The following is a 230,686-nucleotide window of genomic DNA, read 5'->3' on the forward strand; positions in this document are numbered from 1 at the left end:
ATTCAAGCTTATACTGTGAAAGTTACCAGGTAAAACCACAACTATGTCGCAATGTTTCAATTCCAGATGATGTTCCAGATGATCCATTGTTAAAAGGCATTTTTCTTTCTGAATAATATGTATATAGCCATGATTTGGAGAAAATTCTAGTATTTCTCCAGACAAAAGAGTTGAAATACTATGGATTTTGCCTGCTATACCTGATAACCGATAGATATCAAAAAAAGTATCTGAAAACGAACTAAGCATATTTTTGGAATTCCGAGAAAAATACTGTTTCTGCAAAAACTTTGCATTCTTGGTGATTGTTAGCCGGTAATTTATGCCTAATAATCATTGCAGGAAGCTTTGACTGACCAAAAGTATCAATTATTAATTCGCTCTTAATAGTTATGCCATGAAACTTCTTGAAAAGCTAGATCACTTGAATATGAACATAATAATTTTCTGGAGTAGCAAATGAGTTTAAAACCAACGGTTATATTGGTACATGGTTTTTGGGGAGGCGCAGCGCACTGGAATAAAGTTATTCTAGAATTGGCAGCTAGAGGATATTCATCTCTGCATGCTGTTGAGATTCCGCTGACCTCACTGGCTGATGATGTAGAACGTACAAAAAAAATGATTAAACAAATAGATGGTGATGTTTTGTTGGTTGGTCATTCCTATGGCGGTGCTGTCATCACAGAAGCTGGAAATTTACCCAATGTTGTAGGTCTGGTTTATATTGCTGCATTTGCACCTGATTCAGGTGAAAGCCCTGGGGCGATTACCCAACAGAACTTACCTGAAGCGGCGCCAAATTTAGCACCAGACAGTGATGGTTATCTCTGGTTAAAAGCAGATAAATTTCATGAAAGCTTTTGTCAAGATTTGACTGCGGATGAAGGTTTGGTCATGGCAGTAACCCAAAAGGCACCGTTGGCTAGTACGTTTGGTGATGTGATTACTTCACCAGCATGGAAAACTAAACCATCTTGGTATCAAATCTCTATAGATGATCGAATGATTAATCCTGAGAATCAAAATATGATGTCAGCACGAATGTCAGCTAAAAAAATAATTTCACTGAATGCCAGTCATGCATCTTTAGCATCAAAACCTGTTGAAGTAACAGAACTTATTGATGAAGCAGCTACTTTTCTAGCTGGTTAAAGATTTTCTAAGTATCAGAAAATCTGAGGTTGTGAAAAACATAATAAAATATTGAAAAGAGATATAACATGGATGTTATAAACCGATATAGAAAATTTCTATTACTGGGTTTGGTCGTATTATTTCTTGTCGGAATAGTATGGTATCTAAAGCCAGAAACTCATGCTGTCAGTGACGTATCAAGTTCAAATTCAACAATACAAAATCAGCAGTCAGTGGATACTTTTGCGTCAGTTTCTGATACAAATCAACAAGTATTAAAGTTTCATGGTGTTATGCCTGAGTTGGCACCATCACTGCGGGGGACAGAGGTGAACTGCCCTTTACAGGTTGATACGAAAGGGCAATTGGTTTTGTCGCGTGGCATTCGCGACTGTTTCGATTATTTTCTTTCAAGTATTGGTGAAAAAACTGAAAGCAGTATTGTTGTTGATATTCGTCAATACCTTGCTGGTCTTCTACCAACGACTGCTCAACCATATTCTTATCAATTACTTGATAAGTATATGGATTATCTGCATCAGCGTGAAAAGCTACCTGCAGCTCAGACCAACAGTGCAAAGGACTTTAAAACAGTAGCTTCAGCTATAGTTAAGCTGCGTAGACAGATTTTTACGCCACAGGAAGCAGATGTATTTTTTGCCCAAGAAGAAAGCTATGACCAGTATGCAATTGCACAATACGCGATCAATAATGATAAACGCTTAAACACAAATCAGAAGGCAGAAAAAAGTGCAGCATTGCTGAATGAACAGCCAGAAGAACTGAAAGCAAGTATGCAGCCGATTTTACAATACAACCAATTACAGGAATTGACCACCGAGATTAATCAACGTGGAGGTTCAGCGAGTGAGCTGTACGAGATGCGTAAAAAATTAGTCGGTGCGGCAGCAGCAGATCGCCTCACTCAGGTTGATTTACAGGAAAGCCAGTGGCAAAAAAGAGTAGATAGCTATCTTGCAGCGAGAGCACAAATTACAGCGAGTCAGCAAGATGTGACTCAACAACAGGCTGCAATAAATGAATTACGTAATAAATCTTTTAGCAGCCCAGAAGAACGAATTCGTGCACAGACTTTTGAACAGATGCAGGCTAATTCGAATAAAAAAGTCGCTGAATAGGCAATATGGAAATTATCAATAATAGAAATATAGCATTGAGAATTAAACAAGGAGATTTTCAGGGAAATATTTTGAAGTATCAAGAAATCAATGTAATACAAAAATAATGTTCAAATATATGGAGTCTTGAACAATGAAAAAAGCAATCCCGGCCTTGGTATTTGGGGCCATCATATTCACATCGGTTAACAGCTCAGCAATTGTAACTACAAGTTATCAAAATTGCGGTATCAAAAACGATCAAGCGGGTTGTAGCAAAACATCTGCAACGGATTGGGGACTGTTCTCTAAAAAAACAGATTATGCCAAAACTAAGTATCCCTTGATATTTGCACATGGTTTATTTGGTTTTTCTCAGATTGGACCGATCAATTACTGGCATGGTATTCCTCAAGATTTAAGTCGCCAAGGCGCTGATGTATATGTAACTAACACATCTGCTGCTAACTCTGATGCAGTACGTGGTGAACAATTACTTAAACAAGTTCTCACGATTCAGGCTTTAACAGGTGCAGAAAAAGTTAACCTGATTGGTCATAGCCAAGGTGTGCAAACTGTTCGCTATGTTGCTGGGGTTCGTCCTGATTTAGTTGCATCCGTAACAGGTATTGCGGGTTCAAATAAAGGGAGTCCTGTTGCAGATTTGGTGGAAACATTTATACGTAAACCAGCCAGTGTAATAGGCTTTGATAAAACTATCGGAGCTGTAATCAATATGTTTACAGGTATAGAAAGTTTTCTGGGGGGGACTTCTAGCAATGGTGGTGCATATGATCAAGATGTTTTAAGTGCACTTGCAGGTTTGACCAAGGCTGGGGCTGGTGAGTTTAATGCCACTTTCCCGCAAGGTATTCCAGTGACTGAGTGTGGTTCTGGAGCAGCTACAGTAAATGGTGTGAATTATTATTCATGGTCAGGTAAAGGCGGACTCACAAATTTATTAGATCCTACAGCTTACGGGTTGCTTGCGGGTGAAGCATTTATCAAATTGAGCACTGGTAGTGATAGTGATGGTTTGGTACCAATATGTTCATCTCATTTGGGCAATGTCATTCGCGATAATTATCCACAGAACCATTTGGATGAAGTTAATCAGATTGTCGGACTTGTTGGCTCTGGTGCTGGTGCAGATCCAGTTCCGTTATATAGTCAGCATGCTAATCGTTTAAAATTGGCAGGTTTCTGATTTTTAAATTCAATGTTTTTCATGAAGGAAAGTAGGAAATTAGTTTTCTACTTTTCCTTAGTTTAAGATCGCTATCAAAAAATAATGGATGAAAAGCATAAATTTTAGAGTGTCATTATTTTAGTTAAGATAAATGATAAATCATTGAATAGGTCCATCGCTTTTTGTTCATCTAATTCAGAAGTGGTGATACGTATAGCTTTAATATCTTGGCCTAATGAAAACTCTTTTCCAAGTCTGACTTTCCATCCCATTAGCGCGAGTTGATAGGCTATTTCCTGAGCTTGCACATGTTCGATCCATAGATTTAAACCATCACAATAACTTATATCTAGAAGCTTTTGATCCAATAATTTTTTAACGATTTCTTGATTTTTTGTCTGATATTGTATTTTTGCTTTATTCATTAATTGATGAACTTTTTCCGATGTCATAAGCGAAAAAATCATCTTTTGTAAGATATGACTCACCCAGGTACAGTTTGGATTTAGTTTCATCCTTAGTCTGGTCGCAGTCTGAGGATCACAATTGATAAATGCAAATCTAAAGTCCGGACCTAAAAATTTTGATACAGATCTTATCACCGCCCAATGTCGGGTAGATTCAGGCACAATGTGATAATAAGGTGTTGTGGCAAGTAATGAAAAGTGATCATCAATAATAATGAGTACATCAGGGTATTCAGAAAATAACTGATGTAATTCTTGTGCCGTTTTAGCCTCAAGACTATAACTGGTCGGATTCTGCGCTCTTGGTGTAATAACAATTGCTTTGGCTTTTTGCTCTAGTGCTTTTCTTATACTATTAAGATCATAGCCTTGTGCTGTGACTGGGAAAAACACCATATTAAAGCGATTCACCTGTAAAGTATGAATACTGGTAATGAAACCTGGTTGCTCAATCGCAATACTGTCAGATTGGATTAAATGTGCATTGAGAATTCTTTCAATTGCATCTACCGCACCATGGGTAAATTCAATTTCAGAATTTTGATTATTTACATCAGCAAAAATTTCATTTCGTGCAAACGCTTCAAGCACTGAAAGCTTGGTACTGTCACCATATAAATACGAAGTATTAAAATTAAAGTTGATTTCATTTAATTGAGGTAAAAAATTCTGACATGGATTTCCATGCGCGAGGTCAAAAAATGTTTGATTGGTTTTTTGAAGATTTTCAAAACGATTAATTTGTGGACTTTTGCGAACTTGAGTGCCTGCACGCCCTTTGGATACAACAATCCCCATTAAGGCTAAATCTTTATAGGCGGCAGCAACTGTATTACGATTGACTTCCAGCTCAGTGGCCAAAGCGCGAATATTGGGTAATAATTCCCCCTCCTTCAAAATCCCATTCTGAATAAGTTCTCGAATACTATTTTGAATGTCCTGAGATGTTTTACCTTTAATTTCAGCCATATAGATCCAATCATTTACTTTCAAACCCGATCAAGTTATTTAACCAGTCTTCAAGTACAAGTTTTGCTTTGTCTGCCAGTATATTGCCATAATATTGATTCTCAAGTCTTAAATCCAAAATATCTATCTTATGTTGCTTTAATTCATCAGTATGACCGATGAGCCATCTTTCAAATTGTTTAGGATCTGCTTCAGCATGGAACTGTAATGCTATAATATTATTTCCTACACTAAATGCTTGATTTGGATAATAAATTGAACTAGCCAAGTGTGTGCCAACGCTAGGTAAATCAAAGGTATCACCATGCCAATGTAAAACGTGTATACCTTCAAGAAACCTTAAAGGTGATGCAAATGCCTGAGCACTCAAGGATAAACGCCCCCATCTTATTTCTTTGATGTGACCGGGATATACTCTTGCACCTAAAGCAGTGGCAATCAGTTGAGCACCCAAACAAATACCAAAAGTTGCATAATTGGTTATTAATCGTTGCTTCAATCCCACGATGATTTCTTTGAGATAAGGATAGGTGATGATGTCATATGCACTGATTGGCCCGCCAAGAATGATAAGCGGGTCCTTTTCTTGTAAGATGGCACTTAGGTCATCTACACCTGCTTGAAAAACGCAAATGTCATAGCCCATCTGTTTTAGTACGGGAGTAAAGCTTCCTGTATCCTCAAAACTTAAAAATTGGATCACATTAATAACTTGGTGTTTTATCATGTTCATGTTTGTCTCTCGGTAAAATAAGTGTGGGTCAGCGCTATAAATCAAACTGAATTGGATGACTCTTCATTCTGTTAAAAAACTGAATCTGCAGTTGTATTTTGATAAGAGTATTGAGAGGATAACGTTCTCATCTGACCATTTTGATAGATCAGAACACGCATATCTTCAGTCACTTGTACAAACTCAACTTCAATAGGATCAATTGCTGTCAATGTTGCGATGAGTTGTTGAATGGAATTTTGTGAAGCAAGATGATTGGGTGTAAAAGTACCGAGTAACTTTTTTTCTCGATATATATTGATCTGATAATGAGTTTTCATCGTGATGCTCTATTCAGTAGGCCAGTAATAACTGTCTGGTTTGGAACGTGCGCCAAAAATTGCTTGTCCAATCCTGATATCTGTTGCACCTTCAGCGATCGCAAGTTCAAAATCTCCAGACATACCCATTGAAAGCCGTTGTATCTCTGGATGTTTTTTTGAAATTTGATCTCTTAGTGCTCTTAAAAGCTGAAAACACTGCCTGACTTCAGTAGGGACATGGCTATGTATTGCCAAAGTCATCAATCCAACGATTTTTATGTAGCTAAATGGCTGACATTGTTCTATGAAATGTTCTAGTTCGTGAGGCTGAATGCCATATTTACTGCTTTCGCCTGATGTATTAACTTGGACAAAGACAGGCATAATCCGCTTTTCTTTTTCTAAGGCACTATTCAGTTTGTAAGCAAGTTCGACGCGATCTAAGGCATGGAATTCACTGATAAATTGGGCTACATATTTCACTTTATTGCGCTGTAGATGCCCAATCAGCACCCATTTTAAATTGCTAAGTTGTTTTAGTTCCTCATATTTAGCCTTGGCTTCAAGAACTTTATTTTCCCCGACACAGTCATATCCTAGCGCGTGAATTGCTCGAACATGTTCTGCTGAAAATGTCTTACTGACAGGCAATAATCTGATTTCAGAAGGATCTCGATTCACCTTGTGGCAGGCTTTCTCAATCGTTAATTTAATTTCACTCAGTCTGTCTGAAATAATTTCTTTGAGCACAATATTGACCTATGACAAAATTATTTATTGTATAGAACAATATCATGAGCATGTTCAATAAACAAATGCTTAAAGAACACCTCCACTCAGCAGAATTTATTTTTGCTACCTGAGCAAGAGCAAAGCCCTGCTTTGTTTGTAGCGTAAGGCGTAGTGGGGATTAGCGTGTTTTTTTTGCCAGTAAATGGTACCTGACGAATTGTCAACAGACTCTGGTGGATTTGATCGTAACGACATGCATCTCAGGACTCATCTACACGATTACTGAATAATGTATCGTTCAGCAACAAATTCATTTCGTTAGGACCTGACTTTATTGAGTCAAACCAAATAATATTTTGTGTGCCAAGCTGTCCTGAGTTGGATCCATCACTTGTACCTTCTGAGCTACTTTATATGCACGCTGAATAGCAGGGCGTTCACGGATTGTTTCAAACCAAGATTTAATATGAGGGAAATCAGCAAGCTTTATGCTATGTTCTTCATGGTGAACGATCCAAGGATATGCTGCCATATCGGCAATTGAGTAATCTTGACCTGTAATGAAAGTACGTCCGTCGAGATGAGTATTCAACACTTTATAGAGGCGTCGGGTTTCATTGACATAACGTTCGATTGCATAAGGAATTTTTTCAGGTGCATACTTTGCGAAATGTTGATTCTGACCTAACATTGGACCAAGCCCACCGACTTGCCAATACAGCCATTCCAAGGCCATGATTCGTGCTCTGGGTTCACTGGAGAGAAATAATCCGCTCTTTTGAGCCAAATATTGAAGAATTGCGCCAGACTCAAACACACTCAAAGGCTCGCCACCATCGTCTGGACTATCATCGATGATTGCTGGAATACGGTTATTGGGTGAAATAGCAAGGAAGGCTGATTTTAACTGATCCCCCCGACCGATATTCACAGGTGTTACATCATATTTAAGACCTGCTTCCTCAAGAAAAATAGTGATCTTATGGCCATTTGGCGTTGGCCAGTAATGTAGGTGGATCATAGGATGATGCCTTAATAAGGTTTTGAGCGAAAATAAACTGATTTAAATTATGATCAGAGTGATAACAGCTTCACTTAGCACTAGCTGTATAACCCTGATCTTTTGAGTGGTGGTTATAAGTCGATAACCGTCACGCCATTATTACCATTGAGTCCCAGTACCATACTCTCAGCAAATTGAGGCTTTTTAAGTATTGAAATCACATGATCACCAAAAGCTCTCGGTGGCATAGGTGCCCCAAAGCGGGAGACAAATTCTTCAGGTGTAATTCCCATGGCTGCTGCATAAGCACCTGCTGCTGAGTCGCCAACTCCCGTACCAAGAACCATTAGCCGTGGAACGATGGCCTGAAACTGAATACCAAGATTTTTATCTTGCGCAAACAAATTGGCATATTTGGTCATGAACCAAAGCGCACGTTTAGAACTGGCGTAGCCACCCGTCATTTGAGAACCAGACTCAGCGGCACCACTAGATCCCACTAAAACTCGGCTGCCTGGATCAAGTGGTGTTTTTAATACCGCTTGAAACCAGAAAAAGGCTGCTTTGACATCGGTTTCCCAATTTATAGAAAACTCTTCCCAAGTTAATTCATCCAGAAGCCCCATTCGCGGCGCCGCTCCAGCATTTAACACAAGGACATCTGGACGAATGTCTGCAATGATACGGTGTGCCGCAGCTTCATCCGTAATATCCGCGGAAATGGTATAAACACCTAGCCGTTCAGCGGCTGCATCAAGATCTTTTACATTACGTGCAACCACAGTTACTTTTGCACCTTGATCAACCAGTGCTTCAACTAGACCTAAACCGAGACCACGACTACCACCAGTGACCACGACTTTTTTGTCTTTCAGATTCATGACGATTTCTCCAATGTCTAATAAAGTGATGTACTACTAAAACGATTGAAGCCTTGGAAAAGAGTCAAAAAGCCTCTAAATTATTTTAATTTGATCTAGCGACGTACTTTCGACTCTACTTTTTATATCCGTTGATGGGTCGCTGATCAGTCTGATCATGTGGATGTGTATTGATAACTTGCGATGATGAGGCAGGTGTGGAATCGAAAGATAGTTGACGTGATTTTTTTGGCAGGACATGATTTTTATCATCTACGCTTAAATGTGTTGAATCACTTTAAATCATCATCTACAGCCGAAAAGGCAGGATAATGTAGTGGCTACTTGGCCATACTAGGCAAAATTACAACATCGATTAGAAGGGAATATGGGGGTAGGAAAAATTTGAGCAAGATGAAGAAATAAAATAAAGCTCTCAACGGAGAGCCTATCTGTAAAATTACACATGCAATTGAATAAGTGACATTACTCAATTTTGAGATGTGCCATTTTTTAAACAACAAAAATATATGATTTTAATTTCATACGCTCAGCGGCAGTGTTAAGTAAATATAGTGCAATGAAGCGATGCGGAACTGTCATCATTTTCAAGGTGGGTGTTGAGAACCATTTATGACCGCGGCTAAAGAAAGAAGAGAAGATCACCTGAGATTTGATCAGGTTGATGACCATACATATTTGAATATCAACTGAATCAGAGTGAACAACCATCATGATTAAATCATCTTGCTTGATCATTGTTGCTGATTCTAGTGATTGCCAGTGTGATTCAGATTTAGATTTAAATCCCAAGGTATTCCATGACTGACTAACGATCTGATTGATTGCTGGAGGAGCATTGGCAAAAATCTCATATGCCCATTTTTCAGCGCTGTACTTTTTAGTCATCATGGGAGTCGGAATATCAATGCTAAAAGCATCTTCATAGCCAATATTTTCTAAAGGACATACTTCACGTGCTAGATCTGGAATACGGATTGCTTGTGCTTTCATGGCATTCTCCTTAAGGCATTTGGCTCATCAACAATAGCTATATGCTCAATGGCGAATGGGTTTGAGTATGATGATGAGCCTAATGGTTTATTTATTTGGGGTTAATATCAGCTCTGCATCAGCGGCAACATATCGCACATAGCGGTAATCTCGAATAAAGCTAATCTTGCCTTCTTGCCATTCCAGCCACATGATATAACTTGGTTTGAGGTCTATACGGTTTTCAAAGACAGCAATGACCTCGCGATCTCCAAGCCATGCGGGAACTAGCCAGATATGGTCAATTTTTGCGTAGGCACCAAAGAACATGGAGACATCGGTAGCGCCAACACGGACAGGATGAGTAGACTGACTGAGTTTGACAGCATCAGAAAGTAATGCTTTTAGCCCATCCCAGTCGCGTAGGTTAAACAGCTTTACATAGTTTGCTACTGCATCAGATGTTGGTCGGGCAATGTGTGGTTCCTCAGTGGTTATGTTGATTTCGCGCAGTCGAGCACGTCCACGAGAAAGATGGGCTTTTACTGAGTCTACTGACAGATTCAGCAGGGTAGCAATGTCTACAAGAGGCTCGTCAAGAACATCTTTAAGAATGATGACACTGCGCTGAAGTACTGGGAGTTGCATAAATCGTGAAACCGCCATTTTAATTGTTTCCTCACGCATCAGCATCTCCATCGGATCAGAGGTATTTATATCTTCAATATCGTCAGTAACACTATCCACAGCTTCTGTTATTCGAATGGCTCGACTTCGAAGTAAGTCAAGTGCTCTGTTATGTGCTATGCGGAATAACCAGGCACGTAACATCTGAAAATCTTGTATTTTGTCAATCACAAGCAATGCCCGAGCAAGCGTATCCTGAACGACATCTTCACCTTCAATGACAGAGCCCATCAGTCGCGAACAGTAGCGATGCAATTCAGGGCGAAGCTGTTCTGCCAGATTAATCAGTTGGGTCTGTTGCATGTGAGGCTTAGGATCATGGTCTTTATTCAAATTGTCTCACCATTCAATCATGGTCACAGCGGTATGGCCGCTGCAATCTAAAAGGATATATTGATATCAATGACCTGACTGTTTTGTCATTTTGCGGTCACTGTAATTTGTTGTTGAACAAAGATTTCTATTGAGCATGAATCAAGTGCTTTAGATCCGCCAATAAGGTTAATTTCTATCTGCACAGCACCACGTTAATGTTTTTGTTTAGATAAGCTATTACTAAAACGATTGAGGAATATAAAAAGAGTCAAAAAGTTGTAAATAATTTTAATTTTGTTTGAAGCTGCTGCAATTATTTTATGTGTTTTATTGATATTTAGCAGGATCATTCTTTTTTATCATGAGATTTAATCAGTTATTTTTTTATAGTCTGGCTCAAACTTTTTTTGAGTCCGATCCTGTTTTTATTAAAAAGACGATTATAGATTTTACGAACAGAAAGAACATCGCTTATTTCTGCATTAATGTATTATTCGTCAGCATCTGGAAGTATAAGTACCAAGAAAAAGTGCTTGGTTCTGCTTGTTATTGTGGGTCACCAGATTAAAAGCATGGATTGGCGCAGTTGATAAAACAATACACAGCAGGTCTTATTTTTATATGTAATTACTATATTTTTGACCATGTTCTGCTTATACTGTGCAGCAATTAAGATATTTCATTTTTTGCACGTCATAAGTACTTTTGATATTGAGTACATGATTGTGTACATATTTTTAGAGTAGTGTATGGCAGTAGCTAAGAAATCCGTTAATATCAACAATATACGTAATTTTTCGATTATCGCTCATATCGACCACGGCAAGTCGACACTTGCAGACCGTTTCATTCAAATGTGTGGTGGATTGCAAGACCGTGAAATGCAGGCTCAAGTCCTAGACTCTATGGAGCTTGAGCGTGAACGTGGGATTACCATTAAAGCGGCTTCTGTAACCTTGTACTATACCCATCCAAATGGGCAAGAGTATCAATTAAACTTTATTGATACACCGGGGCACGTGGATTTCTCTTATGAAGTATCGCGTTCTCTTGCTGCCTGTGAAGGTGCATTGTTGGTTGTCGATGCTGCACAAGGGGTTGAGGCGCAATCTGTTGCAAACTGCTATACCGCAATTGAACAGGGTCTAGAAGTACTACCTGTCCTGAATAAAATCGATTTGCCACAAGCAGAACCTGAACGTGTTATTCATGAAATCGAAGAAATTATCGGTATTGAAGCAACACATGCACCAACATGTTCGGCAAAAACAGGTCTAGGTGTAGAGTCTGTTTTAGAGACATTGGTTGACATTATTCCAGCACCGCAAGGTGACCGTGACGCACCTTTACAAGCCTTAATTATTGACTCTTGGTTTGATAACTATTTAGGTGTGGTATCACTTGTTCGTATCAAACAAGGTCGTGTGCGTAAAGGCGATAAAATGTTGATGAAATCAACAGGTCAATCGCACATCATCACTTCTGTTGGTATTTTTAATCCAAAACATACCGATACAGGTATTTTAGAAGCGGGTGAAGTTGGCTTTATCATTGCTGGGATCAAAGACATTTTTGGTGCGCCAGTTGGTGATACGATTACCTTGGCAACCACACCTGATGTTGCAACTTTACCGGGTTTTAAAAAGGTAAAACCACAGGTTTATGCGGGTTTATTCCCAATTGATGCCAGTGATTTTGAACCATTCCGTGAAGCGCTACATAAGTTACAAATTAACGATTCTGCGTTGTTCTTTGAACCTGAAAGCTCAGATGCTTTAGGTTTTGGTTTCCGTTGTGGCTTCTTGGGAATGCTACACATGGAAATTGTACAAGAACGTCTAGAGCGTGAGTATGATTTAGACTTAATCAGTTCTGCGCCTACCGTAATCTATGAAGCATTGATGAAAAATGGCGAAACGATTTATATCGATAGCCCATCTAAAATGCCTGATGGTTCAACGGTTGAAGATTTACGTGAGCCGATTGCTGAATGTCATATTTTAGTGCCTCAAGAATACTTGGGTAATGTCATGACCCTGTGTATCGAGCGTCGTGGTGTGCAAAAAGATATGAAATTCTTGGGTAACCAAGTATCGATTACCTTTGAAATTCCAATGGCAGAAGTGGTTATGGATTTCTTTGATAAATTGAAATCTTGCTCACGTGGCTTTGCTTCGTTGGATTACAATTTCGTGCGTTTTGAGAGTTCATCTCTAGTTAAGGTCGATGTGTTAATTAATGGTGATAAGGTTGATGCTTTGGCAATGATTTGTCATCGTAATGATGCGCGTCACCGTGGTATTGCTTTAGTTGAAAAGATGAAAGACTTGATTCCGCGTCAAATGTTTGATGTGGCGATTCAAGCTGCAATAGGTGCACAAATCATTGCACGTTCAACAGTTAAAGCGATGCGTAAAAACGTATTGGCTAAATGTTATGGTGGTGACGTTTCTCGTAAGAAGAAACTGTTATCGAAACAAAAAGAAGGTAAGAAACGCATGAAGCAAGTGGGTAGTGTTGAAATCCCACAAGAAGCGTTCCTTGCTGTGTTAAAAGTAGAAAGATAAAAACTAGAGGTCTTATTGCTCATGGATTTTGATTTTAATTTAATTCTCGTTCCTGCAACGCTTATATTTTTTGGGCTATGGTTACTGGATAAGTTTGTACTGAAACAACGTGCAACAAAAGGTAAGGGGAATGAAAATGTCATCATTTCATGGGCATATGATTTCTGGCCTGTTCTAGCAGTGGTTTTGGTGTTGCGTTCATTCTTATTTGAACCGTTTAATATTCCTTCTGATTCTATGGTGCCGACTTTAGAAACAGGTGATTATATTTTGGTGAATAAGTTCCAGTATGGTGTTCGTTTACCGATTACCAATACCAAGATTATTGATATTGGTGAGCCACAACGTGGTGATGTTGCTGTTTTCCGTTATCCAGAAAATCCCAAAATTAGCTATATCAAACGTATTATTGGTTTACCGGGTGACCATCTTGAATTCAATAATGGTCAACTTACAATCAATGGTAAAAATGTTGAGCAAGTACCTACTGAGTTTAGTCGTGAAAAAGATATTTTAGATACGCCTAAGTCAATCTACTATTATGAAACGATGGGTACACATAAGCATTTAGTTCGTTTGCTGGAAGGTCAAAATACTTTGATTTCAGCATTTAATTATGCACAGAAAAAACAAGACCTACCTTATGTAGCAACTGCAAATGACCGCTTTGTAAAATCAAATGGTCAAAGTTGGGAAGTGACTGTTCCAAAAGGCCATTATTTTGCCATGGGTGATAACCGTGACCAAAGTGCAGACAGTCGTTTTTGGGGCTTTGTACCTGAAGAGAACTTAACTGGTCATGCAATCTATGTGTGGATGCATAAGGAACCTGGTTTAAAAATGCCTTCATTTAGTCGCAATGGTGCAATTAACTAATCGGCTACAGTTTAGAAAATCAAATAAAGGTCAATTTTTATTGACCTTTATTTTTATCTGTTAAAGCTATAAAGTTGTCTTGATTTATAAGAAAAATGAAATAGAACAAATGATTTAAACTAGCAACTTGATGCAGTTTCAAGGATAATAGCGCGGTAAAGTTTTTTATCACACCAGGGTTTGCAGTGGATAAAAAATTTATAACAATTGAAAATGATCAGTGGGTCTGCAGCAGTGTATTTGACTCAATTATATGATTATTTTCAATTGCGATTAAAGATTATTCATTCTGAGCTGTTGGATAAAAAAAATGCGTAAAAATCAACAAGGCGCTTCATATATTGGAATTTTACTGGGGATAATTGCTTTAGCTTTTATGTTGAAAATCATAGTTGCTGTATGGCCTTTATACTGGGATGATCGTGTGATTAATAATCAAATTGTAGAGCAGATAAAGAATAGCTCTGCTGAAATCACACCAATGAAATTTGCAACAGAAGTTGATAAACGGTTAGAAATGAACAATATCCGAGATACTAAACTTGAGGATATTGCGACTGTATCAACTAAAGATGGTTTACAAGTGACTAAAAAATATGAAGTACGAAAAAATTTCATGCTGAATATAGATTTAGTCCTCACTTTCGAGAAGAGTTTTGATCAAAGGTCAGTTGAAAGTAAGTGATCCTCGCTTACAGAGTAGAATCGGTTACCAGTTTAAACAATACGAGTTATTACAACTCGCGCTGACTCATCGCTCGGTGAGTCACAAATACAACTATGAGCGCCTAGAGTTTTTAGGTGATGCATTGTTGGGTATGATCATCGCAAACTACTTATATCATGCGTATCCTCATGAAAATGAAGGTCGTTTGACGCGTATGCGCGCAACTTTGGTACGCCAAGAAGCATTGGGTAAAATTGCCAATGATTTAAAGTTAAGTCAAAGTTTAATTTTAAGTACAGGTGAATTGAAATCAGGCGGTCATCATCGTGAGTCAATATTAGCAGATACAGTTGAAGCAATTATTGGCGCGATTTATACCGAAACACGAGATTTGCCTTTGTTGGAATCGATTGTTTTAAAATGGTATGAACCGTATTTAGATCATATCGAACCGACAGATCAACTCAAAGACCCAAAATCACGTTTGCAAGAATATCTACAAGCTCGTAAAAAGCATCTCCCAGTTTATGAGGTCGTAGATATTCAGGGTGATGCACCTAACCAGCATTTTAAAGTAGAATGTACAGTAGATGGCTTGCCTAAAATGATGGGTGAGGGATCAAGTCGCCGTTTTGCAGAACAAGCAGTCGCGGCGGATTTTTTAAAGATATTGGAGCAGTAAACTGCATGAGTACACATTCCGATCACAATGATGCTGATCACGAGCCGTCTGAAAGCGGTAATGAGTTAATTAATCAATTTTTTAGCTCACAAGGTACAGAAATCCCTTCGGATTATCGAAGTGGATTTGTTGCAATTGTAGGACGTCCAAACGTGGGTAAATCGACATTGATGAACCATTTATTGGGTCAAAAGTTGTCAATTACTTCACGTAAGCCACAAACGACACGCCATAAAATCATTGGTATTGATAGTCGTGAAAAGTCTCAGGCTGTATTTGTTGATACGCCGGGGATGCACAAGAAAGAAGTGCGTGCGATCAATAAAATGATGAACAAAGCTGCACACTCTGCATTGCGTGATGTCAATTTGGTACTATTTGTTTTAGATGCCCAGAAATGGACACCAAATGATGACTTGGTTTTAGAAAAACTGCAAAATGCAGAAATGCCAGTCGTTTTGATTATCAATAAAATCGATACCTTAGAAAATAAGCGTATGATTTTGCCGTTGATCCAAGAACGTGCGAAGTTGATGAATTTTGCTGAAATTGTTCCTGTTTCAGCATTACGTGGTGCAAACTTGGACCATTTGCGTGAAGCGATTGAAAAGTATCTACCATTCCAGCCACCATTATATTCTTTAGAACAGTTAACTGACCGTTCAGAACGTTTTCTTGCCAGTGAAATCATTCGTGAGAAAATTATGCGTCAGTTAGGCGAAGAGCTGCCTTATGATTTAACGGTTCAAATTGAATCATTTAAAACAGAAGAAGCGACAGTGAATGAAAAAACTGGTCGTCCTAAAGCTGCATGTACTTATATTGATGCCACAATTTTTGTTGATCGCCCTGGGCAAAAAGCCATCGTGATCGGTGAAAAAGGTGCTAAGCTGAAGAAAATTGGTATGGATGCTCGTGTCGACATGGAAAAAATGTTTGAGCAAAAAATCATGCTAACACTTTGGGTGAAAGTTAAAGGCGGTTGGTCTGATGACGAACGTGCTTTAAAAAGTTTAGGCTACAGTGATATTTAATTGACTTTTTGGGAACTGAAATGATTCGAGTTATAGCAATTCTTGCTTGCATAATCATGTTACAAGGCTGTATCACTAAAATTGTGACAGTTCCCGTCAAAGTTGCTTATAAAACCACAAAAGGTGTGGTTAAAGGCACTGCTGCGGTTGTAGGCGCTGTTATTCCTGATGGGGATGATGACGATGATAAGAAAAAACAAAAGGATGATTAAGTTCAAGCTAGATGCGTAATGAAATCTTGCATGGTTATTTAATCCATCATCGAAAATATAGAGAACGTAGTCATATTGTGCACTTATTTACACAAGAGCATGGTCGTGTCGACGGTATTCTTAGACAAACCCCACCACCACAATACCAACCGATTACTTTACAAGCGTCGGGAAAATCCGAGCTTAAAAACTTTTCAAAACTCGAAATACTCAATCAACCGATTTTCTTTTATGGGGATGCTTTCTTTTCGGGCTTTTATTTAAATGAACTGCTGCTTCGTTTATGTCCGCTTGAAGAAATGATGTCTGAAACATTTCAGCAATACCATTTAACTTTACAACATTTACAAAAATTGGCTGAACATCCACAAGCTGATTTATTTCTTCGACAAATTTTACGCCAGTTTGAACACGCACTGTTAGAAGAGTTGGGCTATCCACTGGATTATGGGCATGATTCAAATCAACAAGAGATTATGCTGACCCAGCGTTATCAATTTCAATTGGCGGAAGGCTTTACACCAGTGTCATATACTTCGTCTGGGACGTTGTTGGGCCAACAAATTCTAAGCATGGCAAATTATGAAAAGGGTAGGGATTTTAGCCCAGAGCAGTTACAATTATTGGCTAAACTCTATCGACAAATGATTACTTCACTTTTAGGTGATCGACCATTAAAAAGTCGTCAGCTTTGGGTTCAAAATGCTCAATCTAAAACGTTGAGCCGTTAATTTTAATTTATTGGTTAATTAGGAGAATGTTATGGCTGCATTGCTAGGTGTAAACATTGACCATGTTGCAACCCTCAGACAAGCACGTGGAACGACTTATCCTGATCCTGTGAAAGCTGCATTAATTTGCGAACAAGCAGGGGCGGAAGGCATCACTTTACACTTACGTGAAGATCGTCGTCATATTCAAGATGATGATGTGCGCCGTATGCGCCCTGTATTGACGACAAGAATGAACTTGGAAATCGCTGTAACTGATGAAATGGTTGCATTTGCAAAAGAGATTCAACCACATCATGTGTGTTTTGTGCCAGAGAAACGTCAAGAAATCACCACAGAAGGTGGTTTAGACGTGCTTGGGCATTTTGAAGATGTTAAAGCTGCGACTCAGGCATTAACTGCAATTGGTTGTGATGTATCTTTGTTTATTGATGCTGATTTTGCACAAATCGATGCTGCAATTGCTTGTGGTGCACCCACTATTGAATTACATACGGGTGCTTATGCAGACGCTAAAACTGCTGAAGCTCAACAGATTGAACTCGAAAGAATTATTAAAGGTACTGAGTACGCAGCATCTAAAGGTTTGGTCGTCAATGCTGGTCATGGTTTGAATTTGGACAATGTGGCTGCAATTGCTGCAATTCCTCAGATTCATGAACTCAATATTGGACATTCGATTATTGCTGAAAGTGTTTTTGTCGGTTTGGAACAAGCAGTAAAGGACATGAAGGCCGCACTTCATGCAGCTGGTTAATTTAATTTTTGATTTACGTTGTTGAATATTGATCATGTCGAATATGAATTATGATGAGCTTATGCAACCTGTGATTGCTTTTTTAGGCTGTGAAACGCCAAAAGCATGGTTGGATGAGGCATTGAACAATCTCCCATTGCTCATGCAGGATCATGCGAATTGTGAAAAGAAAGCGGCTGGAACAGCAATGAACTTGATGTTTCGCTACAGTTTTTTTACCGATTTGCAGATCAAATTAGCGCAACTAGTGCGTGAAGAAATGTTGCATTATGAACAAGTGTTAGAGTTTATGAGCAAACGTGGTCAAGAATGGAAAGGTCTGAGTGCAGGTCGTTACGCAGGTGGTTTGCGTAAAGAAATTCGTACTTATGAACCAGAAGCTTTGATTGATGTTTTGGTGATTGGTGCGTTTGTTGAAGCACGTTCTTGTGAACGATTTTATGCCTTAGCACCATTGGTAGATGATGAGTTGGGTCGTTATTACCGTTACTTGCTGAAATCTGAATCTCGTCACTATGAGGACTATTTAGCTTTGGCTTTAGATGTTGCTAAAACTGCTAAATTAAAAGATCCAGAAGAGGATATTCAGCAACGCATCGAATTGATCCGTGAAGTAGAGAAGGATTTGATTTTAACGCCTGATAAGACTTTCCGTTTCCATAGCGGTGTGCCGGTTTAACTGCTTGCCTGATTAAAAACTAAATTTAAATAATAGACCAAAGCATTGCTTTGGTCTATTTCGTTGTGCTGTTTAATAAAAACCAGATGGAACTGTTGCTTTAGTTTGTCACACCCTGTGACTAGTTCTGAAATAAAAAAAGCCCACTTTGATAAGTGGGCTTTTAGAATTTGGCTCTCCAACCTGGGCTCGAACCAGGGACCTGCGGATTAACAGTCCGTCGCTCTACCGACTGAGCTATTGGAGAATCTGAATGCGATTATAAGGATATATCTTTATGGGTCAAGCCTTTCCTGTCATCTTTTCTTCATTTGTACACTGTATGGTTTTTATTTGAGCAATCTATAGATAAATTAAAAAAATTGATTCTGACAGTTGCAATAGTGAAACGGTCTTGTTAGATTAAAACCATAAAGAGTGTTTAAGTTTGACTTAAACAGTGTGGATTTAAAACCAACTTGCCAGCACTAAATGGCTAAACAGGAGACAGCGAATGAATACGCTTACTATTTCTCAAATTTTTGAAAACTTCTCATTCTATCAAGAAAATTATCTTTCAATCCTGCAAGATTCTGAACAATATTTTATCCAAGTTGAACAAGCCTATTTAGATGTTTGGCCATTTACTGAAAAAAAACTGTATTTGGGCGATCTGTTGCAGCTTTGGTTTAGTGAAAAATGGCTAATTAATACACCGTGTCGATTATTAAATTCATCCAGTCAGGTTTCATCAAGTTCAGACAAGCAGGCTACTCAAAAACCAGTTCAACGGACACAAGATTTTTATCTGTTCCAATTGAGTGGAAGTACCTTATCAGGTTCTAACCATGCGCAAATCTGGTCAGTTTCAGAACAAAAAGTGCTTTATGTTTCTTTGGATCGCATCTTTAAATATTACTGCTATTTTGAATCGATTGAACGCCCAAAAAACCATCCTCAAAATCCGTTTAAATTGTTTCAACACGCGATTTAATCAAACGCATTGAGAACGCTTTTAAGTGTGACTTTAAATCTGCTTAAAAGCTTCAATTGCTCGAATACGACTTTGTTTTAAATCCACAATTGGCTTTGGATAATTGAGCTCAATATTGGGATTTTTTGCATAAGGTTCATGAATGGTTTTTGCGTCTAAATGTGCAAGTTCTGGAACCCACTGTCGAATGTAGTCACCTTGTGCATCAAATTTTTGCGATTGGCTGATAGGGTTAAAAATACGGAAATAAGGTACGGAATCAGTTCCTGTAGATGCACACCATTGCCATCCGCCGTTATTGGCAGCCAAATCCCCATCAATAAGATGTCGCATAAACCATTGCTCACCTAAACGCCAATCAATCAATAGGTTCTTGGTGAGAAACATGGCGACAACCATACGGATCCGATTATGCATCCAACCTGTGTGAAGTAACTGGCGCATACCTGCATCAACGATCGGAATCCCTGTCTGACCTGTTTGCCAAGCGCTTAAATCATTTGCAGCATCGCGCCATTGTAGTTGCTGTGTTGGCATTTTAAAGGGCAAGTGCTTTGATACACGCGGGAAATCAAACAGAATATGCTGATAGAACTCACGCCAAAGCAGCTCATCGAGCCATGTTTGTTGACCAACATGATCAATAGAAAAATGTCCGAATTGTGCTCGAAAGAGGGCATTGAAACATTGTCGAATTGAAAGGATGCCTATATTTAAATAGGCTGAAAGCTGGCTGGTGGCTTCAATTTGGGGAAAATCACGTTCGAGTTGATAATGACGGACTTTGTTTTCAATAAAATCATCCAAGACATTCAAGGCATATTGTTCGCCAATTTGCCACTGCTTGTTGATCTGATTCGGATCGAATGTAAAACCAAGCTCGGCCAAAGTCGGCAGGCTATTGTTATTCAACTTGCCCAGATCTATTGCATCATTTAAAGCTTGAGTCTCAGGAATAGGGAAGCATTGCGGGATCGAAATACTCAGTTGTTCATAGCAGTATTTTTTAAATGCACCGAAGACTTGATAGGGTTGATTGGATTTATTGCGAATTGAACCGACAGGGAACAGAGTGCGATCATGATATAAAACCAAATCACGGTTACTTTGATTCAGTTGTGTTTGAACTTGGAAATCTCGATTTAATTCATTAACACCGCACTCAATATTGGCGTGTACATTTTCAATGTCCAGTTTTTGACAGAGTTGATCGATCTCTGTTGCAATGTTTTCCCATAAGGGAACAGTGCGGATAATCAACGGAATTTGAATAGAAGCAAGTTCTTGTTGAATGGCTTGAATTTGACGTAAATAGAAATCAAGCTTAATCGGTGCATCGTCATGCATCCGCCATTGTTCAGGTGAAAGAATCACCAGTGCAATTACAGGACCGCTTTGCGCTGCATGCCATAGGGCAGTATGGTCTTGAATACGTAAGTCTTGACGGAACCAAAGAAGTTGTTTTTGCATAGGATTGATAGGAATTGATTCATTCACACTAGGTTTTCATCAATTTAAACCAATACGCATAAAAAAGGCAAAGTAAAAACTTTGCCTTTTCGATCAGATCAAGTAGATCTTAGTGGTGATGGCCACCTGCACCGTGTACATGACCGTGCTCTAATTCTTCTGGAGAAGCATCACGAACTTCTGCGATTTCAACTTCAAAAGTAAGATCTTGGCCAGCTAATGGGAAGTTAGCATCAACGATGATGTTGTCACCTTCGATTGCTTTAACAGTAACGATTTGAACACCGTCATCAGTTTGAGCTTGGAACTGCATACCAGCTTCAATGTTCTCAACACCTTGGAACATTTGAGCAGGAACTTCTTGAACGAGGTCAGGGTTGTATTCGCCATAACCTTCAGCAGCAGGGATAGTGACTGTAAATTTGTCACCTACAGTTTTACCTTCTAAAGCTTTTTCTAAACCAGGAATGATGTTACCTGCGCCATGTAAATATGCAAGTGGTTCACCTTGTGATTTATCGAGAGTTTCACCCTCAGCGTTAGTCAGCGTATAGTGGAAAGAAACCACGTTGTTATTTGCAATAGCAGTCATGTTATTGATCCATTCGGTAATCGATAATTTTAAGGCTACATCATAAAGTGAAAAGCAATTTTTGTAGACTAAAATTACTAAAAAATTGCATTTTCATCTGTATTTTGACCATTTTTTCATAAATATGGGCAAAAATTTAAATTTCAATGCAATTTTATTTTTGGCGCGATTTTTCGTGTAACAAAATCTTTAGCCGTTAACAAGCCTGCATGAGCATAGCCATATATCGTCGCTTGATGAATACGATATAAAGACACATACATCGATTTTGCCACAAAGCCCTGAACATTGACCTGACCAAGTAGCTCACCGACCGCTTTATTTTCACTAAGTGATACCAGTGAGCCTTTGTCTGCGAACTGGAACATTGGCTGTGGTCGTCCTTTGATACGTGCATTCATTGCATCTACAAGAAACGAAGCTTGTTGACTTGCGACTTGTGCACGTGGACCAAGTGGGGCTTCTCTTGCATCTAAGATACAGTGGGCGCAATCACCAAAGGCAAAAATGTTTGGATCAGCCTGAGTCTGTAAGGTTGCGTATACGTTTAAACGCCCCATACGATCTTTTTCAAAGCCTGCTAAATTAGCAATTACTTTAGGGGTTTTTATCCCTGCTGCCCAAACTTTTAATTGTGCTTCTACGGATGTGCCATCACTAAAATAGACTTTTTCAGCATCTACTTTTTCAACACGTTTGCCCGTTAATACATCTATTTTCATTCGTTGTAATTGCTGTGTGGCATGCTCTGCCATTTTTTCAGAAAGTGCTGGTAAGATACGATCAGCGCCTTCAACTAAAGTAATTTTGACATTGTTTGGGTTAATTTTATTTAAACCATATTTATAAAAGTTCTGTTTGGCTTGAACCAACTCAGCTGAAAGTTCAACACCTGTTGCGCCTGCACCAATCACGGCAATATGTAATTCACGATCAATATTTTTATTTTGTGCATCTAAATACAAGTGCAGTAAGTCCTGCTGGAAGACTTCTGCTTGTTGACGACTGTCGAGATAATGACAAAACTCTTTAACCCCAGGCGTATTAAAGTCATTGGAGACTGAGCCGACAGCCAGAATTAAGGTGTCATAATGCAGTGTGATTTGCTCTTGATTGGATTCATATTTACTGGTTTGGGTTTTGCTGAGCTCGATGGTTTTGTTATCACGATCTAAATGTTCAAAACGGCCCAAGACAAATTCATAGTGATGCTTGGCTGCATGCGCATAGTAATTGGTTTCTTCATCACTTGGGTTCATGGTGCCAGCCGCAATTTCATGCAGCAATGGTTTCCAGATATGGGTGAGTTTTTGGTCAACAAGGGTGATTTTGGCTTTTTTACTCTTTCCAAGCGTATCACCGAGTTGTGTCACCAGTTCTAAACCACCAGCGCCACCACCAACAATCACGATATGATGTAGATTTGACATAGAAAACCTAAATTGTTGTTATGAAAATAGAATGGCATAAATATGCCATTCTATTTAATTGTTTAGGTTTTTTTTGTATTACAGGTTACATAATTATAATAAATCTAAGTAAATTGGTTGGTTTTAATTAAATCCCAAAAATTGACTTGATCCATTCGATTAAACGTTCAAACCAAGAGGCTTGTTCGATATGCACTTCATCTTCAATATCAAAACTTTGAATCAGTTGATTGTTTTGGTAAACATTCACTTTTGCCAAATGCATGATCTTTTCTAAAGGTGCGGTAAGTGATGTCTCATTCAGTTCAACATTCAAATGGGTTTGAGTTGTTGTAAGCGGTTCAACTGCTGCCAAGAGACCATTTGCTTCAGTTTTCATGATACGGCTATTTACAACATCAAAAGTCGCTAAATCAATTGGTGTCGCATCGTTATATAAAGATGTGGTAATGAGTTGAGGTTTTTTTGCTTCAACCTTAAACATTTTTAAGGTGGATTTAACTACAGGAAGCTCAGCAATCAATTGTTTGTCTTTAATTGCGACTTCATCACGGGTGTAGGCATAGCCCAAGTTTAACAGTTTATGTGCAATTTCCGCGCGTTTAACTGCACTTTTTGCACCCATCACTACCACAATTAAACGACGATCAGGAGACTCGGTAATGGCAGAAGGACGATGCGCTGTCAGTGCTAAGTTATAGCCGGCTGCTTTGGTAAAACCCGTTTTTAAACCATCTACACTTGGATCAGACTTTAAAACAAGGTTAGTGGCATGATGAAAATGTTGGTTATAACTAAAACTTGGCATCACTGAATAATGCATATATTCAGGGGTTTGTGATGTTACTGCTTGACCTAAGATCGCCATATCATGAGCTGACGAAAAATGATCAGGCATGGTAATACCCGGAGGGTTGGCAAAATGAGTATCCTTCATTCCCAAGGCTTGTGCTTCTTGGTTCATACGAGCAACAAATGCAGGTACGCTACCTGAGATACGTTCTGCCAGCGTTACTGCTGCATCATTGGCAGACATCACAATCAATCCAGCAAGAAGTTGGTCAATTGAGATTTGCTCACCTTGCTTCAGGTACATTTGAGATTCATCCCATTGTACGATTTGAACTACAGGGGTTGCAGTAATAATCTCTTCTTTTTTGATATGACCTGCTTTGAGTTCTTTCAACGCAATATAGGCGACCATCATTTTGGTCATGGATGCTGGCGCACGCTGTACATGACTATTATATTCAGCAATGGTTTGACCCGATTGTGTATCTAATATTGTCCAAGCTTCAGCTTCAACAGATTGCGGATTAATATTAAGTAAAGCGGCGTTAACAAACGTGGAGCAAACCAAGCCAGTTATCGCGATAAAAGAAGCAAGAATTTTCAACAGATTTACCTTTAAGCCAATCCTATGGCAAGAGTGCATAAACTTTGCGAATGCTATGCCTTTTTTGCACTCTTCGCTAGTCAGAATCGTAGAGAATTGCGACTAAAATCGCCTGACTTTGTAAAAAAATGCTAATCTAATTGGTAATTTCTCACTGTCTATTTTCGAATATATATTTATGTTGCATTATCAGATTGAATTTGACGATTACAGTCAGCACCTCATTCATGTCACATTGCGCTTTCTGGCGAACCCTACTCAAGTTTTGTCACTTCCTACATGGATTCCTGGTAGCTATTTGATCCGTGAATTTTCTAAACATATCGAATCTGTGAAAGCCTATGATGAAGCGGGTCGTCAACTGCAAATTAATAAGTTTGAAAAAAATAAATGGCGTTTATATAACACCGACCATGAACTGATTACTGTTGAATATGATGTTTATGCCTATGACCTTTCGGTACGTGGCGCGTATGTCGATCAAACCCGTTTATATGTCAATCCTGCTTGTGTCTGCCTAGGGCTACAAGACCAAGAAGAATCAGCAATCGAAGTTGAAGTATTTTTACCTGAAGAATTAAAGCATTTTCAAATTGCCACAGGTTTAGAATCAAGAAGCTTGGTGAAAGGGCGCTATACCTTAAAAGCCAACAATTATGCACAATTGATTGATGCACCATTTGAATTGGCGGATCAAACCCGTTTTAGTTTTGAAGCGAACGGGATTCCACATGAATTTGTGGTTTCTGGTCAGCATACAATGAATGCAGCGCGTATGAAGCAAGACCTTGAAAAAATTTGTAGTACAGAAATTTCAATGTTTGGTTCAGCGCCTTTTGAAAACTATACTTTTATGACTATGGCAACTGGTAATAGTTATGGTGGTTTAGAGCATCCTAATAGTACCAGTCTGATTTCACCACGTGATGATTTTCCTAAAGCAAATGAACCTGTAGAGCCTTCTGCGGATTATCAACGCTTCCTTGGGTTGTGTAGCCATGAATATTTTCATTCGTGGTTGGTTAAATTTATCCGCCCTGAAAATTTTGCAAATTATGATTTGGATCAGGAAGGCTATACCTCACTGTTATGGATTTTTGAAGGTTTCACCTCTTATTACGATGATTTGATTCTGTATCGCAGTGGTGTGATTTCTCAAGCATCTTATTTAAAGTTGTTAAAAGGGCAAATTGATCGTTATCTACAAAATCCAGGACGTTTTATTCAATCTGTTTCAGAGTCTAGTTTTGATGCTTGGATTAAATTTTATCGTCAGGATGAAAATTCAAATAATGCTGGAACCAGTTATTACAATAAAGGCTGTTTAGTTGCACTCAGTTTAGATTTAGGTCTACGTTTACGTGGTTCTAGTTTGGATGCCTTAATGCGCCGTTTGTATGAAAATACCCAAAAGGGCATGCAAGTCAATGAGCGTACCATTGTCGAACTGTGCAATGAACTGACTGGCGATAATTGGATTGAACAGATTAATCATTTGATTAATACCACAGATGAATTACCACTGGATCAATTGTTCCCTGAATTTGGTTTGAGCTATAGCTTGCAAAATGAAAAAGCACTTCCATTTGGTTTGAAAGTTGCTGAAAAAGCTGAGGGTGTCATCATTCAGCAAGCGCGTCGTGATGGTGTTGGTGCTAAAGCGGGGCTGTCTGCCAATGATGTGATCATTGCGATTGATGGTTTAAAAGCGTCTGAAAAACTTTTAAACCAATATGCAAAACAGCAAGGTCAATTTACGGTTTATGCATTCCGTCGTGATGAGTTTTTACAATTTGAGTTGCAAGGCGGCGAAGTTGCGTTGACTACGGTTGATTTAACTGTATTAGATCAAGCCAAAGCTGAGAAATGGTTAAAGGCTTAATTAAGTTGTGTATCAAGAAAAACCGATGTTAAAAAAACATCGGTTTTTTTATGCCTAAAATTTAACTTGGTATGATCAATCAATTACCACGATATGTTGAATATCCATAAGGGCTAATCAAGAGAGGAATATGATAATGTTCAAGACTTCCATCAATCACAAAAACCACAGGAACTTCTGGGAAAAAAGCACGTTGGTTATTTTGTTTAAACCATTCACCTGTTTGAAAAGTAACCTTGTAGACACCTTTATCTAAGGCTTTGTTTTCAGGGTATAAGGATGAAATTCGTCCATTACTATCAGTACTTCCCTCATTAATTTTTACCCATTTATCTTTTTGTTGCGCTTCAAGAATGACTTTAACATTGCTTGAAGGTAAGCCATTTTCAAGATTTAATACATGTACGCTTAATGGGTTTTGGGCAAAACAAAGCCCAGAAAATAGGGTTGCTGAAATAGCTAAAGTTAATTTTTTCATCATCAATTTTTACTAAGACTAAAATCACTATGTTAAGGTCAAGTTGAAGTGTTGCCGTTAAAAAAATGTAAAATTATATTAATTGTTAAAATTTAACGATGTATGGGGAGTTAAATAATTTTTATTTAACAATTAGATAGATAGTTAAAATAATAGATAAAACAGTATCGTTGAGAGATTTCTAAATGAAATGCTTAGGCTTGCAAACGAGCCAGTCTAAAAAACGATGCATATTTTATTTAGATGCTTGCATAAGTGAGAAACCGATTTGACTGGATAAATACCCTAATAAAAATTTTGACAGATTTAAACTTAGCTACTGTTCTTGGCGATTTATACGACTATTTATAATGTGATTCGAGACAGTCAAAAAACTGAATCAAACCTTAGCCTTGTGGTTTTTTAAATGGTATAGTCAAAGCTTATTGTTAAGTTTATATAAATAAAATATTAACCAATTATTTGTAGTTAATACTTAAATCTTGTCCTATATATGTTTTGTCGTGGTCTAACACGATGTGCGAATCATACATTCGATAGTGAGAAGGAAAATATAATATGAAAAAATCTCTTTTCAAAATTCCACGGATAGTTTTGTGTTGCGTTTTGCTATTGGCGACATCTGTTGCACGTGCAGACGGTACAGGCAAGCTACAGTTTTTATATACGGCTTATTTAGATGTACCTGCCTTAATTTCAAATATGCTTGCGTCCTGTGAGCAATTTGATCCTTCGACGAGAGTTGAGTTACAACGATTGTATGATCAGTGGAATCAAAAGCATGGACGTTATCAGAAAGAGTTGCAACAGCTCTTATTTAAGTTGCTTAGCGAACAAATGGGAGAAGCAAAAGCACAGGAGTTCATTGCCCACCTTAAAACAGAAGTTCAGAATGAGTTAGGAAGTCTGTATTTTCCGCAGAATCATGCGTGGACTGACAATTGGTCTTGCACAAAGGGACTACCTGACGAATTGACAGGAAAGGGCTTAATGTTGGATTACGCAGACTATGTTGAAGAACTTAAGCAGAAAGTAAAATAACGACACCGCCCTAATTTAAAGCGGCTTTTTGATTTTGAGATCAGTGAAAGTCGCTAAGTCGGCAATGATTTATTTCAACCGAAATCTGCAATAACAGTAAAATGAGGTAAATAAGCTAAAGCGTCATCCATTTTTATATTCACGATTCCCAGTTAAAAGAAATCAACATATTTGTCATTAAACTTTCTAACTGTATATTTTAAAATCATCCAACAATAAATTTATTCTAAATTCATAATACAAAAGGGTAATGTCAATGAAAAAGCGTTTCTTAAAGCTCATCACAATTGCATGTGGTTTAGGCGTAGCTCCACTTGGATTTGCTGCAAATTGTTCAAGTACAATCAGCAATAATGCTGTGGCAAACTTAACTGTACCAGCAGGTGCAACATGTACTTTAAATAGTACATCTGTTGATGGGAATGTGAATGTTCTCAATGGTGGGAGTTTGATTTTAAATAATTCTTCAGTGAGTGGAAATGTGCAAGCCAATACAGCCAAAGTATTAAAGTTAGTCAATTCTTCTGTTGAGGGGGATGTGCTTGCAGGTCAGGTATTGTCAACATTGAGTTTAAATAAATCCATGATTTCAGGAAACTTACAATGTTCCACACTGACGAAACTACAAAGCAGTATGAGCAGTGTTGAAGGTAAAACTACAGGGAAGTGTCGTTAAAGATTAAAAATATCTGTCAAAAAGCACTCAATATTGAGTGCTTTTTGACGTTTAAATTTGTGAACGATGACTTAAGCTTCGATGGCTTGTACCGCAATTTTTTTCGCTGGATCAACTTTACGGCGTACCACTGGAACAGGTTCACCATAATATTGACGATCTGCAAAATAGCTTGAACGAACCATTGGAGCAGCCCAGATATTTCTGAAACCAAGCTTGTGACCGTGTGCAGTATAACGCTCAAATTCTTCTGGTGTGACAAAACGGTCAATTGGTGCATGTTCTTTAGAAGGCTGTAAATATTGACCAATTGTCACATAATCAACACCGTGTGCATGTAGATCATCTAACAGGGCAATCACTTCTTCTTCGGTTTCACCAATACCCACCATCAAACCACATTTTGTTGGCACATCAGGGCAGTATTCTTTAAACATTTTTAATAAGTTTAAAGAATGTTGATAGTCTGAACCCGGGCGCATCGCTTTATAGAGGCGAGGTACCGTTTCGATGTTATGGTTAAATACATCTGGTGGACATTCAGTCATGATACGCAGCGCAATATCCATACGACCACGGAAATCAGGAACCAATATTTCTAATAATGTTTTTGGACTGAGTTGACGCGCTTCTTGAATACAATCAACAAAATGTTGCGCACCACCATCCAAAAGATCATCACGGTCTACAGAGGTAATCACTGCATACTTTAAACCGAGATTGGCGATGGTTTCTGCCATATGACGAGGTTCATCAGGATCAAGTGCATTTGGACGACCATGTGCAACATCGCAGAATGGACAGCGACGGGTACAAATATCACCCATGATCATAAAGGTTGCAGTACCACCACCGAAACATTCTGGAAGGTTAGGACAAGCTGCTTCTTCACACACAGTATGTAATTTTTGTGCACGTAAAGTGGTTTTGATTCGTTGAACTTCATCAGGCGCAGCCATTTTGACACGAATCCAGTCCGGCTTTCGTGGTGCTTCAACCGTGGGAATAACTTTTACAGGTATACGAGCAACTTTTTCCGCGCCACGTAATTTGACACCCTGTTCTGGTTTACGGTTCTCTGACATATTCAACTTTTCCACTGTTTTCTACGGGGGAGATTATGCTCATTATAGCGGAAATGCAAAAAGATAGGGCAAAAACACTATTCATATACTAAATGTCGTTATCACAGAATATATGCATGCGAAATACAGAAAATTGTTTTGGTTTAGGTCATAATATCGCATAAGACAAGATATAGACTGAATTTACTATAAGGAGCTTTGAATGCCACGTAAGAAAGAAGTCGTTAGTGGGAAATTTGTGAAATACGATGCGGTCGTACTTGGCTCTGGTCCTGCTGGTGAAGGCGCGGCAATGAAGCTTGCTAAATCGGGTAAGCGTGTTGCAATTGTAGATATTCGTGAGCAACTTGGTGGTAACTGTACCCATGTCGGCACCATCCCAAGTAAGGCTTTACGTCAGACAGTTTCAAGTATTATCCGTTACCAACGTGATCCAATGTTTAAAAAAGTAGGGGATTGGAAACAATTCACTATGAAGCAAGTTTTGCGTAATGCGCATAAAGTGATTCAACAGCAAGTTGATACACATTCACGTTTTTATGACCGTAACCATATCGATGTATTTCACGGTCGCGCATATATCCAAGATAAAAATACGGTGATTATTTTTAGCGAAGATGGTGTTAAAGAAACTTTAGTTTTCAAACAGCTTGTGGTTGCCACAGGTAGCCGTCCTTATCACCCACAAGGTTTAGACTTTAATCATCCGCGTGTATTTGATTCAGATAAAATTTTAGATCTGGATTATCCAATTCATAAAATTATTATTTATGGCGCGGGTGTAATTGGTTGTGAATATGCATCTATCTTTATTGGTTTAGACCATAAAGTTGACTTGATCAATACACAACATCAGCTGCTCAGTTATCTCGACGATGAAATTGCTGACGCGTTGTCTTATCACTTACGTGAACAAGGCGTGTTGATGCGTCACAATGAGCAAATCGATCATTTAGAAACGTTTGATGATCATGTGGTCTTGTATTTGCAAAGCGGTAAAAAAATTAAAGCTGATGCCATTCTGTGGTGTAATGGCCGTTCAGGAAATACCGATGGTTTAGGTCTTGAAAATGTAGGCATTACACCAAATAGCCGTGGGCAACTTGCGGTAAATGACCAATATCAAACCGAAGTTGAAAATATCTATGCGGCAGGTGATGTGGTGGGTTGGCCATCTCTTGCTTCTGCAGCATATGACCAAGGTCGTTGCGCTGGTTCAAATATGAGCGGCGAAGAAAATGTTAAACCAGTGAAAGATATTCCAACGGGGATTTATACCATCCCTGAAATTTCATTCTTTGGTAAAACTGAAAGTCAGTTAACTGCTGAAAAAATTCCATATGAAGTTGGACAAGCATCATTCCGTCATTTGGCACGTGCGCAAATTACAGGGGATACAGTTGGTGAACTTAAACTGTTATTCCATCGTGATACCTTAGAGTTATTAGGTGTGCATTGTTTTGGCAATAATGCGGCTGAAATTATCCATATTGGACAGGCGGTGATGCAAAGTGGAAACAATACCATTAAGTATTTTGTTGAAACGACATTTAACTATCCAACAATGGCAGAAGCCTATCGTGTTGCAACATTGAATGGTATGAATCGTTTGTTCTAAACAAATCTTCAGAATTAAAAACCCGTAAGTGATCTTGCGGGTTTTTTTATGCCATATTTAGGGTCTGTTGACATTTCATAAATGGCTTGCGTTGTAGGTTAAAATTGAGCAGGCAAGGCATGAAACGAAGAGAATAGCGAGACTATTTTCGAGTTTCATAACGCAGACTGAGATAATTTTAGCCACAACCCTTCGGGACTAGCGTGTTTTTTGCCGCTACGTCGTTACGAACTACTTATTTAGAATGACTAAATTTCGTATTTCGCGCCTAGTATCGCCTAAAAAACACACGTAGTCGCAAACTTAGACGAATTATCAACAGACCCTAAAGATTTGATGTGTGAACTGCATAGTCTTAAGTGGTTCAAAGGTTTATCATAGCGGCAGTTAAACTTGTGGATGACGCTATGAAAATTGTTGCAGATGAAAATCTAGCATTTACTGAATATTTCTTTTCAGAATTCGGAACCATTCATCAAGCAGCAGGACGCAATTTGACTCATCATGATGTGAATGATGCAGATGCGTTATTGGTACGCTCTATAACAAAAGTCAATGAACAGTTGATCCAAGATACAGCACTAAAATTTGTCGGTAGTGCAACCATAGGAACAGACCATTTAGATATTCCAGCATTAGAAAAGCACCAAATCGCATGGTCAAATGCGGCTGGTTGTAATGCGCAAGCCGTTGCAGAATATGTCATCACGGCTTTACTGCATCTCAATCAGGATTTTCTAGATTTAGGGAAAAAGTTTACTTTAGGCATTATTGGTTTAGGCAATGTGGGAACACGATTAGCATATATGGCTCAGTTGTTGGGCTGGAATGTCATTGGCTATGATCCCTTGGTACAACGAGAAAATGTTCAGCAAGTTGAATTTGACGCTTTATTAAAGAAAGCCGATGCGATCAGCATACATGTGCCTTTAACCCAAACAGGGTTGTTTGCAACACATCATTTAATCAATGCTGATGCATTGGCGTTGATGCAGCCTGAAACCATCTTAATTAATTCTGCGCGTGGTGCTGTTGTTGAAGAAGCGGCATTAATGGCAGATATCTTAAAAACACGTCGTAAAGTGGTGTTGGATGTATTTGAACATGAGCCTGAGATTTCACAACGTCTATTGGATTTAATTACAATTGTGACGCCACATATTGCGGGTTACAGTCTGGAAGGTAAAGCACGTGGTACTCAGATGATTTATGACGCATTTTGTAAAACATTTGCCTATACCGCGCATAAGAAATTTGAATCACAATTACCGGCATGTGAACAATATTTTTATGGCAATAACATTAAACAAACGCTAAAAAAATACTTAGCTGAAATTTACAATATTCAGCGAGATGATGAAAATTTAAGAGATTGCTTAAAGGACGGCAAGGTGGATCAAAAAGCCTTTGATTACCTTCGTAAAACTTATCCTTTGCGCCGTGAATGGGCTGCTCATGGAGGGCCAAAAGCATGAGCATAGATTTTAAACCAACATGTGATATTCAGGCGCTTAAAGCACGAGCAAAACTCTATAGACAAATTCGCCAATTTTTTATTGAGCGTGATGTTTTAGAGGTTGAAACTCCGATCTTGTCTCAAGCGGGTGTAACTGATGTCCATCTGGCTTCCGTACAGGCTCAGCGTCATCTACATGGCAAAAAACAAACGCATTATTTACAAACTTCACCAGAGTTTGCCATGAAGCGTTTATTGGCGAGTGGCAGTGGTGCGATTTATCAAATTTGTAAAGTTTTCCGAGATGATGAACATGGGCGTAAGCACAATAGTGAATTTACTATGTTGGAATGGTATCGTCCGCAGTTCAGCTTGAAAGATTTGATGCTAGAAGTCACTGATTTATTAAATGTGGTTTTGGCTGAACGTTTTGGTGAAGTTCGACCAACCGTACTCAGTTATAAGCATGCATTTATTGATCGTTTGGACTTGAATCCACTGCAAGCAACGTTGCAACAATTAAAAGATGCGACACACCGTGTAGGACTCAATCTGGATTTGGGTGATGATCGTTTGGCCTATATTGATTTGTTATTTTCTCATATGGTTGAGCCAAGTTTAGGTTTTGATACGCCGGTATTTTTAACTGATTTCCCCCCAGAATTGGCCTCTTTGGCAAAGACTAAATTGGATGAGGATGGTGAGTTAGTTGCTGCACGTTTTGAGCTCTATATTGAAGGGTTAGAACTTGCCAATGCCTATGATGAGTTAATTGATGCTGAGGTTTTGCGTAGTCGTTTTCAAGCAGATAATGCTGAGCGTGAAAAGCTGGGCCTACATGTGATGCCAATCGATGAGTATTTGCTCGCTGCTTTACCGAATATGTCGGAATGTGCGGGTATAGCTTTGGGAATTGACCGTTTGTTAATGGTGGTGATGAACCAAATGAAGTTGGAAAAGGTGATTACATTTCCTGCGGATGTGTCTTGATATAAAATCGTTTGGGTCATAGGCTGATATTTATAAATGCTATGCTTACAGAATGATTGAATATTATTTAAAAGAAAATACGATATCTAAAATCTAAAAATGCCTCTCAGTAATGAGAGGCATTTTTTTAAACCGTATGATGATGATGACCTAACTCATGCTTTAAATCAGCAATCGCTTCAATACGTTTTTGAATCAACATTTCACCGATATCAGGACCTTGAATATCTGAGGGTAAATCCGATGCTTTAATCGTGCGTACAGTTTTCATTGCATCTAATAGGTAATGCGCTTGTGGGTATTCGCGATTTTCTAAACCTAAACGGCCTTTAGCATCACATTCACAGGCTTGTGCAAAAGCTTCAACACGCTCAGGACGACGTAGCACATCTAAACGCTGTAATAAACGCCATAAGGTGCCTGGTTTTAAGGTAAAAGCCTGATGACATTTTAAATGTTCTTTACATACTGCTAGAGCAAGCTGTTTCGTTTGAGTGGGCACACGTAAACGATCACATACATCTGTGACAGGTTGAATCCCACGTTCTTCATGCATGATATGACGAGGTAATTCATCCTTCGGTGTTAAAGCTTTGCCCAAGTCATGTACCAATACGGCAAAACGAACATCTAAAGAATAATTGGCTTTACATGCTTGTTGTAAAGACATCAGTGTATGAATACCGCAATCAATCTCAGGATGATATTCAGGTCGTTGTGGAACGCCAAACAGGGCATCTATTTCAGGAAAGAGCACTTTTAATGCACCACACTCACGTAACACTTCAAAGTAAACATCGGCATGACGTTCCATTAAAGCACGAGAGGTTTCTTTCCAAACACGTTCAGGTGTCAGTGCTTCTAATTCGCCAGATTCAGCCAGTTGACGCATCAATGCAAGTGTTTCATCGGCAATACGAAAACCATATTGTGCATAACGAGCAGCAAAACGAGCCACACGCAGTACGCGTAACGGATCTTCTGCAAAAGCGTCTGAAACGTGACGTAGGATTTTATGCGCTAAATCATCTTGTCCATGATAAGGATCATACACTTGACCTGCTTCATCCATCGCAATGGCATTGATGGTTAAGTCACGACGAATTAAATCCTCTTCTAAGGTGACATCTGGATCGGTAAAAAACTCAAATCCATGATAACCGTGTCCTGATTTACGCTCAGTACGGGCTAGGGCATATTCTTCTTTTGTTTTGGGATGTAAAAACACAGGGAAATCTTTCCCAACGGGTTGATAACCTTGGGCAAGAAGTTGCTCTGGCGTAGCGCCAACAACAACATAATCCTTTTCGTGATAGGGATGACCGAGTAAATGATCTCTAACGGCACCGCCTACTAAATAAACTTGCATGAAAAAACCTCTATTCTTACTGCCATCATGCAACAGAATAGAGGTTTTCTCAAGTACAGAACTTGAGTGATTGACTAAAGTTCTGCGGTATTGATGTTAAATTGACTTCAAGCTTAGCCTTCAGCTTGTTGAATCTCTGCAACGGTTAAAGCTGTCATATTAACCAAACGACGTGTTGTCGCTGTAGGTGTTAAAATATGCACAGGTTTAGCAGCACCAAGCAAGATAGGACCAATAGTCACATTATTGCCTGATGTTGATTTTAACAAGTTGAATGAAATATTTGCCGCATCAAGATTTGGCATAATCAACAAGTTCGCTGAACCTTTGAAGCGTGAATTTGGGAATGCAAAATGACGAATATTTTCATCAAGTGCAGCATCTGCATGCATTTCACCATCTACTTCTAATTCAGGTGCGATTTCAGTCAAAATTTCAAATACTTTACGCATTTTTTGTGCACTTGGATCATTTTGATCTGAACCAAAGCTAGAATGCGAAAGTAATGCAACTTTTGGCGTCATACCAAAACGACGAACTTCTTCAGCCGCTAAAATAGTCATTTCAGCCAGCTGTTCAGCAGTCGGGTTGGTATTTACATAAGTATCAGCCATAAAGATATTGCGATCTTCAAGCATCAATGCATTAAGCGTAAAGAAGTTATTACGACCTTCTTTTAAACCAATCACATTTCTCACAAAGTCTAAATGGATATCATAACTTGCATAAGTACCGCATAGCATACCATCTGCAAGACCATGACGAACCAACATTGCTGCAATCAAGGTAGAACGACGACGTGTTTCACGTTGTGCATACTCAGGCGTTACACCTTTACGTTGCATCAAGTTGTAATAGTCATCTGCAAACTTATCGTAATCAGGATTCTTTTCTTGATCTACGATGGTAATATTTACACCATGTTCAAGACGTAAACCTAATTTCTTGATATTCGCTTCAATGACTGCAGTACGGCCAACCAGAATAGGTTGTGCCAAACCTTCATCAACTGCGATTTGAATCGCACGTAATACACGAAGATCTTCACCTTCCGCATAAGCAATACGTTTAGGCGCTGTTTTCGCTTGTGCAAAAATTGGTTTCATCATCAATGCTGAATTATAAACAAATTCAGATAGACGTTGACGATAAGCCGAGAAATCCGCAATTGGGCGACTTGCAACACCTGAATCCATTGCAGCTTGTGCAACAGCAGGAGCAATTTCAAGAATTAAGCGTTGATCAAGTGGACGTGGAATTAAGTAATCACGACCAAATGATGCAGATTTTTCACCATAAGATGCGGCATCCGCTTCAACATGTGCCATACGTGCAATTGCATGTACACAAGCAATTTTCATTTCTTCATTAATCGTCGTAGCGCCAACATCTAGCGCACCACGGAAGATATAAGGGAAGCAAAGCGCATTGTTTACTTGGTTCGGATAATCTGAACGACCAGTTGCCATGATTACATCTGGACGTACTTCATGCGCATGTTCAGGTAAAATCTCTGGATCTGGGTTTGCCAATGCAAAGATGATTGGATCAGCCGCCATAACTTTAACCATTTCTTTGGTTAAAATGCCTGCCGCAGAAAGGCCAAGGAACATATCTGCATCTGCAATCACATCTGCAAGTTGAGTACCCTCAATATCTTGCACATAACGTTTTTTAGACTCATCCAACCCTTCACGTTTAGTGGTCAATAAACCACGTGAGTCAGCAACCACGATATTTTCTTTTTTAGCACCAATTGCACACAACAAGTCTAAACAAGAAAGTGCCGCAGCACCTGCACCTGAAGCAACAATTTTGATTTCGTCAATTTTTTTGCCATTCAATTGCAAAGCATTGAGAAGGGCTGAACCTACGATAATTGAGGTACCGTGTTGGTCATCATGGAACACAGGGATTTTCATGCGTTCACGAAGCTTTTGCTCAATATAAAAACACTCTGGTGCTTTAATATCTTCGAGGTTAATACCACCAAAAGTAGGTTCTAAAGCCGCAACGATATCCACAATTTTGTCAGGATCATTTTCAGCAATTTCAATATCAAAAACGTCTACACCAGCAAACTTTTTAAATAATACGCCTTTGCCTTCCATTACAGGCTTAGATGCTAATGGACCAATATTACCTAGACCTAAAACGGCTGTACCATTACTGACCACTGCAACCAAGTTGCCACGAGCAGTATAAAGCGCTGCTTTTGAAGGGTCTTTTTCAATTTCTAAACAAGGCGCTGCCACACCTGGTGAGTAAGCAAGCGCAAGGTCATGTTGATTGACAAGTTGCTTACTTGGCGTAACGCTAATTTTTCCTGGTGTTGGAAATTCGTGATAGTAAAGGGCTTGCTGTTTTAAAGATTGATCATCCATCTGAATCTCGATTATTACATGTTCCAGCGAGGCTGGTGGTTTGACTAAATTTCATCGAATATAACATTTGTTGAGCGATACCGACAGTCAAAAAATAGTTATTTCAAACAAAGTAATAGATATAAAGTCTAAAAAAATTAACAAATCTTTATAAGTTTATGCTGTTCCAAATATTTTGTGCTGTCGGCAGATGACAATGCTTTGGAAAAGTAAAAGCCTTGTAAAATATAACAACCGTGTTTTTGTAAAAATAATGCTTGTTCTTTAGTTTCAACGCCTTCAGCGACCAAGGTAATGCCGATTGCATTGCCCATAGCAATAATTGCATTGACGATTGCTTCATCTTTTTCTTGGCCAATTTTTGAAATAAAAGCACGATCTATTTTTAAGATATCAAAAGGGTAACTGGTTAGATAAGCTAAAGATGAGTAGCCTGTTCCAAAATCATCCAAAGAAATCGAAATATGGCGATCTTTTAATTGTTGTAGGAGAAAATTAACTTCTTCTGATTTATCAAACAAAGAAGATTCAGTCAGTTCTAGTTCAAGCATATCACCTGAAATATTATATTTTTTAAGGGCGTAGTCGATATCTTTGACTAACTGTCCGCGGTAAATTTGTTGTGCAACAATATTAATCGATACCCTAAAATGATCAAAACCAAGGGATTGCCACTGCTGTATTTGCTTACAGGTTTCATGCAATACAATTAAACCAATATCTGAAATGAGGCTGGTTTCTTCGGCAAGCGGGATAAAAATGTCTGGCAAGATATAACCCAAAGTTGGATGTTGCCAACGGACTAATGCTTCAAAACCATAAATACGTTGAGTTTTAACACAGATTTTAGGTTGATAATGTACGGTCAGTTCTTTGTGCTTTATGGCTTTTCTTAATTCGTTTTCTAAGTTGATCCCTTGATTGAGCAACGGCGTTTTTTTGTTTGAATAAAAATATACGGTATTTCCACCTAAACGCTTGGCTTCGTGTAATGCTGATTCTGCATGACCATTGAGACTGTCGAGCTGTAAGCCATGCTCTGGATATAGCGCAACGCCAATAGAAATGGTGATGGTTTGTTCTTGTTCTTTAACATCAAAAGGTTGTTTAAAGGCATCTAAAATATGTTGTGTATGTTGATGAATATTGATGTTATTGCTACTTAAATTATAGATCACTGCAAAATCATCATTATTTAAATAAGCGATCAAAGAAGCATTTGGACAACATAATCTTAATCTGTGCGCGACTTGTTTTAATAATTCATCACCTTCTTTATGGCTCATAAATTCATTGAATAATTTAAAACGGTCAATGTTGATACGTAAAACCGCAAAATTTTTAAATGAATCAGAATAGTGAATTAAATAATTATGCAGTTGTTGTTTGAAATAAAAGCGATTTGGCAAATCGGTAAGGATGTCATAATGTTCTAAATACGAAAGTCGTTGTTCTTGTTTTTTGCGATCAGTTAAATCGGTAATAATGCCGACATAGTTGGAAAATTTATTTTTTTCATCATAAATTGCATTGATGTGTACCCAGAGTGCAAGTTTTTTCCCAGAAGTAAAATCAATCTGTAATTCAGACTCAAATTCTCCTTTTTGAATTAAACTTTGAGTAATCACATTATACATTTGTTGGGTACGAGAATTATTGTTGATCGTGATATCAAATAGATGATTTCCAACGATATTGTGTTGTTTGTAATCTAAGAGTTTTTCAAAATAAGGGTTTACTTCTAAGTAGCATAAATTATTATCTAAAATGAAAACACCTTCAGCCACTTGTGCTAATACATTTGCGGCGAGTTTTAGCTTTTCTTGGTCAGTCTTTTCTTTTTGAATGTCACGTTGGATGCCCACCATTCTGAGCGGTTTGTTATTGGTATTCTTAGAAACCACTTTGCCAATGTCTTGAATCCAGCACCATTGACCATCTCGTTTAACACGGTAGATTGCCTCAAAGCGCTCAGTTTTGCCTTTGAGATGTTGTTTCAGGATGGTTTTATAATTGACAATATCATCAGGATGAACATATTCATCTACGCTATTGTGTTTTAAATTGAGTTGTTTGAATTCTGCACCGCTTTTTGAGTCGGAAATCTCAAAAGTTCTTTTTTCAATATTCCAGACCCAAGAGTGAATACCCGCTGTTTCATGGGCAAAAGCTAAATTGGCTTGATGATTTTCTAAGCGGTCATTCATCTGTTTAAAATCGAAAATTCGTTCTTTTACTTTTTGTTCTAATAAATGATTATGTAACTGCAATTCACTTTTCATGACCTGTGTTTTTGAGATCTCATTTTTGAGTTGTATTTCTAAGCCTTTATAATTTGCAAGTTGTTCTTGTGATTGCTTAAATAAAAACTTATTTTTCAGGTCTAATATTTCAGAATTAATATAAATTTTATGTGAAGCATAAGTGCTAAAGAATAATAAAGAGAACCAAACAATGAAAATGGTGCTATAGATTTCATTGGTATTTTGAGGGAAAAGCAGAGGGAGCGTGAGCACCGGAATCGCAGAAGGCACAAATAAAGCAATAAAATAACTAAATCTTTGGTTGAGAAAATTCATTGCTAAAACATATGAAAAACTCAGCAAAAAGCTAGATAACAGAAATGAAAAAAATGGGTCAACCACATTTGGCATCATCATAAATTCTAAATTGATGATATAAACGCCAATCCCAAATAAGCTTCCTAAGATCAAACAAGAAAACTGAAAGAAAAGATCAATATTTTTAAATACTTGAACTTTATTTTGTTGTAACAGATAGGTAGAAGAAAAAAATCCCGATAATATAAATAAAACAGTCAGAATAAACCAACCGCTTAATAATTCAGAGGAGGTCTTAAATAAGTAAAGATAAATTAAAGCGTCACAGATACACGTAAAAAATACCCAAATAAAAAATATCCGGATATCTTTGGTTATCTTTCTGATGTTCGACGAATTCACATCATATGAAAGAAGCTCTTCCTGAACATCATTCATTAGCGCTTGCACCTCTGCTATTTTTAGAATGTGTAGGTTTAACGGAGCAACTATTTAAAAATTTGCTAATTAATAGTTTCTTTGGAATTAAAATACTGTGAAATCATCCAATTTGCAATTATTTTACATGACATACATCACTTTTTAAAGCTTTGATAATTCAAAATTGATAATGCAACTACAGGTGCTGTTTCAGTTCTTAAAATACGATCACCGATGCACCAATTTTTAAATCCATATTGGTTGGCCTGATCAATTTCAGCTTCATTTAAACCACCTTCAGGGCCAATTAAAAGGGCAATATCTGGGCTTATGTCTTTCAGTACATCTGTCTGCTCTTTTTCAGGCGCAAGAACAAATTTACTCTGCGGTAATTCAGTTTTGATCCATTCATTTAGACTTAATGGCGCTAAAATCTGCGGAACAAGATTCATACCACACTGTTCACAAGCTGCAATCGCTATACCTTGCCAATGATCTAATTTTTTTTGATCTCGATCATATTTTAAACGCATTTCACAACGTTCTGATGTGAGCAGTTGAATTTGAGCTACGCCTAATTCCACAGCTTTTTGAATCGCATAATCCATACGATCGCCCTTACTCATGACTTGTCCAAGTAGCGCTGTAAAAGCAGGGGTACGATTATCTGGATTAAATAAATTGACTAAAACAGAAGCAGATTTTTTAGCGACTGCTGTTAAAGTCACGTCATATTCACCCCCTTGTCCATTGAACAAGGTGGCTTTTTCACCCACTTGTGCACGCAATACTTTGACCCAATGATGAAATACTGTTTCAGTGAGTTCAACCGTAGTTTCGACAGCTAAATCAGTTTCAATATAAAAACGGGGCATGCAGTATTACTCACAAGTTGATGATGCAATTTTGATTTAAGCTAAACCGAGATCAAGTACCAATTGGCGGTTTGGCTCAGTATGATTCATGCTATAGAAGTGCAAACTTGGTGCACCTCCTGCAATAAGGCGTTCACACAGTTTGATCACAACTTCATGTCCAAAAGCTTTGATACTTGCAGTGTCATCACCATAGGTCGCAAGTTGCTTACGAATCCAGCGTGGAATTTCTGCACCTGTCCCATCTGCAAAGCGGATTAAATTGCTGGCATTGGTAATTGGCATAATTCCTGGCGCAACAGGAATATCAATTCCTTGTTTTTGGATACGCTCTACAAAATAGAAATAGGCATCTGGATTAAAGAAAAATTGAGTGATGGCTGCATTTGCACCTGCTTTGACTTTTTCTGCAAAATGCTTAATGTCTGCATCAAAGTTGTCAGCTTGTGGGTGCATTTCAGGATATGCCGCAACTTCAATTTTAAAATGATCACCGGAGTGTTCACGAATAAAACGGACCAAATCAGTTGCATAAGGCAGTTCACCTAGGCCAACTTGACCAGAAGGTAAATCACCTCGAAGCGCAACAATACGATCAATCCCTTGAGCTTTATAGATATCGAGTAATTCAGCAATACGTACTTTGTCATCACCAATACATGAAAGGTGAGGGGCAACAGGTGTACCTTTACCATTAAAGTCAGCAATTGCGGCTAATGTACGTTCACGCGTCGAACCACCAGCCCCATAAGTAATCGAGAAAAACTCTGGATTTAAAAGCTGTAATTCTTGATGAACAAGCTTAAGTTTTTCCGCCCCTGCATCAGTTTTGGTCGGGAAAAACTCAAACGAAATTGGAACACGTTTGGTCATGGTTAAATCCTTTTTTATTCATACTTTTTTAATTTGTTTTAGCCTCTCCGAAGTCCTTTCCTAAAAGGAGAGGACTTCGCCTTTATATTCATTAATCAGTGAATGAATATTGCTTCTCCCTAAGGAAGAAAGCGAAGAAGAGGGGGTTAAAACTTAGTACTTATAAGCCTCAGATTTAAATGGACCTTCAACTGCAACGCCCAAGTAATCTGCTTGAACTTGAGTCAATTGCGTCAATACACCACCAAAACCAACTACCATTGCAGCAGCAACTTCTTCATCTAATTTCTTAGGAATCAGTTCAACACGGATCTGTGCTGCTTTTTGATCTTCTGGAAGATCAGCAAATTTTTCTGCGAATAAGTGCATTTGACCTAATACTTGGTTCGCAAAAGAACCATCCATCACGCGTGAAGGGTGACCTGTTGCATTACCAAGGTTAACCAAACGACCTTCTGAAAGAAGAATCAGGTAATCATTTTCATTTTCTGTACGATACACTTGGTGTACTTGAGGCTTAACTTCAACCCACTTGTAACCACGTAAATAGTTCGTATCGATTTCAGTATCAAAGTGTCCGATATTACACACCACTGAACCTGCTTTTAATGTATCTAACATTGCAGAATCACATACGTGGTAGTTACCTGTTGTTGTAACGATCAAATCAGTATTTTGAAGAAGGTCTAGGTTAATGTCTTCTTTTTTACCTGTTTGTACACCATTTTTATATGGAGAAACGACTTCATAACCGTCCATACATGCTTGCATTGCACAGATTGGGTCAATTTCAGTTACACGTACAATCATACCTTCTTGGCGAAGTGATTGAGCAGAACCTTTACCAACATCACCATAACCAATTACTAGCGCACGACGACCAGATAACAACATATCTGTACCGCGTTTGATGGCGTCATTTAATGAATGACGGCAGCCATATTTATTGTCGTTTTTAGATTTTGTGATTGAATCATTCACGTTAATTGCAGGAACTTTTAAAGTACCATCACGGAACATTTCGTTTAGACGTTGAACACCCGTAGTCGTTTCTTCTGTAATACCATGAATTTTAGCAATAAGTTCAGGATATTTTTCATGAACAACAGCAGTTAAATCACCACCATCATCAAGAATCATGTTGGCATCCCAAGGTGTGCCATTAACATTGATTTGTTGTTCAAGACACCACATGTATTCTTCTTCAGTTTCACCTTTCCAAGCGAATACTGGAACACCAGATGCTGCAATTGCTGCTGCTGCATGGTCTTGAGTTGAGAAGATGTTACATGAAGTCCAACGTACTTCTGCGCCTAATTCAACCAGTGTTTCAATTAAAACAGCAGTTTGAATGGTCATATGAATACAACCCAGAATTTTTGCGCCAGCAAGAGGTTTTGCTGCTGAATAACGTTTACGTAAGCCCATCAACGCTGGCATTTCTGCTTCAGCAAGTTTGATTTCTTTACGACCGTAGTCAGCGAGGGAAATATCTGCAACTTTATAATCTGTAAATGAAGCATTAACCGCGTTCATCACGATCTCCTTTATATTAAAAAAATATTGATCATTCAGTTCGCGGATGCCGTTGTTGATCAGCACGGAGGTCTGACCGAATCGTCGAGCCTAGCGATTTCACATTTATGTGCCTGTGAAAAAGTCGCAGCATCCCTCGACTGGCGACTATTGTACCTAGATTTTAATAGAGTTCAAATGTAGTTGGTTAATATTCAACTAAAAGATAGAATTGTTTTTGAATCGCTAAGCTATGCAAAAATATGATCAGTATTTACTGATATATAAACAGAAATAAAATCAAGATGATGCATTTAAGCGTTTGCCAAGTGATAGAGCTGTGCCACGATGATTGCAGTATTTGTGATTATGCTGCGTGCTTTGCTTTTTTTATCTCTGGGTTTTTTGGTTTAAAAAAGTGAATATAGGGGAGATTAAATTGATGGATATTGTAAAAATAATCGATCAGCATAGCTTTGCATTGCGACAAGCCATTGAGCAGGCTTCTCTTGAACAGCGGAAAAGTTTGGTGAAAGCTGTTTTTGCTTTTTATGAAAAATTACCGAACTTTCAATCTGCTATTGAACAAAATTATCAAATTAAAATTGATAAAAAACAATTGTTCCAGGATATTGATCAAGAGAATTTAATTGATTATCAAAAGCGAATTCGACAATCAAATGCTTCCGTAGATGAATATGCCGATGATTATGAGGAATTAGCGGCCATTGATGTGATTTCTTTGGATGCCTTTTTCTTAATGGTATCAAATCAAAACAAAAGTCAGCATTTAGTGGCTTTGTTTAATGCGATGATTGAAGTACTGGATTATTATGAGAATTTTTCAGAAAACTCAATCTATTGGAATGAAGTTTTAGAAAAAGAAATTCTTTTACAAGAGCAGATTATCAAACAAATTGCTACACATATTATTTTTGATGAATCCATTTATTGTGTGCATTATCAAACAATAGAATTTCCTGATTTGGATTAACTGATTTGGATTAAAGAGAATGAAAAAAATCGTATTGATCACATCGATTCTGACAGCGACATCAGCTTTCGCCAATGATTCTACAGGTTATGTGGGAACAGGGGGAATTGAGTACCTTAAAAATAAAAATATTGCCATGCAAGGTGAAGACTTATTTATTAGTAAAAAATTAATTAAGGTCGATTATCAATTTAAAAACCTCAGTAATCAGGATATTACTGAAACTGTTTTGTTCCCTTTACCACGAGTTGATAATGCTTTTGAATCCGATTTTGCCCACACTGAGGATTTATTAAAAAGTTTTAAAATTCAGGTTAATGGAAAAGCGGTTCAACCGACAATGCATGTGCAGACATTTATACAAAGAGATGAAAAGTCTAAAGCGATTGATGTCACTGAGTTATTTAAACAGTGTGGCTTTTCACAAACTGAAATGTTAAATCCTTGGAATCGCAAAAGTGATGAATATGGGGTATTTGAAAAGAAACTGAAAGGCTGTTCAAACCCTAAAGTAAAAAGCATTTTGCCTAAAAATCCAGATGAAGTCATCAACTGGTCATCACAAGTGGTTTATAGCTGGAAGCAAACTTTTAAAGCCAATTCAATTACACAGGTAAAACATCAATATAAACCTTTAGTGGGTGGTTCGGTTGCACTATATCCAGATGAATATAATCAACAATTTTGTATGGATAGTAATTTTAAGAAAGGCTTGAAAAAAGCACAGTCGGAACATTCGCCTTTTAATGCACTGAGTTATATTTTGACTACTGGGGCAAATTGGGCAAAACCGATTGAAAACTTTAAATTGACCATTGAACGAGATCCGGGAGAGTTGGTATCGTTTTGTTGGAAAGGTAAAGTCAATAAAATTAGCCCGACACAATTCCAAATGGTTGAGAAAAACTTTGTACCTAAACAAGATTTAGATGTAATTTTTGTGCATTTAGGTAATTAAATAAGTGAATCAAATTAAAGCCCATTTTATATGGGCTTTAATTTATAAATTATTCACCGAAGTGTCTTCAGCTGACTTGGCTTTTTCAGCCCAAAAATCAGCTTTTTCTTCATCAACCTCAACGCCCATCCCGTGTTCATAAATACAAACAAGATCACGCATGGCTTGAACTTCACCCAGTTTTGCTGCCTGCTCAACCAGCTCTACTGATTTCAGTAGATCTTTTTCAACCACATCACCACGGCGATAGAAATTGGATAACTCTAAAATCGCAGCCGGATGTTGATGTTTGGCCGCTTGCTCTAACCAGCGATGGGCATGTTCAAAATAAGCTTTGGCTTCTTTAGGATCTTCTTCAAGGATATCTTTTGCATAATAAGCATAGCCTTCACCTAACCAATACATGGCTTCAACATGGCCTAATTGTGCTGCTTTGAGTGCCCATTCTTCTGCAAGTTGATTGTTATCTTCATCTTCACTTTGCATATATATTTCAGCAAGTTCAAATTGTGCAGCTGGATTGCCCATTGCAGCACGATTGAGTAACTCTGAAGGGATTGAAAGTGGTTTAGACATAAAAATACCAATACAAGGCAATAAATTTGATAGAAAAAAAGCCAATCCGCAGATTGGCTTATGATTATAACTGATTTTTGTGAAACAGTTTAAATGAGTAGCATCACACTTGTGATTAAGCTGATACCCACACAAAAGCTGGCAGCCAATTTCATTTTTAAACTGTAATAGCTTAATAACACCCCAACAAATAATGCTGAAAAGGTCAGTACTCCAACCCAAATGCTGAGCATGCTGCTCAGCTGCCCTGACATGACACAAATGATCAGTGAAATCAGCAGTAAAGCCCAACCAGAAATAGAAGCAAGTTGGGTTTGTTTGGGGCTTAGTTCATGTCCATAGATCTGTTTTTGATGCTTTGACATTGCGCTGGCAAGCGCGATAAAAGCCAAGCTAGACAAAGACCAAACCAGTAAGAAGAAAATCACGCTGAAATCTCCTTATTTGAAGGTACATTTCTGGCTTTTTTGACAGGAAGCCCTTTATGTTTTTTAACTTTATAAAATGAGTAGAAAAACAAAATCGCAAGCGACCATGTCATTAAATCAAAAGACGCAATCATCCATTGGTCATTGGCAATGCTGTTCCAAAGTGCTTGACCACCCGTGATAAAATTGACAATAGGCAATAGGGCAAAAGCAGCACCAGAGAACAATAGAAGTTCTAGCCAAGCTTGGCGATGTGGGCGAAGCGCTGCATAAATTAACGTAGCTAACCATACAATAAAGAAGGCTCTAATTTCCCAATTTAAACGTGTTTCTATTTCAAATGGAATGAAACGATTGGCGTAGAAGTAGGCTGCACATGCAATAGGTAATCCAATCACAGCAGCAATATTCATCACTTCAACGAAACGATAACCAAATGATTTATAGCCTTGTTTTTGTTGTTGCGGTGCACGTTTGACGCACCATAAGATCAGCCCCGTTGCAACCATTAAGGTGCCCATTACACCAGAGAAGAACAATAACCAGCGGAAGGTTAAATCAAGACCACGCGCTTCATGCAATACAGTCACCACATTGTATATCCCCATTGGGATAGAGGCATTGTTTGCTTGAGCCGCTTCACTGATGTCTTTGCCAGTCACGCCATCGAATTTTAAAATGGGGTAAACACCACGCTGAACCACACTTTTCGCATATAAAGCGCGAAGTTCAATGGTCGCATTGGATGTATTTGGCGCAATGATTTGAATAGAAGCAATCGGATTTTCTTTCCACTGCGCTTGTGCAGTGGTAATAAGTGGGGTTAAGTCGGTGAGTGGCGCAGGATGACCAACATCTTGTTGATGTTTTTTGCCTCTTTCGCCTCGCGAGCGTTGTTCATTTTGACCTTGAGTTTGACTTGTATTTGCAGATCCAGTACGGTTTTCAACATTTCTATTGCGAGCATTATTTTGCTGAACTGCACCGCCACGCATCTCTTGGAAAAACTCTTGTCGATCTTTATAGACTTGATTGATTCCCCAAGGCATAAACATAAACATCAGTAATAACAAACCACTGAAGGTGATCATGATATGAAAAGGGAGGGCAAAAACAGCTGTGGCATTATGTGCATCTAACCAAGAGCGTTGGCCTTTACCTGAACGGAACGTAAAGAAATCTTTAAAAATTTTTTTATGGGTAATAATGCCGCTGATAATTGCCACAAACATCAGCATCGTGGCTAAACCGACGATCCAACGTGCCCAAATACGATCAAATCCATACAGTTCAAAGTGAAAGCGATATAGAAAACCACCACCACGGGTGTCTCGTGCTTCAATAACTTGTCCAGTTGCACTGTCTATGGTGATTCTTTCCCCACCACGACGCGCTTGTAGATCTTCACCTTGTTTACGAATATTTAATTCAGTTGTGGTCTGTCTAGAATTGGGCAATTGAATCGTCCAACTACCAGCATCAGGATAGTTCTTTTGTAGATAATCTAAGGCAACTTGGGTTTGCTGTACTTGAGAATCACTTGGAACGGATTGATGTATTTCTGGTTTCATCCAAGCCGTTATTTCAGACTGAAAGAAACTCAATGTTCCTGTCAAAAAAATTGCATAGAGTAACCAACCAAGAATTAAGCTTGCCCATGTATGTAACCATGACATGGATTGGCGTGGACCTTCAACTTTTGCATCTACGCGCATCTTAATTCCCCATCATTTTATAAATGACAAATAAAATGATACTTGGAAGAAGTATGCCTAAGCTGGCTTTTAATGTCTTATTGACCATAAAAACCCAAATGAATGCAGCGCAGTGAATACAGAAAGCAAGTAGCGTTGCACTCATCGCAGCCGCGGCACGATAATCAGCAAATGTTTTTGCAATCACTATAGCGGACAAAGACGCAAGCAGATAACCACCAAGAATTGCTAGAGCAAAACGGTAAGCAATCATGACGCGATATTGTATGAGAGAGGGTGCGGATTTAGCTCGTGTTGATACAGTCGGAGTTGAAACTGATGCGTTTAGTACATCGAGTTCAGTCTGGCTATTCATAGGCAATCAAATACGGAAAGGTTAAAAATTAAGTAAATAATAACAATTATCATTTACTTTTTAAATACAAAAGTTAAATTTGATTAAAATAAAGCACTGGATTTATTTCAATTTTTATGTACAGGCTTGGTTACAAGTTTATCCAGAATAATTGAAAAAATTTATATAATTTTAGATGGTTACACGATTTTATCGTGACTATATTTTTGAGCATGTGCCTTCGAACATAAAGCATACAGCGTATTTGGATATTTATTTATATCTTGTAGTGACATCTTCGAAAACAATAATATGGAAATTAAATAATGTTTATTCACGCTGAAGACGCGAAACGATTGGCAGCCAATTCAAACTTAAATATAGAGCTATATAAAGGTCGTTTGGCTCAAATGATTGAAGAGAATGCCAAGCAGGGCAATACTGCTGTTTTTACAGTTTTGCCTAAACATCTAGCTTTAGAGGATATTCGTGGACTTTCTTCTGAGTTAAGCCAATTGGGATATCACATCCGCTTTGAAGTGGATGAGTTTTTTATAGTTTTAATGTGTTTTGGAATTAACTCGGCAATATAGGCCATAGTTTTGAGCATGGCCTATATTGAAGAATTAGCAGGTATTGCTTGTTTATGATTCTTTTTGATATTCATTGATGACTTCGAGCGCGGCACGAAATGCTTCTTGGGTTGTGGGTGCGCCACAGTAAGGTAGGCTGTGTAGTAACACTTCCTGAATTTCTTCAACTGTTGCACCATTATTCAATGCACCACGAATATGACCTTTTAGTTCGGTTGGGCTTTTTTGTGCAACTAAAAATGCAATGGTAATCAAAGAGCGGTATTTACGTGGTAAAACACCCTCACGTTGCCAAGTTGAACCCCATGCATGCTCATTGATCCAGTCTTGCAAAGGTCTTGTAAAAGCAACAGTGTTGTCTTGAGCGCGTTTTACAAAACTTTCCCCCATTACTTCTGTACGGACTTTTAAGCCATTTTCATAATCTTGTTGAGACATCGTCTTTTTTCCTCAGCTGTTATATTTTTAACACTATACCGAAATAGGCAAATAACCCATTGGCAATATGTCTATGTTAAAAACCAGCGATGGTGAATCGCTGTTTATGGTTAAGGTTTTATATTGCCTTATCTGTTAAATGGCATTTACCAAATCGAGTTAAGTTGAGTGAAGATGAGGATTTTCTAATACCAACACCTGCTCTAATTTTTCATCAAAAATATCTGTGAGCATACTGTCATAACGAAGTGCATTATATTGGGTTAATTTTGTGGCTAAATCATCGCTGATTAAGCCACGAGTGACTGCATCCTGTATGCGCTCTTCAAATGTTAGCCCTTGATATTCACCTTTAGATTCTGCTTTTTTAAAGCTGTTCCAATCGTCTTCAACAGTTGTGAGTAGATTGAAGGTGGCTTCCATTCGTCCAAAAGCATCATTCGGATCAACAGTATAATAAACCTGCGTTTTTAAATAATCTCGGAACGGGTTATCTTGCATGAGCAGTTCCGCTGCTTCACTCTTTTGACGATCGCTCGGTTTCTTGATTGGTCGACCAAATGGGAAACAAACAAATTTAACCAGACTTGATGCAATTTGAATCGGAAAATTATCAAATAAGCCATAAAATGCTTCTTGGGCATCATAAAGCGTTTCGTCTAATGCAAGTTTGGCATGTACCTGTTCTTGCGAGGATCTCTGACCATTTTCATAAAATTTGAGAATGGCTGTCGCAATAAACATTTTGGAGTGAATGTCAGCTAATCGCCCTGAGAGCATTTCTTTACGTTTAATATCACCGGCTAACAGTCCAAGACACATATCTGCGGTTAGGGCGAAGTCAGTACTGAATCGATTGATGATTTTATAATAAGGTTGAGTAAAAGCATCTGATGAGTCAGGTCGTTGACTACTTGCCCCAAACCATCCATAAGTAAACGCACGCGCGCCACGGTTTAAGGTGTAGCCTAAATGTTGATATAACATGGTGTTAAATGTATTTAAGGCAGAGGCTTTATCTTCGGCCTGTAACAGTTGTAATTCCTCAAATAAATAAGGATGGCAACGCATTGAACCTTGACCAAAGATCATTAACGAACGGCTTAAGATATTTGCCCCTTCAACTGTTATCGAGATCGGAATAGCTTGATACATATTGGCAAGAAAGTTACGCGGACCTTGTTGAATACCACGACCTCCTGTGATGTCCATACCATGATTGACGATTTTTCGCATCGTTTCAGTGGCATAGTATTTTGCCATCGCGGTCATAACAGCAGGTTTGCCACCTTGACTTAAACCACAAGTGACTAAATAGCGGAAAGCTTCCAGCATATAAGTATGGCTGACGATGTCACTGCTAACTTCTTGCACCCCTTCAAATTTACCTACCGATAATTTAAATTGTTGACGAATTTTAGCGAATGCACCTACAGATAAATACGTCATTTCACCTGCGGCTGTAGACAGTGCAGGAAGTGAAATACCACGTCCAACAGCCAGACATTCCATCAGCATACGCCAGCCATTCCCGGCATTTTTTGCGCCACCAATAATCCAGTCAATTGGAATAAAGACGTTCTTACCTTCAACTGTACCATTCATAAAAGGAGAACCACCCGGATGGTGCCTTGGTCCAACCTCTACGCCTGCATGAGAGGCGGGTATAAGTGCACAGGTAATGCCATACTCAGTTTTAGTTTTATCTCCCAATAAGCCATCTGGGTCATACAGTTTGAAGGCGAGACCAACTACCGTTGCGACGGGCGCTAGGGTAATCCAGCGTTTTGAGAAATTCATCTTTAAGCCAAGCACTTGTTGACCTTCGAACTCTCCATAACAAACCACGCCAGTGTCAGGAATCGCCCCAGCATCAGAACCCGCTTCAGGACTGGTGAGTCCAAAGCAGGGAATTTCTTCGCCCTTGGCTAAGCCGGGTAAATAACGATTTTTTTGTTCGTCTGTACCATAATTCAGTAAGAGCTCACCCGGTCCTAATGAGTTAGGCACCATACAGGTCACAGCCGTTGTTAAAGAGCGTGAGGCAATTTTGCTCATAATGCGACTTTGTGCAAAAGAGCTAAATTCACGACCACCATAAGTTTTAGGGATGATGAGTCCAAAAAAGCCATTGTCTTTAATAAATTGCCATGTCTCTACGTTAAGGTCTTTATTTTGATGAATTTCCCATTCATCTAGCAACTGACAGAGTTGTTCAACCTCATGATCTAAAAAAGATTGCTCTTCATTACTAAGCGTCGGGTAGGGATAATTGTTAAATTTTTCCCAATCTGGCGCCCCCATAAATAATTCTTTTTCCCACCAACTGGTACCCGCATCCAATGCTTCACGTTCAGTGGTACTCATGCTTGGCATTGCATTGGCTAATGTTTTATAGGCCGGTTTAGTCAAAACTTGCATTCGCAGTGGTTCAATCAGTAACACTAAACTGATGAGAATAAGCGGAAGACCAAGGATGAGAGACCATGGGCTGATCACTGCACTCAGAATTGCAATGACAATCGTAGTAATACTTCCGACTGTTCGATGAAGTGCAAAAAAGAAAACGGCCCAGAGTGAGATGATTTGAATAAGTATTGCGATGAGTAATAGCATTAACATATTACCTCTACAGTTTTAATATTAATTTTGGGATCGGAAATACATCATTGAAGCTTATTCTTTCATCAAAGATGTGATGAAAAATTAAACATGTAATTTATTAATAACGATTTTTTGACTTACTATTCAAGGTAAAAGTATTGTTGTTTTGTGAGTATAAGTTAACCAAAGCATATTTATTGTCATATCGTGACCAGAGCATTAGGGGGTAAATAATTTTCCTTTCATTTGCTTATTCATTTTTTAGGCCGACTTGAATGATTTAAAATTTAAACAGTATTTAGCTGATTTTTGCTTGTGCTGTTTGGCTTGTTTTATGTCACTGAAGCGCGTCGATGTATTTTCAATGGCTTTCAATTTGCTGCTCAGTCTGTAAGAATCAGCAAGATAAAATTTTTAATGATTAAAACAATACAGCACAAGACGGCATGGATTGTTGTTGCTCTTGGTCGGAATGGCTATTTTTACAAGAAAATGCTTAATTTTTGTGCAAATATTGATATTAATGCAATATTTGTGATGTACCATTTTTTTACGAAATGTCGTTATCACAGATCTTACGTTGACTGTAATACCAGGAAGGCTGATACTCTTGGGGTTAAATTTAAGCAAGTCGGTTCGTAAGGGCTGGGTCACAAGCTCGGTTCTCAAAACACAATTTAAAGCAAGGGGCTATATATGGCTGGTGGAAAGTCAACAATCATTTACACACTGACTGACGAGGCGCCATTGTTGGCGACTTATTCGCTACTGCCGATCATTGAGACCTTTACTAAGCCAGCTGGCGTAGAGATTGTCAAAACTGATATTTCTGTAGCTGCTCGTGTTCTTGCAGAATTCGCGGAATACTTAAGCGATGAACAGAAAGTATCTGACAACCTTGCGCATTTAGGGCGTCTTACTCAAGATCCAGACACTAACATTATCAAACTCCCAAATATCAGTGCATCTGTTGCTCAGTTGAGCGCATGTATTAAGGAACTTCAGTCAAAGGGTTATGCAATCCCAGACTATCCTGAAAATCCAACAACTGAAGAAGAAAAAGCAATTAAGGTACGTTATAGCAAGTGCCTTGGTTCTGCGGTGAATCCAGTGTTACGTGAAGGTAACTCTGACCGTCGTGCACCTGCAGCAGTGAAAAACTATGCGAAGAAACATCCACATTCAATGAGCGAATGGAAACAGTGGTCACAAACACATGTTTCGCATATGGATGAGGGCGATTTCTACCACGGTGAAAAGTCAATGACACTTGACCGTGCGCGTAACGTAAAAATGGAACTGATCACCAAAAATGGTGAGAGCATTGTGCTTAAGCCAAAAGTTGCATTACTTGATGGCGAAATCATCGATTCAATGTTTATGAGCAAGAAAGCGCTTTGCGATTTCTATGAGAAAGAACTTGATGATTGCCGTGAAGCAGGCATTTTATTTTCGTTGCATGTAAAAGCAACCATGATGAAAGTTTCACACCCGATCGTGTTCGGTCACTGTGTAAAAATTTACTATAAAGAAGCATTTGAAAAGCACGCTAAGTTATTTGATGAGTTAGGTATTAACGTCAATAACGGTATGGCTGGTCTTTACGAGAAGATTGCAACTTTACCAACATCATTACGTGAAGAGATCATTGAAGATCTTCATGCTTGCCAAGAACACCGTCCTGCACTTGCAATGGTGGATTCAGCGAAAGGCATTACCAACTTCCATTCACCAAATGATGTGATTGTGGATGCATCTATGCCTGCGATGATTCGTGGCGGTGGTAAAATGTGGGGTGCTGATGGTAAGCAGTATGATTGTAAAGCTGTTATGCCAGAGTCAACATTCGCACGTATTTACCAAGAAATGATTAATTTCTGTAAGTGGAATGGTAACTTTGACCCACGTACTATGGGTACTGTGCCAAACGTTGGTTTGATGGCGCAAAAAGCTGAAGAATACGGTTCACATGACAAAACTTTTGAGATCACTGAAGCGGGTGTTGCAAACATCACAGATCTTGAAACTGGTGAAGTGTTGATGTCACAAAACGTTGAGGAAGGCGATATCTGGCGTATGTGTCAGGTGAAAGACGCACCGATTCGTGACTGGGTAAAACTTGCGGTAACGCGTGCGCGTAACTCAGGTATGCCTGCAATCTTCTGGCTTGACCCATACCGTCCGCATGAAAATGAATTGATCAAGAAAGTACAAAAATACTTGAAAGATCATGATACCGCGGGTCTTGATATCCAAATCATGTCACAAGTGCGTGCAATGCGTTATACGCTTGAACGTGTTGCTCGTGGTTTAGATACAATTTCAGTGACTGGTAACATTTTACGCGATTACTTAACTGACTTGTTCCCAATCATGGAATTGGGTACTTCTGCGAAAATGTTGTCTATCGTTCCGTTAATGGCGGGCGGTGGTATGTACGAAACAGGTGCGGGTGGTTCAGCGCCTAAACATGTACAACAACTTGTAGAAGAAAACCACTTGCGTTGGGATTCTCTTGGTGAATTCTTGGCCTTGGCTGTTTCTTTAGAAGAGCTAGGTATCAAAGAAGACAATGCACGTGCTAAGTTGTTGGCGAAAACATTGGATCAAGCAACTGGTCAATTGTTGGATAACGACAAGTCACCATCACGCCGTACAGGTGAGCTTGACAACCGTGGTAGCCATTTCTACCTTGCGAAGTTCTGGGCTGAAGCACTTGCTGCACAAAATGACGATGCTGAATTAAAAGCGAAGTTTGCACCACTTGCAAAAGCATTGGATGAGAACGAAGACAAAATCCTTGCTGAGCTTGCTGCTGTTCAAGGTAAGCCAGCGGATATCGGTGGTTACTATGCAGTTGATACAGCTAAGGTTGAAGCTGTAATGCGTCCAAGTGCGACGCTTAACGCTACGCTTGCAACTGTTTAAGTTTTAAATGCTATAAACCAACGATCTTGTTGGTGAGAAAAGCCGATGCATACGCATCGGCTTTTTTATTGATGGCGTAAATCTTTGTTTAAGTTATTTATTTGCAAGTTTACGCATGAATCAATTTAAATGATGAGGGGGCGATTGGTTTTAATTGGTCTTGAGTTTTTTAGTTATAAAATAAAAATGCCCAATGAATTTCATTGGGCATTTTTACAATAAGCGGCAATTGCTTTATAGCTGAGAAGGATTAAATCCTAGCGACCATTACGTCCACGACCACGTGGTGCTTTGGTATTTGGGCGGGTGGTACCATTGGTCTTACGACGTGGTTTTTCACCATCTTCCATTTGCCAGATACGTTTAGTTCCAGATTTCTTTGTTGAACCATCTTTATTCTTACGAACGATCGGTTTTCCACCTGTACCGCCAGGTTTCTTCACATAAGAGCGTGAGCGGTAAGGTTCATCTGCTGGAATATTTTGGAAGTCTGGATAAAGTAATGGTTCAATTTCTTTAGTTTCACCAGGTTGTAAACCCATTTGCACCAAATCAATTGCACCAATCTTGGTACGGATCAAACGTAAAGTCGGGAAACCAACAGCCGAAGTCATACGACGGACTTGACGGTTACGGCCTTCACAAATAGAAATTTCAATCCAAGATGTTGGAATATTGGCACGGAAACGTACTGGTGGATCACGATCCCATAACCATTCAGGTTGTTCAACTTTATTCGCTTGAGCAGGTAAAGTCATACCATCTTTTAGCTCAACACCTTTACGCAACTGTTCTAGGGCTTCTTCAGTCACATCACCATCAACTTGCACCAAATAAGTTTTAAATTTCTTATTGGCAGGATTGGTAATGTATTGATTTAAACCACCATGATCAGTTAAAAAAACTAAACCTTCAGAGTCCATATCGAGACGACCCGCCAAACGCAAAGTCGAGTCATCTACGAAGTCAGACATCGTCATATGTGCTTCGTCTTTACGAAACTGGGAGAGGACGTCATAAGGTTTATTAAGAATGACAATTTTCACTTTAGACCACTAATAAATATCAATAAAATTTTTGAGTTTGATAAAGTTACCCGTTTGAAGAGAGTTGGGTAAAGATAAAGACTACGATATGTGCGCTACTATATCAGATTACGCTTTGTATTCTTCAACTTTATTTATTTACCTAGGCTGAGTTGTAAATACATTTTTCTTAAGCGGGGGATTGGTGGTTTTATCTTGCTAGAATTTACCATTGCGTGAAATGGAGATAGGCAACTTGAAAACAGCATCTATTGAAGCTAAGCCTAATAATAAAAAAGCTGTACCACCTTTGGGTAGTACAGCTTTTTTGAATAGCGTAGATCTCAAGTTTTAATCAGTGATCACAAGCTATTAGTTGGTTGATCATGTTGTTTAGTGGTCATGTTTTAGATATTCAGGTTCTTTCGGTAATTTAAAACTACATAAGAAACAGATCACTAACATGACAATCACATAAAGGAAGAAGGTGCTTTCAATACCCGCTGCTTTGAACTGTAGTGCAACAGATGGCGCAGAACCACCAAAGATTGCATTACCCACAGCATAAGAGAAACCAACACCCAATGCACGAACATGTGGTGGGAACATTTCTGCCTTAACCAATCCGCTGATAGAGGTATAGAAGCTGAGCAACATCATGAGGAAAATAAGTAACAGAGCAACCATCAATGGCGAATAACTGAAATGTGGCATCCAGATCACCATGACTGGATAGATGAAAATCGCCATAGTACCACTGAAGGCAAGCATTGCAGCACGACGGCCAATGCGGTCAGAAATAGCACCAAACACAGGTTGTGCAAGCATAAAGATAAAGAGTGAAGCTGTCATAATGAATCCGACAGTTTTACTATCTACACCCATATTGGTGAGGTAGGTCTTTGAATATACTGTAATCACATAGAAGGTGAGGGAACCCGCAGAGGTATAACCTACAACCAATAAGAAGGTTTTCCAGTGATTCTTAAACAGTTCACTTAAGCTTCCAGATTCTTCTTTATCACTGTCTTCGCTAGATAATGTTTCTTCTAAACGGCTACGTGCAAGTAGAGAGATAATTGCAGCAATACCACCAATGACAAAAGGAATACGCCAGCCACCATCAAGCAATTGCTGCTCTGAAAGGAATGCCAGCATAATAACACCGAGCAAGCTTGCTAATAATTGACCGCCCGACAAGGTGACATATTGGAAAGAAGCAAAAAAGCCTCGTTGACCCTTTAAGCCAAGCTCGCTCATATAGGTTGCTACAGCACCATATTCACCACCTACAGATAAACCCTGTAGCAGGCGAACAAGTAAAAGTAGGAAAGGTGCTGCCATTCCAACTTGTTCATAGGTTGGGAGTGCGGCAAATAAGAAAGAGCTTACTGCCATAAGACAGATGGAAATGACCATTGATTTTTTACGGCCATGTTTATCGGCAATTCGTCCGAAAACCCAGCTACCAATTGGTCGCATAAAGAAGCTGGCTGCAAAGACACCCCATACATAAATTGCTTGAGTACCGGAGTCCATATCAGGTGCAGTTAATGCTTTAGTGAAATATGCCGCAAACACAGCATAAATATAAAAATCAAACCATTCTACTAAGTTTCCTGAAGCTGCGCCGACGATACCGCGTATACGACCTCGCTTCTCTTCTTTAGTGTAAGTTTTATCCATTATTTACATCCATGAGATAGGTTGAATCACAATAAATTCAAAATTCATTACGATTTAAAAAACAGGAATAATGTTAAAGATTTTAAGACTAAATAATAATTGCAAAGATGGTTAATTTGATTGGAGACGATAGGATAGGCAGAAAGAATTAAAAAATGAATTTTGATTTATTTTTTCATTAAAATTCATGTGAAAACATATAGTAAAAGTGAATTACTTTTGTAATTAATCTTAACTTGATTGTGACCTTGTGAAAATTATTTTTTTAAAATATAAATCAATGGCAAAAAACACCAATAATAAAAATAAAATTACCGATTTTTGTTTGTGATCTATTGTGGTGCATAATTTAATGCAATGAAATATATGAATATATTGTGGTTTTAAGGTGGCTGGTTTGGTCATTAATCTATTGTCAAAATGTTATAGATTTTTAAATTAAATGGCGAATATAAAATCAAAAAATTAGAAATCATGTTTATAGTGAAAATGTATAGTAAGTCTCACTTTTAAAGATCTGGCTCTTGGAAAATTTATGTGTATGGAAAAGCAAAGCTAATATTTTTATTTTAAGCATTAGGGATGATTGAGCTTGTCGATTTATATAAAAAATGATGGTTTGAATGATATTAAATAATGAAACATTGTGCTTTATTCAGTAGAGAAATGTTGTTATTCCTCGTATAAATCTCAAAAAATGTACGAATTAGACTAGACTGATATGCGCTAAGAAGGGTTAGAAGTATTGTCTATTTGGCAATTATTTTGGATTTGCCAACTATAATAAAAGGGAGAACCTGAACAATGGGTTATCAGAAGATCGTAGTACCTGCCGATGGTAGCAAAATTACTGTAAATGCAGACTTGTCACTGAATGTTCCAAATCATCCAATCATTCCTTTTATTGAAGGGGATGGTATTGGTGTTGATATTACTCCAGCCATGAAAGCTGTTGTAGATGCCGCAATTCAAAAAGCATATGCTGGCAAACGTTCGATCGAATGGATGGAAGTTTACTGTGGTGAAAAGGCAGATAAAATCTACGGGACCTATATGCCTGAAGAAACTTTTGAGGCACTGCGGGAATTTGTGGTTTCGATTAAGGGTCCATTAACTACACCTGTGGGTGGTGGTATTCGTTCATTGAATGTCGCTTTACGCCAAGAGCTCGACCTTTATGTTTGTGTACGTCCTGTGCGTTGGTTTGAAGGAGTACCGTCACCTGTTCAACACCCTGAATTGACCGACATGGTGATTTTTCGTGAAAATTCCGAAGATATCTATGCAGGTATCGAATGGAAAGCGGATTCTCCTGAAGCGAAAAAAGTCATTAAATTCTTAAAAGAAGAAATGGGTGTAACCAAGATTCGTTTTGAAGATAATTGTGGGATTGGTATTAAACCTGTATCGAAAGAAGGTACTCAGCGTTTAGTGCGTAAGGCGATCCAGTTTGCGATTGATAATGATAAGCCAAGTGTAACTTTAGTGCATAAAGGCAACATTATGAAATATACCGAAGGTGCATTCAAAGAGTGGGGCTATGAACTGGCAATTGATCGTTTCGGTGGCGAGCTGATTGATGGTGGCCCTTGGGTAAAAATTAAAAATCCAAGAACGGGTAAAGAGATCATTATTAAAGATGTGATTGCCGATGCCTTCCTACAGCAAATCTTAATGCGTCCTTCTGAATACTCTGTGATTGCGACACTTAACTTAAATGGTGACTATATTTCTGATGCCTTGGCAGCTGAAGTTGGTGGTATTGGAATTGCGCCGGGTGCAAATATTGGTGGTGCAATTTCTGTATATGAAGCAACCCACGGTACGGCACCAAAATATGCAGGCCAAGATAAAGTCAATCCAGGCTCTATTATTCTTTCTGCAGAAATGATGCTTCGAGATATGGGGTGGATTGAAGCTGCTGATTTGATTATTCAGGGCGTATCGGGAGCGATTGCTGCGAAAACTGTTACCTACGACTTTGAGCGCTTGATGCCAGGTGCAACTTTGCTTCGTTGTTCTGAATTTGGTCAAGCAATTATTGATAACATGGATAATTAATCTAAACACGACTTAATCAAAGGTCTGCCAGGTGCAGACCTTTTTGTTATTTATGGTTTGTCTATTTTATTCTAGAATCTAAGTATATTTATTAAACTTTAGGCTGTGAGTAATTGCACCAACAACTGATTACTGTAGACTGTTTTTAGCGGTTGTTTGAAAAAATATTAATTATATTTTAAGGGGTTAATCGAATGAACATAGAAAAAGATCCTAAAATACTGGTTGCTCCACTTGATCAATTAAATTTTTTACATGAAGCCAAGCAATATATTGATAAAAATCTTACCAGTACTCAAGCCTATTATCTAATGACCAGTAAGCCGCCAGTTTGGTTGAGGGTTGCGTTTAAGCTAAGAGATTTTTTAAGCCGGCATTTAGGTGGTGTGCAACCTATTCAAGGCTTTGGTGAATCAACTAAACCACTTCAAGTCGGTGGGAAAGCAGATTTTTTTGATGTGGTTAAAGTCTCAGATCGTGAGCTTTTTTTACAGTCAACCGATAAACATTTGAGTGTATTGTTGGTTTTGCAAATCGAGGAATATGATGAGCTTAGAAATGAATTAACGATATGTACCAGTGTGGTGACATATAATCTTTTTGGGAAAATTTATATGCTGCCTGTTTCTTTGGTACATGGTTTTATTGTTCAGCAATCACTTAAAAACCTTCAAATTAAATCTTGAAACTGAAGGATTTGACGTATGACAAAATGCTGTAAAACTTGGCAAAAAAAGTCATATTTATACCTTAATTGTAGATGAAAACTCCTGTGAATAAGAAAACTCCTGCGTAAATAGCAATTTAAATCATTTGTTGATATTTTGTTGAAACTTAAATGGAGTGTTGGTTGTGAAAAAAGTATTGTTGGTTATCTTAGCTTTAGGGATTTCTCATCATGTATTTGCTAAAGACGTACACAAATGTGTGGTAAAAGGTTCGGTAACTTACCAATCTAGACCCTGTGCTGGAACTGCTACAGTAAATCCACAGCAACAACTTCAACAAAAATTAACTCAACGAACTGCAAACCAAACTTCGATACAACAACAAAAAACTCAGTCTGAAATGCATCAGTATTCTCAGCAGCAACATCTGCAACGCCACTCTGGAAACGGAACATCTAATGAGATTCCAGATACTGTTGAAGGTAAAAAGAAAAGTTTGGCTATAGCGCAAGAAGCTTATAAACAAACAAAGAATCGATAATTGTTTTTTAAATCTGCTTGGACCTTTTTTGTTTTATGGGCAACTGGTTTTTATTAAAGCTGCTTCTATTAAAGCGGTTTGGAGAATAAGCTCAATATAACAATAATTTGATGGATGAAGAGTATTGGTGGAAGTGATTGCCGAAGCTTCTAAATCACAAGGTGATATGCTTTTTACTTAAGTTTTTCGCTTTCAATAAATAGGGGATTGTAATCCTATGGCTGTAGGCGAGTAATGTATTGGATGGGATTATTCTGTTATATTAACCAGCCTAGTTAAATTTATTGAAAGCCTTGAATTTATGTCACAGACAAGTTCGAAAAAATTTTATATCTTTGCGACATTAGCATTGTTATTTCCAGTATTTTTAGTTGGAATGGCTTTTCTTGCGGCTAAAAGTGATGCTGAAACCAAACGGGAATATGATCAAATTCGCCAAGAACATGCTGAAAAGATTGAGTTGCAAAAACAACAGCAAAAATTAGAGCAACAAAACTTATCGCAGCCTGAAACGAAGAATGCAGTGTCTTGATAAGCAATCTTTAATGAAAAGTCATTAAGGCTAAAGCTAAAAAAACCGCCAATTTGGCGGTTTTATTTTTCATCAAAAATTATTTATTTTTGTCTTTCAACTGAGGGATCGCAGATCCTGTACCGACAGCCAATAAACCAGTATTGGTATAAATACCAAGTTTTGCACGGGTGTCCGTGATATCAAGATTACGCATAGTCAATTGGCCGATACGGTCAGCAGGACTAAACATTGAATCACCTTTTTCCATGGTTAAACGCTCAGCTTCATAAGTGAGGTTTTCTGATTCAGTGTTCATAATCGTGTAGTCATTACCACGACGAAGTTCTAAAGTCACAGTACCTGAGATTGCTTTAGCAACCCAGCGTTGTGCTGTTTCACGTAGCATCAATGCTTGTGAATCGAACCAACGACCTTGATACAATAAACGACCTAGACGTAAACCATTGATACGATATTGTTCAATAGTGTCTTCGTTATGAATACCCGTTACAAGACGTTCATAAGCAATATGAAGAAGTGCCATTCCTGGAGCTTCATAGATGCCACGAGATTTTGCTTCAATAATACGGTTTTCGATTTGGTCAGACATACCTAGACCATGACGACCACCAATACGGTTGGCTTCAAGAATGAATTCAACAGGGTCTTCAATACGTTTGCCATTTAATGCAACAGGAAAGCCTTCTTCAAACGTTACAGAAACTTCTTCAGCTTCAACTTTTACGTCTTCTTTCCAGAACGCAACGCCCATGATTGGCTCAACGATTTTGATGCCTGCATTGAGGTATTCAAGATCTTTCGCTTCGTGAGTTGCACCCAACATGTTTGAATCTGTTGAATAGGCTTTCTCTTTCGACATTTTGTAATCAAAACCATTGTCGATCAAGAATTGTGACATTTCAGCGCGACCGCCTAATTCATCAATAAATTGCTGATCTAACCAAGGTTTGTAAATTTTAAGTGCAGGGTTGGTTAATAAACCATAACGATAGAAACGTTCAATATCGTTCCCTTTATAGGTTGAACCATCACCCCAAATATTAACATCATCTTCTTTCATTGCTGTAACAAGCATTGTACCTGTTACTGCACGACCTAATGGTGTTGTGTTGAAATAAGGAACACCACCAGTGCTGATATGGAATGCACCACATTGAATTGCAGCAATACCTTCCAATGCAAGTTGTAAGCGGCAGTCAACCAATCGGGCTTTTACAGCACCGTAGTTTTCAGCTTTACGCGGAATTGCATCGTAGTCATCTTCATCAGGTTGACCTAAGTTTGCTGTATAAGCATAAGGTTCTGCGCCTTTTTGTTTCATCCACAATAAAGCTGCTGAAGTATCTAGACCACCAGAAAAGGCGATACCCACTTTTTTGCCTACTGGTACATTCTGCAAGATCGTTGCATTATCAGTCATTGCTCGTCCTAACTATTTCGAAAGAGGCACCACATACATGGGTGGCCAAAGAGAATTTTATAAACGCAGTATTGTAGCACTTTTTCAATCAATGTTTTATTGGATTTGAAGGTTAACATTGAAAAAATAACAATTTGTAGAGTGAAATGAATTTACTTAAATGACCTATGCACCTCATGTAAAAACTTATAAGAAAAGTCAAATTAACGAGGTGTGAAATTTAATAAATTGATATAATTTTCTAATTATTAAAAACTTTTAATCCTATGCAATTAAATAAAACGCTCTACTATACGCATAATACTTTGTTTGGCTTTTACGGTATTTTGTTGCTTATATTAATTTTCTGTGCACTAACTTCGGGGTTTAATTCCACTGGTTTTGTAGGTGTGGTATTTGCTTTTGCGGTGTTATTTGGTTTGGCATACTTACATTATAAAGCCGCTATTGAAGTTGAAAAGGGGAGTGAAATAGGGAGATTGATGTCTACCATTATTGGGTGTTTATTCTTGATTGGATTTCCAGTAGGTACTTGTATAGGGCTGCTGATTTTGCTGAATGTGCGTAAGGCCAAATGGCAGGCTGCGGATTGACCTATGTTAAAAGTAGGATAAATTGGATGTATAGAGTTAATTCAATATATCTGATTTGTTCAGGATCATAGCTGATCATTTAAACCAATAAACTGCTTTTCAATCGGGGTAAATACATGTTCACTTCGTGCAATTAGATAGAATCCGATATCTCGATATTGTTCGGGTGTTTCTCGATAATATTGAATATTAAATTTTTTAATCAGTGACTTTGCAATCATTGAAATTCCCATACCCAATTGAGTGAAATTGACTAAGGCTTCATGATCATAAATATGGGTTAATTCACCTTTGGTTAAATGATAATCTGTATAAATATGATCTAAAGTGGTTGCATAACAGCATTCTTCTGAGGCAAGTAAAATATTTTGATGATTGAGACAGTCTTCAAGGCTGTCATGGTTGATGACATTTTTCCCAATAATCACCAATTGATCATCTGCCTTTTGAATATACTGAATATTTTTCTGTTTTGGGTGACCTAAAACATAAGCGATATCTAGATTTCCGCGTAAAATTTCATCTTCAATATAGCCTGTAGCACCTGTTTTCATGGTGATTGAAAGCTCAGGGTAGGTTTCATAAAGTTGACTAAAAGACGGGTAGAAACGCATTCCGCCTAAACTGGTGTTGGTACCAAAGCGTAAATATTTTTCCTGTTGATAGATTTTATTTTCTGTTTCTTCCCACGTGAAGATCATTTTTTTATATTGTTGATATAAATTCATTCCTGATTCGGTCAGCTCAACACCTTTGGGTTTTCGGATGAATAGTTGACGTTTATAGTGATTTTCAATCTTTTTTATTTTTGCAGTCATATTCGATTGTAAATAATTGAGTTTATTTGCTGCTGCGGTAATGCTTTTTAGTTCAGCAACAGTCACAAATGATTTGATATCACCCATATCGATATTCATTTCAATTCCTCAATAATGCATTGAATACGTGCTGACACTAAAGTATCTGCTTTAGCATCAAAAAAAATGATGCGTACATTAAAACATAGCATTATTCATGATGTCATTTATTTTCTATACTCTATGTACTTTCCATCTGTTGAGTACAGCAAATGAATCTTCGAGTGATTGGTGCAATTGTATTATTGTGTCTCGTCTGGGGATCTTTGTGGGGATTGGTCAAACATAGTTTGCAAATATTTCCGCCATTCTTATTTATTTCTACGCGTTTAATCTTAGCTGCGCTTACCCTTATGTTGGTTCAAGTACTGTTAAGAAAATCTGTTTTACCCGCAAAAGGTGAATGGCAAAAACTGATGATCTCAAGTTTGATGATTTGTATTGGTTTTTATGCAACACAAACCTTTGCTATGCAATTTGTTGATTCAGGATTGTCTGCGGTTTTAGTGTTTACTATGCCTATTTTTATTGGTGTATTGGCGCATTATATTTTAGATGAGCGTTTAAATAGCCAAAAAATGATTGGGTTGGTTCTTGGCACATTAGGCTTGATTGCGATTCTTTGGCCACAATTACATCATATTCATTTGAATTTATCGTTAATTGGTCAAGCTTTCTTAATCTTGTCTGGCTTCTTTTGGGCTTTAACCACAGTGTATATCAAACAGAATTTTGCGACTTATGACAAAATCAAATTGACCTTTTGGCAATTGCTGATGGGTGGGGTAGTGATTCTGATCAGCGCTTTAATTTTTGAACCTGTAGATGTTAAAGTTTGGATGAATCCACTGAATGATTCAATCCTGTTCTATATTGCTGTGATTGGGACAGGTTTTGCCTTTGCCTTGTGGAATTGGATTGTGAGTCAGGTGGATACCTTCGTTGCGTCTATTTCAATCATGTGTATTCCTATTCTAAGTTTATTTTTTGGTTATGTGCTTTGGCATGAGCCGATTACAATCAACATTATTATCGGTGCGGCATTTATTTGTTCAGGAATTATTTCAAGTTCTTTAAATCTTAAAATCAAGAAAAAACCTGCAAGCTTATTGAGTTGTGAGCATCGTTAAATCAATGAATGGGCATTGTTGAAGTAATTTATAGTTGATTAAATTTATATAATTTTTAATTAAAGTAAAAAGCAAAATCAGTGAACATTTATTGGTTTTGCTTTTTTTCTTTCTATTTTTACTTGATATTTGTTTGTTTAAAGCGATGCATTGACGCTTATTTTAACTGATTTTTAAATTGGTCTGACTAATTTTAGTTTTGCAGTATTTCTAAACCCGATAATAAACTTAAATCAGTGTTACTAAAAAGTGTATGAAAGAATAGCATACGACTAAAGTTGTAGAAAATTAGTTTAATTTAAAAAAACATAATATAAAACAAATGAGTTGTTCGATTTGAAACCCTGAAATCTGAAGGATTGATCTGTGAATCGACTGAAATACTTGCAATATTGGTCATACCAAAATAATTAATTGAGTGCTAACTATTGATCTTTAAATCAGCAAAAATTAATATTAAGTGGCAGTTAGTGCAAAATTTTTTAATTTAAAACTAAATTGGTCATACCAATTATTGAGAAATAAATGGATGATTCAATGATATTTCACGTTCTAGCAAGCATTTCAAGGAGATGACAATGCTTCAACATTGGCAACAGATTTATGATCCGATGGGCAATATCTGGGTATCCAGTGCCATTGCGCTGATACCAATTATCTTTTTCTTTTTAGCCCTTGCTGTATTCCGCATGAAAGGAAGTGTTGCGGGGACAATTACAGTTGTATTGGCTTTACTGGTTTCATTATTTGCTTATCAAATGCCAACGATGATGGCATTGGCATCATTGGTCTATGGTTTCTTTTATGGTTTATGGCCAATTGCTTGGATCATTATTGGCGCAGTATTCCTATATAAAGTTTCAGTAAAAACAGGGCAGTTCGATATTATTCGTTCTTCGATTTTGTCGATTACTGAAGATCAACGTCTGCAAATGCTTTTTGTTGGTTTTGCTTTCGGTACTTTCTTGGAAGGTGCTGCTGGCTTTGGTGCGCCTGTTGCGATTACCGCAGCGTTATTGGTGGGGCTTGGTTTTAAACCACTTTATGCGGCGGGTCTATGTTTGATTGTGAATACAGCACCTGTAGCATTTGGTGCAATGGGGATTCCAATTATTGTGGCTGGACAGGTTTCTGGTGTAGAAACAATGGAAATCAGTCAGATGGTTGGACGTCAGTTGCCATTTATGGTTCCAATTGTGCTGTTCTGGATCATGGCAATTATGGACGGTTGGCGTGGTGTAAAAGAAACTTGGCCTGCTGTGATTGTCGGTGGTGGTTCTTTTGCGCTTGCACAATATTTGACTTCAAACTTTGTGGGTCCAGAATTACCCGATATTACCGCTTCAATTGCGTCTTTGGTTTCATTAACGATTTTATTAAAATATTGGCAGCCAAAGCATATCTTCCGTTTTGCAAATGAAGATGACAGCATGAGCGAAAATCTTGCTGAACAGAAACAGCAGAAATATAGCCTTGCTCAAATTGCCAAAGCGTGGTCACCATTTGCGATTTTAACTGTGATGGTTACGATCTGGAGTGTAAAACCATTTAAGGATTTATTTACCAAAGATGGCGCGCTGCATGATTTAGTGATTTCTATCAAAGTGCCATATTTGCATCAAATGATTCAAAAGATGCCACCTGTTGTTGCTGAAGTAAAAGACTATGATGCAATTTATAAATTTGATTGGTTCTCAGCGACGGGTACCGCAATTATTATTGCTGCAATCATTACCATTATTTTCTTAAAAATGAAGCCAAAAGAAGCAGTGGTTACTTTTGCTGAAACCGTTAATGAATTAAAAATTCCAATTTATTCGATTGGTATGGTGTTGGCATTTGCTTTTATTGCTAACTATTCAGGAATGTCTGCAACCTTGGCTTTGGCATTGGCACATACGGGTCAAGCATTTACATTCTTCTCTCCATTCTTAGGATGGTTAGGTGTATTCCTTACAGGTTCGGATACTTCTGCAAATGCTTTATTCGGGGCATTACAAGCCACGACTGCGCAACAAATTGGTGTCCCAGAAGTATTACTGGTTGCTGCAAATACCAGTGGTGGTGTCACTGGGAAAATGATTTCTCCTCAGTCGATTGCAATTGCATGTGCGGCGGTGGGGCTGGTAGGTAAAGAGTCTGATCTGTTCCGTTTTACGGTTAAACACAGTATAACGTTTACTGTAATGATCGGTATTATTATTACACTACAAGCTTATGTGTTCCCATGGATGATTCCATGAGCATAAAACGTCACTGAATGAGGAAAGCAGATGAAAGTCTCTGACAAAGTGGTACAAAGCCTTCGTATGTTAATTGAAGAAAAAAACATGCAAGTCGGAGAACGTTTACCTGCTGAACGAAAGTTGTGTGAACAACTGGGCGTATCCCGTTCCTCTTTAAGAGAAGCGATTTCTCAACTGACCAGTACTGGAATGCTGGTCAGCAAAGGCGGGGCGGGGACCTATTTACAACAATTCCCGGTGAATTGGTCGCAAAACCAAATTGTTGAATCTTTAAGTAATTTGATTGATGAAGACCCAGCATATCGTTTTGATGTGCAAGAGGCGCGAACAATCCTTGAAGGTGGTTCAGCTTGGTATGCGGCACAACGTGCAACCCCTAAAGATCTGGCTCAGATTCGCGAATATTATGATCAAATTTCATATTTTCAGTCGATTGGTGATGATGAGCAAGCTTCACTTGCCGATGCTAAATTTCATTTGGCGATTGCTGAAGCATCGCACAATTTAGTGTTGATACAGATGATGCGGGGCGTTTTTGATCTGTTGCAGTTTAACGTGCTCTTGGGTAGACGCAAAGTGTACTCAGAAACACATCGATTTGATCAATTGCATGATCAGCATTTTAAAGTGATGGATGCAATTGAACGTCATGATCCAGATGCTGCAAGAGATGCGGTCTGTGGACATATAGAATTTGTAGTACAGCAAGTGCGTATGATTGATGAGGAAGAAGCCCGTCGTCAGCGTGCGAGCCGATTAAACAGGATATGAGCATGATTATTTCTTCTGCGAATGACTATCGTGAAGCCGCGCGACGTCGTTTACCCCCATTTCTTTTTCATTATATTGATGGTGGTGCGTATGCGGAATATACACTAAAACGAAATGTAGAAGATTTATCAAAAATCGCTTTAAGGCAACGTGTTTTAAATGACATGTCACAGCTAAGCCTAGAAACAAAATTGTTTGATGAAACTTTATCTATGCCAGTTGCATTGTCTCCTGTTGGATTAACAGGGATGTATGCACGTCGTGGTGAGGTTCAAGCTGCTGTGGCGGCAGATAAAAAGGGCATTCCTTTTACCTTGTCGACCGTATCTGTTTGCCCGATTGAGGAAGTTGCACCAGCAATTAACCGCCCAATGTGGTTTCAGTTATATGTGCTGCGTGATCGTGGCTTTATGAAAAATGCTTTAGAGCGAGCCAAAGCTGCCGGTTGCTCAACTTTGGTGTTTACTGTTGATATGCCTGTACCCGGTGCGCGCTATCGTGATGCACATTCTGGTATGAGTGGTCCAAATGCAGCGATGCGTCGTTATATGCAGTCGTGCTTCCATCCGCATTGGGCTTGGAACGTCGGTTTGCTGGGGCGTCCACATGATTTAGGCAATATTTCCAAATACTTAGGAAAGCCGACTGGACTTGAAGATTATATCGGTTGGTTGGGCAATAACTTTGACCCGTCTATTTCATGGAAAGACCTTGAGTGGATTCGTGAATTTTGGGATGGCCCGATGGTGATTAAGGGGATCCTTGATCCTGAAGATGCCAAAGATGCGGTACGTTTCGGTGCCGATGGTATTGTTGTATCAAACCATGGTGGTCGTCAGTTAGATGGTGTCTTATCGTCTGCGCGTGCACTTCCGCCAATTGCAGATGCCGTCAAAGGGGATATTAAAATCCTTGCTGACTCTGGTATTCGTAATGGTTTGGACGTGGTTCGTATGCTGGCATTGGGCGCAGATACCTGCATGCTCGGACGTGCTTTTGTCTATGCATTAGGAGCAGCAGGTGGTGCAGGCGTTTCTAATCTGCTTGAGTTAATTGATAAAGAAATGCGTGTCGCAATGACTTTGACAGGCGCCAAAACAATTGCAGACATTAATGCTGATTGTTTAGTCAAGTTAGACAAAGCATTGGATGCGTGATGTATTTTTGATACGTCATCAAGCTAAATGACAGTGTTCAATTTGATAAACGCAAATGTCATCCATGCAAATTTCATCTGTAGTGCTTTGAGGCAGAACGACCTTATAACATGATGTATTTGCAAAGCATCAAATGAAAAGATGTGATTTAACGAGTTTTGCGGATGAGCATGGTTCAAGCTACTTTTCATCAAAAAAGTAGTTTGAACTGATCGTTGATCCCTCAATACAAATAATATTGAAAAAAACGCTGTCGGAATGAATGCCTTATTGAATGAGATTGAATAAGGGTTCATCAATAGGATAGGGAAAATGCAATCTAATATTGATTCACAACACACCATTCAGCAATTGATCAACATCGTCGGTCAGCAACACGTTTTAACTCATGATCATGCTACCCGCTTGTATCGTCAGGGTCGTCGTTATGGCTCAGGGCAAGTGCTGGCTGTTGTGGTTCCTGGAACCTTGTTTGAACAATGGCAAGTGCTACAAGCTGCTGTAAATGCAGACTGTATTGTGATTATGCAAGCTGCAAATACTGGGCTCACAGGTGGTTCAACACCTTTTGGTGATGATTACGACCGACCCGTTATTTTAATGAGTACACGTCGTTTGGCGGGTATCCAAGTGATTAACCAAGGTCAGCAAGTGATTTGCTTACCAGGTGCAACCTTAGATCGTCTTGAAAAAGAGTTGGCACACTATAATCGTGAGCCGCATTCAGTGATTGGTTCATCTTGTATTGGTGCATCGGTTTTAGGTGGAATATGTAATAACTCAGGTGGAGCATTGGTCCGCCGAGGTCCTGCATATACTGAACTGGCACTTTATGCACAGGTCAATGCGTCAGGTGAGTTAGAGTTAGTCAATCACTTGGGGGTGAATCTGGGTGAAACACCTGAAGAAATTTTGACAAAACTCGAAAATAAAAACTATCAATTCAATGATGTTATTAATAATGCCAGTTGTTGTGCTTCTGATCATCGTTATGCGCATGATGTTAAACAGGTTGATGAAAATACACCTGCACGATTCAATGCGGATCCATCACGTTTATTTGAAGCTTCAGGTTCTGCAGGTAAAGTCTGTGTCTTTGCAGTACGTTTAGACACCTTTGAAAAAATTCCAAGTCAGGTATTTTATGTGGGGACCAACTCACATGATGATTTGACGGAAATCCGTCGTTTCTTACTCAAAGATTTGCCAAGATTACCGATTGCGGGTGAATACATTCATCGTGTTGCCTATGATATCGGTGCTGAATATGGCAAAGATACCTTTATGTTTATCGAGAAATTTGGTACTGCAAAAGTGCCTGCTGCATTTGCATTAAAAGATAAGGTGGATGGGTATCTCGAAAAAATCGGCTTACGCAGTTTGTCTGATAAAATGTTGCAGATGGTGACAAAGCTGCTGCCGAATCATTTACCAAAACGGATGAATGAGTTTCGTGATTTATATGAACATCATTTGATGATTCGTATCGAAAATCAGGATGTTGAGCAAGTAGAACGCTTTTTAAAAGAATATTTTCAACATAAAACATCAGGTGATTTTTTCCATTGTACGGATGAAGAAGGGCGTAAGGCTTTTTTACATCGTTTCGCAGTGGCAGGTGCAGCAATTCGCTATCGTGATACGCATCGTTCGGAAGTTGAAGATATTGTGGCGCTGGATATTGCTTTACGCCGTAACGACCGTGAATGGGTAGAGACGTTACCTCAAGAGATGGATGATTTAATTACCCATAAATTGTATTACGGACATTTCCTCTGCCATGTGTTTCATCAAGATTATATTGTCAAAAAAGGGGTAGATCCTTTGGCGATGGAACATCAGATGTGGCATTTGCTGGATAACCGTGGTGCAGAATATCCTGCGGAACACAATGTAGGACATTTATATATTGCGAAACCTACTTTAAAAAATCATTATCAAAAGCTTGATCCAACCAATAGCTTTAATGTCGGCATTGGGCAGACCAGTAAATTAAAATACTGGAAGTGATGATATTGAGTCGTGTTAATTTGGATTTTTCATGATGATTAATCAGATAAACAGTCTGTTAAAAAAGTGCTAGATGATGAACTGATTTATTTAATGAAAATAGCCATGCAAAAGCATGGCTATTTTTTATTTTTGTTCGCCTAATTTAGAGGAAATAAATCCAAGTACAAAAGCACTGATAAAGAAGGTAACAACCGTGTAGAGTGCAGATTGTGTGGTAAACCAAATTGCAATGGTTAAGATCGTAACGATCGCTGTACAAACCCAAATCGCCAACCCCGAAGTTGCTGAAGGTTGTTGAGATGGAGCAGGGGCAATTTGATCTGGTGTGGACGGATCTTCTTTGGTATTTAAATCGTGAATAGGGGCATGTAGATTCACACCATAAAAGAAATAGGGATGATCATCAAAACGTGCAAGCTCAATACGTTGCATTTCAATAAAAGAAATTTGTTGTGAATGATCTTGTGCTGTATTTTCAATGTGTTGTAACAATTGGGTTAAGAAATGGGCATCATTTAAATCCAAGGGTAAACCACTGGTGCGTAATAAAATGTACTCAGGATAATGTTGTTCGATTAAAGATTTAAAGTCATCAAAATGGTAGCTATTTTCTACCCCAAAAATTTCTATAAATAAGGGTTTACGCGCTGCTAAATTGACGAGTGCTTGCTGTTGATCAATAACTAAATAAGCATACTGACTCTCACCAAAGTCCTCTTGGCGTTCTTCTAGATCAACTTGGTTGCGTTCATCGTTGATATCAAGATCATCTATATATCTTGTCCAGAAAATATTTTCTTGCTTAAACAGCATAAACCATAAAATCGGAATGAATGCATTTGCTTCGAGTTCAAAAGATGCGCTTTGAAAAAACTCTGCCCATTGATTTTGACTACCTCTTGGCATATGGCTAAAGGTAGAACTGGTTAAAAATACCGGGTGGCTCATAAGGTTGATGCCTTTTCTTATTTACTTTTATTCAGCAGTTATATTGCAAAATAACGAAAATTGACACAGAAGATTGTTATAAAACTGTATAACACTTTTCTTTTATTTGAGTCATATTAAGATGTGTTGCTTCTTGCTGTGGGTAAGACAGATAGAATTGACACTATCTACGATGAAAATATCAAAAATTGCCATCAAAAAAAAATTAAAACTCGATAAAGTAGTATGCAACAAGTTGCAAAGCCAAACTTAAAGGATTCATCATGACAAATAGCTATGCAAATATCTTAAAACCACTCCATCTGGGATTTACGACCATTAAAAATCGTGTCGTGATGGGTTCAATGCACACAGGTTTAGAAGATCGTTTTTATAACTACCCAAAACTTGCTGCATATTTTGGAGAACGCGCCAAAGGTGGTGTTGGGCTAATTATTACAGGGGGGATTTCCCCAAACCGCCAAGGTTGGTTGTTGCCAGCCGGTGGTACGATGAATACTTTAGGTGATATTGCACCACACCGTTTAGTCACACATGCTGTACATAAGCATGGTGCAAAAATTCTGATGCAAATTCTGCATGCAGGGCGTTATGGTTATCAACCGTTTGTTGTATCTTCAAGCCCAATCAAATCACCGATTTCGATGTTTAAACCACGTCAGATGAGTGACAAACTGATTCTTGAAACCATTCAAGATTATGCTGAAACAGCTAGTCTGGCAAAAAAAGCCGGCTATGATGGCGTAGAGATTATGGGTTCAGAAGGCTATTTACTGAATCAATTTTTAAGTCGCCATGTGAACCAACGTGAAGACCGTTGGGGCGGGCCAATTGAAAACCGTATGCGTTTGGCAGTCGAAATTGTAAAAGCGATTCGTGCCAAAGTTGGTGAAAAATTTATTATTTGCTTCCGTTTGTCGATGCTCGATTTGGTCCATGACGGTAATACCATGGATGAAGTGATCACTGTTGCACAGGCATTAGAAAAAGCAGGTATTACTTTACTCAATACCGGGATTGGTTGGCATGAAGCACGTGTACCCACGATTGTAACCTCTGTCCCGCGTGCTGCATTTGTAGACTACACTGCAGAAGTGAAAAAGCATGTCGCTGTACCTGTCATTGCTTCCAACCGAATTAATATGCCTGATACTGCTGAGGAAATTTTGGCAGCAGGTAAAGCGGATATGGTGCAAATGGCGCGTCCATTATTGGCAGATGCTTTTTGGGTAAGTAAAACCGCAACCAATCGTGTTGATGAAATCAATACTTGTATTGCATGTAACCAAGCCTGTTTAGATCATAGTTTTCAAAACAAGCGTGCAAGTTGTTTGGTGAACCCACGAGCAGCGCATGAAACTGAACTGGTTTATCTTAAAACAAAAAAACCGAAGAAAATTGCGGTTGTTGGCGGTGGTGTTGCTGGAATGTCAGCAGCTACTATTGCGGCAAGTCGTGGACATCAGGTGACTCTGTTTGAAGCCTCTACTGAGGTCGGTGGGCAGTTTAACCTTGCTAAAGTTGTACCAGGTAAAGAAGAATTCCATGAAACCATACGTTATTTTAAGGTTCAGATTGAAAAAACTGGTGTGGACTTACGTTTAAATACCAAGGTGAATCGTGAGCAACTAGAACGTGAAGGTTTTGATGATGTGGTGATCGCAACAGGTGTGATTCCACGGGGTCTAAATATTGAAGGCAGTAACGCACCGCAAGTATTGTCTTATGCGGAAGTCTTGCGTGGCGCACCTGTTGGGAACAGAGTCGCTGTTGTTGGTGCAGGTGGTATTGGTTTTGATGTGTCGGAATATTTGTTAAAACCTGAGCATCAGCCGCAACCGCAACCTTTGGCAGATTGGCAACGCGAGTGGGGTGTAGACCCAAATCCAAACTATATGACTGAAGGTGGTTTTGTTCCTGCTGAAGTAGAGCAACCAATTCGTCAAATATATTTGATGCAACGTAAAACCACACCTCTGGGTATTGGTTTAGGTAAAACCTCGGGTTGGGTACACCGTGCACAATTGAAAAAACATGCGGTAAGAATGATGCGTGGCGTGCAATACAAGTCTGTCACCAATGAAGGATTATGGATTGAAAGCAATGGTCATGATCAATTGTTACGAGTCGACACGATTGTGGTGTGTGCAGGTCAGGAATCCGTTAAGGACTTAATGCCTCAAGAGGGTGAGTCAACTTTAGCAAATTACCATATTATCGGTGGTGCAAAATTGGCTGGTGAGCTTGATGCAAAGCGTGCGATTCGTGAAGGTGCTGAAATAGCAGCTAAACTTTAATCAAAATCATCTATTTTGATGAAACAATATGCATTTGAATGGTTTAAGTCTATTTTTTTCTTGTCAGAGTTGGAAAAGCTTAGTATTCTTGCGCACATGGAAGCGTGGCAGAGCGGTTTAATGCACCGGTCTTGAAAACCGACGAGGGTGTGAGTCCTCCGTGAGTTCGAATCTCACCGCTTCCGCCAAATATTTAAATAAGCCCTTGTTTTTACAAGGGCTTGTTTTTTATCTATGATTTTACCCCTCAACCTACCCCTCATCAAACATTGGATTAGGTGATATCTAAAGAGACATCTTTTTACTTATTTGGACATCATATTAGTTGAAAGAAAATTTCTAGTAGAATTCCAAACTGATTTTAAGGTGGGGAATTTTGCAAATATCCACTTTGGTCTTATGCTTGAATGGTCTGTTGTATTTGGTTTTTTACTGTTGCTTATCTTTACTTTCATCTTGGATGAGTTTTCTTGATCTTATACATTCTGTTTATGAGATTTTATCGATTCATAATTATGGGCAGACTGTAAAAAAATAAATCTACCCATATTCTTTAGATGCTTGTAAGTGATGTTAAACCCATAAATTTGATGATACTGGTATATCATACGGACTGTTAAGTTGTCTGCATCCTTACAGATTGATGATCTCATATAAATTTTCTGGTGATAAATTTTTCACCATATCATTTAGACCTTTACTTAGACTTGCTTTACTAAATGTATGTTCATAAAGTATGTCCCTCATACCACAAGTGATAAATATTGTTGCTTTTTTAGGCTTTATGGTTTTTATATCTTTATCATTTTCAAGTAATTCATAAAGCGTTTGGAACAAATCGGAAAAATAATCCATGCCTGTATGATTGATTGAGTTGCGACGATCTTGATTGATAGCATTCTCAATTATAGTTTGGTTTGCAGAGCCGTGAATTTCACTTAGCATAAATTTAGAATAATTCGCTGATTCAAACTGCTGGATGTTACCCTTGTTGATCTTTGTTTCAAAAATTTTATCGTAGTAAATCAGGCTGATTAGCGCAGTAAGAATTGCATCAGCTCTTTTGAGTACTTCAAGTGAATTTGCACAATCATCTAAAATGATGCTCAAGCTATGAATTTTTTCAGAAACCTTATTGTCAATAATAGGCTGGGCATCTGTCCCATTTCTCTGATTATCTAATCTTGTAGCCATAAATTCATGTATAAATTTACTTAAAAGCACAGGCAGATTGCTAACATCCTCTTCTAGATTTAGATGAAGATTTATGAACTTTGAAGGTGGCAAATTGGCATCTAACGGAGAGCATCCAATAAATGATTTTGTGGACTTCTGTAGTGGTGTACCATAAATTTTCAATCCTTTAATTGCATTCCTAACTTCGTGATATGAAGGGACTTGAGTTATATTTGTGCCTTTTATATCTTTGCTATTCTTAAAATTATGATATTCAATATAAATTTTAAGATAATCCAAAAATAGAGATTTAATATCCCAGAATGGTAACAAGTCAGGTAAGAAATACTTTTCGTTCAAAATACGTTTGAGGTTTGTCGAAAAATTGGGGAATTGTGTCCATTCTTCATAACTTTTGATGTTTTCCCAAAATATGCAATAAAGTTCTTCAAATATTGATGTTAGTTCATCTGGTTGAAGTAAATGGTTTAACAAAAATATATCTTCATCCACTAATTGCCTTGTTTGACAATATCCCATTACATGGTTGAGTAACTGTCTGCCAAAGACAATTATCTCTACTTCAATCTTGATTTGCTCAATAGGTAGTGACTTTCTTTCTTTATATTTTTCAGTTAGCAGGTTGACCAGTTGCCTCAATATTACATCCCTAATACGTATTAACTCGTTATACAGATTTGGGAAAGTTGCTTGAAACTCTCTTGCTTTTACAGCTTGCTTTACTAATTTTTGCATTACAGGGTGAGCTATTCTGTAAATTTCATGATCGAAGACGGGATTACTCATTTAAATACGCTACTTAACAATTGTGAATCTTGTTTTGCTGATGTTTCTGAGGATTCTAGAGCATATTTATATCCGAAGACATCCACATCAGGTTTAAATCGGAGTAAACAATGCAAACCTCAGAAACCAAAAAAAATCAGATTCTTAGAATGAAAGGAGTAACAGAATTAGTCTGTTTAAGTAAATCAAGTCTGTATGACAAAATGAACCCGAAATCCAAGAGATATGATTCGTCTTTTCCTCGTCCGATTAGATTGGGACTATCAGCCGTTGGTTGGTTAGAGCAGGACATAATTGATTGGATCAATTCAAAAAAAAGCTAACCAGATTAGCAAGATATCTTTACAACTCTCACATACCCTATTAACCCTTATAACACTGTAATTCCTTGATTTCGAGGTCATGGGATTACAGTGATTTTTACGCCTGACCATTTGTGTTACTTATATGATCAGTATATCTAATAATATTAATTATTATATAAATTGACTTAATTAACAAATTGTTAGGTGTAATTACGTACAGAGAAGTTCATTATTATGAATCAATCATCCTATCTTATGAGTAATAATCAAACACCTGCTTTAGCACATGAATACTTAACACAAGTACCTGAACACTTTCTAAATCAGCAGACTGAAATAACTGATACTGATTCATCTAATCAGCCCATTCAGATTACAGCACCATTGGAAGAGCAACAGTCTTTACTCAATTCAATGTATGAAGAATGCTTCAATGCAGCAGACGATCAGCATTCAAGCTCATTGGCATTGGATTACTTATTAGATTTCAACACTGAATATAACCAATATGAAATTCGATCAAATCCTGAAGCTGAGAAAATATTCTCAGAAATTGAATTAGTAAAACAAATCTTAAAACACAACTATGTGCAGGCTTATCGTAAGATCAAAGGCACTCTGTATCATGGATGGTATGAGCCTATTGATAAAAAATTCATTGAATTATTAAAGCAAATACTCATCCAAGGGTTTGATCCTCTAGAGCATTATGATTGTGAGCATCATAAGATTGTTATGCAAGCGTATAACGAAATTCTAAAGGGTTATTTTCATGCTGATTTTTATCTACATTACCCCAATGATATTATTCAGCTAAGAAATACTGATGGAACAATAACTTCAATTTGTTATGCAGAATTAATTAATCTATTCATTGAACGTTTGTATTTGCTAACTCAAGAAAAGGAATTCAAATACCAACAGAAAAAACGAAGGGAACGTTCCCAATATCAGCAAAAGGTCGCTACAGAATGTGTAGATACGATACTGGCTAAACATTCGAGAATTGTCATTGCTCGTGTCGATTTTCGTTATGGAAAAACACAAAACCCTGAACTTGCCCAAGTCAAAGCAGATTTAATCACATGCCTTCGTTATTTAAAGCGTACTTCAAATTTACGTATATTGGGCTATCTATGGAAATTGGAATTTGCCGAAAAAACGGGCTATCACTACCACTGTTTTTTCTTTCTCGATGGTCGTAAACACTCACAGGACATTAAGTTAGCACAACAGATTGGTGAGGTCTGGAAAAGAGTGATTGGTGATGAGGGGACTTACTATAATTGCAATATTGATGCTCACAATGGCAAATACAAAGATGTCGGTATTGGCACCTTACATCGCAGTGATAAACAAAAATACGAGTATTTGATTAAAGCCATCCGTTATATAACCAAAAGAGACCAATTCATTGTGCATAAAAGGATTAAGCAGGATGAAGAGAATGAGCAAAACCTTAGAAATGATAAAGCCTACTTCATACGTGTATTTGGTAAAAATATTGCTAAGGATGTTGCGATAAAAATGGGTAAATCTCTTAAAAATACTGGTCAAAAGGAGGCATGAAATGACTCATTATTCAGCGACTCCTCAAGCACACTATATACCGCAGACACCAATTATCCCATTCATGCTGGATGTTAATACTCATTTGTTCTTAGGACAGAGTATTCAAAATGCAGCTCAAATTGAAAATGGGAAACTAGCGGTTATGGATAAACGATCACCCAAATGTTTGGATAAGAATTATCGTATATTTTTAAATTCTCTACCTTGGCTGCATTATCACCGTTTGGTATTACATGGATTTCAACTAAATCCTTATTGGGCTGCAATCTTTGATACAGTAGGCTTTTCTCATTACGGTAATATGAATTACCTTGTAGAGAATGCAGAGCTTATTCATGATCAATTTAAACATAAGTTTCTGAAACGACGGATTGCACTGGAATATACAAAATTTATTGAACCAATTAATGAAAGTATTAAATTCCAAAAGGCATTGTTTAAACGTTGTCTAGACAAACATAAGCAGATCAATTGTATGATCTATGATTTACCTTGTATGTTTACTATTCCCTTACAATTTGATGCCGAAGTTAAATTACCAAAACTTGCTAGTAAATGGCTGGAAAGATTACATCAATCCGAAGAATTAGCTGGCAAGCTGTATGATGTGCAATGGCGTATTGTGAAATCACTGAATGGATTTTATTCAGTCCATGCCATCATTTATGTGATTGGTGATGAGTGTAAATATTCTGATTTTATCTTACGGGTATGGAGAGGGGCTTGTTTACACAAGGGACATGAGCTTGTGCAAGGATCACCTTATTTGGTTTGGGAAAAACACTGTTACTTTGCGGACAGTGATATGCGTAGCTACTGGAGTAAACAGCTTGAGTTTCTAAATGGCCCCCTCAAACTTTATCGGTATATGAGTCAGCATATTTCCTATTTATGGCAAAGCTATACAGGGAATATCCCTGCTAAGTAAACTTTTCAAATATAAGGCGCTCTGATTAGAACGCCTTTTTTATGCTTGTATAAATCGCTGTGATTAAATCTCTAAAAATTATAGGTATAGGTCAAACCACTGTTGGTGGTGATGGTCACTTCACGGACATATTCAGCGGAACAGCCCAAGTAGACTTTTGCCACTGAGCCATAGCGCATATTTTGGTAATCGTAAGTGCCTTTGCTTCTGCAATTACCACGGTTGATTAAAACCCCTGTGATGGTGGTTGGCGCATCGTTCAAGGACATGATGTTTAACAAATCGGTATAGCCTGTCATGGAGTATTGTGATTCTTCACGACGGACACGGACTTCAAATTGTTCTTGTACAGTGGGTTCAGTCCCTTCCTCAGCATTATATGACTCATCTTCCAGAAAGGATTTATCAACGGCTGGAAAATCATCTTCAGATTGAGGCGGAGTTTCAGTCGCATCAGCAGTGCTATGCTCACTTGTTTGAGTTGGGGTATCCTTTGGTTTTGGTGCATCGTTACCTGAATTACACGCAGTTAAAGTCAGTAGCAACACACTGGATAAAACAATCGATGGAATAAAATTCATTACACATGCCTATATTTAATCGAATATTGTGATCTACAGGGTTGGGTGAAAGCCCAACTCTGTGTATTTAATTGTTTGGTCAATCAATTTTTTACTTTTTATAAAAGTGGGAATTACTCATCGATCTTTTTAAATACCTTTTCGATCGGCGTGTAGTTTTCCAAGCTAAAATCAAAAGGAATTGGCTTTTTCAGTGTCACATCAAATTGCTTTAATCGAGCATTTTCTATGCCGTTGAAATGTTTGCGTTGAAAGGACATGGTGCTCGGTTCAAGGATGGCAATCGGTTCATTCGCAGAATCAGCTTGAGTGTTGTTGGCCTGATAAATGACTAAGCTCTCTAATTCCAATTTATGATTATTGAAGTTAAAAATGTAACCGACATACTTCTGTCCACTAGCCGTAATAATATTTTGTGCTAACTCTGGCGTGGATGGGGCTGTGAAATTCACAATAAGATCAGATGCGAAATTCATATTCTCAAAATGTAATTGTTTCGAATCAGCATCGTAATAAACAAAATTATCAATCGGACCATTTGGTCGATCATTCGGTGTATAGCTGCTTGGCATAAACAGACTTTGACCAGACGTAGCATTTAAACTGAGTTCTAAAAGCTTCAAGTCATAATTTAGATGGGCATTTTTAGTATCCAACTCATTTTGAAGTGTCTGAATACGTTGTTGATATTGTTCTGTACTCTCAAATTGATCTTTTTGTGGTGGAGTCACCTGCATTGTCGATCTTATATAATTGATTGCCGTATCATGCGCTGCACGCAAAGAATAGTCATCACCTAAAGCAAAAGTGAATGCAGGAAACTGTTGACCTGTATTTCCGATCACTAAAACTTGATTGTTTTTTAAAGCCAGCACATTTCTTAAATCATTGAGAATGGACTGGAAATACACGCAGTTTGCACAATAATCTGCAACATCGTCATTTTCAGCAAACATCTGCAATCCATAGATGGTTTTATACGGTGGATAAAAGGAAAAATACCCCTCATCTTTGATGAGTTCCTGAAAGTCTTCTCCAGTCTTTGTTAGCGGAGGTGTAATTTTATTGCGAGCGATAATCAAAGGAGAAGAAACAGCCTGTGCAGGGACAGCATCATTCAATGACATGTTTTCAATCTTTTGAGATAGTTCTTTATTCTCTACATCATCTTGTTGTGGTTTTGAGCAGCCGACCAACGCAAGGCTGGTGAGCAGCGCAATTGAAATGTATTTCATCCTATTATTTTCCCCATCCAATATTTTTTAAGTTTTTAAAAATGAATTATGAAATTGTCTGTAATTTCAAATACATTTTGCTTGGCTGTCATAGGCTCTAGCGATGCTGTTACTGAGCACAATAAGGACAACCAAAATAAGCTGTGCGATGAATTTCATGATTTTTATCCAGCACAAAACACCACTGACCAAAATGGATGCAGCAGTTAATTGATGCCTTGAGTCAATCAGGACACAGTGAAAGCGTGTGATAAATGAATTGGAATAAAATGCCTGAGAGGCAGAGAAAGTGCAGGGGAATAATAAAGCACAGTAAATTGCGTCATGGTTGACTCCTAGATGAATTAGAAGTTCTACCGAATCACTGTCAATTGATTATGGTGGCAGAACGAAAAGGGGTTGACAGACTGGACATCTAGAACCAGCACGCGCGAACGCGTCCCCCTCCCGTTCTACCGCAAAGGGGGACGAGAAGGTTTTTACACATACAAAGAATACTCAGATGAATAAACTCCGATGCGCTAGATGAGCGGTCTGTCAAAACCGACTGACAATGTAGGTCAGCCCTTGCATCATAATCGCTGCTAAAAAACAGGTCAATTGATCTGTTTAATCATCATTCAAAAATTGCCTAAAACTGATGAAAAAAAACGCATTCTAAAAAAATACAAATACATAGCATCTAATTGAGAACAGTGTTTCTCCATTTGAGATAGCACCAATACATGCTTCAGCTACATTGCAATCATTTTGCCTGCTTCCCCAGCAGGTTTTTTTATTCATTTACAGGAAATACCACAATGAGTTTGCCATGTCCTTATTGCCAGTCCCGAGAGACGGTACTGTTTGAATCAACCCAACATTTACCCAGTACCTCAACCAATAACCCCATTTCCAATAGTGTGATGTCACCGATGGCACTTGCCACATTAGGAGTGAGTGTTTCCAAAAGCCTGAATATTCCTCCAATTGCAGGTGCAATCGTTGGGGTACTGATTGGCGGTATCTGGATGTTGATCACTGAAGATGAACAGCAACAACCGCTTCACCCAACTTATCGCAAACAGTATTACTGCAACAACTGTGACCGCAGCTTTAGCCCGAATTTACGCAATTAAGTATTTAGCAAAATTTAAATCGAACCCTTTTACCCATTCAAAATCGATACAGGAATTATTCTTATGGCACATTTAGTTGAAACTATGGCATTCACTGGACAAACCCCTTGGCATGGGTTAGGCAATGAACTCACACCAAACCAACCCATCGAGGTTTGGGCACAACAAGCAGGCATGGACTGGCGGATAGAATCCTCGGATGTCAATTACATGGCACAGAATGAACGTGGACAAAGCATCATCATGCCTTTTGAAGAACAACGAGTGCTTTACCGTTCAGATACGCATGCACCTTTATCCGTGGTCAGCCAACGCTTTCAAGAAGTCCAACCGATGGAAATCCTACACTTCTACAAAGACCTGACGGAGCAATCAGGCTTTGAACTGGAAACCGCAGGGGTACTGAAAGGTGGCAAGAAATTCTGGGCATTAGCCAAGACTGGACAGACTTCAGCACTCAAGGGTAAGGATGTGAGTAATGGCTATATTCTACTAGCGACGGCTTGTGATGGCACTCTAGCAACCACTGCACAGTTCACCAGTATCCGGGTGGTATGTAACAATACTTTGGCAATTGCTCTCAAAGGACAAAATACCAGTGCAGGTGTGGTTAAAGTCCCACACAGCACTCGTTTCGATGCTGAGAAAGTTAAACAACAGTTGGGTATTTCAGTCCGTGCATGGGATGAACACATGTATGAAATGAAACAACTGAGCCAGCGTAAGGTAACTCAGCAGGAAGCAGCAGCCTTCTTTGATGCGGTGTTTAACAATACCAACCTAACTATGGCTGAACAAGATGAAAGCATCATTCAGTTCTATCGAAATGCTGCTATGCCAAACCAAGGCATCAACACCCCAACCAAAGCGGACAATAAAACCGAGCCAAATGGACGTGCCATGTCGAAAGTCATGACCATGTTTAACGGACATGGACGTGGTGCAGAACTGAGTTCAGCCAAGGATACCGCTTATGGATTATTGTGCAGCATCACCGAGTTCTGTGACCATGAACGTCGAGCGATGAGTACCGATCATCGACTCGATTCAGCATGGTTTGGTGCAGGGGCTGCCATTAAACAGCGTGGTCTGGAACAGGCATTGAGAATGATTGCCTAAATTCAGTTTCAATTAAGCCAGCTCCATTAGCCTAAGCATACAGTAACACCGTACAAGCACAGCAACACCTTTAGCCGCACCCTCATGCGGCTTTTTTATGCCCAAAATTCAGCTTTTACGATTTTATCGATACAGGAATAATTGCAATGAATAGTCATACTCAAATTCAAAACACGCTAAATAACCCACCACTACAACCCTATTTACCGAATCTAAATCAATCCATTCAGCAGATTGAGGTGGGAACCCGAACCAAACGAGATCGACCGAATACGCAACCACGAAAGACCAAAGCCCTTACAGCAAAAAGACTTGCCAACACCAAACAGATGAACTATCAACAATGGTTAGAAGTCAGAAAACAGGGTATTGGCAGCAGTGATGCAGCAACGGCCTGTGGACTGAATCCCTATATGTCGATGCTGGAACTGTGGATGATCAAGACAGGGCGGATGCAACAAAACATCGAGGATGAAAGTGCAGGTTACGCACCCTTGTACTGGGGAAAAAAGCTAGAACCTTTGGTGGCTGAATACTACAGCATGCACACCAATCATAAAGTCCGTCGAGTTAATGCAGTATTGCAACACCCTGATGAAGACAAACAGTTTATGTTGGCGAACTTGGATTATGCTGTAGTCGGTAATGAAGAAGTGCAAATTTTGGAATGTAAAACCGTGGGGGAATATGGCGCAAAACTATGGCGAGATGGCGTGCCTTTATATGTGCTGTGTCAGGTACAGCATCAATTGGCAGTGACAGGTAAACAGGCAGCACATATTTGTGCCTTGATCTGTGGGCATGAAACCAAAATCTATAAAGTGACTCGTAATGAAACTGTGATTCAGCACATCATTAATGCGGAACGTCATTTCTGGCAATGTGTCGAAACAGGTATTCCACCCAGTGTAGATGCTTCGGATTCAGCAGCTAAAGCCTTGCAACAACTTTATCCTGAACAGATTCCATTAACAGTAGAAGACCTGACCCAAAATGAACAAGCTAATTATTTGTTTAATCAGTTACTAGAGGAGCGACATAAAGTTGAACAACACCAGCAGTATTTTGATGAACTGAAACATCAACTACAAATGATGATGAAAGAAGCAGAGCGAGCGGTATTTACAGGTGGTTCAGTCACATGGAAGAAATCACAAGACTCAATCAGCCTAGACAGTAAATCATTGCTTAAACAGCATCCTGAATACCTACAGCAATTTCCCCAAACCAAAGCAGGAACACGACGCTTTCAGATTTATCCGAATGGTGGATAGGGCTGATACCCAAGTAACCCATTTCAATTTAACTAACACCCCAACCAACTGATCCCATACCCCAAACAAGTATGGGATTTTTTATGCCCAAAATTTATTTATCCAAATTTAAACGCCATTTCAACATCTATATAGAGTACATCATCATGATTAAAGGTTTAGCTATTACCCCACCTGTGTTGGGGCGTATCAGTATCGGCAAAATTGTCGAAAAGAATGGAAAACGTCTGCCTGAAAAAGATGATCAATTTACCATTACCAGCCAAATCCAAAATAAAGATGGGTGGGTCAAACATCCACTGGATGAGCAACTACGTGCCAAAGCGCCCAATCAGAACCAAAAGCTGAGAAGCATTCCAGTCCGCATGATCTTCAATGATCCCGATCTCAACTTAAGAGCAGAGTACAGCCTATTTGACCGCCAAACTGGACGTTTAATCTGTTCAGGCAATGGCGAAAGCTGTCAGCGACTCGGTCAAAATGGCATTGAACAACATCCTTGTCCATCCCCTGATTTATGTCCATTGGCACAGGGTGGATTATGCAAGCCCTATGGCAGACTCTACGTCAACTTAGATGAATCAGATGAGTTTGGTACTTTCATCTTTAGAACCACAGGCTTTAACAGCATCCGCACTTTGGCAGCTCGACTTCGTTACTATCACGCAGCATCGGGTGACTTACTTTCTTGTTTGCCATTGCAATTGACCTTGCGAGGTAAAAGCACCACACAAAGTTACCGTACCCCGATCTACTACGTGGATCTGACTTTACGTGATGGCACAAACCTGAAAGATGCGATTAGTTCAGCCAAACAGATGGATGAACAAAGTAAGACAGCAGGGTTCTATCAGGAGGCTTTGGATCATGTGGCACGGCAGGGTTATGGTAATGCCTGCTTTGAGGTGGGAGGTGAAGAGGGTTTGGATATAGTGGAGGAGTTTTACAGCGTTGAATCTCAAACAGAGCATCAGCAAACGCATGATCTCACTCATGTTCAAGATATTCAGAAAGGCTTACAGCAGTCGGTTCAAGCTCTGAATTAAATACTGTTGGGGGCTAAGAAGCCCCCAACAGTAATATTGCTACTATTTTTTATTAAAAAATTTGAACTACTTATTGAATCAATAAACATTACTTAAGTATCGTTTATTTGGAGGGCGGTAGTACGTTAGGCTTTTGTAACATTAATCCATTTATAACTTTTTGTTGTCTACTATCTTCATTACGTAGTTGTTTATCTTTAGAATGATGGTCTTTATTCTCTTCGACTTTGGTGTCGCCATGATTATGATCAGTGATATTACGTAATTCGGTATCATCTAAGGAGCGAATCGTTTTTGAAGTGCTAGGTTCAGCCCATGATGTCGTATTCAAAAAAATGAAAAATAATAAATTGTACTTCATCCATGAAGTCATAGCGTGATCCTTTTTTACTCAATACCGACTACAGTGGTGATATAACCAGTGGCTAAAAGAATTGATAGACCTAATGACATCTCAAATAAAATGGCATAGCCCAATTGTTTCGCAAATTTCGGGTCTTGTAAGCGAGGTGTGAAATACCATTTGTTAAAGGCTGCTAACAATAAAATACTTAGGACAAATAATATTTTAATAATAAATCCATGCCCATAAGGTGTATTGATTAGAGTATTAAAATCTTTAAAGAGTAATAAAGCAATACTAAGACCACAAGCGATGAGTATTCCTACAATAAAGGCTGCTATTTGCCCAAATAGATGCATACGTTCTTTAAGTGGTAAGCCATTAATTTTTTTGCTTGTTTTCCATAATGGATAAAGCGACCCCATCCATAAGGACATTACAAGTACATGTATTGATAACAAAGCTTGAGCGAATAAGGGTAAATTCGTGACGTGTCCGAGTTGTGAAAAACTTAAAACGATTGGTGTGAGCAGTATGGTAAAGATTGCTCCTTCAGTTTTGGAAATATCAATCGTCCCTTTACTAAGTTTGACTATCATAAATATGAGTAAAAGTGCAAAACTGATTGATCGAATGATAGAGACATGTCCAGTAGGAGTATTGACTAGTATATTTATATAGTTGCTATCCCACATACCTGAAAGGCCAGTGTTGGCAAAACTTCCTATAAGAATGAAGAAGCCGAGAACACTTGAAAAAAGGCCTAAACCTGTACCAATAGTCATGTATTTTAGAATAGTCTCCTTGATTTCAACATAACGTCCAAGTAAGAAATAGCAGAAAGCACCGCCAATAACAAATGCAATCCCTAAATATAAAATGACTTTAACCAACCATGTTGCATATATCCAAGTCTCAGGAATCATATTTTTCTCCCTTTATTATAGCAACATGCCAGCAAGCTGCTGGCATGTTGACTATTTTCACTCATTGTTATTTTGCCGATTTAATAGTGAAATTATATTCACCATTCATGTTATGGCCATCGGTACCCATTGTGGTCCAAACCACCGTATATTTTCCTTTTTTTAGTTTTGGAACCGCTACGTCAAATGATTTTTTCATATCATGAGTTATTTGGTAGTTCAAAGGGATATCCTTACGTTGGGCATCAAGTAACTTAACGTTCATTAGCATGACTTCTTCACCAAAATTGAGTGTTATGTTTTTTGGTTGACTTGCTACAGAAGCATTGATCGCAGGAATTGCACTTTCAAGTTTCACGTGTGCAAATGCACTTGAAGCAGTAACAATCAGTGTTGCACCTACGAGAGTGTTACGTAGAGCTGACATTTTATTTTTGAAAATTTTCATTTCTTCATCCTCTTTAAACTAATCTTGGGCTCAGTAATGACCGAATGAAATGCATCAATTGGTTGCTTGGTCATCACCTTTCTCATGCTTATTATTAAAGGATGAGAGAAACATCCCGATGACTTCAAAATTACATTTTTGTCATTTTAAAAATTAAAAAACCACAAGTGGTACACTGGCTTTAAAGAAAACAATGATCACTAAACAAACTAATAAGAGGGAGTCTATTTCCATCTTAATGAAATTATTAATTTAAAAAATTAAATATGAAGGAGGCTTTTATGGACCATCATCATGAAAACAAAGTACTCAATAACAGACTTACTGACCCTGTCTGTGGTATGACAGTTACAGAAGCATCCAAGTTTTATGAAGAAGTTAAAAATAGAACTTTTTACTTTTGTAGTGAGAAATGCCACATAAAGTTTAAAAGTGATCCTCATTTTTATATTACTAAAGTTGAGAATGTAGTTACGTTAAAAGAACCACAAAAGAGGGATGGTGAGGATTCAAATGAAGTTAATCAGCCTGCTCATGTTAATACCTTCACGATATACACTTGTCCAATGCATCCTGAAATTAGACAGAACCATGCGGGAAATTGTCCGATCTGTGGTATGTCGTTAGAGCCTTTACTTCCTGACTTAGATGACGCTGATGAAAACCCAGAACTCAAGAATTTTAAGCATAGATTTTGGTGGACCTTACCGCTAACCATTATTGTAGTTTTCTTAGCAATGTTTGGTCATCAATTGAACTGGTTCGAAATGCAGGTGCAAAGCTGGATTGAACTGGTACTGACTTTACCAATTGTTTTGTGGGCAGGAATGCCATTTTTTGTGAGATGTTGGCAGTCAATCTGGAATCGGAGTCCAAATATGTGGACCTTGATTGGAATAGGTACAGGAGCTGCTTTTATATACAGCCTTGTTGGAACAATAGTACCTCAAGTATTTCCAGACTCATTTGTATCTATGGGGCGTGTTGCTGTGTATTTTGAGGCGACCGCAGCGATTATTTCTCTCACATTGTTAGGTCAAGTGCTAGAGTTAAAAGCACGTTCCCAAACTTCAGCGGCAATTAAATCCCTACTTGGGCTAGCACCTAAAACAGCAAGAAAAATCAGTGTTGATGGTATAGAAGAAGATATTCCACTATCTCATGTACACGTAGGCGATTTATTACGGATACGCCCCGGTGAAAAAGTTCCTGTTGATGGAGTCATTACAGAAGGTTCAAGCTCTGTAGATGAATCGATGTTAACTGGTGAACCTGTGCCAGTTACAAAACGTGTGGGTGATCAAGTCATTGGTGCAACAATGAACATGAATGGTTCATTGGTGATGCGATCAGAAAAAGTTGGATCATCAACCGTACTTTCTCAAATCGTGCAAATGGTTGCTCAGGCTCAACGTTCAAAAGCACCTATGCAGCGGATGGCGGATCATGTTGCAGGACGATTTGTTATGGGGGTTATAGGTATTGCTGTTCTAACTTTTTTGGGGTGGGGGCTATTCGGACCTGAACCTAGTTGGGTTTATGGATTAATCAATGCAGTAGCTGTTTTAATCATCGCATGCCCATGTGCTTTGGGATTAGCTACGCCAATGTCAATTATGGTAGCAACAGGGCGAGGTGCATCAAATGGAGTACTTTTTCGAGACGCTGCCGCAATAGAGAATCTACGTAAAATTGATACATTGATTATTGATAAAACAGGAACTTTGACAGAAGGACAACCATCATTCAATAAAGTAGTAGCCACTTCAGGATATGAAAAGAATGAAGTCCTCCGTTTAGCTGCGAGTTTAGATCAGGGCAGTGAGCATCCTTTAGCAAATGCAATTGTACGTGCCGCCCGTGAGCGAAATCTTACTTTAAGTAAACCTACTTCATTTGAATCAGGTTCAGGTATTGGTGTTAATGGAGAGATAAACGGACAAAAATTAGCGCTAGGCAATACGGCACTGATGAAGCAATTAGGGATATCTGTTAACACTCTTATTCCACAAGCAGAGGTATTAAGAGCTGAAGGTGCCAGTGTTATGTATTTGGCAGCCGATGGAAAACTGCTAGGTCTTCTGGCAGTTTCAGATCCAATCAAAGCAAGCACTCCAGAGGCCCTTTTATCGTTGGAAGACTCAGGTTTAAGAATCATCATGGCAACAGGTGATGGGCTAACTACAGCAAAATCAGTTGGGGCTAAGTTAGGAATTAGTGAGGTTTATGGTGAGGTTAAACCTGCTGATAAATTAGATTTGGTCACAAAATTGCAAAAAGAAGGGAGAATTGTTGCTATGGCTGGTGATGGAATTAATGATGCACCAGCCTTGGCTCAAGCTGATATTGGAATCGCAATGGGCACGGGTACTGATGTAGCAATGAATAGTGCCCAAGTTACATTAGTAAAAGGTGACTTACGTGGTATTGAAATTGCTCGTTCTTTATCAGAGGCAACTGTTAAAAATATGAAACAAAACTTGATGTTTGCTTTCCTCTATAATGGATTAGGTATCCCTTTGGCTGCTGGTGTACTGTATCCATTTACTGGCTGGTTACTCTCGCCTATGATTGCTGCATTAGCAATGAGCCTAAGCTCAGCATCGGTAATTGGTAATGCCTTACGATTACGTCATCAAAAATAATCACGACTTACCACTCATTAGCGTAAGTTAATGAGTGGTAAGCATCATTAGAATGAGTGCTTAATAACCGAGATATCACTAATTTTTAAAGATAATTTTAAAAGAAATATGTCCCTCGTTATAAGTCGCTTGAATGGAAGCTCCATGCACATCAAGAATAGATTTGGTAATTGCTAAACCAAGGCCAGTACCTTCTTCAACTCTCTGTCTAGATACATCTGTTCGATAAAAACGATCGAATAACCGATTAAGTTGTTCTGATGATAGTGGGGAGCTTTCATTTTCAATGATGAATGTTGTTGTATCAAAGTTTTGTTGGCATGTGATTTTGATGACCGAATCTGATTTGCCATATTTAATTGCATTCGATAACAAATTACTTAAAGCGCGGCGTAGCATTAAAGGATCACCTTTTATACTACCTGAACCACTCTGTTCGAGTGACATTCCCTTTTCAGCAGCGATAGCATCATAAAAATCAAATAATGCTGAAACTTCTTTAACTAAATTAACCTGTTGTAGGTTAGGTAAATGTAGACCATGTTCTGCTTTTGCCAAAAATAGCATATCAGAGACCATGCGAGCTAAATGCTCAAACTCTTCTAAATTTGAAAATAGAACTTCCTGATAAGTATTAATATTTCGACTACGAGATAAACATACTTGAGTTTGAGTCATCAAATTGTTAATAGGTGTTCTTATTTCATGAGCAAGATCAGATGAAAAATCTGAAAGTTTTTCTACTGCGGCTTCTAGCCGATCTAACATATCATTAAAAGCGACAGCCAGTGATTTAAGTTCGGTTGGAGTATTTTCGACTTCTAAACGTTCAGAAAGATGTTGGGCTGAGATACCCTCTGCTACTTTTGCCATTTGTTGTACTGGACGTAGCCCTCGCCATGCTGCGAACCACCCTAAGAACATTAAACAAATTGTACCCACAAATCCAATGTATAAAAGTTGACGTCTAAAGTCATTTAAGAAATGTAGATGCTCAGAGGTATCGATTCCAACAATAATCTGAGCTGATATAAACGAGTCATTATGATCAAAAGTCTTTTTATAAATTAAGCCACGATAAGTCTTATTTTTAATTTTCCATTCAAGCCATGGATCTTGTTTTGATTTGTTGAGTGCTTGGGGATGAATTACTGATGGTGCTGAGCTAAAAATAACTTGACCTGTTGGACGTTCAATCTGAACAATCAGATCGTGATGTCCAATTAAGGCATCTTTTAAATATAAATTTAGTTCTTGAGAGTTAGATGGGTTCTGTTCAAGTAGATTCTCTATAAGTTGAATTTTGCCTTCTAATTGAGTTCGGTCTTGAGCTTCAAAATGATGCATTACGAGCTTGTGAATAACCAACCCCATAATCATTAAGATGATAACAGTAGAAAGAGAAAAGATGATTGCTATACGAAAGCTGATTGCATTAAACAATTTACGAGTCATCTTCTACCTCTAAAACATACCCCATTCCACGTATGTTCTGTATCAGCTTTGGGCTAAAATTACTGTCAATTTTACTGCGCAAACGTTTGATAGCGACTTCTACAACGTTGGTATCACTATCAAAATTCATGTCCCATATTTGAGAGGCAATGAGCGTACGAGGTAATATCTCACCACGTCTACGCATAAATAATTCCATCAGCGCGAATTCTTTAGCTGTTAAGTCAATACGTTGCCCAGCGCGAGTGACGCGGCGTTTACGAAGATCAAGTTCAAGATCAGCAATTGTAATAAGGTTACTATCTTCTTTTTGTTGTCCCCGTCGGAGTAAGCTTTTAATTCGTGCTAATAACTCAGCAAAAGCAAAAGGCTTGACTAGATAATCATCAGCACCTAAATCCAAGCCTTTCACACGATCTTCAATTTGATCACGTGCTGAAAGAAAAAGAATAGGCATAGTTTTGCCACTTTTTCGGATATCATAAATGATATCCCAACCATCTAGCTTTGGAAGCATCACATCTAAAATGATGAGGTCATATTCTTCGGAAAGCGCTTGATGTTTACCAGATAATCCATCCGTTACCCAATCCGTTATATACCCAGCTTCAGATAGACCTTGTTTAAGGTAGTCACCGGTTTTTTGTTCATCTTCAACTAGTAAGATTCTCATTGATAAAAATCCCATATCACTCATTAAGAACATAATAACGTTATAAATACGTGATTCGTTGTAGATTACAAAAATGTCATTTTCATGTCACATAGATGTTTAGTGAAGGCCTTTAAGGTATTTACATAAAGTTAATTTTTGGAGCAAAACATGAAAACTCTATTCAGCCGTAGCTTAACCACTCTTATGTGTGTTGGTACTTTAATTGTAGGAACTCAGTCTTGGGCAGCAGATGTGAAACAAGGAACTACAGTTGTGTCTGAAATTAAAGCCGATTCAAAGACGCAAGAGAAATGTCAAAAACCTTGTAATATGAAGAATGATGATAAAACCCAACAGGATCATAGTCAGCATGAGCATGGTAACATGACGGATATGTCTCAGATGGATCATTCTAAGATGATGAATATGGGGCAATCTAAAATGAGTAATATGGATAATTCCAGTATGATGAACATGGACCACTCAAAGATGAACATGTCAAATACATCAAATAAATAACAAATACGATAAATGAAAGATCGGGGGAAATTAAAGCGAATAATAGGTTTGCTTGATTCTCCCATCCTTATATTAGATAGGTGAAATAAATGTCTACAAAATTAACGCATGTCCTTTTAATAGGAGTCGGTTTATTTTCATCAACTTGGGTTGTGGCAGCAGTTAAAGAATATGATTTAACAATCGCTGAGCAAACGGTGAATATCACAGGTAAGCCTTTAAAACGAATTACGGTTAATGGGAAATTTGTTGCACCTCTTCTTGAGTTTGAGGAAGGTGATGATGCTATTATTCGTGTCCATAACAAGCTAAAAAAACAAGATTCTTCTATTCATTGGCACGGGTTAATTCTACCGGGCATCATGGATGGCGTACCCGGATTTAATCAGTTTGACGGTATTGCCCCTAATAAGACCTACGAATATAAGTTTAAGGTACGCCAAAATGGTACCTATTGGTATCATTCGCATAGTAAAGGTCAAGAACAAGAGGGCTTGTATGGTCCGTTAGTCATTTACCCCAAAAATAGGACACCTTTAACTGTAGCTGAGAAAACAGATAAGGATTATGTCGTATTACTTTCAGATTTTCATGATTCAACTAGTGATAAAATCATGAATAATCTAAAGAAAGAAGCTGACTATTATCAGAACCGTCGTGAAACTGTTTTTGATGTTTTTAAACAAATTAAAAAAGATGGTTTAAAAGCAACATGGCAAGACCGTTCGATGTGGAACCAGATGCGAATGCTCAAGACAGATATGTCTGATGTGACAAAATATACTTTTTTGATGAATGGTAAGACTCCAGAACAAAATTGGACTGGTAATTTTAAGACGGGTGAAAAAGTACGTCTTCGGTTTATTAATGCCTCAGCAATGTCATTCTTTGACGTCAGAATCCCTAACTTGAAAATGACGGTAGTCAGTGCAGATGGGCAACCAGTGAAACCTGTTCCGGTTGATGAATTCAGAATAGGGACGGCTGAAACGTATGATGTTATTGTAGAACCCAAACAATCAAATTATCAAATTGAAGCAGAATCAATTGATAGGAGTGGTTTTTCAGTTGGTTCCTTACATGATGAGAATACTCCTCCAATAAATCAAATCAAAATGCCGAAGTCACGTCCTCGTTCTTTATTAACTATGGAAGATATGGGGATGGGGCATGATATGTCTTCTATGGCGGGCATGAATCACGACATGTCTTCAATGAAAGGCATGGATCATGATATGTCGCCTATGACAGACAGCTCAAAAGATCAGTCAATGTCTGGAATGAACCATGACATGTCTTCAATGAAAGGTATGGATCACGATATGTCATCTATGACAGACAGCTCAAAAGATCAGTCAATGTCTGGAATGAACCATGACATGTCTTCAATGAAAGGCATGGATCACGATATGTCGTCTATGACAGACAGCTCAAAAGATCAGTCAATGTCTGGAATGAACCATGACATGTCTTCAATGAAAGGCATGGATCACGATATGTCGTCTATGACAGACAGCTCAAAAGATCAATCTATGTCAGGTATGAACCATGGCATGCAAATGACTACATCTAATGCACCTACACAAGAAAAGAATGGTGATGTTGTATATGGCTGGGCAAATGCTTCAACACCTGTTGGTCAAAAAGCACTTCAATATAGTGACTTACAATCTTTAAAGCCTCAACCAGATACTCGTGCCCCTGAACGTGAAATGGAAATCCGTCTTGGTGGGAACATGGAGCGCTATATTTGGACAATTAATGGTAAGAAGTTTAATGAAACAGAACCATTCAAAGTGAAATACGGGGAACGTATACGCTTGAAATTTGTGAATGACAGTATGATGGCTCACCCAATGCACTTGCACGGTATGTTTATGCAGCTTGAAAATGGTCAAGATCCAAGTAATATGCCAAATAAACACACGATCATTGTGCCACCGGGGAAAACAGTTACAACTTTACTTACTGCTGATGAATTGGGTGAATGGGCTATCCACTGCCATTTGTTATATCACATGGCAGCTGGAATGATGAACAAACTCATTGTGGCAAATGTAGATAGCAATGATGATGATACGAAAAGTATCGTTGCCCAACCTCAAACTAGCCATGAGGGAGTGAATCAACATGCACATCACTAAACAGTTATATTCAAAAACAATTTTATCTGTTGCTTTAATTGGCTTAGCGGGTATGGCATTTGCGAATGATAATTCGACTGAAAATCTAAATAAGAGTACGTCAAGTATGAGTGTGCTTTTACGCGAATCAGGCGGATTAGGCTATGTTGAACGTAATACTGATCAAAAGTCTTCAAACAGCAAAGGGTCTGAAACTTTAGCTTTTAGCCAAAATCATATGAACGAGCATGGTGGGCAAATTTATCAGACAACTAAATTTTCCAATGAGTGGATAGTTGATAAAGATGGAAAGGGCAGCTTAGGTTCGAGTTTCGAGGCATTGATTGGAACAGATGAAAATCGAATGTTTGTTGAAGCTAATATGAATAAAGCGGAGAGTAATGATCCCAAATATGATGTATCAGCTCTTTACAGTAGAAATGTTGCACCATTTTGGGATGTACAAGCTGGGGTAAGGTATAGTGAGGACAAAAATAACCGTAATAGTAATCGCATTGATGGCGTTATTGGATTATTAGGCCTTGCACCTTATTTCTTTGAGACAAAAGCCTACCTTTATGGTGGTGAAAATAATTTTTGGGGAGCCAGTTTTGAGTTTGATCGAGATCTATTACTCACTCAAAAGCTAATTACTCAGCCATATATTGCAGCAGATATTGTGTTTAATGATAATTCTGATTTTGCTACAAAGTCAGGTTTGTCTGAGTTAAAGACAGGTCTAAAAACTCGTTACGAGATTAATAAGCGTATAAGACCATTTGTTGATGTCGCTTATCAATATGAAAAAGGACAGAAATTAACAACTTTTCAAGAAGCTACAAATTCTGAAAAGGGGTGGTTATACGGGGCAGGTATTGAATTAGTTTTCTAAATATTTTATTAAGAATGAATAATGGTGATATTCCATTATTCATTCTTAATTATTTTAAACTTACGGATAACCCTTCAAGTACTTTACAAGAGTTAATTTCCAAAAAACCAGAGCATTTGCTTCTTAAATCAGAAAGTTGTTGCTTAAGCTGAATCTGTTTTTGGATATTCTGCTCTAATTGATGAATATGTTTATCAACTAAGATGTTAATAGAACTACAGTTTCCACAAGGTTTGTCTTTGTATGCTAATAAAATTTTTATTTCGTCCAAGCTCATATTCAAAGTTCGGCAATTAAGAATAAATAGAAGTCGCTCTAAGTGGTCTTTGTTATAAAGTCGATAATTAGCTTCCGAACGATTAGGGGCTAGTAATAAAGCTTCTTTTTCATAAAACCGTATTGTAACAACAGGGCAACCGGATAGCTGAGATAATTCACCAATTTTTAAGTTCATTTCAAGTCACCTGATCTATTGACTCTATAGTAGCTATAGGGATTTTAATATGCAATACGTGAAGATATGACTATAGGCACATCAATGAGTGGTTGCGGTTGTAATCAAGAAAGTTCTTGTGAAGACACTAAGCAAAAACAAAATGAATCAAAAACAGATTCTTGTAAAATTAAAGATTTAGCTACAGAAGAAAGTGAAAGTTCTTGTTGCGATAATGAGGTACAGCAAGAACCTAACCCTGATGAAAAAGATTCATGCGGTAGTAAGCAGTCGAATTCATGCTGTGGTTCGGATTCGATAACTTCACCTGAAAAGATTAGGGGGAGTGAAGATACAGCGACTTTCATCAGTGACTATAGCATCCCGAAAATGGATTGTTCCGCAGAGGAACAAATGGTTCGGATGACTTTATCTTCATTGGTAGATGTTAAGAGCTTGGTTTTTGATTTGCCGAACCGAAACCTAAAAGTTCTGCATAATGGTGAAAGTAATGAAATCACTGCAAAACTTGAAGCTCTTGGATTTGGGGCAAAATTAAATAAAACTGAAGCTTATGAAAATAAAGAACAAGCACAAGAAGCTAGTACTTTTCTGATTCCGAAGATGGATTGTTCGGCAGAAGAGCAAATGGTAAGAATGGCACTTTCTCCCTTGCATGAAGTTAAAGGTTTATCTTTTGATTTGGCGCAAAGACAGTTAGTTGTTTTCCATACCAATGGGATTAATGAAATTACCACAAAACTTGAAGCCCTAGGTTTTGGTGCAAAGCTCGTGGAAACAGTAAAAGCCACTGGGGAATTGCCTGAAACACCAGATCCGACTAAGCAGGCGAAAGTCCTTAAATTATTACTAGCGATTAATGGTGTTCTTTTTTTTATTGAGTTCATAAGTGGAATTATTGCCGCATCGACGGGGCTCATTGCGGACTCTCTTGATATGTTTGCTGATGCGGCCGTTTACGGTATAGCACTTTACGCGGTAGGGAAAGCGGCTAAATACCAATTAAAAGCAGCTCATTTTGCAGGATGGATTCAACTTTTATTAGCTTTGATCGTTATTATTGATGTTGTCAGACGTTTCATGTTCGGTAGTGAACCAGAGTCAGATTTGATGATCATTATTGGCTTCTTAGCACTTATTGCCAATGTGACGTGCTTGTATCTCATTTCTGGGCATAGAGATGGCGGAGCCCATATGAAAGCGAGTTGGATCTTTTCAGCTAATGACGTAATAGTAAATATGGGGGTTATTTTAGCAGGTGTACTTGTTGCATGGACTGGTTCAGCTTACCCAGATTTGATTATTGGTATTCTTGTTTCACTGTTTGTACTGAATGGCGCTCGAAAAATTTTGGCGTTGAAGTAGGGTGCTGACAATGAATTTATTTCAAGTAAAGCAAGACCAGACTGTAAAAATCATTGATCTTAAAAAGGGTGAACAGTATCAAGATAAAAATGATCCTGTTCTGGAGCGTTTAGAACTGCTGGGCTTTAGAGTAGGTGAATCCTTACAAGTGCTTGCGAAAGGGCTTTTTGGTGGTGATCCTGTGTTGGTTCAAATCGAAACCTCACGTTTCGCCTTAAGAAAAAATGAAGCAGAACGAATTTTTGTAGAGATTACCAATGGACACTAAAAATATTGCACTTGTTGGTAATCCTAATTGCGGTAAAACATCACTTTTTAACACCCTCACAGGGACTCGTCAAAAAGTTGCAAATTATGCTGGGGTAACGGTAGAACGGAAAGAGGGATTTTTTAAACTGCCATCTGGTGATACCGTTCGAGTATTGGATTTGCCTGGGACTTATAGTTTAAAACCGAGCAGTTTAGATGAGGAGGTAACTAGAGCAGTATGCTTTGGTGAATTAAAAGGCGAAGTTATACCTGATATTTTTGTATGTGTTGTCGATGCTACGAATCTTCATCTTCATTTAAGTCTTGTACTTGAAGTCAGGGCTTTAAACAGACCAATGTTACTTGTTCTTAACATGATGGATGAGGTTAGAAAGCGTGGGATTTCAATTGATACAACGAAGCTATCTCAGCTTTTAGGTATTCCTGTTGTTGAGTCAGTAGCTGTAAAAACAAAAGGCATTCAGGGGCTATTGACCCAATTGGATCAAAAGAATTTGTTTGTTGCCCCTTATCATTCTGATCTGAGTCACTTTGACCAAATCAAATATATTACAAAACAAGTCATCTTGAAAAATGATAATGGTGATAAACGAACGGCTTTCTTGGACAAAATATTCTTACATCCAGTTTTTGGATTATTAATATTGACCTTTACCATGTTTGTAATGTTTCAGGCTGTCTTTATTTGGGCTCAACCGTTAATTTCCTTTGTTGAGGATTCGATTTCATGGTTTGGTGGGGCGATAGGACCTCTGATTACTCATCCACTTTTAAGAAGTTTGGTCGTTGATGGTGTAATTGCAGGTGCTGGTAGTGTACTCGCGTACATGCCTCAAATTCTGATCTTATTTTTCTTTATTTTAATTTTAGAAGAATCGGGATACTTACCTAGAGCTGCTTTTTTGTTAGATAAGCTGATGTCTAAAGCTGGTTTAAGTGGGCGTTCATTTATTCCACTACTTTCGAGCTTTGCTTGTGCAATTCCCGGAGTCATGGCGACTAGAAGTATTAGCTCTGAAAGAGATCGTTTAGCAACGATTATGATTGCACCTTTAATGACGTGTTCTGCACGACTACCTGTATATGCTTTGCTGATCGCTGCATTCATTCCAAACAAGTTGGTTTATGGTTGGCTCAGTTTACAAGGTCTAGTTCTGTTCGGGCTTTACATGTCAGGAATCGTATCCGCTTTATTGGTTTCTTTATTCCTGAAATTAGTCAGAAAAGATAAAACTGAAAGTATTTTCATTTTTGAATTACCTACATACCGTATTCCAGATGTTCGAAATGTAGCTTTGGGGCTTTATGATAGAGCAACTATATTCTTAAAAAGAGTTGGTGGAATTATTGTCGCACTTTCTATTTTATTATGGTTCTTGGTAACGTTCCCTTTACCACCTGATAATCCAACAATGCCACCAATCAATTATAGTATTGCTGGACAGTTAGGGCATCTAATCCATCCAATATTTGCTCCGATTGGATTTACTTGGGAAATTTGTATTGCTTTGATTCCTGCAATGGCAGCTCGTGAAGTGATTATTGCTGCGTTAGGGGTGATCTATGCAATGTCTGGTGATGAAGATGCAGTTACCCAGACTTTATTATCTCAAATATCTGGTCCGGATGGATGGGGGCTAGCGACAGGTATGTCATTGTTAGTTTGGTTTATCTTTGCCCCGCATTGTTTAGCAACACTAGCGACCATTCGAAGAGAAACAGGGAGTTGGAAACAACCAGTCGTAATGGCTGTATATCTCTTTTCATTGGCTTATTTATTTTCCTTTATAACTTATCAAGTTATAAGTCGGTTTTAATTTAGAAGGCGGTTGTTGATATAAACCAACAACCGCTGTTTAATGAATTAGTTTAATTAATTATAGGATTGTTATTTACAGGATAATCTGTAAAACTAAAAAGGTTAAATTTTGGTCTTGATGTTATGCACTTGTTAAGGACATGCTTATCGCTGTTTTTATCTTTTGCTATCCTAATTGTAGGATCGGCAGCAGCTGCTGCATCTGTACATAGCCCATGTTTAATGTCATCTCAAGATACACAATCCATGCAAATGATGAATTCTGAAGATCATGAAAAAGCAAGTGCTATGCACATGGATTGTATGAAAGCTGAGGTAAAGATTAAGAAGCAATTACATGATCCATCATGTATGTCTAAGCAAGATTGTATTATGTCATTTTCTAAAATTGCATATACATCTACAGCGCTGGATGTTTTGCAGTCGATGATTTTTTTACCTGCGGAACAGTCTACTTTTTCTCCATTAAATCAAAATTTCATCTCATCTGATCTTTCCAATTTATGGAAACCCCCACGCTTTAACTAATTTGATGATTCTTCATCATTCATAGAGTTTTCTATGGGTGTTCTGCACGTGCGCGTGTACATCATTTTAGAGCTAAAAATATGAACTTTAATAAAGGAAAGCTGTCCCTAAAATGGGGTGGATGCTCGATTGCGACGATCTGTTTTTTCTTGAGTTATGGACATGCTTATGCCCAGCCACTGACTTTGGATACAGCATTGAAGCTTGCTGAGCGATATGCGCCTGCTCTAAGAGCTAATAGTGCTCAGATTGAAGGTGCTGAGAATATAGTTTCAGCTTCAGGTATTTTGCCCAATCCTAAACTATTTGTGGGTCTCGATAATTACCCTGTATCAGGTGATGCTGCATGGTCTGTCACACAAGAGGGGATGACGATGCAAAAGATTGGCATCATGCAAGATTTTCCAAATCGTGCCAAAAGATTAGCTGAAGTTGAATTAGCAAAAGCTGAATTGGGTTCAGCAAATGCTCAAACAGAAATTCTGCGAATTGAGTTACGTCAAAAAGTAGCATCGGCATGGCTTAAACGTTTTTATCTTGAGCGTAAACTGGCGTTATATGATGACCTTCTTTCAGAAAATGGATTGCTATCCCAGATTACACAAACACAGGTTGCGTCTGGTCGAACCATGGTTGCTAATACAATTTCCCCTAGGCTGGACAAAACTATTTTGCTTGATCAAAAAGATGATTTGCTTCGAGATATAAATAAGGCAAAACTAGAATTACACCGATTAATCAGTGAGGATTCTAGTGGTACAACTGAAATAGAAAGTTTGCCTACTCAAGAACCTATAATTAATTTTGATACATCACGTTTATATCATCATCTGCATCAACACCCTGAACTAAAAGCATTCCAAGCAGAAAAGCAAACTGTTGAAGCAAAGCTTAAGCAAGCCCAAGCCCTTCAAAAACCAGATTGGGGTATTGAGCTTGCCTATCAGCATCGTGCTCCTGAATTTGGAGATATGATTGGTGTACAACTGACAACAGAACTACCAATATTTTCAAAAAAACGTAGTGGTCCGCTCATTCAGGCAGCATTAGCTGAACAAAATCGGATTACAGCAGATCAGGAGATAAAATACCGCGACCATCTCACCATGTTAGATGAGGGGCTATCGGATTTAAAAGCTCTTGAAAGACAAATCCAACGTACCGTTCAAAGTACACTTCCTTTGGCTAAAGAAAAAGTAACTTTACAGTTAGCAAGTTATCAGGCTGGTAAAGCCAATTTGTCAGATGTCATTGAGACACGACAAGCATTACTAAATCAGCGATTACGTCTCATCGATTTACAACAACAGCAAGCAATTATCAAAGCCCAGCTCTATTTTTCTTTTGTAGAACCCACCTTAAACCATGCTGAGGAGTCAAGATAATGTTAAAAAATAAATTGGCATTTGTAATTGCTGGCTTGATTGTGGGCAGCTTGGGAGTCGGTAGTGGGATTGGATATTGGTATGCGCATCAAAATGATGAAAAGCAAACTGTAAGTGATCAGGCAACTGCTAAAGTGTTGTACTGGTACGATCCAATGAAACCAGAACAGCATTTTGATAAGCCAGGGAAATCCCCTTTTATGGATATGCAGTTAGTCCCTAAGTATGCGGATGAAAGTACTTCTGGAATAACTGAAAGTGCAGGAGTAAAGATTGATCCAGCTCTTCAACAAAATCTAGCCATTCGTTATGCCACAGTCGAACAGGCTGTAATGGGCAATACCTTGTTAACCAATGGCATATTACAAGCGAATGAACGACAGGTAGCAATTCTGCAAACACGAGCAAGTGGTTTTGTTCAGCGTGTTTATGGCCATGCAGTCGGGGATATAGTGACTCAAGGGAGTCCGATTGCTGATATTTCAATCCCTGAGTGGACTGGGGAACAGACTGAGTTTTTGGCAGTACTTAAAATAGGAGACCGTTCTCTTATTCAAGCAAGTCGACAACGCCTACAGCTTCTGGGAATCCCACCAAATGTGATCCATCAAGTCGAACGGACACATCAAGTACAGTCTAATATGACTTTGAGTGCTCCTTTGAGTGGATTCATTGACTCACTAGAAGTTCGTAGTGGAATGGCTTTAGCTATGGGGCAAACACTTGCCACCATTAAAGGCGTGAATCCAATTTGGTTAGAAGCAGCAGTGCCTGAAACGCAAATTGCTGGGATAAAGCGAGGAGATAAAATCGAAGCAACTTTTGCTGCGTACCCTCAAAAAGTGTCTGGCAAAGTCATTGATATTTTACCGACATTAGATACTACAAGCAGAACCATAAAAGTTCGTATTGAGTTACCCAATAGAGAGGGGCAACTCAAGCCCGGAATGTTTGCTTCTGTCAAATTTTCCAACAATCCTCAAAGCAGTTTAGTTGTGCCAGAGCAAGCTGTTATACGTACAGGTACTCGTAATATTATTATTGTCGCACATGAAAAAGGGCGTTTCGAACCTGTTGTTGTACAGTTAGGACAGAGTGACGGAAATAAAATAGCAATTCTACAGGGTTTGAACGCTGGTCAGAAAATCGTGATTTCGGGACAATTCCTAATTGATTCTGAGGCCAATTTACAGGGTGTACTGGATAAGCTGAACACTGGACAATCGATTACATCATCTCAAGTGACTAAGGCATCAATATACCAAGGCATTGGTAAAGTGGAAAAAGTTACAGCTCAAGACATTACCATTTCACATCATGCAATTGCTGAATTGGGGTGGGGGGCTATGACCATGAGCTTTAAACAACCAGTACAACCATTTACCCAAATTCAGCAAGGCGAGCAGGTCAGTTTTCGTTTTACACGTGTTGGGGATGCTTATGTTATTTCTGACATTTCCAAGATGTCTATGACATCTATGCAGAACTAAACGGGAGAACCATTATGATCGCCCGTATTATTCGTTTTTCAATTACAAATCGAGTATTTGTCTTATTAGCTGCTGTAGTTCTTGCCGTTTGGGGAACTTGGGCTGTCAAGAATACTCCGGTTGATGCTTTGCCAGATCTGTCTGATGTACAAGTGATTGTGCGAACTAATTTTCCCGGTCAAGCACCACAAATTGTTGAAAATCAGGTGACTTATCCTTTAACAACGACCATGTTATCAGTACCCGGTGTTAAAGCTGTTCGGGGCTATTCTTTTTTTGGTGATTCGTTTGTTTATGTCATTTTTGATGAACATACTGATCTTTATTGGGCACGTTCTCGTGTATTGGAATATCTCAATCAAATACAAGAAAGAATGCCTGCAAATGCAAAATCTTCATTAGGACCAGATGCTACAGGTGTTGGTTGGATCTACGAATATGCTTTGGTTGATCCAACAGGGCAACATGATCTCTCACAACTGCGAAGCATACAAGATTGGTTTTTGAAGTATGAACTGAAGACAGTACCAAATGTGGCTGAGGTCGCCACAATTGGGGGGATGGTTAAACAATATCAAGTTGTTTTAGACCCAACCAAAATGGCAGCATTCGGTATAACTCAGCGAAGCATAATTGAAGCAATTCAAAAGGCAAATCAGGAAACTGGCGGTTCAGTCCTAGAAATGGCTGAAACTGAATATATGGTGAGAGCTTCAGGTTATTTAAAAACATTAGAAGATTTTCGGCAGATTCCGTTACGTACAAACGATTTAGGTGTTCCAATCACTCTTGGAGATGTTGCAACGATTCAACTCGGTCCTGAAATGCGTCGTGGAATTACTGAACTCAATGGACAAGGGGAAACTGTTGGAGGTGTTGTGATTTTACGTGCTGGTAAAAATGCACGTGAAACCATTACTGCTGTAAAAGAAAAACTTGCTGAATTACAACAAAGTCTACCGAAAGGTGTACAAGTTGTTTCTGTGTATGACCGCAGTCAATTGATTGATCGGGCGGTAGAGAATCTCAGCCATAAATTAATTGAAGAGTTTATTGTAGTGGCTTTGGTTTGTGGGCTATTCCTCTGGCATTTACGTTCAGCAATGGTTGCGATTGTTTCTTTGCCTTTGGGAATCTTGTCAGCCTTTTTATTGATGTATTATCAGGGACTAAATGCCAATATCATGTCATTGGGTGGGATTGCAATCGCGATTGGTGCTATGGTTGATGCATCTGTGGTTATGGTCGAAAATGCACATAAGCATATCGAAGCTTGGCAACATGAACATCCTGATCGAGTTTTAGAAATACAAGAGCGTTGGGACATCATTACACGTTCTGCCAGTGAGGTTGGGCCTGCTTTATTTTTCTGTTTACTCATCATTACTTTATCCTTTATTCCCATTTTTACTTTGCAAGCACAAGAAGGACGATTGTTCTCTCCATTGGCATTTACTAAAACTTATGCCATGGCTGCTGCTGCGGGGCTATCTATTACATTGATTCCAGTTTTGATGGGATACTGGATTCGCGGGAAGTTACCATCTGAACAACGGAATCCATTAAACCGTTTTCTCATCAAAATATACCGTCCTATGTTAGATAAAGTCTTAGCTTATCCAAAGACAACGTTATTAGGTGCGTTACTCATTTTTCTTATCAGTCTTTTTCCTTTAACGCAATTAGGTGGAGAGTTCCTGCCTAATATGGATGAAGGTGATTTACTGTATATGCCTTCAGCTTTACCGGGATTGTCCGCAGCAAAAGCTTCTGAATTACTTCAACAGACTGATCGAATGATTAAAACTGTTCCAGAGGTTGCCACTGTATTTGGTAAAGCTGGGCGAGCAGAGTCGGCTACAGATCCTGCACCTTTAGAAATGTTTGAAACCACGATTCAGTTTAAACCACGATCTGAATGGCGTTCAGGTATGACACCAGATAAGTTGATAAAAGAACTGGATAAAGCTGTTCAAGTACCGGGTTTAACAAATATCTGGGTGCCGCCTATTCGTAACAGAATTGATATGTTGGCGACCGGGGTTAAAAGCCCAATCGGGATCAAGATTTCAGCAAATGATTTGCAAGATATTGATCGGGTAGCACAACAAATTGAACAGGTTGCCAAAAAAGTGCCCGGTGTTAGCTCAGCTTTAGCTGAACGACTCACTGGTGGGCGATATGTTGATATCGATATTAATCGAATGGAAGCTGCACGCTATGGTCTCAATATCACCGATGTACAGCAAATTGTGTCATCAGCAATTGGTGGGGAAAATATTGGTGAAACTGTTGAAGGGTTAGCAAGGTATCCTATTAATGTACGTTATCCGCGAGAAATTCGAGATTCACTTGAGGCATTAAGAAATTTACCAATTCTGACTGAATCAGGTCAGCAAATTGTTTTGAGTAGTGTTGCCAACATTCAAATCACAGATGGTCCTCCGATGTTAAAAAGTGAGAATGCTCGTCCAAGTGGTTGGGTCTATGTTGATGTACAAGGACGTGATTTAGCCTCCGTTGTTCGGGATTTGAAACAGTCTATTGACCAACAAGTGAAACGCTCTGCGGGTATGAGTATTAGTTATTCAGGTCAATTTGAATTTATGGAAAGAGCAAATGCTCGCCTAAAGGTAGTAATACCAATCACTTTGATGATCATTTTTCTATTGCTGTATCTGATTTTTAGACAAGTACAAGATGCTGCTCTGATTATGCTGACTCTACCATTCGCTTTAATTGGTGGTATTTGGGCAATGTATTTCAGTGGTTATAATTTCTCAATTGCCATTGCAGTAGGCTTTATTGCACTTGCCGGTGTTGCCGCAGAGTTTGGAGTGGTCATGTTGTTTTATTTAAAGCAGGCGATAGAACATGCTCAACAAAATTTATCATCTTTAACTGAGCAGCAACTCAATGATGCCCTTCGTACAGGGGCAGTACTACGGGTTCGCCCTAAAGCGATGACTGTAGCTGTCATTCTGGCGGGTTTGATTCCTATCCTTTTAGGAACTGGAACGGGCTCTGAATTGATGAGTCGTATTGCTTTACCTATGGTTGGGGGCATGATTTCAGCTCCACTTTTATCAATGTTTGTTATTCCCGCTGCATATCAGCTTTTAATCAAAAGAAAACTATCAAAATCTTGATAGTTTTCTTATTTCGTTCAAAGAGGTTTTATTATGTTTAAATTTATTAAAATTGTCGCTCTTGTTGCCACTGTTACTGCGTTAAGTGCATGTAGTAAAAATGAGGCGTCAGAGCAAAAGAAAGCGGAAGCGCCTATGGAGCAGATGAGTAAAGAATCATCTACAGCAACGACAACTCAAGCAGTTGGAGTGATTACGGCTATTGATACGAAAGAAAATATTTTGACACTCGATCATGAGGCAATTCCTGCGATTAAATGGCCTGCGATGACCATGGGCTTTAAAGTTGCTGATCCTGCATTATTGAATGGGCTTGCAGTAGGGGAAAAAGTTGATTTTGAATTAAAGGCTGAGGGAGAAACATACACAGTCGTAGCTGCTAAGTTAAAAAAATAGGATGATTTAGTAGATAGAATTTTGATAGTAATGAGGTTCTTTTCAAAAGAGCCTTATTCTCTAATAAAAAACAAAACATATGGTATTGCATATATATGGTAATTCGAATATAAAGATATTATAAATTATCAAAAGAGCTCAATTCGATGACAACTTCATCAACTGTGACGATTTATCACAACCCAGCTTGTGGGACATCTCGCAACACTTTGGCTTTGATCCGTAATACAGGGATTGAGCCAACTGTGATTGAATATCTCATTACACCACCTAGTCATGACGAATTAGTTAAATTGATTCAGGATGCAAAATTAACAGTAAGAGAGGCCATTCGCCAGAATGTAGATCCTTATCGGGATTTAGACCTTGATCGTAGTGATTTGAGTGATGAGCAGTTACTTAGTTTTATGCTTGATCATCCAATATTGATTAATCGACCATTTGTTGTTACTGAATTAGGCACTCGCTTAAGCCGTCCTTCTGAAGTTGTCTTAGATATTCTACCATTACCTCAGAAGGGTGCCTTTACGAAAGAGGATGGTGAAAAAGTGATTGATGAAAATGGTCAACGAGTGAATTAAAAATTTTACTTTTTGTATGTGATTATCCGCATATCCAAATAAGTGAATGGGAGTTAAGAATGGACCAAGTTAATTTTTTTAAATGCTTATCAGATGAAACTCGACTAAATATCGTGACTTTAGTCGCTGAGAATAAAGAATTATGTGTTTGTGATTTGACTGAAAAGTTGCAACTGAGTCAGCCAAAGATTTCTAGGCATTTAGCGTTATTGCGTTCTTCTGGTCTCTTACAGGACAGGAGACAAAGCCAATGGGTGTATTACAGCATTAATCCGCAATTACCAATGTGGTGCCATGACGTTCTGAATCTTTTGGTAAGCAGTCAAACCATAGTAAATAAAGATTCCCAAAATATCCAAATAAATAGCTATTGTGAGTAATAGAATATGAAATTTCTTTTTTTGTGTACTGGAAATAGTTGCCGTAGCATCCTCTCAGAAGTCCTTTTTAACAGTCGTGCGCCTGAAGGATGGAAAGCATACAGTGCAGGTAGTAAGCCATCAGGGCAAGTACATCCATTGACTATAGAAACTTTAGAAAATCTTGGTCTCTCAACAGATGGTTTGTGGAGTAAAACCATTGATGACTGCGAACAATATCAACCTGACGTCGTGATTACTGTTTGCGATTCAGCAGCTCAAGAAGCGTGTCCACTTTATTTAGGTGGAGCGATTAAGGCACATTGGGGCTTGGCTGATCCTTCACATTTAGATTTGCCGAAAGAAGAAAAATTAAAAGCATTCCAAGTTACTGTTGATCATATCAACCGCCGCTTAGACGCTTTATTGGCACTAGATACAACTCATATGTCTCGCCCAGATTTGATTGCAGCAATCAATCAAATTTCGCATATTGAATGAGAACATCATGGCTCAACAAAGATTATCTTTTCTAGATCGTAACCTCACTCTATGGATTTTTATCGCCATGGCATTGGGGATTGCGATAGGTGTGTTCTTTCCGCAAGCTTCCGTTACTTTAGACAAAATGAGTGTGGATTCCGTCAATATTCCAATTGCGATTGGTTTGATTCTGATGATGTATCCACCTTTAGCCAAAGTGGACTATGCTACTTTGCCACAAGTGTTTAAAGACAAGAAAACCTTAACTTTGTCTTTGGTGCAGAACTGGGTGATTGCGCCTGTATTAATGTTTGCATTAGCAATTATTTTTTTACATAGCTATCCAGAGTACATGACAGGCTTGATCCTGATCGGTTTGGCTCGCTGTATTGCAATGGTCTTGGTGTGGAATGGTTTAGCCTGTGGTGATAACCAATATGTAGCAGCGTTGGTGGCATTCAATAGTATTTTCCAGATTCTGTTTTTTAGTACCTATGCTTGGCTGTTCCTCACATTCTTGCCACCCTATTTCGGTATTGCAGGGCAAGTGATCAATGTTGATTTCTGGACGATTACCCATGCGGTGTTGGTTTACTTGGGGATTCCATTTCTTCTTGGTTTCTTGACTCGTTTGGTTTTGGTCAAAGCCAAAGGCTTAGATTGGTATCAAAATGTCTTTTTACCCAAGATCAGCCCACTCAGTTTATTGGCACTTCTTTTTACCATCGTGGCAATGTTTAGCCTAAAAGGTGGTGATGTAGTGAGCTTACCATTGGATGTTCTGCGTATCGCAATCCCACTCACGATTTATTTTATTGTGATGTTTTTCATCAGCTTCTTTATGAGTAAATGGATGGGCAATGACTATCCTAAAACCACAGCAATTTCTTTCACGGCTGCTGGTAATAACTTTGAGTTGGCTTTGGCTGTAGCGATTGCAACCTTTGGTTTGGCTTCACCTGTGGCATTTACCACCGTGATTGGTCCTTTAGTTGAAGTACCTGTATTGATCGCTTTAGTGAGTGTGTCTCTATGGCTCAGAAAAAAGTATTTTAAATCGGTGTAATTGTAATGAATCTTCCTAATGTTGATATGGAGCTACTTGAACAGCCAACTTTGGAAAAAGTTCAAGCTAAATCGTTAGATCATGCGCCACGTATTTTGTTGTTATATGGTTCTAACCGTGAGCGTTCGTATAGTCGTTTAGCCGTGATGGAAGCAGGTCGAATCTTGGAACAGTTTGGTGCTGAGGTTAAAATTTTTCATCCGAAAGGGCTACCTTTGCCAGAAGATGCGGATATGGAACACCCAAAAGCAAAAGAACTACATGAGCTTTTGGCATGGTCAGAGGGCATGGTGTGGTGTTCGCCTGAACGTCACGGTTCAATGAGTTCGATCTTTAAGTCACAGATAGATTGGATTCCATTGGCAGGTGGTGCGATTCGTGCCACTCAAGGAAAAACACTGGCACTAATGCAAGTCAGTGGTGGTTCGCAATCTTTCAATAGTGTCAATCAAATGCGTATTTTAGGGCGTTGGATGCGGATGATCACGATTCCGAATCAGTCTTCAATTCCAAAAGCATTTTTAGAGTTTGAAGAAGATGGGCGAATGAAAGCATCATCGTATTACGACCGTATCGTGGATGTGATGGAAGAGCTGTATAAATTCACCTTGCTGACACGGGGGCAAAGTCAGTATTTAACTGATCGTTATTCTGAGCGTAAAGAATCTGCTGAAGAATTATCAAAACGTGTTAATCAGCGAAGTTTGTAGAATGCTGGAGAAAATTAAATGCAAAATCAACATTCTCGTTTAATTATTTTAGGTTCGGGACCTGCGGGTTATAGTGCAGCCGTATATGCAGCTCGTGCCAACCTCAAACCAACATTGATTGCTGGACTACAATTAGGCGGGCAATTAACAACAACGACTGAAGTTGATAATTGGGTTGGCGATGCTGAGGGCTTAACTGGTCCTGTACTCATGGAGCGTATGCAGGCGCATGCAGAACGCTTTGGTACAGAAATGGTCTATGATCACATCAATGAGGTGGATCTCAAAACTCGCCCATTCGTACTCAAAGGTGACATGGGTGAATATACTTGTGATGCACTGATTATTGCAACAGGTGCAACGGCTCAATATCTAGGTCTTGAGTCAGAGGCAGCTTTCATGGGGCAGGGTGTGAGTGCCTGTGCAACCTGTGATGGTTTCTTCTATAAAAACCAAAATGTCATGGTGGTTGGTGGTGGTAACACTGCGGTTGAGGAAGCTTTATATCTGTCAAATATCGCTGCACATGTGACACTGGTACACCGTCGTGACAGTCTGCGTTCTGAAAAGATTTTGCAAGACCATCTTTTTGCCAAAGAAAAAGAGGGCAAAATCAGCATTATTTGGAACCATCAAGTTGATGAGGTTTTAGGTGACAACACAGGTGTAACGGCGGTACGTATTAAATCCACTCAAGATGCAAGTATCCAAGATGTTCAAGTGCAAGGCTTGTTTGTTGCGATTGGACATAAACCCAATACAGGAATGTTTGAAAGTCAATTGAACCTACGTGATGGCTATATCCAAGTCCAAAGTGGAACTACGGGTAATGCAACAGCTACATCTATCGAGGGTGTATTTGCTGCGGGTGATGTGGCAGACAGTATTTATCGTCAAGCGATTACCTCGGCTGGTTCGGGTTGTATGGCAGCATTGGATGCTGAAAAGTATTTAGACAATCAAGAATAATCAATACATTCACTGAAATAAATCAAGCTAACTCCACCTCTCATGGGTGGAGTTAGATTTTCTATATTGTTTTTTTATTTAGCTACTTATAGTGTTACGCCAGCGTTTCTCTATTTCGGATTCGCTTACTTAAAGCGAGTGTGGGATAAGTAAGCAGATCCTTTTTAGTAATTGGTATGCTCATTACAAATTCTTTTGGGAACATCAAATTAGTTGGATGGATGAGCAATTAAAATTCAGATTTATAAGAGATAAAATTCCTTTATCTCTTATTTTTATATTAAGTGTTTTTGTAATTGGGATTGTACTTTTTTGAGCTGTACCACATGGCTTCAGGCTATTTGTGCATGATATATGTTGCCCAATCAGCCATTAAGCCTTTACGTTTTTCTAAATAGCCTCCACGTAAATAAGAAGCTTCAACCTTATCTGGAAGTTTGTGTGCGAGAACATGTTCACACACTTCTCTACGGTAATCTGTTTTGTCTGCCGACCAATCACGGAAAGTAGACCGAAAGCCATGCGTTGTAATGACTCGGTTTTGTTTGGGATCAATATAGCCTAAGCCATTTTCTTTAAGCTTTTGCTCATGCAGTCGTTTGATTAGGGTCGTCAAAGACATATCAGAAAGCATCTCACCACTCCGTGGCGCAGGGAAGATGAAATCTTGAATTAGAGTATGATTTTGAATTGATTCAAGCAAACTTATCGCTTCTTTCGACAAAGGCACATGATGTTCCTTTTCTGCTTTCATACGTTCTTTAGGAATAATCCAGACTTTATTCTTAAAATCAATTTCCTGCCATTTCGCCCCAAAAATCTCACCAGAGCGACAGGCGGTTAAAATTGCAAATTCCAGAGCTTTTGGTGAAATTCCTTTTTTCTGTCTTAAGTGTTGGATAAACTCAGCAACCTGTTCATAGGGCAGGGATGGGTGAGGGCGTGATTCCTGCTTTAAATTACCTAATATAGGTTCAAGATTGCCTTTCCATTCGGCAGGGTTGTCACCCTCAAAATATCCCATTGCTTTGGCATAATCAAAAATGGTTTCTATACGACCACGGATACGTTTGGCTGTTTCGTTTTTCTCAACCCAAATAGGTCTTAAAACTTCAGCAATATCGGCTTTGGTAATGTTACTAATAGTAAGATTGCCCAAAGTTGGGTAAATATAAGTTTCTAGTGTTGATGACCATTGTCCAATATGTTTTTCATTTTTGAGTTCACGGGTTTTATTGGCAATAACAACTTTTGCACATTCCATGAATGTTTTGTTCCGTAGTTGCTGAACATGAAGCTTTGCAAGCTGTTCCTGTTGATGGACAATTGGATCAATACCACTTCGTATTTGTAATTTTAATTCAGTGGCTTTAGCACGAGCTTCAGCTAAAGAAACTTCAGGGTATGGACCAATACCAATATCACGTCGATGAGGTTTTAATTTTCCATCTTTATCCAGATGTTTTCCCACCACCGCACGTAAAATCCAGACACGGGAAGTTCCTTCGACGTTTAAACAAAGACCATCAACACCACCTACGTGATATCGACCAGTCTCTTTAATTTTTGCTACACTAAGCGCAGATAGCTCTTTAGCTTTCTTTGGCATGTTATTGTCTACCCCTCAAATTACCCCTCATAAAATACTGGAAATAGTCGGATTAGACAAGACTGAGTTGGATGGGTGTAATTGTAATTAATTGAAAAATATTAATTTATAATATTGGATTGGACTTCTTAGGATTGGTGTTAGACGGACACCGCTTCCGCCAAATATCTTAAAGGGAATCAAACGAATAGTTTGATTCCCTTTTTATTTGACACAATTTTGGCACTATTTGAAATTATAGCGAAATCTTCTTTATTCTTATCTGAGTTAATTTACTTCCTATAACGCTTTATTAGCATCACCAAACTATGACCCAGCTGTGAAGCCACATAGACTGGATTGAGTCCGTTCATTAAGCACACGGTCGCATAAGTATGACAAGTGTTATAGGCAGGGCGGAATGGGGTATACTTTTTTTGGATTGAATCTACTACTCAATCCAAAAATAAGAAAACTCTAATTTTTTCAAATCATTTAACTTTATACCAGGTTTGGCTTCTACCCAGTGCAGAAATACCGATATAACCTCGACCACTGAGCTTCTTGCCGTCAGGAGATAGAGTTGCATTAAAGCTATAGGTTTTACCTGTCTAAGGATCTAAGATTGATCCATTCGTATATTTGTTTTCACTTGAACTTTTTAAATTTTTGACGATAGTCAGACCAACTAGTGATTTGTTTTGGTAGGCTCCTTCGCACTTACTACATTTATTCGCTTCACTAGGAACCAGAATTTTTTCAATGGTCGCTGATAGAACACCATTTTTATCTTCATTAAATCTTACAAGAGCTCTTGGTTGATTGGTTTGATCATCAATCGTTTTCCATACCGTACCATTGAGCTGGTCTGATGCGTATGAATGAACGGGATGAGCAGCAAGTAAACACAAAAACAAATATTTTTTCATAACAATGGATTCTCTACTTAACAAACAGTATGTTTTTGATAGCCTAAATTGATTTTGCCATCACTACTAAAAATATGAGATTCAATCTGATCACCAATTTTTAGATATTGAGAGCGTTGGGACTGGCTTTTGTTAAACAATTGCCATTTGAGCTTCTCAGGTAAAAGCCCTGTCATTTTTATCAGTGTTGTCGATGGCAATCCAAGTGCACATCCAGATGGTGTACCTGTCATGAGTACATCACCGACTTCAAAATTAGTAATCTGAGAGAATTCAGTCAGTGTCTCAGCGGGTTTAAAGACTAGATTCTCGGTCGAATCCTGTTGACGGACTTCGCCATTTACTTTCAATTTAAGTTGTAGCTTGTTGAGATAATGCATTTCTGCCTTATTCAATAAACAAAGTACAGGACCGAGCGGACAGAATGTACGATAGCTTTTTCCCTTATAAAATTGCATTTGTGGAATTTGTATATCACGCGCTGAAATATCATTGCCAATACATATACCTGCAATATATTCATGTAAGTTATCTGTAGTGACTGTGACACCGCATTGCGTTTTTTTACCCAATACCAGTGTTAATTCAATTTCATAGTCTAGTAAATTAACGTGATTTGGTTTTTCAATCCATCCTGTTGGTCCATGAAGGGATGCCAATGATTTGGTAAAAAACATATTAAATGACTGGGTATCAGGGTTGATTCCCGAATCAAGCATATGCTGGCGGTAATTTGCCCCCTGACATAATATTTGCGATGGATTCGTGATTGGACTCAGTAGCTCTATCTCATTGAGTAAGTATTTTTCTTTACTCTCCGTTGCTAATTTTGCCAGTTCTAGAATGCCACATTGAATAATTTCTTGGGTGCTTTCAAACTCATGCAGCAATGAAGTAATTTGATCTTCCTGAATGAGTCCCCAACGTTTTTTATGTTGAGGATCAATAAAATGAACTATATGTAAAGCCATAACAAATGTCTCAATAAGCCTATTTCGCACGCTTTTTTTCTGCGATTGCGATAATCGGTTGGATCATCCAACGTTTAAATTTATTACCAAAGGATTCTTGTTGGTAAATTGGGCGTGGACTGGCTTCTTCTTTTGCTTTTTTGTATTGAGGGAACAAACTAAGTGCATTTCCTCTTTGAATTTTATAATGATCTGACTCATTAAAAATACTTAACTCGCCAAGGGTCTGTACTTGCATATGAGACACAGGTGCCGGTGCAAATGGAAAATCACTACCAAATAAAATTCTTTCTGAGCCTACAAGTTCCTTTAATGCCGACATGGCGTAAGGAGATGGTGATAAAGCAGTATCAAAATAAAAACGCTTGATGTAGGTCATGATTCCTTGTGGTGCATTTTTATTCATTTCAGTCATTAGGTTACCTAGTGAGACTCGCCATGCAATATAAGGTAGGAAACCCCCTGCATGCGCGAGAATAAACTGGATATCTGGATAGCGCTCCATCGCGCCAGAAGTAATTAAATTAACTGCTGCACGTGTGGTATCAGGTAAAAATTCAAGAATAAATCCAGGCGTGGTTAATCCTAGATTTTCGCTGGTCTCATGCAGATTTGGATGAATAAAAACAATCGCTTTACGTTTGTTGAGTTCAAACATGAGTTCTTCAAAGCGGCTGTCACCAAGAAAAATACCATTGGTACTTCCCAATAAGACAATACCATCCGCTTTCAGGACTTCTAATGCATATATCGCTTCGGCACAAGCTTCTTGGGTCAGTGGCATTGGAAGAACGGCAAAGAATCCAAACCGATTTGGAAAGTTTTGACGCATTTCAGCCGTGTATTCATTGCATTGACGAGCCAAGCGACATGCTTCTTGTACATCTCCAAAATAGACACCGGGAGCGGACAGAGAGACGAGTGCAGTCTCAGTGCCAATCTGATCCATAATGTCAATCGATTGTGTTGGTGTCCATATAGGTAATGGGGCACCAGCGACTTTATCGATGCCTTTATTCAGCATCGCTTCTCTAAAAACTGGAGGAACAATGTGATGATGCACATCAATTCTTCCTTGCTGAAATATTGTGTTTGTCATATCTGTTCCTCAGCAGAGTTGTAATTTTTTAGTCGCTAGTATTTCTAGACAACAAAATATCAATATGCTTATATTAGATCAATAGTGATTAAAATTGAACAATTGTGTTTAATATTTTTGTATTATTTTAATTGGAATACGTTTAGTTTTTTTGAAAAGATAATTTTAACGAGCGGGGGAAAACGTTTATGAAATCAGTAGGGATGATTTTTATCCAGATTTTTCTATTCAATATTTTTATATCAAATACATGGGCTCAAGATATTACGGGGATGTGGAAGGCAATAGATGATAAAAATGGTTATGTAAGAGCCAAGATCAACATTTACAAAAGCTATGAAGGTCAATACGAAGGTAGAATTGAGGAAATATACCCTCTGCCTGGTCACAGTTCGGCTTTAATGGATAAATGTTTTAAATGTAAGGGTGAGTTAAAAGATATACCATTGAAAGAAATGAGGATTCTTTATGGGTTTAAGAAAAATATGAATCGACCTAATGAGTATAATGATGGTCATGTGATTGATCCGATGAATGGTAATATTTATAAAGGAAAAATTAAAATGAATGGGAATGGTACAAGAATAATTTTACGAGGATATATTGGTACTTCAGCCTTAGGTCGAAGTCAGGTTTGGATAAAAATAGACTAAGTGTTAATAACCCAAGTCCACCTTATTTTATAATGTGAACTTGGGCTATATCATTAAAATTTATAATTTAACTGAAGTGAAAAAATATCTGCGTCAGTGTCAAAAGAACCATTGAGTGTCTGCATCGTTGGTTTACCTGCAACAACAGTTGGACTTTCAATTGTTGCCTCATTTGCAAAAATATGTGAATACCCAACATCTATACCGAGGTTTTGTGTCATTTGAAAACCTGCCCCCAATGAAAGCCAGATTCTATCGGCATCTGGAAATCGGACTGTTCGATCAGAGGATGACTCAACAATGGATTGATCATAAGCCATACCGAATCGAAGTTGTGTTATCGGTGTAATTTGATAGAGTGCGCCGATACTTGATCTTAAACCATCTTTAAAGTTAAGTTGTTCCTCGTATACAACGGCATTATTGTTAGGATTTACTGCACTAAAAGCAGGAAGAACAGACCAATCATACCAAGTAAGTTCTGCAAGCGCTGTCCATTGAGGCGTAAAACGATAGGCGCCTGCCAAACTCGCACTTTGTGGCATTTTAACCTCGACCGTAGCTGGATTAACCAATTTTGCAGCAGGTGTTGTGACGGTTAGAGAACCATCCAGTTTTAAACTTGTTTCAGAACGATAAGTTAAACCCAGATCTAACTTATCTGTTGGTCGTAAGAATATCCCTATATTGCCAGCCCACCCATCTCCGTCTCCTTTTAATTCACCCTGAGCATCCCCCAAGTAAAGAGGTGGATTAGTATTGATCAGTGGTGCCGCTTTTCTGGTAAGCGTGGCATCAAAATCAAGATAATTTAATCCTAATCCAACCATGAGTTGCGGATTGATTTCAAATGCCAATGAAGCATTTACGTTCACACCTGTGACTTCAGTTTTAAGCCCTTGATATCGCCCAACAAAATCTTTATCCCACTCACCTTTATTGCCATAAAGTGGAGATACACTCATCCCTACAGCAAATGGTTGTTCACTGCGATATACATATTGGGCACTTGGCACGATAAATTTTCGTTCAATGTTAGCTTCCTCACTCCCTGTTGGAACGATGGGGGAAATTGATGAGTTTTTTTCCCCTTTGAAATTGGTTTGTGCATCAACATAGGATGCTGAACCTGACAAATAATGGCCTGAACTTAAACCCATCATTGCTGCAGGATTATAGGCGACCACACTTGCATTCTGTGCAAGTGCTGATGACCCCGCAAAAGCATAACCTACACCAGATGCAGTCTGAGTATCGACAAAAACACCAGATGCATAAGTTAAAGAGGCTGGGCTTAAAAGAGCAATAAATATTAGTTTTGATTTGAGTGGTCCGATCACAACATCATCCTTAAGTTTTACATGAGTATTTAATATTAAACAAAAGTGTTCAATAATCAATTACTATGTAAAAATTATATTTTTTAATGTTGTTTATGAAGAAATTTTTATAAAAATTATATCTATCTGAAATGTATAAGTTTAAAAAAAGTGAACAAATATTGATTAATTTGAACAGTTGTGTTCAAATTAAGTATATAGAGTATTTGAGAAAGAAAAAATGACGAACACTCATACGTTGACATCCCAAGTGGTGAAATTTGGTCAGAGACAGATTTTCCTAAGTGAACAAGGTGACGGTTTTCCCGTGCTTATGTTGCATGGCGGTGGTCCAGGTGCTTCTGGATTATCGAATTATTCTAAAAATATAGACGCTTTAGCGACTAAACATCGTGTCCTTATCCCAGATATGCAGGGTTATGGGCAATCTTCAAAAGGTGTAAATCGAGATGATCCATTTGGAGATTTAGCTGAAATAATGTTGGGTTTGTTGGATGCATTGAAAATTAAGCAAGTTCACATCATTGGCAATTCACTTGGTGGTGCATGCGGCTTACGCATGGCGCTAGAACAACCAGAACGAGTAGCAAGCTTGATTCTTATGGGACCTGGTGGAATTAATACGACCAAAGGTCTACCGACGAAAGGTCTGAACTGCCTATTAAATTATTACGGCGGTAAAGGACCAAGTATGGATAAGCTCAGAACCTTTATCCGTGAATATCTGGTTTTTGATGGCAGTCAAGTTCCAGAAAGTGTCATACGAGAACGTTTTCAAGCCAGTATTGATCCAGATGTGATCGCGTCACCGCCATTAAGACGACCTACAGGGTTGAAAAGTGCTATTCGCATGGACTTTAGTCGTGATTCACGACTTAAAAAATGTAAAGTTCCAACTTTAGTGGTTTGGGGGGCGAATGATTTAGTGAACCGTCCAAGTGGAGCATTAACCTTACAGAAAATCATGCCAAATTGCGATGTGTATTTATTTGCGAACACGGGTCATTGGGTGCAGTGGGAAAGAGCTGATGAATTTAATCAACTCAGTCTAGATTTCTTTGCTAGACAAGCTATCAATTGAAAAGGTGAGTATATGAATAGCACCACAATAGATCAGGATATTTTTGGTTCAGTCCGTATGGGTTATGTCGTGATTGAATCAAACAAATTAAAACAGTGGAATATGTTTCTGCAACAAGGTTTAGGGCTGCACTTTAACGATGAAGAACAGTCAATGAATGAACTTAGCTTTCGTATGGACCATCATGCCAAACGCTTGATTGTACAAAAAGGCAGTGCAGAAGATTTTATTGCACTGGGCTGGCAGGTGATAGACCAAAAATCACTAGACATTATTCTCAATCGATTGGTTGAACGTGATATTGCCGTTGAAAAAAGTACGCTGGCAGAGGCTGAGCAAAGAGGGGTAAAACAATTCTGGCGCATCTTAGGACCTAAAAAACAGAATATCGAGCTGTTTGTTGAAGCCAACTTGAGTGATGAACCCTTAAATATGTTGACCTCAAGCTTTGTGACGGGTGATGCCGGAATGGGGCATGTAGCGATTACCTCGCGGAAGCCTTTAAAGATGCAACGGTTTTGGCAAGAAATCTTTGATGCAAGATTGAGTGACCAGATTGAGCAAGTCATTAGTGGTGTAACACTGGATGTAACTTTCTTACGTCTAAATGAACGTCATCATTCAGTTGCGATTGCGACAACCAGAGAAGTCGCGCTAGATCCGATTCGGACTAAAGTGCAACACATGAATCTGCAAGGCACTTCTTTAGATGACTTATCCAATGCCTTTCAACGATGTAAGCAGCTTGGTTATGAAATGGCGCATGAGATTGGGCAGCATCCAAATGACAAGGAATTGTCATTTTATGTGATTAGTCCATCAGGTTTTGAAATTGAGTTTGGATGGGCTCCATTGGTGGTAGATGAAAGCACATGGAAACCGACCAAGTATTTTGCAATCAGTTCTTGGGGGCACAAGCCCGAGAATTTAAGCAAGCTGTATATGCTTTCCACCAATTTAAATAATTTGAAACAGGGAATCTCAACTGTGATTCATCCTGAATATTCACCCATCTAGTTTTAGAGGTTCTAAACATGACAGGTCAGAAAATTAAAAAACCAGTATCACAAAATGTTGATGTGGTGATTGCAGGTCTAGGACCAACTGGATTGGTGTTGGCCCATATTTTAGGCAAACGTGGACACCAAGTATTGGTGTTGGAACGTGAACCTGTATTTTATGGCAATGCCCGTGCGGTGTATACCGATGATGAATGTATGCGTATTTTCCAGTCGATTGATATGGCAGAAGAACTGCAAAAAGATATGCTCTTGGATACGCCTGTACAACTGGTTCGTCCAGATGGAACCGTGATTGCACAATACAAGCCGCTTAAACGTCCATTCGGTTGGTCGGTGGTGAATTTCTATTATCAGCCGTATTTAGAAACTTCTTTAACCAATGCTTTAGCCAAATATCCAAATGTTCAAATTTTGCGTGGACGAGAGCTGATTAATTTTAGTCAAGATGCAGACAGTGTGACTGTGATTCATCAGGCAACACAAGTCTATCGTTTTAGTGATGAGACTGATGTTAAAACAGAAGTACAGGGGGATAATGACGTCCAACAAGTTACCGCACGTTATTTGGTCGGCGCTGATGGTGGTCGTAGTACGGTTCGTGCCAAGCTTAGTATTGAAATGTCAGGGAAAAACTTCCCAGAGCCATGGCTGGTTGTGGATCTAAAACAGAAAGATCGAAATAAGGGCTTACGTCATCTACCGTATTTTAATTTTGTAGTTGATCCAGATCTACCAGTAGTGAGCTGTGTACAGCCAGATGGATTCCATCGCTTTGAGTTTATGCTGAAAAAAGGTCAAACCAAAGAATATATGGAACAACCTGAAACAGTACGTATGTTGTTATCCAAATTCGTAAATCCTGATGACTTTGAAGTAAAACGTAAACTGGTCTATACCTTCAATGCCTTGGTTGCAAATCAATGGCGAGATAAACGTGTGTTTCTGGCAGGTGATGCTGCCCACATGACTCCACAATTTATGGGGCAAGGTGCAAGTTCAGGTATCCGTGATGCAGCCAATTTAGGTTGGAAACTCAGTGCGGTACTCAATGGTCAAGCGGGTGGAAAACTATTATATAGCTATGAAAGTGAGCGTCATGATCATGCTAAAGCAATGATACAAGGTTCAGTATTACTCAAAGACCTTGTTTCAATGACCAACCCATTGATTGGAAAAATCCGTGATGGCGTGATTAAAGGAGTGCTTGCTACTCCTAAACTCAAAGAGTGGGGGCAGGAAGGTGGCTTTAAACCAAAACCTGTCTATACCAAAGGTCAGTATTTTGGTTTACCGCGTCAGCATCGTTCGAGCCCAGAAGGTAGTCTTTCACCACAGCCTATAGTTAGAGGCTTTGATGGCAAACAAACTTTACTGGATTCCTTGCTAGGTAATGGCTATGCCTTAATTGGATTAAGTGTAGACCCAACAGAAGGCATGTCTGAAACATTTAAGCAGTTTCTAAAACAGTTGGGGTGTCAGTTTATTACGCTTTATCCCTATGCTGAACGCCCACAAGCACATACTGCACGGAACCTGAACCCTGATGTATTGGAAGTAGAAGATATCGAGGGCAATATGGTGAACTGGTTAATAAAGAGTGGGCAAGATAAACCTGTTGCTTTATTGCGACCTGATCGATTTACCTTTGCTGTTTCTAGACAAGTGGAAATCAATGCAGTTATTCAACAGTTACAACAGCAATTGGGACTTGGTCAGAGAACCACGCATTACAATGAGGTGAGCGCATGAGTATACATTTACATGCAGCAGCAGAAGCCCTCAGACAGGCGCGTGAATCTGGTGAAACAATTGCCCCAATTACTCAGCGTTATCAAGTCTCTGGGTTGGATGACGCTTATACAGTGGCACAAATCAATACAGAATATAAGCTGAGCCAAGGTTCGAGAATTATCGGGAAGAAAGTAGGTTTAACCTCCAAAGCGGTTCAACAACAGCTAGGTGTAGATCAACCTGATTTTGGAATTTTATTTGATGATATGGAATATCTAGATGGTGACAGTATTCCAGTCAGTCAATTGTTGCAACCTAAAATTGAGGCTGAAATTGCTTTTATTGTTGGGCATGATCTCGTTGGACCAATACCATCGTGGGGTGAGTTCATATCTGCATTGGCTTATGCCTTACCCGCTTTAGAGATCGTCGATAGCGCGATTCATGACTGGAAAATCACACTGGAAGATACGGTAGCCGATAACGCATCTTGTGGTTTGTTCGTTCTAGGAAATCAGCCAATCGAAATAGGCAGCTTAAATCTAGCAAAAGTAAAAATGGAACTTGAACACAATAAAGTTCTGGCATCAAAAGGTAATGGAACCGCTTGTTTAGGTCATCCATTGAAAGCCGCTTGGTGGTTGGCTCGTACCATGTGTGAAAAAGGGATTGGTTTAAAAGCTGGTGAGGTCATTTTATCTGGTGCGCTGGGACCAATGGTCAATGTCAAAGCTGGTGATCGGGTGACTGCCTATATTGGTCGTTTAGGTTCTGTCAGTTGCCAGTTGGTATAGGTGGAGAACATGAATAATCAATCAAAAAATAAAATCAAGGCTGCAATTATTGGTAGTGGTAATATCGGCAGTGATCTCATGATCAAGATGTTACGTTATGCTGAGCATCTTGAAATCGCTGTCATGGTTGGTATTGATCCAGAATCGGATGGCTTGGCTCGTGCCCAAAGAATGGGGGTTGCAACCACGTCTGAAGGTGTTCAAGGGCTTATTCACCTACCTGAATTTAAGCAGATCGATATTGTTTTTGATGCCACCTCTGCCAATGCACATATTAAAAACGATGCAATATTAAGACAACATAAGCCAAATATCCGTATGGTGGATTTAACTCCTGCGGCAATAGGTCCATATTGTGTGCCTGTGGTGAATCTTGAGCAACATATCGATCAGTTCAATGTAAATATGGTGACTTGTGGTGGACAAGCAACGATTCCGATTGTTGCAGCGGTCTCAAAAGTTGCCAAAGTCCATTATGCTGAAATTGTGGCCTCTATTTCCAGTAAGTCAGCTGGTCCTGGAACACGGGCAAATATTGATGAGTTTACTGAAACAACATCGAAAGCTTTGGAAACGGTCGGTGGTGCAGTAAAAGGCAAAGCTATTATTGTCCTCAATCCTGCTGAACCTCCTTTATTGATGCGTGATACGGTGTATGTGTTGTCTGAAGCTGCGGATCAGGCTGCGGTTGAAGCCTCGATTGAGCAGATGGTGGCTGAGGTTCAAAAATATGTTGCTGGCTATCGCTTAAAACAAAAAGTCCAGTTCGAGGTGATTCCTGAATCTGTCCCACTTAATATTGCAGGATTAGGGAAATTTTCTGGGCTAAAAACCAGTGTGTTTTTAGAAGTTGAGGGTGCAGCGCATTACCTACCTGCCTATGCGGGCAATCTAGATATTATGACTTCGGCAGCGTTGGCAACAGGTGAGAAAATGGCTGCATCACTCCAATCACAACGTGCATTGGTTGAGGGTTGAACGATGGATAAGATCAAAAAATTATATATTTCCGATGTGACTTTACGTGATGGCAGTCATGCAGTCCGCCATCAGTACTCCATTCAAAATGTGCAACAAATTGCCAAAGCCTTAGATGAAGCAAGAGTAGACAGTATTGAAATTGCGCATGGTGATGGATTACAAGGTTCAAGCTTCAATTATGGTTTTGGCGCACATACAGATCTGGAATGGATTGAGGCAGCTGCTGATGTACTCAACCATGCGAAAATTGCAACCTTATTGTTACCTGGCATTGGTGCGATTCACGATCTCAAAGCGGCTTATAAGGCAGGTGCCCGTGTTGTTCGTGTTGCGACACACTGTACAGAAGCTGATATTTCCAAACAGCATATTGAATATGCCCGAGAGTTAGGTATGGATACCGTGGGCTTCCTGATGATGAGCCACATGACCACGCCTGAAGCATTGGCACAACAAGGTAAACTGATGGAGTCCTATGGTGCACAGTGTATCTATGTGGTGGATTCAGGTGGTGCGATGTCGATGAATGATATTCGCGCACGCTTCCGAGCGATGAAAGATGTTCTAAAGTCTGAAACACAAACAGGTATACATGCGCACCATAATTTAAGTTTAGGCGTTGCGAACTCTATTGTTGCTGTGGAAGAAGGCTGTGACCGTATTGATGCCAGCCTTGCGGGTATGGGGGCTGGTGCTGGCAATGCACCACTAGAAGTTTTTATTGCCGCTGCTGAACGTTTAGGTTGGCATCATGGTACTGATTTATTTACGTTGATGAATGCTGCTGATGAACTAGTGAGACCATTGCAAGATCGCCCAGTACGAGTAGATCGTGAAACACTTGCATTAGGGTATGCTGGGGTATATTCAAGCTTCTTGCGTCATGCCGAAATTGCTTCTAAACGTTATGATTTAAATACCGTTGATATTTTAGTGGAATTGGGTCGTCGTCGTATGGTGGGTGGGCAGGAAGATATGATTGTTGATGTCGCTTTAGATCTTTTGAAACAGCAACAGGCAGGATAACAGCATGTCTCAATTCAAATTAAATGGTAAAGTCGCTTTAATTACAGGTGCAAACTCTGGTATAGGTGCAGTCACTGCAAGAGAGCTAGCCTTACAAGGCTATCATGTCTTTTTAGCGTGTCGCTCTCAAAAGAAAGCACAAGCTGTACTTCAAGAAATCCAAAGTCTTAGTTTTGGGCGTGCAAAGGTGGAGTTTATAGAGTTAGATCTTGCTGATTTAGACTCTGTACGACAGTGTGCGGAACAATTTCTTTCTCGAAATTTGCCTTTGAATTTACTGATTGCAAATGCAGGTTTGGCTGGTCAGAAAGGCATGACCGCTTCAGGATTTGAACTTACGTTTGGGGTTTGCCATGTCGGACATTTTCTTCTCACCCAATTACTCACTGAAAAATTGATTGAATCAAAACCTGCACGCGTGATTGTGGTTGCAAGTAAGGCACACCGACATGCACAGGACATTGATTTTAATACTGTACTGCAGTTCACCAAGAGTTTTGGCGGTTTAAAAGAGTATGCAGTCGCCAAACTCGCCAATATCTTGTTCGCAAAAGAATTGGGACGACGTTTGTACGGTACAGGTGTAACCACCTATGCCATTCATCCGGGTATTGTTTCAACCAATGTATGGCGAGGTTTGCCACAACCCTTAGTTAAGCTCATTAGTCGCTTTATGATTAGCCCCGAGGAAGGTGCGAAAACAACACTTTATTGTGCTACCCAACCGCAGCTTGCTAGCGATACGGGGTTCTATTACGAAGATTGTAAAGTCAAAGTTTCTTCGCCTGCTGCTCAGAATATTAATTTAGCCAATGAGTTATGGGAAAAGAGCCTAGATTGGGCAAAACAATAAACTAAGTTTTAAGAATACAGGGATGTATTCTTAAAATGCCAATGATATTCAGCAAAATACAACTGCGCAGAAATTTCTTAAAACATTTAAACTGAATAATAAGTTAAGAAGTGGAGATATTTTTCCACTTATTTCTACTGGACTAGGATATTTACTGATTCCCAAGCCTCAACGTTTTATTTTAGCTTTGGGGAGTGAATATCTACTTTAGATATTATGCAACAAGGTATATAGCATATTCGTGAGCAAGTTACTCAGTCTATTGGAAAAATGCAGATCAACCGATAAAAGCAAAATTGGGTTGGTTACGTAAGAAACTCACAAAAAGTTTTGATGAATGGTATAATCTGTATAATAATAGTCAAAATTGTTCAAATACTGCATTCTTGTTCAAAAGGTTTAAATTGTGCGTTTATCTTCATCACAGCAAAGAATCCATAAGACAGCATTAAAACTTTTTGCTGAAAAAGGCTCTACTAATATTAGTATAAGTGAGCTCGCTTCAGCTTCTGGTGTGGCTCGTGGTACTATTTATAATAATCAGCTAGATCCTGATACATTGTTCGAAGACATCGCATCTCAACTTGCGGAAGAAATGAATGCACGTGTTATTAAAACACTAGGGAATGAATCAGATTCGGCTATTCGCCTTGCAACTGGTATTCGTATGTATGTTCGTAGAGCCCATGAAGAGTCCGATTGGGGACGATTTATATGCCGCTTTGCTTTCAGTTCAAAATCATTAATGGCCTTATGGTCAAGTAGTGATTCACCATTGCCAGATGTAATGGCTGGTTTAGACAATAAGCGATATACATTCCGTGAGGATCAACTGCTTTCCATCATGTCTTTGATCGCAGGATCTGTTTTGACATCTATTTTTCTCGTATTAGAAGGACATAAAACCTGGAGAGATGCAGGTACTGAAATCGCTGAGTTATTGCTATACGCAATGGGCGTAGATCGTGATGAAGCCTATGAGATTGCAAGAAGGGAATTAACGCCATTATTAGAATTATAATGTTTCATCCTAAAATACTTTGATAGTATTTCATTTAGAACCGAGTGAAGTAATTAACTCGATTCTTGCTTTGATGCAACACCGCAATTAATTCCCATCGATCATAGGAAAGAATGGATGGTAAAGCAGCCATTGTATAAGTAGTAGCATTTTTTTCTATTCACTCAAAGCCCCTGAATTGATTTTTTATCAAAGACTTTGACACAAAACTTGGCACAAACAATAAAATCTAAAAGAATTTAGTGAGTTGATAATTAATGAAAAAATATAATACAACCTATTGAAAAGTGATTTCTTGAGTTCGAATCTCACCGCTTCCGCCAAATTCAAGTTTCTGACACTGTTTAACACTATATAAGTTTATGATTTATAAGGTTAAAGTTGGAAATATACGATATGACAAGCCGTGACGCACTACGCCAATCGGTAGTTATAAAGTAGTAAAAAATGCAGTAAGATTATTTCTTACTGCATTTTTTTATGTCTGAATTATGGCGACTCGTGGAATCAATAAGCTTAGTGCTTTACAAGTTAAAAAAGCTAAACCTGATCCTGACAAGATGTATAAGCTGTCTGATGGGGGAAACCTGTACCTGCGTATTGATCAGAGTGGTAGCAAGTACTGGATATTCAATTACACACGTCCATTTTTAGCCAAACGTAATGATTTATCTTTAGGTACTTATCCTGAAGTTTCACTGGATGATGCTCGCACTATTCGTGATGAATATAAGAAGCTCATTAAGCAGGGCATCGATCCAGCAATGGAGCGGATTGAAACCAAGTCCCAGAAACAGAAAGAAGCAGAAAATACCTTTCGTATTGTTGCTGAAGCATGGCTATATAAACGTGAGCTAGAGCAAAAACAGGATGAAGAGACGATCCGTCGTTTAAAGCACGATGTCTATCCCTATATTGGTGATTTAACCTTTCCACAGCTTACCTTGGAAATTCTTGAGATTAAGGTCTTTAAGCGCATTATTGAACGTGGTGCATTGTCAGTTGCCAAACGCCTAAAATCGGACTTGAACCAGATATTTAAGTCAGCACGTAAAAAGAAGCTGATTCAATACAATCCTATTGAGGATATTGAACTGCCCAAACCACAGGGTGGGAACTTTGCAGCCGTGACAGAGGAGCAGGAACTAGCTCCAATGCTCAATAAAATTTGGAACTACTCCAAACTTTATCCACGTTGTTCACATATCACACAAGTGGCGTTAAAAATCTCCGTGTTGACCTTTCAGCGACCTGGGGAGATACGCAAGCTGAAAAAGGAGTATTTCTATTGTGAAGAAAGATGCTTTAAATTTACAGCTAGTAAAACCAAGCAGCTTCATATTGTACCATTGTCAGATCAGGCCTTTGACTTAATTGATTCAATTATTGATCTGCACCCATACAGTGAATACATTTTCGTGGGTCGGGATGGTAAAACTTTTATTTCTGATAATACGATTAACTCAGCGTTAAAACGCTTGGGCTATGCTGGGAAGCAAACGGCACATGGATTACGTGCAACCGCACGAACCATGTTGGATGAAATATTAGAACAACGTGTAGACTTTATTGAGCATCAATTGGCACATAAAGTAAAAGATAATAATGGTACAGCCTACAATCGAACCAAATTTTTAAACAATCGTCGGGAGATGATGCAGGAGTGGGCGAATTACCTAGAATCATTGCTGGATCAGCAACAGTAAAAAGATGAAAATCCAATGATAAAAAAATAGCCTGTCAAACGACAGGCTATTTAATTTATGCTGCTTTAAGCTCTTTGAGTTCAAGCCATTCAATAATCTGGCTTTCAGCCCATGTGGGCATACTTGCTGTTAAATAGGTAGGTTCAGGAAAATCACCCCGACGAATCATTTTCCAGAAGGTGGATTCTGCAATATTCAATATCCCTTTGGTTGCAGGCTTATAAGATAGCTTTCGTCTGCGACCACCACGATCTACATAGTCCTTGGCAGGGCGTTCAGGGTAGTTGACTAAGTCTTTGACACGATAATGCTGTTCTATCATTTTCCACCTCTAGGATTTTATACACATAAATATTAACAGTATGAAAGTATTGATATTGAACATTGCATACTTTCATATGGCTCATGATAGACAGTGGTATACAGTGATAAAAGAACAGTGCATAATTATAAAAAAACATTACTATTATACATTGTTAACATATTGGAATATAAAAATATGTCTATTATAAAATTTGAAGACTTAAATGAATTGGAACAGGAGTTCATTGATTGTCTGTTTACTTATTATGAATCCAGTTTTTTACAAAATGAGGCATGTGGAAATATAAAAACAGCTGATGAGCCAGAAAAAAGAATCATCGTTGCTGAGTTAAGCGATATACAGCGAAAGGTGCTGAACGAGCGACTACACCTCAATGATTTAATTCTGAAAGAAATAAATGAATTTCATCAACTGATTTTAGGTGAGAATACTGTCATTTCACCTATGCAGATAGTAGTACTATTGGAACAGCTAAATGCATTAAAAGACGAGTTTGATACGCTTTCAAATACAATTCAAAAAAAACGTTATAGTGTCATTTTACAGGCTTATCAGGCTCTGGATGAAAATATTTGCACCCAACGCAATTTAAAGATTTTGAAACGAATGAGAGGTATTCGGGCAGTCAAAGTTCGTAATGATAAGAATGTATACCCACGGCATCAAATTCTGTATCGGGTTTTAAGGGATGAAGCTCATAAAAATGGTCGGTGGGAGAATTTATCACAGGCGGTAAAATCAATTTTGCCAATACTTAGACTTGAATATCAAAAAAATAATCTGGTCTGGATTCAGAATGAAATAGATTCTAAGCTGGCATTGATTGAAGAATTGGAAAAGGGACGACTCATTAATTCCCATAATAAACAGAATGAAAATTATCATGGAAAGGTTTATCAGAATCGTAAATATCAGAACAGGATCGACAAACTTCAGTTAGAAATAAACGAATTAATCATTGCTCAGAAGTCAACTGACCCTGCTTTGCTGCTGGGGAAAAAAATACCCTATAACACCATTTATAATGATGAAAGTATTCTTCACCACTTAAGGGATTGTACTGAACTGTTACAGGATATTCTTATTCAAAAGTGATAAGAAGTACTCATAAAAAACAATCATCAGCTTATTCATTACCAAAAGTATCAGAAGCAATTTGATCAACGGATAGGTGCCTGATTTGCTCTAGCTGAATATTTTTCTGTATTTCCTTTAAAAACTGGAGTTTTAATTTCTGAATTTCACTGGCGTCCTGAAGGGGGCTATTGGTTAATTCATTAATGGTAATTTTACTGTTGATTAATTCATTAATGAGATACTTCTGGATGACTTCATCCTGTTTGCGTACCTGAAGCTGTTTAATATAAAGCATTTTATCAAGGGCTTTGATGCGTTGGTTCAATTCCTCAATAATCATGTCTTTTTCATTTAATTTTTGCTTATAGGGTGGAGGGAGCGTTTGCTTTGCCTCATACGTATTCATCAGGAATTCTAGACACTCTGCCTCAGTTTTAAGTTTGAGCTTTTCAGTCAATGCCTCCATTTTTTTGGCTGTATGTGAGGTTAGATAAAATTGCTTTCTCACATTCGCATGATTTTTCTTGGAATATTTGAAATTTCTGAATCTATTTTTTAGATCGGAAAAATATTTTTCATTGAGTAAAAGTACCCATTGATTCGTTATTTCTGCTACGAGTAATGGGTGGATCATGGTTTCGATGGGCTGAATTTGCAATCGTCCATCAGGAAGCTGAACTATCTGCAGTAGTGCCTGCTCTTTGTTACATTCGTGCTCTAAAAACAAGGATTTTAATGTCTGATCTTTATCAAGCCATTGTTGCAATGTCAGTTGTTTTCTTGCCATTTTGATGTTCTATGATGTTTGAAATTCTAATATGATTATAGATTTTAATTAAGGTGGAATAAACATTTCTAAATACGTTTAGTAAATGTTTATTTGTTTTAAATTTATTTTATAGTAAATATTTGTGCCTATCTAAAAATAATTCTAAAATTTACTAATAGCAATGTTGAATGAATAAAAATGTATGGATGAAATGACAGAAGAGCATAAGCAGCTCATTTTTAATTTTAATGAGTTATCACCACATAGATTAAGTTCCTACGCTAGACTGGTGCTGATTAAATTTATTAGTCTCTTTGGTACACAAAAAACCAACGATTCATTGTTGGAATTGTCTGAAAAGATAGGTGTGCAACATAAAAAATTAAAACTGGTATTGGAGGAGTTATCAGGCTTTGAGATATTGGAGTTTTCATATCCAGAAACAGGTCGGCGGGCAAGAGTTAGAACAATACAGCTGAATTTAGATTATTTAAATCTGCTATTGAGTAAAGTTAATCAACATGAAACATCCCATCATAGGTATGTCCGCCTTAAGAGAGCGATTAAGCAGTTTGACCTTTTAATGCTTATTTTAATCAAATTATCTCAAGTCAGAGTGACCACTAAAAAGTTTGATTTACTACCCGAACAAAAACTGGATTTTAGGGTATTGTTGACATTATCAAACTTGACTCGCTCATGTGATGCTTATGGGGTGATACGTAATATAGGTACAACACAACTGGTTGCTAAAACAGGGTTAAATAAGCAAGCAATATTTGATTCGATCTACTTTTTGAAAAAGATAGGTCTGCTTCGGGTACATGTGCATGGGACGATCAATAACAAATTTATAAAAAATATAACGCCAACCTACGTGTTGAATTTATCTCATACCTTTTGGGGTAATCATGCTCGGTATGGTCGGTTTTATATATTGGAAGCGAGTGAAAGACATCATTTTGAAATAAAAATGATTGCTGATATTTTTACGGTAATTTCTGAGCAGGTGCAGCCGTTGGATTCTGACAACTCACGCGATCTCAATCACCTTACGACATTGGTTCTTAAGGGGCTTGATTCAGATAAAATCAACATTATTTCTGGAACAATGATTGAGCGTATCCAGTCTTCATCACAAGTTCAGGAGACGATTTCTAGTTTCATTAAAGAATGTCTAATTCATTATTTGCAATTACAACAATGCCATCAGGAACAAGGAGATTTGACAGTATTTGCAAAAGTGTTCAAACAAGCATTAATCAATAAAAAGAAGCAACATATCAAGTTGAATGATTTGGATTCAAATTTGACAATGATGCAATGCTATTTTGAATCATGGTGTTGCAGACTGCTTGATCAGCGGGGTTTACGTCAGCATATCTTACAAGGTTCACTGTTATATGGTGTAGATATTTTAAATCGGACTACAATTGAAAAAGATATTTATCCTTTTGTCTTTCAAGAAAAATACCGTTTGGAATTGATTACAAATCCTGACTTAATCAGAAACAGCGATCCAGATGCGGACATCCAAATACAGATTCAGAAGCTAGAGAAACAGGAGCAACGGTTCATCCTAGAATTCTTATTATTTTGTTTGAATTTGATTGCCAAAAATCAGATTTTACCATTTTTAAAAAGTACGCGAAGACTCAGTCATGTAGCAGGCAAGTTTTTTCAAATTATACCAAAAGTCGAGTCGCAGAAAATGTATAGTTGTATCTATGTGCCCGATTCAACACTCACTAAAGATGAGTTTTTTCTGATCGATATCCCTCATCCAATTCGTGGGAAAGAGGAGGAATATTCGAACGAAGACTATTTGCTGAAATTCATTGAACCTAGTGTTGATGACATGAAAAAATATGGATTGCTGGATCAGTTTTATACAGGAGGAACTGAATTGCTGAATAAAAAAGTAGCGTAAGTTTAGCTTCTGTAATATTCCCATAATTTGGTTATTCTCGCTGTATGGCGCAGTGGTGTAATGGTCAGTCTAGACAGGTTTGCTTAACAGGTAATATATATTATTATCTATTAATAATATAAACAATAACTTATATCGTTGATTAAATACAGTGAGTTATTTAGTTAAGTATAGCCCATACTCAAATGGGTTATAGACAATGTATCAATATCAAATCACTAAAAGCATTCTAAATTAACCCTATAGTATGTTCCAAAGTCTCTAAGCATGTTCAGCTAAGCAGGATGACCACAACATCCTGCTTTAGAATCATGATCAGTAAAATTTTACATCTCTCACTTAGATATGAACCTTATGTTTCAGTGAGAACCTAAATGTACCAGAATAATCCATTAGAAAGTGAATCATCCATTCTTATCTCAATCGAAGATTTTATGGTTAGTACATGCCATGAGCAATTTGTTGATGATCATGAAGAATTCAAGCGAGAGCTGTTGGATGCTGTGTGTGCTTTTAAGGTGATTTACAGAGAAGATTTTACTTATTCCAGAATCATTAATGTTTTCAAAAGAGTGATTAATCTCGTAGATTACATTATGGATAAATTGGACTCCCATCTTTATGAAGATATTTTACGATTTGAACTAAACCACATCTTCCATATTCAAGGCATAATTCAACATGAGATGAAAAATACAATACGAGAACAATTCGATTTTCAGCGTCAAGAACAACGTAATCGCTTTAAACTGGAATGCTACCTAAATAAACTGCTTACACACTATGCTAGATTACAGTTTGTTCGAGTAGATATCTCTATTCTTAAAGAATATCAAATCCATTGGGGTATTCAAGACTTTAAGTATGCATTGGATATTCTATGTAATCGTATGTCAAATAAAGATACCTGTTTTAAGCACTTACAAGGTTATGTATGGGCATTAGAGCAGGGTGTAGAAAAAGGCTATCACTGCCATTTATTACTCATCTATGATGGGAATAGTCGTATAGAGGATTCAGGTTTAGCAAAACTGGTGGCTGAGTATTGGAAGCACATCACCAATCAACAGGGTACTCACTACAACTGTAATACCAAAGACAACAAGGAAAAATTTGATAAAAATGGATTGCTTGGGGTTGGAATGATTCATCGTGATCAACCAATACAAGTTACAAATGCGATTCGTGCAGCGATGTACTTGGTCAATCCTGAAAAAGAAGATCAGCGCTTACGGGCTAAAACCTCTCCACAGATGCGGACTTTTGGTACAGGTCAGTTTGAAGTAAAATGGCGCAGAGATATTGAACAAAATGAGTCATTATGATATTAAAAATAGAGAACACGACTATCAGATGTATTCTCTATCTTGTACAGTTTGACATCAAAAAGACAAACTTACATTTCCTTGATCGGTGATTAATTCAGCTTCAAGCACCTGATCACCACGGCATTTCAATAAGTACGATACTGTAGAGCTATAGCTCATTTGCACAGGCATCTTGCTATGAAAGTCAGCGGTGTAATAACCACAACGACCACGATTAATTTTCATGCCTTGTAGAACAAAAGGCTGATTGCTGGTCGATTGAATTTCAAGAATATATTCAATTGCCCCTTGTACATTAAAAGCAGATTGAGATTCTCTAGCACTAATGCGAGCCTTAACATTTAGATCGCTAACTTGTGCAGATTCATTCTCAAGCGGAATGTCAGCAGCTTCCTGAGTGTTGTTTGGATTAAGGTCAGTTTCCATCATGGCTTTCAGCACATCAGGATACTTATTCCATCCACTGATATAAGACTCCGCTTCCTTGACCTCAGCAGGTAAATAGACATGACCATTGTCAATAATCATCTGCATTTCATTGAGTTTAGCTTTAACTGCTTCCTCGGTATAAGGAGCATAGATTGATTGAGTATGCTGAGCAGCATTATTGGTAGGCTCACCTGAAGTATCAGTTTTTGGTGGTTGATTGTTCTGGCTACATGCCATTAACAGGGAACACAAGGCAATGGTGGAAAATAATGATTTCATGATTGCACTCCCTTATAATTTAGGACGAATAACAACAAACCAGACGAATAGTAGAATCAAAATTCCACCAACAATTTTACCGATTACAGGAAACATCACCGCAGGCCACACTAAGCCTTGCCCTAAATTGTAGGTAAATGGCTTATAGTTATACTGCCCCCAGAAATGTTGATAGATGGCAAAAAAGAATCCAATGACCAGATAAGTGCTGATCAGTCCAGCTTTAAGATTAGAATTCATTTACTTCCCCCCCAGTTGCAAATTTTGCCAATGCAATAAAAATTCCCATCACGATCATGAAGCTAATGAAGGGTAGACCCAGTACACAAATCACAGCGATGACGCAGATAATGCCTGCAAGTGTTCTCATGGCTACTCCTTCATACACTGATAGGACACATTGACCATATCCATCTGGAAGGATTCAGTTTGTTGTAAGGTGTAGATATTTTCTTTCAGTCCACCCTCACCATATTTCTTTTCAAGTTTGTCGTAGATGCATGAACAAGTGCTGTCATTAATGCCGCCTGTTTTACAACCACTGATAAACTGGCGTTCGGTTTTGCTGGCACAGCCTGATGCTAGAAGTGCAACTGAGACAACAATGAGTGAAGTTTGAATTTTCATCATTTCCCCTAATTTTTATTGTGTTATTTGATGTGTAATATATTTTGCTGAATTGACTAAAGTGTAGATCTGAAAAAGCTTTCCAAGGCTAGATAGCGTTTAGATCAGTCAAATAAGCAAAAAATTTTGAAAGTTGCTATTGCAACAGAGGAATAGAAAATCGTTTTAGGGAAAATAATATAGATAGAAAGTGCTGAGTCATGGTGACTACTCCTTTTGTATGAAAGAGAGTCTTACCAAATTACTGTCAAATAATGGTGGCAAGACTGGGCGGGTTGACAGACTGATACAAAAGGAAATCAGCGCACGCAAGCGTGCCCCTCCCAGTCTCACCGTAAAGGCGTGACTTAAGAGAACGCACAAAACCATCACAGCGTTGTTGTGCGCCTTTTGTAAACGGTCTGTCAAAACCGACTGACGATGTAGGTCAGCAGTCGAATGATAAAATTAAGGGTGAGTTTAGTCAATCGAGGTTATGAAAATATATAAATAAATCAATAATTTTATTATTTTTAATACACTAGTACTTTTTCAATTTTAAGTAATATAATTCTGGTGTCTAAAATAGTAAATTATCTGAAAATTCAAAAAATTAGGGGGATATATGAATTTTAAATTACTTAAAGTACGACTAGATAGAATTAAAACTCAAAAACATACACTTACTCCAGAAGATATGTTGATGTTAGTTACTCAAGAAAAAGCTGATCTTAATTCGGGGTTTTTCTCTCGCTTATTTAGTGTGACTATTCCACAAAAATGGGAATTTTCTATCAATTCATCTGAGGAAATTGGCGTTGCTTTAGAATTGGTTGAATTGATTGAAACAGTATTTATCCCTCACTATCAGGGGCATGCAAAAAATTATGCTTGGTTAGAGCAATGTATTTTATTCAAACTCAAGCATCAAGCGTCGATGAATATTTCTGAATTAGTCAGTCGGTATTTATCGAAGATTGAAAAAAGTGAACATTTACAGATTAGTCGAGAGATCTTAAAAATTTTATTTGAGCGTGAGCCTAGCAATGCTGTCATTAAAGCACAGGCGATAGTGTACAAACGTAGTCAAATCTATACTAGCGCTATAGAAAAGTTTGAGTACTATTTTGAGCATTGTTCTTATCAAGAAACATTATATTTTGATTATCTTGAATGTTTAATAATGCGGAAGAATGTTATCTATAATCAGGAAAAAGGAGAGTTTGGTGATTTGCAATATGCTGTATATTTACTTTGCTCTATAGACGATGCGAAAGATAGAGCATTACAAGGGAATCTACTCAATCGTGCTATAACAGCCCTTTTACCAGAAGACGTTATTGCAACTCGTCCTGAAGATACGAATTTCTTAGCTGACATGGGACGTGGGCTAAATAGTTTTAGTAAGGGAGTTGGTACATTTTTTGGAGGGCGTGATTCGCAGATTCCATATAGTGAAGGAATTATTGCGAGTGCACCAAAACTTTTGAAAAATAAAAAAATTGTTGAGTGTCTTAACCAAAATCAAAAAGCACAAAAAGAGCTAGAAAAAATATTATCTGATCAAGGGCTAAAGGTGGGTGTGGGCTTAACGGCATCCGCATATTCTTTAGGATTAATTTGGGATTATGCACATATTGATCCATCTGTATTAGATGCATTGAGCTTTGCATCAAAAGGAAATCCTGAAAACTTAAATACTTTACAAGACATTTCAGCGAATACACTAGATAGTGCAGGAGCAGTGACTCGTTTAACTGGTTATGTTGCTGAACAACAGGTTGCACTGAATTTACAACAACAAGGACATACAGTTGAATTTCCCGATAGCGCAAACCAAGCTGGTTATGATTTGATTGTTGATGGCACACCGATGCAAGTTAAGTGCTCAATGGATGCTGATTATGTATTAAGTCATTTTGATAAGTATCCAGATATTCCAGTGATTGTGAACAGTGAACTTGCAGAGCAGCTAGGTAATCATCCGATGGTGTTAGTGGATACCACTTTAAGCTATGAAGCTGTTCAGGAAACTACTGGTGTAGGACTAGAGCAAGTTTCAGATTTTGCGGATGTAGGAGATATGCTACCAATCCCACTATTAACGATTGGTTTAGCGGCATATCGTAATTATGGTGATTTTAATTCAGGTAAAGTGGATGGCGAGCAATACTTAAAAAATGTTGGCAAAGAAACTGCTGCAATTGCTGGAGGTGCAATGACAGGGTCAATGCTACTCGGCGCATTAGCAGGTCTTGCTACAGGTGGTGTTGGAGTCATTGTTGCGAGTGGTATTGGTGCATATATGGGAGGGGTTGCTGGTTCTACAGGTGCAAATAGTATGAATCGAGAAGCCTTGTGTAATCAGAGAGATATCGTAGTGAAATTACTCATTGAATTCGCAGCGTGGTTCAATGAAAATTTATTGGTTCATCGAACAAATGTGCTATTCAAACAGCTACAAAGTTTTGAAACTCATATGTTGAATAATGCTGATCGTATTATTACTTTTAGTACTTTATTGATCTATCAACATGAAGCTTATATGCGTGCCTATCATCTGAACCAATGGATATTACATAAGTTGCAAAAAGGTAATGAAATGGAAAAGGTTCAAGCTGGTTGGGTGGCTATTGATGAGTCAAGTAATTTTATATCAGTTGATCTACAGCCAAAAATTAATGAAATTAATCGTCAATTAGAGATTTATAGGGAACTTGCCAAACCTGATTCAGCACAGCCTAATCGTACTCATCAGCTTAAACCTGCTTGAGTGTTGGAATAATATTGATAGTTGTATTTGAAATAAAAAATTGGAGAGATTATTTACTAATTGAATTAGTAAATTAAAAGTTATTCCAAATAATTTCAGACACATAATATCCTAATGAGAATCATGAAACTCTTTTGAGTTCTTCATGAAAATATGAAAACAAAGTCTGCCATCGAGCAGGCTTTTTTTATGCACAAAATTTAAGGAGTCGAGCTATGAGCTTGAGCTGTCCCTTTTGCCATTCAACGAATGTGATATTGGTTGAAGCAAGTACACAACAATCAAATACGACCTTAACCAATTTGGTCACACCGACCACATTGGGTGCATTGGGAACCACGGTCGCAAAGTCTTTCAATCTGCCACCGATTGTCGGTGGAATAGCAGGAACGGTACTCGGCAGTGTGTTGAATTCATTTACCGAACAAAGCACACCACCACAGCAGAATTTATGCTTCTGCCACAACTGCTACCAAAAGTTTCCAGCGCACCTTTTGCATTAAAGATCGTTAGTAACCACACAAATTCAAATTTCATTTTCAAATTAAAAGGAATAAAACTATGGCACATCAACTTGAACAAATGGCGTATGTCGGAGAAACCCCTTGGCACGGACTAGGGAATCAACTGACACAAAACCAACCGATTGAAGTCTGGGCACAGCAGGCAGGTATGGATTGGCGGATTGAATCTTCTAATGTCAGTTATATGGCGCAGAATGACCGTGGGCAAAGCATCATCATGCCTTATGAAGAACAACGAGTTTTATATCGCTCTGATACCCATGCTCCACTGTCAGTCGTCAGTCAACGCTTTCAGGAAGTGCAACCGAGAGAGATTTTAGAATTCTATCGTGACCTCACCGAGCAATCAGGTTTTGAACTTGAAACCGCAGGTGTACTCAAAGGTGGCAAGAAATTCTGGGCACTAGCACGTACAGGGCAAACATCCATGTTGAAGGGCAAAGATGTCAGTAATGGCTATATGCTCTTGGCAACAGCATGTGACGGAACCCTTGCCACCACCGCACAATTTACCTCGATCCGAGTAGTGTGCAACAATACTTTAGCGATTGCCTTAAAAGGACAGAACAGCAGTGCAGGTGTGGTCAAAGTTCCACACAGTACTAAATTTGATGCTGATAAGGTCAAACAGCAACTCGGTATTTCAGTACGTGCATGGGATGAACACATGTATGAAATGAAGCAACTGACACAACGTAAAGTGAGTCAGATGGAAGCATCCGCTTACTTTGATGCCGTGTTCAATAACAGCACAATGAACAACGTGGTGGATCAGGAGGACAACATCATCCAGTTCTACCGTGATGTAGCCTTACAAGCCCAAGCCAATGGCAAGGACAAAGCTGAACCAAATGCCAAATCGATGAGTCGAGCTATGGAAATGTTTAATGGTCAAGGACGAGGTGCGGAGCTAAGTTCAGCCAAAGGAACAGCCTATGGATTACTGTGTTCAATCACAGAATTTATAGACCACGAACGTCGTGCCATGAGTACCGATCACCGGCTTGATTCAGCTTGGTTTGGTGCTGGCGCATCGATCAAACAACGAGGATTGGAACAGGCACTTAACATGCTTGCATAGTGCGGAATATACATTTTTCAATCATGGAAAGTTAGACCTAACTAAGCATTTTTAAATGGAATTTCGAATTTTAAAAATTATTAAAACCATAGCTTCGGCTGTGGTTTTTTTATGCCCATTTTTTGTGATCCCCATCATTTTACATAGCAAAATAATCAGGACTTCAATATGAATACCGCAATTTTAAATCCATCTATGCAACAGGCAAGTACCCCATTTATTGCCCCAAAATTATTCACAGCCAAACGCTTGGTCAATACAAAGAATATGACTCAAGCAGAATGGCTTGAAGTCAGACGCCAAGGTATTGGCAGTAGTGACTGTGCCGCAGCCTGTGGACTTAATCCCTATATGTCGATGCTAGAACTGTGGATGATCAAGACAGGTCGAGTTAAACAATCCATTGAAGATGAAAGCACAGGTCATGCCCCTTTATATTGGGGTAAACAACTTGAACCTTTGGTCGCTGAATACTACAGCATGCATACCAACAACAAAGTTCGTCGTATCAATGCCGTACTACAACATCCTGATGAGGATAAGCATTTTATGCTGGCTAACTTAGATTACTCGGTGGTAGGTAGTGAGGAAGTACAGATTTTAGAATGCAAAACCGCAGGGGAATATGGAGCAAAGTTATGGCGAGATGGTGTGCCTTTATACGTATTGTGTCAGGTGCAACATCAACTCGCTGTAACAGGCAAAAAGGCAGCGCATATTTGTGTGCTGATCTGTGGTCATGAAACTCGTATCTATAAAGTGGCACGCAGTGAATCAGTCATTCAACATATTGTGAATGCAGAGCGATACTTTTGGGAGTGTGTGGAAAATGACACGCCACCTTCAGTCGATGCCAGTGAATCGGCAGCTAAAGCCATTCAGCAACTCTATCCTCAACATATTCCACTCAGTGTCGAAGATCTCAGTCAAAATGAACAAGCCAATCAGTTGTTTGCTCAACTGATTCAAGAAAAGCATCATATTGAAAAACACCAAAACAGCTTTGATGAAACTAAGCATCAAATTCAGATGTTAATGAAAGATGCTGAACGAGCAACTTTTGCCAATGGTTCAGTGACGTGGAAACGATCTAAAGACTCCATTGCTTTAGATAATAAGGCTGTATTGAAAATGCATCCTGAACTAATCAATGAGTTTCCACAAAACAAGGTGGGGACACGACGTTTTCAAATCTATAGCAATGATGACTGACCCGATCAAAACCATGCATCTATATCGCTAACTATATATGCATGAAATATCCATTCTTCCCAAAAGCGCAAAAAAACCACCCCCGATCTACCGACTCCCGAAGGAGCGGTAGACCAACAATGGCGGTTTTTGCGAAGTCGTAGCTTTTCATATTTCTGTTTACTTACATAGCAAGGGGTAATCAGTAAAATTTTACTTATAGGACAAACAACATGATCAAAGGTTTAGCGATTACACCGCCAATACTCGGCAGAATTAGTATCGGTAAAGTGGTCGAAAAGAATGGTAAACGTCTGCCTGAAAAAGATGATCAATTTACGATTACTAGCCAAATTCAGAATAAGGATGGCTGGGTGAAACACCCACTGGATGAGCAGCTAAGAGCCAAGGCACAAAACCAGAAACTCAGAACCATTCCTGTCCGGATGATTTTTAATGATCCTGAACTCAACTTGCGAGCTGAGTACACTCTATTCGACCGACAAACTGGTCGGCCCATCTGTACTGGTAATGGTGAAACCTGTCAGCGACTTGGACAAAACGGGGTTGAACAGCATCCATGTCCATCACCTGATTTATGCCCCTTGGCCCAAGGTGGACACTGCAAGCCTTATGGGCGGCTTTACGTCAATCTAGATGAGTCGGATGAGTTGGGTACATTCATTTTTAGGACTACAGGTTTCAATAGCATTCGTACCTTAGCTGCACGGCTTCGTTATTACCATGCGGCTTCAGGTGATTTACTTTCATGTTTGCCATTGCAACTGACCTTACGAGGAAAAAGCACAACGCAAAGTTACCGTACCCCAATTTATTACGTGGACTTAACCTTACGTGATGGAATCAATCTACAAGAAGCCATTACTTCAGCCAAACAGATCGATGGACAAAGCAAGACAGCAGGGTTTTATCAGGAGGCTTTAGATCATGTGGCAAGGCTAGGTTATGGTAATGCCAGATTTGAGGTAGGAGGTGAGGAGGGACTGGATATTGTTGAGGAGTTTTATATCAATGAACCAAAACCAGAGCAGGGTCAGCAGCTTAGTGATTTAACTCATGTTCAAGACATTCAGAAAGGGTTGCAGCATTCTGTGCAGGCTCTCAATTGAAATGGACCTAGTTAGAAAAGAGTACTTGTACTCTTTTTTTTGCAGATTTTGGACTGTAGATAAGAAAATACTCACTCCTAGAATTTTTGAGAGATGGATTTACTTTAATAACGCTTTTTAGTATTTTGGTAGCAAATCAGAAGTATGTTCATGACTATGCGTTCAAGTAGGTTTTCTAAGCTTATACTCGCATTTGTCCTGTTTTTGTTTACCATAACAATTACGGGAGTTCATGCGTGGGCGCCTGTTCTACTTGAAAATATTGAACATCAGCATGAGTTGAGTATCATTGTAGAGGATGATGCTTCTAGTCATTGGTCTTTACAGCACTCAGATGATTCTCTAAAAAGTTCTGCTGATCATGATGCAGAAGCACATACGTGGAAGAATTTTGATGAGCCGATCTATCATCATTCAGTAAAGCCAATTTCTTCTGATAGTGATTTCAGCATAGATCCAATCTTTATTCTTAGTTTCGCACTTCCACTAGTTTTATTCTTTTTCCAGCTTTTTGAAAAGCCCGTTTATCGAGTCTTTTTAAAGCGGCGATCCCCTCTAGTATTTAGTAATTCTTATACTTTCTCTAAAGATTTAATCGTCCTACGTAATTGATCTTTCTATACAAAAAATAGTTTTTAATTTTTTTGTATAGGTAAAGTCATGTCTAAAAAATATCAGATATTTCTTACCTGTGGATTTGTAGCAACAGCAGCAAATGTATTCGCAGAAACGAATTATGCAGAACTACAAAAGCAGGTAATCGCAAATGATGCTGTACTCAATAGCTTACAGCAGTCCGAGCAAGCTTATGAAATCAATCAAAAGTTTGCTGGCAGATTAATTAATCCGACTTTCAATATGGAGTTGGATAATCTCGGTAATTCAAAATTGAAAGATTTGGATGGCCCAACAACCTTGCTGGGGCTATCACAAGAGATCCCCCTCAGTAATAAACTTTCCTTGAGAAAACAGATTGCGAGTTTTCAAGGTGATCGTAATCAGTTCGAAATAGCAAAGCGTCAGGCTGAACTCAAAGCAGATTTAAGAATCTGTATGGCGAACTGGTATGTAGCTACTCAGCGTGCTGAAATTTATTCTTCTGAGAGTAAATTGAATGCCAGACAAGCTAACGTTCTTTCCGAACGTCTTAAGTACGGGCGAGTAATTCCTTCCGATGCTCAACTAAGCATAGCACTTTCATCTGAGTCGAAATTGCGCCATCAAAATGAAGTGAAGAAGATTCAGTTCCAGAAAAATCTATGTTCTAAGTTCACTTCCAACCTGCCCAGTAGTGCATTGGAGGTTCCGCTAAGCTTTAATTTCACAGACAAAATAAGTTTGTCTGAGCAAGAAGCAACTTTAAGTTCAAAGCTGAAAAAAGCTCAGTTTGAGTTGGCTCGTAAAGAAGCAATACCAGATATTACTTTGGGAGTAGGGGTTAGAAACTACCAAGAAACCAATGACAAAGTCTTTCAGGTTTCGACATCAATACCCCTCAATATTTTTAGTCGAAATAAAGGCAATATTGCGATCGCTCAAGCAGAGCATACGAAAGCAGAAACACAGTCGGTGCTTGTGAATCGTAATTCTAAAATTGAATTGGAAAACAAGGCTATTGAGGTTTCCAACTTGATTGATGCGATTAAGCAATATGATCAAACGGTTTTGCCCGCAACAAATGAGAGTCTCCGAATTGCTGAAATGGGATACCAAGCAGGGAAAAACTCTTTACTTGAATTCAATAATATTAAGCAAATTTGGTTAGACAAACATCTTGCTCGATTCGATATGTGGTTGGCTTTGCAAACTGAAATTGCAGATGTCGAACGTAACTACATTACTCATTTAGATCAAGAATAAGGGCAAGAATATGAATAAACAAACCAATACATTGATTGCAACTGGTGTCGTTGCCTTACTTATCGTCTTATGTGCAATTGCTTGGTATAAATCGGGCAATAAAACACAAGCGAGCGCACATGGTGAGGTCGCCGAAGAAAAAGTAGCTGTGGCTGGAGATGAGAAAGGGCCTCACGGTGGTCGTTTATATCGAGATGGAGATTTCTCTGCTGAGGTCAAGATATTTGAGGAAGGAGTGGAACCACACCTCCGTGTTTATGGGTATTTGAAAGATAAACTACTTAAACCTGAAGACTTAACAGCAAATATCTACATCAAACGTTTGGATGCCGAGCAAAATATTCAATTTCAACCTGAGAGTGATTACTTAATTGGGAATGAAATTGTTTACGAGCCACATTCCTTTTTAATGATGATAAACGTTGATTATCAAGGGAAAAAGCATACTTGGAAATGGGATACGAAGGAAGGCCGTGTCACCATGTTGGACAGTAGTATTAAGAGCAGTGGATTAGAGCTTTTAAAAGTTGAATCAAAGATGTTTGAAAATGCTTTGGAGTTAAAAGGCGAACTGAAGTTTCCTGATAATTTTGAAAGCTTTATTACGCCTAAAGCCAGTGGGACATTGATCAAAACTTACCGTAATCTAGGTGATAAGGTGAGTCAGGGAGACTTACTTGCTGTAGTTCAAAGCCAAGATGTAATTCGTTTGAATGCCGATCGTAAAGTTGCTTTGGACAGCCTACAGTTTGCTCGTCAAAAAATGGAACAGGAACGAGCGCTATGGCAAAAGCGTGTATCACCTGAAATTGATTATATTTCAGCAAAACGAGACTTTGACGCAGCACAAACTCGTGCAAATGAGTTGAATAACTTAATCAACTCTTATGGTGGTTCTAGTAATGGTACTGTTGAAGTTCGTGCTGCAATGTCTGGAACAATATTAGAAGTCCTTGGTGCTGTTGGATCAAATGTAAGTTCTTCAACACCTATTTTTAAAATCGCAAATACTTCTCAACTTTTAGCAGTTGTTAATGTTCCCGCTGACAGGCTAAATGCTATAAATCCTAACAATAAGGTTAAAGTTAAACCTCAAAGCCCTGTGGATACAGAAGAAGCTTTAGGACGAATTAAATATATCAGTGATGTCATTGATCCAAAGACACGTACAGCACAGGTCTTTATTGAAGTACCAAACCAGTTTAAGTGGCGCTCAGGACAGTTAATCACGGCCCAAATTTTTGAAAATCAAAGTTTGAAGCCGATGGTTGTGCGTGAAGATGCTCTACAGAGCTTCCGTGATTGGGATGTTGTATTCATTCGTGTTGGCAATGATTTTGAAGCTAGGCCTCTGGAGCTTGGTGAAAAGTACAATGGGTATGTGGAAGTTAAATCTGGATTACGCGTAGGACAGGTTTATGCCGCTGGAAATTCATATCTTTTAAAAGCAGAGCTAGGGAAATCTGGCGCTACTCATGACCACTAAGGGGAGTAGCGACTATGTTTGACCAGATTGTTAAGCTCTCGATTAAGAATCGTTGGCTTGTACTTATCGTATTTTTATTTGTTGGTGCATTAGGGGTTTATAACTATTTCAAGTTACCGATTGATGCAGTCCCTGATATTACGAATGTACAAGTCCAGATTAATAGTGAAGCTCAAGGACTCTCTCCAATGGAGATGGAGTCTCAAGTGACCTATCCCATTGAAACTGCTTTGGCAGGTATTCCAAATTTAGACTATACACGCTCCGTATCTCGATATGGTCTATCTCAAGTAACGGCAATTTTCAAAGAAGGGACGGATATTTATTTTGCCCGACAATTAGTCAATGAGAAGCTACAAGGAGTGACACCAAATCTTCCCGTTGGAATTGCAACTTCTATGGGGCCTGTTTCTACAGGACTTGGCGAAATCTTCATGTATACCGTTGAAAATGCCAAGAACAATCCTAATCCACTTTCACCAACGGAATTACGCACCTTACAAGACTGGGTGATTAAACCTCAGCTTCGAAATGTAGAGGGTGTTAATGAAATCAATACCATTGGTGGTTATCTCAAACAATTTGTAGTTCAACCTGATTATGCTTATTTACGTAGCATAGGGCTGGATCAGAAGACAATTTTAGAGGCTATCTCTAAGAACAGCATGAATAAAGGCTCGGGGTATATTGAGAAAAATGGTGAACAGTATTTAATTCGTTCTGATTCTCAAATTAACTCGATTGAGCAAGTCCAGAATATCCCGATTACGACGAGCAATGGTTATATCCTCAGATTGAAAGATGTTGCCAAAATATCTATTGGTCACGAATTACGTACAGGTGCTGCAACTAAAGATGGGCAAGAAATTGTACTGGGTACAGCATTCATGCTTATTGGTGAGAACTCACGAAATGTTGCTCACGCTGTTGATCAAAAGCTACAACAGGTTCAAAAATCATTACCAGAAGGTGTGGAAGCAAAAGCTGTCTATAACCGTACAACTTTGGTTGATGCAACGATACAGACGGTGAAAAAGAATCTTTTAGAAGGTGCGATTCTGGTAATCGTTGTTCTGTTTGTATTTCTTGGTCACTTCCGTGCTGCGCTGATTACCGCTTTGGTCATTCCTTTATCCATGCTGATGACAATCACAGGTATGGTGAACCAGAAAATTAGTGCAAACCTTATGAGTCTTGGGGCACTAGATTTCGGGATTATTGTAGATGGTGCTGTTGTAATTGTTGAGGCCTCCTTAGCAAAGTTGGCAATTAAACAAAAAGAGCTTGGGCGAGTTTTAACAAGGCAAGAACGCTTTACGACTGTGTTTGAGGCGACTAAAGAATCCCGCAAAGCGATTCTCTATGGTCAATTGATCATTATCTTGGTGTATCTACCTGTAATGACTCTGACTGGTGTTGAAGGAAAGATGTTTACACCAATGGCTGCAACAGTGGTTATGGCTTTAGTGGCAGCAATGATTCTTTCAATTACGTTTGTCCCTGCAATGGTGGCATTGGTCACTACTGGTGAAATTAAAGAAGAAGAGTCAAAAATCGTCCATGGCATCAAAAGATTTTATAACCCAATTCTAGATTGGTCTTTAAATCACAGATATTTGCTAATCGCTTTTGTCTCTATTTTCTTTGTTTTTAGTGCAAGTCTTTCGACTCGTTTAGGCTCAGAGTTTATACCTTCCTTGGATGAGGGAGATGTAGCACTACATGCCTTGCGTATCCCTGGTACGTCGTTGACTCAAGCAATTGAAATGCAATACACGTTAGAAAAAGAGATTAAGAAAATTCCAGAAGTTCAGACTATTTTTGCCAAAGTGGGGACTGCTGAAATTGCGACTGATCCTGTTCCACCTAACGTAGCAGATAACTTTGTCATGCTGAAACCTCGTAGTCAGTGGCCTAATCCTGATAAGGAAAAGTCTGCGGTTGTTGCTGAAATTGAACGCGTATCTAAAGGCGTATATGGAAACAATTATGAGTTTACACAGCCGATTCAAATGCGTTTTAACGAACTTATTTCAGGTGTCCGAACAGATGTTGCCGTAAAAATTTATGGTGATGATTTAGAGCAGTTGCTTGAATCAGCAAACGCTGCCGCTAAGATTTTAGAGGGAGTCAAAGGTACTGCTGATCTTAAAGTCGAACAGATGTCTGGTTTACCCATGGTTTCTGTTGAGCTGAAAAAAGACATGATTGCCAACTATGGGCTTGATGCAGAGGATGTACAAAAACAGGTTTCTAGCCTAATCACAGGTGAGACAGTAGGTAAGGTGTTTGAAGGAGATCGAAAGTTCGACATTGTGGTACGTATGGATCAAAACTCGGTAACAGATCTAGAAAAGCTGTATCAGATTCCTGTGAGCTTAGCTGATGGTTCGAGTGTTCTTTTATCAGAATTGATCGAGTTAAAAAACGTTCAAGGACCAAACCAGATTTCTCGCGAAAATGGTAAACGGCGTATCGTCATTACAGCAAATGTTCGTGGAACTGATATTGGTAGTTACATTTCAGAAGCACAATCTAAGCTGAATGCTGATTTTAAATTACCAGATGGTTATTGGCTGACTTGGGGCGGTACGTTTGAGCAAATGGAATCTGCTTCAAATCGTCTTATGGTTGTAGTACCGATTGCTTTAATTCTGATCTTTGCCATGATCTATATGGCTTTAGGTAATGTTAGAAACAGTATCTTGGTATTCACAGGTGTGCCATTTGCACTAACAGGTGGTGTGATTGCTTTAGCACTACGTGATATTCCATTCTCAATTTCTGCGGCTGTGGGTTTCATTGCCTTATCGGGTGTTGCTGTGCTGAATGGTTTGGTTCTTGTTTCAGCCATTCAGCGACTTAGAGTTCAAGGTGAAAGTGTCATTGATGCAGTGAAACATGGTGCAATGGAAAGACTCCGTCCCGTGTTGATTACAGCTTTAGTCGCTTCATTAGGTTTTATTCCGATGGCCTTAAACGTAGGCATTGGCTCTGAAGTTCAGCGCCCAATTGCAACTGTTGTTATTGGTGGGATTATTTCATCAACCTTACTGACTTTGATTATTTTGCCAACCTTATATGTGTGGTTTAACCAAGGTAGGTCAAGAAAATCAAACGAAGCTGCTAAACAGGTTGTTTAGGGGCATCTTTAATGACAAATATATTGCGAGATAAACAAAACAAATTTGTGATGATGTTGCTAGTCTGCATGATCAGTCTCGCTTTATGTTTGCACTTTAAAGAGCATGTAACTGAAAATGAATTTCAGAGACACGTTTCAATTGATGCAATTAACTCTCACCATCATGAGATAAGCCAACAACATTCACATAGTCACCAAGATAATTACTATGAACATTTTGTTGGCTATGACGTACTTAAATCGGCCGCTTTAGCTCATCTCTTAAAAGGGATTTCGATTTTAGATTGGTCAAAAGAATATGTTTATCTGATGGTGAGTCGTATTTTTAAACCGCCCAAAAAGTTAATGGATTTTCAATTCATTTTAAATTTTGGAGTTTGATATACATGCAAATTATTGCTTCACACATTGTGAAATTAAGTGCTTACATAAAGCTATTACTTGCTTTATTCATTACATTGGTAAGCCCTACACTTTTTGCTCATGGAGTAGCGGAAGGTGATAAGGGCTATATTCAAGAAATTTATGGCATTCATGTGATTCCATTCATCTATTTGGGTGCGAAGCATATGGTCACTGGATATGACCATTTACTATTTCTTGTTGGCATTATCTTCTTCTTATACCGAATGAAAGATATCGGCTTGTACGTCAGCCTATTTGCACTTGGGCATTCGATTACGATGCTGGTGGGTGTTTATTACAATATCTCGATAAACGCCTACATCATTGATGCAATCATTGGTTTTTCGATTGTTTATAAGGCTCTAGATAACTTGGGGGCTTATCAGCGTTGGTTTGGTTTTCAACCAAACACGAAAATCGCGACTTTAATTTTTGGTCTGATTCATGGTTTTGGACTCGCAGTAAAAATTCAGGAATATGAAGTTCCGAGTGATGGACTGTTGGCAAATTTAATCTCATTCAATATTGGGGTTGAATTAGGCCAGTTTATGGCTCTGTGCATCATCTTGTTATTAATGACGTTTTGGAGAAAGACACCTTATTTCTTTAAAACAGCTTATCAAAGCAATGTCTTCCTCATGTTCCTCGGTTTTTTACTTGTTGGCTATCAACTTACTGGCTTCATTACTCAATAAGGATCTAAATTATGTATAACGCTGAAATTCCAAAAGATATCGAATTACCTTCATCAAAAAAGTTAATTAAATCAACAGCAATTGCTGCCGTAAGTGCCGTTATTGTGCTAGTTACCTGTGTCATGCCTGCGGAGTATGCAATTGATCCGACAGGTATGGGTAAAGTGCTTGGTTTAACGAAAATGGGAGAAATCAAACAATCACTAACTGAAGAGTCAGAAAATGGTATCAATGCTGCACAGGCAGTGAATAGTGTTGAACAAAAATCAGTAGAAACTTCGACTCAAACGGCAACTGATAATGCTCAAATGATTATGCCTGCTATTAATAAAGAGAGCATTAGTATTGAGCTTAAACCGGGCCAAGCAACCGAAGTGAAACTGACGATGCCACAAAGTGCAAGTGTCAACTTTGACTGGAAAGCTGTTGGAGGTGGTCTTAATTATGATACCCATGGTGATCCAGTGAACGCTCCTAAAGGGTTCTATCATGGCTATGGAAAAGGAAAGAATGAAACAACTCAGCAGGGTGTCTTAAAGGCAGCTTTTGATGGCAAGCATGGTTGGTTCTGGCGTAACCGTACGGAAAATCCAGTGACTGTAACTCTACTTGTAGAAGGGCAGTTTAGTGAAATGAAGAAAGTCTTTTAAGTTTTGATCAATCTCCTTGGAATAATATTCCAAGGAGATTCAATTGCTAAAGAAGTCAGGTTCTAAAAGGAATCCATAAGATGCTAGAAGTACTAAAAAACACAACATATCGGCATTTGTTTTTGGCCCAAGTAATAGCGCTAATCGGAACGGGGTTAATCACAATCGCCCTAGCTTTACAGGCGTACGATATTGCAAAGGGGGAAGCAGCCCAAGTTCTTGGTATTGCATTGGCAATTAAGATGATTGCTTATATCGGTGTAGCGCCTATAGCATCTGCATTTGCTGAGCGATTACCAAGAAAAAAAGTATTGGTTGGGCTAGATGTTATTCGAGCATTAACAGCATTGTGTCTACCGTTTGTGACACAAATTTGGCAAATTTATATTCTCATTTTTATTTTGCAATCTGCTTCTGCTGCATTTACACCAACATTTCAGGCAATGATTCCAGATGTTTTACCTGAAGAAAAAGACTATACCAATGCGCTATCATTATCACGATTGGCCTATGATTTAGAAAATATTATTAGTCCGATGCTCGCGGCATTTTTATTAACTTTGATGAGTTATCACAACTTATTTTTGGGAACGGTATTAGGTTTTATCGGTTCTGCTTTGTTTGTGGTAAGTGCGAAATTACCAGTTGCCAAAGTACCTGCGTTTAGAGGTGTTTATAGCCGTATTAAGCAGGGAGCTAAAATTTATTTTAATACGCCTAGACTTAAAGCATTGCTTGCTCTCAATTTAGCAATTGCGTCAGCAAGCGCTGTAGTGATTGTAAATACCGTGGTATTGGTTCAATCGACATTTAAGCTAACTGAAAATGCGACTACTTGGGCTTTTGGTTTATTTGGATTTGGTTCAATGCTTTCGGCTTTCATTTTGCCTAAGATATTGGATAAGTTCCCAGATCGATCAGTGATGTTGACGGGAACAACAATTCTTGTAATTGGGCTGTTAAGTGGTTATTTCATTACATCTTATAATGGTTTGCTTGTACTTTGGTTTGTGCTTGGTATTGGATATTCTGTTTCACAAACACCTACAGGCCGTTTGATTCGAAAATCTGCATCGAGTGAGAGTAGGACCTCTCTATTCGCAGCGCAATTTGCGTTTTCACATGCTTGCTGGTTAGTGACTTATCCCTTGGTTGGATGGCTCACTACTAACATAGGAACATTACAAACTTTTATACCGATGGCAGTGATTGCAACGATTTCTTTATTACTTGCAATGCGTTTGTGGCCATCACAGGATGAGGCTCTTTTACCCCACAGTCATGATGATTTACCTCCAGATCATGAGCATTTGCAGCAGCATCGAATCAATGGAGTACACGTCCATGAATATATTATTGATGACTATCATGAAAAGTGGCCTAAATAACTCTTTTTCGACTAATGACTTAGAAAGATTCCGTTTGTTTGTTGTACAATTATAAGCTTATTTTATTGTTCAATAAAAAAAGGGGAACAACATGAAAAAACTAATCTTGGTATGTTTAATGGGGCTTGCGGTAACAAATGCTTTTGCTCATTCAGGTGGTACTGATTCTTCAGGCTGCCACACGAATAGCAAGACAGGGGATCGTCACTGCCATTAATAATAAAAATGAGTAGAACATTTTGTTCTACTCATTTTGAATAACGATCTAATAATAATAAGTACTGTTTCATTTCTTCTTCATCAAAATTTTGATCCCCTTTCAATACATGTTCTCTTAAATGTTGTTCAAGAAGTTGCTGCATTAACCCATTAACAGCACCTTTAATTGCTGCAACTTGTTGTAATACTTCAAGACAAGAGCTTTCAGGTGTTAATAATGACTTTTCAACAGAAGTAACCTGTCCTTGAATCCGCTTGATGCGATTAAGTATTTTTTTATCTTGATGCAAATGAGACATGATTTTTCCTAAAAAAAATATATACTGGGGGGAGTATCTTGGAAAGATAAAATTTATGCAACTTCATAGTAACTTAGATCGTCGTCATTCTCATCAATTCGATGAAGGAAATCCTTTAGCACAAAAGAAAATACTGATTGCGACAATTCTTACAGCAATCATGATGGTACTAGAGATATTGGGGGGATGGATTTTTAATTCGATGGCCTTACTCGCAGATGGCTGGCATATGAGTTCACATATGGTTGCTCTCGGCTTAGCTTATTTCGCATATCGAATGGCCCGACATTATGCTCATGATCAGCGATTTAGTTTTGGTACTTGGAAAATTGAGATTCTAGCAGGGTACAGTAGTGCTATTTTACTTATGGTTGTAGCACTTTTAATGGGTATTCAATCTATCGATCGATTAATGAATCCCGTGAATATTCATTACAATGAGGCAATACCAATTGCAATTGTTGGTTTATTGGTAAACTTGGTTTGTGCATGGTTATTACATGACGGAGGCCACCACCATCACCACGAGCATGATCATCACCATGAACACGACCACCACCACGATCATCATGACTTAAATCAAAAGGCGGCGTTTCTGCATGTAGTAGCTGATGCGGTTACTTCTGTATTGGCAATTGTTGCATTGTTTGCGGGGAAATATTTTGGTTGGAGTTTCTTAGATGCACTATTAGGTGTAGTTGGAGCTATTCTTGTCGCTAAATGGTCATGGGGATTATTAAATGAGACAGGAAAGACACTACTCGATGCAGAAATGTCTCACCCTGTGGTTGATGAAATCAAAGAGGTTATAGAGGAATTTCCTCAAGTTAATATTACTGATTTACATGTTTGGAAAGTTGGTAGAGGCAAGTTTTCTTGCATCTTGGCTTTAGAGAGTACAGGTGTAGATTTAACACCAGATGTAGTGAAACAGGCACTCTCTATCCATGAAGAAATTGTGCATGCAAGTGTTGAAATACATTTTATTTGAATTATTGAATGGTTTTAGTTGGACAAATAAGTCCAACTAAAACATTTTTATATAGTTATAAGTGATTAGCCGCTTATCCCGAAAAAGTGAAGAATAATTCCTATAGCGCAGCAACCAGCTAAAGTAGTCATCATTCCAAGTTTGAAACGGAATAAAGCAAGCATAGCTATGATTGATAACATTAGTGACCATGGGTTAATGCTGGATAAAACTGGAACTTGTAAAACCATTCCATATTTATGAATTACATTAACTTCAGCAAATAATGTATGTAATGCAAACCACACTGATAGATTAAGGATCACTCCAACAACAGCTGCTGTAATTGTCGAAAGTATGGCATTTAAAGCCTTATTATTTCTTAATGCTTCAATATATGGAGCACCAATAAAAATGAATAGAAAAGAGGGTACAAATGTTACCCATTTCGCTAATATACCTCCAAGAGTACCAGCCAAGGCAGGATTCAATGATCCTGGGTCTCGATACGCTGCCATAAAGCCTACAAACTGAACTACACTAATCAGGGGGCCAGGGGTGGTTTCAGCCATACCAAGTCCGATCAGCATTTCACTAGGTTTAAGCCAATGGAAGTTTTCGACGGCTTGCTGTGCAACATAAGATAAAATTGCATAAGCACCACCAAACGTAAGTACGGACATTTTGCTGAAGAATAGAGCGATATGCGTATAAACATTATCTTTGCCCATTAAAGTAATAAAAGCTATAAGTGGGCCGAGCCATAAGACCAAACCAATGAGAGTAATTTTTAGAGCTCTTGTATGGGAAGGTTGTACATGCTCTGGGATCTGCTTAGCAAAAGCAGCATCAATAGCTGCTAATGAAGCATTAGAGCTATTAGCGTCAGAATGAGATGAGGAGGCGTTAAATGCTTTACTTCCACTTTTATTTCCGATGTAACCGATAAGCGCAGCAACTAAAATAATAAATGGAAAAGGCAAAGCAAAGATAAAGATGCCGATAAATGACAAGATAGCGACAATGACCATCACCTTGTTTTTTAAGGCTCGACGACCTACACGCATGACAGCTTCAAGAACTACTGCAAGTACGGCTGCTTTTAATCCAAAGAATAATGCTTGAACAATACTAATCTGACCATAACTTGCATAAATCCAGCTTAGTATTCCTAATGCAAGTAGACCCGGTAAAATAAAGAGAGTACCCGCAACGAGTCCGCCACGTGTTCGGTGTAATAACCAACCTATGTATACAGCCAACTTATGTGCTTCAGGACCAGGAACAAGTGTACAGTAATTTAAGGCATGTAAAAAACGCGTTTCACTAATCCATTGTTTCTCTTCAACTAAAATTTTATGCATTACTGCGATTTGCCCCGCAGGTCCACCAAAGCTAAGCGCAGCTACTTTAAGCCATACCCAAAAAGCTTCACGAAATGAAACACCATGAAGTTCATGTGGGGGAATGCTTTCAGCTAAAGCAGTGGAATCTTCATTTGTATTCATTGCTATTTCACCTAAATTTTTGAAATTTAAAAAGTATTTGATGCGTTTAATCATTCAGTACAGAGCTATTTTTATTAAAGCTAGACAATAGGCCATTAAAGATTGCATTTGATGCGACTAATAATTGGTCATCATCTGTAATGTTTTCATGTATTCCTGCAAAGACGGTTTCTATGCCTGAAGCTTCGGGTGGCTCAATCCCGCCAATATCAAGATAGTGGACAATCTCTGCAATTTTTTTCAAAGCAGGTGTTTCTAAATTAAAACTATGTAAAAGAACTTCGAAGGTAACCCAGTGATTGATATGACTGAAAGCTGCACCATCAAAATCGAATCCTAAAGCTTCTTCTGGACATTCACTTGGTGTTTCTAACCAAATAAATGTAGGAGTTGAATCAATAAAAGTCTTGATTAGCCATGCAGAGGCTAGACGATCAATCCAAGGTCTCTTACGAGTTGCCCATATTTTGTTTTGATAACTATTTTTATCTAGAAGTTGAATATGTGCTTGTATTGCTTGAGGCTCATTCACTTCACCAAGTCGAGCTATTGAAAGCTCTAAAGCAGAAAGTTCATTTAGTACCTGTGCTTGAGTCTCATCGGGGTAATAGTCAATTTCTACGAGTGCATCGATACTTTTTCTTAATTTACGGATTTGCTTGAGCAGCTCTTTCTTTTCATCTTTAGATTGACGATCTCTTAACTCAGAGAGTTGTTTATAGAGGACATCGTATTCTTCTTTTCGACTGAAGAAAGGAGCTAATTCAAGGTTTAAAGGCTGCTCCGCATGGAATACATACGCAGAGCCTTGCTCTGAAATAACGTCACTTGCAATAGGATCAAATTTCTCGCTATGAGAAATGGGAAGTAAATACACACCATCTCTAAGGATTGCGGCTCCACTTGCTTTAAGAGAACGCCATACTCTCATACGTGTAGATGTGTTCTGTGTAGGCAAAGAGGATATGAGTAAAGATATTTTCATGTTGTATACTCAACTTATTTGTTAAATATATAACATTAATTTGGCTTGGATACAAATATGAAGAATCGATTTCTTATATCAAAAGAAATATTAAAGGGCGGAAATGGCTAAAGAAGAATTTTTTAAGTTTTTGATTTTATATAAATTATTTGGTTTTATTGTTTCAATATACATCAATATTTGTGAATTCAGTATTACTCATCACAAAAAAAATTGTTTTAGTTATAATTAAATTATTGATTGTAAAGTGTCTAAATTGTAGGGTGTTCAAAAGTTGACTGAGAATTAGGTTATTTGTAAATCTCAGTCAAAATTTTAATTTTTAGAAGGCGCTTATCGATTTAAGATAACATCAGCTAATTGATGGGCAATTTCCTCAATACTATTTACAGAAGTATTTAAGGCGACTTTATCGGCTAAATTCGGACTATAATCTAAAACGTCATTTTTAGTAATTTTGTGCCAAATCGGTAAAATCATTTTATGGCCATTCATTTCTCGAGCTACTAAGCCATCAAGTTCATAGTTGGTCCAGTCTTTCTTAATAAAGTCAGTTGAAAGAACAACGGTACCGTATTTAGAGTTTCGGAGACCACTATCAATTTTTTGACGTAAACTGTCCCCAACTTTTAACGTGAATTCATCGTACCAAACGTTTACTCCAAGTTGCTGTAATGTCTCTGCAAGCGGTCTGACAAAATCTTCTTTATCTTCTGAAGCGTGTGAAATAAACAAATCATATTCTGGTTCCGTCTCAGGTATTGTATTGTTGTAAGATGATATTGAAACATCAGTAATATATTGGGTAGAAGCTTTAATAGCATCAATTTCACGTTTCAGCTTCTTTTGATGTTCAATTTCGTCTTTCTGCTGTTTTTTAGTCAGGACCTCTAATTTTTTTCTTTCCAGTATTTCTTCTTTTATAAGGTTCTGCTTTTCTTTCAGCAGCTTATTATCAATATCAATCTTTTTCTTTTGTAAGTCTGAAAGTTTTGATTGTATACGAGCGTTTTCTTGTTCTTTCCTACTAATTTCTGATAACTTTGTTTTTAATGTAGAGGGGCTAGTTGTCTTCCCGATAGAATTTTGAATTTGTAAAATTTTAGAAATTATATCAGCTCCCTTTTTCTGCTCTAAGCTCATTCGATGAGTAATATCTGCTAACTCCTTATTTAACCTTGTTATGGTACTGCTTATAGTTTGTATTGACATGTTGGCTCTATGATAAATATAAAGGGTAAGATTATTATTTGGTTAGGCGAAATACAAGGTTTATGTGTTACATCACTCTGTAAGCGTAGAGCAGTGCTCTGCCCAATCTGCCATTAATTCTTTACGTTTATCTAGATAATCTCCACGCAAGTAAGAAGCTTCAACTTTATCTGGTAGTTTGTGCGCTAATACATGTTCACAGACTTCACGCGCATAATTAGTTTTTTCCGCAGACCAGTCACGAAAAGTAGACCGAAAGCCATGTGTGGTAATTATACGATTCTGTTTTGGATCAATATAGCCTAAGCCATTTTTTAGTTCTTGTTCATGCATACGCTTGATTAGTGTAGTCAATGGCATGTCGGAAAGCATTTCACCACTACGTGGGGCGGGGAATATAAAATCTTCTAATTGAATATATTCTCGAATGAACTCTTAATTGAGGTAAAATTACATGAACTGTCTTAGAATGGGTAGTTTAAGATGATTTGTAATTTACAATCATTAGCTTACTAAGCAAGAATAGTGTCAGGTGAATGAAATATAAACAAATGATTGGTTGAAATTTTATTGTAGTAAAAATAACAGTAAAAAACTAAAATTAAATTATTTTTTGTATGTTTATCAGTGGTTTGGTTGTTTAATTTGACTAACACCGCTCCCGCCAAATAAAAAGGGAATCAAACGAATAGTTTGATTCCCTTTTTATTTGGCACAAATTTGGCACTATTCGAAATTTTAGCTGATGACTACTCAAGTCCATTGACGGTGCTACACAACATTTGTCTGCTATTGTATTGATCGCGATCTCAGCGAATAGCGGCATCCAGAGCCATTCCAATCTGGACAAAATATTTTTCCATCGATTTTAGTTGCAGGCTTATTCATATAAGAATCATCGTGCTGAATAAGCCTTTAGAGATAGGTTTGTAATAAAACCGTTTCTAAGCAAAATGCTGCTTTAAAAAGGGTATTACGCATTCTGAATATTGTTCAGGGAAATCTCGATAAATATAAGTATGTTCTGCATCCGCGAAGATTTTAATTTCTACTTGTGTTACATGGTCGAGCCCTACTTTAAGCCGGTGGCCAAACTCGGGTGGGGTATAGATATCTTTTTCTCCATACATTAATAAGATGGGTAGTTGATATTTTACCTGTGTAGATTTTGCTAACGGATTGAGTTCCTGATTAAGTTTTGGTAGCACTGTATTTGATACCTTGAGTATTGCATGAGCGACTGGATAATGTTTCCAGAATTCTGGTAAGGTCGGAAATGCGCCTTCAAATACTGCAATTTTATATGGGTGTCCATCTTTTGCTAATGAGCATAGTCCCCAAGCCGCACCAAATGACGCACCAATTAAACCTACATTTAATTCGGGTGTCCGCTTTTGAGCATATATCCCTGCATGATATACATCATTGGGATAGTCAAATGAGAATCCTTCACTTTCTCCAAAACCATTAGCATCATAAATAAGTACGTTATAGCCATTTTTTAAAAATAGATCCGCATGTCCGTAACGAAGCCAAAATGCTTTAGCCGCTTTTCCCATTGGATGAGCAAGTACTAAAGTTGCTTTTGCTGCTGGTGCACTTTTCCAGTAGCCTGCGAGTGTTTGCTGGCCAGTTAAGGGAATAGTGACAGCCTCCCGGTCTTCTTTAGAAATAGCTTGAGGCCAAATCCAAGGTACTTCGAATCTTCCAAAAAATGGCTTTCGCAGAATTTGGTGAGCAATTTTTTTCATTTTGGTTATCCAATATTTTTCAAAGTTTATAATACATAGTAAAGTTCCTTTTTGGAACTCGTAATTCAAAATGTATTACTTATTGATTTCCTTTATGGAAATTGGATATCGCTCATATTTTTAACCATTTTAATGATACATCGGACTAACATGACGAATACGTTGAAATTAAGAAATGGAATAGATCAATTATCATTTTATTTTTTAATTACATATAGAGCGCAATAGTTATAATTCGAGTTGATAAGCTAAATTACTGAAAATAGATTCTGCAACAAAAAAATTGCCGTGGTTTAAAGTCCAAGAAGTGTTTCTGGTATACAGTTGTTTTGCCTTTATGCAGATTAATAAAGGCAAAATCATCATTTGGGGTATGAACCAGTAAATTATGTTTTTGTTAGTGTTAGTATCCGAGACTACAACCAGAATATACAATACGACAAGGCTGTAAATTTTCACTTAAACAAAACACTAATGCACCTTTTTTAGCCCCATCCTCTGAAAAATCCAGTAAAATTTTTGATTTTTGACCATCATTAATTGGATCAGCTATAGCAACACAGCGATTAGAATAGGTTTTAGATACTTCACATTTTTGTCCGCCATCCTGTTGACACGCTTTTAATGCTTTTGCTTGTGCCTCATCTTTAGATTTAAAATTTCTTGTAAAACCAATTGGACGCCCTTTTAAGCCTTTACTTTTATCCTCTGCAATCGCACCCCATAATGTTTCAATCATAGGATACAAAGTTGGATTTTGATTCGTATATCCACCACTTCCTCCACCTGGAATAGGTGCGCAACCTTGAACACCTTGTCCACCTACAGGATAATAGCCTGAAGGACAATTCCCTTCAGCATGTACATTCTCAATAGTTAAATAAATGATAAAAATAAAGAAAATAGATAAATTAAAAATCTGATTATTTGTCAATATCATTCTATAAACTCCTTTAAAATCATTGCTTAATAATAAGGAAAGCTATGAATTATTCTATATAATTCCTATATTTTAAAATGATAATAAGTTCTTTTGTGTTTTTAAATGTCAGTGCATTCTCGGTAGAAAGGATAGCACCTAAATTTTTTAGTTCCGTCTTTTAATGCAATAATTTAGCGAATTGATGTGGCATTAAAATGAACATTGGCTTTCTTTTTATAGAAAAAATCAAATTGTTCGGAAAACCCCCATTTTGAGTTGATTGAATGAGTAGAACACCAAAGTCCTTATACTGTGATCATATGCTGCAGATTGTTTTATAAAAGCTCATATAGTTTTGGCTGACTAAAATATCATTTTCATGTCACTTTAAAGTTTGGCAAATTATTTTATTGTAAAAGTCAACAAACTTAATCTGAGAGAAACTCATGAAAAATGTACTTAGTCGAAGTGTAACAGCTTTAATCTGTATGGGGGCTTTAATGACCACAGTTCAAACATGGGCACATGAGGATGAAGACAAAGTGTTGACTAGAACAGCAGATGAACAGCCAATAGACAAAAAACAAAAGAAATGTGAAAAAAATTGTAAAACAAACAAGGATTCTAAAACTCAAACAAATAACTCAACGCAACATCAGCATGGAAACGCTTCAGAAATGTCACAAATGGATCATTCAAAAATGACCAATATGCCTTCTTCGATGAAGAATATGGATCATTCAAATATGGAGATGCCAAACAAAACAAATAAGTGATTCTTTGAGAAAAAAGATGAGTCTTTTTGACTCAACACATTTCATTGTGATCTCCAAAAGCTCATCAAAAGATGAGCTTTTTAAAACATAAAATTTGTGTATGAACTATGCTTATTTTAAAAATGTCATCGCTTAGACACGATATTTGAGTATATTAGAAGAAATTTTCATAAAATAAATGTGTATGCCTGTTCAAGAAAAGACTTCTCCACGTATTCCCAAATATATTGCCATTCGAGATGCTATTGCCCATGAGATTGAGTCTGGGCAATGGAGTGCCAATACCAAACTCGCTTCAGAACGTGTGTTGATGGAACAATTTGCTACCACACGTGTTGCAGTTCGAGAAGCATTATTGGCTTTGGAAATGGACGGTCTCATTTATCGTTTAGATCGCCGTGGTTGGTTTGTTCGTGCGCCACGAATTATTTACCGTCCGCAATCGACCAAAAGTTTTAACCAATATGTGACTGAGCAAGGGGGTGTACCAAGTACGGAATTGATTTCTGCGGAATTGCTGCAAGCAACCTCTTGGGATGCAGCACATTTAAAAATTTCGGTGGGTGATGATATTTATTCGATGTGGCGACGTCGTAGTATCAATGGTCGTCCTGCGGTAGTTGAGCATTTACGTATCAATGCAAGTTTATTTCCCCAATTCTTAGAACAACAATTAGAGGACTCTATTACGACATTGATGGCAGAGCACTATCAACGGCAATTGACCCGAGCACATATTAATCTTTATCCAACAGTATTGTCAGAACAACAAGCCAAAGCTTTGCATGTCAATGTTGGTAGTATGGGTTTATATATTTGCCGTACCAACTGCGATCAAAATGGAGTAATTACCGATGTTGACCAAGAATATTGGTTACATGATGTACTCGATTTACATTTTGAAGCGTCATAATAAAGAATTAAAATAATCAATCTGGTTTAAACCAGATTAATTAAATTGTCATAAACTTTTGTTGAAATACAGGCTATCAAGAAGCAGCATTCGTTAGGAATGTCATAATGAGCCCGTATCTAAAACAGCAACAAAAAAAGCTCCTCGCCATGGGCACAAGTATTTTCTTTGCTTGTGTCAGCACGGCATGCACCACATCTTCAACCTCGAATGATGTTGAGCAAATCACGGTATATACCGCGGTTGAAGCGGATCAATTAAAGCGTTATCAATGGGAATTACGCAAAGCACATCCTGAATTAAAAGTAAAATGGGTGCGTGATTCGACAGGTGTGATCACCGCAAAATTATTAGCAGAACAAAAGAATCCGCAAGCCGATGTGGTGATGGGACTTGCTTTGACCAGTTTATTGGTCATGGAAAAAAAAGACTTATTGCAACCGTATCGCCCGAAGCATGTCGAACAACTTAAAACCGATTTTTATAGCCAAAAAGACATTCCAACATGGACAGGCATGACCGCTTGGGAGTCAGCTGTTTGTGTCAATACTGTTGAATTGGAAAAGAAAAAACTACCGATTCCGCAAACATGGCAAGACCTGACTAAACCAATTTATAAAGGGTTAATCGTGATGCCAAATCCGGCATCGAGTGGTACAGGCTATTTGGATGTGACTGCATGGATGCAAATTTTTGGTGAAAAGCAAGCTTGGCAATATATGCAGGCACTCGATAAAAACATTTCTCAATATGTGCATTCAGGCTCGAAGCCTTGCAAGATGGCGGCTCAGGGTGAAACGGTCATTGGAATTTCGTTTGGTTATCCGGGCTTTAAGTTGAAATCGCGTGGTGCGCCTTTAGAAATTGTCTATCCGAAAGAGGGGCTAGGTTGGGAAATGGAAGCCTCAGCCATTGTCAAAGGTACGAAAAAACTCAGCAGCGCAGAAAAGTTTATTGATTGGAGCATTAGCCAAGCTGCCAATGAAGCTTATGCACAAAACTTTTCAATGGTGGCACATCAAAATGTTCACAGCAAAAACCAAGACTTCCCAAAAAATCTTGCGCAGCAATTGGTGAAGAATGATTTTTATTGGGCAGCTGAACAGCGTGAATCAATTCTAAAACAATGGTCAGCAAAATTTGAAAAGTAATTGAATCATATACACAAAAAGCTATTCAGAATCAGTTATTCAAAATTAACGATTAAAAACTAGGTGCAGTATGCAAATTCCATCGCATTTACAAAATAGTAGGACAGGGCAAGCCATGCCAAATTCGGCAGGGCATCTGCTCTCAACTTTAAGAACGTTTAAAATGGCAGAATCAAAAACAGTGCTTGAAGTGATGGATATTCAAAAATCTTTTGGTTCAAGCCGTGTCTTGGAACACATTAATCTTGACCTGAAAGCAGGTGAATTTGTTAGCTTTTTAGGTCCATCAGGTTGTGGTAAAACGACATTGCTACGCATCATTGCTGGGCTTGAACAGCCTGATTATGGCAAAGTGATTAAACAACAAATTGATATTACTCATTTTAATACTGCAAAACGTAAATGTGGCATTGTTTTCCAAAACTATGCACTATTTCCAAACTTAACAGTGGCGGAAAATATTGCATTTGGTTTGCATAAAAAACACTGGTCAGCGCAAGAGATTCAATTTCGTATCAATGAATTATTAAACTTAATTGAATTGCCCAATATTGCAGAAAAATATCCCAATCAATTGTCAGGTGGTCAGCAACAGCGTGTGGCTTTAGCCCGTGCGATTGCGCCCAATCCTGATGTTTTATTGTTGGATGAACCTTTGTCCGCTTTGGATGCGTTGGTACGTTTAAACCTCCGCCAAAAAATTCGTACCATTCAATGTCAATTAAATTTGCCTGCGATCATGGTTACGCATGATCAGGAAGAGGCGTTAAGTATTTCTGACCGTGTGGCGGTGATGAATAAAGGTGTGATTGAACAACTCGATACGCCACATAATATTTATTACAAACCGCAAACTCGTTTTGTAGCACAGTTTATTGGTTCGATGAATTTTATACAGACAGTAGCGGTCGATACGCATCGTTTAAAAATGAATGAGCAATCTTTTATTGAATTTCCACATTTAAACTTTGCCCAAGATGAACACTATGAAATTGCTTTTCGACCTGAAAATGTCAATTTAGTTGCTGGAAATGAACCTTCTACTGAATATTTAAATTTAGCTGTACATATTGTCAACACTGAGTTTTTAGGCGCAAAACGTCGTTTATTCTGCGTGGTGCAAAACCAAAATCATGCCGATGACAATATGTTGCAAGTTGATGTGGATCACCAACATATGGCGGTTGTGCAAGATGGAATGTATCTGCAAGTGCCGATTCGTGACTTACATGTGTTTGATTCACGAGGGCATGCGAGATGTTAAATCAGTCTGCCGCAGATGCTTTATTAAGTAGTCAAACAGCACATCGTTTTCGTTATTCATTGCGTTCAAGTGCAGTGTTGTTTGTCGCAGCAATTCTATTCACCTTGAGTTTGATTGCACCCTTAATCGTATTGATGCAAAGCGCATTTTTAAATGAACAGCATCAATTTGTCGGGTTGGATAACTTTACAGCTTATTTTTCCAATCCGGCCTTAATCTCATCGATTTTTAATTCGATGTGGATCGCCATTACAGCCATGTTGATTACGGTGAGCTTGGCAAGTGTTTATGCTTTTGCATTGATCAATTGCAATATTCGAGGCAAAGCTTTCTTTAAAACCGTGGCATTTTTACCGATTCTTGCGCCTTCACTTTTGCCTTCATTGGCTTTGGTGTATTTGTTTGGTCAGCAAGGTGTGTTTAAGGGCATGCTGGGAGAGGTGGAAATTTATGGTCCACTAGGCATTTTGATCAGTTATTGCTTTTGGCTATTTCCTGCCATGGTCATGTTGATGATGGGTGCATTTCGCCATATTGACCAACATTTGATTGAGGCTTCTCATGCTTTAGGAAAAAATACACTACAAACCCATTGGGCTGTGACTTTTCCTGCGATTCGTTATGGTTTAGTCAGTGCCTGTCTGGTGGCATTTACTTATGTCATTACCGATTTCGGAATTCCCAAAGTGATTGGCGGCTCATTCAATATGATGGCGTTGGATGTGTATAAGCAGATCATTGGTCAACAAAATATGAACATGGGTGCCGTCATTTCGATTTTATTGCTCTGTCCTGCGGTGTTGGCATTCATTTTTGATCGATACCAAAGTCGTCATCAGGAACGCTATCAAAATTTCCAAATTCAGCCTTATCGTTCGCGTGCCAATCCTCGAATTGAAAAAGCATTAACTGTATTTTGTGGGGTGATTTCAGGCGGCATTTTACTGATTGTTGTGACTGCGATTCTCGCATCATTCATTCGCTATTGGCCCTATGATTTGTCAATGACCTTAAATCATTATCGTTTTGACTATGTTGATGGTGGTGGTTGGGCAAGTTATTTTAACTCAATCAAATTGGCATTGTTCAGTACAGTTTTCGGTACGATGATAATTTTCATCATTGCCTTATTTAGTACCCGTTTTAAAGCACATCCTTTACTTAAAAACTATGTAAAAGTCTTGGTGTTATTACCTTTGGCTGTGCCTGGCTTGGTGTTGGGTATTGCTTATATCTTGTTCTTTAATGCACCGCAAAATCCTGTGTCTTTCGTTTACGGTACGATGACGCTGTTGGTGATTTCAACCATTATTCATTATTACACTGTGCCACATTTGACCTTAACGCATGCGATTCAACAGATCCCGAATCAACTTGATCATGCTGCACAAAGTTTAGGATCTTCACATTGGACAATGTTCCGCAAAGTATATTTGCCTTTAACCTTTCCTGCGCTGTGTGATGTGTTGGTGTATTTATTTGTCAATGCCATGACTACTGTTTCAGCTGCGATTTTCCTTTATTCACCTGATACCAATTTGGCATCGGTGGCGGTGCTGAATATGGATGATGCAGGTGATACCGTGGCAGCTGTGGCGATGAGTATTTTGATTTTACTCACCTCATGTACAGTCAAGTTGCTGCATTGGTTATTCACTCGGAAAATGATGGCGTCGACACAACGTTGGCATGAGCAAATACATTCATAACAAATTGATCTTTCAGTCAATCTTTTAATTAACTAAACCATTTGAATTGAACGCTTTCTTTTAGGCGCTGGGGATTTTGCGTGCTAAAAAAAGTAGATAAGGTGGAAAAGACAATGAATACAGTACAATTTGACTTAATTATTGTCGGTGCAGGCATTTTAGGATTATCGGCTGCGATCCAAGCGGCAGAGCAAGGCTTAAAGGTACAAGTCTTTGAAAAATATGCACAACCTATAGGTGCGACTCGCCGTAACTTTGGCATGGTTGGGACTTCGACGCTAAGCCGTCCTGATGCGAAATGGCGTGAATATGCTTTGGCAACCCGTGAATTTTATCAACGGATTCAGGCACAAACTGATATTTCATTTCAACAGCGAAATGGCTTGTATCTTGCGAATACTGAACTTGAATGGCAAGTATTAAACGAGTTTGCTCAAGCCGCAGCTGATTATCAGATTCCTGTAAGTCTATTGTCTAAGCAGCAACTGTTTGATCAATATACTTATTTAAACCCAAAAACTGCGCTACGTGGCGGTATGGTATTTCATGAAGATTATTCAGTTGAGCCACATTTGGTGGGACTGCGTTTGTTGCAATATGCCGAAAAACTTGGTGTACACATTCATTGCAATGCCTCTGTGGTACTGACGCAATTTAACCAAGGCATGGCGCATATTCGCTTGGCGTCAGGTCAAACATTTACCGCAAATAAAGTCATGATTTGTCATGGTGAAGAGACACAATTGTTGTATCCCGAGCTCTTACAACAAAAAGGTTTATTGCGTTGTACTTTGCAAATGGCATTAACCAAACCGCTAAAAGTCAATCTCAAAGCTTCGATTTATTCAGGATTGTCGATCTCTCGTTATCCCGCTTTTGAGATTTGCCCAAGTCATCAAGATTTACGCAATGAATCGCAAATCGGTTTAGTTGAAAAATACGGTATTCATATCCTGATTAAACAAAATGAATTCGGACAAATTATTTTGGGCGATAGCCATGAATATTATCCGATTGAAGACCTACCACAATTTAATCAACGTGAAGAAATTAACCAATTCATTTTGCAATATTGCAAAGAAAATATTGGCTTAGAACTCCCTGAAATTGAATCTCGTTGGAATGGTTATTACCTGACTCATCCTACGGAATTGGCATGTGTGATGGAAGCTGAAACCAATATTTTCCTTGTCAGTGCGATTGCAGGCAAAGGCATGACCACAGGCGCAGCATTTATGAAAGAAATGTTAGAAAATTATATTTTGTAATCTGGTTTAAACCAGATTTATTTATACTGTATGAAATTGAACAAAGGTTAGGCGAAATGAACGCACAAATTGAACACGATGTTGAAAATAAATACTTACTGTTGACACCAGGACCATTGTCTACATCGAAAAGTGTGCGTCGTGTGATGCAACGTGATTGGTGTACTTGGGACAAAGAATATAACGCATTGGTTCAGGAGATCCGCAGTCGTTTGGTGGCGTTGGCAACTGCAAAACCTGAACAATATAGTGCTGTGTTGATGCAAGGCAGTGGGAGTTTCTCTGTAGAAGCAGTGTTAGGTTCGGCGATTCCAAAGGATGGTAAAATTTTAATTATCAATAACGGGGCATATGGTGCACGCATGGTGCAAATGGCTCGATGTTTAAAAATTGACGTGGTGGAATTACGCTACCCTGAAATGCAAATCCCTCAACTGGCTGATATCGAAAAAGCACTTGAAGATGACAATATCACTCATGTGTCATGTGTGCATTGCGAAACCACCACTGGTTTATTAAACCCAATTCAAGCGATTGGGCGCATTGTCAAAGCCAAAAACAAAGTGTGGATTGTCGATGCGATGAGTTCTTTTGGTGGCGTGCCAATGGATATTGCAGAGCTCGAAATTGATTTCTTGATTTCAAGTGCCAATAAATGCATCCAAGGCGTACCTGGCTTTGGTTTTATTTTGGCAAAACGTGAGCAATTACAAGCGTGCAAAGGTTTGGCTCGTTCAGTCAGTTTAGACCTATATGACCAATGGAACACCATGGAACAGCATAATGGTAAATGGCGTTTTACTTCGCCCACTCATGTGGTGCGTGCTTTTTATCAAGCACTTTTAGAATTAGAACAAGAAGGCGGAGTAACCGCACGTTATCAGCGTTATTTCAATAATCAACAACGTTTAGCCGCAGGTATGCAAGCGCTTGGTTTTGAAATGGTCTTAGATCAAGATGTACCACAATCTCCAATTATCACTACATTTTTATATCCAAATGAAGCCGATTTTAGCTTCCAAGCCTTGTATGAAAATTTGAAACAAGCAGGGTTTGTAATCTATCCCGGCAAAGTCACCGACTTAAATTGCTTCCGTATCGGCAATATCGGAGAGGTTTATTTAGATGATATTGAACGGCTTTTAACAGCGATTGAGCACTATCGTATTTGATTGGAGTTCACAGTTCCTTTTCTTGTGCCATTTATGGCTCAGGGCGGAGGTTAGGATGGGGAGATTATAAATCCTCTTCCTAGCTCTCCTTTTAAAAGGAGCGGGCGCTGCCATTAAAAATTAAATATTACGCAAAACTTAACTTACGCAAGACAGCTATTTTTAACTTTGAGAAATGAATAGGATAACCTTATGAACACTTCAAATTCAGCATTACAAGCCGTGGTTTTTGATTGGGCAGGTACAACAGTAGATTTTGGTTCACGCGCACCCATTTTGGCATTTATGGCTTTATTTGCAGATAATAAAGTTGAAATTTCAATTGAAGAAGCACGTGCACCAATGGGTTTGGAAAAACGCGATCACGTTGCGGCAGTTTTGAAAATGCCTCGTGTTGCAGATGCGTGGAAGCAGGCACATGGTGCTGAAGTGACTGTGGCGGATATTGACCGTTTATATCAGGACTTTATTCCATACCAATTGAAAAGCATCCCAAGCTGCTCAAAATTGATTCCGGGTGCATTAGACGCATTTGCTGATATTCGTGCCCGTGGTGCAAAAATTGGCAGTAATACTGGTTATGCTTCGATGATGATTGGTCAATTGGTGCAAGATGCAGCTGATCAAGGTTATGTGCCTGACTGTACTATTACAGCCAGTGATGTGAAACATGGCCGTCCATATCCTGAAATGTTGTGGAAAAACTTAATCGAACTTGATGTGTTAGATATTAAAACTGTGGTGAAAGTGGATGATACAGTGGTCGGCATCGAAGAAGGTTTAAACGCTGGTTGTTGGACTGTGGGCTTGGCCGTCAGTGGGAATGAAGTGGGGCTAAGCTTCGAAGAGTGGTCTGCACTTTCATCGTCTGAACAACTAAGTTTAAAAGAAAAAGCATACGCAAAAATGAATGCTTCAGGTGCACATTATGTAATTGATAGTATTGCTGACTTACCTGCGGTATTGGATGCGATTGAACAGCGTTTAGCAAATAGTGAAAAGCCTTAACAGATGATGAATACCAGTCTTTATGACTGGTATTCTTTTAGAGCTGAAATATAAATTTTTTATAAAAGTATTTAAGCGGGTTAGCTGTTCAATAATACCTTGGGCATTGTTGTCAAAGGTCTAAAAGTTGGGCTTAATAAATCTTCATTTTTAATTGGTGTAGCGAAGACTGATATTAAAAAAGCAATTAAACAACAACTGTATAAGTATGGTATTCGTATTTATTCATAATAGATAAACGCTATATTATGATATATCTCTATGCATATAAAATACTTAGGTATATTAAATACTTGGGGTGGATTTTTGTTGTTTTGGTTATGGGTGACTAAGGCGCTGGTTTATTGTGGCAAATTGCTCTCTCAACAAGACAGTCCCTGTTCTGAGCTTTGCCAGAGTTTACTGTTTTTAAACTATATAATAGTCATGGCTATTTGGACTAATTTTGACGATGATTAAGTAAAGATACCTTCAATAGAAAACATACGATGGATGCGTGAAAGAGAATACTATAGGTGAATAAAATGAATTATCCAAGTGTTGAGGTACTCGTAGCGGCAGTGGGGCAGGACTCCGAATCGACTGCTCTTCATCAGCTTTTTTCCGAACTGAAAATTGGTGAAGAAAATCTGGAAAAGTATCCGATGAATCTTGCAGGACGGCGTCTCTGGTGGAATGAAGCTAAAAGATTGCAGTTAGAGTTAAAAAGCATTTAGTTGTTGGAGGATATACCCTCTCACAATATCGACCAAGGGCCTTGGGTTCTGACAAAGCTGACATTCTGGGGAGTTCATAAGAAAAATGGGGCTTATGCTGGTCCTATTCCCTATGAGCTGGACTTTTCGATGGTTCGTGACTCAATTAGAAATAAGATGCTTAATATCGGTTTGGGACAGGCCACGGTTCTTGGATTCTCAGAGGATATGGATATGTGGCAGATGGAGAGGGTGGAAATCACTGTTGAATATTTTGATGACAATGATGCAATCCGGTGTATAAGTATCGGTGTTCTTATTGATCGTAGTCGTGCCTAATGTGGTATTTAGCCAACGGGACGATTTTCTTGGCTTCACACAGCATCTCTAAAGTTGTATCTCAGCTTTTTCAGTAAAATGAACTGATGAGTTACTTTTCATTCTTTTCATATCCAAAACAACAAAATCATCAACGCCCCGTAATATGATTCAGGAATATTTTAAATATTATCAATGGGCTTCTTTAAATTTAAGACAACTACAAAACCAATTCCTTCTGGATGAAGAGCTTAGTGATCTAATTAGATAAGTAAGCGACTTACAAAATTTACACAGTTAAGTGAATAAACGTGATAGATCATGAAAATCTTTCAGCTACTGAGCAAGCTCAAAACTGGAAAAATAATTTAATGTGCTTTTAGAAAGACCGAAAAGAAGAAATTCAGCAACAGTCAAAACTAAAAGATAAGAGGACACTGCGTGATTTAGTCAAACAAATGCAGTTATTTCATTTATGTAATCAACCAGAATAAATGTGCCTACACAACTTTGAATATATCCATAACCAAGGAGGGTAAATAGGATTGAGTAAATAAGGCTTTTAGATGACAGCTTTATTTATGAGGAGCACTATGCAAAAAAACAAAAAATGCATGGTTCATGGTTATAGAGGATTTATAACGTGAATGATGCTTATTTCTAAAGAAAAGAAATCAAGATAGCAGGGAAATATATGAAACAGACTTTACTCACCGCTAGTATTGTGGCTTTGGCCACATTGGCTATGCCAGTTTTTGCTTCTGGTTTACAGAGCGTTAGCAGCAACTATGTGGCTTCTGATTATGCAAAAACCAAATATCCAGTTGTATTTAATCATGGGATGTTTGGTTTTACTCGACTCGGTCCGACAGCTTTTGGGATGGATTATTTTTATCAGGTGCTTCCCGATTTGGCACGGAATGGTGCGACGGTTTATGCGACACAGGTTTCTCCACTAGAATCCACTGAAGTTCGTGGCGAGCAGTTGCTACAACAAGTAGATGAAGTTTTGGCACTCTCCGGAAAGACAAAAGTTAATCTGATTGGTCATAGTCATGGTGGACCAACCATTCGTTATATAGAAGCCATTGCACCTGAAAAAGTCGCCTCTCTCACTGCTGTTGCTGGAACGTTTAAAGGATCCAAAGTGGGGGATGATATGTTGGATAATCCTAGTGAGAAATTTTTATTTACAGTCCTAGGACAGTATATCGTTGCTCCAGTAGAATTACTCTTACAAGGTAATCCTGATTTGCCAATTAGTCTGGATCGCTCATTGAAATCATTAAGTGAAAAGGGTTCTGCCGAATTCAATGCAAGATTCCCAACTGCGGCAATCCCATCTGATTGTGGCAATGGTCAAAAGATTACCAGTAATGGGGTTTATCATTATTCGTGGACAGGTAAAGCTCAAGCAACCAATCTACTTGATGTCATTGACGTTGCTATTTCCACCATGGCACCGAGATCTTATAAAAATAATGACAATGATGGTTTGGTTAACCGTTGCAATGCACATTTCGGCCAGGTGATTCGAGATGACTATAATCAAACACACCTAGATGAAATCAATCAGATTTTAGGGTTAAAAGCATGGTTTGGACCAGATCCTGTGTCACTTTATCGTCAACAGGTCAATCGTCTAAAACTTGAAGGGTTATAAGGGAATATTATAAGCAATAGACCCTAATATTTTCAAAACTAACACTCAGCGTATCATAAGGGAGTCTGAATATTCAGGCTTCTTTTGTTTAGAACACAATGATTGGCTTTAGGTTTAATCTTTTCTAAAAATTTAGATTCTTTCATCTATGAATGGAAAGCTGATAAAGATTTATTAGAGATCCTTGCAAAAGGGGAAGATGACATCCATGTCGATCATTACACTTGTCTTTAAGACTAGCTTTATGCTGATATCCTTATAAAGATCATAACGAGATCATACTGGTACCGACTTTATAAAAAATCCACTTTTCCAGTTTTTACATCATAAATACCACCCGCAATGCCAATTTCACCTTCTTCGACCATCTTTTTCAGTACTGGGCTATTTCTTAAGATATAGGCAATATTATTTTGCACATTTGCAATGGTCACCGCCTGAATGAAATTACTGGTGAGTTGGTAATCAGTCATTTCTTTATGCACGTTTTCTGCCGCCTGCATAATCGGTTTAAGAAAATATTGTACATGTGGGGTTTCGCTGAGTTGAGTGATATCCTTTTTTTGTTCATACATCTGACAAGCAGCTGTCACTGCACCACAGTCTGTATGGCCCAATACTAAAATTAATTTGGAACCCTTACTCTTACAGGCGAACTCTAGAGAGCCCAATACTTTTTCGCCGGCAATATTTCCAGCAATGCGTAGACTAAATAAGTCACCAATACCGACATCAAAAATCCGTTCTGTTGGTGCACGTGAATCCATACAGCCTAGAACTGCTGCAAATGGATGCTGTCCAGATTGTGCAGTGACCTGAATTTGACGAGCAATATTATGATAAATCCGTTCATGATTAACGAATCGTTGATTGCCTTCTTTGAGTAGCTGAAACACTTGTGCAGGTGTAAGTTGTCGTTGAATTTCCTGAGTACTGACATCAATATCCAGTTCTTCTTCTTTAATTTCAGGATAATGTATTTTAAAGCCAATTAGTTTTACATCGATGCCATTTTCTGCAGCTGTTTCATCCCTAAAATCTTTAATCACTTGATATACATCCGGATCAATATAATAGGTATTTGATGCATCAATCACTACAGTATCACCACTGACGATTTTCTCTAAGGCAGAAACCAACGCTGAACGATTTAAAAAACTAATATTGGGTGCCAGTTCAATACGGGTAATATTTCCATGCAAATGTGCTTCGTGGATAATACGAACACCACGGAATAAATTGTTTTTTAATACAATGATAAAACTAATCAACAGCCCTAACAAAATACCGATAAGTAGATCTGTCGCGATAATTGCAACAACTGTTACAATGAAGGGTAGAAATTGCTTCCATCCTTGAGCATAGATTCGTTTAAAAAGTGAAGGGCTTGCTAATTTCACGCCAGTTAAAATTAAAATAGCGGCAAGGGAAGATAATGGAACAACATTGATTAATGGTGTCAGGAATAAAACCGCAATAATCAATAAAATACCGTGAAAAATTGCAGAGAATTTAGTCTTTGCACCACTTGCTGCATTGACTGAACTTCGAACAATCACTGAGGTAATCGGCATACCTCCAATTAAACCAGACATGGTATTTCCGATACCTTGGGCCACTAACTCTTTGTTTGGCGGAGAGGCACGCTTTTGCGGATCCATTTTGTCCGCAGCTTCTAGATTTAATAGCGTTTCAAGCGAGGCGACGATCGCAAGTGTAACAGCGCCTGTATAAATAATAGGATTATTCCATTGAGTGAAATCAGGAAAGCTGATAATTGATTCAACACCTGAAAAGATATTGGGAAGATTAACCAGATGTTCAGTGCTGACTGCGAGGCTGGAATGGGTACTGATAAAAAAATAGTTTAAGAGTCCAGCAAAAATAACCGCAATAAGTGCAGAGGGTACAACCAGTTTTTTGAAAGGTGTTTTATCCCACAATAAAATAATGAATACACTAGAGATACCAATGATTGCCGCACCATAATCAAGATGCTGTAATAGGCCTGTCCCTTCGGACCAACGTTGTTGAAGAATTTCGGTTTTAATCCCAAAGAGCAAAGGAAGCTGATTGATAATCAAGATTAACCCGATGGCAACAAGAAGCCCCATAATCACATTGGTTGGGATAAAATTTGAATAGGTTCCCAACCGAAATAACCCGAAAAATAATTGGATGAGACCCGCTAAAACCAAACAAAATAAAAAAGCTTGATAGTTACCTTCAAGCTTATCTAGCTGTGTTAAAACAATAGCGGTAAGCCCAGCTGCGGGACCTGACACACTGATATGAGAACCACTCAAATAACCGATAACGATTCCACCAATCACACCCGCAATAATACCGGAAATCAAGGGTGCGCCTGAGGCACTGGCTATACCTAAACAGAGCGGTAGAGCAACTAAAAAAACAACTAAACCTGAGAGCAAATCATTTGTATAAAACTTTCTTCTGGGAACCAATTCCTGTTGCATAAATATTCTCGGCAAATTTATAAGTTTGATATGCATCTGGATACAGCCTATTTCATGCTGTATACCAAACTTGCCTAAGTTAGATGAGAATGTGTCGGTAAACTTTAATAAAGACCAAATGACAACAGATTAGGAAAGAAAATCTATATCAGCTTTACAAATGATAAATTTTTCTGAATATTAAAGAAAATCTTAAATATTTATTTGAAAAATTTGATTAAATTATAAGTATTTTAATACGTTACTTTTAATTTGATTTTTGGGTTTTTAAGCAGAAAAAGACTCGAGTACTTCTATGTAACTTATCATTTGATCAATAAAAAATGATGATCTATTTGTTTTTAAATAAGTAAGTTTTACTTGTAAGTCGTAACATCTTTTTCCAAAAGATGATTCAGATGTAAAACTTTTATTGTTTTTATATCGGGTTTTGTAGTGTTTATGAAATATTTTAAAAATATGATTTTTCATGTGAATTTAATTGTTTATTTAAGTGGTTGAAAATGGGAATTATGATGTTTTGACTACACAATGATCTGTTTTGTATTGCTTTATCTGTTTACTTTTTAACAATAGATTGTGTGAAAAAACATGTTATATTTCATTTTAATGATAGATGGTTATTCAAATAATACTGTCTCATTTGGGCAACTCGCTTAGCAGGATGCAGGAGCAGATACGACTTCAAAAAACTTCTTTTTATCTTAACGACTGTTTTAAATATTATTTGCAATATTGATTTTGAACACTTTTGGCTTTTTGGTAATGTCAAAAATTATAATTTGATGGATAACTAGATGGATAATTATTTAAGGGATTATATTGAAGACGATATTCGTTTTTAAAGCTAATCAGCATATTAACAAGTTAGATATTTATAAATTTAAGTATTTTTAATGATTTAGTGTTTATTGATGTGATTCTAAAATTGTATATAAAAACAATAAGGACATTTTATCAATAAATATGTGTAGTGGTGTATTTATGTTTGCTTTATCCTATTTAAAAAACCAAAATAATCATTTCAATGCCGTAAAAAAGCAGCAAATAACAATTGCGGCTAAAGCAAATATTGTTATCTGTATCGCTTTTTGCCTATTTTGGACAATCTATTTTAGCTTTGCTGAGATGTGGTTGATTGTTTGTATTGATATTTTTTTTACAACAATGTCGATCTTCAGCTTATTTTTGATTTATATACATCGGATTTCAGCGGGCATATTGGTTTCACAAATTGTGCTCTTTATTTTTCCTGTGGTTTTTTGCTTAATATTTGATGTCGCTACAATAGATCACCCCAGAGTTGCGCATTTATTTCTTCCAGCAGGGGCTATATTGGGATATTTGAATTATCGAAGAGATCCCAATGCGTTACAACTGATTTTAATTATCTTATCCATTGCCGCTTTTATCTTTTTTAGCGGGAGTGCGTTTACTTTAGATGGAGCAATACCTTTAGCTGAAAGCATTCGAGCTTATGGTGGTTGGATTGCAATATCCGTTGCCACCTTAATGATTTGTATCTCAATTTTTGTGATGCAATTGGAATTGCAGATAGAAAATAAGCTGGTGCAGGATCTCCGCTTGGCACTTTCAAAACAACAGTTTGAGCTTTTTTATCAACCTCAAGTAAATTCTTCTGAAAAAATTATAGGCGCTGAAATTTTGCTACGTTGGTGTCACCCGACACTTGGTTATATCCCTGCAAAAGATTTTATTCCTGTAGCGGAAACTTTGGAGTTAATGCCTAAAATTGGAGATTGGATACTGATTCAGGCAAGCAAGGTATTACAAGACTGGCGTGAAAATGAATCTACAAAAGATCTTACACTTTCAGTCAATATAAGTGCTGATCATTTTATGCAAGAGAATTTTGAGCAAATCGTGACCTCTATGGTGCAGAGAAATGCAGTGCTTCCATCCCAACTCATATTAGAAATAACTGAAAGGGTTGCGTTAAATAATATTGAAAGTGTTATAGAAAAAATGGGCTTTCTGGATAAAAATGGCATTCAGCTTGCTTTAGATGATTTTGGTACAGGTTATTCATCATTAAGCTATTTGCAGAAAATGCCGATTAGTCAACTCAAAATTGATCAGAGTTTTGTGCAAGCGGCTTTAGATGATGAGCGGTGTAATAAATTGGTCTATGGGATTGTTAAAATTGGCCTTGATTTAAACCTGCGTGTTTTAGCAGAGGGGATTGAGACCGCTGAGCAATTTAATCGCTTTCAAGAAAATGGTTGCACTGAATTTCAGGGCTACCTATGGGGGTGTCCAATGCCTTTAACGGATTTTATGAACAAAATAGCTGAGGAAAATCATTAAAGTTTCCGAGAAAAATCATAGAAATAAGAAAATAAGCTGTTTTAGTTCTACCTTTGATTCAATGCTTGTATTGTATAAGTATTTGAAAATTAAACTCTTATAAAATAAATATTTCCTAAATTAGCTAAGTTTTAGTGCTAAGTCTTAGAGGTGTATCTTCGTTAATTTGTTGAGAGAAGTAAGCTATACAATGTTTATTCTCGACTGGAATTATCAATAATTTTGATTTTAAATAACTTTTTTATAAAAAATGATTCCACATAATAGTTTTAATAAAATTTTAGGTAGAAATAAATAAAGTAAAAGTGATGTAGAATTATTTTAGTGTGAGTTGGAGTTCTAGTTTCTATTGATTTAATTAAATATTTTAATAAATAAAAATAATTATAATATTTTTTTAGAGGGTTCGCAGTCGTAATGTCATAAATCAACCTCCTGTTTCTTTTCCTCAATAGGTTTTTATAATCTACTTACTTTAAACTTTTAGTTTTAAAAATTCAATTTAATTAACTATTTATAACTATCTCTATGGCAATAAATTTGCTTATAAAATTTATTGAAAATGTATAAATTATGAGATTAATAAATAAAACATGGAGTATGTTTTAAACTGTTTATTATAAAAAATATTTAAATAATTCAATATTTTTTTATCTGATTTTTTTGCTTTTTCTAATTTTACTTTTAAATATTGTTTAGTTTTTCTATATGGTTGTATATTTAATAATCTATTTTTTTAACATTGAATGTTATTAATGATTATTATGGCAAATCAAAAACATAAAAAAATATATTTTTTATCTATAATTTCGGCTTATCCACTCTGCATATATGCCGCTGACATACCATCGAGATCAGGTATAGTGGATTTAACTCCAGAAATTATTCGTCAAGATCAACGTTTAAATGAGCTTGAAAAAAAGTTAAATGATGAAAATATATTATTAACGCCAAAACAAAAAACCGAAAAACTTGGTCGTGAGCATGTTATTGTTCTCGAAAAGCCATGTTTTAAAATAAAACAACTCCATTTCATCATAAATGATCCAATTCAAAGTAAAAATCAAAATATTTTCAATGGTTTGTTCTATGACTTAAATCAGCCTAATTTTGTTGTAGAGCAATGTATAGGCACTCAAAGCCTGCAGAATCTGGTGAAATATGCGCAAAATGAGTTGATCAAACAGGGATTGATTACCACTCAAATTGCAGTCAATCCACAAGATTTAACTCAAGGTAATTTAGTTTTAAATATACATGTAGGGCGGATTCATCAAATCCTTTCTAAGGATAAAGCTGTAAATAAAATAGAAATATTCAATGCTATACCTTTAAAAAATAATGAAATTTTAAATCTTAAAAAAATTGATCAAGGTTTGGAAAATTTAAAAAGAGTTTCAAATCGAGATGTGGATATCCAGATAGAACCGGCCTTAACACAAGATGGTACAGAACTCGTTGGTTATAGTGATCTTATCGTAACATCTAGACCTTATAAAAAAATAGGATTTAGCTTGGGTGTTGATAATTCAGGTTTAAAAAATACAGGAGAATATATTGGTAGTTTAGGAATTAGTTTAAACAACCCTTTGCATTTGAATGATGTACTCAATATCAACTTAAGTCATTCATTGGATAATTGGAATGAAGACTTTAATCAAAGTATTTATATCCATTATTCAATTCCATTTCGAAATTATGAGTTATCAGCAGCCCATAATGAATATAAATATGAACAAAAGATCGCGGGCTTTAATGCGCCGATTTTATATAGTGGAAAAACCAAACAAAGTCATCTGACACTTTCACGCATGATTGGGCGTGGTACAGGTTATAAAACCAGTATTTATACCAAGGGTTATTATAGAGAAAATCAAAATTTTATTGAAAATATTGAAGTAGGTGTACAGCGTAGAAAAACTGCTGGATGGAATGTGGGAATTCAACATCGACAATATATTGGCAATGCATTACTAGATTTGAATCTTGATTATCGACGCGGTACAGGCGCATTGAATGCACAATCTGCGCCAGAAGAAAGAATTGTAGATATTTTTGGTCGCCCTTTACCTGTAGAGGGATATGCTCGTGCTCCATTGTGGAGTGCTGATCTTCGATACTCCCAACCTTTTACCATTTTAAATCACCCCATCCAATACCGTTTAAATTGGCGGGGGCAATTTGCACCTAAAATTTTAGTGCCTCAAGACCGTTTTTATATTGGCGGGCGCTATAGCGTCAGAGGCTTTGATGGTGAGGTCATGCTGTCTGGGGATAACGGTCATTATCTACAACAAGAATTTAGCTGGAATTCACCTATTCCTGCGACTCAGTTTTATGCAGGGATAGATCAGGGATGGGTCAATGGGCGGAATAGTTATTCTGGTCAGCGTTATCTCATCGGTAGCGTATTCGGTACACGTAGTTATTTTAAAGGTATCTATCTAGATACCTTTGTAGGTCATGGAATACAAGCGCCTAATCACATTAAAAAAGAGTGGGTTACGGGCTTTAACTTGAATTTTTCCTACTAAGCAAAAAGGAATAAAAAATGAATAGAAATTGTTATCGCATTATTTTTAGCAAAGTAAAAAATATGTTTATTGCTGTGGCTGAAAATATCAAAAGCCAGACAAAGACTACTGGGCAAAGCGCTGGCTTAAATCGAGCGGAAAAACCAGAAAACACGTCTTTTCATCAAACATGGCAAGTAAAAGGCTTAGTTGCATCGATGAGCTTGTTTATGTCGTTCGCTCCTGTCTATGCGCAAATACAAGTTGCCCCGAATGCTCAAGCCTCACAAAAAGCCAGCATAGGTGTTGGGCGCAATCAACAAGGTCAAAATGTCCCTGTTGTTAATATTCAAACACCTAAAAATGGCGTATCTCATAACGTCTATAATCAATTTGATGTATTACAACCAGGTGTTGTATTAAATAACAGCCGCAATGGTGCAGGTTCTGTGATTGTTGGGAATGTGGGGGCTAATCCTTATCTACAAATAGGTGAAGCAAGAGTGATTCTCAATGAGGTGAACTCTTCCGCAGCATCGCAATTTAAAGGAAATTTAGAGGTTACTGGACAACGTGCAGATGTGATTATTGCCAATCCATCTGGAATTAATATTCAAGGTGGTGGTTTTATTAATGCCAATAAGGCAATTTTCACCACAGGTAAAATACAGCTAAATCCTGATGGAAGTATTCAACAGTTTGTGGTGGATCAAGGAAAAGTTAATGTTAGCTCAACTGGAAACAACTTAGGACTGGGCGGTAATAACAATAATGCAGACTATGTTGATATTTACGCAAAGGCTGTCGAACTCAATGCTCAAGCGCATGCCAATCAAACCTTACAAGTCATTACGGGATCAAACACGATCAGTAATGACTTAAGTACAATTACACCAACCCAAGTAAACAGTACTAGTCCAATATTTGCACTTGATGTAAAAGCATTGGGTGGCATGTATGCCAATAATATTTTTATCATTGGCACAGAGAAAGGTTTAGGCGTGAGCAATGCAGGGACCATTCAGTCACCACAAAGTTTAGTGATTACCAGCGCAGGTAAAATCGAAAATACAGGGACGCTAAAAAATACCAATGCGCAGGGTAGTCTATTGAGTATCAGTACCGGTGAGGGTGCCGATATTGTCAGTAGTGGGTCGATGATCAGTAATGGTAATTTACTTTTGGAATCGGGCCGAAACATCACTTTTGATCGTGCTCTATTAGAAAAGCAGGGAGTGGATAATCCAAATATAATTTCTGTCAGTGCTAAGGGCGATGTCAATTTTAAGAACAGTAGCAATGTCCAGAATTTTGGTCAAGGTGGGAATCTCTACATTGATGCGAAGAATATCAATCTTGATAGTAATATGAATATTGGGGTCAATGGTAGTATTCAATTGGTTGCTGATAATAATATTCGGATTCAAGACTCTGGAAATTTTTCAAGTATTAACGATATTTATATTCAAGCTAAAAATGATTTAAATATTGAAAATGCAAATATATCGGCTAATCAAGGTGATATTAATCTTGTTGCTAATGGAACTTTAAATGGAAAAAATATTGATATCAATGCTAAGCAAGGAACACTGAACATCCAGTCAAAACTTGATCTAAATTTATTGCCAAAAAAAGAGATCACTTATGATAAAAGAGTTCCAGATTATCCTTTAGACATATATACAAAAAATGTTCTCTCGGGACTCAATGGTGTAAATTTATTTTCTTCTGACTTAGGGAAAGTTAGTCTTGAGAATACAAACATAAATGCTGAAAATGGTATTATTCAAATTTATGGAGGGAATGGAGTTGATTTAAAAAAACAATTTAATAAGTCTATACAGGAGGCTGAATATGGATTTAAATTTTATCTTCCTTTTCCAATATTTGATTACAATGAATTTTCATCGAAAGGGCTTTATTTAAAAAGTAATAAAGATCTCAATATGAAATATGCTTCTATTAATACAATTGGAGGAGGAATAAATATTGAAGCTTTAGGTGAAACTACCATTGTAAATTCAAATCTAAAGTCGGATAAAAATATACAAATTGTTTCAAAGGATATTCTTTCAACAGGTTTAGATATTAATTCAGGTCAAAATATTGCTTTACAATCTAAAGACTTAAATGTAACAGACCGTTCAAAATATAATGCAAATGGTATGGTTTCTTTAGTTAGTGAAGGAGGTGGAGGTAATGGATTAATAGATAGTGAAGTTTCATCGAAAGGATTTTATTTAAAAAGCAATACAGGTTCAAGCTTAAAAAATACATCTGTTAATACAATAGGAGGAAAAATAAATATTGAAGCGGTGGAAGATATTTATTTTGAAAATTCAACTCTAAAGTCAGATAAAAATATTGAATTATCTTCAGATGGAATTTATTCAAATCGTTTAAATGTTAGCTCAGATCAACATATCGCTCTAAAATCTAAAGGCTTAATTTCTTCAAATGACTCAAATTTTAATGCCAAAGGTATTCTTTCTTTAGTCAGTGATGGCGTACATAGCGCATCTGAAACCAATTATAATGGTGGTGCAATATTAGTCGAAGCTAAGAAAATAAATGAAAATAGTGCAGTTTCCTTTAAAACGACGAGTACAGATATTTTAAAAAATGATGCTGATTTAAATAAATTAAATGGAAACTTATCGATACAAACTGAACAAACACTGAAATTAACTCCAAGCATAAATATCAATGCTTTTGGTGATTTGGAGCTTGTGTCTAAAAAAGGAGACTTAGTTTTAGAAAGCAAAGGTGGAAGCAAAGGCCGAGGATCAGAAAGCTTGGTTTCATTGATTAGCAATAAAGGTGGAATACAACTAGAAGGAAATAGTGTCAGTATTGAAGCAGCAAAAATCAATGCTGAAAAAAATATAGAAATAATATCATCTCAAGGAAATTTGAAAATTGATGCAGTTAAAAACACTTTTCAAAATAGAGAAACTCTTTTTAATTCAAAGGAATTTTTAGATGATTATGAAAATTTAAAAATACAATACAGAAAAAATGCTAGTTCATTTTATCTTGCAGAACAAGAGTTTTTTAAAAAATATCCTGTTGTACCTATCTATACTTACACAATTCTGGGCTATCAGAAAACGAGTTTTACTCATTTCTTATCGGGCCAATTTTTACCTGTAGATCAAGTTTATAAATTTAACCTAGATGATAAATATCTTGATTTATTTACTGGTAATAATGGCTATAGTCATACAGGCAGCAATATAACAAGTAACTCAGGCAACATTTCACTAAAATCTAAAAAGGGAATTTCAATTAGTGGCTCTGAGTTAACAGCTAAGGCTGGAACAATCGACATAGAGGCGCAAGGACCTCTAGATCAGACTTATACTGCAACAGCTACACAAGGTGTGGGTGGTCAACCGAAAAGCTTTGATGCGAGTATTATTATAGATGGAACACAAGATTTCTATGATAAAGGCAATGAATATGATGCAAATTATAGTTTTAAAACTTTAGTTAATCCGACTGTTCTTAATGGTTTTAATGGTGTAGATCTAAGAACCGTTGGCAAAACCTCCAAAGATAACTTGGTCTTACAAGCAACAGGTATTGTTTCGCAAAATGGTAACGTTAAGATAGAGTCGTTTAAAAACATTCTTTTTGATGCGGCTATAGAACAAAGCTATGATCGTAGAACGACGACTCAAAAGAGAAGATCATGGGGTGGTTTAAAGAAAAAATATATTACCACGAAAACCGAAAATGATAATATTGATGCTGCATCAGTTGAAATACAAGCAAAAAATATTTCTATAGAAAGTAAAGAGATTAATAATCCTAATAATAGTATAGATATTTATTCAGGTAAATTTAATGCGGAAGGAAATATTTCTATACGATCAGGAGGAAATATTAACTTTTATACTGCGAATAACGTTTCAACAAGCAGGGAAGACATCACCAAGAAGTCCTCATTTGCAGGAATTAAGTACAATCGTTCAAAAACCAATTCTACTCGCTCCCAAGTGTCACAAATTCCAGCAACATTAAAAGCTAATTATATCGGCGTCAAGTCGGGTTTTGATATGGAACTTGTAGGTACAGAGTTTAAATATTTAAGAGGTGCAGAAATTGAGTCTGGTGGGAAAATTTTTATCGCACCTGCAATAACAAGAATTGAAGATGTTGTAAAAAAAGAAAAGAACTCTATTGTTTGGCAGTCTATGCAAGACAAAGGTTCCATCACTGAAACAGCACAATTGCCAAGTTTTAATGGACCAACAGCTCCAACTTTCCAAGCTGATGGCGGTATTAGTGTTCAAATACCAGTAGGCGAAAAAGACCAAAATAAAGTACAAATTCGAGATGAAATTTTAAAGCTGGCAAACCAACCGGGGAATCAATATTTAAAAGACTTTGTAAACCGTACTGATGTGGATTGGAATAAAATCATTCTTGCTCAACAGGATTGGGATTATAAATCTCAAGGTTTAACAGGAGCAGCGGCAGCTATTATTGTGCTTATTGTAGCAATAGTTACTTATGGAGCAGGTACTGCAGTAATCGGAACGACTGCCGCTGGAGGCGGATCTATCACATTTGGCGGAATAACTTTAGCGACAACAACAGCTTCAGGTGTGACAACTTATACAGCGGTAGGGGCGATGGTTAATGCTGCTTTGACTTCACTTGCAACTCAAACTTCATTGAGCTTAATAAACAATAAAGGAGATTTGGGTAAAACACTTAAGGAGTTAGGTTCTAAAGAATATATTAAAAGTTTAGCAACATCTGTTGTTACCGCCGGGATATTGGATAGCGTGAGTAAAACTTTAAACTTACCTACGAATTCTACTGACATAGTCGATAAAATTTATGCAAATACTATTACTGCTTTAACAAGTAGTGTTATTGAGGCTTCAATAAATGGTGATTTGAGTCAAATAGATTTAGAAACAATTCTACTCAATGCTTTATCAAACTCTTTACAAGCAAAAGCAGCAGGCCAAATACACGATCTGAGAGTTGGTAATTCATTAGATATGAATTATGTTGTTAATAAGATTTTGCATGCAGTATCAGGGTGTGTAGCAGCAACAATCTCAAAAAAAGAATGTGAAGCTGGAGCTATTGGTGCAGCGATGGGAGAAATTGTTGCAGAAAATTTAAAGAATGGGAAATATTCTTTTGAATTAAGTGAGAGTGAAAAATTAAAAATTAAAAATTTGAGTAACCTAATTGCTGGATCAACAGCAGCAGCACTTGGTTACGATGTGAATACGGCAGTAAATACAGCAACAATAGCAGTTCAGAATAATGCACTTGCCGATGATCTTAAAAAGCTTTTTAAAGATAGCGCACAACAAGCAGCCGGCGGTACAGTGGGTGCATTTCTTTCATTAGGACAATTAGGATTACCTTTTGTAAATTCTGAAGAAAGAGCAAAAATGATAGAGGGGATAAAAATACTTGCAAACTCTGAGGAGCCATTAGTTTTATTAAAGTTAGGGTTAATTAACAATCATAAGGAATTTCAAGATTTAGATGCACTTATGAGTATGAATAATGATACTTTTGGACGCGCTATGGTGGATGCAAAGTATACAATGGATATTGTTCAAATGTTAACTGGCGTTGCAGCATTACCAAAAGCAGTTGTCACAGGTGGGAAATTAGGAGTCGCAGCAACAGCATATGTTGTTAATGGTACAAAAGTTATTGTTCAGAATGGTGTTGTAAGAGTAGCGAAAACAGCTGAAGACCTTCAGTTTGTCAACAAATTTGAAGGATGGACTTGGTTTAATACTGTTACTCAAAAAGAAACAGGTGTTTCTTGGGGGAAGGGAATTGCTAAGCAAGGGATGCCTTGGGAGGATTATTTGTCTACAAAATTACCTGCAAATTCTAGATTACCTCCGAATTTTTCGACTTTTGATTATTTTGATAAGTCAACAGGAACGGCGATAAGTGCTAAGACATTGGACACGACAACAATTGCCAAAACTAATAACCCTAGCCAAGTATATCAGGCATTAAAAAGTAACATTGATGCAGCATCTGATTTTAAACAAGCGTCTTTATCAGATTTCACTTTGAGTTCATCAATGATAAAAAATAGAGAAGTTAGAGTTGCAATTCCGGATAATACACCAATAGCGCATTGGGAGCAGATAAATAAAGCTATTCAATATGGTCAAAGTAAAAATGTGAAATTATTAATAACGGTGGTTAAATAAAATGAAAGAAAATATTCGAAGCTGTGGTATTTATGCTAATCAATTTATAATTGCAATAAATACAAGGTCGGGTGATGGTATATGGGTACGTGATGATAAAGGTAAAGAGTACTTACTATTTCCTAATATAGAAAATTCCACATTTGGAGAAGCAATAGTAGAATGCTTGAAATTCAGTAGATTAATTACTTCTGAAGAGTCTGATTTTTTTGATTTAAGAAAAGTTTCAGAAAGATATAAAGAATGGGTGCGGCGATTATTGGCATTTACTTCAATAAAAACTAATGAGCGCTTATTCAAGCCGATGTTTAATTTAAGTGTTGAAGAGCGGGATGGGGTTATAACTTTTATTCCACTAGATCAGGTTAAAAGGGAAGCATGGAATGGGAATAGAATAAGCCAAGCGGATTATGTAGAGATTTCCATTAGTAGTAGTTTAGAAGATATTGGTATTGCAGCTCATTTAGCCCTGTCCCGCTGCAAATCAATTTATTCAAAATCCTAAGCTTGACTATTCTAAAATGATAAAAAGCTTATTTGTTCATCCATTTTTATTATAGATGTGGAGTACTAAGAAAATGAATAAAACCTTACTTGCTATGATAACAACAGTATTTCTTTTTACAGGCTGTGCATCAGTTCCCCTTGCTCATAAGGAACTGAGTGCTACTTCAAAACAGTTTAAACTGCCTGAGCAGGGTAAATCTGGATTGTATATCTACCGTGCTGGTGGATTGGGTACGACAATTAAAAAAGACATTAAAATCAATGGTCGTTGTATTGGTGAAACAGCCCCTAATATTTTCTTCCATGAAGAAGTTGCTAGTGGTCAGGAATATACCATTTCAACTGAATCTGAATTTTCACCAAATGACCTTAAACTTCAAGCAAAGAGTGGAGAGAATTATTTTATCAAACAGTATATCAAACCAAGTTTGCTGGTCGGTGGAGCTGGACTGAAATTGGTGGATAATGCACAAGGTCAAAAAGCGATACAAAAACTAAAACTAGCAGAAAAGGGCAAATGCGGTAAATAAAATATTGACGCTTCATCATCTAACGTCGGTTGAAAAATCATGCATTTTGAATGTTATATATCTGAAAATCTGGGCAGCTAACATGATGATCAGCTGCCCAGATCATTTTTAATGACTGCCCATTTTATTGATAATTCTAATAGGCACCACCGTATATCCTTGGCCACTATGAGGTCTTGGTTCTAAGAATGCTTGAATTGGTAGATCAGTAATAGCGTTAGCTCGCCATAATCCCACACCATTTACAAGTTCAGTCACAGGTTTCTTTGTTTCCAAATCATTAATCCAAAATACACAACCTTCTTGTTTATTTGGATTTAATTCATAACCGACTTGGTATCTTTTATTTGGTTTAATATGGACTTTGACTAAATTGGTATAGTTATAAGAACCTTGACCACACCAAATTTGTAAATCATGTTCACCAGCGTGCAGAATTAAAGGCTCTTTGAGCTGATGATAGCCATGCTCTACTTTCTTTTTATCTACTGCAAAGACAAAAGCAATCGTGTCTGCTAAATATTTACGATCATAGAGATCACCAATGATGGTTGCTGTTTGTGATGATGCTTGAGGTGGAGAATAGTATTCAATAGCAGGTGTATTCTTGGATGTACTGATACAAGCAGTAAAAATGATCGGTACACTTAGAATTGAGATTTTAAAAAATAGATGCATATTCAATCCCTCTATTTATTAATAATGACTGGCATATAAATTTGTTGAGGTTGATTTACTACTGTATGAGCAAATTGCTTATCTGTGACTGCTTCACCTGTAGTTAAATCTTCAATCCAAAACTGAATGCCGTGTTTATGGCTGTTTTTATCCGCTTGATTGGTTTTGATTTGATATTTTTGCCCTGTTTGAGCAGTAAAATTGAGCTCACCTGAAGAAAATAATTGCTGAGCATCAGAGGTGAAGCGAACCGTTGTCTGTGTGGGTAGAATGGAATAGATTTTATTCCAGTCTTTTGATTGGTTTAATGTGGCTTTGCCATTGATTTGATTAATATAAATACGAGCTTTTATGAACTTTAAAGGGGTGCTCGTTTCTTGGAAACCTTGAATTGTTGCGAGTTGTGCTGAATCAATATTTTGAGGCGTTTGATAAAGCAGCTCTTTTGGGATTTCTGCAAGTGCAAATGGTGAAGAGCATAAAGCAACAAATAAGGTTATTTTGATCAATTGATTATTCATAAAATAAACCTCTAAAATGAGAAAACTATTTTTAGAATTTTACTAAGTATTCTGACTTAGCAATCTATTATAAAGAGGGTTGGTTTAATATACTAAACCTATAATTATTTTAATGGCTTTTTTTGAAACTTTATTATACCTATAGATAGAACACATTAAAATTTGGGATAAAAAATCCACTCAAGATAAACCATAAAAATTATTCAAATCCATAAAATAATTCAAAAACAGTGTTTTACTAAATTAGCTTACAATTTTAACCACAAGCGTGTCGTAAAATGCTAAGTCAGTGTCGTCTTATGTAAAGTGAGCTGCATCTGCTGTGTTGTAGTTTTAATCATGATTTTTAAATATTGATAAAAATACGGCATGGATAGGGAAATGGCATTGAATAAAGCAATACGGTTTTATGAAACAGGAACACCAGATGTTTTGCAATATGAAGACATCGATGTTGGTGAACCAGCAGCAGGGCAAGTGCGTCTGCGTCATGTGGCAGTTGGATTAAATTATGCTGACACTTATTTTCGCGACGGCACATATAAAATTCCACTGCCAAACGGTATGGGCGTAGAAGCGTCTGGTGTAGTCGAAGCCGTGGGTGAGGGTGTAGATCACATTCAAGTGGGTGATCGAGTCACTTATACCGGCTTTTTAAATACTTTAGGTGCTTATAGCACGGCACGTTTAATCTCAGCTGATGTATTAATCAAACTACCTGAAGAAATTTCTTGTGAAACAGCCGCAGCAATGACCATGCGGGGATTAACCTCGGCTTATTTAATGCGTCGTATTTATGACTTTAAAAAAGGGGACAGCATTTTATTACATGCCGCTGCTGGTGGTGTGGGCTTGATTGTTGCTCAATGGGCAAAGTTACTCGGTTTAACTGTGATTGGTACAACCTCTTCAGAAGAAAAAGCGCAAATTGCCCGTGCACATGGCTGTGACCACGTCATTAATTATAGCTATGAAAATGTTGCAGAACGAGTACGAGAATTAACCGATGGGGTCGGTGTGAATGTGGTCTTTGATAGTGTTGGTAAAGATACGTTTATGGCATCGCTTGATTCGTTAAAACGCCGTGGCTTATTGGTTTGTGTGGGGACTGCTTCTGGTGCCATTCCAGAATTTAATCCCGTTTTGTTGGCAATGAAAGGCTCTCTATATATGACCCGTCCAGCACTGGCAGATTTCATTGCTGATCCTATAGAAAAACAAGAACTTGCCAATGAGCTATTTGATCATGTCCGACATGGGCGCATCAAAATTGAAATCAATCAACGCTATGAACTCAAGGATGCAGTTCAAGCTCACCGTGATCTAGAAGCACGTAAAACTACAGGATCATCAATTTTTGTCATTTGAAGGGATGTCTTATGCAAGTTGAACAATTAAGTTGCAATATCGGTGCAGAATTATTGGGCGTCAATCTGGCAGATGCCATTGACGATGATGGGCTATTTACTGAAATTCGTCAGAATTTGTTAAAGCATCGGGTTTTATTTTTAAGAGATCAAAACCTAAGCCGAGCTGAACATGTGGCATTTGCTGAGCGCTTTGGACAACTAGAAAGTCATCCTGCTGTTGGAAGTCATCCAGAGCATCCTGGACTGGTACAAATTTATAAAAGCCCAGAGAGCCCAATTGATCGTTATGAAAATGCTTGGCACAGCGATGCAAGCTGGCGCAAAGTTCCGCCAATGGGTTGTGTACTACGTTGTATTGAATGTCCGACAGTGGGTGGAGATACCATGTGGACCAATATGGTGATGGCCTATGAAAATCTACCCGTAGAAATCAAAACAAAAATTGCAAATTTACGTGCTTATCACAGTATTGAAGCCAGTTTTGGTGCAATGATGCCGATTGAAAAGCGTTTGGCATTAAAAGAACAGTTCCCCGATGCAGAACATCCTGTGGTACGTACTCATCCTGAGACAGGTGAGAAGATTCTTTATGTCAACGCATTTACCACTCATTTTAGTAATTACCATACCAAAGAACACGTCCGTTTTGGACAAGATGCCAACCCCGGTGCAACCGATTTACTGCGTTATTTAATTACCCAAGCCTATATTCCTGAGTACCAAGTTCGTTGGAGTTGGAAGCCGAATAGTATCGCAATTTGGGACAACCGCAGTACACAACATTATGCCGTAATGGACTATCCACCATGCCATCGAAAAATGGAACGGGCAGGCATTATTGGTGATGCAACTTATTAAGCGTAGCAGTTAACGATTTTATCTAAACCCTAATTTTAAAATACATATGGAGATGTTTATGCAATTCTTTGATGACTCATTGCACCCTGAAAACATGGACAAAGTGGTAATTACGGTAGCACCTTATGGGCCTGAATGGATGCCTGAGGATTTTCCTGAAGATATTCCGGTGACCATGCAAGAACAAATTCAAAAAGCGGTAGAGTGCTATGAAGCAGGTGCTTCAGTCCTCCATTTGCATGTTCGAGAACTAGATGGGAAAGGTTCGAAACGTCTGTCTAAGTTTAATGAACTCATTGCCGGTGTGCGCGAAGCGGTGCCTGATATGATCATTCAAGTGGGTGGATCAATTTCTTTTGCCCCAGAAAGTGAAGGTGAAGCTGCAATTTGGTTAAGCGATGATACGCGTCATATGCTGGCTGAATTAATGCCAAAACCAGACCAAGTAACCGTGGCGATCAATACCACTCAAATGAATATTATGGAGTTGCTCTATCCTGAATATTTAGAAGGCACTTCTTTGGCACATCCTGCAATTCAGGCAGCTTATGCAGAAATGACAGTACCCGCAGGTCCTGCGTGGGTTGCAGAGCATTTAAAGCGTTTAACTGAAAATGGCATTCAACCGCATTTCCAGTTAACTGGGATGCATGGTTTAGAAACGCTGGAACGTATGGTGCGTAAAGGGCTGTATAAAGGTCCGTTGAATCTAACCTGGATTGGAATTGGTGGTGGTTTTGATGGACCAAATCCTTTTAACTTCTTTAACTTTATTCATCGTGTACCTGATGGTTGTACTTTAACTTCAGAGTCTTTACTTAAAAATGTTTTGCCGTTTAACACCATGTCAATGGCGATGGGCTTACATGCACGTGTCGGAAATGAAGACACTATTATAGATCATCAAGGTCAGCGTTTTTCTTCAGTACAGCAAATTCAACAGACCGTGCGTATTGCCCATGAATTAGGTCGTGAAGTCGCATCAGGTAAAGAAGCACGTGAAATTTATCGTATTGGCGTGCAATACGACACGATTGAAGAAACTTTGTTGGAAAATGGTATGGCGCCCAATCGTAAAGCAGGTCAAAAGGGTGTTCCACAGCGTAAATAATGATTTGAGCCAAAAGGATTTTTGATTCAAACAGTGAGAAAAAGATGATTACGTTACTGTGAAGTCGCGTAGTCATCAAAAAATGAATGAGAAATTATAAAAACACAAGGAGAACGTATGGATGCGCATCAATATTCAAGTCCTGCGGACGGTGTAGATACTTCGGTTGGCATACCACGTAAATATGCATGGTTGGTTTTTGCACTGACATTTGGTTTGTTAATTTCTGACTATATGTCACGGCAAGTCTTAAATGCAGTATTCCCACTGATCAAAAGTGAATGGGCTTTGACAGACAGCCAACTTGGATTATTAAGTGGGATTGTGGCCTTGATGGTGGGTTTATTAACCTTACCTTTGTCGATCTTGGCAGATCGTTTTGGCAAAGTAAAAAGCTTAACTTTGATGGCTGTGTTGTGGAGTATGGCAACCTTAGGCTGTGCAGTTGCTGAAAGTTATCAACATATGTTTATTGCCCGATTTATGGTGGGTGTTGGCGAAGCTGCCTATGGCAGTGTCGGGATTGCTGTTGTTGTATCGGTTTTTCCTCGTGATATGCGTGCAACTTTAGCAAGTGCTTTTATGGCAGGTGGTGTGTTTGGCTCATTCTTAGGCATGGCTTTAGGCGGTGTTATGGCTGAACATTTTGGCTGGCGTTGGGCATTTGGTGGAATGGCCGTCTTTGGGCTGATTCTGGCATTTTTATATCCTATTGTGGTTAAAGAAAACAAGATAGGAACCGTTCAAGGCAAAATTAAGACCCAACAGAAACAGGATAAGTCGAGAAGTCCTTTGCGATCGATTTATTCAAGTCGGTCTGTGATCGCCACTTATATTGGCAGTGGCTTGCAATTGTTTGTGGGTGGCACGGTCATCGTTTGGCTTCCCAGTTATCTCAATCGATATTACGGATTGGGGACAGATAAAGCGGGGCTGGTCGCGGCAATGGTTGTACTCAGTAGTGCCGTTGGCACGATTTTATGTGGGATGTTATGTGATCGTTTAGGACGAGATCGACCAGACCGAAAAGTCAGTTTGGCGATTGCATTTTGTTTGATCGGTTGTGTGTTGCTATCCATCGCTTTTGCCATGTCTGTTGGAAATGCTCAATTGATCATGATTTGTATTGGGATGTTTATCGCATTGGGTACCAATGGACCATCCAGCGCAATGGTTGCCAACCTGACACATCATTCTGTACATAGCACAGCATTTGCAACATTAACTTTGGCAAATAATTTTCTCGGCTTGGCTTTAGGACCTTTAGTGATTGGAAAGCTATCTGACGTGATTGGTTTACATCATGCTTTTCAATTGATGCCTCTGATGAGTGTTGTGGCTGCTGCAGTATTCTTCTATGCAAAACGCCATTATGCCAATGATATTAAAAAATTTAATGCACAAGCAGCACAACAAGGTCAAACAGTACAAGTACAGTCATGCAATATGGGTGATCAGTAATGACGCGTAAAATGAATATTGAAGTTTTTTTTGATTTTATCTGTCCTTGGTGTTTGATTGGAAAACGTCATTTACAGACCGCGATTCAAAAATTAAAACAAAGTGATCCAGATGTTGTGGTCAATATACAGTGGCGTGGTGTACAGCTTTTACCCCATATTCCGCTGGTGGGCGTTCCTTTTGATGCCTTTTATTTACAGAGATTAGGCAGTTCAACAGCCGTTCGAATGCGCCAAACTCAAGTTCGTCAAGCTGCGAAGGCGGTCAATGTTGATATCGATTTTGATCGCATTCGCCGTATGCCAAATACAGCAATGGCACATCATTTTTTTGCAAATATTTCAAAGATTTATCATTTAGATCAAAGTGAGCGATTTTTAGATGCGCTATTCACAGCCTATTTTCATCATTCGGAAAATATAGGCGAGTTAGCAACATTGCAGAAAATAGCCATGTATTGCGGTTTTTCGGATGAGGTGGTTGAAGGTATTTTAGCAAAACCATTCGTTCCTTTTATCTCAGCAGATACAGGGGGTAAAGGGGTACCGTATTTTGTTTTTGATGGAAGTTTTGCAATGGCTGGGGCACAACCTGCAAGTGCACTTTATCAAGCAATGCTGGATACGCTTCAAGCACAAGGACAAATGGTATGAGCTTGCGTTTTCAAGTTCCTCAAGAAAAAATCCCAACTTTAGGCAATCGATCCTTTTTGATGATCGGTGACCGATCCCTGATTTTATTTAATATTGCTGAACAATTTTATGCGATTAATGACAGTTGCCCGCATCAGGGTGCCTCATTACTCAATGGGAAATTAGAAGGCAAGGTAATTCAATGTTGTGCACATGGTTTACGTTTTGACTTGGCAAATGGTTATTTACTCAATTCAACACAGCTACAAGTTCAATCATACCCAGTAGAAGTGATTGGCGAAAATGTTTTTATTGGTTTGGATTGTGGAGTAGCGCTAGATGAGTAAATTAGATTCTATGGCTTGGCAGCCACGGCTAAGTGCGCTTATGCCCGGATTTATTGTCAGTACTGTGGTTGCCGCTGCGGCCTGTTTTTTATCTGAGCATTATGGTGCGCCAGTGATGTTATTCGCTTTGTTGCTCGGGATGGGTGTGAACTTTCTTGCAACAGAAGGCAAGTGTAAAGCGGGTATCGAATTTACTGCGCGAGAAGTACTGCGTTTTGGGATCGCCTTACTCGGAATGCGAATTACCCTTGAGCAAATGACTGCGCTAGGTTGGCAGCCCGTTGTTTTGGTCATTTCATTAGTTGTCATTACCATTCTTGCTTCAGTCATCGCAGCAAAAGTGCTCGGGTTTAATAAATTTTTCGGTATGCTGACTGGTGGCGCGACAGCGATCTGTGGAGCTTCCGCAGCATTGGCCTTGTCTGCAGCTTTACCCAGTCATCCACAAAAAGAAAAAGCAACCTTATTCACCGTCATTGGCGTATCTGCACTTTCAACTTTAGCAATGATTGTTTATCCCATGATTGCGCGATGGTTGGAATTGACACCACAACATGCAGGGATTTTTTTAGGTGCAACCATCCATGATGTCGCCCAAGTGGTGGGGGCAGGTTATAGCATGTCTACAGAAACAGGCGATACTGCAACAGTGGTGAAATTGATGCGAGTTGCCATGCTTTTACCTGTCATCATCTGTGCAGCCATGATTACCCGTATGCAAGGCGTACCCTCTACGGGCAAAAGACCGCCATTATTGCCTTGGTTTGCAGTAGGATTTTTAATTCTTGCCTGTATAAATAGTACTGGATGGGTACCTACAGTTGTTCAAACTGGAATGAATGAATTATCTCGTTGGTGTCTGATTATTTCGATTAGTGCGCTAGGGATGAAAACACAATTAAAAGAGTTAGCAACGGTGGGTATTAAACCGATCCTGTTAATGATTGGAGAAAGCGTTTTTCTGGTATTGTTGGTACTCAGCCTGATGCATTGGTTATTTTAGTCGAGCTTTGATTTAACAAAAGTTTTGCAGGATACAACGTTAAAGTTAATTTTCGCAAAACTTTTGTTTTAAGTCGCTTTTCTTATTATTGTTTTGATGTTAGTACCAAGTTAGTCGTACCTTGATTGAATTTATATCGTATTTTCATCAATGATCTCAGCCTTATTGTGGGTACGCCAAGCATTGGGTGTTATACCAAATTGGCCAATAAACCATCGCGTAAAAGAGCTCGGCATAGAGTAACCGAGAATATCTGAAACTTGTGCCAGTGAATAATTGATATTTTTTAAATAGCGAAATACCAAATTTCTACGGACATCATTCATTAATTCACTAAAATTTGTATGTGCAGCTTCTAGACGCCGTTGCAGCGTTCTGACATTGACTTCATGGGTCTGCGCGACTTGATCAATTGTGGCACGTCCCATCGGTAAAAGCAGATAGATACTTTTACGGATATCAAAAATAAGTGATGACTCATTGTCTTTTTGTAAGATATCAATATCGAGATAGCGCTGTGCATGGTTTGCCATTGCTGTATTTGCTTGAGGATTAATTTTATCAAGTTCTGATGATGAACAGACAATACCATTAAACTCGCTACCGAATTCAAGTGAACTTCCAAAGACACGTTGATGCACTGTTAAGTCTTTTGGTGCATCATGGGTAAAATGAATACTTAATGGATGCCATTTTTGAGCTAATAAAGCAGCACAAAAACGATGGGTAATCCCCAAAGCCAATTCAATCGCTTGACGACTATACTTTGCCGAAGCTGAAATCACTTCCACCCGAATAATCACCGTTTTTCCAACTTCCTCGATATATATTTCCAGTGCGTTATTGATGATATTTCGGTATCTTACAATTGTTTTTAAGGCATCACGTAACGTCTGTTGATAGCTTAATAATAAGCTTAGCTCACCAAAATCAGCAATTTGACGTTGTTCGGCCATATGTAGACCAAACACTTCACAACCACTGATTTGAGCAGATTGCTCTAATAATGCCATGACTTTATCGACAGAAATGCGTTGTTTTGAATCATTTAATTGAGCAGAATAAATTCCAGCATCAGATAATAAATGGTATGGATTGAGGTCTAATTGTCGGCTCACATCCAGATAATTCTTGAGTACCGCTGTATGTGCAAGAGGAACCAATTTACACTCTCCTTGTCTTTTTATTAACCATCCTGGTCAATACATCATTGTTTGAAGACTTTACCAATACGCATTTATAAAAGTTTTTGCGTATGTCTAATCTCAATAATTTTATCAAAACTTCTTAAATTTTATCAAAACTTCTTAAAAAGTATCTCAATTCATTACACCTTGAGACCATAGAAATAGAGTATCAAATTTGTTTAACAAAGAGGAGTGTTTTAAAAGGACTGCGCTTTATGGAGTAAAGAACAGCCTTTTAAAACGTATTAATGTGCGACACAACTTAGGGATATTGCTTACACATTAATTCTTTTAGATGGGGCATTGCGACTCATATCGGATTGTAGATATTCAGTACACAATATTTTTAAAATTAAATGGTTGGTAGATATAGGGCTACGATCAGTCCATTTAATTAAAAACGATAGCCTACCCCAAGATATGTGACCAAAGGATCTAAATCAATTTTTGTCGTGGACTTGATCAATTGGGTACTTGTCGATGTATCTGTGACAGTCACAGTTGCTACATTATTAAAGTTTGGCATATAACTTAAAGATCCAGTGGTAAACCAACGATCGGTTAAATCAAAGGTAAAACCTGCTGTGAGTACTGGTGCAAAGGCATCACTGGTTTTAACTTTAACTTTTGGTGTCGCTGTTGAACTGCCTTGACCACCGTGCAATGCTTCACCCGCTCGATCATTGAGGATATTATCAATCATATAACCTGCTTGAATAAGGTCTTGTTCTACACCGTCATTAAGCTTTAACTTATTAAAATGACCATATACAACACCCGCGCCAACAAAAGGTCGGAACTTAGTTTGTCCTGAAGCGCCAAAATGATATTTAACTGTTGCTGCAGGCGTCCATGCAGTCACTTCTGCAACTTTGCCATGTGCACCAAGATCGGTAATTAAGGTATCTTTTAGCAGTTTTAAACCATTTAAATAGGTCGGTGGTGTACCTTTTCCGGGGGTGTTGGCAGTGGAGAGTGCCAAAGCTCTAATTTCTCCAACGCCATCAATATCAATTTTTGGTGGGATACCACCGACTAATTCAAGAGATACATGATCATTTACAAAGTAGCTTAAAGTTAAACCCAATGTATCGGTATCCGCGACTTCCATCCCACCTTGAGCGGTATAATCAGAAATACCAGTGATATCCGATCTGGCTCCAGTGGTTAGACTTGCTGGAACTTTATAGTTGGGGTCTGCTTTACCATTTTTGATAAAAGTATTTAATAAAAGCCCACCCATTCCCTTAATTTCAGATGCATTGGTTTCGTAGTTGGCAATATCACTTCCCCATAATGATGATCCAACGCCATAGCTGCCACCTTCTACAACACTGGTTGTTACATGTGTTGAGTTGGCTTTGCCTTGAGGCATGACATGCATCCAGCCTGCACTGACAGCCCAGCGTTTAGAGGTTGTAGAATCCGCATAACATAAATGAGTTGTTAATAGACATGCCAATGGCACAGCTATTCTACAAATTTGATTCATTTTAATTCCCTTGTAGTTCACTTTTTTTTATGGTTTCAGCGGATCCTTTCTGAAACACGGTCCCATTATTAAAGTTGGCATTGGTTAAAGCAATCTCACCCATTTCATCAATAATATTCAAAATTTTAATGGAAAAATCAGTTAAATTTAAAATAAAACAATAAAATCAATTTCTTATGTGTTTTTTGATGCATGCTCGAATGCTGTATTGGAGCGGTCATTTGTCATCAAATGAAAAGAGGTTGTCATCAAATGTACATCACCAAAATCAACTAAACCGTATTGTGAATAAGCAATTTATAGAATTCATCTTCATTTATTCACTTAAAATTAAAGGTAGATCAATGGAAAAAATACAGACAAAGGCAACCGTTTTAATTGTTCCTGGTTTACGTGACCATGTTGCTGAACATTGGCAAACCTTATTGGAGCAAAGGCTGGTCAAGGTACGATCTGTCCCTGCATTAGAAATAGACAAACTCAACTGCATAAAAAGAGTTAAAGCGATCCAAGCGCAACTTGAAGAAATTGATGGTCCTGTGATTTTAGTTGCACATAGTGCAGGGGTATTAATGACCGTTCACTGGGCAGCGATCTATCAACACAATATTCAAGGGGCTTTGTTGGTGACACCACCCGATTTATCGGCCAAATGGCCTGAAAATTATCCAAGTTCTGCAATGCTAAAACAGCAAGGATGGGATCCTTTACCTAACAAGTTTTTGCCTTTTCCAAGCATTGTGGTCGCAAGTACCAATGACCATTTAGCCAGTTACCAGGCCGTTAGGACTATGGCAAAAACATGGGGCAGTCAATTGGTGAGTTTAGGTGAAGTGGGGCATCTTAATCCTGCTGCTGGATATGGGTATTGGGCACAAGCTGAACAATTTATTCAACAATTAGACCAAGTAGATGATTCGATATGTATCGCTTAGTTCATAGACTTTATATAGCGGAATTTATTGAGAAGTGACTTGGTTCGATTTCCCCGCCGTTTTAAGACAGCATTGCTCATAGGTTAGCAGTATTCATAACAGATTAAACAATTAAAAAAATCATGCATATTTCAAAATAGTCAATATGGCTATTTATGGAGTTAAATCGAATTAAATCATATCGATATGGAGATCGAATGATGCAAAATGTGATATGTAGCAATAACGTGAAACACACGATTATTTTCACTCAAAAGCTGAGTGTCTGTTTAGTGCTGTGCTTAAGTATTTCAAAAGTCTCCGCAACCAGTGTTGAGATCAATGAGGATTTGAAATTTGAAACCAGTACCATGCTCAGCCTAGGTGCAAATTGGAGTACTCAAGATGCTTCAAATCAGTTGGTGTATAAACCTGATGCAAATCATATCGGAAAGGACGGTTTAAGCGTTGATGTGAATGGCGACGACGGGCATGTGAACTTTAGTCAGAATGATAACATTTCCCACATTATAAAAGGTTTGACTGAGTTTCGTTTAAAAGGGCAACAACAGGGGGCAGTACTCAGCACTAAATATTGGTATGACCATGCTTATGAAACTGGTCGTGGAGATTTAAAAGCCTTTGATGATTCTGCGTGGCCTAGATTAGCTAAATTTAAGGGCATTGATCTTTGGGATGCCTATATCTGGAAAAATTTTGCTTTAGAAAATGGTCAAAATGCCAATCTAAAATTAGGCAAACATACTTTAAATTGGGGGAAATCACAGTTTTTCCAAAATGGTATAAATTCAGTCAGTGCCTTGGATTATGCTGCAATCAATCGGCCAGGAGGAGAGGCAAAAGAACGAATCATTCCTGTCGAAATGTTTTCATTTGAGGCTGGAATAACGCCAAATCTTAAACTGGATGGTTTTTATCAGTTTAAGTTTAGACCTTCTGTGGTGGACGGGTGTGGGACGTTTTTTGCAATTTCTGACTTTGTTCCAGAAAACTGTGGTCCGATTATTTTGACCGTTACATCAGGAGATAAGTTGTCTGAAAGTGCTTTAGATGCACAGACTTATATTCCACGGGCAGAAAGTCGATACGCCAAGAATAGTGGGCAATATGGTTTTACTTTAAAGCAAACTTTACCTCGTTGGAATAATGCTGAACTTGGTGCATATTTTGCGAACTATCACAGTCGCAATGCTAATTTTGATGGTACAGCGGTAACTGCATCAGGGCCTGCATATTTTAATACAGCTCGATTTTTTTCAATTTATCCAGAAAATATTAAAATGTATGGATTAAGCCTAGCAGGAAAAGTAGGGACAACCGCTGTTTTTAGTGAATTAACCCATAAACCTAATCAGCCCTTACAATTAAATGGAACAGATATTGTCTATGCCCAAGTTTTAGACAAAAATACGCCTCTTACACCTCCAGGAGTTGCGGCTGAATTTGGGCAATATTTACAAGGTTATGTAAGAACGCCTGTAACCCAATTTTCACTGGGTGCGAGTGATCGTTTAAACAATATATTGGCTGCAAACGCATTGAATTGGGCGGCAGAGTTTGCAGTGAATCATATTGCAGATATTGGTAATCATCGTTTTGGACGGGTCGGTGCATTTGGGCGGAGTGAGCTTTCATCTGGTGCTTATAATCCTGAAACAGGTGAATATAAATGTACGCCTTATGGCACCGCACATCTTGCAAATGATGTGATTGATGGTATGAATGAGCGCTTTTGTAATCGGGATGGTTTTTTTACGCAATGGTCATATGGCTATCGTTTACGAGGGGCTTTAAGTTATCAAGATATTTTACCTGCGACCGTCATCACACCAAGTGTAATCTTTCGCCATGATATAGCTGGATTTAGCCAAAACTTTCAAGAAGGTCAAATGAGTATTGCGGCCACTATTTCAGTGAGTTATCAGCAAAAGTATACAGCTGAACTTGCATATACCAATTTTTTTGGTTCAAATGATTTTAGTACCCTTGATGATCGAGATTTTGCTTCGTTGGTATTAAAAGCTAATTTTTAACATTCAGAAATTGGATGCCATGTTTATTGGAAAGTTTGGCATCCAACATAAAGCGCATCTTTTTAATAATAAATATTTAATTCATTTATACAGAAAATGCTTATACAGCTTTGGCAAAAACTGACTTTTCTGTTGTTTATGGTATTTAATTATTCAATCTTATCGATATTGATGTTATTGGAGCTGCTAAGAGTATTGAAGGGCATAGGCTTTATTATCAGTATAAATATGACCTGTTCAATTGATCAAAAATTGCATTTGTTATTTAATGATAAATTACATGAAATATGTATTAAATTACAATATTTGCATTCTATTTAAAAGTTGGTTTTTAAAAATTATGTAAATTTAAATATTTATTTTTTATAGTGTTTTTTTGTGAATTATGTATTTAATTGTGAATAAAAAAGGTGTGGAAGTTTGCAAAACAGAATAAATAATGATAAAAAAAGTGCATTATCTGAATAACGTAAATGTTTGCTACAGATAGATTGAATGATAGAAATATGAATGTTGGATATAAATAAATAATGAAAGTTTATGAAATGGTGTTTCATAAAGGCATAGACGAAAGCACTCATTTTTTTTATAGTGAAAATAGCTATGCTTCACGTCAGCATTTTATCGAATTAATACGTTTAGATATTGACGCTGAATTGACTAATTTTAAGATGACATGCTTAAGTGATGATCAGTATGATTTAAAAGCATTGTTTGAAGAAGTTCATAAAGAAAGCCATTTGCATGTAGATAAAATGGAAGCTGAGTTTATTCGTAATGCAATTGCTACATTTGATCCATGCATTTGTTTAAGAGTTAAAGAACGGGATGTTCTTAAACCGAGTGGAAATACTTTTCATATTTAGTCATGATCCAAACTGTATACAGAGATTCACGATTTTCGGTCGACATGTTAAAGTGTCATATCGTATCCCATTCTTCACCCCAGAACGAATGGGATTTTTTTATTTTTGATGAGTAGATAAAATAACCGCTAAGTGTTAACTTTTATTGATTAAATCATATTTTTAATAATGTCCCCGTCACTAATTTACAACCTAATTATCGTGATTAATCTAGCAATACAAAGCCATTGTGAGCAATGATTGTAAAAGATTAATTTGGGGGTATTGATCATGGTTACTTTGTTATCACGAGTTTATTAAAAATTAGAGCTTTTGAATTAATCATCATATCTTAGATCAATTGAATGAAATGAGATCTATAAAAAATTGTGAAGCTAATAATTAAATCTAAAAGGCGATTCTAAAATTTTTTAGGCAAAAATTTAAAATATAGATGAGCTGGTAAAGCATTTTTAATAATAAGTTTTAATCTTATAAAGAATAAAAAATATTTAAGTTTATCTTTGTCATATTGAGTTTGGTTTAATCTGTGGAACATAAAATTTATCAAGTAAAATTTTGAAATATAGGGTTTAATTTTGTTTTTATGAGGCTTGATCAAGATAAAATACGATATTGCCTAAGCGAAATTTTAAGTCCTTAGATTGGCATATTTAGCTTGATGTTATTTAAATGAAAATTAAGTTAATTCCACTTTTTACTTTGTTAAATTATCAAGTGAAATGTATTTTTTGGTGTTTTAAATATAATAATAATTTAATTCTACAATTCCAATAAAAGTTTGAATTAATACAAATGTTTAAGTTGGTTTTGTGCTGCTTATTAGTTGATTTATTGAACACTTATTCATCACATGTGATTATGTAAATACTTTCACACTTCTTGTGTAAAAGTTTACGAATAATACAAATCATGGGAATTAATATGAATATTTTTACAAAACTAACACTAACTGCATTATTAAGCACGGCTTATATCGCGACTGCACAAGCAGCTGTTACTGGTCAAGTTGATGTCAAGCTGAATGTTTCGACAGGTTGTACTGTTGAAGGTTCTACTGTTACTGGAAATATGAACCAATTTGGTACATTAGATTTCGGTAAAACTTCTGGTACTTGGTCAAACGTTTTGACTGGACAAGTTGCTTCTTCAGCGACAGGTGGTCATCTCGCTGTAGAATGTGACGGTGCAAACCCTGTTGACTTTACTGTTGCAATTGACGGTGGTGTACGCGCTGATCGTAGTCTTAAACATACAACTGCTGCCGACCTAGTAAACTATAATGTTTACCGTGATGCAGCACGTACCAATCCATATGTGATTAATACAGCTCAGACTTTCACTGCTGCGGTAGGTGTAGCTCAAGAAGTTCCAATCTTTGGTGCAATTGCTGCAAACAACGGCACTGCAAAAGCACAGGGTGATTATACAGACACTTTATTGGTGACTGTTAATTTCTAATCAGTATACGTAACAGTGAACAGGTTTGTTGTTGAACAGGCCTGTTTTTAGGAGGAACGTATGCACCTGTTACTTAAACAAAGCGTTGGATTGCTACTTTGTAGCATTGTATCGTCACTCACCAGTGCTGGGCAGTTGGGCGCTAAGTTAAATATTCAACTTGAACTAGAGCCATCCTGCAAGATCAACAATGAGACCGTGAACAACGGAACAAATGGCTTGAATTTTGGACAGCTGGATTTCGGAGAAACCACAGCTGCATTTAATCAGGTGATAGAGACCAGTTTAAGTCAGGGTTCTACATCAGGTTTGACCATTCAATGCCCTGGCAATGCCCCAATAAAAGTTACCTTTGGTGCGGGGCAACATGACAGCAAGGTACCAGCACCTTTTGGTGCAAATTATTTTCGTGCAATCAGTAATGGCACAGATTTCCTTGCCTACAACATCTTATATGGAACTGCTCGCGAAGCGTTAAGGCCTAATCAAATCATTACTTTGACCAATAATGGTCAGCCACAGACGCTTAATCTCATGGGGCAAACTGTTAATAATGGTCGGTCAGTCTCGCTTGGACAATATACCGACACTATTCCAATTACCATTGAATTTTAAAGAACAAAATCATGAAAAAAATAGGTTTAAGTGTTCTGCTGATTTCGATTGTTCAAAGTGGGTTTGCTGTTGATCCTGTAACTTCGGCAAGTTTTAAAGTGCAGGCGACCATTGAAAATGGGTGCAAACTCAGCAATGTCGAACAGTTACTTGATTTTGGTCGTCATCCTGTTGTGGCACAGGGGCAATTAAAAGGATCCGTCATCAATACTGCGCAAAGCTGGAATATCCAATGTACTGCACGGCTACCGGTAAAGGTGATGTTGAATGGTGGTGATCACTTTTCAAATAACTTTCGGCGGATGAAACATGCCCAGCAGAATGAATTTGTACCTTATCAGCTTTATCAGGACAGTAGTTTGCAAGGTGAATATGCCAGTGGCAGTACTTACTCACTGACACCAACCACTACTTTGAATACCGTGCTGGGTTTTGCAGTCTACGGTGTTGCAGACTTGAATAATAACAATCAACCACGATCAGCAGGCCTTTATAAAGATACGGTCGCAATAACGATTACATGGTGATTCTATGAGCTTAAATAAAATGAAAATATGGTCAGGCAGGACTTTCTCTGCGGCCGCGATATTGATGGTCACTTCACCGGTATTCGCACAAGCCACTTTTTTAATCTGGCCAATCTATCCAAAAATTGAAGAAAACGAAAAAGCCACTGCAGTATGGCTACAAAATACTGGTAACTCTGATGCCATGGTACAGATTCGGGTATTTAAATGGGATCAGAATAATCAGCAAGATGCTTATGTAGAACAAACCGAGGTTATTCCAAGTCCACCCGTGGCGAAGATCAAGGCAGGTGAAAAGCATATGTTGCGTTTAACCCGCTCGGCTGCTGTACCTGATGCCAAAGAACTTGCCTATCGAATTATTGTCGATGAATTACCCATCAAGGTGAATCCAGAAAATGAAAAAGAAACGTCGACAGTCAGTTTTCAAATGCGTTATTCCATTCCCTTATTTGCCTATGGCAAAGGGCTTGGCAGTGGTTTAACTGAAGTTTCACAAAAAACCAATACGAAAAATCCTTTGGCTAAACCGATATTAAGTTGGTGGGTCAAGAATAATGAACAGGGCAAACCTGAACTTTATATTAAAAATACTGGTTCAAAATTTTCACGACTTTCGGGAATTAAATTAACCCCGACTTCAGAGCAAATGGCTTTTGGCAAAACCGCCTTTGGTTATGTGTTGGCAAACAGCACCATGAAGTTTGATCTGGACAACAAGTTACTCAACAGCCTAAGTGGTCAAAGCAGTTTGTACGGGGTTGACAGTTCAGGAGTGAAACAGGAATTGGTTGAGATTAAAAAAGAAGGAGGGGGGTAAATGGGTTATTTATCAGGGTTACATACCCCTTCTTTTTTATGCAAAAGCCTGACATTGATATTGGTTGCAAATATCCCATTGCTCAGCAGTAACGTGTATGCAAATGGTTTACCCCCGCCACCACGAGATGTTTCAGAAGTGAATAGCTTATTTAAGCTTTATCTGGACTTGGTGATCAATCAATATTCGACCCGACAAGTGATACCGGTCATTGTCAAAGGCGATCATTACTTTATTCAGCAATCAAAACTGGATGAGTTACAGATTAAGCTGCCTGCGGATGCACTTCAGCAACAGTCAGAAAAAAACCTGACTGATCTAGATGTATTTACTTTAGGCTTTTCGGGCAAGGCCTTGGATTGGGTCAGCCTCAATCAGATTCCCGAATTGAAGTATGAGTACAATTCAGCGCAACAGTATTTTAGTCTAGATCTTCCTGCCAGCTGGATGCCGGTACAGATACGCGGCTTGGATTCTTGGTATCAACCTGAAACAGCGCAGTCGGGTATTGGTCTATTAAATAACTATGACTTTTATACCTACCGCCCAGAGAATGGTGGCTATAGCAGTACACTCTTTACAGAACAACGCTTTTTCTCACCTTATGGTGTACTGAGAAATTCAGGGGTTTATAGCAAGACTGATTTTAAATCTGAGGGGATTGCAAACGACTCAAATCAAGATAATGATGGCTATCGTCGCTATGACACCACTTGGCAATATGATGACCCAGTCAGGGTACTTTCATTTTTAGCGGGTGATGTAATTACTGGAAGTAAAAACGCATGGGGAAGTTCAGTGCGTTTAGGTGGATTGCAGTTACAACGTAATTTTGGTACCCGTCCAGATTTGATTACTTATCCTTTACCCCAGTTTAAAGGACAAGCGGCTTTACCGAGCACCGTGGATTTATTGATCAATGGACAGAAAGCCAATTCAACCGATGTGCAATCTGGTCCTTTTATTCTAAATAATGTTCCGTTTATCAATGGTAAAGGCGAGGCGGTGATTGTCACCACAGACAGTGTTGGCCGTCAGGTGGCAACCTCAGTGCCGTTTTATATTTCGAATACTTTGCTTAAACCGGGCTTATTAGATTATTCCGTGTCTATGGGACAAATCCGCGAAGACTATGGGATTAAGAACTTTGCATATGGCAAATTTGCCAGTTCAGCGGATGCGCGTTACGGGATTAACGATTGGTTCACGGCTGAAGGACGGGTTGAACTCTCCGATTCAATTCAGTTGGCTGGATTGGGTTCAGTGCTTAAGCTGAATCGGTTTGGGGTATTAAGTGGTTCGGCAACCCAAAGCTGGGCTGATGGAGAGCTTAATCAGTTAAATAATAACTTGAACGGAAATAAAAACCTTAAAGGAAATCAATACACGCTAGGTTATAGTTATAACCAACAACGCTTTGGATTTAGTCTCAATCATACCCAACGCGATCAGGATTATTATGATCTTTCACGTTTGCAATATACAGATTTGATTTCAGCCAACAGTCATAAAAGTTTGGTTGCCAATACTTATTTTGCCACAGAAAAGTCAGGTACTTTTGGGGTGGCTTATATCCGAACCAAGAGCCGAGACATTGAAAATAAACTGATGAACCTGTCGTGGGCACCTGTATTACCGTCCTATCTGCGTGGTGCGACAGTGTCGTTAAGTGCCAATCGGGATTTTGTAGAAAAAGAGTGGAGTGCAGCATTTCAGTTATCGGTTCCATTTTCCAAGAGCCGATCCACAGCCAATCTAGGTTATAGCCAACAATCCAGTGGTGACTATGGTTATATCAACTATAACCGCAGTGTGCCATTGGACGGTGGCGTTGGTGTTGATTTAACTCGACGCTTTAATGAAAACAGCGATGATTTTAATCAAGCGCGCGTGAGCTACCGTAACCAATATTTTAATACCGATGTCGGTATGTCGGGTAACCATGATTACAACTATTGGTTTGGACTTTCCGGTTCAGTGGTGTTGATGTCAGGCAATGTTTTCGCTGCCAATCGATTGGGCGAGTCGTTTGCTTTGATTGATACCAACAAAGTTGCAGATGTACCTGTGCATTATGAAAACAGTTTGGTCGGTCGTAGTAACGCCAAGGGTTATGTTTTTGTACCATCGGTGACCCCATATTACGCGGCTAAATACAGTATTAACCCGATCGATTTACCTTCCAACTTTAATGCAACCCAAGTTGAAAATCGGATTGCGGCAAAACGAGGTTCAGGTGTGGTGATTGGCTTCCCAATCAAACAGTCTTATGCGGCGAATGTGTATTTAGTGCAAAGCAATGGGCAAGCGATTCCAGTGGGTGCGGTGGTACATCGTGCGGATCAAGAGTCGAGTTATGTAGGGATGGACGGGATTGCTTATCTTGAAGATCTGAGTGCAGAAAATACCATTCGGGTGCAACTGCCAGATCAAAGCATATGTGAAGCAAACTTTTCGTTGGATTTAAAACAAGCGCAACAACAGATTGCTGTGATTAAGTCAGTTGTTTGTCGTGAGGTGGCTAAACCATGATTACTTTAAAAAAAATAATACTTGCAGGTCTATTATTCTCTGGATTAATATTGATTACTGCTCAGAGCTATGCGGATTGTAGTGTTAACTCAAGTGGTAATGTGTCTATTGGTAAGGTTCCTTCCATTACTCTGGCAGAAAATGGAGTTCAATCTTCGCAATTCAGTGCAGGTTTATCCTGCGGTGGATTTAGTTTGGCTTTAGCGAATATGACTTATTTGAAATATCGGGTCGATCAGATGCCAGCAAACTATATCAATAGTGTCACTGGTGAACGTCTTATTGTGAATTATTTGGATACCAATAGTAATCCAATTAATGTGGGGCAAGAAAGGGATTTGAGTAGCTTTACAATTATCAATTTCTTTACAGGACCTAATGGTTCATTACCATTTTATGCCAAAATTAATCCTGGACAAACGGTATCACCTGGGATCTACCGATCTGAAACACCATTTAAAGTCAAATGGTATTATTCTGTACCTGCAATTGCTGTGATTGGGATTGGATTCTTTTTTGAAAGTCCAGGTTTTAAACGTCCGGGGATATTTTCAGATCTCAATTGGGGCAGTGGTAGTGATGCTTCATTAAATTTAAGTATTGAAGTTTTACCCGATTGCCGGATTGCGACCAATGATGTGAATTTTGGAACAGCTGCTTTTGCATCGGAATTTCAACCAGTGAAAACCTCGATGGGAATACGTTGTTCTGTTAAGACACCTTATAAAGTGAGCTTGAATGATGGTCTCTACCCACAAAATGGCAATCAACGTGCAATGAAGTCAGAAACGGGTAATAACTATATGAGTTATGAAATTTATAAAAACTCAACCACAGAACGCTGGGGAAGAAATAACGAGCAGTGGTTGAGTGATGTTGCGACTACAAATCCTGGTATTTATGATGGCAATACTCAGCAGGGTTATGCCTTCACAACAAAAATTCTGGATACAAATTCACTAAGTCTGCCTGCTGGTAAATATAGTGATACTGTAACTGTACAGGTCGAATTTTAAGAGATACTCACAATAACATCATGATTTTTTATCATGATGTTAATTATAAAAAAGAATACATATAATTAAATTATTAATTTACACTATTAAAAATACCTAAGCTATATTCTTTTATTTATTTAAGTGGTTTTTTATATTAAATTCCAGTGAAATAAATAATTATTTTTTTTGAAAAAATTTCTTACATCATATTATTTATTTTGTCGCTAATTTCTTGTATTTGTTTGTTAAATATTTTTTTTGTATTTCATGTGCTTAAATTAATCATGCTATTTTTTTATAATGATTCGGCTTTGTTGCACAAACCTATCTGTAAAGGCTTTTTCAGCGATATAATTTTCAAATGAAGAAGCCTACACACAAAATCTACCGCACAACCAATTGGCCCGCATATAACCGAGCACTCATTAATCGCGGAAATATTGCCCTTTGGTTTGATCCTGCTACGCAATGGTATGCTCCATCAAAAGGCAAACAAGGGCGAAATCAAACCTACTCCGACGCAGCCATCCAATGCTGCTTAATGATTAAATCCTTATTCCGTCTATCTTTACGTATGGTCACTGGCTTTGTGCAAAGTCTGATTAAACTTTGCGGATTAAATTGGACCGCACCAGATTACAGTACGCTTTGTAGAAGACAAAAGCATATTGATATTGCAATCAGCTACCAAAAAAGTAGCGATGGGCTGCATCTACTCGTAGACTCTACAGGGATGAAGTTTCTAGGTGAGGGCGAATGGAAACGCAAGAAACATGGAGCTGAATATCGTCGCCAATGGCGTAAACTACATATTGGTATAGATGCCAAAACCCTACAAATACGCGCTATTCAGCTCACAACCAATAATGTCTGTGATTCACAGGTGCTTGGTGATTTACTTAATCAGATTCCACAAGATGAGCAGATTGACTCTGTTTATACCGATGGAGCTTATGACACCAAGCAATGCCGTCAGGTCATTGCAGATCGGCAAGCACATGCGGTGATTCCACCTAGAAAAAATGCGAAACCATGGAAAGATACAAAGAGTAGCTCGCTAGAGCGAAATGAATTACTTCGAACAATTAAACGTTTAGGTAGGACACTATGGAAAAAATGGTCAGGCTATCATCGCCGAAGTTTGGTTGAGACTAAAATGCACTGCATCAAATTATTAAGAGATAAACTCAGTGCAAGGAGCTTTGATAGCCAAGTCAATGAGGTTCATGCACGTGTAGCAGTCCTCAACAGATTTACGGAATTAGGTCGACCACTTACCCAAGTTACGCCTTAAATTTGGCTCAATTAGGGGCGCTTTGCCTTTCAAATCTTTGTGCAACAAAGCCTAATGATTCTGATTTTATGTTTTTAAATCATTAATAGTGTTTAAAACACCAATATAATTTTCAACAGATGTTTTTTTTATTAGTATAAGATTATAATAATTGTTTTAATTATAAGAGGGTTATTTGTTGTGCGAGTCTATGCATATTTTAGAGTGGATGATTTGTCTATAAAAGACAGTAATTATGTCTCCTATATTTCAAACGCTGGTTATGAAATACCAAATAAGCGTGTGATTTTTGAAGAGGTCGAAGCAGGTATATCATTAAAATATAGAAATAAATTTATTAATTTAGTGAATTATGCGATGGAAAGCGGTGATTTATTGTTAATCAATGGCATTGATTCATTAGGTGGTAACTTTAACGAAGTAGCTTCAAGTGTAAACTTGATTTTTAAAAAAAAAATTCGATTAATCTGTTTAGATTTTTCTAAAAATGAAATTGTCGGAGATCTTAAGAAATTATTTATGCATTTTTTAAAGTTATGTTCTGATTTTGAAGAGAAATCTAGTTTTTCTAAAAAGAGCATTATGAATAAAGCAAAAAAGCGTGTGGGTCGTCCTGAGATTTTAACTGATAAGCAAAAGAAAGAAGCTTTGGATAAGTTTAAAAAAGGCCATACGGTTTATTCAATTGCTAAGCATTACTCAGTTACTCGAACAGTCATTCAACGTTTAATTTTAAAATCTTCTGACGTCATTAGTAGTGATGAAAAGTAAATGAGGAGTATAAAACTTCAGAAAAATCATATAAGTAGATTTGCGATTGCGCAGAAGAGAACTGATTTCAACAAAACAATTATTGTCCAATTGGTTTATGTGTTGCGACAAGTAAATCCCAAAAAAGCAAAAAATTTGATGAGTCATTATAGTATTGAAATAAAGTCGATAAATGGTTTGATCAGCTATAGGATTCAAGGGATTAAACATGAGGGAAAAATGATTATCTTTTTATATGGTTCTGATTTATATTTTTTGGATCTAGATAAGTCATTATTTGAACATGAATATTGATTTATTTGTGGTGTGATAAAGTATATGGTTGTAGTTGATTTGTTTGTTGCCTAAAAATAAAATTTAAGATGTTTTTTTTGATATCATATTTGTTTATTATTAATGTGTTTTAAAGTTTATTTTAAATAAATCAATTTTTAATTAATTTTTTATAATGTGAGGGTTTGATTTTATAAATTTTTAAATATTATTATTGAGTTGTTGTATGTTTTTTAATTAAAGGTTTCTTGATTTAATGATGCATAGAAGGAGGGTGGTTTATTTATATTTTGAATTTGGTGAATTGTATTTAAAGGATTAAAATATTTATTAAATTTAAAATATTTTTATTAAAATAATATTTGTATGTGATTTAGAAAGTTACAAGCTCAATTTAAAATTTAAATGTCAAAACATTTGGGAAGTATCCAAAATAGGGTTGAATACTTCCCAACATAGTCAGAGCCGCTTTATCAATAAGCAGTCTAAATTTGAACCATCTTAATTTGAATAGTCCTAATTTAAAGTCGGCATTGAAAATTGTTTGTTTTCTCGGATGTTGGCAGAAGGCCAGCGTTGAGTAATGGTTTTTCGACGTGTATAAAAACGTACACCATCTGGACCATACGCATACAAATCACCAAAGAGTGAACGTTTCCAACCACCAAAACTATGATAAGCGACAGGTACAGGCAAAGGAACATTGATACCCACCATACCTACTTTAATATGATCAGAAAAATAACGTGCTGCTTCTCCATCACGAGTATAGATGCATGTTCCATTACCATACTCGTGGTTATCAATCAGATCCATGGCTTGTTGCATGGTCTCTACCCGCATAATTTGTAAGACAGGGCCAAAAATTTCCTGTTGGTAGCTGTGCATATTCGGGGTAACTTGATCAATTAAAGTGGGCCCCACAAAAAAGCCATTTTGAAAATCGTCAACGCTTGCTTGTCTGCCATCCACAACGATTTTTGCACCTTGTTGCTCTGCACTGTCAATAAAACCAATCACTTTGGCTTTATGTTCTGCCGTAATCACAGGTCCAAAATCATTATTTTTATCGGCAAAATGTCCGAATTTTAATTTACTGATTTCATTTTGAAGTTTAGCAATGACGGTATCTGCAATTTCGTCACCGACTGCAACCGCAACAGAAAGCGCCATACACCGTTCACCAGAGGAACCAAAAGCTGCGCCAAGGAGGGAATTCACCACATTATCGACATCTGCATCGGGCATGATAATAGCGTGATTTTTTGCCCCACCTAAAGCTTGACAACGTTTGCCCGCAGCTGTTGCCGTTTTATAAATATATTCAGCAATTGGGGTTGAGCCTACAAAACTAACCGCTTGGATGCGTTGATCATTTAAAAGTGTATCTACTGCAACTTTATCGCCATTGACCAGATTAAAGACACCATCGGGAAGTCCAGCTTCTTTTAGTAATTGCGCGATATATAATGTTGAAGATGGATCACGCTCAGAAGGTTTTAAAATAAAGCAGTTGCCGCAGACAATTGCCATTGGGAACATCCAAAGTGGCACCATCACAGGAAAGTTAAATGGGGTAATCCCTGCAACGACACCTAAAGGTTGAAATTCACTCCAAGAGTCAATATTCGGCCCAACATTTTTGGAGAATTCACCTTTTAAAAATTCAGGTGCACCACAAGCATATTCAACATTTTCAATCCCGCGCTGTAATTCCCCAGCTGCATCATGGCAAATCTTGCCGTGTTCTAAACCAATCAGCTCACAGATTTTATCGGCATTTTTTTCAAGCAACGCTTTAAACTTAAACATAACTCGCGCACGTTTGATCACTGGAGTATCACGCCATGCAGGAAAGGCATTTTCTGCTGCTGCTATTGCATCAAGTACGGTTTTTTGGCTGGCAATGGCCACTTGAGAATTTGATTCACCTGTGGCTGGATTAAAAACTTTTTGGCTACGACTTGCTTCTATTGAAAGCTGACCATTAATAAAATGTCCGATTGTATTCATTGAGATCTCCTGATTTATTTTGGTTAAAAAATTAACACCATAATTGCTGATAAAGTTTTACGATTTCTTCTTTCGTTGGAAGACGAGGGTTATTACTTGGTGAGCCTGAAGCAAGTGCTTGTTCTGCCATAGTATTTACAACTTCGTCAAAATATTGCTTATCTGCTCCAAAAGCTTCTAAAGTTGGCACTTGAAGTGATGTATTAATGTCTTTTAATGCTTCAATTAACTTGGCATTGGCAGATTCAATAGAATCATTTTGCTGCGCAGCACCCATGGCCTTGGCACAGTTCGCATATTTTTCAGGTTCAGCAGGTATTGAATATTCAATAATCATGGGCAATAACATGGCATTTGATAAACCATGCGGGACATGGAAAAACGCGCCAATCGGTCGACTCATGCCATGAACTAAGGCAACAGATGCATTATTAAAAGCCACACCAGCCAATGTTGCACCCAGCATTAATGCTTCTCGGGCTACTTCATCATTTGGATCAAAATAGACTCTTTTAAGATTTGGGCCAATTAAGCGCATGGCTTCCAATGCTTGGGTATCACTATATAGATTGGCTTTTTTGCTGGTATAGGCTTCAATCGCATGGGTTAAAGCATCTATACCCGTATCTGCTGTGGTACGGGCAGGTAAACTCAACGTCAGTTCATAATCCACAATCGCAGCAATGGGCATAAAACCAGCACCGACACAGAGCATTTTTTCATTACTTTCATCATCAGTAATGATCGTGAATTTGGTTGCTTCAGAACCTGTGCCTGCTGTTGTTGGAACAGCAATAATTGGTAATCCCTGTTCATTGACCTGTCTAGGGAATTTATAATCTCGGATTTTTCCACCATAGCGACCTAAGATGCCAATGGCTTTTGCACTGTCAATTGGACTACCGCCACCCACAGCAATAATTGAATCATATTGATGTGCTTGAATAAACTGAACCCCAGCTTCAATTGAACTAGATGTGGGTTCTGGAATGGTTTGATCAAAAAAGTCTGCTTCAATATTTTCACTTTTAAGAATCTTTTGAATATCGGCGATATAGCCTAACTTGACCATCATTTGATCAGTGATGATCAGTGGTTTATTACAGCCTAAGCTTTTTAAAATATGCGGAATTTTCTCACGGGCATTTTTTCCGACTTCAAGAAATCTGGGCAACAAAATCGTATGTGACATAAGCGAACTCCATTTTAGTTTCATTCCATTTACATGCATTTTGTATTTAAAAAAAGACCAAGTTGCATGCTGTAAATTGGCTTTATAATATTTGTATATTGATATGTATCGTATCAATATAAAATTATATGTAAATAGTGTTTTTATGATTTTTATTTAAATAAAATTATTTATTTATAAATAACAGTAGTTTGATCTGTTTTTTAAAGTGGAAAAGAATTTTGTCTAGATTCATCATTAAAAATTAGATATACATATATATCGATACATTATGTATCAATATAATTAAATAAATGAAGTTTACAATGATAGGACTATTTGGAATAGTAGTGTCCTTGGTATTGCTGATGTATTTAGCTTACAAAGGTTTTAGTGTCATTATTTTGGCGCCTGTACTTGCATTGTTTGCGGTCATTTGGAGTGGAATGACGCATGAATTATTGGGGTTTTATTCGCAAGTGTTTATGAGTGGTCTAGGTGGGTACATCATTAAATATTTTCCACTTTTTCTGTTAGGTGCTGTCTTTGGCAAACTCATGGATGACAGTGGATCAGCTCGCACAATCGCAATTTTTTTTGTTGAACGCTTAGGGCATCAGCGCGCGATGTTATCGATTGTGATTTCCTGTGCAATCTTAACCTATGGCGGTGTCTCGCTTTTTGTGGTGGGTTTTGCTGTATTTCCAATTGCTTCGGCATTATTTAAAGAACTAGGTATTCCTAAACGACTCATTCCTGCGGCAATTATGTTGGGTGCATTAACCTTTACAATGACCGCATTGCCTGGCACACCTGCGATTCAAAACGCAATTCCAATGCCATATTTTAAAACAGATCTATATGCTGCACCTGTACTTGGCATCATTGCCTCGATTTTTATGTTAATCACGGGGATGTGGTGGCTGAATAGAAGAGTCGAACATTCGATAAAACAAGGCGAAGGCTATGGCAATCATATTGAACAGCATAAAGAAATTTTAACCCATTCAGATCCTAGTTTACTGATCGCAATGATCCCGATTGTCTTGGTGATTTTATCGAATTTAATATTAACTAAAGTGATTTTTCCAAGTATGGATACTTCATATTTGGCCACGGCACAATTTGGTCACACCAGTCTAAATTCTGTGATTGGTCTTTGGTCGATTATTACAGCATTGGTGATCGCATGTATTGCCATTATTGTGCTCAATTGGAAACGGATTAACGATATTCGAGACAGTATTCAAAATGGTGTTTCTTCTTCATTTTTACCTATTTTTAATACCGCCTCAGAAGTGGGATATGGCTCAGTTATTGCATCTTTGGCAGGTTTTGTCATTTTAAAAGATTTTTTAGTTGGTTTAGCGCCAAGTAATCCGCTGGTTTCCGAAGCAATTTTGGTCAATGTACTGGCTGGGATCACAGGTTCTGCGTCTGGAGGGTTGAGTATCGCATTAAATACGATGGGTGAAACCTATATGAATCTGGCGCATCAATTTGGCATTTCACCTGAATTAATGCACAGAGTTGCTTCTATGGCTTCTGGATCTTTAGATTCACTTCCTCATAACGGCGCTGTGATTACCATTATTGCGCTTTGCGGTCTCACGCATAAACAGTCCTATTACGACATGTTTATGGTCGCAGTTATTTTTCCACTGCTTGCACTGATCGGGGTGATTACGCTGGGTACTTATTTTGGATCATTTTAATGCTTGAGTTTTAAAGCTAGAGACTTGGGTATTCGAAGTCGCTAGCTTTTATTATTTAATCGATTGAATTTTTAATATAGGTGTTTAAATCATTGGCTGCATCTCTTAATGCATCTTGATAGCTGATTAAGTCATCTAAGGATTTTCGAATACTTGGCGCATGGGTATATAAGCAAGCAATGATTTCACCATTGGGATGGAGTATAGGCACTGAACAGGCCACCATCCCTGCGATAAACTCTTCATTATCGGTGCCTAAATTTGTCACGCCAATACGCTGAATTTCAGATTCCAGCAAATTAAGATCTGTAATGGTATTTTTGGTGTACTGGGTGATTGGAATATTTTTTAGAATATTCTTCCTTTTTTCTGCGGATAAATGACTTAAAAAAAGTTTGCCACTCGATGTACACCAGACAGGCACTGTTGAGCCTACAGGTAAATATACTTGTAATGGCCAGTTCGTCTGTATACGGTCTACATACAGCATATGATTATCTTGAAGAATCGCTATACCACAGGTTTCGCCAATCTTATTTGACAGTTTTTCTAAAATAGAAAACCGTTCAATTCTAAATTTTTCATTTTCCCAAACATTAAATAATAGTTGTTTGACTCTTCCACCCACCAACAAACCACCATGTAAATCTACTTTGACATAACCTTCTTTTTCTAATAGTTGGATGAGTCGATGAATACTGGGCTTTGGAATATCAAGGGCTAAAGAGAGATCAAGTGGAGAAGGGGGATGTTTTGCTTCACCAATCGCTTCTAAAATCTCAAGTACTCGTGTGATTGATGAACCTTTATTTCGTTTTGTATCTTGTGTCATAAAATTTTCCAAAAGACTCTGCTTCATTCATACCCACTTGAGCTTATGGATATTATCATTTGAATGTTATAGATATGAAATTTTTATCTGCCATACTTTACCCTAATCATAGTTTTATCAGTATGCGAAATTTTATATCTATCATGAATGAGAAGAGAACGATCAGCAACTACCCATCAAGCCAGAAGTTTTGTGTTATTCAAGGCTTATTTGATTCAATAAGCCTTTAAAATATTAACGTGATTTATTCCAACTCAAAATTTTAAATAGTCCAAACATCACAATAATCCAAATTGGAATCAAAATGACCGATTCTTTAAAGTTTTGCACCCACATGATATATAGGATCATACTGATAAAAACTAAAACAATATAATTACTTACGGGTGAAAACAATGAGGGAAATTTTACCCTTGTCCCTTCCAGCTTTTTGGCTCGTTTAAATTTTAAATGGGTAAAACTAATCAGTGCCCAGTTTAAAACCAGAGCAGCAACAGCCAAATACATCAGATGACTTAATGCTTCTTCAGGCACAAAATAATTCAGTAACACGCAACCAAAAATTAGGATAGAAGAGAAGATCACCGCAGTGATTGGCACACCTTGTTTGCTGACTTTTGCAAACATCTTCGGTGCATTGCCTTGTACTGCAAGCCCATACAGCATACGACTATTGGCATACATACCACTGTTATATACTGAAAGCGCAGCAGTTAGAATAATAAAATTAAGTAAATGCGCTGCCCAGCCTAAACCCAATTGACTGAAAATCATCACAAAGGGACTTTTATCTAGACCCCCAAGATCAAGTTGATTCCATGGAATTAATGACATGATGATGGCAAGAGAAGCAACATAAAAAACCAAAATGCGGAAAATCACGCGATTGACTGCTTGTGGTATGCTTTTTTCAGGGTTTTCTGCTTCGGCAGCCGTCATCCCAATTAATTCAATGCCGCCAAATGCGAACATTAAAAAGGCCAGCATATAAAATAACCCTGAAAAACCATGTGGGAAAAATCCGCCATGTTGCCAGAGGTTTGCCACAGTTGCAGTTGAATCAGCACCCGCTGTGAGCAAAAGATATAAACCAAACACAATCATTGAAATTACAGCAACAACTTTGATAATGGCTAACCAAAATTCTGATTCACCATAAAATTTAACATTGCCCAGATTAAAACCAGTCACGATGACAAAGAAAAATAAAGCGGAGACCCAAGCGGGGATATGCGGCCACCAATAATGCACATATTTAGCCACCGCTGTAAGTTCAGTCATGGCGACTAAAATATACATTACCCAGTAATTCCAGCCAGATAAAAAGCCAGGAAATTTTCCCCAATATTTTTGTGAAAAATAACTGAATGAACCTGCAACAGGTTCTTCTACAATCATTTCACCCATTTGGCGCATGATTAAAAAGGCAATCAAACCGACGATGGCATAGCCTAAAATAATCGAAGGACCAGCAGATTGGATGACTTGTGCAGAACCTAAAAATAATCCTGTACCCACAGCGCCACCCATAGCGATCAATTGGATATGACGATTTTTAAGTCCACGTTTTAATTGGGAAGATGAGCGATTCAAAATATGCTGTGCTGAATAAAAGAAGCCATTGTAATAGATTGGCTATAGATAACCTAGTTTGAAAACGATGTTGTTGAGGCAATTTTATAAGATATTGAACACTGGAATATTAGAACGCTTCCATCTATTAAAATATGATCATGTTGAGTGAATCATCTTGCTATTGAAAGAGCCTTCTCGCTTTGGGAGAAGGCTAGAATGAGGGGTATCTATACGTCTAAAAAAGACTTATAAAACAAGCTTATTCAGATTGCTCTAATGTGCGCAGTGGGTGCATGCCCTCAACCATTCCCATAAATGGTGGGTAAATTGAGTAACCAACCAAGGCTTGAAGTTCAGGTGAAATCGATCGTATCGTATCTTTGGAAAGTTCAAGCAAATAGTTTTCTTGTTGTCGGACATAGGCTTCACAGTACTGATGAGTAATCGCAAAGCGTGAAGATTTCGAATGATTTTGACCGCCACCATGCCAAGTCGTACCGAGAAAAAAGATCACCGAACCTGCAGGCATCACTGCGGGTAACGCTTCTGATCTTTGTGCAAATCGATCATCTCCCCAACGGTGACTGCCAGGAATAATTACTGTTGCACCATTGTCTTCGGTAAAATCATCAATTGCCCAGACGGTTGCAGCACCAAGTGGCTGACGAGGACGGGGGAGGCGATAAAAAGCATCATCATAATGCAGACTTTGAGCGACTTCACCTGAAAGAATATTAATAATTTGACTCTGAGAGAGTAAGAAGTTGGGTTGGAATAGCCGATCCATAAGACCAAGAATGTGAGGATGTACCGCAAGTTGATCAGTGATTCGCGTTTTTGAGAGAACGTTATAGACACGCTGGGTTTGTTGACCTTCAAATGGGTTACGTCCAGTTTGACCGAGTAAGGCAAGGCCTTCTTGCTTAATTTGCTGGCAGGTTTCTTTACTGATCAGGTTGTTGATGATGACATAACCATCACGCATTAAGCTTTGGAAATCTCGTTGGATTTCTGGCGTATTTCGCTCAGGCCCTGGCTGTAATTGTCGATGGGTCTTTGCGTGATCCTTTTTATTATATTGATGAATATCTAATTTAGACATTGCAAGCTCCTTGATTTAACGTGCTGGGCAGAACGGAACAGTTAGTTCATATTGTTTCCTGCCTTGGTTTTTTATTGGTATCTCCAGATGACAGTGGGCTGAGTTGTAGGGTATTGCTTGTCAGATTCCAGAGTTGTTCGAAGAGTTCCACATTTGAGGGTCTTTCTTTGGCAAGGATGGCTTGATCAATCGCCAGACGTAGACCTCCCATCAGCATTGCCACCGTTGTATTGGGATTAAGATCTGGACTGATTATTCCCAACTTCTGTCCTTGAGCAATGTTACGTGCACCCGCTTCTAGTAATGCCTCCATATGAGCACGTTCGATATCAAGCACTTCAGGTTCACGGGCAAGTCGCCCAGCAATTAAAGGTGCTAGAGGGTGATTATAGAAATAGTCAATGATTGCTTTGGTACGGGTTTTTTCGCGTTCTCTCCATTCAATATTTGTTGGAATGCTGTCACCCAAAGCAAGCGCTCTCAATGGTTCATAGAATTGATCCACAACAGCGGCAATCAGACCTGTTTTTGAGCCAAAGTGATGATAGGTGAGCCCAGCTGATGTATTCGCTCTTTTGGCGATGGCACTGATCTCCATATGTCCATTGTTAGCAATCAATTCCTGTTCTGCTGCAGTGATCAAGCGTTGGTAAGTCGCCATTTTTTTTTCGACCATGATTTTATTCTTAGAAAAACTGAATTGAATTCAATTTAGTTTTTATTGGCGAAATTGTCAACAGTATTACGCCAAGATCAGTTAGAGAAATGGCGTTACCATAAGCTCGAAAGCAAGCTTGACTCTGCATAAATGGTAGTGTTGCCAGTGAGAAATAATTGGAAAAAGCAAATATAAGAGAGTAAAAACGTGGCAGAGATTTTTAATTGATCTCTTTAAAATGAATGGTTTATTTTTGAATTTAACTTTTATTTATTCTTTTCAATATCTTGAGAATGTTCTTTTTAAAAGGGCATTTTTATGGCTATGATTTTTCAATATTTATTAGACCTATAAGAAATTAAGTTAGATTAGAAATCACCAGATCTCCACATTTAATCTGTCCTTAGCTTTTTAATCATTAATTTTATCTACTGTTATTTCAAAAATAGGGCTGCCCCATTCCAAGCAGCCTGATCATGATTGATCGCTAAAATTGCCATATTTTGATAACACCTTTAAGTTTTTCCTTTATAGACTCAAGACATGATCAAGGAAGGAGATCAGCATGTCAAAAGAATATAAATTACAAAAAGGAAGTTTAGGGCTCTGGTACGTTGTGTTTTTTGTGGTGGCTGCAGCTTCACCCCTTACGGGTGTGGTTGGAGCGCTACCCGTGGCCTTTATGGCAGGCAATGGAGCAGGTGTCGCGGGTACTTTTGTTGTTGCAGGTGCGTTGCTACTTATTTTTAGTTTCGGTCTGGTTGCCATGAGCCGTCATGTGGTCAATGCAGGCGCATTCTATTCTTATATTGTCCAAGGCTTAGGGCTTACCTGTGGTTTAGCGGGGTTTAATGTCGCTTTACTTGCCTATGCTGCGATGCAACTTTCTTGTAGTGCGATGTTTGGTTTCTTTACCGAACTCTTTGTCACCAGACATTTTGGTAGCAGTTTACCGTGGTGGGCCTATGCAGCATTTATGCAAATGGCGGTCATTGGTCTGGGTATCGCTAAAGTTGAAATTGGTGGAAAAGTCCTTGGTGTACTGATGTTACTTGAGATCGCCATCGTCTTATTGATGGATGCTGTCTTTATGACCCAGCCGAGAACATGGGAATTTAGCGCTTTTCAGCCCAGTACTGTTTTAAATGGCAATTTTGGTATTGCCATGGTCTTTGCGATTTGTTCTTTTATTGGTTTTGAAGCAACCGCAATTTATGCCGAAGAATGTAAAGAACCTAAAAAAATTGTGGCGAAAGCAACCTTTACTGCTGTGATTTTAATTACTTTTTTCTATGCGTTCACGTCATGGGTATTTGTGCAATATACAGGTGCAAGTCAGATTGCCGCAGAAGCAGCCAAAGATCCCGGTGTTTATGTTTACAACGTGGCTGAGCAGTTGCTTGGTGGTTGGGCGGTTGAAGTCATTTCAATTTTATTGATCACCAGTTTATTTGCAGCAACACAAGCTTTCCATAATTCATTATCCCGTTACCTATTTACCATTAGTCGTGATGGTTTGCTGTGGTCCAAATTGGCCAAAACGCATGCTGTTTATAAAACGCCTTATATGGCCAGTATCGCACAAGGTATTTTTATGATTGCGGCCTTGGTGACGTTTGGGCTGTTTAAACTCGACCCAATGATCAATATTTTTGCATGGGCATCTGTTCTTGGAAGTATGGCGATTATGGTATTACAGTTCGGTGTTTCATGCGCAGTGATTAAATATTTTCGTCAACATAAACACCTTCAGGTTTCACTCTGGAGTCGATTGATCGCACCCATTATTTCCGCATTGGGCATGTTGGTCATACTGTATGTAGTAATTGGAAATCTGGAAATGTTGAGTGGCTCATCTTCTCCCGTTGTACTGTTTTTACCGTGGTTACTACTGGCTTGTATGCTTATTGGCATGATCACAGCTCGTGTTTTGAAACATATCAATCCGCAAAAATATGAAGATGTCACAAATATCGTCATCCATTCTTAATGTCCGAATAGACAAGGAGTTTCTGTATGAATAGTCCAATGGTTCAAACAAAAGATTATCAATTTTGGCATCCAATGACCCATCCCAATAATTGGGAAAACAAGGCGCCATTACGAATCGTTAAGGGAGATGGGCTTTTTGTCTGGGATGATCAGGGACGTAAAATGCTGGATGGTTTTGCTGGGTTATGGTGTGTCAATGTTGGACATAACCGAGCTGAAGTCAAACAGGCTATTACTCAACAAATGGATGAGCTGGCCTACTACCAGTTATTCGATGGTGTGAGCCATCCCAAAGCAGAAGCCTTGTCTAATAAACTGATTGAAATGACAACTCAGGAAGATATGGCTCGGGTACTCTATGGTACGGGTGGTTCAGATGGTATTGAAACAGCGTTAAAAATCGCGCGTCAATATTGGATTTTACAGGGACAACCGCAGCGTACCCGCTTTATCTCATTGAAAAATGCTTATCATGGTGTGCATTTCGGAGGGACATCTGTCGGTGGTTTATCTATTTATCGAATGAATTATGGTCCTGTTTTGGATGGTTGCTCACAAATTGAATCACCGTGGTTGTATCGCAATCCTTGGAACTGTGATGATCCTGAGCAATTAGGACAGTTGGTGGCTGAACAGTTAGAACGAGACATTTTATATTATGGTCCAGATAGTGTGGCTGCATTTATTGCAGAACCTGTACAAGGTGCAGGCGGTGTAATTGTACCTCCAGCAAACTTCTGGCCTTTGGTACGGCAGATTTGTGATAAATATGGAATTTTATTGATTGCAGATGAGGTGGTGACTGGCTTTGGTCGTAGTGGCAATATGTTCGGTTCACGAGGCTGGGGGGTAAAACCTGACATCATGGTGTTTGCCAAGGCGTTAACCGCAGGCTATGTACCGCTTTCAGCAACCTTGATTAATCATCGAATTGAACAGGCCTTTTTACACAACAAAGATCATCGGGGGATTTTGATGCAGGGCTATACCTATGGTGGACATCCGTTGGGTTGTGCAGCAGCTCTGGCAGTACTCGATATTGTTGAAAAAGAAGACTTGCCTGCCAATGCTGACAAAATGGGAAATGTTTTACTCAATCAATTAAAAAGTTTTGAAGAAAAATTTCCATCTGTTGGTAATGTGCGTGGCAAAGGCTTGATGCTGGCAATTGATCTGGTTTCAGATAAGAACACCCGTGAATCTATTGCACCTGATAATAATTTGGCTTGGCGTATTACAGAGGCCTGCCGTAATGCGGGCGCAGTGGTTCGACCTGTTGGGCCAAAAATCGTGCTTGCTCCACCGTTGGTGATTGATCAAGCAGGCTGTGAGCTATTGTTCAATGCATTACAGACTGCATTTGAACAAGTCGATGTATAACACTGTAAATTTATCGGTTTAAAAACAGGATCAAATGTCTGTGGTATACAGCACTTTGATCCTGTTCTACCTGTTCAATAACCTATAAATATAATATTGAGAACGTTACATTTAAGGGCTTGCCAATTAAGCGATTCAACTTAAAATAAAAGTTAGATTTCATTTTTGATTAAAATTTAATGAATTGAAATTTAACAATAAATTTTTTGCATTTTTAGGTAAAAGCGAGGCATGGATGTTAGTCGTTGAACCAGATGTAAATACAGGTTTGTTACATGGCTTTCAAATAAGAGAGTCTTTACAACATACCCAAATTTTAAAGGACTGGTCTTTGTCCTATGATCAGCTTTCGTCAGGTCATTTTGAAAGTCATTTGAATGAACTTTGGTTGGATGATATTCAAATCTATGAAGAAAAAATTAGTCCCTCAACTTTCCAAAGTGGCGAAGGCAAAGCGGACTCATTGTGTTTAGGTGTTTTTTCCAATTTATCTGATCCCGCATTATGGATGGGGCAAGTCTTACAAGGCGCAGAAATTATTTCATTATGCCAAGGCGGTGAAATTATGATGCGAACACCGCAACAGTCTTCCTTTTTATCCTTAAGCTTACCCATGTCTTTATTAGAAGAGGCGGGAGAGATTCCACAAGGTGCCAGTATGTTGACGCATCAGCCCTTGGCACAAGAAATTTATTTTAAACTGACGACTTTATTAAATCATGTATCTAAACATCCGTGCGGGGCAGATTTAGTCAGTATGCAACAGGCAAAATCCGAAATTCTGGATCTTGGTTTTCGATATATTCAAGCCATGCAGCAGCAAAAAAATGAGATTCGCCTATCTGCACGTAAGGCAAAAATTGTGGTGCAACGCGCACTTGATGCGATGCAGTCCTATCAGGATAATCCTTTAACCATGGATGAGTTATGTCAGCTTACTTGTACCTCACGGCGTACTTTGCAAAATTGTTTTGAACTGATTACTGGACAAAGCCCTGCACAGTTTTTAAAACATTTACGACTCAATGGGGTAAGACGTAGCTTTATTCAAAATGCTACATCTGCTTCGGTCAGTGAAGTGGCCAGTGCGTGGGGATTTTGGCATTTATCGCAATTTGCCACTGACTATAAAAAATTGTTTGGAGAGACACCATCGCAAACATTGGCACAGTGTAAATAAATATACAGGTTGTGGTTGCTGTGCATTACTGAATTTTAAAATAAAGTATCAACAATTCAAAAGAATAAGTCGTATTTCGACATCTATTTTGATCCATAAAAACAGCAAGGCCAATCACTCGACTGGCTAAATGCAATGTATGTATGAGATTAATGTTCTGTCGTGTTCTTCTGTATATTGGGCTGTTGATCAAATTTACGATTTAATAAATTAACCAAGATTAAAGAGATCAGCAACATCGACATGGCATAGGTGAGCAATGTGTTAAAACTTGCGGTATGTTCGATAATTTGACCCGATGCGCCAGGTCCACCCCCCCATCCCAATCGCTATCATTAAATTGACATATTTCATAATACTGCCCGTATGATCCATGATGGCTAAACTGCCCAAGATAAATGGGAAAGTAAAGATCCATGCAAATTTAAACACAACAATGGCGGTCATAAATATTGGCGCCGTAATTGTGCCAAACATCAATGAGAGTGAAATAAAGAACAACACAAAGCCGCTGATTATGATCGCTATACGGCTAAGCTTATTTCCAATAAATGTTGCAATAAAGCAGCCTAATATTCCAAATAAAGTGGCAAAGGATAAATAACCATTAATAGAGGCTTCTGGAATTTTTGAGTTTATATATTAAAAATACCGCATTATGAAAATAAATAAAATAAATGTTGTTTTTGTGGTTATTTAAATGTATAAAATCCTATAATAAGGAATAATTATTTTATTATTGCATCTCTAAAGAGGGCACTACCTCACACACATTCAGGGTGAAGTGTAATGAGGCAAAACAACAAGGATGAAAGGAGAACAAGATGAAACATTTAGTTTTAGCTGCCTTGCTGGCGCTAGGAAGCGTACAGGCAGTACAAGCAGAGACAGTTCAAATAGAGGCAGGGTCATCCAAGCCAGAAACATTTATGGATCAGTTTTCTATACATGGCACATTAACTTTATCCTCAGATTACCGCAGTCGTGGTTTTTCCAAGTCAGAGCAAAAACCGTCAGTACAAGGGGGATTGATTTTGGCACATCAGTCAGGGGCTTATTTAATGCTATGGGGCGCAAGTGCAACAACACCAAATGGTGGTAGCGTAGAAGCAGATGCAATACTGGGCTATACATGGCATATCAATGATAAAAACAGTCTGGATTTCTTTTATGCAGACGTGAATTATCCCGGTGGAAATTTTAGCCCAAACGGGAAGTCAGCTGATTTTGGTGAATATGGGGTGATGTACAAACGTACAGGTACATTTGTTGCGCAAGATAATTTCAATGCAGCAGTTTATTATTCACCAAATTATGTGTTTGGTTCAGGCAACGAATATTATTTTAGTAGTGAATACAGCTTTCCTGTTATTGAAAATGTACAACTATTTGGTTCGGCAGGTTATACCAAACAAGACAGTGTTGCGGAATTTCAGTTAGGTTCAGTCCCAGATGGAAACAAAGACAGTTACTTTGATTATAAAGTGGGTGTACGCGGTGATTATAAAGGGATAACCACTGAACTGGCTTGGGTTGGCAATAATATTGACAGTCAAATGAATATGTATGATGACCGCTTATATGTCAGTGTGACCAAGAATTTTTAAATAATCGCATTGCTCTTTATGAGGTAGTTAATAATATTTAACTACCTCATTGTTTTAGAATAAAAATCTTAGATTGACAACAATAGAGATGAATTTAGCAATCAAGCAAGATATGAAATTTATGTTTTGCTTTATGAAAGATTTTTTAATGACACATTTCCTCAAGACTCCAAAGAATAGCTTCTACAATTATTGCTGAAATCAAACGTAGTCGGACTGTTTACTTTGCAAAGTATGCACATCAACTTGTTTGTAAATCATGATCAGATCAAATAATTATTCAATAAAATGACTCGGATATGAAAGTCCGAGTCAGGTTGTATTTCGAGAACATGATTTCAACAACAAGCTATTGCAGATTCAATATTCATTTATGTTCTTCATCATAAGTCGATATTGAATGAACTTATCTAAATTAGCTTTAAGTTCCATGTTGTTTTGCTTCGAATTGCACATACCATGGGTATGCTAGATGTGTAATGATGAGCATTGTATTAAATCAACCTTATTTAAATGTTTTTTGATAACTGAGAAATCCACGATTTTCATTAAAACTATTGCTATTTTTACTGTTGTAATCCGCAAATAAATAGCTGAGTGACCATCCATTGAGTTTTGGATGTGGGAATTTATAATTTAAACCCACATCGAGTTCACTCTCTTTATTGTTGCTAAAGTCTTTATAAATAAAATCATAGCCATAAGAATATTTTATCGTAGCACTTAGACCTTTGAGTGGGCCATCAAATTTGTAGCTGTAAATCGCATGCCATGTTTTTTCTTTCTCTTTGAAAAAACCAGTTACGTTCCAGTTAATAAAATATAATTCAGGTACAAAACCATCAAGCAGGGCATAAGCATTGTCACCGCTGATTTGTTGATAGCCCGCAGATAGACTGTGATTGGCATAATTAAAGCTTTGCATAATGCCAATATTTTGATTGGTAAAAGCATCTAATTTGGAGTTATTGCTTTCGATAGTATGGAAATATTTTAATTTGGTTTTACTTTTAACTTGGTCAAACTGAGATCGATATTCTGCGCCAAAATAGTGACGGTTAAATAAAGATTCGAGCTCTCCAAAATAATATTCCAGATGCCATTGAGGCGTAGGTTGGTATTTTAAATCAATATAATTCAAGCCATCGGAACGATGTGTTACACCATTCAAGGTATAGCTCAGATCTCTAAATTTTTCTTCATTTCGTGGAGATAATTTTTCAACACGACCTAACTCAATATTCACATTGGGCGCTGCTTTAAAAGTTAATTGTGCACCCTGAAAGCTGGTAAATAATTGTCGGCTCTCATCTACAGGAGTGGTTGGTAAATTTAACCAAAGTTCGCCGACTTTTAGTTCAGCCTGTTGGTATTTGGCTTTTAGTGTCGCACCGTATTTCAACTGGTCTTTTGCCTGTTTTCCTGTCGTTGTATTAAAAGGTAATACGGTATCAGCAACGCCTTTATCATCACTTAAGCGAAGTGCATATTGCACACTTGCATCTAAACCAATCTGTAGTGGAGTATCGGTATAGCCAGATTGAATAAATAAAGATGCACTTTGTGACCAGCTTCCAACATCTTTAATTTTGGATGGTTCAAAATCGCGGTCAATATATGCATTTTTAAGCACCAGCCTAGCACTACCATCGAGGACATTGGCGTAGCTGTGTTGAGTGAATACAAAAAGGTTAAAAGTGAATACGGTGATTAAAATTGGATTTTTCATAGGGTTTCTCTTGATTTTTTAGTTATCGCTATTCTTTTGTCACGCTGTGACAAGTGGGTATTACGCTCTACTTCATCTACTTATTCGATTGCTTTTTAGACTTAAAGGCAGATGAAGAGAGGTCTATTTCGTTTTTTGAACAGGTTTTTAACCAGAATTATTGATCATCAGGTTTTTTTTGCCAAACAAGTGGATCTGCCTTTTGCCGTTCTTCATACTCGAATCCTAAAGGCAAGTTACGTCGTTCTTTTAAACAGCTAATGGCAACCAAAGCCAGAATCGTCATAAAGGCTAAGTAGTAGGTGACCGAAGAAGTTTCTCCTGTTGTGGAAATCAACCATGCAGCGATCATTGGTGAAAATGCACCACCTAAAATAGACCCCAACGCATAGGCAATCGATACGCCAGAAAATCGAACAGAGACAGGGAACAGTTCAGCGTAAAAGGCAGATTGAACACCGCAGGCAATACCGACACTGACTGAAAGTAGCAGTAAAGCTAGGCCAATCGACCAGATTTGTCCCATATTTAGTAAGGGGAACAAGACTAAAACTGTCGCAAATTGTAGGCTATAGCTGAGGTAATACATTTTTTTACGGCCAAACTTATCTGACCAACCACCAGAAAAATAAGTCACAATAACCCAGACCACAGCTATGGATGTCATGATACTTAACAATGTAGTACGAGCCATTTGGATTGGACCATTTGGGTCAGTTGCGTAATTTTGGATAAATCCACCGGTGGTCATATAACCGATTGCTTGGGTTCCAGCCAATAAGAAAGAGGCAAGAATAAGAATTAAAAAGTGATTCTTAAACAATTCTTTTATTGGTGTTCGTGTGGCGACTTTACGTTGTTTAATTTCTTTAAAAATAGGGGTTTCATCCAGTGAAATACGAATCCAATGACCGATTAAAACCAGAACGATACTGAACAGAAAAGGAATTCGCCAACCCCATTCAAGAAACTCATCGCCGGGAGAAACGAACCCTGTCATAATTGAGAGAACGGCAGAGGATAGCAACAGTCCAAGCGGAACACCTAATTGAGGGAAAGCACCAAAATGACCGCGTTTACCTTTAGGTGCATGTTCAACCGCCATTAAGATTGCTCCACCCCATTCACCTCCAACGGAAATTCCTTGAATAATACGTAATGACACCAATAACAATGGTGCAGCGATGCCAATTGATTCATAGGTCGGTAATAGACCAATCAGCGTGGTACTGCCACCCATCAAAATCAGTGAAATAACCAGCATGGTTTTACGACCAAGTTTGTCGCCATAATGTCCTGCTAAAAAAGCACCCAAAGGGCGAAATAAGAAGCTAATTCCGACTGAAGCAAAAGCTAAAATCGTAGCAAAAGCGGGGCCTGCTGGCCCAAAGAAAATATGGTTAAAAACCATGCCAGCGATAGCCGCATAAATAAAATAATCATAAAACTCAATTGATGTTCCTATCACTGTGGCTAAGGCAACTTTTCGTTCAGTTTTTTTTCTTTGTCGCTCATCGTTACTTGAATGGTTAGATGAGTTAGGTAAGCTTTCTAATATATTCATATTTGTCTCTTCCTTGAGGTTGCTTAACGACTACGTTGGTCGCTTGTCGTTGGCTTATTTTTAAACCTAGTGTGGGGATAGAGATAAAAGCTAAATTGTCGAGAGGTATTTAAAACTTGATATAATTTCTTCGTTAACTATCGTCAATTTATCTTGGTCGATTTCCCTATCGTCATTTAAATTTTAAAATTGTTGTAACCCTCCGCTATGTAAATAATTTTAGATATTTGAGTAGCAAATGATGGTGGCGTAAAAAACAGAAAGTTTCTCCAAGCCTCTAAATTTCAATCAAATTTTTTGTAAATGGTATTTTGATTTTGACAGAGTTCAATATATGCAGTACAAAACAGGAATTTTTAAGCTTCTGCCGAATAGAGAAAGTCTTGTTAGATATAATCTTGCACCGTGTAATAAAGACCATTTAGGGGTAAAAAAGCAGTGAGTATCCATTGCACATTAACTCCGTTAGAATTCTTATTAAATTTTACACTATGGGATAATTTTTAAAAATTAGCATAATTAATAAAATTAAATTCCATATTGTGGTAAATATTGTTGTTTTGGTTTGACTGTTAGCTATGTACGATAATTAAGCATAGAAATTAACAAAAAGAAAGCATTTATTTTTAAAAAATTCTATATTATGGTAAAAATACAAATAAAATTAGGTTTAATTGCGATTAAAATGATATTTTTTTTAAATAGTGTGAAAAATTAAATTTATGGATTTTTGTGGGTTTAAACCGTAGTTTGAGATAAAATAAAGACCTTGTGCATAGTAAAGAGGGGATGTAAAGCAGGCTATATAAAAAGAGCCGTACAAAAAAGAGTGAACCCATTTTTTCAATATGATTAACAGCCAGCATTAAAGGTATTGCTGTTATTGGTATAGAAAATACTGTGGAATATAAGGTTTTAAAATAAATTTTGGAAAAATAAAGCTTTTGCCCCGTTCTATGTTTGGAGCAAAAGCTCAATATTTAAAAGCAAGAAAAGCTTCCGTATTGCTATTGAGAACGATTGAAAAGTTATCTATATGATTGGAATCATGTCATATAAATCAATATGGAAACTTTTGAAGAATTGACTATATACATCTGCTTTAGATCAAATATGCTCAACTTCTTCCAAATTGATTTGGCTACTATTACTATCCACTTGATTTTGCTGACCCATTGCTTGGGTTAATTTTGCCGATGTATCCAAAAGTATTTCAATAATGGTTTCTTTTCTCAAGAGTTCAAATTGTTCATAAGACCCGACCACACTAATACTTGTATGTGATTCTTTAGAGTTTTGATCAATAAAAATTGGTGCGGCGATGCCAGTTTGCCCTTGATTTAATTCATTGTTGGTAATACAAAAACCGTCTTTACGAATTTGTTTCGCTTGCTTAAGGATCTCTTCTAAAGAATAAATATTCAAAGGATCAAATTTTATTTTCTCCTCATACAAGTCTTTAATTTTTTTTGTACCTTGGAAAGAAATTAATACTTTGGCTTGCGCTCCACGAAATAATGGAAGAGGGCGACCACGGCCAAAGCTATAGTTTAGGTCGTTGTTTGGTGAGAGAATAAAAGTATTAATAATTTTATTATCATAAAAAGCACTGACAAAAACAGTTAAGCCAGTTCTTTGGCTTAATTGTTCAATATAAACACGCCCTGAGCTGAGTACAGGATCATACTTACGCATCATCCAATCAAGTTCAATTAGGCGAGGACCTAACACGTAACCACCGGGGCCACGTTTTGCAATCAAACCAGCATCACATAATTCTTTTAGATAGCGATAGGAAGATGTGCGAGAAAGATCGTATTCATTAGCAATCACATCAGCATCAATAACGAGGCGTTCAGGTGTAAATAAATTTAATACGCTGAGTATTCTTGAAAGGCTGCTGCTCATATTTTTACATTATGGAAATAATTAAATAAATTAGCATTGAATGAGTTAAAAATAAAGAAATTAAAAAAATCCCGTATTATGAAAATAACTATTGAAATAGTTGTTTTTATGTTTTATAAATATCTCAATAAGGGAATAATTAAATTTTTCAGGTGAAGAAGATGATCGGTGCGGAATATTTTGTAAAGACGGCAGCGCAACTTGGCTTTGAATATTGTTTTGCTAATCCTGGAACAACCGAAATTCCGATGGTTGCAGTGATGCAAACGGAAACTAAAATCAAACCTATCCTTTCTTTATTTGAAGGTGTTTGTTCGGGTGCGGCTGATGGATATGGTCGGGTGGCTGCAAAACCTGCTTTGACCTTGACCCATTTGGGGCCTGGCTTTGCCAATAGCATGGCGAATTTGCACAATGCGCGCCGTGCCAATACACCGATCGTCAATATTATTGGGGACCATGCCTCATGGCATGTGAACTATGATCCACCACTTGCCAGTGATATTGAAAGCATGGCAAAAACCGTGTCAGGTTGGGTACGCATGACCCGCAATGCCAACAGTATTGGTGATGATTTACAGGATGCGATGAAAGCTGCTTGGCAGGCCAAAGGGCAAATTGCTACGCTGATTTTACCCATGGATTTTCAAGCCCAAAAAATTCAGTATATCGGGAAGCATTTTCAGGTTACCGCACCACAACGTCACTTTGTCGCCAGTAAGGTTGAACAGGTTGCTC

Annotated in this window: 201 protein-coding genes, 2 tRNA genes and 3 pseudogenes (2 of these 206 only partly in view); 130 read left to right on the forward strand and 76 right to left on the reverse strand. The window is 38.1% G+C overall.

The window, feature by feature from the left end; translation table 11 throughout:
* Nucleotides 1-249 carry the 5' portion of an AraC family transcriptional regulator gene (locus PYV58_RS05865; RefSeq protein ID WP_034616280.1) on the reverse strand. Its footprint begins 639 nt before the window's first position, so 249 of the gene's 888 nt are visible here — the first part of the coding sequence; its start codon is at nucleotides 247-249; its stop codon lies beyond the left edge, outside the window.
* A gap of 210 nt (nucleotides 250-459) precedes the next feature.
* On the opposite strand from PYV58_RS05865, the gene PYV58_RS05870 reads away from it, so the two are divergent.
* The 3 genes from PYV58_RS05870 (at nucleotide 460) to PYV58_RS05880 (ending at nucleotide 3,462) form a co-directional block, all read left to right on the forward strand.
* Nucleotides 460-1,155 (forward strand): alpha/beta hydrolase, encoded by a 696-nt coding sequence (locus tag PYV58_RS05870; protein ID WP_034616282.1) that lies wholly within the window; start codon nucleotides 460-462, stop codon nucleotides 1,153-1,155.
* A gap of 68 nt (nucleotides 1,156-1,223) precedes the next feature.
* Nucleotides 1,224-2,276 (forward strand): lipase secretion chaperone, encoded by a 1,053-nt coding sequence (locus PYV58_RS05875; RefSeq protein WP_275059721.1) that lies wholly within the window; start codon nucleotides 1,224-1,226, stop codon nucleotides 2,274-2,276.
* Nucleotides 2,277-2,409: 133 nt separating this feature from the next.
* The gene (locus PYV58_RS05880; RefSeq protein ID WP_034616293.1) at nucleotides 2,410-3,462 is read left to right on the forward strand and encodes a triacylglycerol lipase; all 1,053 of its coding nucleotides are present in this window, start codon (nucleotides 2,410-2,412) and stop codon (nucleotides 3,460-3,462) included.
* Between the two features lie 104 nt (nucleotides 3,463-3,566).
* Here PYV58_RS05880 and PYV58_RS05885 read toward each other — a convergent pair whose 3' ends face one another.
* From PYV58_RS05885 to PYV58_RS05920, 8 genes are all read right to left on the reverse strand, one after another.
* Entirely contained in the window at nucleotides 3,567-4,880 is a 1,314-nt protein-coding gene (locus PYV58_RS05885) for a GntR family transcriptional regulator (protein ID WP_034616294.1), read from the reverse strand.
* A 10-nt stretch (nucleotides 4,881-4,890) separates the two neighbouring features.
* The gene (locus tag PYV58_RS05890; protein ID WP_034616295.1) at nucleotides 4,891-5,613 is read right to left on the reverse strand and encodes a glutamine amidotransferase; all 723 of its coding nucleotides are present in this window, start codon (nucleotides 5,611-5,613) and stop codon (nucleotides 4,891-4,893) included.
* A gap of 71 nt (nucleotides 5,614-5,684) precedes the next feature.
* Entirely contained in the window at nucleotides 5,685-5,933 is a 249-nt protein-coding gene (locus tag PYV58_RS05895; protein ID WP_034616297.1) for a hypothetical protein, read from the reverse strand.
* A 9-nt stretch (nucleotides 5,934-5,942) separates the two neighbouring features.
* Nucleotides 5,943-6,665 (reverse strand): YggS family pyridoxal phosphate-dependent enzyme, encoded by a 723-nt coding sequence (locus PYV58_RS05900; protein WP_034616299.1) that lies wholly within the window; start codon nucleotides 6,663-6,665, stop codon nucleotides 5,943-5,945.
* A 313-nt stretch (nucleotides 6,666-6,978) separates the two neighbouring features.
* Nucleotides 6,979-7,668 (reverse strand): glutathione binding-like protein, encoded by a 690-nt coding sequence (locus PYV58_RS05905; protein ID WP_034616301.1) that lies wholly within the window; start codon nucleotides 7,666-7,668, stop codon nucleotides 6,979-6,981.
* Nucleotides 7,669-7,781: 113 nt separating this feature from the next.
* Nucleotides 7,782-8,531 (reverse strand): SDR family oxidoreductase, encoded by a 750-nt coding sequence (locus PYV58_RS05910; RefSeq protein WP_034616302.1) that lies wholly within the window; start codon nucleotides 8,529-8,531, stop codon nucleotides 7,782-7,784.
* Between the two features lie 492 nt (nucleotides 8,532-9,023).
* Nucleotides 9,024-9,524 (reverse strand): hypothetical protein, encoded by a 501-nt coding sequence (locus PYV58_RS05915; RefSeq protein ID WP_034616304.1) that lies wholly within the window; start codon nucleotides 9,522-9,524, stop codon nucleotides 9,024-9,026.
* Between the two features lie 87 nt (nucleotides 9,525-9,611).
* On the reverse strand, nucleotides 9,612-10,493 hold the full coding sequence (locus tag PYV58_RS05920; RefSeq protein ID WP_034616306.1) for a sigma-70 family RNA polymerase sigma factor: 882 nt from the start codon (nucleotides 10,491-10,493) through the stop codon (nucleotides 9,612-9,614).
* 761 nt (nucleotides 10,494-11,254) lie between these two features.
* Here PYV58_RS05920 and lepA point away from each other — a divergent pair.
* The 9 genes from lepA to PYV58_RS05965 all read left to right on the forward strand — a co-directional run bounded on the left by lepA (nucleotide 11,255) and on the right by PYV58_RS05965 (nucleotide 18,710).
* The gene (gene lepA, locus PYV58_RS05925) at nucleotides 11,255-13,072 is read left to right on the forward strand and encodes a translation elongation factor 4 (protein ID WP_004717093.1); all 1,818 of its coding nucleotides are present in this window, start codon (nucleotides 11,255-11,257) and stop codon (nucleotides 13,070-13,072) included.
* A 21-nt stretch (nucleotides 13,073-13,093) separates the two neighbouring features.
* Entirely contained in the window at nucleotides 13,094-13,948 is an 855-nt protein-coding gene (gene lepB, locus PYV58_RS05930; protein WP_034616309.1) for a signal peptidase I, read from the forward strand.
* Nucleotides 13,949-14,258: 310 nt separating this feature from the next.
* A complete protein-coding gene (locus tag PYV58_RS05935) occupies nucleotides 14,259-14,633 on the forward strand; it encodes a DUF4845 domain-containing protein (protein ID WP_004717090.1) in 375 nt (124 codons plus the stop codon).
* Entirely contained in the window at nucleotides 14,605-15,297 is a 693-nt protein-coding gene (gene rnc, locus PYV58_RS05940) for a ribonuclease III (protein ID WP_004717088.1), read from the forward strand. The genes PYV58_RS05935 and rnc overlap by 29 nt, the downstream gene beginning before the upstream one ends.
* A 5-nt stretch (nucleotides 15,298-15,302) precedes the next feature.
* On the forward strand, nucleotides 15,303-16,331 hold the full coding sequence (era, locus tag PYV58_RS05945; RefSeq protein ID WP_004717086.1) for a GTPase Era: 1,029 nt from the start codon (nucleotides 15,303-15,305) through the stop codon (nucleotides 16,329-16,331).
* 20 nt (nucleotides 16,332-16,351) lie between these two features.
* Nucleotides 16,352-16,543 (forward strand): NF038104 family lipoprotein, encoded by a 192-nt coding sequence (locus PYV58_RS05950; protein WP_004717085.1) that lies wholly within the window; start codon nucleotides 16,352-16,354, stop codon nucleotides 16,541-16,543.
* Nucleotides 16,544-16,554: 11 nt separating this feature from the next.
* Entirely contained in the window at nucleotides 16,555-17,274 is a 720-nt protein-coding gene (gene recO, locus PYV58_RS05955; protein WP_004717082.1) for a DNA repair protein RecO, read from the forward strand.
* Between the two features lie 31 nt (nucleotides 17,275-17,305).
* On the forward strand, nucleotides 17,306-18,031 hold the full coding sequence (gene pdxJ / locus PYV58_RS05960) for a pyridoxine 5'-phosphate synthase (RefSeq protein WP_004717080.1): 726 nt from the start codon (nucleotides 17,306-17,308) through the stop codon (nucleotides 18,029-18,031).
* Nucleotides 18,032-18,065: 34 nt separating this feature from the next.
* Nucleotides 18,066-18,710, forward strand: coding sequence for a tRNA-(ms[2]io[6]A)-hydroxylase (locus PYV58_RS05965; protein ID WP_034616324.1), 645 nt, complete (start codon nucleotides 18,066-18,068; stop codon nucleotides 18,708-18,710).
* A 171-nt stretch (nucleotides 18,711-18,881) separates the two neighbouring features.
* Here PYV58_RS05965 and PYV58_RS05970 read toward each other — a convergent pair.
* Nucleotides 18,882-18,957, reverse strand: a tRNA-Asn gene (locus PYV58_RS05970).
* A gap of 246 nt (nucleotides 18,958-19,203) precedes the next feature.
* On the opposite strand from PYV58_RS05970, the gene PYV58_RS05975 reads away from it, so the two are divergent.
* On the forward strand, nucleotides 19,204-19,683 hold the full coding sequence (locus tag PYV58_RS05975; protein WP_034618005.1) for a hypothetical protein: 480 nt from the start codon (nucleotides 19,204-19,206) through the stop codon (nucleotides 19,681-19,683).
* Nucleotides 19,684-19,716: 33 nt separating this feature from the next.
* On the opposite strand, the gene PYV58_RS05980 is transcribed toward PYV58_RS05975, so the two are convergent.
* The 4 genes from PYV58_RS05980 to PYV58_RS05995 form a co-directional block, all read right to left on the reverse strand.
* A complete protein-coding gene (locus tag PYV58_RS05980; RefSeq protein ID WP_034618011.1) occupies nucleotides 19,717-21,153 on the reverse strand; it encodes a deoxyribodipyrimidine photo-lyase in 1,437 nt (478 codons plus the stop codon).
* A gap of 109 nt (nucleotides 21,154-21,262) precedes the next feature.
* Nucleotides 21,263-21,745 carry a peptidylprolyl isomerase gene (locus tag PYV58_RS05985; protein WP_004717066.1) on the reverse strand — a complete coding sequence of 161 codons (483 nt, stop codon included), beginning with the start codon at nucleotides 21,743-21,745 and terminating at the stop codon, nucleotides 21,263-21,265.
* A 143-nt stretch (nucleotides 21,746-21,888) separates the two neighbouring features.
* A complete protein-coding gene (locus PYV58_RS05990) occupies nucleotides 21,889-23,175 on the reverse strand; it encodes an NAD(P)/FAD-dependent oxidoreductase (protein WP_004717064.1) in 1,287 nt (428 codons plus the stop codon).
* A gap of 127 nt (nucleotides 23,176-23,302) precedes the next feature.
* Entirely contained in the window at nucleotides 23,303-24,571 is a 1,269-nt protein-coding gene (locus tag PYV58_RS05995) for a D-alanyl-D-alanine carboxypeptidase PBP6B (protein ID WP_051671108.1), read from the reverse strand.
* Between the two features lie 178 nt (nucleotides 24,572-24,749).
* Here PYV58_RS05995 and PYV58_RS06000 point away from each other — a divergent pair, with 178 nt between their 5' ends.
* Nucleotides 24,750-26,453: a M61 family metallopeptidase gene (locus PYV58_RS06000; RefSeq protein ID WP_034618003.1), complete on the forward strand. Its 1,704-nt coding sequence runs from the start codon at nucleotides 24,750-24,752 to the stop codon at nucleotides 26,451-26,453.
* A gap of 79 nt (nucleotides 26,454-26,532) precedes the next feature.
* Here the strand turns inward: PYV58_RS06000 and uraH are convergent, their stop codons facing one another.
* Nucleotides 26,533-26,934 (reverse strand): hydroxyisourate hydrolase, encoded by a 402-nt coding sequence (gene uraH / locus PYV58_RS06005; protein WP_081407419.1) that lies wholly within the window; start codon nucleotides 26,932-26,934, stop codon nucleotides 26,533-26,535.
* 555 nt (nucleotides 26,935-27,489) lie between these two features.
* Here uraH and PYV58_RS06010 point away from each other — a divergent pair.
* Both PYV58_RS06010 and PYV58_RS06015 read left to right on the forward strand, forming a co-directional pair.
* Complete coding sequence (locus PYV58_RS06010; RefSeq protein WP_034618001.1) at nucleotides 27,490-27,972, forward strand: hypothetical protein; 483 nt, start codon at nucleotides 27,490-27,492, stop codon at nucleotides 27,970-27,972.
* 256 nt (nucleotides 27,973-28,228) lie between these two features.
* Nucleotides 28,229-28,648, forward strand: coding sequence for a hypothetical protein (locus PYV58_RS06015; RefSeq protein WP_034617999.1), 420 nt, complete (start codon nucleotides 28,229-28,231; stop codon nucleotides 28,646-28,648).
* Between the two features lie 71 nt (nucleotides 28,649-28,719).
* Here PYV58_RS06015 and lipA read toward each other — a convergent pair whose 3' ends face one another.
* Nucleotides 28,720-29,733: a lipoyl synthase gene (gene lipA, locus PYV58_RS06020; protein ID WP_004717052.1), complete on the reverse strand. Its 1,014-nt coding sequence runs from the start codon at nucleotides 29,731-29,733 to the stop codon at nucleotides 28,720-28,722.
* Between the two features lie 202 nt (nucleotides 29,734-29,935).
* Between lipA and sthA the strand changes: the two genes are divergently transcribed.
* The 3 genes from sthA to epmA all read left to right on the forward strand — a co-directional run bounded on the left by sthA (nucleotide 29,936) and on the right by epmA (nucleotide 33,797).
* Nucleotides 29,936-31,351: a Si-specific NAD(P)(+) transhydrogenase gene (gene sthA / locus PYV58_RS06025; RefSeq protein WP_004717049.1), complete on the forward strand. Its 1,416-nt coding sequence runs from the start codon at nucleotides 29,936-29,938 to the stop codon at nucleotides 31,349-31,351.
* Between the two features lie 407 nt (nucleotides 31,352-31,758).
* On the forward strand, nucleotides 31,759-32,826 hold the full coding sequence (locus PYV58_RS06030) for a 4-phosphoerythronate dehydrogenase (RefSeq protein WP_034616189.1): 1,068 nt from the start codon (nucleotides 31,759-31,761) through the stop codon (nucleotides 32,824-32,826).
* Nucleotides 32,823-33,797 (forward strand): EF-P lysine aminoacylase EpmA, encoded by a 975-nt coding sequence (gene epmA, locus PYV58_RS06035; protein WP_034616192.1) that lies wholly within the window; start codon nucleotides 32,823-32,825, stop codon nucleotides 33,795-33,797. The genes PYV58_RS06030 and epmA overlap by 4 nt, the downstream gene beginning before the upstream one ends.
* A gap of 127 nt (nucleotides 33,798-33,924) precedes the next feature.
* Here the strand turns inward: epmA and PYV58_RS06040 are convergent, their stop codons facing one another.
* The 6 genes from PYV58_RS06040 to ahcY form a co-directional block, all read right to left on the reverse strand.
* Nucleotides 33,925-35,166: a multifunctional CCA addition/repair protein gene (locus PYV58_RS06040; RefSeq protein WP_034616196.1), complete on the reverse strand. Its 1,242-nt coding sequence runs from the start codon at nucleotides 35,164-35,166 to the stop codon at nucleotides 33,925-33,927.
* Between the two features lie 113 nt (nucleotides 35,167-35,279).
* Nucleotides 35,280-37,550, reverse strand: coding sequence for an NADP-dependent malic enzyme (locus tag PYV58_RS06045; RefSeq protein ID WP_004717035.1), 2,271 nt, complete (start codon nucleotides 37,548-37,550; stop codon nucleotides 35,280-35,282).
* 137 nt (nucleotides 37,551-37,687) lie between these two features.
* Nucleotides 37,688-40,549 (reverse strand): EAL domain-containing protein, encoded by a 2,862-nt coding sequence (locus PYV58_RS06050; RefSeq protein WP_034616202.1) that lies wholly within the window; start codon nucleotides 40,547-40,549, stop codon nucleotides 37,688-37,690.
* Nucleotides 40,550-40,686: 137 nt separating this feature from the next.
* The gene (locus PYV58_RS06055) at nucleotides 40,687-41,406 is read right to left on the reverse strand and encodes a 16S rRNA (uracil(1498)-N(3))-methyltransferase (protein ID WP_034616205.1); all 720 of its coding nucleotides are present in this window, start codon (nucleotides 41,404-41,406) and stop codon (nucleotides 40,687-40,689) included.
* A gap of 36 nt (nucleotides 41,407-41,442) precedes the next feature.
* Nucleotides 41,443-42,279, reverse strand: a complete 837-nt coding sequence (gene metF, locus PYV58_RS06060) for a methylenetetrahydrofolate reductase [NAD(P)H] (RefSeq protein ID WP_034616209.1) — start codon at nucleotides 42,277-42,279, stop codon at nucleotides 41,443-41,445.
* A 153-nt stretch (nucleotides 42,280-42,432) separates the two neighbouring features.
* A complete protein-coding gene (gene ahcY, locus PYV58_RS06065; RefSeq protein ID WP_004823092.1) occupies nucleotides 42,433-43,815 on the reverse strand; it encodes an adenosylhomocysteinase in 1,383 nt (460 codons plus the stop codon).
* Between the two features lie 421 nt (nucleotides 43,816-44,236).
* On the opposite strand from ahcY, the gene PYV58_RS06070 reads away from it, so the two are divergent.
* Together PYV58_RS06070 and PYV58_RS06075 are read left to right on the forward strand one after the other, a co-directional pair.
* Nucleotides 44,237-44,788 carry a hypothetical protein gene (locus PYV58_RS06070; RefSeq protein ID WP_034616213.1) on the forward strand — a complete coding sequence of 184 codons (552 nt, stop codon included), beginning with the start codon at nucleotides 44,237-44,239 and terminating at the stop codon, nucleotides 44,786-44,788.
* 19 nt (nucleotides 44,789-44,807) lie between these two features.
* Nucleotides 44,808-45,746: a DUF4424 family protein gene (locus PYV58_RS06075; protein WP_034616216.1), complete on the forward strand. Its 939-nt coding sequence runs from the start codon at nucleotides 44,808-44,810 to the stop codon at nucleotides 45,744-45,746.
* Between the two features lie 42 nt (nucleotides 45,747-45,788).
* On the opposite strand, the gene PYV58_RS06080 is transcribed toward PYV58_RS06075, so the two are convergent.
* The 4 genes from PYV58_RS06080 to PYV58_RS06095 form a co-directional block, all read right to left on the reverse strand.
* Nucleotides 45,789-46,322 (reverse strand): tetratricopeptide repeat protein, encoded by a 534-nt coding sequence (locus PYV58_RS06080; RefSeq protein ID WP_034616218.1) that lies wholly within the window; start codon nucleotides 46,320-46,322, stop codon nucleotides 45,789-45,791.
* Between the two features lie 89 nt (nucleotides 46,323-46,411).
* The gene (locus tag PYV58_RS06085; RefSeq protein WP_034616221.1) at nucleotides 46,412-46,750 is read right to left on the reverse strand and encodes a DUF3325 domain-containing protein; all 339 of its coding nucleotides are present in this window, start codon (nucleotides 46,748-46,750) and stop codon (nucleotides 46,412-46,414) included.
* Entirely contained in the window at nucleotides 46,747-48,465 is a 1,719-nt protein-coding gene (locus tag PYV58_RS06090; RefSeq protein WP_034616224.1) for a PepSY-associated TM helix domain-containing protein, read from the reverse strand. Before PYV58_RS06090 ends, PYV58_RS06085 begins: the two co-directional genes overlap by 4 nt.
* Nucleotide 48,466: 1 nt before the next feature.
* Nucleotides 48,467-48,820 carry a hypothetical protein gene (locus PYV58_RS06095; RefSeq protein ID WP_034616227.1) on the reverse strand — a complete coding sequence of 118 codons (354 nt, stop codon included), beginning with the start codon at nucleotides 48,818-48,820 and terminating at the stop codon, nucleotides 48,467-48,469.
* 305 nt (nucleotides 48,821-49,125) lie between these two features.
* On the opposite strand from PYV58_RS06095, the pseudogene PYV58_RS06100 reads away from it, so the two are divergent.
* Nucleotides 49,126-49,379, forward strand: a pseudogene (locus PYV58_RS06100) (hypothetical protein).
* A gap of 64 nt (nucleotides 49,380-49,443) precedes the next feature.
* Here PYV58_RS06100 and PYV58_RS06105 read toward each other — a convergent pair.
* Nucleotides 49,444-49,830 carry a carboxymuconolactone decarboxylase family protein gene (locus PYV58_RS06105; protein ID WP_004823072.1) on the reverse strand — a complete coding sequence of 129 codons (387 nt, stop codon included), beginning with the start codon at nucleotides 49,828-49,830 and terminating at the stop codon, nucleotides 49,444-49,446.
* Between the two features lie 159 nt (nucleotides 49,831-49,989).
* Nucleotides 49,990-52,446 carry an acyl-CoA dehydrogenase gene (locus PYV58_RS06110; protein WP_034616230.1) on the reverse strand — a complete coding sequence of 819 codons (2,457 nt, stop codon included), beginning with the start codon at nucleotides 52,444-52,446 and terminating at the stop codon, nucleotides 49,990-49,992.
* A gap of 684 nt (nucleotides 52,447-53,130) precedes the next feature.
* Between PYV58_RS06110 and PYV58_RS06115 the strand changes: the two genes are divergently transcribed.
* Entirely contained in the window at nucleotides 53,131-55,362 is a 2,232-nt protein-coding gene (locus tag PYV58_RS06115) for an NADP-dependent isocitrate dehydrogenase (RefSeq protein WP_004823068.1), read from the forward strand.
* A 257-nt stretch (nucleotides 55,363-55,619) separates the two neighbouring features.
* Here PYV58_RS06115 and PYV58_RS06120 read toward each other — a convergent pair whose 3' ends face one another.
* Nucleotides 55,620-56,408, reverse strand: a complete 789-nt coding sequence (locus PYV58_RS06120; RefSeq protein WP_004823066.1) for a pseudouridine synthase — start codon at nucleotides 56,406-56,408, stop codon at nucleotides 55,620-55,622.
* Between the two features lie 372 nt (nucleotides 56,409-56,780).
* Nucleotides 56,781-58,073, reverse strand: coding sequence for an MFS transporter (locus tag PYV58_RS06125; protein WP_004823065.1), 1,293 nt, complete (start codon nucleotides 58,071-58,073; stop codon nucleotides 56,781-56,783).
* 804 nt (nucleotides 58,074-58,877) lie between these two features.
* Here PYV58_RS06125 and icd point away from each other — a divergent pair.
* The 4 genes from icd (at nucleotide 58,878) to PYV58_RS06145 (ending at nucleotide 61,875) form a co-directional block, all read left to right on the forward strand.
* A complete protein-coding gene (gene icd, locus PYV58_RS06130; RefSeq protein ID WP_034616235.1) occupies nucleotides 58,878-60,134 on the forward strand; it encodes an NADP-dependent isocitrate dehydrogenase in 1,257 nt (418 codons plus the stop codon).
* 194 nt (nucleotides 60,135-60,328) lie between these two features.
* A complete protein-coding gene (locus PYV58_RS06135; protein ID WP_034616237.1) occupies nucleotides 60,329-60,820 on the forward strand; it encodes a DUF2867 domain-containing protein in 492 nt (163 codons plus the stop codon).
* 166 nt (nucleotides 60,821-60,986) lie between these two features.
* Nucleotides 60,987-61,343, forward strand: a complete 357-nt coding sequence (locus tag PYV58_RS06140; protein WP_034616240.1) for a hypothetical protein — start codon at nucleotides 60,987-60,989, stop codon at nucleotides 61,341-61,343.
* Nucleotides 61,344-61,644: 301 nt separating this feature from the next.
* The gene (locus PYV58_RS06145) at nucleotides 61,645-61,875 is read left to right on the forward strand and encodes a hypothetical protein (RefSeq protein ID WP_004724907.1); all 231 of its coding nucleotides are present in this window, start codon (nucleotides 61,645-61,647) and stop codon (nucleotides 61,873-61,875) included.
* A 79-nt stretch (nucleotides 61,876-61,954) separates the two neighbouring features.
* On the opposite strand, the gene argG is transcribed toward PYV58_RS06145, so the two are convergent.
* Nucleotides 61,955-63,298 (reverse strand): argininosuccinate synthase, encoded by a 1,344-nt coding sequence (gene argG, locus PYV58_RS06150; RefSeq protein WP_004724905.1) that lies wholly within the window; start codon nucleotides 63,296-63,298, stop codon nucleotides 61,955-61,957.
* A 266-nt stretch (nucleotides 63,299-63,564) separates the two neighbouring features.
* Here argG and PYV58_RS06155 point away from each other — a divergent pair, with 266 nt between their 5' ends.
* Complete coding sequence (locus tag PYV58_RS06155) at nucleotides 63,565-63,891, forward strand: hypothetical protein (RefSeq protein ID WP_034616243.1); 327 nt, start codon at nucleotides 63,565-63,567, stop codon at nucleotides 63,889-63,891.
* A 65-nt stretch (nucleotides 63,892-63,956) separates the two neighbouring features.
* On the opposite strand, the gene PYV58_RS06160 is transcribed toward PYV58_RS06155, so the two are convergent.
* Entirely contained in the window at nucleotides 63,957-64,808 is an 852-nt protein-coding gene (locus PYV58_RS06160; protein ID WP_004724903.1) for a LysR family transcriptional regulator, read from the reverse strand.
* A gap of 152 nt (nucleotides 64,809-64,960) precedes the next feature.
* Between PYV58_RS06160 and PYV58_RS06165 the strand changes: the two genes are divergently transcribed.
* The 5 genes from PYV58_RS06165 (at nucleotide 64,961) to dld (ending at nucleotide 72,062) form a co-directional block, all read left to right on the forward strand.
* On the forward strand, nucleotides 64,961-65,878 hold the full coding sequence (locus PYV58_RS06165; RefSeq protein ID WP_275059722.1) for a DMT family transporter: 918 nt from the start codon (nucleotides 64,961-64,963) through the stop codon (nucleotides 65,876-65,878).
* A gap of 572 nt (nucleotides 65,879-66,450) precedes the next feature.
* Nucleotides 66,451-68,121, forward strand: coding sequence for an L-lactate permease (gene lldP / locus PYV58_RS06170; protein ID WP_171066882.1), 1,671 nt, complete (start codon nucleotides 66,451-66,453; stop codon nucleotides 68,119-68,121).
* A gap of 30 nt (nucleotides 68,122-68,151) precedes the next feature.
* The gene (lldR, locus tag PYV58_RS06175) at nucleotides 68,152-68,895 is read left to right on the forward strand and encodes a transcriptional regulator LldR (RefSeq protein WP_034618110.1); all 744 of its coding nucleotides are present in this window, start codon (nucleotides 68,152-68,154) and stop codon (nucleotides 68,893-68,895) included.
* A gap of 2 nt (nucleotides 68,896-68,897) precedes the next feature.
* Nucleotides 68,898-70,052 carry an FMN-dependent L-lactate dehydrogenase LldD gene (lldD, locus tag PYV58_RS06180; RefSeq protein ID WP_004823052.1) on the forward strand — a complete coding sequence of 385 codons (1,155 nt, stop codon included), beginning with the start codon at nucleotides 68,898-68,900 and terminating at the stop codon, nucleotides 70,050-70,052.
* A 312-nt stretch (nucleotides 70,053-70,364) separates the two neighbouring features.
* The gene (gene dld, locus PYV58_RS06185) at nucleotides 70,365-72,062 is read left to right on the forward strand and encodes a D-lactate dehydrogenase (protein WP_034618112.1); all 1,698 of its coding nucleotides are present in this window, start codon (nucleotides 70,365-70,367) and stop codon (nucleotides 72,060-72,062) included.
* A gap of 126 nt (nucleotides 72,063-72,188) precedes the next feature.
* Here dld and PYV58_RS06190 read toward each other — a convergent pair whose 3' ends face one another.
* Nucleotides 72,189-73,013, reverse strand: a complete 825-nt coding sequence (locus PYV58_RS06190) for a hypothetical protein (RefSeq protein ID WP_034618114.1) — start codon at nucleotides 73,011-73,013, stop codon at nucleotides 72,189-72,191.
* 263 nt (nucleotides 73,014-73,276) lie between these two features.
* Here PYV58_RS06190 and PYV58_RS06195 point away from each other — a divergent pair, with 263 nt between their 5' ends.
* On the forward strand, nucleotides 73,277-75,310 hold the full coding sequence (locus PYV58_RS06195) for an NADPH-dependent 2,4-dienoyl-CoA reductase (RefSeq protein ID WP_004823046.1): 2,034 nt from the start codon (nucleotides 73,277-73,279) through the stop codon (nucleotides 75,308-75,310).
* 98 nt (nucleotides 75,311-75,408) lie between these two features.
* Nucleotides 75,409-75,498, forward strand: a tRNA-Ser gene (locus tag PYV58_RS06200).
* A gap of 445 nt (nucleotides 75,499-75,943) precedes the next feature.
* On the opposite strand, the gene PYV58_RS06205 is transcribed toward PYV58_RS06200, so the two are convergent.
* A complete protein-coding gene (locus tag PYV58_RS06205; protein WP_004801557.1) occupies nucleotides 75,944-77,293 on the reverse strand; it encodes a hypothetical protein in 1,350 nt (449 codons plus the stop codon).
* Nucleotides 77,294-77,442: 149 nt separating this feature from the next.
* Here PYV58_RS06205 and PYV58_RS06210 point away from each other — a divergent pair, with 149 nt between their 5' ends.
* The 3 genes from PYV58_RS06210 (at nucleotide 77,443) to PYV58_RS06220 (ending at nucleotide 80,098) form a co-directional block, all read left to right on the forward strand.
* A complete protein-coding gene (locus tag PYV58_RS06210; protein ID WP_228127864.1) occupies nucleotides 77,443-77,616 on the forward strand; it encodes an AlpA family phage regulatory protein in 174 nt (57 codons plus the stop codon).
* Nucleotides 77,617-77,832: 216 nt separating this feature from the next.
* Nucleotides 77,833-79,167, forward strand: a complete 1,335-nt coding sequence (locus tag PYV58_RS06215; protein WP_004699698.1) for an inovirus-type Gp2 protein — start codon at nucleotides 77,833-77,835, stop codon at nucleotides 79,165-79,167.
* 1 nt (nucleotide 79,168) lies between these two features.
* Nucleotides 79,169-80,098 (forward strand): hypothetical protein, encoded by a 930-nt coding sequence (locus PYV58_RS06220; protein WP_004699700.1) that lies wholly within the window; start codon nucleotides 79,169-79,171, stop codon nucleotides 80,096-80,098.
* Between the two features lie 71 nt (nucleotides 80,099-80,169).
* Here the strand turns inward: PYV58_RS06220 and PYV58_RS06225 are convergent, their stop codons facing one another.
* A complete protein-coding gene (locus PYV58_RS06225) occupies nucleotides 80,170-80,679 on the reverse strand; it encodes a hypothetical protein (RefSeq protein WP_004699703.1) in 510 nt (169 codons plus the stop codon).
* A gap of 113 nt (nucleotides 80,680-80,792) precedes the next feature.
* Nucleotides 80,793-81,914: a hypothetical protein gene (locus PYV58_RS06230; protein WP_004801554.1), complete on the reverse strand. Its 1,122-nt coding sequence runs from the start codon at nucleotides 81,912-81,914 to the stop codon at nucleotides 80,793-80,795.
* Nucleotides 81,915-82,714: 800 nt separating this feature from the next.
* On the opposite strand from PYV58_RS06230, the gene PYV58_RS06235 reads away from it, so the two are divergent.
* The 4 genes from PYV58_RS06235 to PYV58_RS06250 all read left to right on the forward strand — a co-directional run bounded on the left by PYV58_RS06235 (nucleotide 82,715) and on the right by PYV58_RS06250 (nucleotide 86,471).
* The gene (locus tag PYV58_RS06235) at nucleotides 82,715-83,032 is read left to right on the forward strand and encodes a hypothetical protein (RefSeq protein WP_275059723.1); all 318 of its coding nucleotides are present in this window, start codon (nucleotides 82,715-82,717) and stop codon (nucleotides 83,030-83,032) included.
* A 63-nt stretch (nucleotides 83,033-83,095) separates the two neighbouring features.
* Complete coding sequence (locus PYV58_RS06240) at nucleotides 83,096-84,151, forward strand: DUF932 domain-containing protein (protein WP_004801549.1); 1,056 nt, start codon at nucleotides 83,096-83,098, stop codon at nucleotides 84,149-84,151.
* A gap of 146 nt (nucleotides 84,152-84,297) precedes the next feature.
* Nucleotides 84,298-85,425, forward strand: coding sequence for a lambda-exonuclease family protein (locus PYV58_RS06245; protein ID WP_004801545.1), 1,128 nt, complete (start codon nucleotides 84,298-84,300; stop codon nucleotides 85,423-85,425).
* Between the two features lie 146 nt (nucleotides 85,426-85,571).
* On the forward strand, nucleotides 85,572-86,471 hold the full coding sequence (locus PYV58_RS06250) for a hypothetical protein (protein ID WP_004801544.1): 900 nt from the start codon (nucleotides 85,572-85,574) through the stop codon (nucleotides 86,469-86,471).
* 103 nt (nucleotides 86,472-86,574) lie between these two features.
* Here PYV58_RS06250 and PYV58_RS06255 read toward each other — a convergent pair whose 3' ends face one another.
* The 3 genes from PYV58_RS06255 to PYV58_RS06265 all read right to left on the reverse strand — a co-directional run bounded on the left by PYV58_RS06255 (nucleotide 86,575) and on the right by PYV58_RS06265 (nucleotide 88,188).
* Nucleotides 86,575-86,844, reverse strand: a complete 270-nt coding sequence (locus PYV58_RS06255; protein WP_004722342.1) for a hypothetical protein — start codon at nucleotides 86,842-86,844, stop codon at nucleotides 86,575-86,577.
* Between the two features lie 14 nt (nucleotides 86,845-86,858).
* A complete protein-coding gene (locus tag PYV58_RS06260) occupies nucleotides 86,859-87,740 on the reverse strand; it encodes a CopD family protein (protein WP_004801541.1) in 882 nt (293 codons plus the stop codon).
* Between the two features lie 67 nt (nucleotides 87,741-87,807).
* On the reverse strand, nucleotides 87,808-88,188 hold the full coding sequence (locus PYV58_RS06265; protein WP_004722340.1) for a copper resistance protein CopC: 381 nt from the start codon (nucleotides 88,186-88,188) through the stop codon (nucleotides 87,808-87,810).
* A 281-nt stretch (nucleotides 88,189-88,469) separates the two neighbouring features.
* Between PYV58_RS06265 and PYV58_RS06270 the strand changes: the two genes are divergently transcribed.
* The gene (locus PYV58_RS06270) at nucleotides 88,470-90,833 is read left to right on the forward strand and encodes a heavy metal translocating P-type ATPase (RefSeq protein WP_004801539.1); all 2,364 of its coding nucleotides are present in this window, start codon (nucleotides 88,470-88,472) and stop codon (nucleotides 90,831-90,833) included.
* A gap of 78 nt (nucleotides 90,834-90,911) precedes the next feature.
* Here PYV58_RS06270 and PYV58_RS06275 read toward each other — a convergent pair whose 3' ends face one another.
* Together PYV58_RS06275 and PYV58_RS06280 are read right to left on the reverse strand one after the other, a co-directional pair.
* Complete coding sequence (locus PYV58_RS06275; RefSeq protein WP_004801537.1) at nucleotides 90,912-92,288, reverse strand: heavy metal sensor histidine kinase; 1,377 nt, start codon at nucleotides 92,286-92,288, stop codon at nucleotides 90,912-90,914.
* Nucleotides 92,278-92,961, reverse strand: a complete 684-nt coding sequence (locus PYV58_RS06280) for a heavy metal response regulator transcription factor (RefSeq protein ID WP_004722337.1) — start codon at nucleotides 92,959-92,961, stop codon at nucleotides 92,278-92,280. Before PYV58_RS06280 ends, PYV58_RS06275 begins: the two co-directional genes overlap by 11 nt.
* Before the next feature lie 150 nt (nucleotides 92,962-93,111).
* On the opposite strand from PYV58_RS06280, the gene PYV58_RS06285 reads away from it, so the two are divergent.
* The 3 genes from PYV58_RS06285 (at nucleotide 93,112) to PYV58_RS06295 (ending at nucleotide 96,477) form a co-directional block, all read left to right on the forward strand.
* Complete coding sequence (locus PYV58_RS06285) at nucleotides 93,112-93,462, forward strand: hypothetical protein (protein ID WP_004801531.1); 351 nt, start codon at nucleotides 93,112-93,114, stop codon at nucleotides 93,460-93,462.
* 89 nt (nucleotides 93,463-93,551) lie between these two features.
* On the forward strand, nucleotides 93,552-95,606 hold the full coding sequence (locus tag PYV58_RS06290; RefSeq protein WP_110925063.1) for a multicopper oxidase domain-containing protein: 2,055 nt from the start codon (nucleotides 93,552-93,554) through the stop codon (nucleotides 95,604-95,606).
* The gene (locus tag PYV58_RS06295) at nucleotides 95,593-96,477 is read left to right on the forward strand and encodes a copper resistance protein B (RefSeq protein WP_004801527.1); all 885 of its coding nucleotides are present in this window, start codon (nucleotides 95,593-95,595) and stop codon (nucleotides 96,475-96,477) included. Before PYV58_RS06290 ends, PYV58_RS06295 begins: the two co-directional genes overlap by 14 nt.
* 49 nt (nucleotides 96,478-96,526) lie before the next feature.
* Here the strand turns inward: PYV58_RS06295 and cadR are convergent, their stop codons facing one another.
* Complete coding sequence (gene cadR, locus PYV58_RS06300; RefSeq protein WP_004699715.1) at nucleotides 96,527-96,931, reverse strand: Cd(II)/Pb(II)-responsive transcriptional regulator; 405 nt, start codon at nucleotides 96,929-96,931, stop codon at nucleotides 96,527-96,529.
* An 84-nt stretch (nucleotides 96,932-97,015) separates the two neighbouring features.
* On the opposite strand from cadR, the gene PYV58_RS06305 reads away from it, so the two are divergent.
* The 15 genes from PYV58_RS06305 to PYV58_RS22850 all read left to right on the forward strand — a co-directional run bounded on the left by PYV58_RS06305 (nucleotide 97,016) and on the right by PYV58_RS22850 (nucleotide 111,817).
* A complete protein-coding gene (locus tag PYV58_RS06305; protein ID WP_004699717.1) occupies nucleotides 97,016-98,296 on the forward strand; it encodes a cation diffusion facilitator family transporter in 1,281 nt (426 codons plus the stop codon).
* A 10-nt stretch (nucleotides 98,297-98,306) separates the two neighbouring features.
* Nucleotides 98,307-98,564 carry a FeoA family protein gene (locus tag PYV58_RS06310; RefSeq protein ID WP_004699719.1) on the forward strand — a complete coding sequence of 86 codons (258 nt, stop codon included), beginning with the start codon at nucleotides 98,307-98,309 and terminating at the stop codon, nucleotides 98,562-98,564.
* A complete protein-coding gene (locus tag PYV58_RS06315) occupies nucleotides 98,554-100,383 on the forward strand; it encodes a ferrous iron transporter B (protein ID WP_004699721.1) in 1,830 nt (609 codons plus the stop codon). Before PYV58_RS06310 ends, PYV58_RS06315 begins: the two co-directional genes overlap by 11 nt.
* 125 nt (nucleotides 100,384-100,508) lie before the next feature.
* Nucleotides 100,509-100,913, forward strand: coding sequence for a hypothetical protein (locus PYV58_RS06320; protein WP_004699723.1), 405 nt, complete (start codon nucleotides 100,509-100,511; stop codon nucleotides 100,911-100,913).
* 80 nt (nucleotides 100,914-100,993) lie between these two features.
* Nucleotides 100,994-102,298: a TolC family protein gene (locus PYV58_RS06325; protein WP_004699724.1), complete on the forward strand. Its 1,305-nt coding sequence runs from the start codon at nucleotides 100,994-100,996 to the stop codon at nucleotides 102,296-102,298.
* Nucleotides 102,298-103,788, forward strand: coding sequence for an efflux RND transporter periplasmic adaptor subunit (locus tag PYV58_RS06330; protein ID WP_004699726.1), 1,491 nt, complete (start codon nucleotides 102,298-102,300; stop codon nucleotides 103,786-103,788). Before PYV58_RS06325 ends, PYV58_RS06330 begins: the two co-directional genes overlap by 1 nt.
* A 14-nt stretch (nucleotides 103,789-103,802) precedes the next feature.
* Nucleotides 103,803-106,937: an efflux RND transporter permease subunit gene (locus PYV58_RS06335; protein ID WP_004699728.1), complete on the forward strand. Its 3,135-nt coding sequence runs from the start codon at nucleotides 103,803-103,805 to the stop codon at nucleotides 106,935-106,937.
* Between the two features lie 33 nt (nucleotides 106,938-106,970).
* Nucleotides 106,971-107,333 (forward strand): copper-binding protein, encoded by a 363-nt coding sequence (locus PYV58_RS06340; protein WP_034611368.1) that lies wholly within the window; start codon nucleotides 106,971-106,973, stop codon nucleotides 107,331-107,333.
* A 146-nt stretch (nucleotides 107,334-107,479) separates the two neighbouring features.
* A complete protein-coding gene (gene arsC / locus PYV58_RS06345; protein WP_004699732.1) occupies nucleotides 107,480-107,914 on the forward strand; it encodes an arsenate reductase (glutaredoxin) in 435 nt (144 codons plus the stop codon).
* Between the two features lie 59 nt (nucleotides 107,915-107,973).
* Nucleotides 107,974-108,294 (forward strand): metalloregulator ArsR/SmtB family transcription factor, encoded by a 321-nt coding sequence (locus PYV58_RS06350; RefSeq protein ID WP_004699734.1) that lies wholly within the window; start codon nucleotides 107,974-107,976, stop codon nucleotides 108,292-108,294.
* Nucleotides 108,295-108,300: 6 nt separating this feature from the next.
* Nucleotides 108,301-108,774, forward strand: coding sequence for an arsenate reductase ArsC (locus PYV58_RS06355; RefSeq protein ID WP_004699737.1), 474 nt, complete (start codon nucleotides 108,301-108,303; stop codon nucleotides 108,772-108,774).
* A 7-nt stretch (nucleotides 108,775-108,781) separates the two neighbouring features.
* Nucleotides 108,782-109,822, forward strand: a complete 1,041-nt coding sequence (arsB, locus tag PYV58_RS06360; protein ID WP_004699740.1) for an ACR3 family arsenite efflux transporter — start codon at nucleotides 108,782-108,784, stop codon at nucleotides 109,820-109,822.
* A 5-nt stretch (nucleotides 109,823-109,827) separates the two neighbouring features.
* Nucleotides 109,828-110,532 carry an arsenical resistance protein ArsH gene (gene arsH / locus PYV58_RS06365; RefSeq protein WP_004699742.1) on the forward strand — a complete coding sequence of 235 codons (705 nt, stop codon included), beginning with the start codon at nucleotides 109,828-109,830 and terminating at the stop codon, nucleotides 110,530-110,532.
* A gap of 18 nt (nucleotides 110,533-110,550) precedes the next feature.
* On the forward strand, nucleotides 110,551-111,501 hold the full coding sequence (gene trxB, locus PYV58_RS06370) for a thioredoxin-disulfide reductase (protein ID WP_004699744.1): 951 nt from the start codon (nucleotides 110,551-110,553) through the stop codon (nucleotides 111,499-111,501).
* A gap of 157 nt (nucleotides 111,502-111,658) precedes the next feature.
* Complete coding sequence (locus PYV58_RS22850; RefSeq protein WP_324097330.1) at nucleotides 111,659-111,817, forward strand: hypothetical protein; 159 nt, start codon at nucleotides 111,659-111,661, stop codon at nucleotides 111,815-111,817.
* A gap of 21 nt (nucleotides 111,818-111,838) precedes the next feature.
* On the opposite strand, the gene PYV58_RS06375 is transcribed toward PYV58_RS22850, so the two are convergent.
* The 5 genes and pseudogenes from PYV58_RS06375 to PYV58_RS06390 form a co-directional block, all read right to left on the reverse strand.
* Nucleotides 111,839-113,110, reverse strand: coding sequence for a tyrosine-type recombinase/integrase (locus PYV58_RS06375; protein ID WP_004699746.1), 1,272 nt, complete (start codon nucleotides 113,108-113,110; stop codon nucleotides 111,839-111,841).
* A gap of 179 nt (nucleotides 113,111-113,289) precedes the next feature.
* Nucleotides 113,290-113,511 (reverse strand): annotated as a pseudogene (locus tag PYV58_RS22855) (site-specific integrase); the annotation flags it as partial.
* 69 nt (nucleotides 113,512-113,580) lie between these two features.
* Nucleotides 113,581-114,018 (reverse strand): annotated as a pseudogene (locus PYV58_RS06380) (DUF2147 domain-containing protein).
* A gap of 17 nt (nucleotides 114,019-114,035) precedes the next feature.
* Nucleotides 114,036-114,989 carry a fumarylacetoacetate hydrolase family protein gene (locus PYV58_RS06385; protein ID WP_034611376.1) on the reverse strand — a complete coding sequence of 318 codons (954 nt, stop codon included), beginning with the start codon at nucleotides 114,987-114,989 and terminating at the stop codon, nucleotides 114,036-114,038.
* 19 nt (nucleotides 114,990-115,008) lie between these two features.
* A complete protein-coding gene (locus PYV58_RS06390; RefSeq protein ID WP_034611379.1) occupies nucleotides 115,009-116,088 on the reverse strand; it encodes an amidohydrolase family protein in 1,080 nt (359 codons plus the stop codon).
* A gap of 188 nt (nucleotides 116,089-116,276) precedes the next feature.
* Between PYV58_RS06390 and PYV58_RS06395 the strand changes: the two genes are divergently transcribed.
* Nucleotides 116,277-116,741 carry a DUF2147 domain-containing protein gene (locus tag PYV58_RS06395; RefSeq protein ID WP_034611382.1) on the forward strand — a complete coding sequence of 155 codons (465 nt, stop codon included), beginning with the start codon at nucleotides 116,277-116,279 and terminating at the stop codon, nucleotides 116,739-116,741.
* 53 nt (nucleotides 116,742-116,794) lie between these two features.
* Here the strand turns inward: PYV58_RS06395 and PYV58_RS06400 are convergent, their stop codons facing one another.
* Nucleotides 116,795-118,081, reverse strand: coding sequence for an OmpP1/FadL family transporter (locus PYV58_RS06400; protein WP_034611385.1), 1,287 nt, complete (start codon nucleotides 118,079-118,081; stop codon nucleotides 116,795-116,797).
* A 220-nt stretch (nucleotides 118,082-118,301) separates the two neighbouring features.
* On the opposite strand from PYV58_RS06400, the gene PYV58_RS06405 reads away from it, so the two are divergent.
* The 9 genes from PYV58_RS06405 to PYV58_RS06445 all read left to right on the forward strand — a co-directional run bounded on the left by PYV58_RS06405 (nucleotide 118,302) and on the right by PYV58_RS06445 (nucleotide 128,296).
* Entirely contained in the window at nucleotides 118,302-119,162 is an 861-nt protein-coding gene (locus PYV58_RS06405) for an alpha/beta fold hydrolase (RefSeq protein WP_034611387.1), read from the forward strand.
* A gap of 12 nt (nucleotides 119,163-119,174) precedes the next feature.
* Nucleotides 119,175-120,179, forward strand: a complete 1,005-nt coding sequence (locus tag PYV58_RS06410; protein ID WP_034611390.1) for a VOC family protein — start codon at nucleotides 119,175-119,177, stop codon at nucleotides 120,177-120,179.
* Nucleotides 120,180-120,196: 17 nt separating this feature from the next.
* Nucleotides 120,197-121,933 carry a bifunctional 3-(3-hydroxy-phenyl)propionate/3-hydroxycinnamic acid hydroxylase gene (locus tag PYV58_RS06415; protein ID WP_051670980.1) on the forward strand — a complete coding sequence of 579 codons (1,737 nt, stop codon included), beginning with the start codon at nucleotides 120,197-120,199 and terminating at the stop codon, nucleotides 121,931-121,933.
* Nucleotides 121,930-122,709, forward strand: a complete 780-nt coding sequence (locus PYV58_RS06420) for a fumarylacetoacetate hydrolase family protein (RefSeq protein WP_034611393.1) — start codon at nucleotides 121,930-121,932, stop codon at nucleotides 122,707-122,709. Before PYV58_RS06415 ends, PYV58_RS06420 begins: the two co-directional genes overlap by 4 nt.
* A gap of 9 nt (nucleotides 122,710-122,718) precedes the next feature.
* Entirely contained in the window at nucleotides 122,719-123,687 is a 969-nt protein-coding gene (locus PYV58_RS06425) for an acetaldehyde dehydrogenase (acetylating) (protein ID WP_034611394.1), read from the forward strand.
* Nucleotides 123,688-123,690: 3 nt separating this feature from the next.
* Complete coding sequence (dmpG, locus tag PYV58_RS06430; RefSeq protein ID WP_034611397.1) at nucleotides 123,691-124,716, forward strand: 4-hydroxy-2-oxovalerate aldolase; 1,026 nt, start codon at nucleotides 123,691-123,693, stop codon at nucleotides 124,714-124,716.
* A gap of 4 nt (nucleotides 124,717-124,720) precedes the next feature.
* The gene (locus tag PYV58_RS06435) at nucleotides 124,721-125,569 is read left to right on the forward strand and encodes an SDR family oxidoreductase (protein WP_034611400.1); all 849 of its coding nucleotides are present in this window, start codon (nucleotides 124,721-124,723) and stop codon (nucleotides 125,567-125,569) included.
* A gap of 406 nt (nucleotides 125,570-125,975) precedes the next feature.
* On the forward strand, nucleotides 125,976-126,590 hold the full coding sequence (locus tag PYV58_RS06440; RefSeq protein WP_034611403.1) for a TetR/AcrR family transcriptional regulator: 615 nt from the start codon (nucleotides 125,976-125,978) through the stop codon (nucleotides 126,588-126,590).
* Nucleotides 126,591-127,081: 491 nt separating this feature from the next.
* Nucleotides 127,082-128,296: an integrase arm-type DNA-binding domain-containing protein gene (locus PYV58_RS06445; RefSeq protein ID WP_000235462.1), complete on the forward strand. Its 1,215-nt coding sequence runs from the start codon at nucleotides 127,082-127,084 to the stop codon at nucleotides 128,294-128,296.
* 55 nt (nucleotides 128,297-128,351) lie between these two features.
* Here the strand turns inward: PYV58_RS06445 and PYV58_RS06450 are convergent, their stop codons facing one another.
* A complete protein-coding gene (locus PYV58_RS06450) occupies nucleotides 128,352-128,618 on the reverse strand; it encodes an AlpA family phage regulatory protein (protein WP_000572501.1) in 267 nt (88 codons plus the stop codon).
* A 177-nt stretch (nucleotides 128,619-128,795) separates the two neighbouring features.
* Between PYV58_RS06450 and PYV58_RS06455 the strand changes: the two genes are divergently transcribed.
* Nucleotides 128,796-129,716 carry a hypothetical protein gene (locus PYV58_RS06455; protein WP_000022452.1) on the forward strand — a complete coding sequence of 307 codons (921 nt, stop codon included), beginning with the start codon at nucleotides 128,796-128,798 and terminating at the stop codon, nucleotides 129,714-129,716.
* Between the two features lie 31 nt (nucleotides 129,717-129,747).
* Here PYV58_RS06455 and PYV58_RS06460 read toward each other — a convergent pair whose 3' ends face one another.
* Nucleotides 129,748-130,485 (reverse strand): hypothetical protein, encoded by a 738-nt coding sequence (locus PYV58_RS06460; protein ID WP_000101621.1) that lies wholly within the window; start codon nucleotides 130,483-130,485, stop codon nucleotides 129,748-129,750.
* Between the two features lie 184 nt (nucleotides 130,486-130,669).
* Here PYV58_RS06460 and PYV58_RS06465 point away from each other — a divergent pair, with 184 nt between their 5' ends.
* Together PYV58_RS06465 and PYV58_RS06470 are read left to right on the forward strand one after the other, a co-directional pair.
* Nucleotides 130,670-132,397 carry a hypothetical protein gene (locus PYV58_RS06465; protein ID WP_000344079.1) on the forward strand — a complete coding sequence of 576 codons (1,728 nt, stop codon included), beginning with the start codon at nucleotides 130,670-130,672 and terminating at the stop codon, nucleotides 132,395-132,397.
* Nucleotides 132,398-132,771: 374 nt separating this feature from the next.
* Nucleotides 132,772-133,722: an inovirus-type Gp2 protein gene (locus tag PYV58_RS06470; RefSeq protein WP_000284561.1), complete on the forward strand. Its 951-nt coding sequence runs from the start codon at nucleotides 132,772-132,774 to the stop codon at nucleotides 133,720-133,722.
* A gap of 57 nt (nucleotides 133,723-133,779) precedes the next feature.
* On the opposite strand, the gene PYV58_RS06475 is transcribed toward PYV58_RS06470, so the two are convergent.
* From PYV58_RS06475 to PYV58_RS06490, 4 genes are read right to left on the reverse strand one after another with little or no spacing between them, the layout of a single operon-like run.
* Nucleotides 133,780-134,433 (reverse strand): hypothetical protein, encoded by a 654-nt coding sequence (locus PYV58_RS06475; RefSeq protein WP_000838342.1) that lies wholly within the window; start codon nucleotides 134,431-134,433, stop codon nucleotides 133,780-133,782.
* Between the two features lie 12 nt (nucleotides 134,434-134,445).
* On the reverse strand, nucleotides 134,446-134,673 hold the full coding sequence (locus tag PYV58_RS06480) for a hypothetical protein (RefSeq protein ID WP_001087629.1): 228 nt from the start codon (nucleotides 134,671-134,673) through the stop codon (nucleotides 134,446-134,448).
* Nucleotides 134,663-134,803, reverse strand: a complete 141-nt coding sequence (locus tag PYV58_RS06485; protein ID WP_001259410.1) for a hypothetical protein — start codon at nucleotides 134,801-134,803, stop codon at nucleotides 134,663-134,665. The genes PYV58_RS06480 and PYV58_RS06485 overlap by 11 nt, the downstream gene beginning before the upstream one ends.
* Before the next feature lie 2 nt (nucleotides 134,804-134,805).
* The gene (locus PYV58_RS06490) at nucleotides 134,806-135,060 is read right to left on the reverse strand and encodes a hypothetical protein (RefSeq protein ID WP_000701730.1); all 255 of its coding nucleotides are present in this window, start codon (nucleotides 135,058-135,060) and stop codon (nucleotides 134,806-134,808) included.
* A 604-nt stretch (nucleotides 135,061-135,664) separates the two neighbouring features.
* On the opposite strand from PYV58_RS06490, the gene PYV58_RS06495 reads away from it, so the two are divergent.
* The 14 genes from PYV58_RS06495 to PYV58_RS06560 all read left to right on the forward strand — a co-directional run bounded on the left by PYV58_RS06495 (nucleotide 135,665) and on the right by PYV58_RS06560 (nucleotide 151,584).
* A complete protein-coding gene (locus PYV58_RS06495) occupies nucleotides 135,665-137,812 on the forward strand; it encodes a glycine zipper family protein (RefSeq protein WP_001009680.1) in 2,148 nt (715 codons plus the stop codon).
* A gap of 215 nt (nucleotides 137,813-138,027) precedes the next feature.
* Complete coding sequence (locus PYV58_RS06500) at nucleotides 138,028-138,315, forward strand: hypothetical protein (RefSeq protein WP_000058781.1); 288 nt, start codon at nucleotides 138,028-138,030, stop codon at nucleotides 138,313-138,315.
* A gap of 58 nt (nucleotides 138,316-138,373) precedes the next feature.
* A complete protein-coding gene (locus PYV58_RS06505; protein ID WP_000951122.1) occupies nucleotides 138,374-139,417 on the forward strand; it encodes a DUF932 domain-containing protein in 1,044 nt (347 codons plus the stop codon).
* Between the two features lie 168 nt (nucleotides 139,418-139,585).
* Complete coding sequence (locus tag PYV58_RS06510; protein WP_001090272.1) at nucleotides 139,586-140,629, forward strand: lambda-exonuclease family protein; 1,044 nt, start codon at nucleotides 139,586-139,588, stop codon at nucleotides 140,627-140,629.
* Nucleotides 140,630-140,841: 212 nt separating this feature from the next.
* Nucleotides 140,842-141,738 (forward strand): hypothetical protein, encoded by an 897-nt coding sequence (locus PYV58_RS06515; RefSeq protein ID WP_000589670.1) that lies wholly within the window; start codon nucleotides 140,842-140,844, stop codon nucleotides 141,736-141,738.
* A gap of 156 nt (nucleotides 141,739-141,894) precedes the next feature.
* The gene (locus PYV58_RS06520) at nucleotides 141,895-142,350 is read left to right on the forward strand and encodes a hypothetical protein (protein WP_002086797.1); all 456 of its coding nucleotides are present in this window, start codon (nucleotides 141,895-141,897) and stop codon (nucleotides 142,348-142,350) included.
* Nucleotides 142,351-142,398: 48 nt separating this feature from the next.
* Nucleotides 142,399-143,598 (forward strand): TolC family protein, encoded by a 1,200-nt coding sequence (locus PYV58_RS06525; RefSeq protein WP_000039774.1) that lies wholly within the window; start codon nucleotides 142,399-142,401, stop codon nucleotides 143,596-143,598.
* A 10-nt stretch (nucleotides 143,599-143,608) separates the two neighbouring features.
* Nucleotides 143,609-145,084 carry an efflux RND transporter periplasmic adaptor subunit gene (locus PYV58_RS06530; protein WP_001041870.1) on the forward strand — a complete coding sequence of 492 codons (1,476 nt, stop codon included), beginning with the start codon at nucleotides 143,609-143,611 and terminating at the stop codon, nucleotides 145,082-145,084.
* 14 nt (nucleotides 145,085-145,098) lie between these two features.
* Entirely contained in the window at nucleotides 145,099-148,227 is a 3,129-nt protein-coding gene (locus PYV58_RS06535; RefSeq protein WP_000460236.1) for a CusA/CzcA family heavy metal efflux RND transporter, read from the forward strand.
* Nucleotides 148,228-148,238: 11 nt separating this feature from the next.
* Nucleotides 148,239-148,610: a hypothetical protein gene (locus PYV58_RS06540; protein ID WP_000181823.1), complete on the forward strand. Its 372-nt coding sequence runs from the start codon at nucleotides 148,239-148,241 to the stop codon at nucleotides 148,608-148,610.
* Nucleotides 148,611-148,615: 5 nt separating this feature from the next.
* Nucleotides 148,616-149,329: a HupE/UreJ family protein gene (locus PYV58_RS06545; RefSeq protein ID WP_001165581.1), complete on the forward strand. Its 714-nt coding sequence runs from the start codon at nucleotides 148,616-148,618 to the stop codon at nucleotides 149,327-149,329.
* An 11-nt stretch (nucleotides 149,330-149,340) separates the two neighbouring features.
* Complete coding sequence (locus PYV58_RS06550; RefSeq protein WP_034611434.1) at nucleotides 149,341-149,979, forward strand: hypothetical protein; 639 nt, start codon at nucleotides 149,341-149,343, stop codon at nucleotides 149,977-149,979.
* 80 nt (nucleotides 149,980-150,059) lie between these two features.
* The gene (locus PYV58_RS06555; protein ID WP_000895211.1) at nucleotides 150,060-151,367 is read left to right on the forward strand and encodes an MFS transporter; all 1,308 of its coding nucleotides are present in this window, start codon (nucleotides 150,060-150,062) and stop codon (nucleotides 151,365-151,367) included.
* A gap of 91 nt (nucleotides 151,368-151,458) precedes the next feature.
* Nucleotides 151,459-151,584: a YHYH domain-containing protein gene (locus tag PYV58_RS06560; RefSeq protein ID WP_000733641.1), complete on the forward strand. Its 126-nt coding sequence runs from the start codon at nucleotides 151,459-151,461 to the stop codon at nucleotides 151,582-151,584.
* A 31-nt stretch (nucleotides 151,585-151,615) separates the two neighbouring features.
* Here the strand turns inward: PYV58_RS06560 and PYV58_RS06565 are convergent, their stop codons facing one another.
* A complete protein-coding gene (locus tag PYV58_RS06565; protein ID WP_000018740.1) occupies nucleotides 151,616-151,885 on the reverse strand; it encodes a metal/formaldehyde-sensitive transcriptional repressor in 270 nt (89 codons plus the stop codon).
* A gap of 55 nt (nucleotides 151,886-151,940) precedes the next feature.
* Here PYV58_RS06565 and dmeF point away from each other — a divergent pair, with 55 nt between their 5' ends.
* Nucleotides 151,941-152,876 carry a CDF family Co(II)/Ni(II) efflux transporter DmeF gene (gene dmeF, locus PYV58_RS06570; protein ID WP_001175951.1) on the forward strand — a complete coding sequence of 312 codons (936 nt, stop codon included), beginning with the start codon at nucleotides 151,941-151,943 and terminating at the stop codon, nucleotides 152,874-152,876.
* Nucleotides 152,877-152,941: 65 nt separating this feature from the next.
* Here the strand turns inward: dmeF and chrA are convergent, their stop codons facing one another.
* The 6 genes from chrA to PYV58_RS06600 form a co-directional block, all read right to left on the reverse strand.
* On the reverse strand, nucleotides 152,942-154,363 hold the full coding sequence (chrA, locus tag PYV58_RS06575; protein WP_002040866.1) for a chromate efflux transporter: 1,422 nt from the start codon (nucleotides 154,361-154,363) through the stop codon (nucleotides 152,942-152,944).
* A gap of 46 nt (nucleotides 154,364-154,409) precedes the next feature.
* A complete protein-coding gene (locus PYV58_RS06580) occupies nucleotides 154,410-155,348 on the reverse strand; it encodes a chromate resistance protein ChrB domain-containing protein (RefSeq protein WP_002065076.1) in 939 nt (312 codons plus the stop codon).
* 333 nt (nucleotides 155,349-155,681) lie between these two features.
* Nucleotides 155,682-156,560, reverse strand: coding sequence for a TIR domain-containing protein (locus PYV58_RS06585; protein WP_000027438.1), 879 nt, complete (start codon nucleotides 156,558-156,560; stop codon nucleotides 155,682-155,684).
* A gap of 72 nt (nucleotides 156,561-156,632) precedes the next feature.
* The gene (locus PYV58_RS06590; RefSeq protein WP_001131666.1) at nucleotides 156,633-156,920 is read right to left on the reverse strand and encodes a hypothetical protein; all 288 of its coding nucleotides are present in this window, start codon (nucleotides 156,918-156,920) and stop codon (nucleotides 156,633-156,635) included.
* 584 nt (nucleotides 156,921-157,504) lie between these two features.
* Nucleotides 157,505-158,311, reverse strand: coding sequence for an alpha/beta hydrolase (locus tag PYV58_RS06595; RefSeq protein ID WP_034611447.1), 807 nt, complete (start codon nucleotides 158,309-158,311; stop codon nucleotides 157,505-157,507).
* 403 nt (nucleotides 158,312-158,714) lie between these two features.
* On the reverse strand, nucleotides 158,715-159,251 hold the full coding sequence (locus PYV58_RS06600; RefSeq protein ID WP_004822976.1) for a DUF4189 domain-containing protein: 537 nt from the start codon (nucleotides 159,249-159,251) through the stop codon (nucleotides 158,715-158,717).
* A gap of 428 nt (nucleotides 159,252-159,679) precedes the next feature.
* Here PYV58_RS06600 and PYV58_RS06605 point away from each other — a divergent pair, with 428 nt between their 5' ends.
* From PYV58_RS06605 to PYV58_RS06655, 11 genes are all read left to right on the forward strand, one after another.
* Complete coding sequence (locus PYV58_RS06605; protein ID WP_034611465.1) at nucleotides 159,680-160,009, forward strand: hypothetical protein; 330 nt, start codon at nucleotides 159,680-159,682, stop codon at nucleotides 160,007-160,009.
* 184 nt (nucleotides 160,010-160,193) lie between these two features.
* Nucleotides 160,194-160,922: a UTRA domain-containing protein gene (locus PYV58_RS06610; protein ID WP_227504212.1), complete on the forward strand. Its 729-nt coding sequence runs from the start codon at nucleotides 160,194-160,196 to the stop codon at nucleotides 160,920-160,922.
* A 149-nt stretch (nucleotides 160,923-161,071) separates the two neighbouring features.
* Complete coding sequence (locus PYV58_RS06615; protein ID WP_227504214.1) at nucleotides 161,072-162,073, forward strand: putative 2-aminoethylphosphonate ABC transporter substrate-binding protein; 1,002 nt, start codon at nucleotides 161,072-161,074, stop codon at nucleotides 162,071-162,073.
* A gap of 70 nt (nucleotides 162,074-162,143) precedes the next feature.
* On the forward strand, nucleotides 162,144-163,337 hold the full coding sequence (locus tag PYV58_RS06620; protein ID WP_034611476.1) for an ATP-binding cassette domain-containing protein: 1,194 nt from the start codon (nucleotides 162,144-162,146) through the stop codon (nucleotides 163,335-163,337).
* Nucleotides 163,331-165,046 (forward strand): putative 2-aminoethylphosphonate ABC transporter permease subunit, encoded by a 1,716-nt coding sequence (locus tag PYV58_RS06625; protein ID WP_034611479.1) that lies wholly within the window; start codon nucleotides 163,331-163,333, stop codon nucleotides 165,044-165,046. The genes PYV58_RS06620 and PYV58_RS06625 overlap by 7 nt, the downstream gene beginning before the upstream one ends.
* Nucleotides 165,047-165,159: 113 nt before the next feature.
* Nucleotides 165,160-166,314 (forward strand): TIGR03364 family FAD-dependent oxidoreductase, encoded by a 1,155-nt coding sequence (locus tag PYV58_RS06630; protein WP_034611483.1) that lies wholly within the window; start codon nucleotides 165,160-165,162, stop codon nucleotides 166,312-166,314.
* 56 nt (nucleotides 166,315-166,370) lie between these two features.
* Entirely contained in the window at nucleotides 166,371-167,486 is a 1,116-nt protein-coding gene (gene phnW / locus PYV58_RS06635; protein WP_034611487.1) for a 2-aminoethylphosphonate--pyruvate transaminase, read from the forward strand.
* 192 nt (nucleotides 167,487-167,678) lie between these two features.
* Nucleotides 167,679-168,494 carry a phosphonoacetaldehyde hydrolase gene (gene phnX / locus PYV58_RS06640; protein ID WP_275059724.1) on the forward strand — a complete coding sequence of 272 codons (816 nt, stop codon included), beginning with the start codon at nucleotides 167,679-167,681 and terminating at the stop codon, nucleotides 168,492-168,494.
* 524 nt (nucleotides 168,495-169,018) lie between these two features.
* Nucleotides 169,019-169,210 carry a hypothetical protein gene (locus PYV58_RS06645; protein WP_051670982.1) on the forward strand — a complete coding sequence of 64 codons (192 nt, stop codon included), beginning with the start codon at nucleotides 169,019-169,021 and terminating at the stop codon, nucleotides 169,208-169,210.
* Between the two features lie 3 nt (nucleotides 169,211-169,213).
* A complete protein-coding gene (locus PYV58_RS06650; RefSeq protein WP_155768673.1) occupies nucleotides 169,214-169,528 on the forward strand; it encodes a hypothetical protein in 315 nt (104 codons plus the stop codon).
* Nucleotides 169,529-170,201: 673 nt separating this feature from the next.
* Nucleotides 170,202-171,170, forward strand: a complete 969-nt coding sequence (locus PYV58_RS06655) for a triacylglycerol lipase (RefSeq protein ID WP_034611493.1) — start codon at nucleotides 170,202-170,204, stop codon at nucleotides 171,168-171,170.
* Nucleotides 171,171-171,463: 293 nt separating this feature from the next.
* Here the strand turns inward: PYV58_RS06655 and PYV58_RS06660 are convergent, their stop codons facing one another.
* Nucleotides 171,464-173,647, reverse strand: a complete 2,184-nt coding sequence (locus tag PYV58_RS06660; protein ID WP_034611495.1) for a solute carrier family 23 protein — start codon at nucleotides 173,645-173,647, stop codon at nucleotides 171,464-171,466.
* Nucleotides 173,648-174,631: 984 nt separating this feature from the next.
* On the opposite strand from PYV58_RS06660, the gene PYV58_RS06665 reads away from it, so the two are divergent.
* From PYV58_RS06665 to PYV58_RS06685, 5 genes are all read left to right on the forward strand, one after another.
* Nucleotides 174,632-175,975 (forward strand): EAL domain-containing protein, encoded by a 1,344-nt coding sequence (locus tag PYV58_RS06665; RefSeq protein ID WP_034611497.1) that lies wholly within the window; start codon nucleotides 174,632-174,634, stop codon nucleotides 175,973-175,975.
* Nucleotides 175,976-176,838: 863 nt separating this feature from the next.
* On the forward strand, nucleotides 176,839-178,509 hold the full coding sequence (locus tag PYV58_RS06670) for a ShlB/FhaC/HecB family hemolysin secretion/activation protein (protein WP_227504213.1): 1,671 nt from the start codon (nucleotides 176,839-176,841) through the stop codon (nucleotides 178,507-178,509).
* A gap of 17 nt (nucleotides 178,510-178,526) precedes the next feature.
* Nucleotides 178,527-184,700 (forward strand): DUF637 domain-containing protein, encoded by a 6,174-nt coding sequence (locus PYV58_RS06675; RefSeq protein WP_051670986.1) that lies wholly within the window; start codon nucleotides 178,527-178,529, stop codon nucleotides 184,698-184,700.
* Between the two features lies 1 nt (nucleotide 184,701).
* Nucleotides 184,702-185,205 carry a contact-dependent growth inhibition system immunity protein gene (locus PYV58_RS06680; RefSeq protein ID WP_051670988.1) on the forward strand — a complete coding sequence of 168 codons (504 nt, stop codon included), beginning with the start codon at nucleotides 184,702-184,704 and terminating at the stop codon, nucleotides 185,203-185,205.
* A gap of 73 nt (nucleotides 185,206-185,278) precedes the next feature.
* A complete protein-coding gene (locus tag PYV58_RS06685; RefSeq protein WP_034611500.1) occupies nucleotides 185,279-185,737 on the forward strand; it encodes a DUF2846 domain-containing protein in 459 nt (152 codons plus the stop codon).
* Between the two features lie 108 nt (nucleotides 185,738-185,845).
* Here PYV58_RS06685 and PYV58_RS06690 read toward each other — a convergent pair whose 3' ends face one another.
* Both PYV58_RS06690 and PYV58_RS06695 read right to left on the reverse strand, forming a co-directional pair.
* Nucleotides 185,846-186,415, reverse strand: a complete 570-nt coding sequence (locus PYV58_RS06690; RefSeq protein ID WP_034611502.1) for a hypothetical protein — start codon at nucleotides 186,413-186,415, stop codon at nucleotides 185,846-185,848.
* A gap of 11 nt (nucleotides 186,416-186,426) precedes the next feature.
* A complete protein-coding gene (locus PYV58_RS06695) occupies nucleotides 186,427-186,936 on the reverse strand; it encodes a hypothetical protein (RefSeq protein ID WP_034611505.1) in 510 nt (169 codons plus the stop codon).
* Nucleotides 186,937-187,317: 381 nt separating this feature from the next.
* On the opposite strand from PYV58_RS06695, the gene PYV58_RS06700 reads away from it, so the two are divergent.
* The 7 genes from PYV58_RS06700 to PYV58_RS06730 all read left to right on the forward strand — a co-directional run bounded on the left by PYV58_RS06700 (nucleotide 187,318) and on the right by PYV58_RS06730 (nucleotide 193,718).
* Complete coding sequence (locus tag PYV58_RS06700) at nucleotides 187,318-188,304, forward strand: quinone oxidoreductase (RefSeq protein ID WP_034611516.1); 987 nt, start codon at nucleotides 187,318-187,320, stop codon at nucleotides 188,302-188,304.
* 11 nt (nucleotides 188,305-188,315) lie between these two features.
* Nucleotides 188,316-189,164: a TauD/TfdA family dioxygenase gene (locus PYV58_RS06705; protein ID WP_034611521.1), complete on the forward strand. Its 849-nt coding sequence runs from the start codon at nucleotides 188,316-188,318 to the stop codon at nucleotides 189,162-189,164.
* A 58-nt stretch (nucleotides 189,165-189,222) separates the two neighbouring features.
* Nucleotides 189,223-190,275 (forward strand): 3-keto-5-aminohexanoate cleavage protein, encoded by a 1,053-nt coding sequence (locus tag PYV58_RS06710; RefSeq protein ID WP_004724790.1) that lies wholly within the window; start codon nucleotides 189,223-189,225, stop codon nucleotides 190,273-190,275.
* 117 nt (nucleotides 190,276-190,392) lie between these two features.
* Nucleotides 190,393-191,736: an MFS transporter gene (locus PYV58_RS06715; RefSeq protein ID WP_034611525.1), complete on the forward strand. Its 1,344-nt coding sequence runs from the start codon at nucleotides 190,393-190,395 to the stop codon at nucleotides 191,734-191,736.
* Nucleotides 191,736-192,389, forward strand: coding sequence for a DsbA family oxidoreductase (locus tag PYV58_RS06720; RefSeq protein WP_034611526.1), 654 nt, complete (start codon nucleotides 191,736-191,738; stop codon nucleotides 192,387-192,389). Before PYV58_RS06715 ends, PYV58_RS06720 begins: the two co-directional genes overlap by 1 nt.
* Nucleotides 192,386-192,715 (forward strand): Rieske 2Fe-2S domain-containing protein, encoded by a 330-nt coding sequence (locus PYV58_RS06725; protein ID WP_034611527.1) that lies wholly within the window; start codon nucleotides 192,386-192,388, stop codon nucleotides 192,713-192,715. Before PYV58_RS06720 ends, PYV58_RS06725 begins: the two co-directional genes overlap by 4 nt.
* Nucleotides 192,708-193,718 (forward strand): putative sulfate exporter family transporter, encoded by a 1,011-nt coding sequence (locus PYV58_RS06730; RefSeq protein ID WP_034611528.1) that lies wholly within the window; start codon nucleotides 192,708-192,710, stop codon nucleotides 193,716-193,718. The genes PYV58_RS06725 and PYV58_RS06730 overlap by 8 nt, the downstream gene beginning before the upstream one ends.
* A 131-nt stretch (nucleotides 193,719-193,849) precedes the next feature.
* Here PYV58_RS06730 and PYV58_RS06735 read toward each other — a convergent pair whose 3' ends face one another.
* Together PYV58_RS06735 and PYV58_RS06740 are read right to left on the reverse strand one after the other, a co-directional pair.
* Nucleotides 193,850-194,881 carry an AraC family transcriptional regulator gene (locus PYV58_RS06735; RefSeq protein WP_034611534.1) on the reverse strand — a complete coding sequence of 344 codons (1,032 nt, stop codon included), beginning with the start codon at nucleotides 194,879-194,881 and terminating at the stop codon, nucleotides 193,850-193,852.
* A gap of 418 nt (nucleotides 194,882-195,299) precedes the next feature.
* Nucleotides 195,300-196,397, reverse strand: coding sequence for an OmpW family outer membrane protein (locus tag PYV58_RS06740; protein WP_034611538.1), 1,098 nt, complete (start codon nucleotides 196,395-196,397; stop codon nucleotides 195,300-195,302).
* A gap of 344 nt (nucleotides 196,398-196,741) precedes the next feature.
* On the opposite strand from PYV58_RS06740, the gene PYV58_RS06745 reads away from it, so the two are divergent.
* The 11 genes from PYV58_RS06745 to PYV58_RS06795 all read left to right on the forward strand — a co-directional run bounded on the left by PYV58_RS06745 (nucleotide 196,742) and on the right by PYV58_RS06795 (nucleotide 209,249).
* Nucleotides 196,742-197,332 carry an alpha/beta hydrolase gene (locus tag PYV58_RS06745; RefSeq protein WP_034611542.1) on the forward strand — a complete coding sequence of 197 codons (591 nt, stop codon included), beginning with the start codon at nucleotides 196,742-196,744 and terminating at the stop codon, nucleotides 197,330-197,332.
* A gap of 197 nt (nucleotides 197,333-197,529) precedes the next feature.
* Nucleotides 197,530-199,365: a DUF1302 domain-containing protein gene (locus PYV58_RS06750; RefSeq protein WP_034611544.1), complete on the forward strand. Its 1,836-nt coding sequence runs from the start codon at nucleotides 197,530-197,532 to the stop codon at nucleotides 199,363-199,365.
* Nucleotides 199,366-199,895: 530 nt separating this feature from the next.
* On the forward strand, nucleotides 199,896-200,231 hold the full coding sequence (locus tag PYV58_RS06755) for a hypothetical protein (RefSeq protein ID WP_034611545.1): 336 nt from the start codon (nucleotides 199,896-199,898) through the stop codon (nucleotides 200,229-200,231).
* Between the two features lie 924 nt (nucleotides 200,232-201,155).
* On the forward strand, nucleotides 201,156-201,692 hold the full coding sequence (locus PYV58_RS06760) for a spore coat protein U domain-containing protein (protein WP_275059725.1): 537 nt from the start codon (nucleotides 201,156-201,158) through the stop codon (nucleotides 201,690-201,692).
* A 60-nt stretch (nucleotides 201,693-201,752) separates the two neighbouring features.
* Nucleotides 201,753-202,307 carry a spore coat protein U domain-containing protein gene (locus tag PYV58_RS06765; RefSeq protein WP_004822926.1) on the forward strand — a complete coding sequence of 185 codons (555 nt, stop codon included), beginning with the start codon at nucleotides 201,753-201,755 and terminating at the stop codon, nucleotides 202,305-202,307.
* A gap of 11 nt (nucleotides 202,308-202,318) precedes the next feature.
* The gene (locus PYV58_RS06770) at nucleotides 202,319-202,834 is read left to right on the forward strand and encodes a spore coat U domain-containing protein (protein WP_096734691.1); all 516 of its coding nucleotides are present in this window, start codon (nucleotides 202,319-202,321) and stop codon (nucleotides 202,832-202,834) included.
* A gap of 19 nt (nucleotides 202,835-202,853) precedes the next feature.
* Nucleotides 202,854-203,654 carry a fimbria/pilus periplasmic chaperone gene (locus PYV58_RS06775; protein WP_275059830.1) on the forward strand — a complete coding sequence of 267 codons (801 nt, stop codon included), beginning with the start codon at nucleotides 202,854-202,856 and terminating at the stop codon, nucleotides 203,652-203,654.
* Nucleotides 203,655-206,186, forward strand: coding sequence for a fimbria/pilus outer membrane usher protein (locus PYV58_RS06780; RefSeq protein ID WP_275059726.1), 2,532 nt, complete (start codon nucleotides 203,655-203,657; stop codon nucleotides 206,184-206,186).
* Nucleotides 206,183-207,202, forward strand: a complete 1,020-nt coding sequence (locus PYV58_RS06785; RefSeq protein WP_275059727.1) for a spore coat U domain-containing protein — start codon at nucleotides 206,183-206,185, stop codon at nucleotides 207,200-207,202. Before PYV58_RS06780 ends, PYV58_RS06785 begins: the two co-directional genes overlap by 4 nt.
* A 343-nt stretch (nucleotides 207,203-207,545) precedes the next feature.
* A complete protein-coding gene (locus PYV58_RS06790; protein WP_000743262.1) occupies nucleotides 207,546-208,478 on the forward strand; it encodes an IS5 family transposase in 933 nt (310 codons plus the stop codon).
* 180 nt (nucleotides 208,479-208,658) lie between these two features.
* Nucleotides 208,659-209,249, forward strand: a complete 591-nt coding sequence (locus PYV58_RS06795) for a recombinase family protein (protein WP_034616506.1) — start codon at nucleotides 208,659-208,661, stop codon at nucleotides 209,247-209,249.
* Between the two features lie 789 nt (nucleotides 209,250-210,038).
* Here PYV58_RS06795 and PYV58_RS06800 read toward each other — a convergent pair.
* Both PYV58_RS06800 and PYV58_RS06805 read right to left on the reverse strand, forming a co-directional pair.
* Complete coding sequence (locus PYV58_RS06800; RefSeq protein WP_275059728.1) at nucleotides 210,039-211,535, reverse strand: CoA-acylating methylmalonate-semialdehyde dehydrogenase; 1,497 nt, start codon at nucleotides 211,533-211,535, stop codon at nucleotides 210,039-210,041.
* Between the two features lie 31 nt (nucleotides 211,536-211,566).
* The gene (locus PYV58_RS06805) at nucleotides 211,567-212,727 is read right to left on the reverse strand and encodes an iron-containing alcohol dehydrogenase (RefSeq protein ID WP_034616500.1); all 1,161 of its coding nucleotides are present in this window, start codon (nucleotides 212,725-212,727) and stop codon (nucleotides 211,567-211,569) included.
* 305 nt (nucleotides 212,728-213,032) lie between these two features.
* On the opposite strand from PYV58_RS06805, the gene PYV58_RS06810 reads away from it, so the two are divergent.
* Nucleotides 213,033-214,421 (forward strand): GntP family permease, encoded by a 1,389-nt coding sequence (locus PYV58_RS06810; RefSeq protein WP_034616498.1) that lies wholly within the window; start codon nucleotides 213,033-213,035, stop codon nucleotides 214,419-214,421.
* 55 nt (nucleotides 214,422-214,476) lie between these two features.
* Here the strand turns inward: PYV58_RS06810 and PYV58_RS06815 are convergent, their stop codons facing one another.
* From PYV58_RS06815 to PYV58_RS06830, 4 genes are all read right to left on the reverse strand, one after another.
* A complete protein-coding gene (locus PYV58_RS06815) occupies nucleotides 214,477-215,253 on the reverse strand; it encodes an IclR family transcriptional regulator (RefSeq protein ID WP_004822909.1) in 777 nt (258 codons plus the stop codon).
* Between the two features lie 234 nt (nucleotides 215,254-215,487).
* Nucleotides 215,488-216,846, reverse strand: coding sequence for an amino acid permease (locus PYV58_RS06820; RefSeq protein ID WP_081407405.1), 1,359 nt, complete (start codon nucleotides 216,844-216,846; stop codon nucleotides 215,488-215,490).
* 241 nt (nucleotides 216,847-217,087) lie between these two features.
* The gene (locus tag PYV58_RS06825; RefSeq protein ID WP_034616496.1) at nucleotides 217,088-217,930 is read right to left on the reverse strand and encodes a phytanoyl-CoA dioxygenase family protein; all 843 of its coding nucleotides are present in this window, start codon (nucleotides 217,928-217,930) and stop codon (nucleotides 217,088-217,090) included.
* A 46-nt stretch (nucleotides 217,931-217,976) separates the two neighbouring features.
* The gene (locus PYV58_RS06830) at nucleotides 217,977-218,606 is read right to left on the reverse strand and encodes a TetR/AcrR family transcriptional regulator (protein WP_004822903.1); all 630 of its coding nucleotides are present in this window, start codon (nucleotides 218,604-218,606) and stop codon (nucleotides 217,977-217,979) included.
* Nucleotides 218,607-219,153: 547 nt separating this feature from the next.
* On the opposite strand from PYV58_RS06830, the gene PYV58_RS06835 reads away from it, so the two are divergent.
* From PYV58_RS06835 to PYV58_RS06845, 3 genes are all read left to right on the forward strand, one after another.
* Complete coding sequence (locus PYV58_RS06835; protein ID WP_034616493.1) at nucleotides 219,154-220,578, forward strand: APC family permease; 1,425 nt, start codon at nucleotides 219,154-219,156, stop codon at nucleotides 220,576-220,578.
* Between the two features lie 26 nt (nucleotides 220,579-220,604).
* Entirely contained in the window at nucleotides 220,605-221,960 is a 1,356-nt protein-coding gene (locus PYV58_RS06840; RefSeq protein ID WP_081407404.1) for an aminotransferase class III-fold pyridoxal phosphate-dependent enzyme, read from the forward strand.
* Between the two features lie 235 nt (nucleotides 221,961-222,195).
* Entirely contained in the window at nucleotides 222,196-223,140 is a 945-nt protein-coding gene (locus tag PYV58_RS06845) for a helix-turn-helix domain-containing protein (RefSeq protein WP_051671078.1), read from the forward strand.
* 149 nt (nucleotides 223,141-223,289) lie between these two features.
* On the opposite strand, the gene PYV58_RS06850 is transcribed toward PYV58_RS06845, so the two are convergent.
* Nucleotides 223,290-223,466 carry a hypothetical protein gene (locus PYV58_RS06850; protein ID WP_275059729.1) on the reverse strand — a complete coding sequence of 59 codons (177 nt, stop codon included), beginning with the start codon at nucleotides 223,464-223,466 and terminating at the stop codon, nucleotides 223,290-223,292.
* Nucleotides 223,467-223,516: 50 nt separating this feature from the next.
* Here PYV58_RS06850 and PYV58_RS06855 point away from each other — a divergent pair, with 50 nt between their 5' ends.
* The gene (locus PYV58_RS06855; protein ID WP_034616491.1) at nucleotides 223,517-223,744 is read left to right on the forward strand and encodes a hypothetical protein; all 228 of its coding nucleotides are present in this window, start codon (nucleotides 223,517-223,519) and stop codon (nucleotides 223,742-223,744) included.
* Between the two features lie 220 nt (nucleotides 223,745-223,964).
* The gene (locus tag PYV58_RS06860; protein ID WP_051671076.1) at nucleotides 223,965-224,747 is read left to right on the forward strand and encodes a TorF family putative porin; all 783 of its coding nucleotides are present in this window, start codon (nucleotides 223,965-223,967) and stop codon (nucleotides 224,745-224,747) included.
* A 505-nt stretch (nucleotides 224,748-225,252) separates the two neighbouring features.
* Here PYV58_RS06860 and PYV58_RS06865 read toward each other — a convergent pair.
* The 3 genes from PYV58_RS06865 to PYV58_RS06875 all read right to left on the reverse strand — a co-directional run bounded on the left by PYV58_RS06865 (nucleotide 225,253) and on the right by PYV58_RS06875 (nucleotide 229,948).
* On the reverse strand, nucleotides 225,253-226,476 hold the full coding sequence (locus PYV58_RS06865; RefSeq protein ID WP_034616489.1) for an OprD family outer membrane porin: 1,224 nt from the start codon (nucleotides 226,474-226,476) through the stop codon (nucleotides 225,253-225,255).
* 157 nt (nucleotides 226,477-226,633) lie between these two features.
* The gene (locus tag PYV58_RS06870; protein ID WP_034616486.1) at nucleotides 226,634-228,040 is read right to left on the reverse strand and encodes an MFS transporter; all 1,407 of its coding nucleotides are present in this window, start codon (nucleotides 228,038-228,040) and stop codon (nucleotides 226,634-226,636) included.
* 1,107 nt (nucleotides 228,041-229,147) lie between these two features.
* Nucleotides 229,148-229,948 (reverse strand): IclR family transcriptional regulator C-terminal domain-containing protein, encoded by an 801-nt coding sequence (locus PYV58_RS06875; protein WP_034616483.1) that lies wholly within the window; start codon nucleotides 229,946-229,948, stop codon nucleotides 229,148-229,150.
* A 161-nt stretch (nucleotides 229,949-230,109) separates the two neighbouring features.
* Here PYV58_RS06875 and PYV58_RS06880 point away from each other — a divergent pair, with 161 nt between their 5' ends.
* On the forward strand, nucleotides 230,110-230,686 hold the 5' end (the start) of the coding sequence (locus tag PYV58_RS06880; RefSeq protein WP_034616481.1) for an acetolactate synthase large subunit. The gene runs 968 nt beyond the window's last position; 577 of the gene's 1,545 nt are visible here — the first part of the coding sequence; its start codon is at nucleotides 230,110-230,112; its stop codon lies off the right edge, out of view.

This window comes from Acinetobacter sp. TAC-1 (assembly GCF_029025845.1).
Classification (GTDB): domain Bacteria; phylum Pseudomonadota; class Gammaproteobacteria; order Pseudomonadales; family Moraxellaceae; genus Acinetobacter; species Acinetobacter guillouiae.

Excerpts from the sequence above, each read along its gene's own strand:
- PYV58_RS06465 (WP_000344079.1), top strand. The coding sequence starts at position 130,670 with ATGGATGAAATGACAGAAGAGCATAAGCAGCTCATTTTTAATTTTAAT.
- chrA (WP_002040866.1), bottom strand. The coding sequence starts at position 154,363 with ATGAATACAAATGAAGATTCCACTGCTTTAGCTGAAAGCATTCCCCCA.
- lepA (WP_004717093.1), top strand. The coding sequence starts at position 11,255 with ATGGCAGTAGCTAAGAAATCCGTTAATATCAACAATATACGTAATTTT.
- PYV58_RS06660 (WP_034611495.1), bottom strand. The coding sequence starts at position 173,647 with ATGCAACAGGAATTGGTTCCCAGAAGAAAGTTTTATACAAATGATTTG.
- PYV58_RS06260 (WP_004801541.1), bottom strand. The coding sequence starts at position 87,740 with ATGATTCCTGAGACTTGGATATATGCAACATGGTTGGTTAAAGTCATT.
- lipA (WP_004717052.1), bottom strand. The coding sequence starts at position 29,733 with ATGTCAGAGAACCGTAAACCAGAACAGGGTGTCAAATTACGTGGCGCG.
- PYV58_RS06860 (WP_051671076.1), top strand. The coding sequence starts at position 223,965 with ATGAAACATTTAGTTTTAGCTGCCTTGCTGGCGCTAGGAAGCGTACAG.
- PYV58_RS06675 (WP_051670986.1), top strand. The coding sequence starts at position 178,527 with ATGAATAGAAATTGTTATCGCATTATTTTTAGCAAAGTAAAAAATATG.
- phnX (WP_275059724.1), top strand. The coding sequence starts at position 167,679 with ATGAACACTTCAAATTCAGCATTACAAGCCGTGGTTTTTGATTGGGCA.
- PYV58_RS06525 (WP_000039774.1), top strand. The coding sequence starts at position 142,399 with ATGTCTAAAAAATATCAGATATTTCTTACCTGTGGATTTGTAGCAACA.
- lldD (WP_004823052.1), top strand. The coding sequence starts at position 68,898 with ATGATTATTTCTTCTGCGAATGACTATCGTGAAGCCGCGCGACGTCGT.
- PYV58_RS06505 (WP_000951122.1), top strand. The coding sequence starts at position 138,374 with ATGGCACATCAACTTGAACAAATGGCGTATGTCGGAGAAACCCCTTGG.
- PYV58_RS05875 (WP_275059721.1), top strand. The coding sequence starts at position 1,224 with ATGGATGTTATAAACCGATATAGAAAATTTCTATTACTGGGTTTGGTC.
- PYV58_RS05915 (WP_034616304.1), bottom strand. The coding sequence starts at position 9,524 with ATGAAAGCACAAGCAATCCGTATTCCAGATCTAGCACGTGAAGTATGT.
- PYV58_RS06555 (WP_000895211.1), top strand. The coding sequence starts at position 150,060 with ATGCTAGAAGTACTAAAAAACACAACATATCGGCATTTGTTTTTGGCC.
- PYV58_RS05895 (WP_034616297.1), bottom strand. The coding sequence starts at position 5,933 with ATGAAAACTCATTATCAGATCAATATATATCGAGAAAAAAAGTTACTC.
- PYV58_RS06245 (WP_004801545.1), top strand. The coding sequence starts at position 84,298 with ATGAATAGTCATACTCAAATTCAAAACACGCTAAATAACCCACCACTA.
- PYV58_RS06725 (WP_034611527.1), top strand. The coding sequence starts at position 192,386 with ATGAGCTTGCGTTTTCAAGTTCCTCAAGAAAAAATCCCAACTTTAGGC.
- PYV58_RS06275 (WP_004801537.1), bottom strand. The coding sequence starts at position 92,288 with ATGACTCGTAAATTGTTTAATGCAATCAGCTTTCGTATAGCAATCATC.
- PYV58_RS05920 (WP_034616306.1), bottom strand. The coding sequence starts at position 10,493 with ATGCAACAGACCCAACTGATTAATCTGGCAGAACAGCTTCGCCCTGAA.
- PYV58_RS06375 (WP_004699746.1), bottom strand. The coding sequence starts at position 113,110 with ATGCCAAAGAAAGCTAAAGAGCTATCTGCGCTTAGTGTAGCAAAAATT.
- PYV58_RS06215 (WP_004699698.1), top strand. The coding sequence starts at position 77,833 with ATGAATCAATCATCCTATCTTATGAGTAATAATCAAACACCTGCTTTA.
- PYV58_RS06585 (WP_000027438.1), bottom strand. The coding sequence starts at position 156,560 with ATGTCAATACAAACTATAAGCAGTACCATAACAAGGTTAAATAAGGAG.
- PYV58_RS06710 (WP_004724790.1), top strand. The coding sequence starts at position 189,223 with ATGCAATTCTTTGATGACTCATTGCACCCTGAAAACATGGACAAAGTG.
- PYV58_RS06080 (WP_034616218.1), bottom strand. The coding sequence starts at position 46,322 with ATGTCTAAACCACTTTCAATCCCTTCAGAGTTACTCAATCGTGCTGCA.
- PYV58_RS06840 (WP_081407404.1), top strand. The coding sequence starts at position 220,605 with ATGAATAGTCCAATGGTTCAAACAAAAGATTATCAATTTTGGCATCCA.
- PYV58_RS06055 (WP_034616205.1), bottom strand. The coding sequence starts at position 41,406 with ATGCCCCGTTTTTATATTGAAACTGATTTAGCTGTCGAAACTACGGTT.
- PYV58_RS06210 (WP_228127864.1), top strand. The coding sequence starts at position 77,443 with ATGAAAGGAGTAACAGAATTAGTCTGTTTAAGTAAATCAAGTCTGTAT.
- PYV58_RS06740 (WP_034611538.1), bottom strand. The coding sequence starts at position 196,397 with ATGAATCAAATTTGTAGAATAGCTGTGCCATTGGCATGTCTATTAACA.
- PYV58_RS06295 (WP_004801527.1), top strand. The coding sequence starts at position 95,593 with ATGCACATCACTAAACAGTTATATTCAAAAACAATTTTATCTGTTGCT.
- PYV58_RS05965 (WP_034616324.1), top strand. The coding sequence starts at position 18,066 with ATGTCGAATATGAATTATGATGAGCTTATGCAACCTGTGATTGCTTTT.
- PYV58_RS06720 (WP_034611526.1), top strand. The coding sequence starts at position 191,736 with ATGACGCGTAAAATGAATATTGAAGTTTTTTTTGATTTTATCTGTCCT.
- PYV58_RS06265 (WP_004722340.1), bottom strand. The coding sequence starts at position 88,188 with ATGAAAATTTTCAAAAATAAAATGTCAGCTCTACGTAACACTCTCGTA.
- PYV58_RS06155 (WP_034616243.1), top strand. The coding sequence starts at position 63,565 with ATGCAATTAAATAAAACGCTCTACTATACGCATAATACTTTGTTTGGC.
- PYV58_RS06325 (WP_004699724.1), top strand. The coding sequence starts at position 100,994 with ATGAACTTTAATAAAGGAAAGCTGTCCCTAAAATGGGGTGGATGCTCG.
- PYV58_RS06350 (WP_004699734.1), top strand. The coding sequence starts at position 107,974 with ATGGACCAAGTTAATTTTTTTAAATGCTTATCAGATGAAACTCGACTA.
- PYV58_RS06250 (WP_004801544.1), top strand. The coding sequence starts at position 85,572 with ATGATTAAAGGTTTAGCTATTACCCCACCTGTGTTGGGGCGTATCAGT.
- PYV58_RS06435 (WP_034611400.1), top strand. The coding sequence starts at position 124,721 with ATGTCTCAATTCAAATTAAATGGTAAAGTCGCTTTAATTACAGGTGCA.
- PYV58_RS06545 (WP_001165581.1), top strand. The coding sequence starts at position 148,616 with ATGCAAATTATTGCTTCACACATTGTGAAATTAAGTGCTTACATAAAG.
- PYV58_RS06030 (WP_034616189.1), top strand. The coding sequence starts at position 31,759 with ATGAAAATTGTTGCAGATGAAAATCTAGCATTTACTGAATATTTCTTT.
- PYV58_RS06805 (WP_034616500.1), bottom strand. The coding sequence starts at position 212,727 with ATGTCACATACGATTTTGTTGCCCAGATTTCTTGAAGTCGGAAAAAAT.
- PYV58_RS06450 (WP_000572501.1), bottom strand. The coding sequence starts at position 128,618 with ATGATAGAACAGCATTATCGTGTCAAAGACTTAGTCAACTACCCTGAA.
- PYV58_RS06755 (WP_034611545.1), top strand. The coding sequence starts at position 199,896 with ATGAAAGTTTATGAAATGGTGTTTCATAAAGGCATAGACGAAAGCACT.
- PYV58_RS06500 (WP_000058781.1), top strand. The coding sequence starts at position 138,028 with ATGAGCTTGAGCTGTCCCTTTTGCCATTCAACGAATGTGATATTGGTT.
- PYV58_RS06705 (WP_034611521.1), top strand. The coding sequence starts at position 188,316 with ATGCAAGTTGAACAATTAAGTTGCAATATCGGTGCAGAATTATTGGGC.
- PYV58_RS06285 (WP_004801531.1), top strand. The coding sequence starts at position 93,112 with ATGAAAACTCTATTCAGCCGTAGCTTAACCACTCTTATGTGTGTTGGT.
- PYV58_RS06690 (WP_034611502.1), bottom strand. The coding sequence starts at position 186,415 with ATGCATCTATTTTTTAAAATCTCAATTCTAAGTGTACCGATCATTTTT.
- metF (WP_034616209.1), bottom strand. The coding sequence starts at position 42,279 with ATGACCAAACGTGTTCCAATTTCGTTTGAGTTTTTCCCGACCAAAACT.
- PYV58_RS06135 (WP_034616237.1), top strand. The coding sequence starts at position 60,329 with ATGAACATAGAAAAAGATCCTAAAATACTGGTTGCTCCACTTGATCAA.
- trxB (WP_004699744.1), top strand. The coding sequence starts at position 110,551 with ATGCAAAATCAACATTCTCGTTTAATTATTTTAGGTTCGGGACCTGCG.
- PYV58_RS05880 (WP_034616293.1), top strand. The coding sequence starts at position 2,410 with ATGAAAAAAGCAATCCCGGCCTTGGTATTTGGGGCCATCATATTCACA.
- PYV58_RS06645 (WP_051670982.1), top strand. The coding sequence starts at position 169,019 with ATGAATTATCCAAGTGTTGAGGTACTCGTAGCGGCAGTGGGGCAGGAC.
- PYV58_RS06095 (WP_034616227.1), bottom strand. The coding sequence starts at position 48,820 with ATGAATAGCCAGACTGAACTCGATGTACTAAACGCATCAGTTTCAACT.
- PYV58_RS06195 (WP_004823046.1), top strand. The coding sequence starts at position 73,277 with ATGACAAATAGCTATGCAAATATCTTAAAACCACTCCATCTGGGATTT.
- arsC (WP_004699732.1), top strand. The coding sequence starts at position 107,480 with ATGACAACTTCATCAACTGTGACGATTTATCACAACCCAGCTTGTGGG.
- PYV58_RS06160 (WP_004724903.1), bottom strand. The coding sequence starts at position 64,808 with ATGAATATCGATATGGGTGATATCAAATCATTTGTGACTGTTGCTGAA.
- PYV58_RS06235 (WP_275059723.1), top strand. The coding sequence starts at position 82,715 with ATGAGTTTGCCATGTCCTTATTGCCAGTCCCGAGAGACGGTACTGTTT.
- PYV58_RS06695 (WP_034611505.1), bottom strand. The coding sequence starts at position 186,936 with ATGAATAATCAATTGATCAAAATAACCTTATTTGTTGCTTTATGCTCT.
- arsB (WP_004699740.1), top strand. The coding sequence starts at position 108,782 with ATGGCTCAACAAAGATTATCTTTTCTAGATCGTAACCTCACTCTATGG.
- PYV58_RS06535 (WP_000460236.1), top strand. The coding sequence starts at position 145,099 with ATGTTTGACCAGATTGTTAAGCTCTCGATTAAGAATCGTTGGCTTGTA.
- PYV58_RS06680 (WP_051670988.1), top strand. The coding sequence starts at position 184,702 with ATGAAAGAAAATATTCGAAGCTGTGGTATTTATGCTAATCAATTTATA.
- PYV58_RS06615 (WP_227504214.1), top strand. The coding sequence starts at position 161,072 with ATGGGCACAAGTATTTTCTTTGCTTGTGTCAGCACGGCATGCACCACA.
- PYV58_RS06425 (WP_034611394.1), top strand. The coding sequence starts at position 122,719 with ATGAATAATCAATCAAAAAATAAAATCAAGGCTGCAATTATTGGTAGT.
- PYV58_RS06595 (WP_034611447.1), bottom strand. The coding sequence starts at position 158,311 with ATGAAAAAAATTGCTCACCAAATTCTGCGAAAGCCATTTTTTGGAAGA.
- PYV58_RS06540 (WP_000181823.1), top strand. The coding sequence starts at position 148,239 with ATGACAAATATATTGCGAGATAAACAAAACAAATTTGTGATGATGTTG.
- PYV58_RS06010 (WP_034618001.1), top strand. The coding sequence starts at position 27,490 with ATGAAAAAATCTCTTTTCAAAATTCCACGGATAGTTTTGTGTTGCGTT.
- PYV58_RS06810 (WP_034616498.1), top strand. The coding sequence starts at position 213,033 with ATGATAGGACTATTTGGAATAGTAGTGTCCTTGGTATTGCTGATGTAT.
- icd (WP_034616235.1), top strand. The coding sequence starts at position 58,878 with ATGGGTTATCAGAAGATCGTAGTACCTGCCGATGGTAGCAAAATTACT.
- PYV58_RS06255 (WP_004722342.1), bottom strand. The coding sequence starts at position 86,844 with ATGACTTCATGGATGAAGTACAATTTATTATTTTTCATTTTTTTGAAT.
- PYV58_RS06630 (WP_034611483.1), top strand. The coding sequence starts at position 165,160 with ATGAATACAGTACAATTTGACTTAATTATTGTCGGTGCAGGCATTTTA.
- PYV58_RS06320 (WP_004699723.1), top strand. The coding sequence starts at position 100,509 with ATGCACTTGTTAAGGACATGCTTATCGCTGTTTTTATCTTTTGCTATC.
- PYV58_RS06090 (WP_034616224.1), bottom strand. The coding sequence starts at position 48,465 with ATGCGCGTAGATGCAAAAGTTGAAGGTCCACGCCAATCCATGTCATGG.
- PYV58_RS06330 (WP_004699726.1), top strand. The coding sequence starts at position 102,298 with ATGTTAAAAAATAAATTGGCATTTGTAATTGCTGGCTTGATTGTGGGC.
- PYV58_RS06290 (WP_110925063.1), top strand. The coding sequence starts at position 93,552 with ATGTCTACAAAATTAACGCATGTCCTTTTAATAGGAGTCGGTTTATTT.
- PYV58_RS06665 (WP_034611497.1), top strand. The coding sequence starts at position 174,632 with ATGTTTGCTTTATCCTATTTAAAAAACCAAAATAATCATTTCAATGCC.
- PYV58_RS06600 (WP_004822976.1), bottom strand. The coding sequence starts at position 159,251 with ATGATATTGACAAATAATCAGATTTTTAATTTATCTATTTTCTTTATT.
- PYV58_RS06480 (WP_001087629.1), bottom strand. The coding sequence starts at position 134,673 with ATGAATTCTAATCTTAAAGCTGGACTGATCAGCACTTATCTGGTCATT.
- PYV58_RS06765 (WP_004822926.1), top strand. The coding sequence starts at position 201,753 with ATGCACCTGTTACTTAAACAAAGCGTTGGATTGCTACTTTGTAGCATT.
- PYV58_RS06470 (WP_000284561.1), top strand. The coding sequence starts at position 132,772 with ATGTACCAGAATAATCCATTAGAAAGTGAATCATCCATTCTTATCTCA.
- PYV58_RS06015 (WP_034617999.1), top strand. The coding sequence starts at position 28,229 with ATGAAAAAGCGTTTCTTAAAGCTCATCACAATTGCATGTGGTTTAGGC.
- PYV58_RS06280 (WP_004722337.1), bottom strand. The coding sequence starts at position 92,961 with ATGAGAATCTTACTAGTTGAAGATGAACAAAAAACCGGTGACTACCTT.
- recO (WP_004717082.1), top strand. The coding sequence starts at position 16,555 with ATGCGTAATGAAATCTTGCATGGTTATTTAATCCATCATCGAAAATAT.
- PYV58_RS06415 (WP_051670980.1), top strand. The coding sequence starts at position 120,197 with ATGACAGGTCAGAAAATTAAAAAACCAGTATCACAAAATGTTGATGTG.
- PYV58_RS06875 (WP_034616483.1), bottom strand. The coding sequence starts at position 229,948 with ATGAGCAGCAGCCTTTCAAGAATACTCAGCGTATTAAATTTATTTACA.
- PYV58_RS06700 (WP_034611516.1), top strand. The coding sequence starts at position 187,318 with ATGGCATTGAATAAAGCAATACGGTTTTATGAAACAGGAACACCAGAT.
- PYV58_RS06305 (WP_004699717.1), top strand. The coding sequence starts at position 97,016 with ATGAGTGGTTGCGGTTGTAATCAAGAAAGTTCTTGTGAAGACACTAAG.
- PYV58_RS06410 (WP_034611390.1), top strand. The coding sequence starts at position 119,175 with ATGAATAGCACCACAATAGATCAGGATATTTTTGGTTCAGTCCGTATG.
- PYV58_RS06000 (WP_034618003.1), top strand. The coding sequence starts at position 24,750 with ATGTTGCATTATCAGATTGAATTTGACGATTACAGTCAGCACCTCATT.
- PYV58_RS06395 (WP_034611382.1), top strand. The coding sequence starts at position 116,277 with ATGAAATCAGTAGGGATGATTTTTATCCAGATTTTTCTATTCAATATT.
- PYV58_RS06625 (WP_034611479.1), top strand. The coding sequence starts at position 163,331 with ATGTTAAATCAGTCTGCCGCAGATGCTTTATTAAGTAGTCAAACAGCA.
- PYV58_RS05910 (WP_034616302.1), bottom strand. The coding sequence starts at position 8,531 with ATGAATCTGAAAGACAAAAAAGTCGTGGTCACTGGTGGTAGTCGTGGT.
- dmeF (WP_001175951.1), top strand. The coding sequence starts at position 151,941 with ATGCAACTTCATAGTAACTTAGATCGTCGTCATTCTCATCAATTCGAT.
- PYV58_RS06105 (WP_004823072.1), bottom strand. The coding sequence starts at position 49,830 with ATGTCTCAACAAGATTATGAAAATGGCTTAAAAGTCCGTACAGAAGTA.
- PYV58_RS06110 (WP_034616230.1), bottom strand. The coding sequence starts at position 52,446 with ATGCTATTACTCATCGCAATACTTATTCAAATCATCTCACTCTGGGCC.
- sthA (WP_004717049.1), top strand. The coding sequence starts at position 29,936 with ATGCCACGTAAGAAAGAAGTCGTTAGTGGGAAATTTGTGAAATACGAT.
- cadR (WP_004699715.1), bottom strand. The coding sequence starts at position 96,931 with ATGAACTTAAAAATTGGTGAATTATCTCAGCTATCCGGTTGCCCTGTT.
- PYV58_RS06115 (WP_004823068.1), top strand. The coding sequence starts at position 53,131 with ATGGCTGGTGGAAAGTCAACAATCATTTACACACTGACTGACGAGGCG.
- PYV58_RS06785 (WP_275059727.1), top strand. The coding sequence starts at position 206,183 with ATGATTACTTTAAAAAAAATAATACTTGCAGGTCTATTATTCTCTGGA.
- ahcY (WP_004823092.1), bottom strand. The coding sequence starts at position 43,815 with ATGAACGCGGTTAATGCTTCATTTACAGATTATAAAGTTGCAGATATT.
- PYV58_RS06495 (WP_001009680.1), top strand. The coding sequence starts at position 135,665 with ATGAATTTTAAATTACTTAAAGTACGACTAGATAGAATTAAAACTCAA.
- PYV58_RS05935 (WP_004717090.1), top strand. The coding sequence starts at position 14,259 with ATGCGTAAAAATCAACAAGGCGCTTCATATATTGGAATTTTACTGGGG.
- PYV58_RS06825 (WP_034616496.1), bottom strand. The coding sequence starts at position 217,930 with ATGTCTAAATTAGATATTCATCAATATAATAAAAAGGATCACGCAAAG.
- PYV58_RS06445 (WP_000235462.1), top strand. The coding sequence starts at position 127,082 with ATGGCGACTCGTGGAATCAATAAGCTTAGTGCTTTACAAGTTAAAAAA.
- PYV58_RS06145 (WP_004724907.1), top strand. The coding sequence starts at position 61,645 with ATGTCACAGACAAGTTCGAAAAAATTTTATATCTTTGCGACATTAGCA.
- PYV58_RS06870 (WP_034616486.1), bottom strand. The coding sequence starts at position 228,040 with ATGAATATATTAGAAAGCTTACCTAACTCATCTAACCATTCAAGTAAC.
- PYV58_RS06815 (WP_004822909.1), bottom strand. The coding sequence starts at position 215,253 with ATGACACAAGATACAAAACGAAATAAAGGTTCATCAATCACACGAGTA.
- PYV58_RS06760 (WP_275059725.1), top strand. The coding sequence starts at position 201,156 with ATGAATATTTTTACAAAACTAACACTAACTGCATTATTAAGCACGGCT.
- PYV58_RS06205 (WP_004801557.1), bottom strand. The coding sequence starts at position 77,293 with ATGAGTAATCCCGTCTTCGATCATGAAATTTACAGAATAGCTCACCCT.
- PYV58_RS06655 (WP_034611493.1), top strand. The coding sequence starts at position 170,202 with ATGAAACAGACTTTACTCACCGCTAGTATTGTGGCTTTGGCCACATTG.
- era (WP_004717086.1), top strand. The coding sequence starts at position 15,303 with ATGAGTACACATTCCGATCACAATGATGCTGATCACGAGCCGTCTGAA.
- PYV58_RS06045 (WP_004717035.1), bottom strand. The coding sequence starts at position 37,550 with ATGGATGATCAATCTTTAAAACAGCAAGCCCTTTACTATCACGAATTT.
- PYV58_RS06715 (WP_034611525.1), top strand. The coding sequence starts at position 190,393 with ATGGATGCGCATCAATATTCAAGTCCTGCGGACGGTGTAGATACTTCG.
- PYV58_RS06420 (WP_034611393.1), top strand. The coding sequence starts at position 121,930 with ATGAGTATACATTTACATGCAGCAGCAGAAGCCCTCAGACAGGCGCGT.
- PYV58_RS06610 (WP_227504212.1), top strand. The coding sequence starts at position 160,194 with ATGCCTGTTCAAGAAAAGACTTCTCCACGTATTCCCAAATATATTGCC.
- PYV58_RS06730 (WP_034611528.1), top strand. The coding sequence starts at position 192,708 with ATGAGTAAATTAGATTCTATGGCTTGGCAGCCACGGCTAAGTGCGCTT.
- PYV58_RS06865 (WP_034616489.1), bottom strand. The coding sequence starts at position 226,476 with ATGAAAAATCCAATTTTAATCACCGTATTCACTTTTAACCTTTTTGTA.
- PYV58_RS06070 (WP_034616213.1), top strand. The coding sequence starts at position 44,237 with ATGGATATTGTAAAAATAATCGATCAGCATAGCTTTGCATTGCGACAA.
- PYV58_RS05870 (WP_034616282.1), top strand. The coding sequence starts at position 460 with ATGAGTTTAAAACCAACGGTTATATTGGTACATGGTTTTTGGGGAGGC.
- epmA (WP_034616192.1), top strand. The coding sequence starts at position 32,823 with ATGAGCATAGATTTTAAACCAACATGTGATATTCAGGCGCTTAAAGCA.
- PYV58_RS06580 (WP_002065076.1), bottom strand. The coding sequence starts at position 155,348 with ATGAAAATATCTTTACTCATATCCTCTTTGCCTACACAGAACACATCT.
- PYV58_RS05990 (WP_004717064.1), bottom strand. The coding sequence starts at position 23,175 with ATGTCAAATCTACATCATATCGTGATTGTTGGTGGTGGCGCTGGTGGT.
- PYV58_RS06485 (WP_001259410.1), bottom strand. The coding sequence starts at position 134,803 with ATGAGAACACTTGCAGGCATTATCTGCGTCATCGCTGTGATTTGTGTA.
- PYV58_RS06745 (WP_034611542.1), top strand. The coding sequence starts at position 196,742 with ATGGAAAAAATACAGACAAAGGCAACCGTTTTAATTGTTCCTGGTTTA.
- PYV58_RS06230 (WP_004801554.1), bottom strand. The coding sequence starts at position 81,914 with ATGAAATACATTTCAATTGCGCTGCTCACCAGCCTTGCGTTGGTCGGC.
- PYV58_RS06565 (WP_000018740.1), bottom strand. The coding sequence starts at position 151,885 with ATGTCTCATTTGCATCAAGATAAAAAAATACTTAATCGCATCAAGCGG.
- PYV58_RS06040 (WP_034616196.1), bottom strand. The coding sequence starts at position 35,166 with ATGCAAGTTTATTTAGTAGGCGGTGCCGTTAGAGATCATTTACTCGGT.
- PYV58_RS06340 (WP_034611368.1), top strand. The coding sequence starts at position 106,971 with ATGTTTAAATTTATTAAAATTGTCGCTCTTGTTGCCACTGTTACTGCG.
- PYV58_RS06125 (WP_004823065.1), bottom strand. The coding sequence starts at position 58,073 with ATGGATAAAACTTACACTAAAGAAGAGAAGCGAGGTCGTATACGCGGT.
- uraH (WP_081407419.1), bottom strand. The coding sequence starts at position 26,934 with ATGATGAAAAAATTAACTTTAGCTATTTCAGCAACCCTATTTTCTGGG.
- PYV58_RS05980 (WP_034618011.1), bottom strand. The coding sequence starts at position 21,153 with ATGCAAAAACAACTTCTTTGGTTCCGTCAAGACTTACGTATTCAAGAC.
- PYV58_RS06605 (WP_034611465.1), top strand. The coding sequence starts at position 159,680 with ATGAAAAATGTACTTAGTCGAAGTGTAACAGCTTTAATCTGTATGGGG.
- PYV58_RS06845 (WP_051671078.1), top strand. The coding sequence starts at position 222,196 with ATGTTAGTCGTTGAACCAGATGTAAATACAGGTTTGTTACATGGCTTT.
- PYV58_RS06770 (WP_096734691.1), top strand. The coding sequence starts at position 202,319 with ATGAAAAAAATAGGTTTAAGTGTTCTGCTGATTTCGATTGTTCAAAGT.
- PYV58_RS06355 (WP_004699737.1), top strand. The coding sequence starts at position 108,301 with ATGAAATTTCTTTTTTTGTGTACTGGAAATAGTTGCCGTAGCATCCTC.
- PYV58_RS06335 (WP_004699728.1), top strand. The coding sequence starts at position 103,803 with ATGATCGCCCGTATTATTCGTTTTTCAATTACAAATCGAGTATTTGTC.
- PYV58_RS05975 (WP_034618005.1), top strand. The coding sequence starts at position 19,204 with ATGAATACGCTTACTATTTCTCAAATTTTTGAAAACTTCTCATTCTAT.
- PYV58_RS06050 (WP_034616202.1), bottom strand. The coding sequence starts at position 40,549 with ATGAATGATGTTCAGGAAGAGCTTCTTTCATATGATGTGAATTCGTCG.
- PYV58_RS06165 (WP_275059722.1), top strand. The coding sequence starts at position 64,961 with ATGAATCTTCGAGTGATTGGTGCAATTGTATTATTGTGTCTCGTCTGG.
- arsH (WP_004699742.1), top strand. The coding sequence starts at position 109,828 with ATGAATCTTCCTAATGTTGATATGGAGCTACTTGAACAGCCAACTTTG.
- PYV58_RS05985 (WP_004717066.1), bottom strand. The coding sequence starts at position 21,745 with ATGACTGCTATTGCAAATAACAACGTGGTTTCTTTCCACTATACGCTG.
- PYV58_RS06515 (WP_000589670.1), top strand. The coding sequence starts at position 140,842 with ATGATCAAAGGTTTAGCGATTACACCGCCAATACTCGGCAGAATTAGT.
- PYV58_RS06190 (WP_034618114.1), bottom strand. The coding sequence starts at position 73,013 with ATGAGCCACCCGGTATTTTTAACCAGTTCTACCTTTAGCCATATGCCA.
- PYV58_RS06530 (WP_001041870.1), top strand. The coding sequence starts at position 143,609 with ATGAATAAACAAACCAATACATTGATTGCAACTGGTGTCGTTGCCTTA.
- PYV58_RS06510 (WP_001090272.1), top strand. The coding sequence starts at position 139,586 with ATGAATACCGCAATTTTAAATCCATCTATGCAACAGGCAAGTACCCCA.
- PYV58_RS06590 (WP_001131666.1), bottom strand. The coding sequence starts at position 156,920 with ATGCCATTGACTACACTAATCAAGCGTATGCATGAACAAGAACTAAAA.
- lepB (WP_034616309.1), top strand. The coding sequence starts at position 13,094 with ATGGATTTTGATTTTAATTTAATTCTCGTTCCTGCAACGCTTATATTT.
- PYV58_RS06240 (WP_004801549.1), top strand. The coding sequence starts at position 83,096 with ATGGCACATTTAGTTGAAACTATGGCATTCACTGGACAAACCCCTTGG.
- PYV58_RS06560 (WP_000733641.1), top strand. The coding sequence starts at position 151,459 with ATGAAAAAACTAATCTTGGTATGTTTAATGGGGCTTGCGGTAACAAAT.
- PYV58_RS05905 (WP_034616301.1), bottom strand. The coding sequence starts at position 7,668 with ATGATCCACCTACATTACTGGCCAACGCCAAATGGCCATAAGATCACT.
- pdxJ (WP_004717080.1), top strand. The coding sequence starts at position 17,306 with ATGGCTGCATTGCTAGGTGTAAACATTGACCATGTTGCAACCCTCAGA.
- PYV58_RS06775 (WP_275059830.1), top strand. The coding sequence starts at position 202,854 with ATGAAAATATGGTCAGGCAGGACTTTCTCTGCGGCCGCGATATTGATG.
- PYV58_RS06620 (WP_034611476.1), top strand. The coding sequence starts at position 162,144 with ATGCAAATTCCATCGCATTTACAAAATAGTAGGACAGGGCAAGCCATG.
- PYV58_RS05890 (WP_034616295.1), bottom strand. The coding sequence starts at position 5,613 with ATGAACATGATAAAACACCAAGTTATTAATGTGATCCAATTTTTAAGT.
- PYV58_RS06800 (WP_275059728.1), bottom strand. The coding sequence starts at position 211,535 with ATGAATACAATCGGACATTTTATTAATGGTCAGCTTTCAATAGAAGCA.
- PYV58_RS06225 (WP_004699703.1), bottom strand. The coding sequence starts at position 80,679 with ATGAATTTTATTCCATCGATTGTTTTATCCAGTGTGTTGCTACTGACT.
- PYV58_RS06780 (WP_275059726.1), top strand. The coding sequence starts at position 203,655 with ATGGGTTATTTATCAGGGTTACATACCCCTTCTTTTTTATGCAAAAGC.
- PYV58_RS05950 (WP_004717085.1), top strand. The coding sequence starts at position 16,352 with ATGATTCGAGTTATAGCAATTCTTGCTTGCATAATCATGTTACAAGGC.
- lldP (WP_171066882.1), top strand. The coding sequence starts at position 66,451 with ATGACAATGCTTCAACATTGGCAACAGATTTATGATCCGATGGGCAAT.
- PYV58_RS06405 (WP_034611387.1), top strand. The coding sequence starts at position 118,302 with ATGACGAACACTCATACGTTGACATCCCAAGTGGTGAAATTTGGTCAG.
- PYV58_RS06220 (WP_004699700.1), top strand. The coding sequence starts at position 79,169 with ATGACTCATTATTCAGCGACTCCTCAAGCACACTATATACCGCAGACA.
- PYV58_RS06475 (WP_000838342.1), bottom strand. The coding sequence starts at position 134,433 with ATGAAATCATTATTTTCCACCATTGCCTTGTGTTCCCTGTTAATGGCA.
- PYV58_RS06830 (WP_004822903.1), bottom strand. The coding sequence starts at position 218,606 with ATGGTCGAAAAAAAAATGGCGACTTACCAACGCTTGATCACTGCAGCA.
- PYV58_RS06790 (WP_000743262.1), top strand. The coding sequence starts at position 207,546 with ATGAAGAAGCCTACACACAAAATCTACCGCACAACCAATTGGCCCGCA.
- argG (WP_004724905.1), bottom strand. The coding sequence starts at position 63,298 with ATGACTGATAATGCAACGATCTTGCAGAATGTACCAGTAGGCAAAAAA.
- PYV58_RS06460 (WP_000101621.1), bottom strand. The coding sequence starts at position 130,485 with ATGGCAAGAAAACAACTGACATTGCAACAATGGCTTGATAAAGATCAG.
- dld (WP_034618112.1), top strand. The coding sequence starts at position 70,365 with ATGCAATCTAATATTGATTCACAACACACCATTCAGCAATTGATCAAC.
- dmpG (WP_034611397.1), top strand. The coding sequence starts at position 123,691 with ATGGATAAGATCAAAAAATTATATATTTCCGATGTGACTTTACGTGAT.
- PYV58_RS06390 (WP_034611379.1), bottom strand. The coding sequence starts at position 116,088 with ATGACAAACACAATATTTCAGCAAGGAAGAATTGATGTGCATCATCAC.
- PYV58_RS06075 (WP_034616216.1), top strand. The coding sequence starts at position 44,808 with ATGAAAAAAATCGTATTGATCACATCGATTCTGACAGCGACATCAGCT.
- PYV58_RS06310 (WP_004699719.1), top strand. The coding sequence starts at position 98,307 with ATGAATTTATTTCAAGTAAAGCAAGACCAGACTGTAAAAATCATTGAT.
- PYV58_RS06385 (WP_034611376.1), bottom strand. The coding sequence starts at position 114,989 with ATGGCTTTACATATAGTTCATTTTATTGATCCTCAACATAAAAAACGT.
- PYV58_RS06270 (WP_004801539.1), top strand. The coding sequence starts at position 88,470 with ATGGACCATCATCATGAAAACAAAGTACTCAATAACAGACTTACTGAC.
- PYV58_RS06490 (WP_000701730.1), bottom strand. The coding sequence starts at position 135,060 with ATGAAAATTCAAACTTCACTCATTGTTGTCTCAGTTGCACTTCTAGCA.
- PYV58_RS06520 (WP_002086797.1), top strand. The coding sequence starts at position 141,895 with ATGCGTTCAAGTAGGTTTTCTAAGCTTATACTCGCATTTGTCCTGTTT.
- PYV58_RS06455 (WP_000022452.1), top strand. The coding sequence starts at position 128,796 with ATGTCTATTATAAAATTTGAAGACTTAAATGAATTGGAACAGGAGTTC.
- lldR (WP_034618110.1), top strand. The coding sequence starts at position 68,152 with ATGAAAGTCTCTGACAAAGTGGTACAAAGCCTTCGTATGTTAATTGAA.
- PYV58_RS05885 (WP_034616294.1), bottom strand. The coding sequence starts at position 4,880 with ATGGCTGAAATTAAAGGTAAAACATCTCAGGACATTCAAAATAGTATT.
- PYV58_RS06835 (WP_034616493.1), top strand. The coding sequence starts at position 219,154 with ATGTCAAAAGAATATAAATTACAAAAAGGAAGTTTAGGGCTCTGGTAC.
- PYV58_RS06750 (WP_034611544.1), top strand. The coding sequence starts at position 197,530 with ATGATGCAAAATGTGATATGTAGCAATAACGTGAAACACACGATTATT.
- PYV58_RS06550 (WP_034611434.1), top strand. The coding sequence starts at position 149,341 with ATGTATAACGCTGAAATTCCAAAAGATATCGAATTACCTTCATCAAAA.
- PYV58_RS06315 (WP_004699721.1), top strand. The coding sequence starts at position 98,554 with ATGGACACTAAAAATATTGCACTTGTTGGTAATCCTAATTGCGGTAAA.
- PYV58_RS06855 (WP_034616491.1), top strand. The coding sequence starts at position 223,517 with ATGGCTAAACTGCCCAAGATAAATGGGAAAGTAAAGATCCATGCAAAT.
- phnW (WP_034611487.1), top strand. The coding sequence starts at position 166,371 with ATGAACGCACAAATTGAACACGATGTTGAAAATAAATACTTACTGTTG.
- PYV58_RS06685 (WP_034611500.1), top strand. The coding sequence starts at position 185,279 with ATGAATAAAACCTTACTTGCTATGATAACAACAGTATTTCTTTTTACA.